Origin of the sequence: Nocardia aurea, assembly GCF_003123685.1 — a bacterium.
GTDB lineage: Bacteria > Actinomycetota > Actinomycetes > Mycobacteriales > Mycobacteriaceae > Nocardia > Nocardia aurea.
This window is the reverse complement of the sequence record NZ_QCYJ01000130.1, coordinates 397599-611718: the sequence shown is the minus strand read 5'-3', so window position 1 is coordinate 611718 and position 214120 is coordinate 397599. Positions and strand designations below refer to the sequence as shown.

At 67.5% G+C, this 214120-nt stretch carries 208 protein-coding genes and 1 riboswitch (1 of these 209 running past the window's edge); of the genes, 110 read left to right on the top strand and 98 right to left on the bottom strand.

The features are described 5' to 3' along the window. The 7 genes from DAT37_RS34765 to DAT37_RS34735 all read left to right on the top strand — a co-directional run. Positions 1-144 (top strand): hypothetical protein (locus DAT37_RS34765; RefSeq protein ID WP_157978841.1); only part of this gene is annotated, 144 nt, incomplete at its 5' end. A 112-nt stretch (positions 145-256) separates the two neighbouring features. Further along, entirely contained in the window at positions 257-1129 is an 873-nt protein-coding gene (locus tag DAT37_RS34760) for a DUF5666 domain-containing protein (protein ID WP_109529078.1), read from the top strand. Between the two features lie 74 nt (positions 1130-1203). Then, the gene (locus tag DAT37_RS34755) at positions 1204-2265 is read left to right on the top strand and encodes a type III secretion system chaperone family protein (RefSeq protein ID WP_332873382.1); all 1062 of its coding nucleotides are present in this window, start codon (positions 1204-1206) and stop codon (positions 2263-2265) included. Between the two features lie 42 nt (positions 2266-2307). Next, positions 2308-3120 carry an SDR family NAD(P)-dependent oxidoreductase gene (locus tag DAT37_RS34750; protein ID WP_109529076.1) on the top strand — a complete coding sequence of 271 codons (813 nt, stop codon included), beginning with the start codon at positions 2308-2310 and terminating at the stop codon, positions 3118-3120. 2 nt (positions 3121-3122) lie between these two features. Next, positions 3123-3716: an orotate phosphoribosyltransferase gene (gene pyrE / locus DAT37_RS34745; RefSeq protein WP_232840174.1), complete on the top strand. Its 594-nt coding sequence runs from the start codon at positions 3123-3125 to the stop codon at positions 3714-3716. Positions 3717-3766: 50 nt separating this feature from the next. Continuing rightward, entirely contained in the window at positions 3767-4831 is a 1065-nt protein-coding gene (locus DAT37_RS34740) for a beta-ketoacyl-ACP synthase 3 (protein WP_109529075.1), read from the top strand. Next, the gene (locus DAT37_RS34735) at positions 4824-5531 is read left to right on the top strand and encodes a lysoplasmalogenase (RefSeq protein WP_109529074.1); all 708 of its coding nucleotides are present in this window, start codon (positions 4824-4826) and stop codon (positions 5529-5531) included. Before DAT37_RS34740 ends, DAT37_RS34735 begins: the two co-directional genes overlap by 8 nt. An 8-nt stretch (positions 5532-5539) precedes the next feature. Here the strand turns inward: DAT37_RS34735 and DAT37_RS34730 are convergent, their stop codons facing one another. After that, entirely contained in the window at positions 5540-5986 is a 447-nt protein-coding gene (locus DAT37_RS34730; RefSeq protein ID WP_109529073.1) for a DUF3592 domain-containing protein, read from the bottom strand. Between the two features lie 138 nt (positions 5987-6124). On the opposite strand from DAT37_RS34730, the gene DAT37_RS45075 reads away from it, so the two are divergent. From DAT37_RS45075 to DAT37_RS34715, 3 genes are all read left to right on the top strand, one after another. After that, on the top strand, positions 6125-6601 hold the full coding sequence (locus tag DAT37_RS45075; RefSeq protein ID WP_198654570.1) for a DUF4190 domain-containing protein: 477 nt from the start codon (positions 6125-6127) through the stop codon (positions 6599-6601). A gap of 232 nt (positions 6602-6833) precedes the next feature. Continuing rightward, the gene (locus tag DAT37_RS34720) at positions 6834-7514 is read left to right on the top strand and encodes a TrmH family RNA methyltransferase (protein ID WP_109529182.1); all 681 of its coding nucleotides are present in this window, start codon (positions 6834-6836) and stop codon (positions 7512-7514) included. 117 nt (positions 7515-7631) lie between these two features. Further along, positions 7632-8720 (top strand): glycoside hydrolase family 76 protein, encoded by a 1089-nt coding sequence (locus tag DAT37_RS34715; RefSeq protein ID WP_109529181.1) that lies wholly within the window; start codon positions 7632-7634, stop codon positions 8718-8720. 30 nt (positions 8721-8750) lie between these two features. Here DAT37_RS34715 and DAT37_RS34710 read toward each other — a convergent pair whose 3' ends face one another. Further along, entirely contained in the window at positions 8751-9428 is a 678-nt protein-coding gene (locus DAT37_RS34710; RefSeq protein WP_109529180.1) for a DedA family protein, read from the bottom strand. A 19-nt stretch (positions 9429-9447) separates the two neighbouring features. Beyond that, complete coding sequence (locus DAT37_RS34705; RefSeq protein WP_109529179.1) at positions 9448-10104, bottom strand: DedA family protein; 657 nt, start codon at positions 10102-10104, stop codon at positions 9448-9450. A gap of 337 nt (positions 10105-10441) precedes the next feature. Between DAT37_RS34705 and fbaA the strand changes: the two genes are divergently transcribed. After that, positions 10442-11476 (top strand): class II fructose-bisphosphate aldolase, encoded by a 1035-nt coding sequence (gene fbaA / locus DAT37_RS34700; RefSeq protein WP_109529178.1) that lies wholly within the window; start codon positions 10442-10444, stop codon positions 11474-11476. Between the two features lie 31 nt (positions 11477-11507). Next, the gene (locus DAT37_RS34695; RefSeq protein ID WP_109529072.1) at positions 11508-12626 is read left to right on the top strand and encodes a BTAD domain-containing putative transcriptional regulator; all 1119 of its coding nucleotides are present in this window, start codon (positions 11508-11510) and stop codon (positions 12624-12626) included. 29 nt (positions 12627-12655) lie between these two features. Here DAT37_RS34695 and DAT37_RS34690 read toward each other — a convergent pair whose 3' ends face one another. Further along, a complete protein-coding gene (locus DAT37_RS34690; RefSeq protein ID WP_232840172.1) occupies positions 12656-12988 on the bottom strand; it encodes an excalibur calcium-binding domain-containing protein in 333 nt (110 codons plus the stop codon). A 39-nt stretch (positions 12989-13027) separates the two neighbouring features. Next, positions 13028-13162, bottom strand: a complete 135-nt coding sequence (locus DAT37_RS46560) for an excalibur calcium-binding domain-containing protein (protein ID WP_109529070.1) — start codon at positions 13160-13162, stop codon at positions 13028-13030. Between the two features lie 319 nt (positions 13163-13481). Between DAT37_RS46560 and DAT37_RS34680 the strand changes: the two genes are divergently transcribed. Beyond that, entirely contained in the window at positions 13482-14948 is a 1467-nt protein-coding gene (locus tag DAT37_RS34680; RefSeq protein WP_109529069.1) for a DUF4185 domain-containing protein, read from the top strand. A 25-nt stretch (positions 14949-14973) separates the two neighbouring features. On the opposite strand, the gene DAT37_RS34675 is transcribed toward DAT37_RS34680, so the two are convergent. Beyond that, a complete protein-coding gene (locus tag DAT37_RS34675; protein WP_109529068.1) occupies positions 14974-16035 on the bottom strand; it encodes a fused (3R)-hydroxyacyl-ACP dehydratase subunits HadA/HadB in 1062 nt (353 codons plus the stop codon). A gap of 194 nt (positions 16036-16229) precedes the next feature. Then, positions 16230-17576, bottom strand: a complete 1347-nt coding sequence (locus tag DAT37_RS34670; RefSeq protein WP_232840171.1) for an Rv0361 family membrane protein — start codon at positions 17574-17576, stop codon at positions 16230-16232. A 298-nt stretch (positions 17577-17874) separates the two neighbouring features. Between DAT37_RS34670 and DAT37_RS34665 the strand changes: the two genes are divergently transcribed. The 4 genes from DAT37_RS34665 to DAT37_RS34650 all read left to right on the top strand — a co-directional run bounded on the left by DAT37_RS34665 (position 17875) and on the right by DAT37_RS34650 (position 21547). Then, complete coding sequence (locus DAT37_RS34665; protein ID WP_157978840.1) at positions 17875-18510, top strand: hypothetical protein; 636 nt, start codon at positions 17875-17877, stop codon at positions 18508-18510. A 792-nt stretch (positions 18511-19302) separates the two neighbouring features. Beyond that, on the top strand, positions 19303-19740 hold the full coding sequence (locus tag DAT37_RS44485) for a hypothetical protein (protein ID WP_157978839.1): 438 nt from the start codon (positions 19303-19305) through the stop codon (positions 19738-19740). A gap of 164 nt (positions 19741-19904) precedes the next feature. Next, positions 19905-20354: a DUF3151 domain-containing protein gene (locus DAT37_RS34655; protein WP_109529176.1), complete on the top strand. Its 450-nt coding sequence runs from the start codon at positions 19905-19907 to the stop codon at positions 20352-20354. Positions 20355-20377: 23 nt separating this feature from the next. Then, positions 20378-21547, top strand: coding sequence for an FUSC family protein (locus DAT37_RS34650; RefSeq protein WP_198654569.1), 1170 nt, complete (start codon positions 20378-20380; stop codon positions 21545-21547). A gap of 252 nt (positions 21548-21799) precedes the next feature. Here DAT37_RS34650 and DAT37_RS34645 read toward each other — a convergent pair whose 3' ends face one another. Together DAT37_RS34645 and DAT37_RS34640 are read right to left on the bottom strand one after the other, a co-directional pair. Next, complete coding sequence (locus tag DAT37_RS34645) at positions 21800-22585, bottom strand: site-2 protease family protein (protein ID WP_109529065.1); 786 nt, start codon at positions 22583-22585, stop codon at positions 21800-21802. Then, positions 22582-23241: a hypothetical protein gene (locus tag DAT37_RS34640; protein ID WP_232840170.1), complete on the bottom strand. Its 660-nt coding sequence runs from the start codon at positions 23239-23241 to the stop codon at positions 22582-22584. Before DAT37_RS34640 ends, DAT37_RS34645 begins: the two co-directional genes overlap by 4 nt. Positions 23242-23494: 253 nt before the next feature. Between DAT37_RS34640 and DAT37_RS34635 the strand changes: the two genes are divergently transcribed. From DAT37_RS34635 to DAT37_RS34625, 3 genes are all read left to right on the top strand, one after another. Further along, the gene (locus tag DAT37_RS34635; protein WP_109529063.1) at positions 23495-24784 is read left to right on the top strand and encodes an adenylosuccinate synthase; all 1290 of its coding nucleotides are present in this window, start codon (positions 23495-23497) and stop codon (positions 24782-24784) included. Between the two features lie 209 nt (positions 24785-24993). Beyond that, a complete protein-coding gene (locus DAT37_RS34630) occupies positions 24994-27603 on the top strand; it encodes a helix-turn-helix transcriptional regulator (RefSeq protein WP_109529062.1) in 2610 nt (869 codons plus the stop codon). 92 nt (positions 27604-27695) lie between these two features. Continuing rightward, positions 27696-27986, top strand: coding sequence for a UBA domain-containing protein (locus DAT37_RS34625; RefSeq protein ID WP_157978838.1), 291 nt, complete (start codon positions 27696-27698; stop codon positions 27984-27986). Positions 27987-28016: 30 nt separating this feature from the next. On the opposite strand, the gene DAT37_RS34620 is transcribed toward DAT37_RS34625, so the two are convergent. After that, positions 28017-28577, bottom strand: a complete 561-nt coding sequence (locus DAT37_RS34620) for a methylated-DNA--[protein]-cysteine S-methyltransferase (RefSeq protein WP_109529174.1) — start codon at positions 28575-28577, stop codon at positions 28017-28019. Between the two features lie 177 nt (positions 28578-28754). Next, positions 28755-29051, bottom strand: a complete 297-nt coding sequence (locus DAT37_RS34615; RefSeq protein WP_109529060.1) for a hypothetical protein — start codon at positions 29049-29051, stop codon at positions 28755-28757. Between the two features lie 61 nt (positions 29052-29112). Between DAT37_RS34615 and yczR the strand changes: the two genes are divergently transcribed. Both yczR and DAT37_RS34605 read left to right on the top strand, forming a co-directional pair. Continuing rightward, entirely contained in the window at positions 29113-30624 is a 1512-nt protein-coding gene (gene yczR / locus DAT37_RS34610; RefSeq protein ID WP_109529059.1) for a MocR-like transcription factor YczR, read from the top strand. Positions 30625-30710: 86 nt separating this feature from the next. Then, complete coding sequence (locus DAT37_RS34605) at positions 30711-31415, top strand: NUDIX hydrolase (protein WP_109529058.1); 705 nt, start codon at positions 30711-30713, stop codon at positions 31413-31415. Between the two features lie 80 nt (positions 31416-31495). Here the strand turns inward: DAT37_RS34605 and DAT37_RS34600 are convergent, their stop codons facing one another. After that, positions 31496-32902 carry an ABC transporter substrate-binding protein gene (locus tag DAT37_RS34600; RefSeq protein WP_109529057.1) on the bottom strand — a complete coding sequence of 469 codons (1407 nt, stop codon included), beginning with the start codon at positions 32900-32902 and terminating at the stop codon, positions 31496-31498. Further along, positions 32899-33618 carry an alpha/beta hydrolase gene (locus DAT37_RS34595; protein ID WP_109529056.1) on the bottom strand — a complete coding sequence of 240 codons (720 nt, stop codon included), beginning with the start codon at positions 33616-33618 and terminating at the stop codon, positions 32899-32901. The genes DAT37_RS34600 and DAT37_RS34595 overlap by 4 nt, the downstream gene beginning before the upstream one ends. An 86-nt stretch (positions 33619-33704) precedes the next feature. Between DAT37_RS34595 and DAT37_RS34590 the strand changes: the two genes are divergently transcribed. Beyond that, complete coding sequence (locus DAT37_RS34590; RefSeq protein ID WP_109529055.1) at positions 33705-34322, top strand: TetR family transcriptional regulator; 618 nt, start codon at positions 33705-33707, stop codon at positions 34320-34322. A 56-nt stretch (positions 34323-34378) separates the two neighbouring features. Here DAT37_RS34590 and DAT37_RS34585 read toward each other — a convergent pair whose 3' ends face one another. Further along, positions 34379-35512, bottom strand: a complete 1134-nt coding sequence (locus DAT37_RS34585; protein WP_109529054.1) for a CaiB/BaiF CoA transferase family protein — start codon at positions 35510-35512, stop codon at positions 34379-34381. Positions 35513-35724: 212 nt separating this feature from the next. Between DAT37_RS34585 and DAT37_RS34580 the strand changes: the two genes are divergently transcribed. After that, complete coding sequence (locus DAT37_RS34580; RefSeq protein ID WP_109529053.1) at positions 35725-38076, top strand: arylsulfatase; 2352 nt, start codon at positions 35725-35727, stop codon at positions 38074-38076. A 120-nt stretch (positions 38077-38196) separates the two neighbouring features. Beyond that, the gene (locus DAT37_RS34575; protein WP_109529052.1) at positions 38197-38886 is read left to right on the top strand and encodes a hypothetical protein; all 690 of its coding nucleotides are present in this window, start codon (positions 38197-38199) and stop codon (positions 38884-38886) included. A gap of 3 nt (positions 38887-38889) precedes the next feature. On the opposite strand, the gene DAT37_RS34570 is transcribed toward DAT37_RS34575, so the two are convergent. Both DAT37_RS34570 and DAT37_RS34565 read right to left on the bottom strand, forming a co-directional pair. Continuing rightward, positions 38890-39969: a cupin domain-containing protein gene (locus DAT37_RS34570; protein WP_109529051.1), complete on the bottom strand. Its 1080-nt coding sequence runs from the start codon at positions 39967-39969 to the stop codon at positions 38890-38892. Positions 39970-40056: 87 nt separating this feature from the next. Further along, the gene (locus DAT37_RS34565) at positions 40057-40305 is read right to left on the bottom strand and encodes a hypothetical protein (RefSeq protein WP_109529050.1); all 249 of its coding nucleotides are present in this window, start codon (positions 40303-40305) and stop codon (positions 40057-40059) included. Positions 40306-42693: 2388 nt separating this feature from the next. Between DAT37_RS34565 and DAT37_RS44480 the strand changes: the two genes are divergently transcribed. The 3 genes from DAT37_RS44480 to DAT37_RS34545 all read left to right on the top strand — a co-directional run bounded on the left by DAT37_RS44480 (position 42694) and on the right by DAT37_RS34545 (position 44604). Then, positions 42694-43197: a hypothetical protein gene (locus DAT37_RS44480; protein ID WP_157978837.1), complete on the top strand. Its 504-nt coding sequence runs from the start codon at positions 42694-42696 to the stop codon at positions 43195-43197. 179 nt (positions 43198-43376) lie between these two features. Continuing rightward, positions 43377-44030 carry a hypothetical protein gene (locus tag DAT37_RS34550; protein WP_109529047.1) on the top strand — a complete coding sequence of 218 codons (654 nt, stop codon included), beginning with the start codon at positions 43377-43379 and terminating at the stop codon, positions 44028-44030. A gap of 91 nt (positions 44031-44121) precedes the next feature. Next, positions 44122-44604, top strand: coding sequence for a DUF456 domain-containing protein (locus DAT37_RS34545; RefSeq protein ID WP_109529046.1), 483 nt, complete (start codon positions 44122-44124; stop codon positions 44602-44604). Between the two features lie 10 nt (positions 44605-44614). Here DAT37_RS34545 and DAT37_RS34540 read toward each other — a convergent pair whose 3' ends face one another. Both DAT37_RS34540 and DAT37_RS34535 read right to left on the bottom strand, forming a co-directional pair. Beyond that, on the bottom strand, positions 44615-45478 hold the full coding sequence (locus tag DAT37_RS34540) for an amidohydrolase family protein (RefSeq protein ID WP_109529045.1): 864 nt from the start codon (positions 45476-45478) through the stop codon (positions 44615-44617). Positions 45479-45558: 80 nt separating this feature from the next. Further along, positions 45559-46971, bottom strand: a complete 1413-nt coding sequence (locus DAT37_RS34535; RefSeq protein WP_109529044.1) for an FAD-dependent oxidoreductase — start codon at positions 46969-46971, stop codon at positions 45559-45561. 374 nt (positions 46972-47345) lie between these two features. Between DAT37_RS34535 and DAT37_RS34530 the strand changes: the two genes are divergently transcribed. The 3 genes from DAT37_RS34530 (at position 47346) to DAT37_RS34520 (ending at position 49642) form a co-directional block, all read left to right on the top strand. Then, on the top strand, positions 47346-47807 hold the full coding sequence (locus tag DAT37_RS34530) for an Rv0361 family membrane protein (RefSeq protein ID WP_109529043.1): 462 nt from the start codon (positions 47346-47348) through the stop codon (positions 47805-47807). Positions 47808-47883: 76 nt separating this feature from the next. After that, positions 47884-47999, top strand: a riboswitch (SAM riboswitch). A gap of 15 nt (positions 48000-48014) precedes the next feature. Then, positions 48015-48431 (top strand): rhodanese-like domain-containing protein, encoded by a 417-nt coding sequence (locus tag DAT37_RS34525; protein WP_109529042.1) that lies wholly within the window; start codon positions 48015-48017, stop codon positions 48429-48431. Next, positions 48428-49642 (top strand): O-succinylhomoserine sulfhydrylase, encoded by a 1215-nt coding sequence (locus DAT37_RS34520; RefSeq protein WP_109529041.1) that lies wholly within the window; start codon positions 48428-48430, stop codon positions 49640-49642. The genes DAT37_RS34525 and DAT37_RS34520 overlap by 4 nt, the downstream gene beginning before the upstream one ends. A gap of 64 nt (positions 49643-49706) precedes the next feature. Here DAT37_RS34520 and fgd read toward each other — a convergent pair whose 3' ends face one another. Further along, on the bottom strand, positions 49707-50717 hold the full coding sequence (gene fgd, locus DAT37_RS34515) for a glucose-6-phosphate dehydrogenase (coenzyme-F420) (RefSeq protein ID WP_109529040.1): 1011 nt from the start codon (positions 50715-50717) through the stop codon (positions 49707-49709). A 255-nt stretch (positions 50718-50972) separates the two neighbouring features. On the opposite strand from fgd, the gene DAT37_RS34510 reads away from it, so the two are divergent. Both DAT37_RS34510 and DAT37_RS34505 read left to right on the top strand, forming a co-directional pair. Beyond that, positions 50973-51731 (top strand): HAD-IIA family hydrolase, encoded by a 759-nt coding sequence (locus tag DAT37_RS34510; RefSeq protein WP_109529173.1) that lies wholly within the window; start codon positions 50973-50975, stop codon positions 51729-51731. An 80-nt stretch (positions 51732-51811) separates the two neighbouring features. Continuing rightward, complete coding sequence (locus DAT37_RS34505) at positions 51812-52498, top strand: hypothetical protein (RefSeq protein ID WP_109529039.1); 687 nt, start codon at positions 51812-51814, stop codon at positions 52496-52498. A 137-nt stretch (positions 52499-52635) separates the two neighbouring features. Here the strand turns inward: DAT37_RS34505 and DAT37_RS34500 are convergent, their stop codons facing one another. The 5 genes from DAT37_RS34500 to DAT37_RS34480 all read right to left on the bottom strand — a co-directional run bounded on the left by DAT37_RS34500 (position 52636) and on the right by DAT37_RS34480 (position 55089). Next, positions 52636-53082: an RpiB/LacA/LacB family sugar-phosphate isomerase gene (locus tag DAT37_RS34500; protein ID WP_109529038.1), complete on the bottom strand. Its 447-nt coding sequence runs from the start codon at positions 53080-53082 to the stop codon at positions 52636-52638. Positions 53083-53170: 88 nt separating this feature from the next. Continuing rightward, on the bottom strand, positions 53171-53356 hold the full coding sequence (locus DAT37_RS34495; protein WP_109529037.1) for a hypothetical protein: 186 nt from the start codon (positions 53354-53356) through the stop codon (positions 53171-53173). Between the two features lie 35 nt (positions 53357-53391). Then, a complete protein-coding gene (locus DAT37_RS34490; protein WP_109529036.1) occupies positions 53392-53844 on the bottom strand; it encodes a MarR family winged helix-turn-helix transcriptional regulator in 453 nt (150 codons plus the stop codon). A gap of 33 nt (positions 53845-53877) precedes the next feature. Beyond that, on the bottom strand, positions 53878-54519 hold the full coding sequence (locus DAT37_RS34485) for a type 1 glutamine amidotransferase family protein (RefSeq protein WP_109529035.1): 642 nt from the start codon (positions 54517-54519) through the stop codon (positions 53878-53880). A gap of 57 nt (positions 54520-54576) precedes the next feature. Continuing rightward, positions 54577-55089, bottom strand: a complete 513-nt coding sequence (locus DAT37_RS34480) for a nitroreductase family deazaflavin-dependent oxidoreductase (RefSeq protein ID WP_109529172.1) — start codon at positions 55087-55089, stop codon at positions 54577-54579. A gap of 142 nt (positions 55090-55231) precedes the next feature. Between DAT37_RS34480 and pta the strand changes: the two genes are divergently transcribed. Further along, positions 55232-57304, top strand: a complete 2073-nt coding sequence (gene pta / locus DAT37_RS34475) for a phosphate acetyltransferase (RefSeq protein ID WP_109529034.1) — start codon at positions 55232-55234, stop codon at positions 57302-57304. 141 nt (positions 57305-57445) lie between these two features. Continuing rightward, positions 57446-58690 (top strand): acetate kinase, encoded by a 1245-nt coding sequence (locus DAT37_RS34470; RefSeq protein WP_109529033.1) that lies wholly within the window; start codon positions 57446-57448, stop codon positions 58688-58690. A 26-nt stretch (positions 58691-58716) separates the two neighbouring features. Here DAT37_RS34470 and thiG read toward each other — a convergent pair whose 3' ends face one another. From thiG to thiO, 3 genes are read right to left on the bottom strand one after another with little or no spacing between them, the layout of a single operon-like run. Beyond that, positions 58717-59487 (bottom strand): thiazole synthase, encoded by a 771-nt coding sequence (gene thiG / locus DAT37_RS34465; protein ID WP_109529032.1) that lies wholly within the window; start codon positions 59485-59487, stop codon positions 58717-58719. Then, on the bottom strand, positions 59480-59698 hold the full coding sequence (gene thiS / locus DAT37_RS34460; protein WP_109529031.1) for a sulfur carrier protein ThiS: 219 nt from the start codon (positions 59696-59698) through the stop codon (positions 59480-59482). Before thiS ends, thiG begins: the two co-directional genes overlap by 8 nt. Further along, a complete protein-coding gene (gene thiO, locus DAT37_RS34455; RefSeq protein WP_198654584.1) occupies positions 59695-60804 on the bottom strand; it encodes a glycine oxidase ThiO in 1110 nt (369 codons plus the stop codon). Before thiO ends, thiS begins: the two co-directional genes overlap by 4 nt. 65 nt (positions 60805-60869) lie before the next feature. On the opposite strand from thiO, the gene thiE reads away from it, so the two are divergent. Then, positions 60870-61568: a thiamine phosphate synthase gene (gene thiE, locus DAT37_RS34450; RefSeq protein WP_109529030.1), complete on the top strand. Its 699-nt coding sequence runs from the start codon at positions 60870-60872 to the stop codon at positions 61566-61568. Between the two features lie 80 nt (positions 61569-61648). Here the strand turns inward: thiE and DAT37_RS34445 are convergent, their stop codons facing one another. Next, positions 61649-62359, bottom strand: a complete 711-nt coding sequence (locus tag DAT37_RS34445) for an NUDIX domain-containing protein (protein ID WP_109529029.1) — start codon at positions 62357-62359, stop codon at positions 61649-61651. Between the two features lie 138 nt (positions 62360-62497). Here DAT37_RS34445 and DAT37_RS34440 point away from each other — a divergent pair, with 138 nt between their 5' ends. The 6 genes from DAT37_RS34440 to DAT37_RS34415 all read left to right on the top strand — a co-directional run bounded on the left by DAT37_RS34440 (position 62498) and on the right by DAT37_RS34415 (position 70635). After that, positions 62498-63877: a hypothetical protein gene (locus tag DAT37_RS34440; protein WP_109529028.1), complete on the top strand. Its 1380-nt coding sequence runs from the start codon at positions 62498-62500 to the stop codon at positions 63875-63877. Continuing rightward, the gene (locus DAT37_RS34435) at positions 63874-64839 is read left to right on the top strand and encodes a glutamate ABC transporter substrate-binding protein (RefSeq protein ID WP_109529027.1); all 966 of its coding nucleotides are present in this window, start codon (positions 63874-63876) and stop codon (positions 64837-64839) included. The genes DAT37_RS34440 and DAT37_RS34435 overlap by 4 nt, the downstream gene beginning before the upstream one ends. 6 nt (positions 64840-64845) lie before the next feature. After that, entirely contained in the window at positions 64846-67458 is a 2613-nt protein-coding gene (locus DAT37_RS34430; protein WP_232840169.1) for a serine/threonine-protein kinase, read from the top strand. Positions 67459-67580: 122 nt separating this feature from the next. Further along, positions 67581-68525, top strand: a complete 945-nt coding sequence (locus DAT37_RS34425) for an ABC transporter ATP-binding protein (protein ID WP_109529169.1) — start codon at positions 67581-67583, stop codon at positions 68523-68525. Further along, positions 68525-69340: an ABC transporter permease gene (locus DAT37_RS34420; RefSeq protein WP_109529026.1), complete on the top strand. Its 816-nt coding sequence runs from the start codon at positions 68525-68527 to the stop codon at positions 69338-69340. The genes DAT37_RS34425 and DAT37_RS34420 overlap by 1 nt, the downstream gene beginning before the upstream one ends. A gap of 530 nt (positions 69341-69870) precedes the next feature. Beyond that, positions 69871-70635 (top strand): adenylate/guanylate cyclase domain-containing protein, encoded by a 765-nt coding sequence (locus DAT37_RS34415; protein WP_232840190.1) that lies wholly within the window; start codon positions 69871-69873, stop codon positions 70633-70635. A 3-nt stretch (positions 70636-70638) separates the two neighbouring features. On the opposite strand, the gene DAT37_RS34410 is transcribed toward DAT37_RS34415, so the two are convergent. Next, positions 70639-70869, bottom strand: a complete 231-nt coding sequence (locus DAT37_RS34410; protein WP_109529025.1) for a hypothetical protein — start codon at positions 70867-70869, stop codon at positions 70639-70641. A gap of 126 nt (positions 70870-70995) precedes the next feature. Between DAT37_RS34410 and DAT37_RS34405 the strand changes: the two genes are divergently transcribed. From DAT37_RS34405 to DAT37_RS34375, 7 genes are all read left to right on the top strand, one after another. Further along, a complete protein-coding gene (locus DAT37_RS34405) occupies positions 70996-72711 on the top strand; it encodes an acyclic terpene utilization AtuA family protein (protein WP_109529024.1) in 1716 nt (571 codons plus the stop codon). A gap of 52 nt (positions 72712-72763) precedes the next feature. Continuing rightward, the gene (locus tag DAT37_RS34400; RefSeq protein WP_109529167.1) at positions 72764-73912 is read left to right on the top strand and encodes an acyl-CoA dehydrogenase family protein; all 1149 of its coding nucleotides are present in this window, start codon (positions 72764-72766) and stop codon (positions 73910-73912) included. Beyond that, complete coding sequence (locus DAT37_RS34395) at positions 73909-75507, top strand: acyl-CoA carboxylase subunit beta (protein WP_109529023.1); 1599 nt, start codon at positions 73909-73911, stop codon at positions 75505-75507. Before DAT37_RS34400 ends, DAT37_RS34395 begins: the two co-directional genes overlap by 4 nt. Before the next feature lie 8 nt (positions 75508-75515). Next, positions 75516-77582 carry an acetyl/propionyl/methylcrotonyl-CoA carboxylase subunit alpha gene (locus DAT37_RS34390; RefSeq protein WP_109529166.1) on the top strand — a complete coding sequence of 689 codons (2067 nt, stop codon included), beginning with the start codon at positions 75516-75518 and terminating at the stop codon, positions 77580-77582. A 3-nt stretch (positions 77583-77585) separates the two neighbouring features. Next, entirely contained in the window at positions 77586-78746 is a 1161-nt protein-coding gene (locus tag DAT37_RS34385; protein ID WP_109529022.1) for an acyl-CoA dehydrogenase family protein, read from the top strand. A 103-nt stretch (positions 78747-78849) separates the two neighbouring features. Next, complete coding sequence (locus DAT37_RS34380; protein ID WP_109529021.1) at positions 78850-79632, top strand: enoyl-CoA hydratase family protein; 783 nt, start codon at positions 78850-78852, stop codon at positions 79630-79632. A 4-nt stretch (positions 79633-79636) separates the two neighbouring features. Next, positions 79637-80251 carry a TetR/AcrR family transcriptional regulator gene (locus DAT37_RS34375; protein WP_109529020.1) on the top strand — a complete coding sequence of 205 codons (615 nt, stop codon included), beginning with the start codon at positions 79637-79639 and terminating at the stop codon, positions 80249-80251. Between the two features lie 70 nt (positions 80252-80321). Here DAT37_RS34375 and DAT37_RS34370 read toward each other — a convergent pair whose 3' ends face one another. The 4 genes from DAT37_RS34370 to DAT37_RS34355 all read right to left on the bottom strand — a co-directional run bounded on the left by DAT37_RS34370 (position 80322) and on the right by DAT37_RS34355 (position 85765). Beyond that, positions 80322-81359 (bottom strand): hypothetical protein, encoded by a 1038-nt coding sequence (locus DAT37_RS34370; protein ID WP_109529019.1) that lies wholly within the window; start codon positions 81357-81359, stop codon positions 80322-80324. A 173-nt stretch (positions 81360-81532) separates the two neighbouring features. Beyond that, complete coding sequence (locus DAT37_RS34365; RefSeq protein WP_109529018.1) at positions 81533-83758, bottom strand: glycosyltransferase family 39 protein; 2226 nt, start codon at positions 83756-83758, stop codon at positions 81533-81535. Next, positions 83755-85041 carry a bifunctional glycosyltransferase family 2/GtrA family protein gene (locus DAT37_RS34360; RefSeq protein ID WP_109529017.1) on the bottom strand — a complete coding sequence of 429 codons (1287 nt, stop codon included), beginning with the start codon at positions 85039-85041 and terminating at the stop codon, positions 83755-83757. The genes DAT37_RS34365 and DAT37_RS34360 overlap by 4 nt, the downstream gene beginning before the upstream one ends. Positions 85042-85120: 79 nt before the next feature. Then, the gene (locus DAT37_RS34355; protein WP_109529165.1) at positions 85121-85765 is read right to left on the bottom strand and encodes an SAM-dependent methyltransferase; all 645 of its coding nucleotides are present in this window, start codon (positions 85763-85765) and stop codon (positions 85121-85123) included. Positions 85766-85958: 193 nt separating this feature from the next. Between DAT37_RS34355 and DAT37_RS34350 the strand changes: the two genes are divergently transcribed. After that, entirely contained in the window at positions 85959-86639 is a 681-nt protein-coding gene (locus DAT37_RS34350; protein ID WP_109529164.1) for a TetR/AcrR family transcriptional regulator, read from the top strand. Between the two features lie 299 nt (positions 86640-86938). Here the strand turns inward: DAT37_RS34350 and thiD are convergent, their stop codons facing one another. Beyond that, a complete protein-coding gene (gene thiD, locus DAT37_RS34345; protein ID WP_109529016.1) occupies positions 86939-87784 on the bottom strand; it encodes a bifunctional hydroxymethylpyrimidine kinase/phosphomethylpyrimidine kinase in 846 nt (281 codons plus the stop codon). A gap of 98 nt (positions 87785-87882) precedes the next feature. Here thiD and DAT37_RS34340 point away from each other — a divergent pair, with 98 nt between their 5' ends. Continuing rightward, entirely contained in the window at positions 87883-89031 is a 1149-nt protein-coding gene (locus DAT37_RS34340; protein ID WP_109529015.1) for a GTP-binding protein, read from the top strand. Positions 89032-89185: 154 nt separating this feature from the next. Here the strand turns inward: DAT37_RS34340 and DAT37_RS34335 are convergent, their stop codons facing one another. The 4 genes from DAT37_RS34335 to DAT37_RS34320 all read right to left on the bottom strand — a co-directional run bounded on the left by DAT37_RS34335 (position 89186) and on the right by DAT37_RS34320 (position 91978). After that, entirely contained in the window at positions 89186-89485 is a 300-nt protein-coding gene (locus DAT37_RS34335) for an RpnC/YadD family protein (protein WP_109529014.1), read from the bottom strand. Between the two features lie 196 nt (positions 89486-89681). Continuing rightward, a complete protein-coding gene (locus DAT37_RS34330; RefSeq protein WP_109529013.1) occupies positions 89682-89936 on the bottom strand; it encodes a hypothetical protein in 255 nt (84 codons plus the stop codon). 85 nt (positions 89937-90021) lie between these two features. After that, positions 90022-90645, bottom strand: a complete 624-nt coding sequence (locus tag DAT37_RS34325; protein WP_109529012.1) for an NAD(P)-dependent oxidoreductase — start codon at positions 90643-90645, stop codon at positions 90022-90024. Positions 90646-90775: 130 nt separating this feature from the next. After that, complete coding sequence (locus DAT37_RS34320) at positions 90776-91978, bottom strand: epoxide hydrolase family protein (protein WP_109529011.1); 1203 nt, start codon at positions 91976-91978, stop codon at positions 90776-90778. 87 nt (positions 91979-92065) lie between these two features. Between DAT37_RS34320 and DAT37_RS34315 the strand changes: the two genes are divergently transcribed. Together DAT37_RS34315 and DAT37_RS34310 are read left to right on the top strand one after the other, a co-directional pair. After that, complete coding sequence (locus tag DAT37_RS34315; protein WP_109529010.1) at positions 92066-92722, top strand: TetR/AcrR family transcriptional regulator; 657 nt, start codon at positions 92066-92068, stop codon at positions 92720-92722. 228 nt (positions 92723-92950) lie between these two features. Beyond that, complete coding sequence (locus tag DAT37_RS34310; RefSeq protein ID WP_109529009.1) at positions 92951-93358, top strand: VOC family protein; 408 nt, start codon at positions 92951-92953, stop codon at positions 93356-93358. Positions 93359-93366: 8 nt separating this feature from the next. Here the strand turns inward: DAT37_RS34310 and DAT37_RS34305 are convergent, their stop codons facing one another. Both DAT37_RS34305 and thiC read right to left on the bottom strand, forming a co-directional pair. Next, positions 93367-94161: a thioesterase family protein gene (locus tag DAT37_RS34305; protein ID WP_109529008.1), complete on the bottom strand. Its 795-nt coding sequence runs from the start codon at positions 94159-94161 to the stop codon at positions 93367-93369. 293 nt (positions 94162-94454) lie between these two features. Then, entirely contained in the window at positions 94455-96083 is a 1629-nt protein-coding gene (thiC, locus tag DAT37_RS34300) for a phosphomethylpyrimidine synthase ThiC (RefSeq protein WP_109529007.1), read from the bottom strand. A 241-nt stretch (positions 96084-96324) separates the two neighbouring features. On the opposite strand from thiC, the gene DAT37_RS34295 reads away from it, so the two are divergent. Continuing rightward, positions 96325-97437 (top strand): hypothetical protein, encoded by a 1113-nt coding sequence (locus DAT37_RS34295; protein ID WP_157978836.1) that lies wholly within the window; start codon positions 96325-96327, stop codon positions 97435-97437. Between the two features lie 128 nt (positions 97438-97565). Here the strand turns inward: DAT37_RS34295 and DAT37_RS34290 are convergent, their stop codons facing one another. From DAT37_RS34290 to DAT37_RS34280, 3 genes are all read right to left on the bottom strand, one after another. Continuing rightward, on the bottom strand, positions 97566-98381 hold the full coding sequence (locus DAT37_RS34290; protein WP_109529005.1) for an exodeoxyribonuclease III: 816 nt from the start codon (positions 98379-98381) through the stop codon (positions 97566-97568). A 76-nt stretch (positions 98382-98457) separates the two neighbouring features. Continuing rightward, positions 98458-99453, bottom strand: a complete 996-nt coding sequence (locus DAT37_RS34285) for an N-acetylglutamate synthase, CG3035 family (protein WP_288047759.1) — start codon at positions 99451-99453, stop codon at positions 98458-98460. Beyond that, positions 99443-100033, bottom strand: a complete 591-nt coding sequence (locus DAT37_RS34280; protein ID WP_109529004.1) for a peptide deformylase — start codon at positions 100031-100033, stop codon at positions 99443-99445. The genes DAT37_RS34285 and DAT37_RS34280 overlap by 11 nt, the downstream gene beginning before the upstream one ends. Positions 100034-100216: 183 nt before the next feature. Here DAT37_RS34280 and DAT37_RS34275 point away from each other — a divergent pair, with 183 nt between their 5' ends. The 5 genes from DAT37_RS34275 to DAT37_RS34255 all read left to right on the top strand — a co-directional run bounded on the left by DAT37_RS34275 (position 100217) and on the right by DAT37_RS34255 (position 104631). Further along, entirely contained in the window at positions 100217-100573 is a 357-nt protein-coding gene (locus DAT37_RS34275; RefSeq protein ID WP_109529003.1) for a DUF3263 domain-containing protein, read from the top strand. Between the two features lie 58 nt (positions 100574-100631). After that, positions 100632-101201: a LytR C-terminal domain-containing protein gene (locus DAT37_RS34270; RefSeq protein WP_109529002.1), complete on the top strand. Its 570-nt coding sequence runs from the start codon at positions 100632-100634 to the stop codon at positions 101199-101201. Positions 101202-101331: 130 nt separating this feature from the next. After that, positions 101332-102018: a superoxide dismutase[Cu-Zn] gene (gene sodC, locus DAT37_RS34265; RefSeq protein ID WP_109529001.1), complete on the top strand. Its 687-nt coding sequence runs from the start codon at positions 101332-101334 to the stop codon at positions 102016-102018. Positions 102019-102030: 12 nt separating this feature from the next. Beyond that, on the top strand, positions 102031-103176 hold the full coding sequence (locus tag DAT37_RS34260) for a glutamate--cysteine ligase (RefSeq protein ID WP_109529000.1): 1146 nt from the start codon (positions 102031-102033) through the stop codon (positions 103174-103176). 147 nt (positions 103177-103323) lie between these two features. Beyond that, on the top strand, positions 103324-104631 hold the full coding sequence (locus DAT37_RS34255; RefSeq protein ID WP_232840189.1) for a phosphatase PAP2 family protein: 1308 nt from the start codon (positions 103324-103326) through the stop codon (positions 104629-104631). 111 nt (positions 104632-104742) lie between these two features. Here DAT37_RS34255 and mnhG read toward each other — a convergent pair whose 3' ends face one another. From mnhG to DAT37_RS44475, 13 genes are all read right to left on the bottom strand, one after another. Beyond that, on the bottom strand, positions 104743-105075 hold the full coding sequence (gene mnhG / locus DAT37_RS34250) for a monovalent cation/H(+) antiporter subunit G (protein ID WP_109528998.1): 333 nt from the start codon (positions 105073-105075) through the stop codon (positions 104743-104745). After that, entirely contained in the window at positions 105072-105332 is a 261-nt protein-coding gene (locus tag DAT37_RS34245; protein WP_109528997.1) for a monovalent cation/H+ antiporter complex subunit F, read from the bottom strand. Before DAT37_RS34245 ends, mnhG begins: the two co-directional genes overlap by 4 nt. Next, on the bottom strand, positions 105329-105862 hold the full coding sequence (locus tag DAT37_RS34240; protein ID WP_408637478.1) for a Na+/H+ antiporter subunit E: 534 nt from the start codon (positions 105860-105862) through the stop codon (positions 105329-105331). Before DAT37_RS34240 ends, DAT37_RS34245 begins: the two co-directional genes overlap by 4 nt. A gap of 20 nt (positions 105863-105882) precedes the next feature. Beyond that, a complete protein-coding gene (locus tag DAT37_RS34235) occupies positions 105883-107484 on the bottom strand; it encodes a Na+/H+ antiporter subunit D (RefSeq protein WP_109528995.1) in 1602 nt (533 codons plus the stop codon). After that, positions 107481-107864 carry a Na(+)/H(+) antiporter subunit C gene (locus DAT37_RS34230; protein ID WP_109528994.1) on the bottom strand — a complete coding sequence of 128 codons (384 nt, stop codon included), beginning with the start codon at positions 107862-107864 and terminating at the stop codon, positions 107481-107483. Before DAT37_RS34230 ends, DAT37_RS34235 begins: the two co-directional genes overlap by 4 nt. Next, the gene (locus DAT37_RS34225) at positions 107861-110719 is read right to left on the bottom strand and encodes a Na+/H+ antiporter subunit A (RefSeq protein ID WP_109528993.1); all 2859 of its coding nucleotides are present in this window, start codon (positions 110717-110719) and stop codon (positions 107861-107863) included. Before DAT37_RS34225 ends, DAT37_RS34230 begins: the two co-directional genes overlap by 4 nt. Positions 110720-110830: 111 nt before the next feature. Then, positions 110831-112129 (bottom strand): hypothetical protein, encoded by a 1299-nt coding sequence (locus DAT37_RS34220; protein WP_109528992.1) that lies wholly within the window; start codon positions 112127-112129, stop codon positions 110831-110833. 129 nt (positions 112130-112258) lie between these two features. Continuing rightward, on the bottom strand, positions 112259-114445 hold the full coding sequence (locus DAT37_RS34215; protein WP_232840168.1) for an AAA family ATPase: 2187 nt from the start codon (positions 114443-114445) through the stop codon (positions 112259-112261). Between the two features lie 31 nt (positions 114446-114476). Beyond that, on the bottom strand, positions 114477-114935 hold the full coding sequence (locus tag DAT37_RS34210; RefSeq protein ID WP_157978835.1) for a hypothetical protein: 459 nt from the start codon (positions 114933-114935) through the stop codon (positions 114477-114479). Positions 114936-115028: 93 nt separating this feature from the next. Continuing rightward, positions 115029-115385 carry a UBP-type zinc finger domain-containing protein gene (locus DAT37_RS34205; RefSeq protein WP_109528990.1) on the bottom strand — a complete coding sequence of 119 codons (357 nt, stop codon included), beginning with the start codon at positions 115383-115385 and terminating at the stop codon, positions 115029-115031. 20 nt (positions 115386-115405) lie between these two features. Then, a complete protein-coding gene (locus tag DAT37_RS34200) occupies positions 115406-116884 on the bottom strand; it encodes an ATP-binding protein (RefSeq protein WP_408637476.1) in 1479 nt (492 codons plus the stop codon). 15 nt (positions 116885-116899) lie between these two features. Further along, the gene (locus DAT37_RS34195) at positions 116900-118567 is read right to left on the bottom strand and encodes an FAD-dependent oxidoreductase (protein WP_109529160.1); all 1668 of its coding nucleotides are present in this window, start codon (positions 118565-118567) and stop codon (positions 116900-116902) included. Positions 118568-118645: 78 nt separating this feature from the next. Next, positions 118646-118837 (bottom strand): hypothetical protein, encoded by a 192-nt coding sequence (locus tag DAT37_RS44475; protein ID WP_157978834.1) that lies wholly within the window; start codon positions 118835-118837, stop codon positions 118646-118648. Between the two features lie 194 nt (positions 118838-119031). Here DAT37_RS44475 and DAT37_RS34190 point away from each other — a divergent pair, with 194 nt between their 5' ends. Continuing rightward, a complete protein-coding gene (locus DAT37_RS34190; protein WP_109528989.1) occupies positions 119032-119487 on the top strand; it encodes an SRPBCC family protein in 456 nt (151 codons plus the stop codon). 31 nt (positions 119488-119518) lie between these two features. Here the strand turns inward: DAT37_RS34190 and DAT37_RS34185 are convergent, their stop codons facing one another. Further along, positions 119519-120547 carry a beta-ketoacyl-ACP synthase III gene (locus DAT37_RS34185; RefSeq protein WP_109528988.1) on the bottom strand — a complete coding sequence of 343 codons (1029 nt, stop codon included), beginning with the start codon at positions 120545-120547 and terminating at the stop codon, positions 119519-119521. A 257-nt stretch (positions 120548-120804) separates the two neighbouring features. Here DAT37_RS34185 and DAT37_RS34180 point away from each other — a divergent pair, with 257 nt between their 5' ends. The 6 genes from DAT37_RS34180 to DAT37_RS34155 all read left to right on the top strand — a co-directional run bounded on the left by DAT37_RS34180 (position 120805) and on the right by DAT37_RS34155 (position 125898). Beyond that, positions 120805-121074, top strand: a complete 270-nt coding sequence (locus DAT37_RS34180) for a GlsB/YeaQ/YmgE family stress response membrane protein (RefSeq protein ID WP_109528987.1) — start codon at positions 120805-120807, stop codon at positions 121072-121074. 104 nt (positions 121075-121178) lie between these two features. Continuing rightward, positions 121179-121919, top strand: coding sequence for a phosphatidylserine decarboxylase (locus DAT37_RS34175; protein WP_109528986.1), 741 nt, complete (start codon positions 121179-121181; stop codon positions 121917-121919). Continuing rightward, entirely contained in the window at positions 121919-122854 is a 936-nt protein-coding gene (locus tag DAT37_RS34170) for a CDP-alcohol phosphatidyltransferase family protein (protein ID WP_109528985.1), read from the top strand. The genes DAT37_RS34175 and DAT37_RS34170 overlap by 1 nt, the downstream gene beginning before the upstream one ends. Positions 122855-122976: 122 nt before the next feature. Continuing rightward, positions 122977-123900, top strand: a complete 924-nt coding sequence (locus DAT37_RS34165; protein ID WP_198654583.1) for an RNA polymerase sigma-70 factor — start codon at positions 122977-122979, stop codon at positions 123898-123900. A gap of 91 nt (positions 123901-123991) precedes the next feature. Beyond that, positions 123992-125104, top strand: coding sequence for an NAD(P)/FAD-dependent oxidoreductase (locus DAT37_RS34160; protein ID WP_109528984.1), 1113 nt, complete (start codon positions 123992-123994; stop codon positions 125102-125104). 77 nt (positions 125105-125181) lie between these two features. Then, a complete protein-coding gene (locus DAT37_RS34155) occupies positions 125182-125898 on the top strand; it encodes a Clp protease N-terminal domain-containing protein (protein ID WP_109528983.1) in 717 nt (238 codons plus the stop codon). A gap of 36 nt (positions 125899-125934) precedes the next feature. On the opposite strand, the gene DAT37_RS34150 is transcribed toward DAT37_RS34155, so the two are convergent. Next, positions 125935-127992, bottom strand: coding sequence for an NAD(+) synthase (locus DAT37_RS34150; protein WP_109528982.1), 2058 nt, complete (start codon positions 127990-127992; stop codon positions 125935-125937). A 46-nt stretch (positions 127993-128038) separates the two neighbouring features. Continuing rightward, positions 128039-128713: a suppressor of fused domain protein gene (locus DAT37_RS34145; RefSeq protein ID WP_109528981.1), complete on the bottom strand. Its 675-nt coding sequence runs from the start codon at positions 128711-128713 to the stop codon at positions 128039-128041. A 144-nt stretch (positions 128714-128857) separates the two neighbouring features. Between DAT37_RS34145 and DAT37_RS34140 the strand changes: the two genes are divergently transcribed. From DAT37_RS34140 to DAT37_RS34130, 3 genes are all read left to right on the top strand, one after another. Then, positions 128858-129160, top strand: coding sequence for a hypothetical protein (locus tag DAT37_RS34140; RefSeq protein ID WP_109528980.1), 303 nt, complete (start codon positions 128858-128860; stop codon positions 129158-129160). A gap of 217 nt (positions 129161-129377) precedes the next feature. Further along, positions 129378-131003, top strand: coding sequence for a chaperonin GroEL (gene groL / locus DAT37_RS34135; protein WP_109529158.1), 1626 nt, complete (start codon positions 129378-129380; stop codon positions 131001-131003). Between the two features lie 212 nt (positions 131004-131215). Continuing rightward, positions 131216-132034, top strand: a complete 819-nt coding sequence (locus DAT37_RS34130; protein ID WP_109528979.1) for a hypothetical protein — start codon at positions 131216-131218, stop codon at positions 132032-132034. Between the two features lie 48 nt (positions 132035-132082). Here the strand turns inward: DAT37_RS34130 and DAT37_RS34125 are convergent, their stop codons facing one another. From DAT37_RS34125 to DAT37_RS34095, 7 genes are all read right to left on the bottom strand, one after another. Next, positions 132083-132853: an ESX secretion-associated protein EspG gene (locus DAT37_RS34125; RefSeq protein WP_109529157.1), complete on the bottom strand. Its 771-nt coding sequence runs from the start codon at positions 132851-132853 to the stop codon at positions 132083-132085. 56 nt (positions 132854-132909) lie between these two features. Continuing rightward, on the bottom strand, positions 132910-133983 hold the full coding sequence (locus DAT37_RS34120; RefSeq protein ID WP_157978833.1) for a hypothetical protein: 1074 nt from the start codon (positions 133981-133983) through the stop codon (positions 132910-132912). 71 nt (positions 133984-134054) lie between these two features. Then, positions 134055-134495, bottom strand: a complete 441-nt coding sequence (locus DAT37_RS34115; RefSeq protein WP_109528977.1) for a hypothetical protein — start codon at positions 134493-134495, stop codon at positions 134055-134057. A gap of 39 nt (positions 134496-134534) precedes the next feature. Further along, positions 134535-135101 (bottom strand): DUF3558 domain-containing protein, encoded by a 567-nt coding sequence (locus DAT37_RS34110; RefSeq protein WP_157978832.1) that lies wholly within the window; start codon positions 135099-135101, stop codon positions 134535-134537. Between the two features lie 163 nt (positions 135102-135264). Then, positions 135265-135861, bottom strand: coding sequence for a GrpB family protein (locus DAT37_RS34105; RefSeq protein WP_109528975.1), 597 nt, complete (start codon positions 135859-135861; stop codon positions 135265-135267). Positions 135862-135891: 30 nt separating this feature from the next. Beyond that, on the bottom strand, positions 135892-136581 hold the full coding sequence (locus DAT37_RS34100; protein ID WP_109529156.1) for a ZIP family metal transporter: 690 nt from the start codon (positions 136579-136581) through the stop codon (positions 135892-135894). A gap of 58 nt (positions 136582-136639) precedes the next feature. Then, entirely contained in the window at positions 136640-137422 is a 783-nt protein-coding gene (locus DAT37_RS34095; RefSeq protein ID WP_232840167.1) for a DUF6585 family protein, read from the bottom strand. 535 nt (positions 137423-137957) lie between these two features. Here DAT37_RS34095 and DAT37_RS34090 point away from each other — a divergent pair. The 5 genes from DAT37_RS34090 to DAT37_RS34070 all read left to right on the top strand — a co-directional run bounded on the left by DAT37_RS34090 (position 137958) and on the right by DAT37_RS34070 (position 142312). Continuing rightward, entirely contained in the window at positions 137958-138212 is a 255-nt protein-coding gene (locus DAT37_RS34090; RefSeq protein ID WP_109528973.1) for a hypothetical protein, read from the top strand. Positions 138213-138590: 378 nt separating this feature from the next. After that, positions 138591-139427: a hypothetical protein gene (locus tag DAT37_RS34085; protein ID WP_109528972.1), complete on the top strand. Its 837-nt coding sequence runs from the start codon at positions 138591-138593 to the stop codon at positions 139425-139427. Positions 139428-139513: 86 nt separating this feature from the next. Then, complete coding sequence (locus DAT37_RS34080) at positions 139514-140392, top strand: DMT family transporter (protein ID WP_109528971.1); 879 nt, start codon at positions 139514-139516, stop codon at positions 140390-140392. A gap of 396 nt (positions 140393-140788) precedes the next feature. Next, the gene (locus DAT37_RS34075; protein WP_232840166.1) at positions 140789-141421 is read left to right on the top strand and encodes a TetR/AcrR family transcriptional regulator; all 633 of its coding nucleotides are present in this window, start codon (positions 140789-140791) and stop codon (positions 141419-141421) included. A 30-nt stretch (positions 141422-141451) separates the two neighbouring features. Then, positions 141452-142312, top strand: a complete 861-nt coding sequence (locus DAT37_RS34070; RefSeq protein ID WP_109528970.1) for an alpha/beta fold hydrolase — start codon at positions 141452-141454, stop codon at positions 142310-142312. A gap of 22 nt (positions 142313-142334) precedes the next feature. Here DAT37_RS34070 and DAT37_RS34065 read toward each other — a convergent pair whose 3' ends face one another. Next, entirely contained in the window at positions 142335-144401 is a 2067-nt protein-coding gene (locus tag DAT37_RS34065; protein ID WP_109529154.1) for a prolyl oligopeptidase family serine peptidase, read from the bottom strand. Positions 144402-144488: 87 nt separating this feature from the next. On the opposite strand from DAT37_RS34065, the gene DAT37_RS34060 reads away from it, so the two are divergent. From DAT37_RS34060 to DAT37_RS34045, 4 genes are all read left to right on the top strand, one after another. Continuing rightward, positions 144489-145466, top strand: coding sequence for a dipeptidase (locus DAT37_RS34060; RefSeq protein ID WP_232840165.1), 978 nt, complete (start codon positions 144489-144491; stop codon positions 145464-145466). A gap of 77 nt (positions 145467-145543) precedes the next feature. Then, positions 145544-146947: a dihydrolipoyl dehydrogenase gene (gene lpdA / locus DAT37_RS34055; protein ID WP_109528968.1), complete on the top strand. Its 1404-nt coding sequence runs from the start codon at positions 145544-145546 to the stop codon at positions 146945-146947. Positions 146948-147047: 100 nt separating this feature from the next. Beyond that, entirely contained in the window at positions 147048-147755 is a 708-nt protein-coding gene (locus tag DAT37_RS34050; protein ID WP_109528967.1) for a polysaccharide deacetylase family protein, read from the top strand. 855 nt (positions 147756-148610) lie between these two features. Beyond that, complete coding sequence (locus tag DAT37_RS34045; protein ID WP_157978831.1) at positions 148611-150314, top strand: cutinase family protein; 1704 nt, start codon at positions 148611-148613, stop codon at positions 150312-150314. A 3-nt stretch (positions 150315-150317) separates the two neighbouring features. Here DAT37_RS34045 and DAT37_RS34040 read toward each other — a convergent pair whose 3' ends face one another. Together DAT37_RS34040 and DAT37_RS34035 are read right to left on the bottom strand one after the other, a co-directional pair. After that, a complete protein-coding gene (locus DAT37_RS34040) occupies positions 150318-150734 on the bottom strand; it encodes a PPOX class F420-dependent oxidoreductase (RefSeq protein WP_109528965.1) in 417 nt (138 codons plus the stop codon). A gap of 54 nt (positions 150735-150788) precedes the next feature. Continuing rightward, positions 150789-151187, bottom strand: coding sequence for a winged helix-turn-helix transcriptional regulator (locus DAT37_RS34035; protein ID WP_109528964.1), 399 nt, complete (start codon positions 151185-151187; stop codon positions 150789-150791). Positions 151188-151283: 96 nt separating this feature from the next. On the opposite strand from DAT37_RS34035, the gene DAT37_RS34030 reads away from it, so the two are divergent. Continuing rightward, a complete protein-coding gene (locus tag DAT37_RS34030) occupies positions 151284-152132 on the top strand; it encodes an SDR family oxidoreductase (protein ID WP_109528963.1) in 849 nt (282 codons plus the stop codon). An 87-nt stretch (positions 152133-152219) separates the two neighbouring features. On the opposite strand, the gene DAT37_RS34025 is transcribed toward DAT37_RS34030, so the two are convergent. Next, a complete protein-coding gene (locus DAT37_RS34025) occupies positions 152220-152765 on the bottom strand; it encodes a carboxymuconolactone decarboxylase family protein (protein ID WP_109528962.1) in 546 nt (181 codons plus the stop codon). Between the two features lie 221 nt (positions 152766-152986). Between DAT37_RS34025 and DAT37_RS34020 the strand changes: the two genes are divergently transcribed. Continuing rightward, entirely contained in the window at positions 152987-153868 is an 882-nt protein-coding gene (locus DAT37_RS34020) for a nuclease-related domain-containing protein (RefSeq protein WP_109528961.1), read from the top strand. Between the two features lie 31 nt (positions 153869-153899). Here the strand turns inward: DAT37_RS34020 and DAT37_RS34015 are convergent, their stop codons facing one another. The 8 genes from DAT37_RS34015 to DAT37_RS33980 all read right to left on the bottom strand — a co-directional run bounded on the left by DAT37_RS34015 (position 153900) and on the right by DAT37_RS33980 (position 161729). Next, positions 153900-154637 (bottom strand): GntR family transcriptional regulator, encoded by a 738-nt coding sequence (locus DAT37_RS34015; protein ID WP_109528960.1) that lies wholly within the window; start codon positions 154635-154637, stop codon positions 153900-153902. Between the two features lie 11 nt (positions 154638-154648). Further along, a complete protein-coding gene (gene urtE / locus DAT37_RS34010) occupies positions 154649-155341 on the bottom strand; it encodes an urea ABC transporter ATP-binding subunit UrtE (protein ID WP_109528959.1) in 693 nt (230 codons plus the stop codon). After that, entirely contained in the window at positions 155334-156173 is an 840-nt protein-coding gene (urtD, locus tag DAT37_RS34005; protein ID WP_109528958.1) for an urea ABC transporter ATP-binding protein UrtD, read from the bottom strand. Before urtD ends, urtE begins: the two co-directional genes overlap by 8 nt. Then, positions 156170-157372, bottom strand: a complete 1203-nt coding sequence (gene urtC / locus DAT37_RS34000) for an urea ABC transporter permease subunit UrtC (RefSeq protein ID WP_198654567.1) — start codon at positions 157370-157372, stop codon at positions 156170-156172. The genes urtD and urtC overlap by 4 nt, the downstream gene beginning before the upstream one ends. Next, a complete protein-coding gene (gene urtB / locus DAT37_RS33995; RefSeq protein WP_109528957.1) occupies positions 157369-158253 on the bottom strand; it encodes an urea ABC transporter permease subunit UrtB in 885 nt (294 codons plus the stop codon). The genes urtC and urtB overlap by 4 nt, the downstream gene beginning before the upstream one ends. Before the next feature lie 319 nt (positions 158254-158572). After that, positions 158573-159811, bottom strand: coding sequence for an urea ABC transporter substrate-binding protein (gene urtA, locus DAT37_RS33990; protein ID WP_109528956.1), 1239 nt, complete (start codon positions 159809-159811; stop codon positions 158573-158575). 459 nt (positions 159812-160270) lie between these two features. Then, a complete protein-coding gene (locus DAT37_RS33985) occupies positions 160271-160867 on the bottom strand; it encodes a hypothetical protein (RefSeq protein ID WP_157978830.1) in 597 nt (198 codons plus the stop codon). A gap of 115 nt (positions 160868-160982) precedes the next feature. Then, entirely contained in the window at positions 160983-161729 is a 747-nt protein-coding gene (locus DAT37_RS33980; protein ID WP_109528954.1) for a helix-turn-helix domain-containing protein, read from the bottom strand. Between the two features lie 248 nt (positions 161730-161977). Between DAT37_RS33980 and DAT37_RS33975 the strand changes: the two genes are divergently transcribed. Then, a complete protein-coding gene (locus tag DAT37_RS33975; RefSeq protein WP_109528953.1) occupies positions 161978-163807 on the top strand; it encodes an acyl-CoA dehydrogenase in 1830 nt (609 codons plus the stop codon). Between the two features lie 46 nt (positions 163808-163853). On the opposite strand, the gene DAT37_RS33970 is transcribed toward DAT37_RS33975, so the two are convergent. The 3 genes from DAT37_RS33970 to DAT37_RS33960 all read right to left on the bottom strand — a co-directional run bounded on the left by DAT37_RS33970 (position 163854) and on the right by DAT37_RS33960 (position 165846). After that, a complete protein-coding gene (locus tag DAT37_RS33970) occupies positions 163854-164495 on the bottom strand; it encodes a Fic/DOC family protein (RefSeq protein WP_109528952.1) in 642 nt (213 codons plus the stop codon). Next, on the bottom strand, positions 164495-164686 hold the full coding sequence (locus DAT37_RS33965; protein ID WP_109528951.1) for an antitoxin VbhA family protein: 192 nt from the start codon (positions 164684-164686) through the stop codon (positions 164495-164497). Before DAT37_RS33965 ends, DAT37_RS33970 begins: the two co-directional genes overlap by 1 nt. Positions 164687-164820: 134 nt before the next feature. Further along, positions 164821-165846, bottom strand: a complete 1026-nt coding sequence (locus DAT37_RS33960; protein WP_109528950.1) for a TetR/AcrR family transcriptional regulator — start codon at positions 165844-165846, stop codon at positions 164821-164823. 176 nt (positions 165847-166022) lie between these two features. On the opposite strand from DAT37_RS33960, the gene DAT37_RS33955 reads away from it, so the two are divergent. Continuing rightward, entirely contained in the window at positions 166023-167153 is a 1131-nt protein-coding gene (locus tag DAT37_RS33955) for an MFS transporter (protein ID WP_232840164.1), read from the top strand. 126 nt (positions 167154-167279) lie between these two features. On the opposite strand, the gene ramB is transcribed toward DAT37_RS33955, so the two are convergent. Beyond that, complete coding sequence (gene ramB, locus DAT37_RS33950; protein ID WP_109528948.1) at positions 167280-168686, bottom strand: acetate metabolism transcriptional regulator RamB; 1407 nt, start codon at positions 168684-168686, stop codon at positions 167280-167282. A gap of 93 nt (positions 168687-168779) precedes the next feature. Between ramB and DAT37_RS33945 the strand changes: the two genes are divergently transcribed. The 5 genes from DAT37_RS33945 to DAT37_RS33925 all read left to right on the top strand — a co-directional run bounded on the left by DAT37_RS33945 (position 168780) and on the right by DAT37_RS33925 (position 172656). Then, positions 168780-170324 carry an ATP-dependent DNA ligase gene (locus DAT37_RS33945; RefSeq protein WP_109528947.1) on the top strand — a complete coding sequence of 515 codons (1545 nt, stop codon included), beginning with the start codon at positions 168780-168782 and terminating at the stop codon, positions 170322-170324. A gap of 72 nt (positions 170325-170396) precedes the next feature. Continuing rightward, positions 170397-171707: an inorganic phosphate transporter gene (locus DAT37_RS33940; RefSeq protein WP_109528946.1), complete on the top strand. Its 1311-nt coding sequence runs from the start codon at positions 170397-170399 to the stop codon at positions 171705-171707. A 14-nt stretch (positions 171708-171721) separates the two neighbouring features. Further along, positions 171722-172006 (top strand): hypothetical protein, encoded by a 285-nt coding sequence (locus tag DAT37_RS33935; protein WP_109528945.1) that lies wholly within the window; start codon positions 171722-171724, stop codon positions 172004-172006. Positions 172007-172017: 11 nt separating this feature from the next. After that, the gene (locus DAT37_RS33930) at positions 172018-172347 is read left to right on the top strand and encodes a DUF3349 domain-containing protein (protein ID WP_408637475.1); all 330 of its coding nucleotides are present in this window, start codon (positions 172018-172020) and stop codon (positions 172345-172347) included. A gap of 15 nt (positions 172348-172362) precedes the next feature. Continuing rightward, complete coding sequence (locus tag DAT37_RS33925) at positions 172363-172656, top strand: DUF3349 domain-containing protein (protein WP_109528944.1); 294 nt, start codon at positions 172363-172365, stop codon at positions 172654-172656. A gap of 256 nt (positions 172657-172912) precedes the next feature. On the opposite strand, the gene DAT37_RS33920 is transcribed toward DAT37_RS33925, so the two are convergent. From DAT37_RS33920 to DAT37_RS33910, 3 genes are all read right to left on the bottom strand, one after another. Then, entirely contained in the window at positions 172913-173854 is a 942-nt protein-coding gene (locus tag DAT37_RS33920) for a hexose kinase (RefSeq protein WP_109528943.1), read from the bottom strand. Further along, entirely contained in the window at positions 173851-174099 is a 249-nt protein-coding gene (locus DAT37_RS33915) for a hypothetical protein (protein WP_157978829.1), read from the bottom strand. The genes DAT37_RS33920 and DAT37_RS33915 overlap by 4 nt, the downstream gene beginning before the upstream one ends. A gap of 250 nt (positions 174100-174349) precedes the next feature. Next, positions 174350-175261, bottom strand: a complete 912-nt coding sequence (locus tag DAT37_RS33910; protein ID WP_232840163.1) for an SIS domain-containing protein — start codon at positions 175259-175261, stop codon at positions 174350-174352. A 282-nt stretch (positions 175262-175543) separates the two neighbouring features. Between DAT37_RS33910 and DAT37_RS33905 the strand changes: the two genes are divergently transcribed. From DAT37_RS33905 to DAT37_RS33885, 5 genes are all read left to right on the top strand, one after another. Further along, positions 175544-176197 (top strand): TetR/AcrR family transcriptional regulator, encoded by a 654-nt coding sequence (locus tag DAT37_RS33905; RefSeq protein WP_109528940.1) that lies wholly within the window; start codon positions 175544-175546, stop codon positions 176195-176197. A gap of 181 nt (positions 176198-176378) precedes the next feature. After that, the gene (locus tag DAT37_RS33900; RefSeq protein WP_109529151.1) at positions 176379-177242 is read left to right on the top strand and encodes an ABC transporter ATP-binding protein; all 864 of its coding nucleotides are present in this window, start codon (positions 176379-176381) and stop codon (positions 177240-177242) included. Continuing rightward, positions 177239-177985 carry an ABC transporter permease gene (locus DAT37_RS33895; protein ID WP_109528939.1) on the top strand — a complete coding sequence of 249 codons (747 nt, stop codon included), beginning with the start codon at positions 177239-177241 and terminating at the stop codon, positions 177983-177985. The genes DAT37_RS33900 and DAT37_RS33895 overlap by 4 nt, the downstream gene beginning before the upstream one ends. A 47-nt stretch (positions 177986-178032) precedes the next feature. Continuing rightward, a complete protein-coding gene (locus DAT37_RS33890; protein ID WP_109529150.1) occupies positions 178033-178770 on the top strand; it encodes an ABC transporter permease in 738 nt (245 codons plus the stop codon). Between the two features lie 118 nt (positions 178771-178888). Continuing rightward, positions 178889-179956 carry an ABC transporter substrate-binding protein gene (locus DAT37_RS33885; protein ID WP_109528938.1) on the top strand — a complete coding sequence of 356 codons (1068 nt, stop codon included), beginning with the start codon at positions 178889-178891 and terminating at the stop codon, positions 179954-179956. Between the two features lie 37 nt (positions 179957-179993). Here the strand turns inward: DAT37_RS33885 and DAT37_RS33880 are convergent, their stop codons facing one another. Further along, complete coding sequence (locus DAT37_RS33880) at positions 179994-181034, bottom strand: XdhC family protein (protein ID WP_109528937.1); 1041 nt, start codon at positions 181032-181034, stop codon at positions 179994-179996. A 6-nt stretch (positions 181035-181040) separates the two neighbouring features. Next, positions 181041-181652, bottom strand: a complete 612-nt coding sequence (locus tag DAT37_RS33875; protein ID WP_109529149.1) for a nucleotidyltransferase family protein — start codon at positions 181650-181652, stop codon at positions 181041-181043. 131 nt (positions 181653-181783) lie between these two features. Here DAT37_RS33875 and uraD point away from each other — a divergent pair, with 131 nt between their 5' ends. From uraD to puuE, 9 genes are all read left to right on the top strand, one after another. Beyond that, positions 181784-182287, top strand: a complete 504-nt coding sequence (gene uraD / locus DAT37_RS33870; protein WP_109528936.1) for a 2-oxo-4-hydroxy-4-carboxy-5-ureidoimidazoline decarboxylase — start codon at positions 181784-181786, stop codon at positions 182285-182287. Next, entirely contained in the window at positions 182284-182601 is a 318-nt protein-coding gene (uraH, locus tag DAT37_RS33865; RefSeq protein ID WP_109528935.1) for a hydroxyisourate hydrolase, read from the top strand. Before uraD ends, uraH begins: the two co-directional genes overlap by 4 nt. Before the next feature lie 5 nt (positions 182602-182606). Then, complete coding sequence (gene pucL, locus DAT37_RS33860; RefSeq protein WP_109528934.1) at positions 182607-183512, top strand: factor-independent urate hydroxylase; 906 nt, start codon at positions 182607-182609, stop codon at positions 183510-183512. Positions 183513-183618: 106 nt separating this feature from the next. Beyond that, entirely contained in the window at positions 183619-184980 is a 1362-nt protein-coding gene (locus tag DAT37_RS33855; RefSeq protein WP_109528933.1) for an 8-oxoguanine deaminase, read from the top strand. A gap of 224 nt (positions 184981-185204) precedes the next feature. After that, positions 185205-186059, top strand: coding sequence for an FAD binding domain-containing protein (locus DAT37_RS33850; RefSeq protein ID WP_109528932.1), 855 nt, complete (start codon positions 185205-185207; stop codon positions 186057-186059). A 43-nt stretch (positions 186060-186102) separates the two neighbouring features. Beyond that, the gene (locus DAT37_RS33845; RefSeq protein WP_109528931.1) at positions 186103-189201 is read left to right on the top strand and encodes a molybdopterin-dependent oxidoreductase; all 3099 of its coding nucleotides are present in this window, start codon (positions 186103-186105) and stop codon (positions 189199-189201) included. After that, positions 189198-190430 carry a DUF6986 family protein gene (locus DAT37_RS33840; RefSeq protein WP_109528930.1) on the top strand — a complete coding sequence of 411 codons (1233 nt, stop codon included), beginning with the start codon at positions 189198-189200 and terminating at the stop codon, positions 190428-190430. The genes DAT37_RS33845 and DAT37_RS33840 overlap by 4 nt, the downstream gene beginning before the upstream one ends. Positions 190431-190476: 46 nt before the next feature. After that, positions 190477-191445 carry an allantoicase gene (gene alc / locus DAT37_RS33835; RefSeq protein WP_408637477.1) on the top strand — a complete coding sequence of 323 codons (969 nt, stop codon included), beginning with the start codon at positions 190477-190479 and terminating at the stop codon, positions 191443-191445. Next, positions 191442-192380, top strand: coding sequence for an allantoinase PuuE (gene puuE, locus DAT37_RS33830; protein WP_109528928.1), 939 nt, complete (start codon positions 191442-191444; stop codon positions 192378-192380). The genes alc and puuE overlap by 4 nt, the downstream gene beginning before the upstream one ends. A gap of 142 nt (positions 192381-192522) precedes the next feature. Here the strand turns inward: puuE and DAT37_RS33825 are convergent, their stop codons facing one another. Then, positions 192523-193644, bottom strand: coding sequence for an alpha/beta hydrolase (locus DAT37_RS33825; protein WP_232840188.1), 1122 nt, complete (start codon positions 193642-193644; stop codon positions 192523-192525). A gap of 711 nt (positions 193645-194355) precedes the next feature. Here DAT37_RS33825 and aceA point away from each other — a divergent pair. From aceA to DAT37_RS33805, 4 genes are all read left to right on the top strand, one after another. Next, positions 194356-195645 carry an isocitrate lyase gene (gene aceA / locus DAT37_RS33820; protein WP_109528926.1) on the top strand — a complete coding sequence of 430 codons (1290 nt, stop codon included), beginning with the start codon at positions 194356-194358 and terminating at the stop codon, positions 195643-195645. Positions 195646-196173: 528 nt separating this feature from the next. After that, positions 196174-197046: a 3-hydroxybutyryl-CoA dehydrogenase gene (locus DAT37_RS33815; protein WP_109528925.1), complete on the top strand. Its 873-nt coding sequence runs from the start codon at positions 196174-196176 to the stop codon at positions 197044-197046. 90 nt (positions 197047-197136) lie between these two features. Then, entirely contained in the window at positions 197137-199431 is a 2295-nt protein-coding gene (gene metE / locus DAT37_RS33810) for a 5-methyltetrahydropteroyltriglutamate--homocysteine S-methyltransferase (protein ID WP_198654566.1), read from the top strand. A 156-nt stretch (positions 199432-199587) separates the two neighbouring features. Then, positions 199588-200013 (top strand): VOC family protein, encoded by a 426-nt coding sequence (locus DAT37_RS33805; RefSeq protein ID WP_109528924.1) that lies wholly within the window; start codon positions 199588-199590, stop codon positions 200011-200013. 83 nt (positions 200014-200096) lie between these two features. On the opposite strand, the gene DAT37_RS33800 is transcribed toward DAT37_RS33805, so the two are convergent. Beyond that, positions 200097-201314, bottom strand: a complete 1218-nt coding sequence (locus tag DAT37_RS33800) for an AI-2E family transporter (RefSeq protein ID WP_109528923.1) — start codon at positions 201312-201314, stop codon at positions 200097-200099. 55 nt (positions 201315-201369) lie between these two features. Further along, positions 201370-202422, bottom strand: a complete 1053-nt coding sequence (locus tag DAT37_RS33795) for an NAD(P)-dependent alcohol dehydrogenase (RefSeq protein WP_109528922.1) — start codon at positions 202420-202422, stop codon at positions 201370-201372. Positions 202423-202537: 115 nt separating this feature from the next. On the opposite strand from DAT37_RS33795, the gene DAT37_RS33790 reads away from it, so the two are divergent. Next, positions 202538-203668: a S1C family serine protease gene (locus DAT37_RS33790; protein ID WP_109528921.1), complete on the top strand. Its 1131-nt coding sequence runs from the start codon at positions 202538-202540 to the stop codon at positions 203666-203668. Positions 203669-203689: 21 nt separating this feature from the next. Here DAT37_RS33790 and DAT37_RS33785 read toward each other — a convergent pair whose 3' ends face one another. The 4 genes from DAT37_RS33785 to DAT37_RS33770 all read right to left on the bottom strand — a co-directional run bounded on the left by DAT37_RS33785 (position 203690) and on the right by DAT37_RS33770 (position 206450). Then, complete coding sequence (locus tag DAT37_RS33785; protein WP_198654565.1) at positions 203690-204256, bottom strand: vitamin K epoxide reductase family protein; 567 nt, start codon at positions 204254-204256, stop codon at positions 203690-203692. Beyond that, positions 204253-205014 carry a thioredoxin domain-containing protein gene (locus DAT37_RS33780; RefSeq protein ID WP_109529146.1) on the bottom strand — a complete coding sequence of 254 codons (762 nt, stop codon included), beginning with the start codon at positions 205012-205014 and terminating at the stop codon, positions 204253-204255. Before DAT37_RS33780 ends, DAT37_RS33785 begins: the two co-directional genes overlap by 4 nt. A gap of 369 nt (positions 205015-205383) precedes the next feature. Then, positions 205384-205608, bottom strand: a complete 225-nt coding sequence (locus DAT37_RS33775; RefSeq protein WP_157978828.1) for a hypothetical protein — start codon at positions 205606-205608, stop codon at positions 205384-205386. Between the two features lie 92 nt (positions 205609-205700). Then, on the bottom strand, positions 205701-206450 hold the full coding sequence (locus tag DAT37_RS33770; protein ID WP_198654564.1) for a GntR family transcriptional regulator: 750 nt from the start codon (positions 206448-206450) through the stop codon (positions 205701-205703). 237 nt (positions 206451-206687) lie between these two features. Here DAT37_RS33770 and DAT37_RS33765 point away from each other — a divergent pair, with 237 nt between their 5' ends. From DAT37_RS33765 to DAT37_RS33755, 3 genes are all read left to right on the top strand, one after another. After that, positions 206688-207077: a hypothetical protein gene (locus DAT37_RS33765; protein ID WP_109528918.1), complete on the top strand. Its 390-nt coding sequence runs from the start codon at positions 206688-206690 to the stop codon at positions 207075-207077. A 102-nt stretch (positions 207078-207179) separates the two neighbouring features. Next, positions 207180-207905, top strand: a complete 726-nt coding sequence (locus DAT37_RS33760; RefSeq protein ID WP_109528917.1) for an ESX secretion-associated protein EspG — start codon at positions 207180-207182, stop codon at positions 207903-207905. Positions 207906-207919: 14 nt separating this feature from the next. Then, positions 207920-208771, top strand: a complete 852-nt coding sequence (locus DAT37_RS33755; protein ID WP_408637474.1) for a polyphosphate kinase 2 family protein — start codon at positions 207920-207922, stop codon at positions 208769-208771. A gap of 6 nt (positions 208772-208777) precedes the next feature. Here DAT37_RS33755 and DAT37_RS33750 read toward each other — a convergent pair whose 3' ends face one another. The 4 genes from DAT37_RS33750 to DAT37_RS33735 form a co-directional block, all read right to left on the bottom strand. Continuing rightward, the gene (locus DAT37_RS33750) at positions 208778-209410 is read right to left on the bottom strand and encodes a class I SAM-dependent methyltransferase (protein WP_109528916.1); all 633 of its coding nucleotides are present in this window, start codon (positions 209408-209410) and stop codon (positions 208778-208780) included. A gap of 8 nt (positions 209411-209418) precedes the next feature. Then, complete coding sequence (locus tag DAT37_RS33745; protein WP_109528915.1) at positions 209419-210669, bottom strand: saccharopine dehydrogenase family protein; 1251 nt, start codon at positions 210667-210669, stop codon at positions 209419-209421. Positions 210670-210706: 37 nt separating this feature from the next. Beyond that, the gene (locus tag DAT37_RS33740; RefSeq protein ID WP_109528914.1) at positions 210707-212110 is read right to left on the bottom strand and encodes an ABC1 kinase family protein; all 1404 of its coding nucleotides are present in this window, start codon (positions 212108-212110) and stop codon (positions 210707-210709) included. A gap of 185 nt (positions 212111-212295) precedes the next feature. Then, positions 212296-213000 (bottom strand): TetR/AcrR family transcriptional regulator, encoded by a 705-nt coding sequence (locus DAT37_RS33735; protein ID WP_109529144.1) that lies wholly within the window; start codon positions 212998-213000, stop codon positions 212296-212298. 262 nt (positions 213001-213262) lie between these two features. Here DAT37_RS33735 and DAT37_RS33730 point away from each other — a divergent pair, with 262 nt between their 5' ends. After that, a protein-coding gene (locus DAT37_RS33730) for a DUF445 domain-containing protein (RefSeq protein WP_408637473.1) crosses the window boundary here: on the top strand, positions 213263-214120 show its 5' portion. It continues 534 nt past the right edge of the window; only the first 858 of its 1392 coding nucleotides appear in the window; its start codon is at positions 213263-213265; its stop codon lies beyond the right edge, outside the window.

Sequence of the window (214120 nt, the reverse complement as noted above, 5' to 3'; positions counted from 1 at the left end):
GGCGCCAGACCACTACGCAGGCTGATCCAACAAGCCATCGGCGACACCCTCGCCAAAGCACTACTGGCCGGAGAGATCAACGACGGCGACACCGTGAAGGTGAATGTCAGCAAGGACGGCGACACCCTGATCGTCGGTAAGTAACTCGCGCGCCGCGCGCGGATTTCAGGTCCGTGCGCGGCGCGTTGCCGTACACGCGCCCGCCATCGGCGCGACCTGATCGCCGGATGCGCGGACCCGGCATATCGTGGAGGCCATGACGAACCCGAAGGACCCCTGGGGACAACGGCCGGACGATGCGCCGACCGAACACCTCGGTTCGCCGGGGCAGTCCGGATTCGACAGGTCCGCCCACACCGACGACCCGACCGTCGCCTACGGCGGCACGAGCGACCCCACGGTCGCCTACGGCACCGGGGCGCCCGAGACGTCGAGGTATCCGCAGGCGGAGCAATTCGAACCGTGGGCGCCGCCCCCGCCCAACGCCACCCAGCAGATGCCGACCCACGAAAGCCAGTGGGGCGGTTACGAGAGCGGCGGGGCCCCCTACGACAGCGGCTACGGCAACCAGTGGGCGGGTCACCAGGGACAGCCCGGCGCGATGCCGCCCGGTGGACCGCCGACCGGCGGCTACGGACCGGGCGAACCGCCGCCACCCAAGCGCAACACCGGATTGTGGATCGCGCTCGCGCTCGGTGTGATCGCGCTGATCGCGGTGGTCGGCGTCGCCGCGGGAGTTCTGCTCGGCAACAAGGAGTCCGAGCCGTCGTCGAACGCGGCGGGTACCAGTCGCGTCTTCCCGACACTCGGCCCGTCCGCCACCGGCACGCAGCCGTCGGATCCGGTTTCGCCGAGCGGTGTGCCGGGTCTGCCCGGACTCGACGGCATCGGCGCGACGATGGGGACCATCAGCGCCAACGACGGCGCCACGCTCACCCTGAGCACCCTGTCGGGCGATACCGTCACCGTGCGGACCAGCGCGAAAACCCAGGTGATCTCGCTGTCGAGTACGAAGGTCAGCGAACTGCCCGTCGGCGATGTGGTGATGGTGCAGGGCGACGAGTCCGCGGACGGTTCCATCGACGCGAAACTCATCATCAGCGCCGCGCTGCCGGGGGGACCGCGATGAACCGCGCCGCCATCCGGCCCGGCGCGCGACCAAAGGCGGGCTCTGCCCGGCCAGGACCATTAGGGTAGAGCGCGATGACGGCAATGTGGTTCGGGTTGGCGGCGATCGCACTGGTTGGTGCGATCGTGTTGCTGTATTTCGATCGGGTCCAGCGGCAGCGGACCGGTCACGCGCGGCAGGTCTGGGCGAAGGCGCAGGGGTACACCTACGTATCGGTGGAACCGGCGCTGCCCGCGACCTGGCGGCGCGGCGCGCTGGCCAAGTTGGGTTACCTGTCCGCGGTCGACGTGGTCTCCGGCATTCGCAAGGGCGAGAAATTCGTTCTTTTCGATCTGGAGGACGCGGCGACGCTGGTCGCGGTGCGCAGGCAGATCGGCTCGGATATCGACGTGGACATGCGGCTCAAATCCGCGTCGCCGCCCAAGGACGCCGATCTGGAACTGCTCGGCGCGATCGGTGACAGGGTCGTGTTCGCGACCAACCCGGAAATCGCCAGGCATGCCGTCGACCAGCGGATGGTCGCCTTCATCGAGGGTCTGCCCGACACCGTGCAGATGCTGTGGAGCGAGGGCAACTGGACCCTCGGCATGCTCTCGGTCGGCACCTCGGCCAAGGACTGGGAGACCGCGATCGACGCGGTGCTGCGGCTGTCCGGCCTGCTGCACGTGCTGCCCCCGGTCGCCGATCCGCGCGGAACCGATTCCGGCAGTCACGATCCCGGCAGGCCGCATCCCAAGCGTCGGCCCGCCGAGACCGATCACGACGATCAGGCCGAACCCGCGCGTGGGTCGGTGTCCGACATCGAGTCCGAACGCCCCCGCGAGGGCCGCGCCTACGCGGGCCGCCCCTACGACGGGCCGCTGGACGCCGAATCGTCGCGCAGACCGTCGCTGGCGGTGGTCCCCGACTCACGGCCGCGCGTGCGAGACGACAGCGGACCACGGAGCGCCGACTCCGAGGATTCCGCGGACTCCGCCGCCGACCGTCGCGGGGAGCAGCGCCCTCCCGAAGTACGCGACGAGGACGAGCGTTCCGACGAGGTGCCCGCCGCGCTGTCGCGCGAGGAGGCCCCCGAACAGCCCGGCGGGCCGTTCCACCCGGGATTCCGTCCGTACCAGGGCCCCGTCCCGAAATGAACCGCGGGTCCACGGTGACCCGCTCGATTGGATTGCGTCGCAATGACCGATAGTGCCGATTCCGCGCGTCTTCCCGGCGCGACCAGACCCGTCGCTCTGATCACCGGACCCACCTCCGGTATCGGCAACGGCTTCGCCCAGCGCCTCGCCTCGCTCGGTTACGATCTCGTGCTCGTCGCCCGTGACGAGGAACGACTGACGGCCCTGGCGGAGGAGTTGGAGCGAAAATTCGCCACCCGTTCGGAGGTGCTTGCGGCCGATCTCGCCGACGCCGACGATCGTGCGAAGGTCGCGGCCCGCGCCGCCGAGGGGGTCGAATTCCTCGTCAACAACGCGGGTTTCGCGCATTCGGGCGAATTCTGGACCCTCCCGTACGAGCAGTTGCAGGCCCAGCTCGATGTCAACGTGACCTCGGTGCTGCAATTGACCCACGCGGCGCTGCCCGCGATGATCGCCGCGGCCAAGGGTTCCATCGTCAATGTGGCCAGTGTGGCGGGTCTGGTGCCGGGACGGGGCTCGACCTATTCGGCCTCCAAGTCCTACGTCGTATCCTTCACGGAAGGGTTGGCGGGTGGTCTGGCCGGAACAGGTGTCCGGATCCAGGCGCTGTGCCCCGGTTTCGTCCACACCGAATTCCACGAGCGTGCAGGTATCGAGATGTCTTCGCTGCCGAAACCGCTGTGGCTGTCCGTCGAGCAGGTCGTCGCCGGTTCTCTGAGCGATCTGGAGAAAGACCGGGTGATCAGCGTGCCCGGTGCGCAGTACAAGGCGCTCACCACGGTGGCCGGGCTGGTGCCGCGAACCCTGCAGGTCCGGATCAATCGCGGCCTGTTCAACTCACGCGGAAGGACTTAGACATGATCGACGAGGCGACATCGCATGATTCCGCTCTCGGCGCCGAGGTCGGCTCCCAGGCCGGTTCCGACCGTGATCGATTGGCCGCGCTGGTGCGCGAACTCGCGGTGGTGCACGGCAAGGTGACGCTGTCCTCCGGCAACGAGGCCGACTACTACGTCGACCTGCGTCGCGCCACCCTGCACCACCGGGCCGCGCCGCTGATCGGGCGGTTGCTGCGCGAGCTGGTTGCCGACTGGGATTTCGAATCGGTCGGCGGGCTCACCATGGGCGCGGACCCGGTCGCGCTGGCCGTGATGCACGCACCGGGCAGACCCATCAACGCGTTCGTCGTCCGTAAGGCGGCCAAGACACACGGCATGCAGCGTCAGATCGAGGGCCCGGATATCGTCGGCAAGCGCGTGCTGGTCGTCGAGGACACGACAACCACCGGAAATTCCCCGCTCACGGCGGTGCGCGCGTTGCGCGAGGCCGGTGCCGAGGTGGTCGGCGTGGCGACGGTCGTCGACCGTGAGACGGGGGCGGATCAGGTCATCGCGGCCGAGGGACTGGAGTATCGCTCGATCCTCGGTCTCAAAGATCTTGCGCTGGGATAGCCTGGTCACAGGTTTAGTTGTCCGAACGGCAGAGGACGTGTGAGTCACCAGTGGTGAGCATTGCAGTCAATAAGAGTCGCGAGAATGTTGCGATGCTCGGAATCGGTGCGTACCGCCCCCAGCGCGTGGTGAGCAACGCCGAGGTGTGCGAGACCCTGGACTCGACACCCGAGTGGATCTTCGAGCGCACCGGAATCCGCACAAGGCGCTGGATCAGCGGTGACGAGACGCTGCGATCGATCTCCGCGGCCGCCGGTGAGCGCGCCCTGGTGAACACCGGAATCGACCGGACGAAAATCGGCGCGCTGATCCTATGTACGTCGAGCTGGCTCAAACTGACCCCGCACGGCGCTCCGACCGTGGCCTCGGACCTGGGCCTGAACGGTATCGCCGCGTTCGACCTCACCTCCGGCTGCGGCGGCTTCGGCTACGGGCTCGGTGTGGCCGCCGACCTCATCCGCGCCGGCTCGGTCGACTACGTCCTGGTGATCGGCGCCGAGACGATGACCGTCGGCCTCGACCCGAACGATCGCGGCACCGCCATGATCTTCGGTGACGGCGCGGGCGCGGTCGTGGTCGGTCCCAGCGAGGAGAACGGCATCTCGCCGACGGTCTGGGGCAGCGACGGCGAGAACGCCGAGGCCATCGCCCAGGACGTGAACTTCCTCGAGTACATGGACAGGGCCCAGGCGTTGCAGGGCACCGACCCGTCCGTCGAGGCCATCGGCCGGATGGCGCTGCGGATGGAAGGCCCGCGCGTATTCCGTTGGGCCGCCGTCACTCTGCCGCGCGCGCTGTCGAACGCGCTCGAGGTGTCCGGTGTGTCCAAGGAGGACATCGAGGTCTTCGTGCCGCACCAGGCCAACGCCCGTATCAACGAACTGATGAAGAAGAATCTCGGCCTCGCCGACGATATCCCGATGGCCAACGACATCGAGAACACCGGCAACACCTCCGCCGCCTCCATTCCGCTGGCGATCGAGGAGATGCTGGTGACGGGTAAGGCCAAGGGCGGGCAGACCGCGCTGCTGCTCGGCTTCGGAGCCGGTCTGAGCTACGCGGGCCAGGTCGTCACGTTGCCGCCCGCCCCCAAGGAGCCGAGTTTCGGTGCCTGATTCGCCGCGTCCTTTCCGGATCGGTTTCCTCGCGGCCGCTGCCGTCACCGTCTACGGTGCCGTCACCGGCCGCGACTCGTTCCAGCGGGCGGCGAAACCGCTGCTGATGCCGCTGCTCGCGGCCGATGTGGTCACCTCGCCCGCGTCGCTGGACAGCACCGATCGTCGTGTGCTGCTCGGCTCGCTCGCGGCGGCCACCGTCGGCGACGTCCTGCTCATCGAACCGGACGACGACCGCCGCCTGGTGGTGGGCGCGTCGTTCTTCGCGGTGATGCAGTCCGGCTATTCGGCGCTGTGGCTGCGTCGCGGCGCCCGCCCGACCGCGGCCAACGCCGTCCCGCGCGTGGTCGCCTGGCTCGGCGCCGCCGCGCTGCTGCGCGGCAGGGCGCCGTCCGTCGCCGCGCCGCTGACCGCCTACGGCGCGACCCTCGGTACCGCGGCCGTCCTGGCCTCGGATCCGGCGCTCGCACCCGGTGCGAAACAGATCGCCGGGCTGAACGTTCCGGGTCCCGATCCGCGCAGTCGTCTCGGCCTGGGCGCTCTGCTGTTCACCGTCTCCGACGGGCTGATCGTGGTGCGGCGGCTCTTCGCCCGCACGGAGCGATCACGCCGGATCGCCGAAGGCGTGATCCTCGGCACCTACGCCGCCGCCCAATATCTGCTCGCCGATCCGCGCGCCCACGCGAAAACGCCGCGCTAGCAACCTTTTCAGAGCACCAGGATGATCCGGTCCCGGTTCGACGGATCGACGCGGATCGAGATGATCTCGCCGACAGCGAGTTTAGCCCGGTCGCCCGGCATGACATCGAAAACAACGGAACCCCGGTATGTTTCGGATCCCGGAACGACGAGTTCGAGATCGAGTTCGGTGAGTTCGCTGTGGTGGTCGGTGCGCCGAAGCGGGTGCACGCGTTCGATGGTGGCCCAGCCTTCCAGCCCGTGGTGCAACAGCCTGCGATCGGCCTTGGACGGCCGGGCGGCCAGCAGCATGCCGAGGCCGACGCAGGAACCGAACAGTCCGACCAGCGCCACGATCTGATACGGAACGGTGCCTGGCGGGGTGCGTTGCACCAGCCAACCCAGCCAGAGGCCGAGCAGGATCAGGTACCCGGCCGTGACGCCGAGCACCGTACGGAGAACGCGCGCGTGATCCATCTCTGTCTCCACCCCGACAGCCGTGCTTCTCCAGGATAGATCCGCCGCCACCCGCCGCACCGTTCGATTCGCCGAGGTGGTCGCCTCGGGCGACGTACACGGCTAACGGCCCGACGGTGCGGCCATTACCATCACCGCATGAGCTATCCGCCGCCGATGGACAAACAGCCCGAGGAGCCCTACGGGCAGCAACCCTACGGGCAGCCGTACGGCCAGTCGCAGCCTTACGAGCAGCAGTCCTACGGCCAACAACCCTATGGTCAGCAGCCTTACGGCCAGCAGCCCTACGGGCAGCCACCGTACGCGCAGCCCTACGGTTACGGCTTCGGCGGACCGCCGGACCATCCGCAGGCGACGACCGTGCTGATCCTCGGCATTCTCAGCCTCGTGCTGTGCCAGTTGTGCGGGCCGTTCGCCTGGGTGATGGGCGGCAAGGTCCTCAAGGAGATCGACCAGTCGGGCGGAACGATCGGCGGGCGCGGTAACGCGAAGGCCGGTTACGTCTGCGGGATCATCGGATCGGTCATGCTGATCGCGTTCCTGGCCCTCCTGGTCGTATACGTCGTCATCATCGCGGTCGCGATCGGGTCGTCCGGTTCGTCCGGCTCCTACTGATCCGTTTCCGGTCATCGCGCGGGGGGCCGATACTCGGCGGCATCGGTGCGATGGCCGGAATTAGCATCATGGGGTGAACCACCCAGAGCCGGACGTCCCGGTCGACGGCAATGCAGTCCCGGCTGTCTCGGATACCCCTACGTCGGATCATCCAGCCGCGGATCACTCGATCGCGGACGATCTCGTCGGGTACGACAGCGCCGGGGCCGATTCCGACCGCGACGGTCCTGTCGTGGGCGACCACGTCGGGGACGACTCGTCGCATCCGGGACCGACCGAATGGGGTGAGCATCCACACGGAGTCGGCCCGTGGGACCGCGAGCGCGGCACGCCCGTTCCCGAGGATCCGCGTCTTGACCCGGAACTGATCACCCACGGCGACCGACGCAACGTGGTGGACGCCTACCGGTACTGGACCCGCGAGGCGATCGTCGCCGATATCGATCGGCGACGGCATCCGTTCCACGTCGCCATCGAGAACTTCGGCCACGACGCCAATATCGGCACCGTCGTGCGGACCGCGAACGCCTTCGCGGCGGCGGCGGTGCACATCGTGGGGCGCAGGCGCTGGAATCGGCGCGGCGCCATGGTCACCGACCGCTACCAGCACATCGAACATCACGCCGATATCGGCGATCTGCTGGAATACGCCGCGCGCCACGATCTCACCGTCGTCGCGGTCGACAATGTGCCGGGTTCGGTGCCCTTGGAGACCTCCCGATTGCCGCTGCGTTGCCTGTTGCTGTTCGGCCAGGAGGGTCCCGGCGTCACCGACCACGCCAAACAAGCGGCCGCGATGACTGTTTCGATCGCCCAGTTCGGTTCGACGCGGAGTATCAACGCCGGTGTAGCTGCAGGTATCGCAATGCATGCATGGGTACGTCAGTATGCCGATTTGACTACCTCTTGGTAACGGAATGGGGCGCAAAACCCGGCCGATAACTGGCACCATTGAGGAATGACCTCGCGGAGCCCTCAGGCAGGCCAGGATGCCGCATCGTCGCCCGCGATGTGGTCGGAGCGCGCGGATATGGCGGAATCCGCGATCGTCTCGCGCCATCTGCGCGCGCTGTGGGCGTTTCCGGCCACGGAACTCGGCGTTGTCGGCTGGCCCGCGACCAGACGCGAACGCGCCTTCGGCTCGTGGCACTACTGGTGGCAGGCCCACCTGATCGACTGCGCCGTCGACGCCGCCGACCGGGTGCCGACGCCCGCGCGCCGCAAACGCGTGGTGGAGATCCTGCGCTCGCATCGCCTGCGCAATATCACCGGCTGGACCAACAACTACTACGACGACATGGCTTGGCTGGCCATCGCCGCGGAACGCGCCGGACGAACCCAGGGCGTCACCGGCGCGAACCGGGGTCTGGCCGCGCTGGAGCGCAAGCTGTACGACGGGTGGAATCCGGAGGTCGGCGGCGGACTGCCGTGGCGGACCGGATCGGACTACTACAACGCGCCCGCCAACGGGCCCGCCGGAATCGCGATGATGCGCCTCGGTCGTCATAGCCGCGCGCAGGAGATCGCCGATTGGCTCGACGCCACCCTGCGCGACCCCGAGACGGGACTGATCCTGGACGGCATCCACCTGCCGTCCGGCACGATCGAGCGTCCGACCTTCACCTACTGCCAGGGTGTCGTACTCGGTCTCGAGGCCGAACTGGCGGCGCACACCGGCGCGCCACGTCATCTGGAACGGGTGCATCGCCTGCTCGACGCGGTTCAGGACCATATGACCGTCGGCGGTGTCGTCAAAGGCGGCGGTGGCGGTGACGGCGGTCTGTTCAACGGAATCCTCGCCCGCTACCTCGCGGTGGTGGCCGAGACGCTGCCCGGTTCGGACCGTCAGCAGGTCGAGGACCGCGCGACGGCGGCGGCGATCGTGCGGGCGTCGGCGTCGGCGGCGTGGGCCAACCGGCTCGACGTCGAGGGTGAACCGCTGTTCGGTGTGAACTGGGCCGAACGCGCGCAGATGCCGGGCGGCAGCGCGGGAGCGGGCTATTTCACGGCGGGCGGTTCGGTGACACCGTCGAAGATCCCCGAGCGCGATCTGTCCGTGCAGTTGTCGGGCTGGCTGTTGATGGAGGCCGCCTACCGGGTCAGCGCCGCCGGTCTGTGAACGGCCGCCGACCCCGGTCCGGCGCGACGGTCAGCTCTCGGCTTCGGCCACGACGGCCGCGTCCACGTCGAAATCCTCGGCGGGCCGGGCCATCTCCTGCCGGTAGTGGCGCATCCCGATGGCGGTTCCCGCGATCAGGCCGATCACCAGCGCGACGATCACCGCGGGCATCAGCCACGGCACCCGCTCCAGGAAACCACCGGCGTAGTAGCCGATGAGCAGCAGCACCGGCGCCCAGATGATGGCGCCGATGGTGCTGGCGACGGTGTACTTGCGATGGTCCATATGCGCCGCGCCCGCGACCATCGGGCACAGCGTGCGCACCCACGGGATCCAGCGGGCGACCAGCACGGCCAGGAATCCGTGCCGCTCCAACAGCCCCGAAACCCGTTGCAGATTCGCGGTGTTGATATAGCGCCCGTTCTTGCGCGCGACCAGCCGATGTCCTGTCCGCTGCCCGATGACGTAGCCCACCTGGTTACCGCTGATCGCGGCGACCATGGCGCCGATGGACAGCGCCCACACCTGCGTCTCGCCGGTGGCGTGCGAGGCCATCACGATGCCCGCGGTGATCAGCATCGAGTCGCCGGGCAGGAACAGCCCGACGATCAGCGCGCATTCGAGGAAGACGAAAGTGAGAACCACCGCCCAGACGAGCGCGGGGCCCGCTGAGATCAATGGATCGAACGTGCCCACCGCCAGGGGCAATGACGCCGTCGACACCGGTTCAGCGGCTCGACTCGCTGGTCGCGGCGGTCAGCTCGGCCTCGGGCTGCTTATCGGCCTCCGAACCGCGGCTGCGCAGCTTCTTCGCGACAGCGACGATGCCGGGCAGGATCGAGACGAAGACGATGCCGAGGAAGATGGCCTCGACGTGGTCGCGGATGAAGGCGACGTTGCCGAGGAAGTATCCGAGCACCGTGATGCCGCCTGCCCACAGGATCGCGCCGACGATGTCGAAGGCGACGAATTTGCGGTAGTCCATCTTGGACACACCGGCCAGCACGGGCATGAAGGTGCGCACGATGGGCACGAACCGCGCCAGGATGATCGTCTTGGGACCGTGCTTCTCGAAGAAGGCGTGCGTCTCGGTGACGTAGTGCTTCTTGAAGAAGCGGGTGTCTTCCTTGTGGAAGATCTTGGGACCTATCCCGCGTCCGATCCAATAGCCGGTCTGATCACCCGCGAAGGCGATGAAAGTGACTGCGGGAACCAGGACCCAGATATTGACCGGGTTGTTCTCCTGCGCGGCGAGCAGGCCGCCGGTGAACAACAGCGAATCGCCGGGGAGGATAGGGAAGAGAAGACCGGTCTCGATGAAGACGATGATCAGAATCGCGGGAAGTACCGCGTCCTTGAGCCACGTTTTCGTGAGCAGATGCATCGGATCGAGCAACTCTGTCAACGCGACGTTACTCGTCACCGATTCGGTCGCTGCCAGCAGAATCACGCGGCCTCCTGTCCATGGTGCGGCTGGCCTGAGGTTTGCTTGCCACCGCGTCGGAAGCTGCCAGCGCAATTACCTCGACCACAGTACCGGGTGGAAGCGGGAAACTTTCGGTCGAGGAGAAAAACTGTTCGCGCACTCGTGGCCGACTCGCAGCCCGCTCCCGGGTGCCGTCCGTGACGGGAAGGCGGGTGCGTTGGGTCACGAAACGCTACTGCCTTAGGGTAATGCCTGACAGAATTGTCTTTTGCCGCACAACACGGAGGTCTTCACTGTGCCCATCGCGACTCCGGAGGTCTACGCCGAGATGCTCGGTCGGGCCAAAGCGCACTCCTTCGCCTTCCCGGCCATCAACTGCACCTCGTCGGAGACGATCAACGCCGCGATCAAGGGCTTCGCCGACGCGGGCAGTGACGGCATCATCCAGTTCTCAACCGGCGGCGCGGAATTCGGTTCCGGCCTGGGCGTGAAGGATATGGTGACCGGGTCGGTCGCGCTGGCCGAGTTCGCGCACGTGATCGCGGCGAAATACGACGTCACCATCGCGCTGCACACCGACCACTGCCCCAAGGACAAGCTGGACGGCTTCGTGCGTCCGCTGATCGCGATCTCGCAGGAGCGCGTCAACGCCGGGCTGCCGCCGCTGTTCCAGTCGCATATGTGGGACGGTTCCGCGATCCCGATCGACGAGAACCTCGAGATCGCCAAGGAACTGCTCAAGGCCGCCGCGGCCGCGAAGATCATCCTCGAGGTCGAGATCGGTGTCGTCGGCGGCGAAGAGGACGGCGTCGAGGCCGAGATCAACGACAAGCTCTACACCTCGTCCGAGGATTTCCAGAAGACCATCGACGCGCTCGGCGCGGGCGAGAACGGCAAGTACCTGCTGGCCGCCACCTTCGGCAACGTGCACGGTGTGTACAAGCCGGGCAACGTGGTGCTCAAGCCGGAGGTGCTCGCCGAGGGGCAGCGCGTCGCGGCGGAGAAGCTGGGCCTGGGAGCCGACGCGCAGCCGTTCGATTTCGTCTTCCACGGCGGCTCGGGCTCGCTGAAGTCGGAGATCGAAGACTCGCTGCGCTACGGCGTGGTGAAGATGAACGTCGACACCGACACCCAGTACGCCTTCACCCGGCCGATCGCCGCCCACATGTTCGCCAACTACGACGGCGTGCTGAAGGTCGACGGTGAGGTCGGCAACAAGAAGGTCTACGACCCGCGTTCGTACTTGAAGAAGGCCGAGGCGGCCATGACGGCGCGCGTTCTCGAGGCGTGCAATGATCTGAAGTCCGCGGGACGGTCGATCAGCGCCTGACCCCTTCTCAACCTCTCGGGGGCCCGAGCTCATGAGTTTGGATGTGCGCGTGCTCGGGCCTGTCCGGTTGTTCGTCGGCGGTGAGCCGGTGGCGGTCGGCGGGCCCAAGCCACGGGCTTTGCTCGCCGCGCTGACCGTCAACCGACGGCGCGCGGTGTCCTCGTCCGCACTGGCCGACATGGTGTGGAACGAGGAACCGCCGGATTCCTACTCGGCCAGCCTTCAGGTGTTCGTCTCGAATATCCGCAAGGCGCTGCGTAATTCGGGGGTGGATCCCGCGCAGGTGTTGCGCACCGAATCCTCCGGCTACCGGCTGGAGATTCCCGAGTCCGCCTGCGATATCGGACGTTTCGAGGCCGCGCGCGATGCCGCCGCCAAATGCGCGGAGGCGGGCGACAACGCGGGCGCCTCGCAACTGTTCGGCACCGCGCTCCGCGAATGGAGCGGCCGGGCGCTGGCGGATCTGGCCGGCCTGCAATTCGCCGACGGTTTCGCCACCGCGATGGACGAGGAGCGGCTGCTCGCCGCCTCCGCCCGTATCGACGCCGAGATCGCCTGTGGGCGCGCGTCCTCGGTCATCGGGGAACTGGTCTCGATCACCGGCGAACATCCGCTGCGCGAGCCGCTGTGGGCGCAGTTGATCACCGCCCTGTACCTGTCTGGCAGGCAGGCCGATGCCCTCGACGCGTGCCGCCGCCTGCGCACCGTGCTCGCCGAGGAGCTCGGCATCGATCCGAGCCCGCCGCTGGTGGAACTCGAACAGCGGGTCCTGCGCCAGGAGCCGTTGAATACCGTGGAGCTCAAGCGGTCCGAGCGGCTGGCGGCGGCGATGACCGAGACCGTCACCGAGATGCCGCGTTCGGTGCGCGCGGGCCAGTTGCGCATGGCGGACGGCCGGGCACTGGTGATCGGTCAGAACGGAATGCGCATCGGGCGCATGACCGACAACGATCTGGTCCTCGACGACCCCAAGGCGAGCCGGTATCACGCCCACATCATGCCGAGCCGCGCCGGTCTGCTCATCAAGGATCTGCATTCGGCCAACGGGGTGTACGTCAACGAGGAGGCGATCGAGAGCGGCGCGCTGCTCGCCGACGGCGACGTCATCCGGATCGGCGCGACCGTGCTCACCTTCCAGGCGATGTCCTGAGCCTTCCGGCGATGTCCTGAGCTGTTCGCTCAGCAGGCGACGCCGTCCCCGTCCGGGTCGAGCAGTCGCGAATAGCCCGGCTGACCCGCGTACAGGGGCCATCTGCCGTCGTTGATCACCTGGGTGCAGTTGGTGTAGTACCGCGTCGGCGCGTCGTCCTCCGATGCGGGCGGGGGGACATTGGAACCTTTGGGCCCCGGACGATAACTCGGAGGTGGGCTGTCATCGTGCGGCCGCGATACCGCGACCGCGGAGTGGGGATCGGCGGCGGCCGCCACCGGCGCCGATCCCATTCCAAGGGCGATGAGCCCTAGTGTCTCGGCGGCGGCGAGTACGCGACGACGATTTCCTGAAGTGTTCACGTCATCCATCGTGCGCTTCGAACGCCGCCGTGGCACGTCCTATTCGCAGGCGATGCCGTCGCCGTCGCGATCGAGATGCGGTGCGCGGCCCGTTCCGAAACTCGCGGTGACGCCCCTCGGCAGCAATGTGGCACCCGCTCCGAGACGTACTCGGGCTCGTGTCGCAATCCTCATCGTGACGCATCCTGAATATCGGGTGGGCGCGCGAAAAACGCTGGCCCGCACTGAATATATGCTCCGAATCGACCTCTGCCGAATCGGGCGACGCTGCCTCCCGGTGACGGGAGTGGTCGCGGAAAGGAGGCTAGCAGGGGCCTCGGCATCCGATCAGCAAAATGCCGCAACCGATTCCGAATCATGTTCGAACAGTGACCCTGCGGGGTAACGGTTTCCGGCTCCGACGCCGTGCGGGAAGCGATTGCCCGCTCGGTCGCCGGTGCTGCGGGTAGGGTTCGGGCGCGAAAAGACATGTGACCGAGACGAGAGGACAGCAGTGGGCGGACGGATCTTGACAGCGCTCGGCGTGGTTGTATTCGGCACCGGTGCCCTGACCTGCGTCGATCATCCGATATCGGCGGCGCTGCCGGAACCGGGCCTCGCGACCGGGAGCGGCCCGTGCGCCAGTGATCCGGCACCCGCGCACGAGGATCTCGTTCCCGAGACGGTCGAGGTCCCGATTCCGATTCCGGTGATCACCGTACTTCCCCCGCAGCCTCCGGAATCCGCTCCGACCCGCGTCCGTACCGAACTGCCCGCCGACCCCTGCGTCGACCCGTGCCCGGACCTCACCAACGGGCCGACACCCCCGCCCGGCCTCGCCGAGCAACTCGGCATCCCCGAAATCCTGTTGTCGCCGCAGCCTTTCCACTTCGCGGTCCCCGGACCCGGACCCGATCCCGGAGCGGCGCCACCGCCGCCGCCACGGGTCGAACCCCCGACCGAATCCGCCCCCGGATCCCCCGCGCCGCCCGCGCCGCGTTTCACCTCGATCCGCGAGGTGGCCAAACTGACCGGCGCGAATTCGGTGAACCGCACCGACAAGCGCTGGCAGGTCGACGGCACCGATCTCGGGATCATGTGGGAGAGCGCGCCGGGACAGATCGCCACCGCCTTCGGTGACACCGTCGGACGCGGCTTCCATCCGCCCGGGGGTATGGGCGGCGACTGGCGCAGCAACGTCCTGGCCTTCAGCACCGACCGCGATCTGTCCGACGGCATGACCTACGACAGCATGGTCACCGACAGTCGCTGCCACGCGGCCGAAGTCCTCTCCAGCCGAAAACTCGACAATGTGGAGATCACCACGATCCCGACGTCGGGTTTCGCCCTCGGCGAGCGGCAGTACCTGAGCTATATGTCGATGCGCACCTGGCACGGCGTCCCCGGCACGTTCTTCACCAACTACGGCGGTATCGCCTATTCCGAGGATCAGGGCCAGACCTGGACCAAGGATCCGCACGCACGGTGGGACAACATCTTCGGACTGGCGAATTTCCAAGTGAGCGCGATGGTTCCGTACGGTGACCACGTCTACATGTTCGGCACCCCGAACACCCGGCTGGGTTCGGTCGGACTGGCCAGGGTCGCGAAGGATCAGATTCTCAACACCACCGCGTATCAGTACTGGGTCGACGGAACCTGGACCCCGGTCGGCGGATTCGCCGCCGCGACCCCCGTCGTCGACGCGCCCGCGGGCGAGCTGTCCGTGCGCTACGACGCCGATCGCGGCGTCTGGCAGATGAGCTATCTCGACACCGCGAAAGCGGCCATCGTTGTGCGCGAGTCGAATTCACCGCAGGGCGGATGGTCGCAGAGCACGCCGACGGTGACCATCGCCGATCACGCCGAGCTGTACGGCGGATTCATCCATCCGTGGTCGACGGGCCGGGATCTCTACTTCACCATTTCGACGTGGAGCGACTACAACGTCTACCTGCTGCACGCGACGCGCGCCGAATGAGCGCGCGTCGCGGCGAGTGCCGTGGCTAGGAGAACCTGACCTCGGCTACCGCGCGTCCGAAGAGCTTGCGCCCCAGCGATGTTCCGCTCAACGAGATGATACCGGTACGCGTAGCCGGATCGAGGGATTTGATCTTGCCCTGGAATTCGACGGTCGTCGCCGCGTCCGCGCTGACCGGAACGAATCCCGCGAAACGCACGCTGAACTTCGCGATCGCGGTGGGATCGCCGAGCCAGGTCGACAGGTAGTCCGCGGCCAAGCCCATGGTCAGCAGACCGTGCGCGACCACCGTCGGCAGGCCGACCAGTTGGGCGGCGCGATCGCTGAAGTGGATGGGGTTCGGATCACCGGCGACACCCGCGTAATTGGCCAGATCGCCACGGGTCACCCGCGCGGAACCGGCGGGCAGCGCCTGGCCCGCGGTCAGCTTCTCGAAATCGGGAAGTGTGTGCACGCGAAGTGATTCCGGGGCGGTGACCGGCGGCGTGACCGTCGGTGCGCCGGGGGACAGTTCGACCAGCGGGTCGTTCGCGGCCAGGCCCGATGGGCGATCGTGCATGAACACGCTCTCCACGGCGTCGACCAGATTCGGGTCGACCTCGGCGCCGCGGCGGGCGACGATCGTGGTCGACCCGACCTGCGCGACCTCGCCGCGCTGATTGGTCATCACGAATTTGACCTGGATGAAATCGTTGTCGCTGAACTGACGCAGCGACTCGATCCTGATCTCGGTGCTGATCCGGTCGCCCGCCAGGATCGGCCGGTGCAGTTCGAAGACCTGATCGGTCTGCAACACCTGCGACAGGTCGTAATCGGTCAACACGGTGTCGAGCAGGGCGCGAGTACATGCCGTCCCGATCACCGAGACGAAGGTCGGCGGCGCGACGACATTGTCGTGACCGAGCGCACGCGCGTCGGACTCGTTCTGGTGCGCGCCGTGTAGATTCTGTACCGCCCGCGCGAACTCGCGCACCTTCTCGCGGCCGACCACATAGTGATCGCGTACTCGAAAACGTCGTCCCGCTATCGCTGCCGTCTGTCCGCGCGTGGCGGTCTCCGGCTGCGCGATTGTTTGCTCCGTGCCCATGATCCGGGTGATGCTACTGCGCTCGACACGGCATTGACCAGGCATCTGTGACGATCACAACCCCGCATGGACCCCAGCCGTGGGGTATCACCGTGCGAGGCGACGCACGCGCCATGCCCTGGACCTGGGCAATCGTCCATCTAAGGTGGAACCGGCGCGGTGGTGTCGCGACTCGACACCACCGCCCGGTTTCGTCACGGTGTGCCGGTGCTCGGGTCGCAGACCTTCCAGCCGGCGTCGGTGCGCTCCAGGTCGAAAGTCCGCGCCGAACGGTTCGTCGGATCGGCGTCGGTGTAGACGGTGGCCTGCGCGATCGCGGTATCGCCGGTGATCGAGATCTTGTCCACGCTGTCGACCACGGGGATGTTCTTGCGCTCCATCGACAGTCGGTGCACGCCCGCGAACTGCTGTTCGGGGAGTCCGATGTAGAAATCGTGCAGGGGACCGCAGGTACTCGTCCGCAGCGTCGCCAGATCGCCGTCGCGCAACGCGTCGGTGTATTCACCGATGGCGGCGCGCACGGCCGATTCCGGCGAACTGTCCGACGAGCCGACCAAGGAGAACGCGATCGCGGCGAGGACCGCGATCAGCACCACCGCCGCCGCGCCGACCGCCAACAGCCAGCGCGTCGACTTGCCGCCGCCCGCCGCCTGTTCGACCGGAGCGGGTTCGGCAGGAGGTTGGGCGGGAGGTGCGATCCGCTGCGGCGACGCCATCGGTCGCGGCTGTGGCGGGTACGCCGTCTCCCGCGGGGCGTTCGTCGACTGCACGGGCAATGTCATCTGGACGTCGGCGGGCGACGGAGCCTTCGGCACCGAGGGGCGCTGCGTGGCCGGGGGGCGCGGCGGCGTCGGCCTGGTCTGCTCGACGTCGTCGTATCCGCCCGGGCCCTGCGGGCCTTGCGGACCCGATGGCCCCTGCTGACCCGGCTTCTTCGGACCCGGCGCGGGCCGAGGCGTCGTGGGCGGCCTGGACAGCGGACCCTGCCGAGGCGGCACCACACGGTCGGTGCCCGGCCGCTGAATCCGCTGCGTCGCCTGCTGATCCGGCGGAACCTGGATCGGCATGGCCATGGTCGGCGGGTCGACCGGGTTCGTCACGATCGGCATGGCGACGGTTTTGTCGTCGGAGCCGGGGACGAGTCCGCCCTGACGCGCATCCCCGGGCTGCCCCGTGGATTTCGCGTCGCCCGGCCGAGTCGCCGGATCGGTACCCGCGGGAACGATCCGCATCACCACGGTCTTGTCACCGGCTCCGTCGTCCACGGAATCCCGCGCCGCTTCGCCGGATTCGGCGCCCCGGTGCTCCGAGGGCACGCGACCGCCACCGGGCCCGTCCCGGCGTTCGTCCGCCCCCGGTGTCCCGAGGATCTCGCTACGCCGGAACACGGTGGTCTTCGCACTGGCAGCCGCGTCATCGGACGGCCCGGCCGCCACCGTCTCGGAGCCGACGGTGTCGGCTTCGGCCGCGCCGCTCCCGCCTTTCGCACGGTCGCCCGCGGTATCCGCCGCTGAACCGACGGACTCACCACGTCGAATCACCGCGGTTTCGGCGTCGCTCGCCGCGATTTCGGTCGGACGCGAGCCGCCCGGGGTTTCGGTCGGTTGCGAGCCACCGGCGGCTTCGGCTGGACGGGAGCTGCCCGGGGTTTCGGTCGGTTGCGAGCCACCGGCGGCTTCGGCTGGACGGGAGCCGCCAACGGCCGCGCCCGACGCAGCCGCACTCGCCGCCGCGGAAACGCTCTTCCCTGGAGCAGGCTTCGCGGTTCCGGTCTCCCCGCTCCTCTCCGCCGCGGTGCGACTGTCACCACTCGGAGTGGTCGGGGTCGCGGTGCCGCCCGTGCCCGAGGCGGTCGTGGCTGTTGGCCCTGTAGCGCCCGCTTCGGTCGCCGCCTCCTGGGCTGGGTCCCCTCTTCGGGGGGCAGCCGAAGGGGCCGGATTCCTCGTCCCCGAGGCGCCAGAGGCCGCCGGATCGTTCGGCCCGGGGGCGCTCGAGAGGGGCGGGGTGCTCGCGCCGGAGGCGTTCGTGGCTGTCGAGGTACTCACACCGGGACCATCAGAGGACGTGGGCCCCTTCGGTCCGGAGGTTTCCGCAGATGCCGAGGTGTTCGCACCGGGTGCATCCGAGGGCACCGGGGCGTTCGCGCCGGGGGTGTTGGAGGTTGCCGGGGTGTTCGCGCCGGAGGCGTTCGTGGGTGCCGAGGTACTCACACCGGGTGCATCCGAGGTTGCCGAGGTGCTCGACCCAGGCGCGTTCGACGGTGCGGGGGTGTTCGTGCCGTGCGCGTTCGAAGGTGCCGAGGTGCTCGACCCGGGCGCGTTCGAGGGCACCGTGGTGCTTGTACCGGGCCCGTTCGAAGGCACCGGGGTGCTCGATCCGGAAGTGTTCGACGGTGTTGGAGTGCGCGTACCGGGAGCGTTCGAGCCTGCTGGTTGCGTCGTCCCGGTACCGGACCCCGGCGGCGTGGCGGGCTGATCCCGGCTAGTGGTCCCGGTCGAGCCGGGACCGTCGCTGCTCGAAGTGGTCGGTGTCGCGGCGCGGTCTGTGCCGGGAGTGGTCGCGCCGGTCGAGGCCGATTCGCGCTTCTCAGGTGTATCCGACGGTGCCGGGGTGCTCGTCCCGGGGGAGTTCGATGCCGCTTGTCGCGCTGTCCCGGCACCGGCGGTCGCCGGGGTACCGGTCTGCTCCTCGCCGGTCGTCGCGGACGGGCCGGAACGGTCGCCACTCGGTGTGGACGTCGCGCCGCCGCCCGACCCCGACGTGGTCGCGGCCGGTTCCACCGGACCACTCGCACCCTCGGTGGGAGTGGGGAAAGGTTTCGTCGCGGTGGTGTCCGAGCCGTCATCCGGAGTAGCCGAGGCCGGTTTACTTTCCTTCGCCCCTGCGCCCGGTGACGCCGCCGCATTCGAGGAGTTCGAGCTATCCGCGCGGTTACCGATCCCGGGCCGGGCGCTGATACCCGCGGCACCACCGATGCTCGCCGCGGCACTGGCAGCCGCGGAGCTCGCACTGCCGCCGCTCGCACCACCACCTTGGGCACCGCTCGCGCTACCACCGGCTGCGCCCGCACCGCTCACATCGGCGCGCGCCGAAGCTGTCGGCCGACTCGCCGACGATTCACCTCCCGCAACCCCTGAAGTTCCGGAAGCCTTGTCTGACAGGGTATTCCGCGCCTGTGAGGTCGCTCCCAGCGGCTGCCGCCGGAATGCGGTCGGTTCGTCGTCGGCAGTGCGCTCCTGCGCGCGACGCGCGGAGGTCGCACCGGCCGTGGCCGACGAACGGGAATCCTTCGCGCCACCGTCCGCGGCCCGACTGCCCTTCGCGCTGCTCGCGGCGGCTTTCACCGGAGTATCCGCGCCGGAGTCCCCGGTACCGGGAGGAGTCGTCGACGTGCCCGTGGTCGAAGTCGCCGATGACTTCGCGCCGTCGTTGGCCCGTGCCGATTCACCCGATCCGGTCGAGGAGTTCTTTCCCGCTTCCGTGCCCGCCGACGACGCGCTCGCCGCGCTGCCGCCGCCCGATGTCGCGGACGCGGCGGATGACGGCTCCGCCGAGGTGTCCTCGCGTGCCTTCTCGGCTCCCGCGCTACCGCGCGCCGGATTCTTCTCGTCGTTCGGGTCGGACACCTACTACCCCTCGGCTCGGGCGAATCAGTTGAACTCGACGGCCAGCCTAATGGCCGGGACCGACCGGGGTCCCCAATAGATCGCGACACCATGCGCAGGTTGTTATCGGACTGTTGGCGTTCGGCCCCCCGCGGTGTGACCGGAGGTCCGAACTTCGCTCGACGCGGCACCGGATCGGGATCCGGGCGCCGCGTACAGGTCGGGGAAATCGCGGGGGCGCGGCCGGGTGCAAGAATGAAACCCATGACCTCGTTCGGTGATCTGCTCGGACCCCAGCCGGTGCTCCTGCCCGAAAATCTCGACGCGGAGGCGGCACTGCTCGACAAGGTCGACCCGGTGCAAGTCGCGGCCGACCACCCCGCCGCGTCGATCGCGTGGGCCTATCTCGCGGAAGCCGCGCTGACCCGCGGCGGCGCCGTCGGGTCGGACCCGGTGGTCAACCACGACATCGTCGCCGCCTACGCGTTCGCGCGCACCGGCTACCACCGCGGACTCGACCTGTTGCGCCGCAACGGCTGGAAGGGTTTCGGCCCGGTGCCGTGGAGTCACGAGCCCAACCAGGGCTTCCTGCGCTGTGTCGGCGCGCTGGCCAGGGCGGCCCGTGCCGTCGGTGAGTCCGAGGAATACGCCCGCTGCCTGGATCTGCTCGAGGATTGCGATCCGCGCGCGGCGGCGGAACTCGGACTGGACTGAGTACGGCGGCACGCGATGACGCGATGACGGCTCGCCGCCCGACGACGCGAGGGTTCGACGCCGGTGCGCGCGTCGTTCGCGAGAGCGGCAAGAAACGTCTGCGCGGTTCGTGGGCGCGGCTGCGGCTGTCGGCCCTGCCGATCGTGCAGTGCTCGCTCGGCGCCGCGCTCGCGTGGTTCGTCGCGCATACCGTCATCGGCCATCCGCAGCCGTTCTTCGCCCCGACCGCGGCGGTCGTCTCGATCGGCATCTCGTTCGGCGCGCGGCTCAAGCGGTCGGTGGAACTGGTCGTCGGCGTGGCCGTCGGCATCGGCATCGGCGATCTGTTCATCAGCAACGCGGGCACCGGGGTGTGGCAGATCGCCCTGGTGGTCGCGGTGGCGATGGCACTGGCCGTCTTCCTCGACGGCGGGTCGATCATCACCATCCAGGCCGCGGGTTCGGCGGTGCTGGTCGCGACACTGCTGCCGCCTACGGCCGGTGTCGGTTTCTCCCGCATGATCGACGCGCTGGTCGGCGGTCTGGTCGGGGTGGTGATGGTCGCGGCGATTCCGCTGCATCCGGTGCGCCGGGCCCGCGATCACGCCGCGGACATCCTCGCGGTGATGGGGACGGCGCTGTCGGAGGGCGCGGACGGTCTGCTGGAACAGGATCAGGACAAGATCCGCAAGAGTCTGAGTGAGATGCGCGCGACGCAACCGCAGATAGACGCGCTGCGTTCCTCGTTGGAGGGCGGCCGTGAGATCAGCAGGATCTCCCCGCTGTACTGGAATTCCCGTGCCCGCCTGGAACGTATCCGCTCGGCGGCGGACCCGCTCGACAACGCTGTGCGCAATACCCGCGTGCTGCTGCGTCGTTCGCTGACGCTGGTGAACGACGACGAGATTCTCGACCCGGGGGTGATCGACGAGGTGGAGCGCCTCGCCGACGCGGTCGACGTGGTGCGCAGGATGATGCTCGCCGACCCGGGTGAACAACCGGACCGGGCCGAGGCGGCGCGGGTGCTGCGCTCGGTCGCGAAGGGCGCGCGGCCCGAACTCGTCGCGGGCGCCGGACTTTCGGCGCACGTGGTCTTCGCGCAGTTGCGGTCGATCGTGGTCGATCTCATGCAGGTCTGCGGCATGAAGCGGATTTCGGCGATGGCCCTGCTGCCCCCGACGGTCCCGAATCCGCATGTGCGACCTGAGGAATGATCACCCGACTACTCGGTCCGATCCCGGCGCGGGCCGAGCGTGTCAGCGGGTGTGGTGATGATCTTCGCGTAGTCCGGTACTCGTGTCGGTGTCGGGTCCGGTCGATAATCTCGACTCGTGACCGGGAGCTACGAGGGGTTTCACGGTCGGAAGGCTTCGCGCGAGCGGCGAAGGCGCACCGGATATCCGGTGGACGGAGCCGCTCGTGAGAAGGAGGTGGCCCGGTCCTGTGCCGGACCGGGCCACCGAAACTCACAGCCAGAATCGGGTCAGATAATTGCCGTAGTCCGACCAGATACGTGGCACGCCGGACAATTCGAACAGCGCGTAGACCGCGTCGAAGAACACATTGTTGATGGCGGGGGTCCACAGCAGCGCGAAGACGATCAGCATTCCGAACGGTTTGAACTGATCGAGCGAGCGTCGGGTCTCGTAACTCAGTGACGGTTCCAGCACCCCGTACCCGTCGAGCCCCGGAATCGGCAGACTGTTCAGCAATGCTGCGGTGACCTGGAGGAACGCGAGGAAACTGAGCCCGAACCAGAACGCGGGATGCGATGTCGCGCTGCCGAACAGTTCCACGATCACCAGCAGGATGATCGCGCACGCCGCGTTCACGGCCGGACCGGCTCCGCTGACGATGCGCTGGATGCGCGCGCTGAAATTATGGGTGTGCACGTAGACCGCGCCGCCGGGCAATCCGATTCCGCCGAGTGCGATGAAAACGATCGGCAGCACGACCGACAGCAGCGGATGCGAATACTTCAGTGGATTCAGCGTGAGATATCCGCGCAATTCCACTTCGTGATCGCCTGCGCGCCAGGCGATATAGGCGTGCGCGAATTCGTGCAGGCACAGCGAGACGATCCAACCCGCCACGACCATGACGAACACGCCGATCTTGGCGCGGGTCGAGTCGAGGTCGGCGTCCCATGCGAGTACCCCGCCGAGCACGGTGATCGCGACGACGAGCAGGAATACGGGGCTCGGGCGCACCGCGCCGCGGCCGAGGCGCTGTCTCGCGTAAGGATTGTTCATCTCACCAGGTACCAGGATTCGTGATGTCGGTAGAAGGTCGAACGGGGGACCGGTCGCTCGGTCCGGATGCCGTCCCTCGTCACCACCGCGCCCGGAGTGCCGAGTTGCGCTGCTCTGCCCTCGACCCAGGTCCGTTTGCGGATCCCCCTGCGGACTGCCGCCCGCACCCCCGGAAGATACAGGGTGGGTGAGATCTGCATGGTCCTGACCTTGCCGGTGAACAGCAGGGTGTCGTCGACGTAGGCCTCGCCCTCCAGTTTGGCGTCGTCGACGCCGGTGATGCTGGCGCGACCGACCAGAACGGTTCCGGTGTCGTCACGGATCAGCGGGGTCTCGGTGGCGCGGCCCTCGATGGCGCGTTTCGCGGCCGCGTTCCCGGTTCCGGTCTGATAGGCGCGCGAACCGTAGGTCTTGTCGATCGGGACGTAGCCGATCTCGACGTGCAGCCGTTCCGTTTTCATCAGATGGGTGAGAACCCCGGCGAGCGCGGCGTCCTCGCCCAGCACGATGAGCCGGGGCAGACTGTCGGCCGCGAGCACGGGCAGTAGCTCGTCGATCACGGAAGTCGCTGGGACGGCGGCTGTTTGGGTTGTCGGCAGCGCGGCGAGGGCGATCGGAACGGGTACGCCGTCGCAGCGGAGAACGTGAGTACTCAAACCGCCGTGCACCCTCCTCGGTCCGGCCGACACACCCGTCGGCCTGCTCACCACTTCCGGGCGAACCCGGCGTCGTGGCCCGCTCCGTGCCCAACCATAGCCCTGTTGATGTGGAGGTGTCGGTGGCGCGGCACCCGATACGTTCCGGGGCGCTCGGATGGCATCGGCTAAAATGAGCTACCGGCCACCTCCTCCAGACGGGTAGGTAGCTGCAACACGTCCGTGTTGCGCCCCCAAACGTAGGAGACAAACCATGCCGGCAATCGTCCTGATCGGCGCCCAATGGGGCGACGAGGGCAAGGGCAAAGCGACCGATCTGCTCGGTGGCCGCCTGCAGTGGGTTGTCCGCTACCAGGGTGGCAACAACGCGGGTCACACCGTGGTCCTGCCCAACGGCGACAAATTCGCGCTGCACCTGATCCCGTCCGGAATCCTGACCCCCGGTGTCACCAATGTGATCGGCAACGGCGTGGTGGTCGATCCGGGCGTGCTGCTCGCCGAACTGGCCGGGTTGGAGGAACGCGGGGTCGACACCTCCGGCCTGCTGCTCTCCGCCGACGCGCACCTGATCATGCCGTACCACGTGGCCATCGATAAGGTCACCGAACGCTTCCTCGGCAACAAGAAGATCGGCACCACCGGTCGCGGTATCGGTCCGTGCTACCAGGACAAGGTCGCCAGGGTCGGGGTCAGGATCGCCGACGTGCTCGACGAGAAGATCCTCACCCAGAAGGTCGAGGCCGCGCTCGAGTTCAAGAATCAGGTGCTGGTCAAGATCTACAACCGGCGCGCGCTCGACCCGCAGCAGGTGGTCGAGGAGGTGCTCGAGCAGGCCGAAGGGTTCAAGCACCGCATCGCCGACACCCGCCTGCGGATCAACGAGGCACTCGAACGCGGCGAGACCGTGTTGCTGGAGGGATCGCAGGGCACCCTGCTCGACGTCGACCACGGCACCTACCCCTATGTGACCTCGTCCAACCCGACCTCGGGCGGCGCGGCGGTCGGCTCGGGCATCGGACCCAACAAGATCAATACGGTGCTCGGCATCCTGAAGTGCTACACCACCCGCGTCGGCTCGGGACCGTTCCCGACCGAACTGTTCGACCAGTACGGCGAATTCCTCGCCAAGAACGGCGGCGAGGTCGGCGTGACCACCGGGCGCGCACGGCGCTGCGGTTGGTTCGACGCCGTCATCGCTCGTTACGCGACCAGGGTCAACGGCATCACCGACTACTTCCTCACCAAACTGGACGTGCTGTCGGGGCTGGACACCGTCCCGATCTGCGTCGCCTACGAGATCGACGGCGAGCGGGTCGAGCAGATGCCGACCACCCAGACCGATTTCCACCACGCCGTCCCGATCTTCGAGGAGATGCCGGGCTGGTGGGAGGACATCTCCGCGGCGCGCACCTTCGAGGAACTGCCCGCCAACGCCCGCGCCTACGTCGCTCGGCTGGAGGAGTTGTCGGGCGCTCGGATCTCCTGCATCGGCGTCGGCCCGGGCCGGGATCAGACCATCGTCCGCCACGACGTCCTGGGCTGACACGCTCCCGCGATCGCACCGCCCGAGGCGACAACACGCCTCCGGGGTCGGGCGAGCGAGGTTGCGCGCGTAGGAGAAACCGCGCATTCGCTCGCGGGTAGCCGTGAGTGTGCCCGTCGGCGTCGATCCCGGCTTCGGCGAACCGTTTGCGCGCGTTCGGAGTTCGCGGATGTGATCGATCGTGAACTGGGAAGACCTACGATTGACCCATGGCTCGGAACTGGCCGATGATCGAGCGCGAGACCGAGTTCGACGCCCTTCGGTCCGCGCTGGACGGCCGCGATCATGTCGGCGCCGTACTGACCGGCGATGCCGGAGTGGGGAAGACGACGCTGGCCAGAAAGGCCACCGCGGCGGTGGGCGGAAATATCCGGTGGGTGGCGGGCACCGAATCGGCCCGCGGCATCCCCCTCGGCGTTTTCGCGCACATGGTCGGCGTCTACACCGCCCACGATCCGGTGACCTTCATGTCCGCCGCCCGCGAGGCGCTGCTCGCCGAGGGGCACACCACCATCGGCGTCGACGACGCGCATCTGCTCGACCAGCTCTCGGCCACCCTGTTGCTGCAACTGGCCATCGACAGGGCCGCGCATATCGTGGCGACGGTGCGCAGCGGTGTGCAGGTTCCCGACGCGGTCACCTCGTTGTGGAAAGACGGTCACCTGCTGCGCATCGACCTGGGACCGTTCACCCAGCGGCAGAGCGTCGAACTGGTGGAATCCATGCTCGGCGGGCAACTCGAGGGTTTCACGGCCAACCTCATGTGGGAGTCCTCGGCCGGAAACGCGCTGTTCCTGCGGCATCTGGTGGAGGGCGCGCTGGAAGCGGGCACCCTGCGCCAGGTGAACGGGGTCTGGCAGTTGCGCGGCCGGGCCGCGGTCACCTCCGAACTCGCCGCGCTGCTGGAGGATCGGGTCGAGCAGCTTCCGGATCCGGTCCTCAGAGTGCTGGAACTACTCACCTTCTGCGAACCCATCGATATCGACATACTCGCCGAACTGGCGGGCGAGGAGGCCGTCGAATCGGCCGAAACCCGCGGTCTGATCAGGGTTGTGGAGAACTCGCACCGATTGATCGTGCGCTACAACCATCCCCTGTTCGGCGAGGTCATCCGGCGCAGACTCGGCGTGGCCTCGGCCCGGCGATTACGCGGCCGGTTGTATTCCTCGCTCAAGGAACGCCCGATCAAATCCGCCGCCGACCGCATCCGGCTGGCCGAATTGGCCTTGGACAGCGACAGATCCGCCGATCTGGAACTCTTCGAGGCGGCCGCCGCCGATGCCATCCACTTGGCGAATCTGCCGCTCGGCGAACGTTTCGCCCGCGCCGCCGTGCAACGACGCGGCGGCGTCGAGGCCGCGGATCTGCTCGCCCGCGCCCTGCTGTGGCAGGGGCATCGGATCGAGGCCGAACGCACCCTGGCGGGTTTCGACCCCGACCGACTCGACGAAGTGCAACTGGTCCGCTGGGGCAGCACCCGCGTGTCGAACCTGTTCTGGGCCATGGGCGACGCCGATCGCGCCGACGAGGTACTCGCCCAGGTGCGGGCGAAGGTGCAGCATCCCAAGAGCGTGCTCACGCTGACCGCGCTCGCCTCCGCGTGCGAGGTCAACGAGAACCGGCTGGCGGACGCCTGTGCCGACGCCGAATCGGTGATGACATCGCACGGCGCGCCCAGATGGGCGGTCTGGTGGGCGTCCTTCGGCGGCGGTCTGGCCCTGGCGCTGATGGGCAAGGCCGAAGCGGCGCGCGAGTACGTGGCGCGTGGACACGAGGTGGAAGCGGAGATCGACGGGCTCAACCGGTTCATCTCCACCCACGCCGAGGTACTCGCGCTGACGCTGTCCGGTGAGCTGGAAGCCGCCAAACGTCGCGCCGCGGGATATTTCGACTATTCGGCGCCCGGTCAGTATCTGGCCTGGGGATTGTCGAAGATCCTGCAGGGCACCGCCGACGTCGCCCGTGGTCGTTTCCCGGACGGAATCGAACATCTGGAACAGGCACTGGCCGCCCTCGCGACCGAGGGCGCGGCGGCCTGGATGATTCCGGCGAGAATCCGGCTGGCCGAGGCGTATTCGGCACTCGGCCGAGCGGATGACGCCGCCGAATCCATTCGCGAGGCGGCGGCCCACGGCGGCAGGCATTCCGCGGTGTACGAACCGCAGCTCGATATCGCCCGCGCCGTCCACGCCGGTGCGGAAGGCAGTGTCAGCGCGGCCATCCGATCGGCGATATTCGCCGCCGACTCCGCGCGCCGCTCCCGGCAGTACGCTATCGAAGCCATGGCCCTGCACACCGTCGCCCGATTCGGTGACAGTTCCGTCGCTGGCCGACTCGCCGATCTCGCGGCCCGGGTGGACGGACGACTCGTGCGGGCCCAGGCCGAACACGCGATGGCACTCGCGGCCCAGGACGGCACCGGATTGGACACCGTCGCCGCTGAATTCGAGGCGATGGGCGCGCTGCTCTCGGCCGCCGACGCCGCCGCACAAGCCGCGTCCGCGCACGACCGCGCCGGTGACCGCCGCCGACTGCTCGAATCCGCCGCGGTCGCCAACCGTCTCGCCGCGGCCTGCGGCGGCGCGAGCACCCCCGCCCTGCGCCGAGCGGCACAGCCCCTTCCCCTCACCGCCCGCGAGCGTGAGATCGCGAACTTGGTCGCGGCCGGTCTGTCCAACCGTCAGATCGCCGATCGCCTCACCGTCTCGGTCCGGACCGTCGAAGGCCACCTCTACCGCGCCTGCATGAAGATGGACGTCACCGACCGCGAATCCCTCGGCGCCTTCATGCGCGGCGAAGCCTCGGGCCGATCCGGGTGACGCCGCCGTCGAGGACGTATACCGGGGGTTAGCTGGGCAGGCCGGGGCGGCGGGAGTTACGGTCGGCGGTAGCGAGCTGTGGAAAGGTGTGGATGCCTGTGCGTACGTCGACGATCGTCGGTGTGGTTCTGATCGCGTTGGGGCTGGTAGGGGGATGTTCCGATACGTCGGGCACACCGCGGCCGGTGGGTTCCACATCGGTCGTCGCGACGTCGGCGCCCTCGGCCGCGCCGGATGCAGTGGAGCGCAATCTGCGGATCCGTCAGCGGTTGCTGGAACTCGGGTGCACGACCAACAGCTGTATCCAGGCGTACTTCGCGTGTATGGACGGCTACCTCAGCGGCGACGCGTGCGAGTTCTACCGTCAGCATCCGCCCGGTTGATCCGGCGCGAGGCCGCGACCTCCACCGCGATCAGAAGAGGGTGGGTTCGCCGAATCCCGGCGTGCGCTCGATTTCGAGGAGTCGCTGTTTGGTGGTGATCCCACCCGGCGCGGAGAACCCGTGCAGCGCGTTGTCGGCGGCGAGCACCCGGTGGCACGGGATGATCAGCGGAATCGGATTGCGTCCGAGCGCCTGCCCGACGGCCTGTGCCGCGCCCGGTGCGCCGACCCGATCCGCCACCTGTCCGTAACTGAGGGTGTGGCCGGGATCTATCGCGCGGGTCACGTCGTAGACCCGGCGATGGAAATCGGGAATTGCGCTGGTGTCCAGCGGTATCCAGCGCAGATCATCGAGTTCGCCCGCGAGGTGGGCCCGAATGCCCCGGACCGCCTCGGCGATCGGTCCGGTCGGTTCGGCCCGGTCGATCGAGTCGTCGCCGACCGCGCGGGTGATATGCGCGAACAGTGTCGCCGAATCGGTGTCGGGCAGTGCGAACCGGAAAACGGCGTCCCCGCGCCACGCGATGGCGCAGTCGCCGATCGCCGTATCGAAGAGCGCTGCCCGCCCTGGCAGCCGAGTGGAAACGCCCATGACGACAGTCTGCACGCGGGGTCCGACATGTTCGACGGCGCAGGCGCGATCGGCGGGCGAGGTTCCGCCGCGGAACTCCTTTCGCGGCCGAGTCGGCGCGCCCGGCCCGGCCGGTGGAACCCTGGAGTGGTCGGCCCCGAAGGCCATCGCGATGGCGGCAGGACCAGTCCAGTCCAGTTAGGAAAAACTGGCCTTGAATGTCCCGCAGCTCGGATTCGACGCCGGGCGCACCACGAGGCGTTCGGGCTCGCGGATCGGCTCCTCGGCGATCTCCGCCGCTTCCGATCGGCTGCGGATCGCGGCGATATCGACGTATTGCCGCTGTTCCTCGTAGTACGAGGCGGAATCGTCGAGTAGGGGCCACGGCGCGCGGAACCGGTCGATCCGGAAGGCGGTGGCACCTGAGCGAGGGGCGAAACGGTGGACGGCGTAGGCGAAGGCGGCGACGACGAGAAGGCTGAGCAGGGCGGTCATGTACTCAGAATGACCCCACTGGCCTTGCCTATAAATATCCAATCGGTGAATACTGGACTGTATGGCGACAAGAGTTATCGGTGCTACCAGTCTGGCGCGGGATCTGGGCCGCTGGCGCAGTGTGGACGAGGAAGGCGGGGAAACCTCGGCGGGCAGCCGTCGTTCCGCGCGTCCGGCCTATCTCGCGCTCGCCGAGGGCATCCGGTTGCTCATCCACGACGGCAGGGCGCCGCTGGGCGTCGCGTTGCCCAGTGAACGCGATCTGGCGGCGACGCTCGGCGTCAGCCGGACCACCATCACCTCCACCTACACGCTGCTGCGCGAACACGGTTACCTGATCAGCCGCCAGGGTTCGCGCAGTACGGTGGCGCTGCCGCCCGCGGTGCCGCACGACGGAACCAAACCCGCCAGAAGTATTCTCGCGATGATGTCGCAGCCGGAACTGACGACCATCGATCTGACGTATGCCGCGATGGCGGCGCCCAGGGAGATGCAGGCGGCGTATTCCGCGGCGCTGGAAGGTCTTCCGGCCTACCTGGGTACCCACGGCATGGATCCGGTCGGTGTGCTCGCACTGCGCGAGGCCCTCGCCCGCCGTTACACCGAACGCGGTCTGCCCACCGAACCGGACCAGATCCTGGTCACCCTCGGCGCCCAGCACGGTCTGCGCCTGCTGCTCAATGTGCTGACCGCGCCCGCCGCGCGGGTGCTGATCGAACATCCCACCTACCCGAACGCCATCGAGGCCATTCGCGATGTCGGCGCACGCCCCATTCCGGTGCCGCTGCTGCTGGAGAATCAGGAGCGCGGCTGGGATCTCGACGGAATACGCAGCGCCGCAAGGCAAACCGCCGCGACGCTGGCCTATCTCGTCCCCGATTTCAACAATCCCACCGGCCTGCTGCTCGATGCCGACGGCCGGGCCGAACTGGCCGCCATCGCCAGGGAGACCAGGATGACGATCGTCATCGACGAATCGATGGTCGACCTGCGGCTGGACTCGACCCCCGCGCCGCCGCCGGTCGCCGCCTTCGCCAGGGGCGCGGAGATCGTCACCATCGGGTCGGCGTCCAAATCCTTCTGGGGCGGTCTGCGCGTCGGCTGGATTCGCACCAACCAGTCGCTGATCACCAAACTGCTCGGCATCCGTTCCACCGTCGACCTCGGCACACCCGTCATGGATCAGCTCGCCACCGTGTACCTGCTGGCGAACGCCGACGAAATCCTGGACCGTCGCCGCGATCAATTGCGGTCCCAGCGTGCGGCGATGCTGGAGGCCCTGGCCGAGGAATTGCCGGATTGGCGGGTCGGCGAAGGCGCGGGCGGCATGTCGCTGTGGGCGCAACTACCCGCCCCGGTCTCCACGGCACTGGCGGCCACGGCGCCCAACTACGGTGTATTGCTCGCCGCCGGACCACGTTTCGGCGTGCAGGGCGCTTTCGAGCGTTTCCTCCGCCTGCCCTACACCCATCAGGAGTCCGAGCTCAGGCTCGCCGTCAAAGGGATCGCGGCGGCCTACGAGGCGCTCACACCCCGCGCCGTCGACCCCCTCCAACCGCTCACCTGCTACTGACCGGAGTCGGGTGCGAGCCGGTCGGTCGGTCTCGAAACGGGATCCCCTCGACGTGACCGAATTCGATCTCGGGCAGTATCGAGGTCATGGGCCCCACGACGGGACCGAGTGTCCCCGCAAGCGTCGAAGAGTTCCGCGCGTCGGCGAGTAGCCGCCTGCGCCGGTTCCCGCATCTGGAAGTTCCCGACGCGCCGGATATCCGCAGGGCCGCCGTGCTGCTGTGCGTGGTCGAGTCACCGGAGCGCGCGCCCGCGGTACTCGTCATCCGGCGCGCCTACCGGGGCCGCAACGCGGGCCAGTGGGGTCTGCCCGGCGGACGTCTCGACAGCGGGGAGACCGCCGAACAGGCCGCGATCCGGGAACTGCACGAGGAACTCGGGCTGACCGCGACCCCCGCCGACCTGCTCGGCCGTCTCGACGACTTCCCGGCCAGTTCCGGATTCGTCATCACGCCGTTCGTCGCCGCGCTGACCGACGCCACGGCGCTCAACCCCAGCCAGGACGAGGTCCATTCGGTCCACTTCGTCGACCTCGGCAGACTCGCCGAGGACGACGTGCCCCACTGGGTGAGTCCCGGTGAGGCCGTACGCCAGGGCGAACTGCCCGGCGAAGCGTCGACGATCGCGCCGGAGGGGCCCGGCCTGCTCCAGATGCGCCTGGGCGAGGGCATGACCATCCACGCGCCGACCGGAGCGATGCTCTGGCAGTTCCGCGAAGTCGTGCTGCTCGGCCGCGACCCGGCCGACGCCAGGATCGCCGATTTCGCCCAGCCCGACTGGACCCGCCACTGACCGAAGCGGACTTCGGACTGTCCCCGACGACGAAGACCCGGCCCCGCACACGCGGGACCGGGTCTTCGTGACCGGTGGGACTACTTCAGGTCGTTCATGCTCTTACCCACGTCGGCGAGCGTCAGCGGCTTGCCGAAATCCTGGGTGTACTTGTAAGGGGTGAACCCACAACGGAACTGACCGTTGTTCGGCTTGAAATCAGCGGCCTTCCAACCCTCCGGGGTCGCCTGCTGCACGTTGAAGCAGCGCGGCTGCTCCGAGAGCGGCTTGGACAGATCGATCGGCGCCTGCAAGCCACCGGCGGTCCAGGAGGTCTCCTTGATCGCGGCGTTGTAGACACACGAACGCGTCAGATTGTCACCGCAGCTCGCGGCCGACTTGGCGAACAGCAGCCAGGTCTGGAAAGCCCGCAGTCCCTGGAAGGTGATCGCCGCACCGGGCGCGTACTTGCCGTAGAGCGTCTTCAGTTCCGCGATCGCCGGAGTCGTCGCGGCGGCGTCCAGTGGCGCGGTGCCACTGATATCGGAGAAGTTGTTCTGACTCGACAGTGAACTCTTCGCCGAGTCGAGGAAGGTCTGGTTGTAGGCGTTGGCGTTGGCGTCGATCCAGTCGAGTTTGTAGTTCATGCTCGTGAGGATGTCCTCGAGCTTGGCCAGGTAGCGGAAATCGCCGAGGAAGATCAGGCCCTTGACGTTGTTGGCCTTGATCGACTGCGCGTACGGGGTCCAGTCGGAGACGCCCGCGACCGGGTACAGGTCGTTGTAGACGATCTTCGCGCCGAATGCGTTGAAGAATTCGACCTGTTTATCACCCATCGCCTTCGTGATCGGCGAGTCGCCGTTGATCAGGCCGATACCGTTCTGCGAGCCGGGGTAGGCCTCTTTGAGCAGCCACTCGTAATACCCGGTATAGGGATTGACGCTCTCCGAGGCGGACGCGCCGAAGGAGGGAACCTGCAAATCGGAGCCGGTATTGGGCACCTGGGTGACCTGCACCGGGAAATCGGGAAGCAGGCAGTTCAGCCGGTCCTTGACACCGAGTCCGTCCAGCGCGGCGCTACCGCCGACGAGGACGAAATCCTCACGGCAGGCCTCCAGCATCCGCTGGCGCACCTCCATCAGGTTGGTGTCGCGCAGGTTCACGTTGACCTTGCGGCCGTTGATCCCGCCTGCGGCGTTGCACCAGGACGTGAAGACCTTCGCGGCGTCGACGTAGTCCGGGTTCTTGGTGAACCCGACATCGGAGAACATGCCGACCTCGATATCGGACGCCGTGACCCCTTGCGTCGGAGCGCTTTTCGCGCTGCCGGGCTGACAGACGCCGTTGAGGCTGCCGAAGTTCGCCGCGGCGGCGGGCCCCGACGAGCCACCGCCTTCGGTGGGTTCGCTGCCGCCGTCGCGTCCGCAACCGGCTGCCACCAGCGCGATCGCGATCAGGGCAACGACTATCCGCTGTGTCTTCACTCGTCTAACTCCTGTGCGGTTCATGCTGCTGCCACCCGCAGCAGGACGTCGGTGACGGCTTCCGGTTCGGTGATCATCAGGTCGTGGCCGGTGTCGATATCCCACAGCCGTCCCGCTTTTCGTGCGCCGTCGACCAATTCGGGATCGCGCGTGGCGAGGGTCGAGGTGCAGACGATGTGGAATTGCGGCAGCGCGGCGACGGCCTGTTCGTCGCGGAGATCGAGTTTCTCCTCGAAACACCGCCACGGATGGCTGGTCAGCCGCTCGGCCATCCACGTGAGATCCGCCGGATCGGTGACCCCGTAGAACATGCCCGCGTCGGGATGCGGGAGCAGAACCAGTTCGGTGCCGTCGACCGTCTCGCCGAACGGGCGGGTCGCCTCGATGATCGGACCGGCGACATCGACGAGTGATTGACCGTTGACCGGGTTCGCCGCGTCCAGGTAGACCAGCCGCCCGACCCGATCGATGGCGCGGTCCGCGGCGCCGGTGATGACCATGCCGCCGTAGCTGTGGCCGACCAGGATCACCTCGCGGAGGTCTTCGTAGTGCAGTAGGGAGGCCACGTCCTGGATATGGGTGTCCAGCCCGATATCGGACAGGGACAGATGGGAGCGGTCGGCCAGTCCGGACAGTGTCGGGGCGAACACCTCGTGGCCCGCGTCGCGTAGTAGTCGGGCCACCTTCCGGTAGCACCAACCGCCGTGGCCGCCGCCGTGGACCAGTACGTATGTCGCCATCTCGCTCCCGAAAACCTTGTTCCCTGACTCCGGTAATCGGGTATCGAGTAATCCGATTACTTGAGTAATGGGATTACTCTAGGGAGATGGGCCGGGGTGTGGGGAGTGAATCGGAAACTTCGTCGCGGATCCTGGCCGTCGTGCTGGACTCGCTGGAACGAGTCGGTTACGACGGCCTCTACCTCCAAGAGGTGGCGCGCGGCGCCCGGGTGTCACTGAGCACGATCTACAAACTGTTCGGGACCCGCGATCAGCTGATCGTCGCCGCGCTCGAACAGTGGATGGCCCGAACCAGTTACACCGACCTCGCCGCGATCGATCCGGACGAGACATTGCGCGAGGGTTTGATGCGGCTGTTCCGCCGGGTGTTCGAGCCGTGGGAACACAGCCCGAAGCTGTTGGAGGCCTATCACAAAGCGCGCACCGGCCCCGATGGCAGTCGGCTCGAAGCGCAGGGCATCACCGCGCTGGTCCCCGCGGCGGGCGCGGTCCTCGCCGGTGCCGACCCCGACTATCTCGACGACATCGGCCGCGTGCTGACCGGACTCAGCTACGGACTCATCGGGCGCTACGTCGACGGCGCACTCGAGATCACCGATATTCTTCCCACCCTGGAAAAGGCGGTCTTCCGGCTCACCGCCGACAACGAGTCCGCGGCGAACAGCGCCCACATCAGTCGGGCGCAATCGCCGACCGGTAGCTGAAAACGGCCGTACGGCACCGGTCGCGGCTCGCGCGACCGGTGCCGTACGTCGGGAAATCAGTCCGCCCAGATCTCCTCGAACGGAGTGCCCTCGGTCGGCGGCGGGGTCGGAATGGTGGTGGGGGTGCGGGAGAAGCGCGGGGCGGGCGCGTGCTGCACGATGCCGCCGATCTCGACCAGACCGGTCCGCGCGACGATATGCGGGTTCGCCTCGGCCTCGGTGAAGGTGAGCACCGGGGTGGTGCACGCGTCGGTGCCCTCGAAGATCGCGGCCCATTCGTCGCGGGTCTTGGATTTGAACTTCTCGGTGAACAGCTTCTTCAGCTGATCCTGGCCGTTGGGGTCGAGCTGCTGGGGCAGACCCTCCGGATCGATCTCCAGCCCCGCGAGCAGTTCCGCGTAGAACTGCGGCTCGATCGCGCCGACGGCCATGTACTTGCCGTCGGAGGTCTCGTAGGTGTCGTAGAAGGCCTGTCCGGTGTCGAGCAGGTTGGTGCCGCGTTCGTCGTTCCACAACCCGACGCCGCGCATACCCCAGATCATGTGCGACAGCGCCAGCGCGCCGTCGACCATCGCCGCGTCGATGACCTGGCCCTTGCCCGAGGTCTGCCGCTCGATGATCGCGGCGAGGATGCCGAACACCAGGAACATGGAGCCGCCGCCGAAGTCGCCGACCATATTGAGCGGCGGCACCGGCCGCTCACCCTTGCGGCCGATGGCGTTCAGCACGCCGGTCAGCGAGATGTAGTTGATGTCGTGGCCCGCACGGTCGGCCAGCGGACCCTCCTGGCCCCATCCGGTCATGCGTCCGTAGATCAGGCGCGGGTTGCGCTCGAGCGCCGCATCCGGGCCCAGTCCCATCCGCTCGGTGACGCCCGGCCGGAAACCCTCGATGAGGACGTCGGCCTTCCCGATCAGGGTCAGCACCTTCTCGATATCCGCCGGATCCTTCAGGTTGGCCTCGAGGATGGTGCGTCCGCGCCACTGCGCCCGGTCCATGAAGCCGGGGAACATGCCCGCGCGCTGTACCCGCACCACGTCGGCGCCCAGGTCGGCCAGCAGCAGCGCCGCGTGCGGACCCGGACCGATTCCGGCGAGTTCGACTACTTTGATGCCGGCCAGCGGCCCCTGCCTCCGGTGATCGTCACCGGCGGGGTGGGTTGATCCTGTGGCGGTGGATGGTGTGCTCACGCCCTACCTCGGTTCGTCGTCGATCCAGCGCACCGGCGCGTCCGGTGCCGCCCGGGAAAGCCGGCCCGGGTGTATTGACAGTATGACAATAACGTCGGCGCGCGCCCACCGGCCTCGCTCCACGGTCACCCCTCACGGGTGACGTCGCCCACCCGGGTTCACCCGTACTTTCGTGGCACCGAGAACTCGTCGAGCGACGGAGGACCGAGCATATGCCACCGAAGGAATACCGGCCGGGCACCGCGTTCCCCGGAATCATCGGTCGGACCACCGACGAGTCGAGTCCGGCGTGGCCGCAGCCGGTGCGTGCGGTACCCGACGCGCCGAACGTGCTGTTCATCGTCTTCGACGACACCGGTTTCGGCCAGTTCGGGTGTTACGGCAGTCCGATCGAGACACCGAATCTCGACCGGCTCGCCGAACACGGTCTGCTCTACAACAACATGCACACCACCGCGCTGTGCTCGCCCTCGCGTTCGTGCATGATGAACGGCCGCAATCACCACGCGAACGCGATGGCCGGAATCACCGAGATCGCCACCGGATTCCCGGGATACAACGGCAATATCCCGTTCGAGAACGGGTTCCTGTCCGAGATCCTGTTGGAGCACGGCTACAACACCTATCAGGTGGGTAAATGGCATCTGGTGCCCTCGGAACAGGAATCGGCCGCAGGGCCCTACGAGCGCTGGCCGCTCGGGCGCGGATTCGAGCGTTTCTACGGTTTCCTCGGCGGCGATACGAGCCAGTGGTATCCGGATCTGGTCCACGACAATCATCAGGTCGAACCGCCCGCGACCCCCGAGGACGGTTATCACCTGACCGCCGACCTGGTCGACAAGGCGATCTCCTTCATCGCCAGCGCGAAACAGGTCGCCCCCGACAAACCGTTCTTCCTGAATTTCTGCACCGGCGCCACCCACGCGCCGCACCACGTGCCCAAGGAATGGGCCGACCGGTACCGGGGACGTTTCGACGACGGCTGGGAGGCCTATCGCGAATTCACCTTCGCCCAGCAGAAGGAACGCGGCGTGGTACCGGTGGACGCGCGACTCTCGCGACACGATCCCGATGTGCCGGAATGGGATTCGCTGCCCGCCGACCAGCGCCGTCTGGCCGCGCGGATGATGGAGGTCTACGCCGGATTCCTCACCCACACCGACCACCACATCGGCCGAATGCTCGATTTCCTGAAGGAGATCGGCCAATTCGACAACACGCTGATCATGGTGGTGTCCGATAACGGGGCGAGCGCGGAAGGCGGCGTCACCGGGACGACGAACGAACTGCAATTCTTCAACAACGCCCCGGAGCCGATCGAGGACAGTCTGCGGGCGATCGACGAACTGGGCGGCCCGAGCACGTTCAACCACTACCCGTGGGGCTGGACCTGGGCGGGCAACACGCCCTTCCGGCGTTGGAAGCGCGAGACCTACCGCGGCGGCGCGAGCGACCCGTTCCTGGTGCACTGGCCGCGGGGAATCACCGCGAGTGGCGAGATCCGCACCCAGTACGCGCATCTGGTGGATATGGTCCCCACCGTTCTCGACGTACTCGGCATCGAGCCGCCCGCCACCATCAAGGGCGTCGCGCAGTCGCCGATGCACGGCGTCAGCTTCGCGCACACCTTCGACAACGGGGACGCGGTCACCGGCCATCACACCCAGTACTTCGAGATGCTCGGCCACCGCGCCATCGATCACGACGGCTGGCGCGCGGTATGTCCTTGGCCCGGACCGTCTTTCGCGGAGGCGGACAACGCCTTCGGCACCCCCATCACCGCCGAGACGCTCGGCGAGTTGGACGCGCACGGCTGGGAGTTGTACTACATCGAGGAGGATTTCGCGGAAACCCACGACCTCGCCGCCGAACATCCCGACAAACTCCTCGAGATGATCTCGCTGTGGTACGTCGAGGCGGGTAAGTACAACGTGCTGCCCATCGACAGCAGCACCCTGCAACGCCTCATCCAGGAACGTCCGCAGATCACCCCCGCGCAGACCAGCTACACCCTGCGCGCGGACACCGACACGCTGCCCGCCGCCGTCGCGCCGCGCGTACTCAACCGGCCGCACAGCGTCACCGTCGACGTGGAGATCCCGGCGGGCGGCGCCGACGGCGTTCTGGTGTGCCAGGGCACCAATGTCGGCGGCTGGACCTTCTTCGTCAAGGACGGCCGACTGCACTACGCGCACAACTACGTTCGGCGCGCCGTGTACCGGGTGGCCTCCACCGAGCCGATCCCGCAGGGGCGTCACGAACTCCGCTTCGAATTCGAGCCGACCGGCGTTCCCGACATCACCCAGGGTAAGGGCGCACCGGGCAACGCCACGCTCTACATCGACCGTCGCCCGGTCGGTAGGGAGGAATTCCCGGTCACCACACCGGTCGCCTTCAACCCCGGCGGCATGACCTGCGGGGCCAACCCCGGCTCCGCCATCGTGTCCGACTACCGGCCTCCGTTCCGGTTCAGCGGCACCCTGCACACCGCCGTCGTCGACCTGTCCGGGGACCTGATCACCGATATCCCCAGTGAGATGCGCATGCATATGGCCCGGCAGTAGGCGACGACCCGGCCGCCGCACCGGGAGTCCGGCACGAACGACCCGAAGGGTCGGGTGCCGGACTCCCGAATCACCGCGCCCGACGAATTCCGTCGCGGTCGAACAGGAGGCGATCGACGCATGGCCGAGGTGTATCGCGAGAGGCAATTCCGCAGACTGACGACGCCGCGTTCGGCCGCCGTCGCGGGCATCCTGTTCGCCGTGCTGTTCACGATCGGCCTCGTGCTCTTGCGCACCACGCTGCCGGGCGATCCCCTCAGCGACACCGCGTGGTCCGGGCCGCATCGAACGAGAATCAAGATCGCCCTGGTGCTGGAGCCTTTCGCCGGAATCGCGTTCCTGTGGTTCATCGGCGTGATCCGGGATCGAATCGGCGAACTCGAGGACCGGTTCTTCTCGACGGTCATGTTGGGCAGCGGTCTGCTCTTTCTCGCCATGATGTTCGCGTCGATGGGAGTCGCGGGCGGTGTGCTCGCCATCGCCCGAGATTCCGCTGCCGCGCACACCGACATCCTGATCTTCGGCCGCGAGGTCATGCTCCAGATGAACAGCGTCTACGCGGTGCGTATGGCGGGGGTTTTCATGATCTCGCTGGGCACGATCTGGTTGCGCACCGGACTGATGCCGCGCGTGCTGGTGGTGATCACCTACTTGTTCGCGCTGTTCCTGCTGATCGTGGTCAGTTTCAGCGTGTGGGTCGGCCTGGTTTTCCCCGCCTGGGTACTGCTGGTCAGCGTGTATCTGCTGGCGACCCTGCCGCCGGGAACAACACTGGCGGGCCAGGCCGCGACCGAGGAGAACGATTCGTAGCGGTTACGGCACGAGGGGATTGTTCCTGGTCACGATGAGCGGATCGGCGGGGGTGAACGGCAGTTCGGGGAGCGCGTCGATGGCGACGCCGAATGTCGCGGCGAGAACGCCGCGGGAATAGGCGCTCATCGAGGCGCGGTAGCCGATATCGGCCGGTGTCGGCTGATCGAAGAAGATCAGCAGGTGCACGCGCGGCGCGTCGATGACCTCGATATGGTGCGGGTAGGCGCGTGGCACGAAATACACCTCGCCCTCGTTCACGACGTAGGTGTCCAGCGTCCCGTCCGGATCCATGATCGTCATCCGCGCCGAACCCCGGTGCACGTATCCCATCTCCGCGGTGACCGGATGCCAATGCGGTTCGCGCATACCGTCTTCCCTGATGCGCAGCGAATACATCGAGATATCGTGCAGCGCCGGCCAGAATTGCTCGCGGGCGGTCCGCGCGGACCCGACCGGTGAATCCACCGGGGCCGCCATCGCCTCGATCGCGAAATGATGCGGGTCGCCGAAATGGGCGCAGGACGGTATCTCCGGCTCGCCCTCGCGCCGGACGAGCAGTTTCGCCGTCGTACTCCGCCGGATCTTCGCGAAATCCGAGGCGGCCAGGTCGTAGGTGTTGCCGAGCACCGAATCGGTCATCGCGCCGAGCGAGGCACTCAACCCGAAATCCTCCGGGCGCTCGTGGCGAAACGCCAGAATGAATTCCGCGTCCGTATCGCCGATGTTCTCCACGTGATGCAACGCGCCGGAGTCGATATGGAACATCTCCCCTGGACCCACCAGGAACGACGAGAACCTCCCCCCGCTGTCGAGCACCGAAACCAACGCCCGCCCCTCGGTGCAGTAGGTGAGTTCGGTGCAGTTCGCGTGCCAGTGCGGTTCGCGGATCGCGCCGGGAGCCAGCGTGAGACGTTTGATCGACAGCCCGCTCAGTATCGGAAAACTGTCGACGGTCAGCCTGGTCAACGAGCCGAGTTCACTGCGGTGGATCTCTTCGCCTGCCAGCAGCGAAGCGGTATGGATCGAGGGCACGCGTCGTCCTCCTTGATCGCCGGGCGAGATCGTTCCTGGCTCGATCATCACCCGGGTCCACGAAGAACCGGTGTGTACACGCGGACCCGATGCCGACCGGATTCGCCGGTGATACGAAGGTCCTCCCCGGGGCCGTCAGCAGTCGGGTTGGAAGGGGAAACAGCCGCGCGGTGTCGTGCGCGGTGGTGTGGTCGGCCGTTGGGTGGGCGGCGGTGGTGGCGGCGGTTGCACCGTGGACGGCGGGGGCGCGGGCTGTTCGGCGGTTGTCGACGGGGTGACCTGGTCGCCGGTCGGCGGCGGGTCCGTGGAATCCGAACCGCCCTGCGCGAACGCCCAGATGACACCGCCGAGGACCGCGATCGCGGCGGCCCCGCCGAGCACCACGATGCCCCGGCGTCGGCTGGACCGCGTCGCGGTATCGCGTGGCGGGGCAACGGTATTGCGCGGCGGATCGGCGGGGCGCTCCTTTCTCGGGCCGGTGTCGGAGAGGCGGTCGATGGTCGCCGGTGAGACCAGAGGACGTGACTTCAGCAGTCCACGTCGGGGGTTCGCGGGTGCGTCGGGCCCTGTGTGCTGCGCCGGTCCGGTGGATGAACCCGCTGATGCTGGGGTTTCGTTCTCCGGGGCGAGGGACGTCGGCGGCGGTGCCGTGCCGGAGGGCGTGGGTGACGGTGATCCGGTCGGTGGTCCCACGCGCTCGGGACCGTCGGGCGGGGTTCCGTACTCGGGGCCGTCGGGTATCCGGTGCGGTGGTGCCGTCGACGGGATCGGTGATGCCGTAGATGCGGCTGCCTTCTCCGGGTCGGTCGGCAGGCTTCCGTGTTCCGAGGCCGGGCTGTCACCATCCGCCGGTGAGGTGGGCGATTGCCCGACGGTGGATGGTTCGGCTCGTCTCGATCCGGCAGGCACGTTCTCGTATTCCTGAGCTGGAGTGTCCGGGGGATACAGCGGTGGAATCGACGCTGGGGCAACAGAGGGCGTCGAAATCGGCGTTTCCTGTGCCGCTGAGGTGTGCGGCGGCGATGACGACGTCGCGGAAGCTGGTTGTTCGGCAACCGAACCTGTCGATACCGGTCCATCGGGTGGGTTCTGCTGCGCCGAACTCGGCGGCGGACCCGGTTGCGCCGGCGGCGACGAAGTTGTCGGCGGACCGACGAATATCCTTCCGGTGGGCCGATTCTCGCGTACGCGATCGGGGGGAATTCCCGGCGACGACGCCGTGGCCGAAGGGTCGGCAGGCTGTGCCGTAGCCGGATCACCCGCCCTCGATCCGGCGGGCGGATTCTCATATCCCGACGCGGTGGTACCTCGCGGTGGCGCCGGGGGGTCGGTCGGCTGTTGTCGTGCGGGCGCTGCCTCAACGGATATCGGGCCCGACGGCGGTTTTCCGTGCGTCGGAGGTGCCTGCGGGTGCGTCGACGGTGTGGCCGGTGGTTGCGCTTGCTGTGGTGCGGCAGGAGGTTTCGCGAACACCGGTGGCGTCGAAGGACGCGTCGGCCGCGTAGGAGGAGGCGCAGTAGGAGAACTACCGGGTGGAAGTGCGGCGGGACCACTGGAGTGGGGCGCGGAGGAACCGCCGGCGGCAGGTGCGGAAGGGCGTCCCGGCGAAGGCGCGGTGGTGCTGCCGGGCGACACCGAAAGGCTGCCCGGTGAATTCGCGGAAGGGGGCGCCGGTGGTGGTGGCACGGTGGGACCGCCCCTTGGAGGTGCAGCGGTACCGCGTGGTTGTGGCGCGAGCGAGGGTGCCGATGGTGGCGCGGTGGGGCCACCCGACTCGGTGGCCGCGCCGGGTGGGGGCACGGCGGGAAGGCCGGGTGGTGTGGCCGTGCTGCCTCGTTGTGGTGCGTTGGGGCTACCAGGCGGCGGCCCGGGAGGGCGGGCAGTCGGCGGAGTTGAATAGCCGCCGGGAGCGGGGGCGGCCGTGGGATTGTGTCCCGGTCCCGGTCCCGGATGTGGGAGCGGCGGGGCGGCAGGTGGACCCGACGGTATCGGCGGTCCGAAAGCGCGCGCGGGTATCGACGGGACCGATCGGTGCGGTGCGGGCTGGCGAGGGTCGGCCTTCGGGGCATCGGGATTCCGTGCGGGTGGCGGTCCCGCCGCCGAGGGTGTCGGACGCCCGGGGTCACCCCCGGGCCACGCCGGTCCGCCTGATCCGGGTCCGCTCGTTCCGGGACCACCGCTGGCGGATGGGGGTCCCCCTGCCGAGGGTGTGGGACGGCCGGGGTCGCCCCCGGGCCGCCCCGGTCCGCCCGTTCCGGGACCACCGCTGGCGGGCGGGCGTCCCGCCGCCGAGGGTTTGGGACGGCCGGGGTCTGTTCCGGGCAGCGCCGGGCCGCCCGATCCCGGACCTCCCGCTGCCGGAGCACCGCTTGCGGGCGGCGGCGCGGTGGCCGGGTCCCGAGGTGTGACCGGAGGACGGCCGGGTCCGGATCGGGCAGCGGGCGCTTGTCCCACGGAGGGGTCGGTGGTGCCCGCGCCCCTGGGTCTGCTGGAACGCCGAACATCCGACGGCGCACTCGCACCCGATACAGGCCCGTCCGTCGACCGAGCGGGTCCGGTGGGAAACCCTTCGGCTACCAACTGCTCCACAGTCACCCGGTCCGCGTAGCCGAGCGCGCCGAGGAACGCGTGCACCCGTTCGGCGTCCCACGACACCTCTCGGCGCGCCGCGGATTTGCGGAAGTACCGCCGCAGCGCGGAGAGCCCCGCTGCTTCGACATCGCACCCGTGCGGCGGGGGCCCGTGCCATTCGACGGTGATCGGGAACCGCGCGTGCCCGGCCACCAGTACCAGTCCCGCGACGAACGCGTCGAACCCGACCCGGTCCGCGCACGCTTTCAGGTCGAAGAAGGCATCGCTGACCTCGTTGATCGGATTCACATCGCCGGGACGTACCCGCACCGGATCGTCGGGGACGCCGGACAGACTCCAACGCCCGTCGGCCGAACACGACAGTTCGCCGCCCGCTCGGGGCAGGATGTTCACCACGTCGACGGCGACGCAGACGTGCGGTGTGATCACCACGAGGTCGATCTCGCGGCCCGCGCGCGGGTTGCCACGCTCGGGGACGTAGCACCCGGCGATCACGATTCCGGCGACCCGATATTCGTCGGTCCACTTCCCCAGCCATCCGGCGATCCGCTTCTCGGTGGGCCGGACGCCGTTTCGTGCGGCGTTGATGACGAGCATCTCCTACACCCTCCTCGCGCGGAGCGCCGAAAAAGACGCCCCTACAACGTTATCGCCGGGCAACGACACCCGCATCAGTGCTGGTGATACCCGTTCGGCGCGGCGATTCCCGGGCGTTTTGCTCACAACGAATTCGTCGGGCGGACTCCCGGGCCGAAACTGGACAGATCATCGAACCCCGGACACAATCCCCCCATGTGGAAACGACGTTTCAATCCACGAAACCCCCGCATCGCTGATCGCGACTCACGGATACCGCGCGACCGATGAGCGCTCCCGCGGACTATCCCCTCGCGCTCGCCGTCGAGGATTTCGCACCCGTATTCCTGACGACCTGCGGAGTCCTGTTCTTGCGCCGCCTCACCGGAAGCGGAGGGGTCGTACTCGCCGCGGCCCTGATCGGCACGGGCGGATTCGCCAAGGCCACAGCGAAACTCGTCGTGGCGGCGGGCGGCCCCGACCTGCCGTGGTTGCGCGGCATGCTGTTTCCGCTCCTGACCCTCGGATTCGCCCTGCTGTACGCGGAATTGAGACGCGCCGCGACCGGTCGGCTCTCGCGCGGGTTCATCATCCCGACCGTCGCGCTCATCGCCGTCTGCGCCGTCGCCGCGATACTCGCCGCCGACACCCTCCCGATGCTGGTGAGCACCACCGTCTTCGCCACCCTCACCGGCATCCACCTCATCCGCCTGGCCCGCCGCCGCGGCGACAATCTATCCGCCGCCCTGATCGCCGCCCAACTCCTGGCGTTCTTCGTCCTCGGCCCCCTCGGCGCCCGCCCCGACCAGACCGTCGCCCTGCAGTGGACGGAACAACTGTGCAATACTGCCGCCCAAACCGCCTTCCTCATCGCCGCCTACCGCTTGGCTGGAGTGCCGCGACCTCGAAGCGGCAAGCCGGACGAGTCCGAGCACGGGTGACCACCCGCCGGAACCTCCGCTGTGCGGACCGCGTGCGCGTAGGCGAGAATCCTGGCAGCGTGACTGGGCGCTGGAGTCGGAGGGATCAGCGGTGAGCGTGTGGGGAGAGGTCGTCGTCGGCCTGGTCATTCTGGTCGGACTGGTCGGGATCATCGTCCCGATCCTGCCGGGGGCGATTCTGATCTTCGGCGCGATCGGGGTGTGGGCGTTCCTGACGGGCGGGGCGACCGCGTGGTCGATCTTCGCTGTCAGCGCGGTTTTCCTGGTGGTGTCCGCGATCGTCAAATACACGTGGCCCGGTCGAAAGATGAAGGACGCGGGTGTCTCCAACCGCGCCCTGTTCCTCGGCGCCGTTCTCGGCATCGTCGGCTTCTTCGTCATCCCCTTCGTCGGCTTGATCGTGGGATTCGTTCTCGGCGTCTACCTCTCGGAACTGCAACGCCTCGGCGACAACCGACCGGCCTGGCAGTCGACCAAACACGCGCTCAAGGGCGTCGGCCTGTCCATGCTGATCGAACTCCTCGGCGCCCTGCTCGCCACCGCCACCTGGTTCCTCGGCGCCTTCATCGCGTAGCCGGCCCGACTCACCTTTCGATGGCGGGGAAGGGGATGGTGTCGTCGGAGGGTTTGGGGAGGTCGTCGCGGCGGATGGGGAGGGTGGGGTGTTCGGGTTTGTGGAAGGGGGCGGTGGGGGTGGGGGCGGCCTGGCGGTGGAGGGGCAGGCGGTAGAAGCGGCGGGCGTTGTCCTCGAGGACGGCGAACATGTCGGTGCCGACGACGTCGCAGATGAGGTCGACGTCGGAATCCCGGAAGGGGCGGCCCGCGCGGGTGCCGGGCAGGTCGGTGCCGAACATGAGTGCTTCGGGGTTGACGGCGTGGATGCGGCGCAGGGTGTTGGCGACGTTCATGGAGACGCGGCCGAAACCGGTCGCCTTGACGCGAGCCCCGCGATCGACCAGGTCGAGCAGGTAGGGCAGGCCCTCGTCGGACATACCGAGGTGGTCGATGGAGAAGGCGGGAAGTTTGGAGATCACCGGTTGCAGCGAGGTCAGCATCTTGCCGTCGATGTAGACCTCGACGTGCCAGCCGACCAGGTCGTGGGCGCGCAGCGCCTGCAAGGTCATGGCGGTGATGTCGGCGGCGGCGCGTTTGACGTTGAAGCGCAGCGCTCGCACCCCGGCGCGATCCAGGTCGACGATCTCCTCGTCGGTCGCTTCGAGGTCGAGCGCGGTCACGCCGACCCAGCCTTCGCCCAACTCCGATAGTGCTGCCTTCAGGTAGCTCTGATCGGTGCCTTGGAACGAACCGCTGACTACCGCGCCTCCACGTATGTCGAAGCGCGACATACGCTTTCGGTAGTCGGCGATGGTGAAGGGGTCGGGCAGGTAGCCGTCGTTCTCGGCCAGCGGGAACCGCGGGTCGAAGATGTGGACATGGGCATCGAACACTTGTACAGAATGCCTCAGTCGTCGAGTTTCCGCTGTGGCGACGGTCGCCGAATCGGCCGACCGTCGCTGTTTCGCGGGTTCTAGACCTTGTGCGGTTCGCTCGCGCGCAGCATGTCCTCGCGCTCGACGACCTTGACCCGCTCGCGGCCTTCGGGCTCGCCGAGTGCGCGTTCGTGGGCGTCGAGGCGGTACCAGCCCTGCCAGGTGGTGAACGGCACGCCCTTGGCCTCGAGGAAAGCGGTCACGGCGTCGAGTTCGGGCTCGGGGGCCGAGACGAAGGCGTCGGCGTCGTCGAGCAGGCAGGCCACGGTCTCGTTGGCGTCGCCCTTGGTGTGGCCGATCAGGCCGACCGGGCCGCGCTTGATCCAGCCGGTGACGTAGGTCGCCGGCATGAAACGCGCCTTGCCGTCGGCGTCCTCGTCGGCCAGTACGCGTCCGGCCTCGTTGGGCACGGTGCCCGCCTGGTCGTCGAAGGGCAGGTTGGTGATGTTCTGCGACAGGTAGCCGACCGCCCGGTACACGGCCTGGATGTCCCAGTCCTTGATGACCCCGGTGCCCTTGACGTTGCCGGTGCCGTCGAGTTCGGTGCGTTCGGTGCGCAGACCGATCACCTTGCCGTCGGCGTCGCCGACGATCTCGGCGGGAGATTCGAAGAAGTGCAGGAACAGCTTGTGCGGGCGGTTGCCCTGGTCGCGGATGGCCCACTGCTCGAGGGTGTTGGCGACCATGTCGACCTGCTTGGAATGGCGACGCGCGGCTTCGGAGCCTTCGTCGTAGTCGATGTCCTCGGGGGCGACGATGACCTCGATGGTCGGCGAGTGGTCGAGTTCACGCAGTTCCAGCGGGGTGAACTTGGCCTGGGCCGGGCCGCGGCGACCGAAGACGTGCACCTCGAGCGCCTTGTTGCCCTTGAGGCCCTCGTAGACGTTCGGCGGGATCTCGGTCGGCAGCAGTTCGTCACCGGTCTTGGCGAGCACGCGCGCCACGTCGAGCGCGACGTTGCCGACGCCGAGGACCGCGACCTTCTCCGCGTCCAGCGGCCAGGTGCGCGGCACGTCGGGGTGGCCGTCGTACCAGGAGACGAAGTCGGCGGCGCCGAAGGAGCCGTCGAGATCGATGCCGGGGATGTCGAGTGCGCGGTCGGCGTTGGCGCCGGTCGAGAAGATCACCGCGTCGTAGAAACGGCGCAGGTCGTCCAGGGTGATGTCGGTGCCGTAGTCGATATTGCCGAGCAGGCGGACCTGTTCTTTGTCGAGCACCTTGTGCAGGGCGGTGATGATGCCTTTGATGCGCGGGTGGTCGGGCGCGACGCCGTAGCGGATCAGCCCGAACGGCGCCGGCATGCGCTCGTAGAGGTCGATGCTGACGTCGGCGTCGGACTTCATCAACGCGTCGGCGGCATAGATGCCCGCCGGTCCCGCGCCGACAATGGCGATGCGGAGCGGACGGGCCGCCTGAGCATCACCGCTCGCTGCTGCACTCTGTTCGGTCATCTCTTCCGCGCACCCTTATGTTCGAAATTAATGGCGTTGGTCTTAGCTTAGGCTAAGTTCACGCGTCGTTCGGTCGCACCTCACGATGCGTGACGCTGGTGCTGCCGGCACGTGCCCGCACGTTGCCCAGGTCGCTACGACGGTGAGCTGTCATATGGCTATGACAGCAGGCCGCAGTCCCGCGATTCTATCGGTGGCATGTCATACGACCTATCAGGGTGTCGTGAACTGGATGGATGCCGTACCTCAGGGCGACCGTGAACGACCCGTGACACCAGCCTACCGACGCCGTTTCGGCGCGGCACGCCTCCGGACCGGGCGGGCGCGGCGGGGGTGGACGTCCGATTCCCGCGCCGACCAGGGATCATCGAGGGATGACCGAGCAGCGCCCCGCCCCCGAGGACGACGAAGCGATCGTGGTCGACCAGACCGACAAACGCACGATGGCGCCGTTCATCGCGGCCGCCGTCTTCGCGGCGATCGTGCTGGTCGCGATCGTGGCGGGCGGGGTGTTCTCGCCCGCTGAGAAAAATGTCACAGAGGCCGACCGGATCGCGGCGGCCGCGCAGAACTACGCGAGCGCCCGCAACGCGACCGATGCGGTGCCGCCGCCCGGTGTCGCGTGCGACGGATTCGACGAGGGCAAGTCGCCGTTGGCAGGACAGTTCGCCGGGGGCGGATCATCCGGAAGTTCGATCGAGATACCGAAAGTCGCGGAGCAGCGCGTCAACGGTGACCGGGGCAAGGCCGCCGTCACCGTGCGGGTCGACGGCCGAGTGAGCACCGAGACCTGGAACTTCCTCCGGGCGGGCGACAGGTGGGTGGTCTGTGGGTGAGCTGCGTCCACGACCTGCCCGCGTGTCGCAAATGAACGTTTGACATGTCGGCCGTCGGACGGGCAATCTCAGTTCAGGTCATGAGAACCAGCGTCAAGCCCCGGCTTGCTGGTCGGCAACCCTCCTCCGCGGTGGGGTGCTCCGGGTGACGACCCGGCCGCGCACCGAAAACGGGTGTGGCAAGTGCGGATTCACAGGAGGATCGACATGAGTTATGCCGGAGACATCACCCCGCAGCAGGCGTGGGAAATACTCCAGGAGCATCCCAAGGCCGTCTTGGTCGATGTGCGCACCGACGCGGAATGGCGTTTCGTCGGAGTGCCCGACACCAGCTCGATCGATCGGCCGACGGTGCTGATCGAATGGGTCGACAGCAACGGCGCCCGTAACACCGAATTCGCCGACCAGCTGGGCAAGGCCCTCGGGACGCGCGATCCGGAAGCGCCCGTGGTCTTCCTGTGTCGCTCCGGTCAGCGTTCGGCGCATGCCGCGAATCTGGCGACCCAGCTCGGGATCGGCCCGTCCTACAACGTGCTGGACGGATTCGAGGGCGGCCTCGACAGCTCCGGTCACCGCGGTGGCCAGGGCTGGCGTGCCACGGGTCTGCCCTGGCGGCAGTCGTGATCACCGGCGGCGCGTTCGACAAGCCGCTACCCGACGACGTCGGTCCGGCGACCCTCGGTGTGCGCGGCGGTCTGCGCCGCTCCGGTTTCGAGGAGACCTCCGAGGCGCTGTATCTGACCTCCGGTTTCGTCTACGAGAGCGCCGAGGCGGCCGAGGCCGCGTTCACCGGCGACGTCGAACATTTCGTCTACTCCCGCTACGGCAACCCGACGGTCGCCATGTTCGAGGAGCGGATGCGTCTGCTCGACGGCGCGGAAGCCTGTTTCGCCACGGCGAGCGGCATGTCGGCCGTATTCACCTCGCTCGGAGCGCTTTTGAGCGCGGGCGATCGACTGGTGGCCGCGCGCAGCCTCTTCGGGTCCTGTTTCGTGGTGTGCAACGAGATCCTGCCGCGCTGGGGCATCGAAACCGTCTTCGTCGACGGCGAGGATCTGGACCAGTGGGAACAGGCGCTGTCGGTGCCGACGCAGGCGGTGTTCTTCGAGACCCCGGCCAATCCCATGCAGACCCTGGTCGATGTGCGCAGGGTCAGTGAACTCGCCCATGCGGCCGGCGCGAAGGTTGTGCTGGACAACGTCTTCGCCACCCCGCTGCTCCAGCGCGGGTTCGACCTCGGCGCCGACGTCCTCGTCTATTCGGGTACCAAACATATCGACGGTCAGGGCCGGGTACTCGGCGGCGCGATCCTCGGCCCGCAGGACTACATCGACGGTCCGGTGAAGAACCTGATGCGTCACACGGGTCCGGCGCTGAGCCCGTTCAACGCGTGGACGCTGCTCAAGGGCCTGGAGACCATGCCGCTGCGGGTGCGGCACTCCACCGAATCGGCGCTGCGGATCGCGCGTTTCCTCGAGGGCAACGATTCGGTGAGCTGGGTGCGCTACCCCTATCTGGAATCGCATCCGCAGCACGCGCTGGCGACCGGTCAGATGAGCGGCGGCGGCACCGTGGTCACCTTCGAACTCGACGCGCCCGCGAACGAGGCGAAGAAACGGGCCTTCGAAGTGCTCAACCGGTTGCGGATCGTCGATATCTCGAACAATCTCGGCGATTCCAAGACGCTCATCACCCACCCGGCCACCACGACGCACCGCGCCATGGGGCCCGAGGGACGCGCCACCATCGGCCTGTCCGACGGGGTGGTGCGCATCTCGGTCGGCCTGGAGGATGTCGATGACCTGCTCGGAGATCTCGAGCGCGCGCTGCGCTGAGATTCCACGCGACAGACGAAAGAACCCCGTCCCGGTCCGGGACGGGGTTCTTCGCGTTCATCGACTAGGCGAGCGCGCGCAGGCGGGGGCCGAGATCGCGTTCGAACAGTTCGAGGAACCGGCGCTGATCGTGGCCGGGGGCGTGGAAGACCAGGTGGTTGAGCCCGGCGTCCAGGTACGGCTTGATCTGGGTCACGGCCTCGTCGGGGTCGCTGGCGACGATCCAGCGCTTGGCGATCTGTTCGATCGGCAGCGCGTCGGCGGCGGTTTCCATCTCGATCGGGTCGGTGATGCTGTGCTTCTGTTCGGCGGTCAGCGACAGCGGCGCCCAGAAACGAGTGTTCTCCAGCGCCAGTTCGGGATCGGTGTCGTAGGAGATCTTGATCTCGATCATCCGGTCGATATCGTCGACCGAGCGCCCGGCCTTGCCCGCGCCTTCTGCGACGGCGGGCATCAGCTTCTCGGTGTAGAGGTCCATGCCCTTGCCCGACGTGCAGATGAAACCGTCGCCCGCGCGACCGGCGTACCGGGCGACCAGCGGGCCGCCCGCGGCGATATAGACGGGAATGCCGCCTTTGGGCACGTCGTAGATGGAAGCGCCGACGGTCTTGTAGTACTGGCCCTCGAAATCGGTGCGCTCACCGGTCCACAGGGCGCGCATCAGGTCGACGGATTCGCGTAGCCGGGCGAACCGCTCCTTGAACTCCGGCCATTCCCCGGTGTAGCCGGTCGCGATCTCGTTGAGCGCCTCACCGGTGCCGACGCCGAGCATCACGCGGTCCGGGTACAGGCAGCCCATGGTCGCGAAGGCCTGGGCGATCACCGCGGGGTTGTAGCGGAAGGTCGGGGTCAGCACCGAGGTGCCCAGCTGGATGCGCCGGGTGCGCTCACCCACCGCGGCCATCCAGGCCAGCGAGAACGGGGCATGTCCGCCCTTGTGCCGCCACGGCTGGAAATGGTCGCTCACCGTCGCGCTGTCGAGTCCGTGTTCCTCGGCGAGCACCGCGATCTCGACCAGTTCGCGCGGTCCGAATTGTTCCGCCGACGCCTTGTATCCGAGTTTGAGACCACTCATGTGCGTCACTCCTTCGCTTCGCTGCCACGCATCCGGTGCGGGTATTTCCGACACCGGTCGGCCGCACGCGGGCGTTTCCCCGCACCAGCGCCGTGCGGCGTACGGCTGATTCGACCATAGCCAGCCCGATTCGCGACGTTGTGCAGGGGCGCGTCCGGCGGCCCGCCGCGCCGTGTCCGGGCGCTCCCGCCGCGGGTAGCCGATAATTGACTCGTGACTCCAGACGACGAGCCGATCCTGTCCTACCTCACCGATATGGACGGGGTGCTGGTCCACGAGGATCACCTCGTTCCCGGCGCCGACGATTTCCTCGCCGAATTGCGCGACAAACAGATCCCGTTCCTGGTCCTGACCAACAATTCGATACGCACCCCGCGCGATCTGCAGGCCAGGCTGCGTCACAGCGGTCTCGACATCCCCGAGGACGCGATCTGGACCTCGGCGCTGGCGACCGCGACATTCCTCGACGACCAGCGCCCGAACGGTACCGCGTACGTGGTCGGGGAATCCGGTCTCACCACGGCACTGCACGAGATCGGCTATGTGCTGACCGATAGCGACCCGGACTACGTGGTACTCGGTGAGACCCGCACCTATTCGTTCGAGGCGATCACGACCGCCATTCGGCTCGTCGAACGCGGCGCTCGATTCATCGCCACCAATCCGGACGCGACCGGACCCTCACGCGACGGATTGCTTCCCGCGACGGGTTCGGTCGCCGCGCTCATCACCCGCGCCACCGGCAAGGACCCCTATTACGTCGGTAAACCGAATCCGCTCATGATGCGCTCGGCATTGCGGCGCATCGGCGCGCATTCGCAATCCACCGTGATGATCGGGGACAGGATGGACACCGATGTCGTCTCCGGTCTCGAGGCGGGTATGCGCACGATCCTGGTGACCACCGGTATCTCGACGCGGAATTCGGTCGAGCAATATCCGTATCGGCCGACGGCGGTCATCGATTCGGTCGCCGATCTCGTCGGACGCACCTCGCGACCTTTCGGCGACTGAACCCGGGGCTCGGCGAATCCGCGCGCGCGGAACGTGAAGTGCCCGTTGCAGTGTCGGGGACGGCGTGTAGCTTCTCCGCCATGATTGCCGATGCACGAAGTTTCAAGGCGGACCAGGTGTCACGCGAGGAAATCCTGGCCGCGATCGAGGGGTTCCGGGAGGAATACAAGGCCGAGCAGATCACCGGGGCGCTCGACGATATCGAGAGCTACACCCTCGACATTCTGTTCGTGGCAGGGGATCTGCACGTTCGAGGCGATCTGGACCTGTTCACCGAGGGGGCGTTCCTGCTGATCGTCCTCGGGGATCTCCGTGTCGACGGCGCGTACACCGACCAGGACGACCCGGAGACGTATCTGCTGGTCACCGGCGATATGCATGCCAGGGACGTGGTCACCGCCGGGTGGCTGGAAGTGCACGGCGATCTGCATGTCGGCAGGCTCATCGGCGACTACAACGATTGCAGCGCCTATATCGGAGGAGATATCAGCGCCGACCTGTTCTACGGCGAGGAGCATTTCTTCACCATCGAGGGCGAATTGGACGCCGACGTCGTGGTCGGGAGCCCGCGCCTGATGATCGACGACGAACCGGAGGGGATCCAACTCGATGATCCGAAACTGCTCGAGTATTTCGACCGGGAGTTGCTGCGCATCCTCGATGACACCGCCGAGGACGGCACCCCGATCATCGACGTGGACGGCATCAAGGATTTCCGCGCGGTGAAACACCGCGTCATCGAAGGAGTTCCGCTCAAGACCCCCTAGTCGCGTTGAATATCCGCCCGCGGCGTGGGATCGCCATTGCCTTCGGCGCACGGCGGCAACGGTTTTCGCTGTGCCTGCATCCGATGCCGGTGTCGAAGGGATAGTCCTGCGCGCAAGTGTCCGCCCTGGTTTCCGACTCAGCGGCCGCGCTCGATGTCCGCGAGATGTTCGATATTGGCCCGATCATCGGATTCCGCGCTCGGCCGACCGGCGAACCACGCGTCGAGTATCTCGGTGAGTTCGGCGCCCGAGGTCGTGCGCAGGCTGAGCGCGAGCACGTTCGCGTCGTTCCAGGTGCGCGCCCCGGCGGCCGTCGCGGCATCCGCGCACAACGCCGCCCTGATCCCGGCGACCTTGTTCGCCGCGATCGACGCACCGGTTCCGGTCCAGCAGCACACGATGCCCTGATCGGCGCGGCCCTCGGCGACGTCACGCGCGACGGCTTCGCTCGCCCACGCCCAATCGTCGCGTTCGGTCTCCGACAGCGCGCCGTGCACCGTGGTCTCGAAACCACGCCGCGCGAGTTCGCGAACCACGTCGTCGGCGACCCCGGTCCGCTCGTCGGCCGAAACAGATATCCGCATGGGCCAAGGGTAGTGAGCCCCGGGCCCGGGCGGAACACCGATCTCGGTCGGTACCGGGCGAATTCCCGCGCGCACCGACCGGCCGTGGTCAGATCGGCCGACCAGGCCGGGTGTCGTCGCTGCCCGAAGTTGCTCCGATGACGTACAGGGTGTCGCCGTCGTGCACGTACACCCGGACGCCGTAGGCATCGTCGAACTCGCGCGGTCCGGTGTCGATCGTCGACGGCGCGCGCATCGACGGCGTGACCGCGCCCGATCCGCCGCCGGGCGCCACGGCAGGATCTGGAAGAACGGTGGGAGTCCGATCGGTCAGGTCCGGTCGGTGATCGCGTCGAGCGCGGCCGACAATTCGGTCAGCATCGCGACGGTCTCGGCGAAACGTTCCTGTCCGAGCTCGGCGACGAGCCGGTCGGCGATCACCGCGTGCGCGGGTGTGATCCGCTCGATCGCGGCGCGCCCATCCTCGGTCAAGGCGACCAGTTTGGCGCGCCGGTGCGTGGGATTCGGCCGGTATTCGGCCAAACCCCGGTCCACCACGATGTCGGCGATCCGCTGCACGCTCTGGCGGGTGATGCCCATGGCGCGGGCGATACCGGCCACCGGCAAAGGTTCGCGCAGTATCGCGCCGAGTACCTGCCACCATGCCGCCGTCAGCCCGGCGGGGACGGCCAATTCCTCCGCGATGGCCAGGAATTGGCCGTTGAGCCGGAACGAGGTGATCGCGGCCGTGCTGAAGAGTTGTCGATCGCCGGTTTCAGCCATGTCGGCTCTCGATGATTTCCGGATATTCGTTCCTCACCGCGCGACCGCCGTTCGCGCGTGTTCGTACTCGTCCAATATCGCGTATGCCGCCGCGTCGTTGTTCGCGTAGAGCCGATACCACGCCTGCAGAATGTGGGGCTCGTAGACGCCGAGGCGGCCGAGAACCTCCCGGGCGAAGGCGAACGGCGCGGTGCCGGAGGCGGTGATGACATCGCCGTCGGTGACCGCGAGTTCGTCGATGTACCGGCCCGCGCCCGCGTACCCGCTGTACTCGAGGAATACGGCCGCATTACTGGTGTGGTGCCTGTTGTCGAGCAGTCCGGCGCGCGCGAGCCCGAAAGTGGCGCCGCAGATACCCGCCACCGGCACGCCCGCCGCGACGAATTCGGTCGCCTTCTGCTCGAAGTCGGCCAGTTGACCGCTGATCCACTGATCCGCGCCGGGCAGGATCAGCATCGCGCTCTGCTCTGGTGTCAGGTCCTCCAGCGTCAGATCGGGAACGATCCGGACCCCGCCCATGGTGACGATCGGATCGCCGGTGCGCCCCACCGTTCTCACCTCGTAGGAACCGGGGGCCCGCTGCCATTCCGGTTTGTTGATATGCGCGATGGCGGCGCCGACCTCCCAATCGGCGAGGGTGTCGAAAACCGCCGTGTGTACCGTCTTCGAAGTCATGACAGTATGCTGTCATAATTGACAGCATACTGTCAATACTGCCGGGGTCGATCCGGATCAGTCGCGGGTCAGGGCGAAGATGCGCAGGTCGCGGTCGGTGCGAGAGCGATAGGCGGAATAGGCGCCGGTGATCTCCACGAATCGGGCGAAGATCGCGTCCTTGTCGGCCTCGGGAACGGCGGTGGCCTTGACGCGGATGCGTTCGCCCGCGATGGCGACGATGGCGGTCGGATTCACCAGCAGATTGGCCGACCAGGCCGGGTGTCGTCGCTGTCCGAAGTTGCTGCCGATGACGTACAGGGTGTCGCCGTCGTGCACGTACAGCAGCGGCTGGGTGCGCGGCCGCCCGGATTTACGACCGATGGTGGTGAGCAGGATGACGGGTGCGCCGATCGGGCCGAGCACGGTGTATCTGGCATCGGTGCGCTCGAGCAGGGCGCGGTCCAGCGGCGTGATCCGCCTGATGAACCAGGAACCGGGTTTGGTCGCCGCGAACCTGTTGGCCGCGCGGGCCACGACAGTCGTACTCGATCCCCACGGTCGGTCGGGGAATTGCTGCGCCGTACCCATACCGGGACTATAGGCCGCGACGGCGCCGTAGGTTCGCGGGTTATAGCGGATCACCATCATCGCCCGGGTCGGTACGTGATTCTCCGGATAGTTGCCGAGTTCCGGCGGCCACCGGAGGTTACCGCTCATTAAGCTCGGCGATATGGCCGACTCACCTCCGTCCACCGTGTACATCGCCTCGCCGGAAGGCGACACCGGCAAATCGACGGTCGCGCTCGGCGTACTCCAGATGCTGTGCGCCAGCACCGCCAGGGTCGGGGTGTTCCGGCCGATCACCCGGTCGACCGACGAGCCCGACTACATTCTGGAGCTGTTGCTCGAACACAGCACCGCCGATATCGACTACGCGCAGGCCGTCGGCGTCACCTACGAACAGGTGCACACCGATCCCGATGCCGCGATCAGTGAGATCGTGATGCGATTCCACGAGGTCGCCCGGGTCTGCGACGCGGTGGTCGTGATCGGCAGCGATTACACCGATGTCGCCAGCCCGAGCGAATTGCGTTTCAACGCGCGGATCGCGGTGAATCTCGGCGCGCCGGTGCTGCTGGTGGTGCGCGGTTCCGATCGCACCCCCGAGGAGGTGCGACACCTCGTCGACCTGTGCGTCTCCGAACTCGACCAGGAACACGCGCAATTGGTCGCGATCATCGCCAACCGCTGCGAACCCGGTGAACTCACCGAGATCTGTTCGGCCCTGGGAAGTTTCGAGGTGCCATCGTGGACGTTGCCCGAGGTCCCGCTGCTCATCGCGCCGACCATGGCCGAACTGTGCACGGCCGTCGACGGCGAGATGTACAGCGGCGACCCGGAACTGCTGCACCGTGAAGCGCTGAAGATCATGGTGGGCGGCATGACGGCCGAACACATCCTGGAACGGCTGACCGACGGCGTCGTGGTGATCGCCCCCGGTGACCGTTCCGATGTCCTGCTCGCCGTCGTCAACGCGCACGAGGCGGCCGGATTCCCGTCGCTGTCGGGCATCATCATGAACGGCGGCATGTTGCCCCATCCCGCCGTCGCGCGGCTGATGGAGGGGCTCAAACCCCGACTACCCATTCTCCGAACGGAATTGGGCACATACGACACCGCGAGCGCCGCATATCGCACGCGCGGGCGCATGTCGGCCGGTAATCCGCGCAAGGTCAATACCGCGCTCGCACTGATGGAACAGCACGTGGACGCGCTGGAACTGCTGCGCCGCATCGCCGTGCCGCGGACGAATATCGTCACCCCGCAGATGTTCGAATACCAGCTGATCGAGCGGGCGCGCGCCGACCGCAAACGCATCGTGCTACCCGAAGGTGACGACGATCGCGTGCTGCGCGCGGCGGGCCGGGTGCTGCAACGCAAGATCGCCGACCTGGTGATCCTCGGCGAGGAGGCCGGTGTGCGGGCCAGGGCCGCCGAACTCGGCGTCGACATCTCCGACGCCGAGGTGCTCAGCCCCCGAACCTCCGGCTACCTGGACGAATTCGCCGCCGAGTACACCGAATTGCGCAGGCACAAGGGCATGACCATCGAGCGCGCGCGCGAAATCGTGGTCGACATCTCGTATTTCGGCACCATGATGGTGCACAAGGGCATCGCCGACGGCATGGTTTCCGGCGCCGCGCACACCACCGCGCACACCATCCGCCCGTCCTTCGAGATCATCAAAACCGTTCCCGGCGTCTCCACGGTGTCCAGCGTCTTCCTGATGTGTCTGGCCGATCGGGTGCTGGCCTACGGTGACTGCGCCGTCGTCCCCGACCCGAGTTCGGAACAGCTCGCCGATATCGCGATCTCCTCGGCGAAGACCGCCGCGCGTTTCGGCATCGACCCGCGTATCGCCATGCTGTCGTATTCGACCGGTGAATCCGGCAGCGGCGCCGACGTCGACAAGGTCAGGGTGGCGACCAAGCTGGTGCGCGAACGCGCCTCGGAACTGTTGGTGGAGGGTCCGATCCAGTACGACGCGGCGATCGAACCGACGGTCGCCACCACCAAACTCCCCGACTCCGTGGTCGCCGGACGCGCGACGGTGTTCATCTTCCCGGATCTCAATACCGGCAACAACACCTACAAAGCCGTGCAGCGCAGCGCGGGCGCGATCGCCATCGGTCCGGTGTTGCAGGGATTGAACAAGCCGGTCAACGACCTGTCGCGGGGTGCGCTGGTCGCCGACATCGTCAATACGGTGGCGATCACCGCGATCCAGGCGCAGGGCGAATGAGCGCTGCGTGTGGGCGGTGGCGCGGTGAACGGCCACGCGTGAGAGTGGACGTCGACGGGCGGTCTGTGCCCGCACCGGTGACGCGGCACACGGCATCCCGGTGAACGCGGATGTGAGCTACAGCGGTACGAGGAAGGCATGATGAGCGAACGCGCGGACGATCTGGTGCTGGTGATCAATTCCGGCTCCTCGTCCATCAAATACCAGCTGCTCGACCCGGAATCGGGCGTGGTCGCGGCGTCCGGGCTGGTGGAGCGGATCGGTGAGGAGCGCGGCTCGGTCGAGCATCGAGCCGACGGCAGGCGTATCGAACACGAGGGCCCGATCCCGGACCACAAGGCGGGATTGCGCCTGGTCTTCGACATGTTCGCCGACACCGGCCACGACCTGGCCGCCGCCGGGGTGCGCGCGGTCGGTCACCGGGTGGTGCACGGCGGTGAGATCTTCTACGAGCCGACGCTGATCACCGATGACGTGGTGGCGGCGATCTCCGAATTGTCCACTCTCGCACCGCTGCACAATCCGGCCAATGTCACCGGAATCGAGAGCACGCGCGAGCTGCTGCCCGGTGTGCCGCAGGTCGCCGTCTTCGATACCGCGTTCTTCCACGGCCTGCCCGAAGCCGCGAAAACCTACGCGATCGACGCGAAAGTCGCGGCGGCACACGGTATCCGGAAATACGGGTTCCACGGCACCTCGCACGAATACGTGGCGGGACAGGTCGCCGAATTCCTGGACCGAGCGCCGGATCGGACGAATCAGATCATCTTCCACCTCGGCAACGGCGCCTCGGCCTCCGCCGTCCGAGGCGGCGATCCGGCCGACACGACCATGGGACTCACCCCGCTGGAAGGTCTGGTGATGGGCACCCGCGGCGGCGATCTCGATCCGGGCATCCTGCTGCATCTCATGCGCTCGGCCGGTCTCGATGCCGACGCCATAGATCGACTGCTCAACCGGAATTCCGGTATCAAGGGCCTGTCCGGGGTCAACGATTTCCGCGAATTGCAGCGACTCATCGACGCGGGCGACGAATCGGCCCGCCTGGCCTACGACGTCTACATCCACCGGCTGCGCCGCTACCTCGGCGCGTACCTGGTGGAGTTGGGCCGCGTCGACGCCATCACCTTCACCGCGGGCGTCGGAGAGAACAGCCCCGCGGTCCGCGCCGACGCGCTGGCGGGGTTGGAGAATTTCGGCATCACCGTCGACCCGGCCCGCAACACCGCGAAAGAGCGTGGTGCCAGGTATATCTCACCCGCGGGCGCGAAGGTCCCGGTCCTGGTCGTGCCGACCAACGAGGAACTGGCTATCGCCCGCGCCGCGAGCCGGGTGGTCGCCGAACGCGGCGGGCGATCGAATTCCGTCGAGAGCGGGGGCCGCTGACCGCCTGTTTCTCGCGCTCGCCGAGTTCACAGCGCCGGTGAGGAAGCCTGCGCCCAGAAGCGTTTCGGGATCCGTCCCGCGCGGCGGGCCAGGTAACCCGCTCGGACCGCCGATGCCATGGCCGCGGCCATCATCGCGGGCTCTTTGGCCCGGGTGACGGCGGTGGCGAGCAGGACGGCGGAGCAGCCGAGTTCCATGGCCAGGGCGGCGTCACTGGCGGTGCCGATGCCCGCGTCGAGGATGACGGGCACGCCCGCGGCGGCGACGATCATCTCGATATTGTGTGGATTGCCGATGCCGAGGCCGGTGCCGATGGGGGAGCCGAGCGGCATGACCGCGACGCAACCCGCGTCCTCGAGGCGGCGGGCGAGGACCGGATCGTCGCTGGTGTAGGGCAGGACCTTGAATTCGTCATCGACGAGTTGTTCGGCGGCGTCGAGCAATTCGACGGGATCGGGCAGCAGGGTGCGCTCGTCGGCGATCACCTCGAGTTTGACCCATTCGGTGTCGAGCGCCTCGCGTGCCAGGCGGGCGGTCAGCACCGCCTCGGCAGCCGTCCGACAGCCCGCGGTATTGGGCAGCGGCATGATGTCGAGTCGTTTGAGCAGATCGAGCACGCCCGTGCCGCCCGCCGCGTCGACACGGCGCATGGCGACGGTGGTCAGTTCGGTGCCGGAGGCGAGTAACGCCTCCTCCAGCACGCTCAGCGATTCCGCGCCGCCGGTGCCCATGATGAGCCGGGAATCGAAATCCCGGTCGGCGATGCGCAGGGGCGGTAGCCGGAGGGATTCAGCCACCCTGCACCGCCGTCAGCACCTCGATGGTCCAGCCGCGCCCGACCGGTTCGTCCCAGCGGGACTTGGGGAAGACCACCCCGTCGACCGCGAGTGCCACACCTTTGCTCGGCAGGTTCAGTCGCGTCAGCAGTTCACGGACACTGAGTGGTTCGCCGAATTCGTGATCCTCACCGTTCACGGTGACACCTATCGGGATTGATGTCGCGGTCATCGAATTCCTCCTACCGATGAAACGGGTGGCGTGGTCGCCGTTGTCGATGTAGCCGTGGTGAAACGTCGTGGGTCGGCCGCGAGCGCCTCGGCGACCGGTGCGTCCGCCAGCCAGCCGAGGGTGGCATCGACGGTGAGCGGGACCGCGAGCATGCCGTTGCGGCCGTGGCCGGTCGCGGCGACGATCCGGTCGGTGAGTCTGCCGATCAGCGGCAGATTGTCCGGGGTTCCCGGACGCGAGCCCGCGATGGCCTCGGCCAGTTCGTATTCGCCGATGCCGGGCACGACGGCTTCGGCGTCGGCGATGAGATCGCGCACGCCGGCCACGGTGACGGTCGTGTCGAAACCGGCCTCGTACTGTGTCGCCCCGACGACGATGCCGTCGCCGCGCGGCACCAGATATACCGACCTGCCGTGCACCCGCGCCCGGATGACACGGGTCGGTGCGGGCGCGGCTCCCGGCCGATGACGCAGGCGCAGGATCTCACCCTTGACCGGACGCACCGGAAGTTCGGGCCGCAGTCGCGCCGACCGCGCACCCGCGGCGAGCACGATCTGGTCGAAGGGCAGGTCGTCGAGGTCGTCGACGGCCTCGGCGCGCGTCCGGACCCCGGCGTCCGCGCACGCGCGGCGCAGGCCGTCGAGCAGCCGCCGGTTGTCGATGGCGGGTTCGGCGGGGGCGAGCAGTCCGGCGCGCACGGTGCGGGCGAGCGCGGGTTCGGCGGCGCGGACCTGCCGACGGTCGAGTACGCGCATATCGTGGCCGTGCCCGCCGACCCATTCGGCGACGGTGCGCAGGTCGGCGACGTCGGCGGTGTCGAGTGCGACGGTCAGCGTCTCGTCGGCCACGAAAACCCGTACCCCGGTCGCGGTCTCCAGACGCGCGGCGAAATCCGGCCAGCGGTTCAGGGACGCGGCCCCGAACTCCAGCACCCGATCCTCGCCGGGCCAGCCTTCCGACAGCGGGGCGAGCATGCCACCGGCCACCCAGGAGGCTCCGGAGCCGACGGCGGGATCGAACAGGGTGACCGACCAGCCCGACTCGGCCGCGCGCCACGCGATGGCCAGACCGATGGCGCCACCACCGACTACGGCCAGCGTCCGCACTATTCTCACCTGCCTTCTGACCTCCGTGTTCGCATCCCCACGGTAGCGCGGCTACGGTCGAGGGCGTGCAACCCTCCCACCCCAACCGACCCTTGCCGCCGAGGGAACGTCTGGCGACCGCGCGGCTCTATCTCTGCACGGACGCGCGGCGGGACCGGGGTGATCTGGCCAAGTTCGCCGACGCGGCGTTCGCGGGCGGCGTCGACATCATCCAGTTGCGCGACAAGGGTTCGCCCGGTGAGGCGAAATTCGGGCCGCTGGAGGCCAAGGCCGAGCTCGGTGCGCTGGCGGAATTGAAATCGGCCGCGCGCAGACACGGCGGACTTGTCGCGGTGAACGATCGCGCCGATATCGCGCTGGCAGCGGGCGCGGACGTGCTGCATCTCGGTCAGGGGGATCTGCCGCCCTACTACGCCCGCCGCATCGTCGGGCCGGATGTGGTGATCGGGCGCTCCACCCACAACAGGAACCAGGCCGGACTGGCCGCCATCGACGATCACATCGACTACTTCTGCACCGGCCCGGTCTGGGCGACGCCGACCAAGCCCGGGCGCCAGCCCGCGAGTCTGGACCTGATCCGCTCCACGGCCGACGCGCATCCGACCCGGCCCTGGTTCGCCATCGGCGGGATCGACGCCGGACGACTACCCGAACTACTCGAAGCGGGCGCGGACCGGATCGTGGTCGTGCGCGCCATCACCGAGGCGCGCGATCCGGAGGCCGCCGCCCGCGAACTGAAGATCGCGCTGCTGGAGAACGCCTGAATCCCTCGGTGTCCCCGTTCGAGTTCGCCGGGGGCGGGGGCGCGGCCGTGTCGACGTCGACACGGCCGCCGTCGCGTCGCTCAGGACAGCACTTGTTCGCGTGTCAGCGACAGCGCCGATCCCGCACTCTCCGAGAAATCCGACGAATCGGACCCCGCACCGCCGATCGTGGACATCTCGGCAGCAACCCCGTCCACGATCTCGGCGTCGGCACCGGGTCCGTCCGGATCCGAATGCAGCCAGACGAAGCCCTGTTCGGCCAGATCCACGACGCGCGGGAGGGCGCTCGCGAGGGTGACGGCGTCCGCGTAACCGTCCAGGCACACGCGGGCGGGCGCGGCACGCAGCGCGGGCCAGGCGGCCGCGAAACCGGGATGCAGCGGCCGGTCGGCGACCTCGTCCTCCGGCACCCAGGCCAGGGCCGTGCTCTCACGGTTGAGGCTGGTGGACAGTGTTGTCGTGGTGTCGGCGACGACCGTGGTGTAGATCCAGCCGCCCGGCGCCATCGCCGTCACGCGCTCGCCGCGCACCCGGACCACCTCCGGCTCGATGCCCGCTTCTTCCCATGCCTCGCGCACGGCGGCCTTCATCGGCGTCTCGTGACTGTCGAGCGCGCCGCCGGGCAGCGCCCAGGTGCCGCCCTGATGGCTCCACGGGGCGCGGTGCTGGAGCAGTACCGCGACACCGCCGCCGCCGAGCGGGGCCCGCAGCAACAATCCGGCAGCGCCGTATCGGCCCCAGTACCGTTTACCGTCCGGGTCCCGCGACCATCCGTCACCGTCACCACGCATCGCTATCCATCCTCATCCAGCCGCTGCCGTGTTCCACCGCACTGCCTACCCGGGGGTGTCTCACACGCCGCGGCACCGGTAGAACAACAATAAACTGCGACGCAGGCGTCCACATGGGGCGCGGACCCGGAGGTGCACATGGCTCGGACCGAGCAACCGGCGGCCTCGCGGCCACCGTCGGTCGGTGCCGAATCGGCGCGCAAGCACTTCGGTGGGCCGCAGGCGGTGGCGCTGCGCCGACAGTTGGACGCGGTCGATCTACGATTCTTCGCGCAGTCCTCTCCCGCCCGTCTGATTGCCCTGGGATTGCTCCTGATCGGATTGTGCCTCGCCGCGGGCGTCCTCACGGCGGGGGCGGTCGGTGAGCGTCAGCAGTCGCTCGAGGTGTTGCTCGACGACACCGAACCCGACGCCCATTCCGCCCATCGCCTCTACACGACCCTGTCGATCGCCGACGCCGCCGCGAGCACGGCCTTCATCGCGGGCGGGGTCGAGCCGGAAGTGGTGCGCGACAGGTACTCACAGGCCGTCGGCGAGGCCGCGGCGGAACTGATCACCCAGTCCGGCCACGCCGCGGGCGCGATCTCCGACACCTCCGCCGACGTCCGGCTGCGGACCGGAATCGCTACCGGCCTGCCCGTCTACACCGGCCTCGTCGAGACCGCCCGCACCAACAACCGCATCGGAAACCCGGTCGGCGCGGCGTATCTGAGCGAAGCGTCCAATCAGATGCAGACGACGCTGCTGCCGATGGCCGAGGAACTGCACGATCACCGCTCCGACGCGGTCGACGCCGCCCAGCGTCATCACGTGCGCCCGCCGTGGACGGCGATCGTGCTCCTCGTCCTCGCCGCGGGCGTATTGGTATGGGCCCAGGTCGATGTGGCCAAACGGTGGCACCGGACGTTCAACGCCGGACTGCTGCTCTCCTCCGGCGCGATGCTGATCCTGTTGGCGTGGACCGTGATCGCCGGTTCGGTCTCGGCGGCGGCGATGATCCACGGCCGAGACGACGGCGCGGTGCCTTCCTCCCGGCTGGCCGAGAGTCGCATCCTGACCCAGCAGGCCCGTTCGGCCGAAACCCTGAAATTGGTGCGCCGCGACGCGACCGGCGACTACGACCGCGTCTACGACCTCGGCACGGCCCGCCTGGAGGAACTGCTCGTCGGATATCCGGGTGACGCGCCCGCCGCCGACGAGGTACGCGACGCCCGCGCCGCACTCGACCGCTGGCGCGCGGCCCATCAGCGCATGAACGAGACGCTGGCACGCGGTGATTTCCAGGGCGCGGCCGCGGTCGCGACCGGCCCCGGCGCCGCGGACTCCGCCGCGCAGGTCGCCGCACTCGATCGCGCACTCGACGACGGAATCACTGAGACGAGGAATACGTTGCGCGCCAACATCTCCCGCGCCACCGGAATTCTGGGTTTCCTCGCGCCCGGCGCGCAGGTACTCGGCATAGCCGCCGCGGGCTACGTGCTGATCGGCCTGTGGCCGCGACTGCGGGAGTACCGGTGAACCGGGTGCGCGGCCTGCTGGCCGCCCTCGCCGTGGCCGCGCTGTTGAGCGGCTGCGCGGGTAACGCACCCGACGCGCCCGGCCGCTCCGGCGACTACACCGAACCCCCGCTGCCCGCCGACGCCGTTCCGGTGCTGACGGATATGCCGCTGCCGCCCTCGCCCGATATCCCGTGCACCGACCCGACCGCGAGTTTGCGTCCCAACGGCTCGGAGCGCGGCGCGACCCTGGACGCCATTCGCGCCCGCGGTCGCCTCGTCGTCGGATTGGACGCGGGCAGTAACCTCTTCAGCTTCCGTGATCCGCTCACCGGCGCCATCGTCGGCTTCGACGCCGATATCGCGCGCGAGGTCGCCCGCGATCTACTCGGCAGCCCGGATCTGGTCGAGTACCGCAGTCTCGGATCGGCCGAACGCGAGAGCGCCCTGCAGAATCACAGTGTGGACATCGTCGCCAAGACCATGACCATCACCTGCGAGCGACGTCAGCGCGTGGAATTCTCCACCGTCTACCTGAAAGCCGGTCAGCGGGTGCTCGCGATGAAGAATTCCGGAATCGGCGGCCTCGCCGATCTCGCGGGCAAACGGGTGTGCGTCGTGCGCGGCACCACCTCGCTCGACCGGATCCGCCGTGAACAGCCCGCCGCCACCATCCTCACCGTGCCGACCTGGGCCGACTGCCTGGTCGTCCTCCAACAGCGCCAGGTCGACGCGGTCAGCACCGACGACGCGATCCTGGCTGGCCTCGCGGCCCAGGACCCCTACACCGAACTGGTCGGCGCGAGTTTCAGCGCCGAGCCCTACGGCATCGGAATTCCCAAAGGCGCCGACGATCTGGTGCGTTTCGTGAACGCCACACTGGAACGGATCCGCAACGACGGCACCTGGGATCGGCTCTACCGGCGCTGGCTCTCGGTCCTCGGCGATGTTCCCGGCCCACCCGCCCCCGCGTATCAGGACTGAACGGTGATGAGCGAACAGCGACCCGACCTGCCTGACCCCGGCGAGAGCCGCGACGACTCCGAACACGCCGTTCCGACCATCCGCTGGTCCGACGTGGTCGCCGGACACATGGATTCGACACCCGAGCCGGAAACCCCCGCCGAGCAGCAATTCCCGGATCCGACGGAAGCGACGCAACCGCTCTACCTCGGATTCTGGGCCGAGCCGGGTGATCCGAACGCCACCGTGGCGGTGCAGAGGTCGGGTGCGGAACCGGCCGGTGCGCAAGAGCGGGGCACGGTCGCCGCGCCCCGGGAGTCGGAAGCCGCGTCGTCGAACGACCCCGCACAACCGACCGTCGCGGTCTTCGGAGCCGCTGCGCCCGCGTCGCGAGGACGGGAGGGATCGTCGGAGACCGACCCGGATGTCGTCCCTCCGTCGGTTCCCACCGATTCCGGCGCGGGGGTACCCACCGCCGATTCCGGTGCGGCCCTGCGTACCTCGGGACGCAGCGTCCGCACCGCCAGATCGCGCCCGACGGTCCGCAGGTTGGGCGCGGGCCTGGTGACGATTCCCGCCGTCGCACCCGCCGACCCCTTGGCCGCGGTCCTCGCCGATCCCATGGTCGCCGAGGGCAAACGTTTCTGCTGGCGTTGCGGCAATCCGGTGGGACGCACCACGGCCGCCCATCCGGCAAATACCGTCGGCGTCTGCGAAACCTGCCAAGCCCCTTATGATTTCCGGCCTTCGCTGCGACCGGGCGATATGGTGTCGGGACAGTACGAGGTCCAGGGCTGTATCGCCCACGGCGGTCTCGGCTGGATCTACCTGGCGATCGACCGCAATGTGAGCGACCGCTGGGTCGTCCTCAAAGGCTTGCTGCACGCGGGGGACGCCGAGGCGCAGGCCGTCGCGGTCGCGGAACGTCAGTTCCTCGCCGAGGTCGCCCATCCCAGCATCGTCAAGATCCACAACTTCGTCGAACACGCGACCCCGGACGGCACGCCCGTCGGTTTCATCGTGATGGAATACGTCGGCGGACGCTCGCTGCGCACGATCCTCGACACCTATCGCAAACCGGATCGGATGCCGGTGGCCGAGGCCATCGCCTACGTGCTGGAAATCCTGCCCGCGCTGGAATATCTGCATTCCATCGGCCTCACCTACAACGACCTCAAACCCGATAACGTGATGGTGACCGAGGATCAGGTGAAGCTGATCGACCTCGGCGCGGTCGCGACCATCGAGGCCTACGGAAATCTGTACGGCACCAAAGGTTTCCAGGCTCCAGAGATCGGCAAGACCGGCCCGACCGTCGCCTCCGACATCTACACGGTCGGACGAATGCTCGCCGTGCTCAGCCTGAACATGCCGATGGAGCACGGCCGCTACGCCGACCATATTCCCGACCCGTCCGGGCATCCGGCCCTGCTGCGCTACGAGTTCTTCCATCGATTGCTGCTGACCGCGACCGATCCGGACCCCGATCGGCGCTTCCCCTCCGCCCGGGCCATGGCCGCGCAATTGGCGGGCGTGCTGCGCGAAGTCCTCGCGATGGACACCGGCGCCGAACATCCACAGTTGTCCACAGTCTTCAGTCCACAGCGTGGAAGTTTCGGCACCGACGAACTCATCGCCCAGACCGACGCCTATGCCGACGGCATCGGCCGCAGCGCGCTGATGAACGCGAGCGATATCGTCGCCGCGCTGCCTGTTCCGCTGCTCGACCCGTCCGACCCGTCCGCCCTGTTGCTCGCCGCCGCGGTGCAACCCGATCCGAGACAGGCGCTGTCCGCCCTGGAGGAGGTCCGCGAGCGCGCCGCCGCCGATCCCGACAACGCCCCCGAGACGCTGGATCTGGAATTGTCACTGGCCGAGGCGAAGGCGCGGCTGGAACTGGGCGACACCGCCGAGGCCCGTTACCTGCTGCGCGGACTGACCGAAACCGATTGGCGCATCGACTGGTACGTCGGCCAGGCCGAGTTGCGGGAACAGAACTACGAACACGCCTTCGCGGCCTTCGACGAGGTGCTGCGCGTGCTCCCCGGCGAGATAGCACCCAAACTCGCGCTCGCGGCCACCGCAGAACTGGTTCTGCAACAATGGGATTCGGAAGATCCCGAACAGTGGCGCGCCTACGCCGAGAAGTTCTACGACACGGTATGGCGTACCGACCGCGCCGTGGTGAGCGCCGCCTTCGGCCTCGCCCGCCAGCTCGCTGGCAACGCCGACGTTCCCGAGGCGGTCGCGGCACTCGACGAGGTCCCCGCCTCCTCGCGGCACTACACCACCGCCCGCCTGACCGCGGTCTGGCTGATGCTGACCGCGGGCCCGATCGCCGATCTGGACGAATCCACCCTGCGCATCGCCGCCGCCCGAGTCGAATCCCTGCCCGCGGGCGAACACCGCGCGACCCAGCTGAAAGTACTGGTCCTCGGCGCCGCCCTGGCCTGGCTGCAAGCGGGCAACACCCCGAAATCCGACACACCCGGCCTCTTCGGCGCCCCCTTCACCGAACGCCACCTGCGCGAGGGCACCGAATCCGGCCTGCGCGCCCTCGCCCGCGGCGCCCCCGCCCGCGCCCACCGCTACGCCCTCGTCGACCTCGCCAACACCATCCGAGCCCAATCCTGGTTCTGAACGCTCTGCCGAGCGACGGAAATGCTCCGGGGTGATACCCACGGGATCTCATCCCTGAGGATGACCCAAGAGAACACCTTCTGGTGACGCTCGGGCGGGCGCGATGCGCAATGCTGGGGGGCATGATCGAGCTGAGGGGCCTGACCAAGCATTACGGGCAGACCGTCGCGGTTCAGGATCTCTCCTTCACCGTCCGTCCTGGACAGGTGACGGGGTTTCTGGGACCGAACGGCGCCGGTAAATCGACGACCATGCGAATGATTCTCGGGCTGGACAAGCCCAGCTCGGGGGTCGCGCTCATCAATGGCAAGGCGTATCGGGAGCTGGACCACCCGTTGAACGAGGTCGGTGCGCTACTGGACGCGAAATGGGTGCATCCGAATCGCTCGGCGCGCGCGCATCTCCAGTGGCTGGCGGCCTCGAACGGAATCGCGAAATCCCGGGTCGAGGAAGTGCTGCGGCTGGTCGGCCTCTCGGAGGTGGCGGGCAAGAGCGCGGGCGGATTCTCGCTCGGCATGGCGCAGCGGCTCGGCTTGGCAGGCGCGCTGCTGGGTGATCCGAAGGTGCTGCTGTTCGACGAGCCGGTGAACGGCCTCGATCCGGAGGGGATCCTGTGGATCCGCCGGTTCATGCAGCGTCTGGCCGCCGAGGGGCGCACGGTACTGGTATCGAGCCATCTGCTCTCGGAGATGGCGCAGACCGCCGAACATCTGGTCGTCATCGGGCGCGGTCAGTTGATGGCCGACACCACGACCAAGGAATTCATCGAACGGTCCTCGGAAATGGCTGTGCGCGTGCGCAGTCCGCAACTCGACCAATTGCGCAGCCTGCTGACCTCGAACGGGATGACGGTCAAGGAGGACGGCCAGGGCAAGGAAGGTCCCGCGCTGATCGTGGCGAATGTCAGCAGCGACGACGTGGGCAAACTGGCGGGGGCGAACGACATCACGCTGTTCGAACTGTCGCCGCAGCGGGCCTCGCTGGAGGAGGCGTTCATGCGGATGACCGGCGGTGCGGTGCAGTACCACGGTGAGGGTGTCGACCAGGTGATGGGAGGTGCGCTCTGATGGGCGTATTGGCGGCGGAACGGATCAAACTGACCTCGACGCGGTCGCCGTGGTGGTGCACGGCGCTGTTCGTGGTGGCGACACTCGGGATCGCGGTGCTTTTCAGCCTGGTGCTGAAACTCGGTGTCGAGCAGTTCAACCAGGATATCGCCGAGGGTAAACAGCCCGCGACGACCAATCCGTATCCGGACAACGCGATCGCGGGACTCGGTATCACCGGTGTCGCCGACGGATTCCCGGGATTCGGGTACATCCTGGTGATGATTCTGGCGGCTCTGGCTGTGACCAGCGAGTACCGCTTCGGCACCATCAAAGCCACATTTCTCGCGCTGCCCAACCGGGCGTCGGTGCTGTTCGCCAAAGCGGGACTGATCGGCGTGGTCGCGGCATTGCTTTCCGCGGTTCTCACCTTCGTCAGTTTCTTCATCTTCAAGGCGCTGATCGGCAACGACGCGGGCCGTTTCCTCAGTCTGTCCGACGGTGACAACAAGGTGTTCTACGCGGTGCCGGTCTTCGTGGTGCTCGTGGTCTTCCTGTCGGTGGGGGTCGGAGCGCTGATCCGGCAGTCGGCGGGTGCGCTGTCACTGTTGATCGTGTGGCCCGTGCTGGTGGAGCCGATCGTCGGCGCGTTCGGCGAGACCGGCCGCAACATCAAAGTGTTCCTGCCTTTTCAGAACGCGGGACGTTTCATCGGTACCGCCGACAACACCCTGCCCTGGCACTGGGGACCCTGGGGTGGCCTGCTCTACTTCGCGGCCGTCGTCGCGCTGATCTTCGGCGCGGCCATCTACTTGGTGAATCAGCGCGACGCCTGATTCCTGGAACTACCCGAGTCGCACTCCCTCGCCACTCGGGTGCCGGGGTCCGGACCTTGTCGGGAGGTTTCCGGACTCCGATCGCAGCGCCCACCACTGCCCGGTGGTCGATGCGCTACCGGCCCGGTGCGAACTTCTCCTTCGCGCCGGGCCGGTTTTTCGCTGCACACGGTCGTCGGCGCGTGAATTCCTTGATAACTGTGACTGACGGTACTGTTAAGCGTGTCGGGTGGCCTGTAGCATCGTGTCAGCAACCTTCACGTTATCCATCGGCGGACCCAACGATGTGCTCGCTCCGTGCGATAGAGAGGTGTCCGGTGGCGATGATCGGTAATCGGCCGACCGACGGTCGGCTGGGCTACGCTCGCTCCGTGAGCGAGACACCTTCCGGCGGTGCGGAGTCCGTGCCGGAGACGGGGAAGCGCGACGAGATCGCGCCCGAGGTAGTGATTCCCTTGACGCCTGCCGACGAGATTCCGAATTCCCGCAGGTCGACGCAAAGTTTTCGACGCGCGCAGTTCTCCACGCTGATGAACGCGGCGAATCAGCGTCCCGATCTGATCGACGCGCTGCGCAAGGCGCGTGAACAACTTCCCGGCGACCCCGCTTTCGGTGACCCGCTGTCGGTTTCGGGTCCGGGCGGGGCGCGCGCGGTGGCTCGTGCCGCGGACCGGATCGTCGGCGATACGCCCAGCGCGGCCCGGGAGATCGGCTTCGGCGCGTTGCAGATCTGGCAGGCGATGTTGGAGAGGGTCGGTCGCGGAAAAGGTAGCGAAGAAGTAACTGTTATGTTTACCGACCTGGTCGCTTTCTCCAAGTGGTCGCTGTCCGCCGGTGACGGGGCGACGTTGGAACTGCTTCGCGGGGTCGCCAAGGCCATCGAGCCGCCGATCGCCGACCGCGGCGGTCACGTCGTCAAGCGCATGGGTGACGGTGTGATGGCGGTATTCGATTCGCCCGACCGCGCGGTCGGCGCCGCGATCCAGGCCAAGCGCAATCTGGAGAAGGTCGAGGTCGGCGGCTATACGCCGAGGATGCGCGTCGGCCTGCACACCGGTTCACCGCGCGAGATCGGCGGCGATTGGCTCGGGGTGGACGTCACCATCGCGGCCCGGGTCATGGAGGCGGGCGGCAACGGTCACACCATGCTGTCGGAGGCGACCCTGGACGCGCTGCGGCCGGAAACCCTGGCCCAGCTCGGGATGGGGGTCAAACCGTATCGTCGTAGCTTCTTCGCGGCTCCGATGAGCGGCGTGCCGGAGGATCTGCGGATCTTCCGGCTGTCGCGCGGCTGAGGCTCAGAGCCACCAGACGATCGCCGCGCCCGCCGCGAGTGCTCCGCAGACGGCGAGCGCGATGGCGAGCGGGCGCGTGGTCTTCCACAGCGAGTACGCGCCGCCGAGCAGAAAGCCGGACAGTGCGAGCAACAGGATCACGGTGACTTCGCCCGACATGGCGCCCATCTTGCCCGTGCGGCTGTGCGGTACCTGCACCGGCCCGGAAAAAGTGCCGCTGAACTGCGGGTTCATTTAACAAGCACGCAAGCTTGATTTTTTCTGTGCCGGATGTGATGCTGGTCATCGGAACGCGAACACCTCCGGCGCGGTAATGCGGCCGCGTGCGGACGGTTCGCCGCACAGGGAGGCCTCCAGCTCATGAGTATGCTGGCCGCCGATCCGGATGTGATCCGAATCGGCAACTGTTCCGGTTTCTACGGTGATCGGCTCGGTGCGATGCGGGAGATGCTCGAAGGTGGGCAGCTCGACGTGCTCACCGGCGATTACCTCGCCGAACTCACCATGCTGATCCTGGGCCGGGACCGGATGAAGGATCCCGGCCTCGGCTATGCCAAAACCTTCGTCACCCAGATCAAGGATTGCCTGGGGCTCGCGCTGGAACGCGGGGTACGCATCGTCACCAACGCGGGCGGTCTGAATCCGGCCGGGCTGGCGGAGAAACTGCGCAAGGTGGTCGCCGATCTCGGGTTCGACGCGCGGATCGCCTACGTCGAAGGTGACGATCTGCTCGGGCGCACCGACGAACTCGGCCTCGGCGCACCGCTGACGGCCAACGCCTACCTCGGCGCGTGGGGTATCGCGACATGTCTGGAGTCGGGCGCGGATATCGTGGTCACCGGCCGGGTCACCGACGCCTCCGTCGTCGTCGGACCGGCCGCGGCGCATTTCGGCTGGGGCCGAACCGATTACGACGCGCTCGCGGGCGCGGTGGTGGCCGGACACGTCATCGAATGCGGCACCCAGGCCACCGGCGGCAATTTCGCCTTCTTCACCGAACTCGCCGATCTCGGTCGCCCGGGTTTCCCGATCGCCGAGATCCGCCGGGACGGAAGCAGTGTCGTCACCAAACACGACGGCACCGGCGGCGCGGTCACCGTCGACACCGTCGCGGCGCAGCTGATGTACGAGATCCAGGGCGCGCGCTACGCGGGCCCCGATGTCACCGCGCGGCTCGACACCGTCGAACTCGCCCCGGTGGGGACGGATAGGGTGCTGATCAGCGGTGTCATCGGCGAGGCGCCGCCGCCGCGGCTGAAGGTCTCGCTCAATACCCTCGGCGGCTTCCGCAACGAGATGGAATTCATCCTGACCGGCCTCGACATCGAGGCGAAAGCGGCACTGGCGCGACGACAGCTGGAATCCTGGCTGCCCGAGCGACCCGCCGAATTGGAGTGGACGCTCGCCAGGTTGGACCGTCCGGACGCCGAGACCGAGGAGCAGGCCAGCGCGCTGTTGCGCTGCGTGGTCCGCGATCCCGACCCGAACAAGGTCGGCCGCGCCTTCTCCGGCGTCGCGGTGGAACTCGCGCTCGCCAGCTATCCGGGATGCAGTTTCACGAGCGTGCCGGGAAACGGCGCGCCGTACGGCGTGTACCGGCCCGGCTATGTGGACGCCGCCGAGGTGCCCCATATCGCGGTGCTGCCCGATGGCAGTCGCGTGCAGATCACGGCGTCCGAGCAGACCCGTGCGCTCCAGGACGTGGAAACCCCCGAGCTGCCGGAACCGTTGCCGGCGAAGGAGTTCCGTCGCGTTCCGCTCGGCGCCATCGCGTTGGCGCGCAGCGGCGACAAGGGCGGTGACGCGAATGTCGGCGTCTGGGTGCGCACCGACGAACAGTGGCGCTGGCTGGCACACGCGCTGACCGTCGAGCGGCTGAAAGAGCTTCTGCCCGAAACGCGTTCGCTCACCGTCACCCGGCACGCGCTGCCCAATCTGCGCGCCGTCAATTTCATCATCTCCGGTCTGCTCGGTGCGGGCGTGGCCTATCAGGCCCGTTTCGACCCGCAGGCGAAGGGGCTCGGCGAATGGCTGCGCTCCCGGCATATCGATATCCCTTTGGAGTTACTGCCATGAATCCGATATCGCGAGGCGTTTCGACGCGGGCCCGGCGATCGGCCGGCCTGTGGTGAGCCCGTGGAACACCCCCGAACGGCGCGAATTGCGCGCCACCGTCAGGGGTTTCGCGGAGCGGGAAGTGCTGCCCTACCTCGACGACTGGGAGCGCGACGGCGAAATTCCCCGTGAGCTGCACAAGAAGGCGGGCGCGCTCGGACTGCTCGGCATCCAGTTCCCCGAGGCGGTCGGCGGTTCCGGCGGCGACGGCATCGACGCCATGATCGTCTGCGAGGAGCTGCACCAGGCGGGCGGTTCGGGCGGACTTTTCGCCTCGCTGTTCACCTGCGGTATCGCGGTGCCGCACATCATCGCCACCGGTGACGAGGACCTGATCGAGCGTTTCGCCCGGCCCACCCTCGCCGGGGAGAAGATCGGCTCGCTCGCCATCACCGAACCCGGCGGCGGCTCCGACGTGGGCCACCTGACCACCACGGCGCGCCGCGACGGGGACCACTACATCGTCAACGGCGCGAAGACCTACATCACCTCGGGATGCCGCGCCGATTTCGTCGTCACCGCGGTCCGCACCGGCGGGCCGGGCTCGGGCGGGATCTCGCTGCTCGTGGTGGAGAAGGGCACGCCCGGATTCACGGTCAGCCGCAAGCTGGACAAAATGGGCTGGCGCGCCTCCGATACCGCCGAATTGTCCTACGTGGACGTGCGGGTTCCGGTGGAGAATCTGGTCGGCCCGGAGAATTCCGGGTTCTTCCAGATCGCGGGCGCTTTCGTCAGCGAGCGCGTCGGCCTCGCCGTGCAGGCGTATTCGCAGGCGCAGCGCTGCCTCGATCTGACCCTGGAATGGGTGCGTGCTCGCGAGACCTTCGGCAGGCCGCTGATCAGCAGGCAGTCCGTGCAGAACACGGTCACCGAGATGGCGCGGCGCGTCGATGTGGCACGGGTTTACACCAGGGACGTGGCCAAGCGCAGCGCCGAGGGCGAAACGGATCTGATCGCCGAGGTGTGCTTCGCCAAGAACACGGCGGTCGAAGCGGCGGAATGGGTCGGAAACCAGGCCGTCCAACTCTTCGGCGGACTCGGCTACATGCGCGAATCCGAGGTGGAGCGGCAGTACCGCGATATCCGCATCCTCGGAATCGGCGGCGGCACCACCGAAATCCTCACCGGATTGGCGGCAAAGCGATTGGGGTACCAGTCTTGAGCACGTTGCGCAGCACCCTCGACAGCGCCTCGCCGGAATACGGCGCGGCGGCCGAGGCGATGACGGTCAAACTCACCGAGATCGAGGCGGAATTCGCCAAGGCGATCGCCGGTGGCGGCGCCGACAAACTCGCCAGGCACCGCAAACGCGGCAAACTCACCGCCCGCGAACGCATCGAACTGCTCATCGACGAGGATTCCCCGTTCCTGGAACTGTGCCCGCTCGCGGCCTGGGGCAGTGAATTCCACGTCGGCGCGAGCGTCATCGCGGGAATCGGCGTCGTCGAAGGGGTCGAATGCGTCATCGTCGCCCCCGATCCGACCGTGCGCGGCGGCACGTCCAATCCGTGGACGCTGCGAAAAAACTTGCGTATCAACGATATTGCGATGGAGAACCGGCTCCCGGTCATCGGGCTCGTCGAATCCGGCGGCGCGGACCTGCCGACCCAGAAAGAGGTCTTCGTCCCCGGTGGACGGATGTTCCGCGATCTGACCCGGCTGTCGGCGGCGGGCATTCCGACGATCGCGCTGGTCTTCGGCAATTCCACCGCGGGCGGGGCCTATATCCCCGGCATGTCCGATTACACGGTCATGATCAAGGAGCGGTCCAAGGTTTTCCTCGGTGGACCGCCGCTGGTCAAGATGGCGACCGGTGAGGAATCCGACGACGAATCCCTCGGCGGTGCGGAGATGCACGCGCGCGTTTCGGGACTGGCCGATTATCTGGCCGCCGACGAACAGGACGCGATTCGCATCGGCCGCTCGATCGTGCGGCGGTTGAACTGGACCAAGAAGGGGCCGAGCCCGCGCGCGGAGGTCATCGAGCCGCTGTTCGACCAGGAAGAACTGCTCGGCATCGTGCCGTCGGATCTGAAGATTCCCTTCGATCCGCGCGAGGTGATCGCCCGCGTGGTCGACGGGTCGGATTTCGACGAGTTCAAACCCCTCTACGGCAGCAGCCTGGTCACCGGATGGGCCGAATTGCACGGCTACCCGGTGGGCATCCTCGCCAACGCGCGCGGCGTGCTGTTCTCCGAGGAGGCGCAGAAGGCCGCGCAATTCATCCAGCTGGCGAATCAGAAGGACACGCCACTGCTGTTCCTGCACAACACCACCGGCTACATGGTCGGCAAGGAATTCGAGCAGAAGGGCATCATCAAACACGGCGCGATGATGATCAACGCGGTCTCCAATTCCAGGGTGCCGCATATCTCGCTGCTGATGGGCGCCTCCTACGGCGCGGGGCATTACGGCATGTGCGGTCGGGCCTACGATCCGCGTTTCGTCTTCGCCTGGCCCAGTGCGAAATCCGCCGTGATGGGCGCCGCGCAACTCGCGGGCGTCGTCTCCATCGTCGGCAGGGCGGCGACCGAGGCCCGGGGTATGCCCTTCGACGAGGAGGCCGACGCCGGGATGCGCGCCATGATCGAGGCGCAGATCGAGGCCGAATCACTGCCGATGTTCATGTCGGGACGGCTCTACGACGACGGCGTGATCGACCCGCGCGACACCCGAACGGTATTGGGTATGGCCCTGTCGGCCATCCACAATGCCCCGATCGAAGGCGCCGACGGCTTCGGCGTCTTCCGGATGTGAGGCCGACGATGACCGCAGCACACAGCGATTCGGGTGAGCTCACCTGCGTCCTGGTCGCCAACCGGGGCGAGATCGCGCGCCGGGTCTTCGCCACCTGTCGTCGGATGGGCCTCGGTACCGTCGCGGTGTATTCCGACGCCGACGCCGACGCGCCCCATGTCGCCGAGGCCGACGCCGCCGTGCGGCTACCGGGTAATACTCCCGGCGAGACCTACCTGCGCGGTGACCTGATCATCGAGGCGGCCTTCGCCGCCGGTGCCGACGCCATCCATCCCGGCTACGGATTCCTCTCGGAGAACGCCGAATTCGCCCGCGCCGTGCTGGCCGCGGGATTGATCTGGATCGGACCACCCGTGGAGGCCATCGAGCAGATGGGTTCCAAGGTCGCGTCCAAGAAGATGATGGACGCGGCGGGCGTGCCCGTGCTGGCCGAACTGGATCCTTCCGAGGTCACCGAGGCGCAGTTGCCGGTGCTGATCAAAGCGTCGGCGGGCGGCGGCGGACGCGGTATGCGCGTGGTGCGGGCCCTCGCCGATCTGGAACCGCAGATCGCGGCGGCGCGGCGCGAGGCCGAATCGGCCTTCGGTGATCCGACGGTGTTCTGTGAGCGCTATCTGGAGACCGGCAGGCATATCGAAGTCCAGGTCATGGCCGATACGCACGGTGTCATCCTGGCGGTGGGCGAACGGGAATGCTCGATCCAGCGCCGTCACCAGAAGGTCGTCGAGGAAGCACCCTCGCCGCTGGTCGAACGGGTCGTCGGGATGCGGGAGCGACTGTTCGAGGCGGCGCGGCTGGCCGCGGGAGCCATCGGCTACACCGGCGCGGGCACCGTGGAATTCCTGGCCGACGAGGCGGGGGATTTCTTCTTCCTCGAGATGAACACCCGTCTACAGGTGGAACATCCGGTCACCGAATGCACCATCGGTGCCGACCTGGTGCGCTGGCAGCTCGAGGTCGCCGCCGGTGGCGCGCTGCCCGCCGAAGCGCCTGCCCTGCGCGGACATTCGATCGAGGTCCGGCTCTACGCAGAGGATCCGGCGACGGAGTGGCAGCCGCAGAGCGGGACCGTGCATAGCATCGAAATCCCGCAAGTCGTCACCGAATTCGGGCTGCTGGAGCGTCCGGGTGTCCGGTTGGACAGCGGTGTCGTCGACGGTTCGGTGGTCGGTGTGCACTACGATCCGATGCTGGCCAAGGTCATCTCCTACGGCGAAACCCGTTCCGAGGCAGCGCGACTGCTCGCGACCGCACTGCGACGCGCACGGATCCACGGCCTGGTGACCAACCGCGATCTGCTCGTCCGAGTGTTGCGGCACCCGGCCTTCCTCGCCGGAGATACCGACACCGCGTTCTTCACCACCCACGGACTGGACGCGCTCGCGGCCCCGCTGGTGTCGGAGACCGACGAGGCGTTGTCGATCGTGGCGGCCGCGCTCGCCGAGGCCGCCGCCAATCGCCGCGCGGCACGGGTGGGCGGCGGCCTGCCCAGCGGTTGGCGCAACCTGCCCGCGCAATCGCAGCGCAAGTCCTACGAGACGCGCGACGGCGCGATCCACGAGGTGGGCTACCGCTTCGATCGTGGCGGTGCCGTCACGGTGGACGGCCACGACGGCCTGGTACTGATCGAGGCGACTCCGGAGCGGGTGGTGCTGTCGGTTCCGGGCGAACGGGGCCCGGTGCGCAGGCAATTCGCGATCGCGCGTTACGACGATCTGGTGTGCGTCGATTCCGCGCTGGGGCCGGTCGCGGTGCGTAGGTTGCCGCGCTTCAGCGATCCGTCGGATCAGGTGGCCACCGGCTCGCTGCTCGCTCCGATGCCGGGCAGTGTCATCAGGATCGGCCCGGAGGTCGGCAGCACGGTCACGCGGGGGCAGCCGATCCTGTGGCTGGAGGCGATGAAGATGGAGCACACCATCGCCGCGCCCGCCGCGGGTGTGCTGAGCGCACTCAATGTCAGCGTCGGCCAGCAGGTCGACATCGGGACCGTCCTCGCGGTCGTCGACCCCGAAGAGGCGTCCGCGAACGCCGAATCGACCACCGCGGTGTCGACCACCGCGATTCAGGAGCACTGAGCAATGAGTTTCATCGAATCCGAAGAGCGCAAAGCACTGCGGTCGGCGGTGGCCGCCCTCGCCGCGAAATACAACTACCGCGACTACGTGCTGCCGAAGGCGCGCAAGAACGAACCGCTGGACGAATTGTGGGACGAGGCGGGCAAACTCGGCTTCCTCGGGGTCAACCTGCCGGAGGAATTCGGCGGCGGTGGCGCAGGCATGTACGAACTCGCGCTGGTGATGGAGGAGTTGGCGGCCCAGGGCGCGGGGCTGCTGCTGATGGTCGTCTCTCCGGCCATCTGCGGCACCATCATCACCAAGTACGGCACCGACGAGCAGAAACAGCAGTGGCTGCCCAAACTCGCCGACGGCACCGGCAAAATGGTCTTCGGCATCACCGAACCCGACGCCGGATCGAATTCGCACCAGATCACCACCACCGCGCGCCGTGACGGCGACGACTGGATCCTCAACGGCCGCAAGATCTTCATCTCCGGTGTCGACCAGGCCGAGGCCGTGCTCATCGTCTCGCGCACCGAGGATCACAAGACCGGCAAACTCAAGCCGGCGCTGTTCATCGTCCCCACCGACGCCCCGGGATTCACCAAGGTGGCGCAGGAGATGGACATCATCGAACCCGACCACCAGTACAACCTGTTCCTCGACGACGTCCGGTTGCCGTCCACCGCGCTGGTCGGCAAGGAGGACGCCGCGCTGATGCAGCTGTTCGCCGGACTCAACCCGGAGCGCATCATGGGCGCGGCCATGGCCGTCGGCATGGGCCGCTACGCGATCGAGCGCGCCGTGGAATACGCCAAGGAGCGCACGGTCTGGAAATCCCCGATCGGCGCGCACCAGGGCATCTCGCATCCGCTGGCGCAGGTGAAGATCGAATTGGAACTGGCCAAACTGATGATGCAGAAGGCGGCGGGCCTCTACGACGCGGGCGACGAGATGGGTGCCGCCGAAGCCGCCAACATGGCGAAATACGCCGCCGCCGAAGCGAGTATCAAGGCTCTGGATCAGGCCATCCAGACCCACGGCGGCGCCGGATTGACCAGGGATTACGGCCTGGCCGCGATGTTGGCCGCCGCCCGCATCGGCAGGATCGCGCCGGTGAGCAGGGAGATGATCCTCAACTTCGTCGCCCAGCATTCGCTCGGTCTGCCCAGGTCGTACTGATGCCGACCGGTCCAGGCGGACAAACCCGCCCCGATCACGCGGGTTTCCCGCATTCGGGCGCGAGAATGTCCGCGTGGACCGGGCCCGAAGGACGGAGAAATCCATGAGCGACACCACAACCGCCCCGTACGTCCGCTACGAGGTGGGCGACGGCATCGCGACACTCACCCTGGACTCGCCGCACAATCGCAACGCGTTGTCCTCGCGGTTGGTCGCCGAATTGCTCGGTGGTCTCGATGACGCGGCGGCCGACCCGGCGGTGCGCGCCATCGTGCTGGCGCATACCGGCAACACCTTCTGCGCGGGGGCCGATCTGAGCGAGGCGGGCGACGCCGATCCCGCGGTGGCCGCCGACGAACGCACCAGGTCGATGATCGGGGTGCTGCGGCGATTGGTGGAGATCCCGAAACCGGTCGTGGCCCGGATCGACGGCAATGTGCGGGCGGGCGGGATGGGGATCGTCGCGGGCTGCGATCTGGTGGTGGCCGGGCCGGGAAGTTCGTTCGCCCTGACCGAGGTGCGGATCGGCCTGGCGCCCTTCATGATCTCGCTGACCCTGCTGCCGCGACTCGACCAGCGCGCCGCGAGCCGGTACTACCTGACCGGCGAGAAATTCGACGCGGCCACCGCCGAGAAGATCGGACTCGTCACGGTGACGGCCGCCGATCCGGCCGCCGAGGTGGCCCGGCTGTGCGGGGAACTGCGAAAAGGCGCACCTCAGGGGCTCGCCGAGGCGAAGCGGCTGGTGAACGCCGAACTGCTGGCGGGTTTCGACAGTTCGGCCGACGAACTCGCGCGCCGCTCGGCGAGTTTCTTCGGCACCCCCGAGGTGCAGGAGGGCATGATGGCCTTCCTACAGCGCCGTCCGCCGAACTGGGCAGAATAATCCCATGGCGACACCTCACGAACCCAAGCAGGACCGCAGCCGCGCCACCCGGCAGCGCCTGCTCGAGGCGACGATCGACTGCCTGGCCGAAACCGGCTGGGCGGCGGCCACCGTCGCCGTGGTCGCCGAACGGGCGGGGGTGTCGCGCGGCGCGGCCCAGCACCATTTCCCGACCAGGGAAGAGTTGATCACCGCCGCGCTCGAGTACATGTTCGACAGCCGAAACGAACAGGCCAAGGAGGAAGCCGCGAGGTTGTCGGAACTCGTCAACGGCGTCGCACGCACCGAGGCGGTGGTGGCCGGGCTGGTCGAGTCCTACACCAGTTCACTGTTCAAGGCGGCCCTCCAGGTGTGGACGCACGCGGCCGCCGATCCGGTACTCCGGGAGCGGATCGTGCCGCTGGAGGCCAAATTCGGCCGCGCCTCGCATCGGCGTGCCGTCGAGGCGCTCGGCGTCGATGACACCGACCCGGTCGCCCATCACCTGGTGCAGGCCACCCTCGACCTGGCCCGCGGGCTCGGTCTCGCCGATGTGCTCACCGACGACTCGGCGCGCCGCAAGGAGATCGTGCAGCAGTGGTCGGTCACCCTGCACACGGCGCTGAACGCCGCTCACTGAGCCGCTCGGGTCATCTCGAGGTGACCCGTCTTCGCCGCTGGACCACCGTGCGCGCGCTATCGGCCGAGCCCTACGCGTCTGCGGTCTCGATCGGGTCTTTCGAGGGTTCGACGTGGGCGAACCAGCGCGCGGCTTCGGCCTTCGGCAGGACGCGCTCCAGCACGAGTTCGCCCGCCATGGCGGGAAAGTACCGGCCAGCCTGCCAATCGCGCAGGTAGGGCGGGGGATCGAGGACGAGCATCCGGGTGCCTTCGACGACCGGGATATCCGAGGGCGTGCCCTCGTTCCACAACCAGGTTCCGTCGGGGGCGACCAGATTCAGCGAACCCCTGGTGATCACCCGTCCCTCGACGGTGCGGCACACCGCCGCCGCGGCCGCGGACGGCGCGTCGCCGGGCAGATACCCGCCGCCGATGAGGACATCCGCGAGCAGGGTGTGCAGCTGGAAATTGTCGCCGATGCCGGTCATGCGCACCAGATATCCCGAGCCGGTCTCCCGGTGCAGCACCACCACCGGTTCGTCGTCGAGGACCAGCAGCGCGTAGGCGAGATCCTTGCGCCAGTCGCCGCAGAGTTTGGCGTACGCCTCGTGCCTGCGCGTCAGCAATTCCCTGGTGGACCGGGTCAGGCCGCGCCGCACGGCCTCTCGCTGCATCAACGTCAGTGACGCGCGGATCCAGTGGTCGAGTGTCCACCAGGACAGCGTCGCCGCGACACCGGCTCCGTCGTAGAAATCCGTCGGCTCGATACTCGCCGGATCCGGCAGTTCGCCGCCCTCCGCGGCGGCCCAGTACTCTGCGAATTCTCGTGCCTCGTCCAGGGCTTCGGCGAGATTCGCCAGCACCGGCGGCGCGCAGGTGACCGCGTCCGCGCCGCGTTCCACGCACGCGCCGACCATGACCGCGATATGCGCGCGCAGATCGTGGGGCACACCGTCGAGCAGCGCGGCCAGCTGTGGCCCGGCGGCTCGGGCCTCGGCCTGGGACACGGTTCGGAAGGCGTCGAGCAGTTCGCGGTGCGCCGATCGCACGGCGTCCTCGTCGACGGCACGAACCGCGCGTTCGAACGCCATGACAGCGTTCGCGAATCCGCCATTGCCCAGGTTCATGCGGAGCACCGTAACGATCACCGTGACCCTTGTCGAGCCCCCCGCGCCGGGGTGACCCGAACGTGTCGCGGCCCGCCCGCAGCCCGATGACGTGCGCATTCGCTCCGGAACGCGGTGCCGCGCACGCGCACGCCGACGCGCACCGGCCGAGAGTGCCGGTGCGCGTCGATGTTTCAGCGCGCGGTCAGGTCGTAGAGGGTGACGCCGTCCACCACCGTCGCGGTGAAATTCTGCTCGACCCAGGCGGTGATCGCCGCGCTACCGGATTCCGAGCCACCGGGACCTCCGCGGCCGCCGCCGATGAAATAGTGGATCCTGCCCTCGGCGACATACCGCTGGAATTGTTCGAGCGTCGGCGAGGGATCGCTGCCGTTGAACCCGCCGACCGGCATCACCGGCAATTCGGTCGCCAACTGATACCCGGCGGCACTGTTGGAACCGATCGCCGCGGCCACCCAGGTGTACTTGTCACCGTCGCTCTCCAACAGTGCGACCACCTGCGCGCCGGGAGTGGTCGAGCCGAGTAGTCCGCCCATGCCGCCCGGTCCGCCCTGGCTCGTCTCGCTGGATTGCGCCGCGCCGACGGTGCCGTCGGCACTGGGAGTGCCGTTGCTACCGGGCGCGCCGTCACCACCCGGGACTGCCCCCGCTGCGCCGTTCTCGCCGCTCGCGTTCGGTCCACCGTCAGTGCCCGAACCGTTCGTGCCCGGTGCGGGGCCTGCGCCCGAACCGTTTGCGCCGGGGGCAGCGCCCGCACCCGGACCGTTTGCGCGGAGAACAGCGCCCGCATCCGAACTGCTCACCCCCGGAACCGCTCCGTTGCGCCCATCCGCCCGGTTCTGACCGTCGGCACCCGGCCGCGTCCCACCCATCGCGCCGTCCATCCCGGGCCGACCTTCGCCGCCCATCGGCCCACGACCGTGCATCCCCCCGACATTCGGACCGGCGGTCGGCATCGACCCCTGATGCGCGGTCGCGATGGTATCGACGCTGTAGGCGACCGGTCCGGCGAGACCGAGCAGGACGGCGGCCAGCGCCGAGACCAGACCGACCTTCCTCGGCATCGGCAGCAGCATAGCGACGGTGGTCACGATTCCGCCGACGAGCACCGTCCAGCGCAGCCACGGGACGAAATTCGTACTGCGCGACAACAGCATCCACGCCGTCGCCGTCGTCACCGCGACCATCGCGACCAGTACTACGCGCACCCCAGGGCGTTCGCGTTCACGCCACAGCGCCACCGCGCTCGCCCCGACCAGCGCGGCGACCGCCGGTGCGAGGGCGACGGTGTAGTACGCGTGGAAGATGCCCGCCATGAAGCTGAACACCAGCCCGGTGACCAGCAGCCAACCACCCCACAGGATCAGGGCCGCACGTCGCGGATCGGTGCGCGAGGCCTTACCGCGCAACAGGATTCCCGCGACGAGACCGATCAGCGCGGCCGGGATCAACCAGGCGATCTGCCCACCCTGCGCCGGTTCGAACAATCGGGTGATGCCGGTACTACCCCACATCCCGTTACCGCCGGAGGGCAGTTCGCCACCGGGGCCGACGCTGCCGGTCTCCTCGCCGTTGAGCCGTCCGAGCCCGTTGTATCCGAGGGTGAGTTCCAGGATCGAATTGTGCTGTGAGCCACCGATCCACGGCCGCGAGTCGGCGGGCCACAGCTCGACGGCGAGCAACCACCAGCCCGCCGCGACGATCATCGCCGCGCCCGCCGCGAACAGTTGCGCGACGCGTTTGCCGAGCGCGGGCGGTCCGGCGACGAGATAGGTGAGCGCCAGCGCGGGGACGACGAGCAGGACCTGCAATTGTTTGGTGAGAAAACCGAAACCGATGAAAGCGCCGGTGAGTACCAGCCATCGGGTCCTTCCGTCCTCGACGGCGCGTGTCATCGCCCAGGCCGCGGCCACCATGAGGAATACCAGCAGCGCATCCGGATTGTTGAACCGGAACATCAGCGCCGCGACCGGTGTCGCGGCCAGCGCCGCCCCGGCCAGCAGACCGGCGGCGGGTCCGAACGGCCTGCGTACGGTCGCCCACACGAGTGCGACCGAGCCGACGCCGAGCACCACCTCGGGGACGAGAATGCTCCAACTGTTGAGCCCGAAGACCCGCACGGACAGTTCCATCAACCACAACGACGCCGGTGGTTTGTCGACGGTGATGGAGTTGGCGGCATCGGAGGAGCCGAAGAAGAACGCCTCCCACGATCGCGAACCAGCCTGTACCGCGGCGGAATAGAAGGAGTTGGCCCAGCCGTTGGCACTCAGGTTGATCAGGTAGGCGATCGCGGTGCCGAGCAGGAGTGCGGCCAATGTCGGGTATTCCCAGCGGATTACCCGGCGGGTGGGAGGGGTCGGGGTGGCGAGGGGTTTCGCGGCTGTCAGCGTCGTCATCGGCCGCTCACCCCGTTCTGGAATTCCGGCCCGGCGAACGCGGGGGAGGGTTCGGGTGCGTCGGTCGGCCCGCTGTCGCGAAAGACCCACCGCAGCCCGAGGAATCGTGACAGTGTGGCGACGAGATTCGCCAGTACCAGCACGAACAGTTCGAGATGCACGGAGGCGTCCGGCGCCCAGCGGTGCAGCGAGAACAGCGACCCGCTGGTGACCGCGAGCCCGAAGGTGAAGATGAGCAGGCCCTGGAACTGATGTGCCACAGCGCCGTTCGTGCCGCGCACACCGAAGGTGAAGGCGCGGTTGGCGGCGGTATTGCCGATCGCGGTCACCAGCAGCGCGAGGAAATTCGCGATCTGCGGACCGGTGAAGGGCTGCGCCGCCAGATACAGCAGGGCGTAGGCGAGTGTGGAGACGACGCCGACGATGGCGAAGCGCACCACCTGTCCGACCATGCCGAGCGGCACCCCCGGAACAAGTGGTTCCCGGCCGACCGAGCGGCGCAGTTCCTCCAACGGCAGTGCGCCGGTGGTGAGTCCGCGTCCCAGCCGCCACACCCCGAGCAGATCCTTGCGCGCGGTGTCGACGATATCGACGGTGCTGTCGGGATCATCGATCCAGTCGACGGGCACTTCGTGGATACGCAGCCCGGACCGTTCGGCGAGCACGAGTAGTTCGGTGTCGAAGAACCATTCTCCGTCCTGGACCAGCGGCAGCAGGCGTCGTGCGATATCGGTGCGCATCGCCTTGAATCCGCACTGCGCGTCGGAGAATCGCGCACGCAGCGAGGCACGAAGGATCAGGTTGTAGCAGCGCGAGATGAATTCGCGTTTCGGTCCGCGCACCACCCGGGAGTTCGCGGCGAGCCTGGTGCCGATCGCCACATCCGAATGGCCGGAGATCAGCGGGGCCACCAGCGGGAGCAGCGCGTTCAGGTCGGTGGACAGATCCACGTCCATGTAGGCGACGACCATGGCGTCGGACTGCTCCCAGACGGTCCGCAGCGCCCGGCCGCGGCCCTTGGCGTCCAGATGCACCACCCGAACGTCGTCGAGTTCGTCTTCGAGCAGTCGCGCCACCTGCATGGTGTCGTCGGTACTCGCGTTGTCGGCGATGGTGATCCTGGCGGGGAAGGGGAATCCGCTGTTCAGGTAGGAGTGCAGTCGGCGTACGCAGACGCCGAGATCGGTTTCTTCGTTGTAGACGGGGATCACGACGTCGAGCACGGGCGTGATCACCGATCCGGTTGGTTCCGCCCGGTGCGCGGCGGTCGCGGTTTCGGTCATGAGACCACCTTCGACAGCCGCGCTGCCGTCAGGCTGGGTCCCAGCTGTGAGGTTGCTGGGACCACCGAATTCACGGACCTCAGACTGTGCGGCGTACCCGCAGCACGGTGTCGGTGCGCACGCCCACCTGGCCTTCCGGGCCGATCATCTCCCGTTCGACCTCGTCGGAGGTCTCGACCCGCCAGTGCCCCGGTGCGAGTTCGAGTCCGTCGAGGATCTCCTCGAGGGTGGGGAAATGCACATCGACGTGGGCGTGTTCGACGAAACTCGCCCATCCGGCATGGCTGCCGATCACCAGCGACCCGCCGGGAGCGACCGCCGCGGTCGCCCGGCGCAATGTCCGCGTCCGTTCGTCGTGCTGCTCGACGGGTGAGTGGAAGAACTGGGCGCTCACCAGGTCGAATTCCCCCTCGGGGAAGGAAGTCGACAGGTCGTGCTCGGCGAACTCGACACGGTCCCGCACGCCCGCGTTCTCGGCGTGCGCCGCGGCCCGGCCGAGTGCGGTCGCCGAGATGTCGACGGCGGTCACCTGCCAGCCGCGCTCGGCCAGCCAGATCGCGTCGCCGCCTTCTCCACAGCCGAGATCGAGTGCGGTCCCCGGTGCGAGTTCGGCGGCCTCGCGGACCAGAAGGGGGTTGGGTTGCCCGGTCCAGATCTGGTCGCGCTCCTGGTAGAAGCTTTCCCAGAATTCCTGCGGGTTGGTGTGCGCGGTGGTGTCGGTCATGACGCCATGATGGGGTAGCGGCCGGAAACCGGGCCAGTATTCTTGCCGTTTCGGCAAAAGAGTTCCCGGAACGGGTCCGAGGAACCGCAACGGCGAATGGTGCGCGCGGACCGAATCGATCGAGGTCGACACGCAGGTTGGTACGGTCGCAGGTGTGAGGCAACGCGGCCGGAAATCAGACGAGAAGCCGCGCGTGGACGCGCGTACCGAGCGGTGGCGCGAGCATCGGCTGAAGGTGCGAGACGAATTCGTCGACGCCGCGTTCCGCGCGCTCGACACCTTCGGTCCCGAAGTCAGCATGGGCGATATCGCCAAGGAGGCCGGCGCGGCGAAACCCAAGCTGTACCGGCATTTCGAGGACAAGACCGACCTCTACAACGCCATCGCCGACCGGGTCCGCGACATCCTCTGGGAACGCATCACCGCCGGTATCGATCTGACCAACGACACGGCGGGCGACCTGGTCCGCCGCGGGGCCACCGAGTACATGCTCGTGGTCACCGAACATCCCAACGTCTTCCGTTTCATGCTGCACGGCCATTTCGCCCAGCACGCGGACGAATCCGGCCGGGCGCTGCAATCGGCGCGCCGGTCCGCGCGCCGCGCGGCCGAAATGATCGCCGGGCTGGTCGAGGACGGCTCGATCGATGTCGACAGTGTGGAACTCGTCAATTACTCGATATTCGGCGCGGTCGCCTCGGCCACCGACTGGTGGCTCGGCGCCAACCGGCTGCGCGCCGACACCATGCCCATCGAGAAGTTCGTCGCCTACCTGGCGGAGATGATCTCCGCGCTCGCGCAATCCAACGCCCGCCTCAACGGCATATCCATCGACGCCGATCGCCCGCTGCACCTCGCGTTCGAGAACGATTGAGTTCCGTCCCGCGCTGAACGGCGGAGTATCACCCCGCGCTCGCATCCCTGTCGAACGCCGTTGTCCGGTCGGGCCGCTTCGTCGAGGCCCGGTGGATGCGATATCGCAAGTATTCACCTGCCCACCGACAGGTAACGGGGTCCGTTCGACGGTGGTGCGTTGCGCGATGAGTTGCGCACTCGCCGCCACCGACGAAAGTGGGTGGTCCGCTCGATGACGGTGTGTCGGGCGGTGAGTTGGGTTGCCTACCGCCACCGCCGACGGCGAGTGGGTGCGCTCGACTGCGGCACCTCACACGATCAGCTGTGCGTCAGCCGCCACAGCGGGGAGACCGGGCCGTGCCCCGCGCCCAGATCGTAGGAGGCTTCCAGACAGCGGCGGGTCCACTCCTTGGCGAATTCGACGGCGTCCGGGACGGTGTATCCGTTCGCGAGGGCGCAGGCGATGGCGGCGGCGAGGGTGTCGCCGCCGCCGTGGTCGTTGCCGGTGGCCAGGCGCGGCGCGGTGTATTCGAGGAAGGTGTCACCGTCGAAGAGCAGGTCGGTGCTGACGTCGGAGGAGCGCAGATGCCCGCCTTTGACGATCGACCACTGCGCGCCGAGCGTGTGCAGTGCTTCGGCGGCGCGGCGGGCGCTCGCGTCGTCGGTGACGTCGATCCCCGTGATGAGCCGGACCTCGTCGAGATTGGGTGTCACCACGGTCGCGAGCGGAATCAGCGTGTGCCGCACCGCGTCCAGTGCTTCCTCGTGCAGCAGCGGATCACCGTGCATCGACGCGGCCACCGGGTCGACGACCAGCGGGATCGATCCGGCCCGCCCGATGCCGACCTCGCGACACACTTCGGCGACCGCTTCGATGATGGCCGTCGATGCCAGCATGCCGGTCTTGGCCGCGCCGACGCCGATATCGCCTGCCACCGAACGCACCTGGTCGGCCACGATCCGGGGCGGGATCTCGTGGAATCCGCTGACGCCGACGGAGTTCTGCACCGTCACCGCCGCGACCGCGACCAGCGCGTGCACCCCGCACAGGGCCATGGTGCGGGTATCGGCCTGAATTCCGGCGCCACCGCCGGAGTCGGTGCCCGCGATCGTCAGGACTCGGACGGGGGTCTGTCCGGCGGCGGGAATCGGCAACAGCTTCACGGCTCGACCCTACGACGCGCGACGCGCGCCCGGGATGCCCGGTTCGCCATTCGCACCCCCACCAACCAATTGCTAATGACAATCGTTATCATTAAATCGTGACCGCAACCCCGCGAACCGAACCGCTGCCCGTGACCGTGCTCTCCGGATTCCTCGGCGCGGGCAAGACGACGCTGCTCGAGCACATCCTCGCCAACCGCGACGGCCGCCGGATCGCGGTCATCGTGAACGATATGAGCGAGGTCAATATCGACGCCGCTCTCATCGCGGGGCACGGGCATCTCGACCGGACCGAGGAGAAACTGGTCGAGCTCACCAACGGATGCATCTGCTGCACGCTGCGCGAAGACCTGATCGAGGCGGTGAGCAGACTGGCCGCGGAAGGCAGGTTCGACCACCTGGTCGTCGAATCCACCGGAATCTCCGAACCCATGCCGGTGGCGGCCACCTTCGAATGGGAATTCGAGGACGGCTACCGGCTCGGTGACATCGCCAGGCTCGACACCATGGTGACCGTGGTCGACGCCTCGACCTTCCTCGTCGAGATCGCGCGCGGACAAGCACTCGCCGACCGGAATCTCGAAGCGGCACAGGGTGATACCCGAACCATCGCCGATCTGCTCGTCGATCAGGTGGAATTCGCCGACGTACTCCTGCTCAACAAGACCGATCTGGTGAGCGTCACCGCCGCGGGCGCCGTCGAGGCCACGCTGCGCCGTCTCAACCCCCGCGCGCGAATCCTGCGCACCGTCGACAGCGCGGTGGATCTGGACGAGGTGCTCGGCACCGGGCGCTACGACCCGGTCGTCGCCGCCGAATCCGACGGGTGGGCAGAGGAATCGGCGGGAGGCCACCTCCCCGAGACCGAGGAATTCGGCATCGGCAGCCTCACCTACACCGCGGCGCGACCCTTCCATCCGCGGCGTCTGGCCGACGCGCTGCATCAGCTCCGAGGAATGTTGCGCAGCAAGGGTTTTTGCTGGCTCGCCAGCCGCCCCGGTTTCGCCGCCGTCTGGTCCCAGGCCGGCCCCAACCTCACCTTCGAACCGGCCGCGTGGTGGTCGTCACTGGAAGTACCCGCCGGACAGGAGATCGTCTTCATCGGCGTACGCATCGACCGCGACGAGGTCCGCGCACTACTGGACGGGGCGTTGCTCACCGACCGGGAATTCGCGCGCGGCACCACGGAGTGGATCACCTACGCCGACCCCTTCCCCGTGTGGGTCGACCTTCACGAACAAGTCTGACTGGTATCCCCGCGTCGACGCGGTGTTCGTCCGCGGTGCGGCGATCACGGTGCCGATCCGGCTGGACGCCGAGGTCCGCTCGACGTCGACGTCGTTCGTTGGGTCCCGGACACTCAGTCGAACAGTTCGCTCGCATCGGTCGCGGTCCGGGGACTCAGCCGAACAGTTCGCTCGCGCGGGTCGCGATGAGCGCTTGGCCGAGCCATTTGTCGAGCTGGTCGAGGTCGGTGGTCTCGGTGAGGTGAGTGCGCTGTGCGGGGGAGAGTTCGATGCCACGGCCGGTAAGTACGGTCAGCACCGCATGGGCGGCCTGTTCGGCCCGTCCTTGCTCCCGTCCCTGTTCCAGCCCTCGCTCGAGTCCCTGTTCCAGCCCTTGCTCCAGCCCTTGTTCGCGGCCTTGGGCGCGCAGCCGTTGTGCGGATTCCGAACGGAAGAACGACAGATCGGTGGCCATTTTGTCCCTCCACAGCTGGGCGGCGTCGGTGTGCGATATTCCCTGTTCGATGAGTTCGGCGTAGAACTCGGTTTCGTCGTCGTGGCCCCGACGGTGGAAGGCCGCGATGATCGCCTCCAGTATCGCACCGATCTCGGGTTCCCTGGCATGGGTTATCGCCGACAGTGCAGCGAGCCAGGAAGGTCACGTAGTAGGACTATGCGGCGACTCGGGTGGAATCGGTACGCGATTGCGCCTCGACCACGAGCAGGAATGTGTCGTGCTCGGTCGTGATCCGCAGAACCGTGTCGGCCCGCCGTTCGACCGGGGAGGTCTCGGTCAGGTCGACCGAGACCTGTTGCACGGCAATGGGGTCGGGGAAGGGGAGATCCAGGATGTGGAAGGCGTGGGCGAACGCGGCCGGGTTATGGGTGAAGATCCCGTGCATCGCTTCGTGCGACGAACTGATCATGCACGGAGACTATCAATGATCGAACCTTTGTTCGAGTCAGACAAATACCCTGTCTCGGACGAAATGAACTGAATCGGAAGCGATTTCAGTTCGAGATGCCGGGTGTCCGGTGGACATAGGCCGTATCGGTCAGTTGTTCGAGCAGGAAATCCGCGATGTCGGCGCGAGAGATCTTCAGCGTCAGACCTTTCGCGTCGGCGCGGACGTCGCGGTGGAAGGCGGCGGTGCGGGGGCCGTCGGTGAAGGCACTGGGGCGCACGATGGTCCACTCCAGGTCGCTGGCGCGCACGTAGTCCTCCTGTGCGACATGGTCGTTGTAGGCCTTGCGCAGCAGGATTCCGAAGAAGACGTACTTCCAGAGGAAGTCGAGATTCTCCCTGCTGTCGCCGACGCCGAGGCTGCTCTGGCAGATGAGCCGTTTCACCCCGGTCCGCCGCATCGCCTCGACGACGGCCTTCGTGCCGCCGAACCGGACCAGCCCTTTCCTGCCGTCGCCGAGTGTGACGATCACCGCGTCCTGACCCCGCACCGCCCGCTGCGCCGCCACGCTGTCGAAGACGTCGCCCTCGATCACGCGCAGCCGATCGTGGCGCCGGGTGAGCCGCGCGGCGTCGCGGGTGAAGGCCGTCACCTCGTGGCCCTGTTCCAGCGCCTGTTCCACCACGAGCCGACCGACGCTACCGGTGGCTCCGAAGACCGCGATTCTCATGATTTCTCCCGATATCTCGAAACTGTTGTGCTGTAGGTGAATCCAGTACAACAGCGGCCGTGGGCGGGAACCATGGTCCGGCGTCTCGCGCGCATACGCGAGTGTCCAGGCCCCGCCACGGCACTCCGCGCTACCTGTTGTCGACGGTGTGGAGGCGGGCGCTGTCCGTGGTCGGGGCCGGGGAGGGTTCCTGGATCACCTGCGCGAAGAACCCGCGGATATCGCCGACGAGCACGTCGGGCGCCTCGTGCGCGGCGTAGTGTCCTCCCGCGTCGTTGGCCCCACCGGTGGCGTGGCCGGGGTCGTAGGAGTTCCAGCTGACGATGTTGTGGTGATCGCGTTCGGCGAATCTGCGGATGGACTGGAAATCGCCCGCGAACATGGCGAGGCCGATGGGTGTCGTGGTCGGTTCGGCGGGAGCCTCGGCGGTGTGGGCGTCCTCGTAGTAGAACCGGATCGAGGAACCCGCGGTGCCGGTCAGCCAGTAGATCGCCACATTTCCGATGACGAAATCCGGGTCCAGGCTGGTGCCGAGCAGTTGCGCGTTCCAGCCGAGCAGGCCGACCGGGGAGTCCGCCAGCGCGAAGGCCAGGGTCTGCGGCTGCTGGCTGTGCAGGGTGTTGAAGGCCATCTTGTTGTCGTGGAACCACTGGAGGTGGGCGAGCGCCGCCATATCCTCGGCGGAGAGGCCCTCGAATTCGGCCGGATCGCCCGAGGGGAACGAATACAGCTGCGTCACATGGACTCCCAGCAGACGTTCCGGTGCGAGACGGGCCATTTCGGGTGCGATCATCGAGCCCGCGTCGTTGCCGATCGCGCCGAACTTCTCGTATCCGAGCCGCGACATCAACTCCAGCCACGCCCGCGCCGTCCTGCCCCGGTTCCAGCCGGTGCTGCGGGTGGGACCGGAGAATCCGAATCCGGGCAGGGAGGGGACGACCACGTGGAACGCGGGCGCGTCGGCTGATTCGGGTTCGGTCAGCGGTGCGATGACGTCCAGGAATTCGAGGATGCTTCCGGGCCACCCGTGGGTCAGGATCGCGGGCACCGCGTCCGGTCGGGACGACCTGATGTGCAGGAAGTGGATGTCCTCGCCGTCGATCTCGGAGGTGAACTGCGGCAGCGCGTTCAATCGCGCCTCCAGCGCACGCCAATCGAACCGCTCGAGCCAGTACTCGGCGAGGGCGCGCACCCGCTCGTTCGGTACGCCGTAGGCATCGCCGACGCCGGGCAGTTCATCGGGCCACAGCGCCCGGCGCAGCCGATCGGAGAGGTCGTCGAGCCGGGACTGCGGGATGTCGATGACGAAGGGTTGCGCGGCGTTCGAGGACATCTACTTCTCCTATTTGGAACGGAATGTTTCGTTCTGTTAAACGGTATCAGAACGGATCATTCCGTTTCAAGTGGTAATCTGGAAGCCATGGCGAAGACCTCCGATTCCCCGGCTCGACCAGCCCTTTCCGGGCGCAAGGCACAGGCGGCACGCAACGACGGGATCATCCTCGCGGCTGCCCGCGAGGTCTTTCTGGCCGACGCCGGCGCTCCCATCGCCGCCGTCGCGGATCGCGCGGGCGTCGGGATCAGCGCGCTGTACCGGCGCTATCCGAGCAAGGAGGCACTGCTGCGCACGCTCTGCGAGGACGGGCTGCGCCGCTACAACGCCGAGGGGGACGCCGCGTTGGAGGAGCCGGACGGCTGGAAGGCGCTGGTCGGCTTCCTCGAACGAGTGGTCGACGCCGACGTCCACTCACTGGCCGTACATCTGGCAGGCACCTTCACCCCCGACGAGTCCCTGTTACCCGAGGTCGTGCACTCCGGCGAGGTGAACGACGAGTTGGTGCGACGCGCGCACGCCGCGGGGAAATTGCGGCCCGAGGTGAACTCCCTCGATCTCGGTCTGATCCTCGACGCCTGCGCCGCGATCACCGTCCCCGACCCGGTGCGCACGGCCCAGTTGCGCAGACGAACCCTGGCGATACTCGTCGCCGGGCTCGCGGCGGACGATGTCGAACTGCCCGGTCCCGCTCCGGTCGCGGGCGAATTCGCGTGGCGTTGGGAGCGTCGCGCCGAAACCTGAGCGCTGAAATCTGAGCGCCGAACGGCGAGGTCGTCGCGGTAGGGCGGTCGCCACCGCCGAGCCCCGGGCGTGGGATTCAGGGCGCGGATCGGCGTCGGCGGACGGGAATTGATCGGGGGCAAAGGCTGCCGTGACAACCCCGCCCGCGATAGCCTTGGCCGCGTTCCTCGGTGTGCCCGAGATTATCGCGCCGCACGCCCACCATCCCGGTAATGCGAAGGGCTGACTATGAACTGGACACTCGAGGTCGTCATCGTGCCCGTGTCGGATATCGACCGCGCCAAACAGTTCTACGCCGAGAAACTCGGCTTCGTCGTCGACCACGACACCGTCATGGGCGACGACATCCGCATCGTGCAACTGACCCCGCCCGGTTCGGGCTGTTCCGTCGTCATCGGCAAGGGCGCGGTTCCGGCGATGGAACCTGGGTCGGTCCAGGGCCTGCAACTCGTCGTTCCCGATATCCGGCAGGCGCGCGAGGAACTCCTCGCGCGCGGTCTCGACGTCGGAGAGGTGCAGGTGATCGGCGAGAACCCCAGGCCGATGCCGCATCCGCTCGACAATGTCGGGTTCCTCTTCTTCGCCGACCCCGACGGCAACGGCTGGGCGATCCAGCAGATCTCCGCCCGCGCCTGAGACCTCGGTCAGCGCGGCCCGATCAACAGGGTCTGGGTGCCGCGCCCCAGCGGTCCCTTCTCGTCGAACAGCACCGATTCGGCGAGGCCGATGCCGTGCGGCTGCGGGTAGGTGACCGCGTCGAGGCAGACCCATTCGCCGACCGGCTGACGGTGCAGGGTCACCGTCAGATCGGTGTTGATGAACAGGAACCGATCCCAGTCCAGTACCGCGCTCACGCCGTTTCCCGAATCGGCGGCCGCGAGCGTGCGCTCCAGCGGACTCGGCGTGGTCCCGGCGACGATCGGGTATTTCAGCCGGATCCAGCAGATCGCCGGACCGGCGTCGGCGAAAGAGCCTGTCACGAAACGGTATTCGATCCCGGTGTGGAATCCGATCGCCTGCGTCGACGGGAAGGGCGCGGGCTCGGGTGCGTGATCGGGACCGGGGCGCGCGCCGGTGGGCAGGATGGTCTCGGGTAGATCGAGTTCGGGATCGGCGAGTTTGAATCGCCAGGCATTCGCGGTCATCACCGGGCCGCGCTCGCTCGACAGCGTCGCCTGGATCAATTCGACGCTGCGCCCGGCCCTGGCCACCCGGGTCTCGACGGTGAGCGGTTCGAGCGGCACCGGCCCGAGGATCTCCACCGCGACCCGGCCGACCTGGAACCCCGCGCGCGGTTCACAGCGCTCGATGGCGTGTCCGAGCAGCGCCGAGGGCGGACCCGCGTGCTGGGCGTCGGGGGACCACGGGCCGCGCGTCAGTTCGGTGGAGAGGAACCGCCGCGGATCCTCGGGATCGGGCAGGTAGAAGGCGTCGCTCACGGTCGTCGTCCGTCCCTCGGACCGGCTGGGCCGGTCGGCGGATTGTCGGTCGATTCCCGATTCTGCTACGACGCGGCATCGCCGTTCCTGCGGCCCCACCACCCCGCATCGGCAGATCCGTCGCGGACACCGCAACTCCCCGCTGTCCTGCCCCCTGCGCAGGGCGGCGATGCGATGTCCGCGACGGTCGCCGCCGGGTGATCCCGCTGCCGGGGCGAGACGGAGTACCCGGCGTCCGTATTTCCGGGCGACGAGCGACACCCGGAAATGCGAAACCGTGAACAGCCGTGGTATCAGGAGACCACGGGCAGGTACACCTTCTTGCCCGCATCGGCGAATTCCGCCGATTTTTCGGCCATTCCCGCCTCGATGGCCTGCACATCGGTCAAACCCTCGCGTGCGGCGTACTCCCTGACATCGGCCGAGATGCGCATCGAGCAGAACTTGGGCCCGCACATGGAACAGAAATGCGCGGTCTTGGCCGGTTCGGCGGGCATCGTCTCGTCGTGGTACTCGCGCGCGGTGTCCGGGTCCAGCGATAACGCGAACTGGTCACGCCAGCGGAATTCGAAACGCGCCTTGGACAATTCGTTGTCCCGGTCCTGGGCGTGCGGGTGGCCCTTGGCGAGATCGGCGGCGTGGGCGGCGATCTTGTAGGTGATCACGCCGACCTTCACATCGTCGCGGTTGGGCAGACCGAGATGTTCCTTCGGGGTCACGTAGCAGAGCATGGCGGTGCCCGCCTGGGCGATGATCGCGGCGCCGATGGCCGAGGTGATGTGGTCGTAAGCGGGTGCGATATCGGTGGCGAGCGGCCCGAGGGTGTAGAACGGCGCCTCCTCGCACAACTCCTCCTCCAGTCGCACGTTCTCCACGATCTTGTGCATCGGCACGTGGCCGGGACCTTCGATCATCACCTGGACACCGAAGGATTTCGCGATCTTGGTCAGTTCGCCGAGAGTGCGCAGTTCGGCGAACTGGGCCTCGTCGTTGGCGTCGGCGATCGAGCCGGGACGCAGACCGTCGCCGAGGGAGAAGGTGACGTCGTATTTCGCGAGGATTTCGCACAGTTCGGCGAAGTTGGTGTACAGGAACGATTCCCGGTGATGGGCCAGGCACCACGCGGCCATGATCGACCCGCCGCGCGAGACGATGCCGGTGACCCGTTTGGCGGTGAGCGGGACATAGCGCAACAGCACCCCGGCGTGCACGGTCATGTAGTCCACGCCCTGCTCGCACTGTTCGATGACGGTATCGCGGTAGATCTCCCAGGTGAGCGCGGTCGGATCGCCGTTCACCTTCTCCAGCGCCTGGTAGATCGGCACGGTGCCGACCGGGACCGGGGAATTGCGCAGAATCCACTCCCGGGTCTCGTGGATGTTCTTGCCCGTGGACAGATCCATGATGGTGTCGGCGCCCCAGCGCGTGGCCCACACCATTTTCTCGACCTCCTCGGCGATAGAGGACGAGACGGCGGAATTGCCGATATTGGCGTTGATCTTGACCAGGAATTTCTTGCCGATGATCGTCGGCTCGAGTTCGGGGTGCTTGTGATTGGCCGGGATGACCGCCCGTCCGGCGGCGACCTCCTCGCGCACCGACTCCGGCGTCACGCCCTCGCGCGCGGCGATGAAACGCATCTCGGGGGTGACGATCCCCCGGCGGGCCCAGGCCAGCTGGGTCGGCGGACCGTCGACCCGCGGTTTCTCCCAGCCGTCGCGCAGCGCGGGTAGACCGGCCTCCAGATCGATGGTGGCCGCGGTATCGGTGTACGGGCCGGAGGTGTCGTAGACGTCGAAGGTCTCACCATTGGTGAGGTTGATCCGGCGAACCGGAATCCGCAGGTCATCGACCTGGCAATAGTGTTTGACGCTGCCTTCGATCGGACCGGTGGTCACGGTGTCGACAGGTGTGCTCGTCATGTTTCTCCCTACGCCGGCATTACCCGGTCAGGTTCATACGGTCGACGGCCCTGATCGCTCCGTGGAGCTAGCCGTCCTCTCAGCCCGCTGGTGCGAGCCCCCGTTGGCGATATGCGATTTTCCCCGGCCAACCATACCCGCCCACCCGATGCCGCTCCCGGCGATCCGCATAGCGGAGGTGATGGTCGCGATACGGTCGCGGGCACTGACGACCGGCGTCGCGGGGATTAGGTTGTGGGGCATGCAATCCGAGTTGCCGACGCTGGATGTTCTGTGGGGTCGCACCCTTGTGGTCCAAGTGGTGCAGGATCCGGAGGGTTCGGGGCAGCTAGGCGAGTTGGTCGGCGGTCGTGTCACCTTCGACATGGGGCTGGCGGAGAACTGGTTCACGCTGGTGCGATACGTGGACGGGACCGCCGTGCTGTTCGGGCAGGGACGTGACGATCACTACGCCCCGCCCGCCGAACCGCAGGATCTGCTCGAGGGCGCGCCGCCGTGGGTACCGATCGCCGATCTCACGCCGCTGATGCTCGACGAGGTGATCGATTTCGTGCGCTGGTGGGACGGCACCGCGTGGCGGCACGCGGCACAGCTGGAATTGTTGCGCGTGGAGTACGAGACGGCGGTGGCGCTCTATCCACTGCTCGAATTGCGGCAGCTGGTAGGACTTTTCGCGGAATCGCTACACGGCGTGACCCGCGACGAGATCGCCGCGCTGTTCGCGGCGGCGGAGACGAGATCGGTGACGCGGGAACTGGTTTCGGTGCTCGAACCCGAATTATGCGATCCGGTATATGAATTCCTCGCGCGCGGCGGTGTCGTCACCGGGTCGGCTCCGGTCGCGGAGGAACTCCCCGTCGCGGGGAACGGACCGCGATGGCGTCGCAGGCTCAGTCCGGTCGACCATCGCAGACAACTCGTCGCCGCGATGGTCGAGGCGCCCGAGAAGCCGCGCCCCGTTCCGCCCGAGAGTCCGGAACTCGTCGATATGGTCGCCCGTATCCGGGTGCTGTACGAGGAGTACGGGCATGTCGACTTCGCGTTCCGGGTCGGCCGTGGCATCGGCGTCGGCGTCCCGCGCAACGCGCGCAAGATTCCGACCGGGCTGCGGCGGCTGCGCGATACCGAGGCCGGCGAACACGGCCGATGGCTGTTCATCCGTTTCGCCGTCGACGGCGCCGAAGTACGGGTGGAACGCGCCTACGACCACTGGCCGGAGTGGTTCCCGCGCAGCCCCTACGACAACGATCCGGACCGGGGTGATCTGGTGGAAGAACTCGCCGGTCGGACCGTCGCGGCCCGACCGACCTGGGCCGCGCTGGCCGCCGACGAATTCGCCTACGTCACGGTGTGAACCGAGGCGGAACGGCACCGAATCGGCGGCGAGCGGAATTCACGAGACGGCGGATGTGCGTGTTCCGCAGCCCGCGCCACAACCCACGCGTGACGCCGCTGACCGAGCGGGCGGCCGCCGCCGTTCGGTCAGTCGCGGAATTCGGCGATGACCGGGGCGTGGTCGCTGGCGCCCTTGCCCTTGCGCTCGTCCCGGTCGACCATCGCGTCCTCGGCCCTGCCCGCCAGCTCGGGTGAGGCCAGGACGAAATCGATGCGCATACCTTCCTTGCGGGGGAAACGCAGTTGGGTGTAGTCCCAGTAGGTGTAGACGCCGGGGCCGGGCGCGAAGGGGCGCATGACATCGGCGAACCCGGTGCCGACGACGGCCTCGAAGGCCTCGCGTTCGGGAGGCGAGGTGTGGGTCTTGCCCTGGAAGAAATCGGTCGACCACACATCGTCGTCGGTCGGCGCGATATTCCAGTCGCCGACGAGTGCGATCCTGGCCCGCGGGTCCTCGGTCAGCCAGGTTTGCCCGCTCGCGCGCAACGCGGCGAGCCATTCCAGTTTGTAGGTGTAGTGCGGGTCGTCCAGCGCCCGGCCGTTGGGTACGTACAGGCTCCACACCCGCACGCCACCGCAGGTCGCGCCGATCGCGCGGGATTCGACGACGGGCGTGCTGATGAGGGATTCGCCCGCGTCCTTGTCGAAACCGGGCTGGCCGGGAAAGGCGAATTCGACCTCGTCGAGCCCGATCCGCGAGGCGATGGCCACGCCGTTCCACTGGTTGACGCCGAGGTGGGCGACCTCGTACCCGATTTCGTCGAACCGCTCGAACGGGAACTGGTCGTCGCGGCATTTGGTTTCCTGCATCGCGAGCACGTCGATGTCCTGGCGGTCGAGGAATTGCGCCACCCGATCGATACGGGAACGGATCGAGTTGACGTTCCAAGTCGCGAGACGCACGAAATGCCTTCCTTCGCAATGGGCCCACAGGACTGCACGGCCTACAGGTTCTTTTCTACGCTCTTTCGCGCGGCTGTCACGACGGGGGAGCGGCGTACCGGTAGCTGTGATGGTCGAGGAAACCCATGTCGCGGTAGAGCGCGATCGCGCCGACATTGTCCGCGGTGACCTGGAGATAGGCGTGGGTCGCGCCACGGCCGTGGCCCCAGCGGATCAATTCCGCGCAGACCAGGGAGCCGAGCCCGTGCCTGCGGTGCTCGGCGGCGACCGTGAGACAGCTCAGTCCGATCCAGCGCCGCCCGTCGGGAGCGGTGGTCAGCGCCCCACGTCCGATCGCGATCGGCGCGGGGACGCCGAGCGAGGCGAAGCCGAGTTCACCGTCGTGCACGGCGGTCAGCACCTCGCGGATCGACGCCGAATCCGGCTGATCCGTGGGGGTTTCACCCTGCGACCGATACATCGACAGCCACGCGTCGTCGGGCGCGGGCGCGAACCGCACCATCGGCGGACCCTGCGGCAGCACGAAATTCTCGATATCGAGGCCGAATACGACCGTCTCGCGTTCGATCGGCCAGCCGGGTGGCGCCGTGGCGAGACGATCGGGCAGTGCGAGGCGCAACGGCAGGTTGCGCAGGGTGTACCAGTCGTCGATGCGCAGCAGCGTCTCGGTGGTGAGATCGGCGGGTACGCCGTGCTGTCCCAGCGGCACAGCGGAATTCGCGCGGTAGGTGTACTCGTTCCCGGCGCGCGCCAGCCAGCCGTCGATCCACTCGTATTCCATGCCCGGCCAGCCGAACGCGGCGGCGGCTTCGAGCGCGCGGATCTCGCCGGTGCGAATGGGCCTCGGGCCCAGGGCTTTGAGCGCGACGACCCGGTCGTCGGTGACCGACACCAATCGGCCGTCGGCGGCGCGGACCGTCGGCGGGTCGAGCGCGACCAGTTCGCCGATCACATCGGTGAGCGATTGCGGTTGACCCGAGGGCAGCCGGTACCGCATGACCACCCGCCGTCCGATCGCCACATCCCGTTCGGGGGCCACGGAATGCTCCGTGTGCGCGGGCTCAGTGGTCATGTCCGAACGGGTCGGGCACGGTGCCCGGAATCCAGCTCAGCCCGGGGACGCCCCAGCCGTTGCGTTTGATCGCCTTCTTCGCCGCGCGGGCGTTGCGCCCGATCAGTACGTCCACGTACAGGAATCCGTCGAGATGGCCGACCTCGTGCTGCAACATCCGCGCGAAGAAGCCCTTACCCTCCAGTTCCACAGGATCGCCGTGCTCGTCGGTGCCGGTGACCCTGGCCCATTCGGCCCGCCCGGTCGGGAACTGCTCGCCGGGAACCGACAGGCAGCCTTCCTCGTCGTCGTCGGGGTCGGGCATGGTCTCGGGGATCTCGGACGTCTCCAGCACCGGATTCACCACGGCGCCCTTGCGCCGCGCCGGTGTGCCGTCCTGGCCGATGTCGGGACAGTCGTAGACGAACACGCGCAGCGGTACACCGACCTGGTTGGCCGCGAGCCCGACGCCGTTGGAAGCCTCCAGCGTCTCGTACATATCCGCGACCAGTTCGGCCAGTTCCTCCGGGGTTTGGGTGACTCGCGCCGTGGGGTTGTGCAGCACGGGGTCACCGACGATCACGATGGGGAGGATTGCCATGGGCGATAAGCCTACTGGGTGCCCCTCCGGTCGTTACCGCGTGTCGACCGGCCGCGACACACCGCTACTCCCGGGTAATCAACACGCCGGGAACTGGGCTGAGACGCCCCCCGGTCCCGTGGTTCAATGTTTCGCGACGTACAGCACCATTTTCCTCTGGTGGTCACTCGGCGAGGGAGCAGGATGGACGGCGCAGCGGCACGGGATCTTCCCGGGAGCCAGGACGGCCCTTCCGTGAGCGGGGATACACCGGCCGCGGCGGCAGGCGCTCCGGCGGCGGAGGAGCAAGACGGCCTCAGCCGCCGCGAACACGACATCCTGGCCTTCGAACGGCAGTGGTGGAAGTACGCGGGCGCGAAGGAAGAGGCCATCAGGGAGCTGTTCGGCATGTCGCCGACCCGCTACTACCAGGTCCTCAACGCCGTCGTCGATCGGCCGGAGGCCCTCGCCGTCGATCCGATGCTGGTGAAGCGGTTGCGTCGGCTGCGGGCGAGCAGGCAGAAGGCCAGGGCCGCCCGGCGTCTCGGTTTCCAGGTATGACCCGACTCGGCGGCGCGATGCCGACCTCGGAACCCGATGTGGGACTAGGGTCGACACCGTGAGCTACCCCAATCCCACCTCCGGCGGGCCACCGTTGCGCGCGCTGGCGATGGTGTTGATCGCTTTGGCCATCGTCTTCGCGGGTCTCGGCGCGATGTCGCTGTCGAGTTCGGAGGCCGACGACTCGACCGTCGCCGAGTCGACCGACGCCACGAGCGCGGCGCCGACCACGACGGCGGCACGCGTCACCACCACCGCGGCGTCCGCCACGACGACGGCGGAGTCGACCACGACGACCCCGGCCACGACCACTCCGGCCACGACCCCGCCGCCGCCGCCCGCCGCGGCGGTGGATCGCACGGTGCCGGTGCGCGTGCTGAACAACAGCGTGGTCGCGGGGCTGGCCTCGCGGACCGCGAGTCAGTTGCAGGCCGACGGGTGGACGAATGTGTCCTCCGGTAACTACGCCTCCGGCAATATCGCGAAAACCACCGTGTACTACGGGGATTCGCCCGGGGAACGGGAAGCCGCGCTGGCGATCGCGCAGGAGTTGGGCGCGCCCGCCGAACCGAAGTCCGCCGGTGTCGATCAGGGTGCCGGTGTGGTCGTCATTCTGGCGGGTAACTGACGTTCGAGTGCTGCGAGCCACACCGCCCTGTCACGGTGTGACACGGCGGGCGTGGCATCATCTTGTCCGGTAACAAACGTTGTCCACCCAGCTTTACTCGTAAACTCGGTACTCGTAAAGGAGTTCCCCGATGGCCCCGTCCACAACTCGTCGCCCGTCCTGGCGGACTGTGACCCCGGTGCTTGCGGTCGCGGTCTTCGGCCTCGCTGCCTGTTCCAACAGCCAGGAGTCGAGTGATGTCAAGGGAACGACCCCGCCCGTGTGGACGGGAGCGGCCGCTCCGCCGTCCGCCGATTTCGGCGAGCAGCACGGTAGTGATTCGACGAATCCGGGCGCCAAGGTGGATCTGAAGGATCCTTCGGGTAAATCGGTCGCCACCGCCACGATCACCGCGTCCGGCGATCACCTGCAGGTGCAGGTCGAGGCGAACGGACTGCGGCCGGGCTTCCACGGCCTGCACATCCACAGTGTCGGCAAGTGCGAGGCCAATTCGGTCGCCCCGACCGGCGGCGGCGCGGGCGATTTCCTCTCCGCGGGCGGTCACCTCCAGGTCGGCAGCGCGAACTCGCACCCGGCCAGCGGCGACCTCACCTCCCTCGAGGTGCGTTCGGACGGTATGGGCACCCTGGTGACCACGACCGACTCGGTGACCCTCGCCGACATCAAGGGCAAGGCGCTGATCATCCACGCCGACGCCGACAACTTCGGCAACATCCCCAACCGTTATGTCCGTGCCGACGGTGTCGCGGGCCCGGACGACACCACGCTCGCGACAGGGGACGCGGGCGGCCGCGTCGCCTGCGGCGTCATCGCTTAGACAAGGTGCGAGATGGCCAGGGCAAGAGTTGAACAGGTTCCCTTCACCGGCTCGCCCCGGCCGACCATCGGCATCGAATGGGAGATCGCGCTCGTCGACAAGGTGACGCGCGATCTCTCCAACACCGCTTCCGCCGTATTCGACGAGGTCGGCGATCTGCGGTCCTGGGACGGAAAACCGCAGGTCACCAAGGAATTGCTGCGTAACACCGTCGAACTCGTCACCGGTGTGCACGACACCGTCGGCGCGGCGGTGGAAGATCTGCACGGCACGATGGACGCCGTGCGCCGCGCCGCCGACCCGCTGGGCGTCGACCTGTTCTGCGCGGGTACCCACCCCTTCGCGCAGTGGTCCGCGCAGCAACTGACCCGCTCCGAGCACTACGACGAACTGATCGAGCGCACCCAGTGGTGGGGCCGCCAGATGATGATCTGGGGCGTCCACGTGCACGTCGGCGTCTCGCACCGGGACAAGGTCCTGCCGATCCTGAACTCGCTGCTGCTCGCCTATCCGCATCTGCTCGCGCTGTCGGCGTCCTCGCCCATGTGGGCGGGCGCGGACACCGGATACGCCAGTAACCGCACGCTGATGTTCCAGCAGTTGCCGACCGCGGGCCTGCCGTTCCAGTTCGACAACTGGACCCAGTTCGAGCATTTCGTGCACGACCAGTTCAAGACCGGCGTCTTCGAACAGCTCGGCGGCATGCACTGGGATATCCGGCCCGCGCCGAAATGGGGCACCATCGAGGTGCGCATCTGTGACGGCACCTCGACCAGGGCCGAACTGGCGGCACTGGCCGCGTTCATCCACTGCCTGATCGTCGATCTCGACCAGCGGGTGGAGAACGGCGAGGAGTTGCCGACGCTGCCGCCGTGGCATGTGCAGGAGAACAAATGGCGAGCCGCGCGATACGGGCTCGACGCGATCGTCATCGTGGATTCCGACAGTAATGAGCGTTTGGTCACAGACGACCTCACCGAAATCCTGAACCGTCTCGAACCGACCGCGAAGCGGCTCGGCTGTGCCGACGAATTGGCGCTGGTGGCCGAGATCCCGGTGCGCGGGGCCTCGTACCAGCGTCAGCGCAAGGTCGCCGCGGCGTCGCAAGGTGACCTGGTCGCGGTGGTGGACGCCCTGGTGAGAGAGCTCGATCAGTAGGTCGCGGACCGCGTCGGTCGGTTTCTGCGGACCGCGTCGGTCGGCTTCTGTTCAGATCGGGAGGGGGATTGCGTTCATCCCCCGTTTACGATGGTCGACGTGCTTGTCGAGGACCCGGGTTCCAGCGTAGGAAAGTCGGCGCGGCGGATGTCCGCACCCGCGGCCCGGATCTGGGCCGCGGCAGCGGTATCCGGCGTCGTCGTGCTGTTGATCGCGTTGCAGATCGCCGCGTCCGGGCAGGGGTTCGAGGGACCGCTGGCCAGCCTGTGGAAGGACTACGCGGGCACCCCCAAGTCCATGTCGGTGCCCTGGGCCGGACTGGTACTGGCCCTGGTCGGCCTCTCGGCCAAGCGCCGGGTCGTCGCGTTGAGCGCCGCCGTCGTCATCGACCTGATCGGTGCGGGCGCGCGGCTGCTCGCGGGTGATCCGCCGACGGTCGGCAACGGCGCCGTCATCGTGCTCACCGCGATCGCGGTGACCGCGTGCGTGCGCTGGAGCGGGGTGGAACGGCGCAATGCGCTCGGGGCCGCCGCGCTGGGCGCGCTGCTGATCCTGGCCACCAAGGTCGGCGATGTCTGGTTGCACGTCACCGTGGTGACGCGACCGGAGGTGTTCGACCAGTACGTGATGTTGGCCGATCATGCCCTCGGCGATCCGTCGTGGCTGATGGGCCGGGTCGTCGACGCGCTCGGCCCCGGCGTGTACGCGGTATTGCACTGGGTCTACATCGAATTGCCCGTCGCGGCCATCGTGGTCGCGGTGTGGCAGCTGCGCCGGGTCGTGCCGACCGGGCAGTGGCCGACCCACTATCTGGTCCGGACCTTCCTCGTCCTCGGACTGCTCGGTCCGATCGTCTACCTGCTGTTCCCCGTTGTCGGTCCGATGTTCGCCTTCGGCGCCGACGGTCACGGTCTGCAACTGGGCAACTACTGGCCGAATGTGGTGCCGCCCATCGACCGGAACCCGTCGGCGCTGCCCTTCGACACCGTCACGCCGCGCAATTGCATGCCGTCCATGCACACCGCGTGGGCGCTGTCGGTCTTCCTGCACACCCGTCGCGATATCGACGGCGGTCGCGCCCCCGCGTGGCTGCGCTGGGGCGGCGCGTTCTGGCTGATCGCCACCCTCACCGCGACGCTCGGTTTCGGCTACCACTACGGCGTCGACCTCGTCGCAGGCGCGATCCTGTGCCTGACCGTGGAATCGGTGCTGCGGGAACCCGAACGCGGCTGGGGCTGGTTCCGCGTCCGCCTGGTAGGCGCGGGCGTCGCCGTCCTCGCGACCCTGCTGCTGTCCTACCGGTACCTGTCCGTCCCCATGGCCGAATATCCGGCGCTGGCGGGCACTATCATCCTCGCCCTGCTCGCCGGTTTCGCCGCCGCTTTCCACGCCACCTGGTTCGCCACCCACCGCGACGCGATCCCCGCGCGAATCAGCCCCGAACCCGTCGGCTGAGCCGTTCGCCCGGCGTCCTTCACCGGACCGGCTCGATGGCCGCGTGATACTCGACATCGCCGGATAAACCGCTCGAGGTGACGGGCATCGGCGATGCCCTACACCGGTGGATCAGTCGAGTTCGTCGCCGAGTTCGTTGATGCGCAGTATCCCGTCGCGGTGGCGTTGCTCGCGGTAGGCGGTGCGACCGAGGAGGTGGGCGATGACGGGGGCGGTCAGGATGGTGAACAGGGCGGTCAGGCCGAGCATCCAGACGTTGGCGTCGTCGCGCAGTTCGATGCCGGCGCCGAGGAGGATGAGGATGAGGCCGACGACCTGGGGTTTGGTCGCGGCGTGCATGCGGGTGAGGGTGTCGGGGAAACGCAGGATGCCGAGTGCGGCGGTGAAGGCCAGGAACGCGCCGAGCACGATGAGCACGGCCGAGATCCATTCCAGCGCGGTCAACTGTCGTCCCTGACACGGAAGCGGGAGACGGCGGCGGAGCCGAGGAACCCGACCAGGGCCAGCGCCACGATCGCCGGGATGACGTCGGTGTCGCCGCTGAAGGCGGCCCACACCGCGAGACCGGACGCGGCGATCGCGATCAGCGAATCGATGCCGACGACGCGGTCGAGCGTATTCGGGCCCGCCAGTATTCGATAGGCGGTGAGCAGGGCTGCGGCGGCAAGGAATACGGCCGCGATGACAGCGGCGACGGTCATCGGTTCACCTCCGGCGGCGGGGTTTTGCGGACCGGCCGTTCGAAGGCGTCGACCAGAAGTCGTTCCAGCCTCCGTGTGGTCCGGTAGAACTTGTCGACGGCGTGGTCACTGCTCACGTCGAGGACGTGCACGTAGACCACGCAACGCTGCCGGTCGATCTCGAGCACCATGGTGCCGGGAATCAGATTCAGCAGGTCGGTGCACAGCACGAGCACCAGATCGGAGCGGGTGCTCAGATTCACCCGCAGCACGCCCGACACCGGCGTGGGGGCGGGACGCACCGCGAGCCAGGCCACCTGGAAACTGGATTCGAGCGCGTAATACGAACTCACCACCGCCAATTCGACCAGCGGCAGCGGATTGAAATGCCCGGTGCCGGGCAGTGTGGGCAGGGGCAGCGCGACCATGACGACCGTCGCGATGACGAGTCCCGCCAGCAGATTGCCGACGCTGAGATCGCCCCACAGCGCCATGTAGACCAGCGTCAGCCAGATCAGCAGCCCCGCCCTGATCACATTGCCCCGGTTCAGGATGCGCGACGGAGAGCCGTTCATCGCGCCGCCTCCTGGTCGCCGAGGACCGAGCCGATGTAGACGCCGGGATCGGACAGGTCCGCGGCAGCGCGGTCGGCGATGCCGAGGATCGGGCCCGCCAGCACCGTCAGGGCGATGCCGACCGCGGCCAATGCGGCGGTCGCCGCGAGCATCAGCGGCGGGATCCGTCCGGGATCGGTGCGCTCGTCGTAGAGGACATCTTCGGAATCCTCTATCAGGGTGGGCGGATTCGCGGCCGCGAGATGACCTTCCGGCGCTTCCACACGCGGTCGCCAGAACGCCTTGGCCCACGTGCGCGCCGCGACGTACAGGGTGAGCAGGCTGGTGAACACGGCCCCGGCCACCAGCGTCCACGCCAGCACACTGCCGTCGGCCGCACCTGCCTGCAACAGTGCCACCTTGCCGATGAAACCGGAGAACGGCGGGATGCCACCGAGATTGAGCGCCGGTATCAGGAACAGCACACCGAGGATCGGGCTCGCCGCGGCCAGTCCGCCGAGTCGGCGCAGCGACGTCGATCCGGCTTGGCGTTCGATCAGGCCGACCACGAGGAACAGGGTGGTCTGCACCAGAATGTGGTGTGCCACATAGTAGATCGCGCCCGCGAGCCCGGCGATGCTGCCGAGTCCGACGCCGAAGATCATGTAGCCGATATGGCTGACGAGGGTGAACGACAGCAGCCTGCGGATATCGCTCTGCGCGATCGCGCCGAAGATGCCGATCACCATGGTGAGCAGTCCGCAGACCAGCAGGACCGTGTCGAAACCGCCGTCGGGGAACAGCAGCGAGTGCGTCCGGATGATCGCGTACACGCCGACCTTGGTGAGCAGGCCTGCGAAGACCGCGGTCACCGGTGCGGGCGCGGTGGGGTAGGAGTCCGGCAGCCAGTTCGACAGCGGGAAGACCGCGGCCTTGATGCCGAACGCCACGAGTAGCACGGCGTAGACGGCGGTCCGCACCCCCTGCGGCGCGCCTTCCATCCGGACCGCGAGTTGCGCGAGATTGAGGGTGCCGCTGGTCGCGTACGCCAGTCCGATGCCGACGAGGAAGATCAGCGACGACAGCATGGAGACCATGACGTAGGCCACGCCCGCCCGGATCCGCTGCGCGGTCGCGCCGACGGTCAGCAGCACGAACGAGGCGGCGAGCAGCATCTCGAAGCCGACGAACAGGTTGAACAGGTCACCGGCGAGGAAGGCCGCGCACACGCCCGCGGTCAGTACGAGATAGGTGGGTCGATAGATGGAGGTCGGTTGCCGGGCGCCGCCGTCGCGGATGTTCTGGCCGGAGCCGTAGAGCGATACCGCGAGCAGCACGATCGACGACACCAGCAGCATGCCCGCCGACAGCCGATCGACCACCAGCGTGATGCCGATCGGGGTCTCCCAGCCGCCGACCTGGACGGCGGTGGTGCCGTCGCGATCGGCGAGGTAGAGCAGCAGCGCGCTGATGACGACGACCGCGCTCAGCGCCAGCAGCACCACCGTGCCCTGGATACGCGGTTTCCTGCCGAAGACCAGGGTGGCCGCGGCGGCGAGCAGCGGCACGAGCACCGGTAGCGGCGCCAGCGCCGGTAGCAGGCCGGGGGAGAGGCTCAATCTTCCGGATCCTCTCGGTCGCGGCGCGTCGCCACTTCGACGTCGTCCGGATCGTTCTCCAATGCCTCGGTGGTGGTGAGGATGTAGGACCGGTAGGCGAGGGCGAGCACGAATGCCGCCAAGCCCATGGTGATGACGATCGCCGTGAGCACCATGGCCTGCGCGAGCGGATCGGCCATCGCCCGCTCGTCGTCCTGCGCGGTGCCCAGAATCGGCGAACTGCCGTCGGGCCCGCCGACCGTCAGGATCAGCAGATTCACCGCGTTGCCGAACAGGATCATCCCGAGCAGCATCTTCGACACCGTGCGTTCCAGGATCAGGTACACCCCGCACGCGACGAGGACGCCGATCAGGATCAGCAGCGTCAGATTCGAGGTCACGACCTGGAACCTCCCCGTCGCGAAGCGGTTTCGGTGGTCTCGCCCAGTTCGCTGTCCAGGCGCGCGCCGAGGCTGCGCAGGACGTCGAGGACGAGGCCGACCACGATCAGGTACACGCCGAGGTCGAAGAACATGGCGGTGACCAGTTTGACGTGTCCGATCAACGGCAGGGTGATCTCGACGATGGCCGACGACAGCGGTGGCGCGCCGAGCAGCAGCGAGGTCGTCGCGGTGCCTGCGGCCAGCGTCAGCCCCGCGCCGAGGATATGCCCGGCGTCGACGGGAAGCGCCTCGCCCAATTCGTATCGTCCGCCCGCGAGGTAGCGCAGGGTCAGCGCGAGTCCGGCCATGAGCCCACCGGCGAATCCGCCGCCGGGGGCGTTGTGGCCGGAGAAGAAGAAGTAGATCGAGAGCACCATGATGGTGGGGAAGAGCAGTCGGGTGGTGATCTGGAGAACCATCGAACGGTCCTCGCGCGCCATGAGTCTGGACGCGGGCAGCCAGCTCACCAGATCGGGGTCGTAGCGCGGCGAGTCGACCGCGCGCGGCGCGGTGCCGAAGCGTCTGGTGCGGAACACCAGCGACGCGACGCCGGTGGCGGCGACGATGAGCACCGAGATCTCGCCGAGGGTGTCCCAGGCGCGGATATCGACGAGAAGGACGTTGACCGCGTTCTTCCCGCCGCCGAGTTCGTAGGCGGCCAGGGGAATCCGATGCCAGATCGGTTCGGTGGAACGGGCGGCGGTCGCGAAGGCGGCGAGCACCGCGACCACGACACCGGTGGCGGCGGCGAGCAGCGCCCTTCGCACCTTGAAGCGGGTGGCGCGGGCCGCGCCGATCTCGGCCGGGAACGCGCGCAGCACCAGCACGAAGATCACCAGTGTGAGTGTCTCGACCAGGAATTGGGTCAGCGCGAGATCGGGGGCGCCGTGCAGGGCGAAGATCACGCCGCAGCCGTATCCGGTGACGCCGACGACGAGCACGCTGGCCAGCCGGTTGCGCAGGACGGTCGCGCCCAGCGCCATCGCCGCCATGATCGCACCGATCGCCACTTGAAGCGGGGAATCCCACAGCCGCAGCCGCACACCGGTGCGGGTGCCGAGCGCCAGCGCGACGGTCGGCAGGATGATCAGGGTGCCGAGGATGGTGGCCTGGGTCAGCGGCAGTGAACCGCGCTGCACCGAACCGGTCATCCGCAGCGAGATCCGGTCCATCGCGCGCAGCGTGGCGTCGTAGACGCGGTCGGCGTTGCCGAGCACGTGGTGGGTGGTCTCGACGATCCGCCCGCGTTGCAGGAACAGCACGGTGCCCGCGGCGACGATCACCGCGGTCAGCGCCAGCGGCGCGGTGAATCCGTGCCAGAGCGCGAGGTGAGTGGTCAGCGTGCCCGGCAGGGTTTCGGCGTAGGGGCCGAGCAGGCCGTCCAGCCAGGCGGCGGCGGGACCGGCGATCAGACCGGCCACCGCGAGGATCGCGGGTGGGGCGATGAACAGCGCGCCCGGCCCGTGCCAGCCGAGTTCGGGGGTGCCGAATTCCTCGGTCCGCGTGTGTCGCTGGCCCGGTTTGTCGGCGAACGCGCCCCAGACGAACCGGGCGCTGTACCCGAGGGTCAGCGCCGAACCGACGGTCACCCCGACGATCAGCGCCACCCGCGCGGGCCAGGCGAGGACGTCCGCGTCGATGACCGCGCCGAGTGCGCTCTCCTTGCCGACGAAGCCGATCAGCGGCGGAATACCGGCCATGCTGAGCGCCGCGAGCGACGCCACCGCGAGCAGGACCGGTTCGCGACGGCCGAGCCCGGACAACAGACGCAGATCGCGGGTGCCCGCGCCGTGATCGATGATGCCGACCACCATGAACAGACTCGCCTTGAACAGCGCGTGCGCGACGACCATCGCGATACCGGCCAGCGCGGCGTCGGGTGTGCCGATACCGACGAGCACGACCAGGAAACCGAGCTGGCTGACCGTGCCGAAAGCGAGCACCAGTTTGAGATCGGTGACCTGGAGCGCGCGCCAGCCCGCCAGCAGCATCGAGGTGAGACCGAGCGTCAGCACGAGCGGATGCCAGGGCGGACTGTGCGCGAAGACCGGCGCGAGCCGGGCGATCAGGTACACGCCCGCCTTCACCATCGCCGCGGCGTGCAGGTAGGCGCTGACCGGCGTCGGCGCCGCCATCGCTCCGGGCAGCCAGAAATGCAGCGGGACGATCGCGGATTTGCTCAGCGCGCCGACCAGTATCAGCGCCACGGCGACACTCACCGCGACACCGGTCGGCGGCTGTTCGCGCGCCAGCAGATCCGAGAGCAGATAGCTGCCGCTGGACTGGCCGAGGATGATGATGCCGACGAGCATGGACAGCCCGCCCGCCGCGGTCACGAACAGCGCCTGCAATGCCGCCCTGCGGCTGGACGCGCGTTCGGCGTAGTGCCCGACCAGCAGGAACGACAGCACGGTCGTCGTTTCCCAGAAGACGTAGAGCAGCAACATGTTGTCACTGGTGACCAGCCCGAACATGGCGAAGGCGAAACCGACGAGTTCGGCGGCGAAGACGCCGAGTCTCGGTTCGTCGTCCTCGAAATACCCGGCGCAGTAACAGAGGATCAGCGCGCCGATACCGAGGACGAGCGCGGCCATGACGGCGCTGAGCGAATCGAAGCGCAGATCGATGTTCATCTCGATCGCGGGCGCCCAGGTGATCCGAACCTGCTGTGTACTACCCCAATTCGCGATGACCCAGCACAATCCGCCCAATGGGACCAGCGCGAGCGGATAGAACGCGTTGCGTCCCAACGCCCGCACGCACAGCGGTGCCGTTATCGCGGCGAACGCGTGCGCGAGCAGGATTGCGAGCAAACTGCACTCCGTCGGGTAGTAGCGGCGGGGTACTGCCAGTAAACCCTACGTGGCGACTGGATCTTTCGCGGCCTCGCCGCATATGGCGTAGGCCATTCATTCACGCCCGGGCTATATATCCGCAACCGCACCGGTCGGGGCGGGCGCCAGCGGTCGGGGCAGGCTTGGCGGCCGCAGCCGGTACAGCCCGGCCAGGGCGAGTGCGCATCCGATGGTGATCGCCAGCGCGGTCTTACCCGCGGTGCCGACACCCGCCATCGCGTCCCTGACCGGCAGATCCCCCTCTTCCGGCATGGCGGTGACGATCGATGGCAACAGCAGCGCCGAGATCGCGAGTACGCCGCTCGGCACGTAACACGGCCGGACGCATCCACAGCAATAGCCCGCGATGAACGCCAGCGCGATACTTCCGGTCGCGTACATCGCGGTGTTGTCGTAGGGCGCGACCACGATCGCGAAAACCGAGAGCGCGCCGACCATGAAGAGTCCGAAACCGGGTACGGGCGCCTTGAAACCCGCGACGATGCCGAGACCGGTCGCCACGAGTACGGCGGCGAGCATCCAATCCGGCCGTGGTGTCGGGCCGAGGGCGTCGGAGGCGGGCACGATGGCGGCGGCGAGCAGTATCGCCACACCGTCGCGGCGCGGCAGCAGCATGGCCGAGACCGTCGCCGCGATCACGGTGGCGATGACGGCGAGGGTGATATCGATCGTGTGCCCGCCCGGGCGGTCGTACTGCCGCGACAGCCATTCGGTGCCGACGAGCACCGGCAGCGCGAAGACCAGGGCGGCGAGGATCGGGGTGATCGGCAGTTCCACTCGTTCTTGCGGATCGTGGACTTGCCCGCGCCGCACGGCGTTGCCCATCGCGCTCAGCAACACGAGTCCGACCGCGACGCTGATGAGCCAGGTCGGAGGAGTCTCCATCACCGCGTAGGGGTCCATGGCCTGGATGTCGAGGAATTCGGCGAGGTCGCCGAAGACGAAGAAACCCACACTGCCGAGTGCGAATCCGAAAGCGGGCAGCGGCTTGCGCAACGCGGCCGCGCCGAGCGCGCCGAGCAGGATTCCGCCGCAGATCGCGTCGACGTAGTCCTGGGTGGTGAGTACCTCGGGTGCGGTGGTGTGACGGGCCGCGAGGTGGTTGACGAACAAACCGAACGAACCGGCGAGCGCCACCGCCCACGCCGTCGCGGGACGGGTGAAGGTCGTGACGAGTACGGCCACCGTCGCCGCGACGATCACCCCGATCGCCGCGCCGCGCGGCACACTGTTGTACAGCGCGGCGAGCCGATACGAGGTGCTCTCGCCCGACCACGCGTAGGTGATGGGCAGCGCCATCGCGACCGCGCCGACCGCGGCCCCGCAGCAGGCCGTGATCGCGTCGAAGGTGTCGCCGATGCGTCGCACGCCGCCGAATTTACCCGGCCCTCGGTACCGGACAGGTGATTGCCCGGATATCGCCGGGTCATGTCGCACGGCGGAAAATGGCTGAGAGAGGCCGATTGTGAGGATTAGCCACCCGGGGCAGCGGAATCCCTATCCGCGCTTGTCGGCGTATCGACGCAACGACTCCACCTGATCCGGATCCAGGGAAGGTCGGACCGCCGACCGCGCCGCGGCGACGTCGGCGGAGGTCACGTCGGCGGCGTCGACGTCGCGGCGCATGGCGGACAGGGCCGCCTCTCGTAACAGTGCCGCGCAGTCGGCGGCGGAATACCCGTCCAGATCGGTCGCCAGCGCGGCCAGGTCGACGTCGTCGGCCAGCGGTACCGACCGCCCCGCGGTGCGCAGGATCTCGCGGCGGGCGTCCGCGTCCGGCGGCGGCACGAAGACCAGGCGTTCCAGCCTGCCCGGACGCAGGAGCGCCGGATCGATCAGCTCCGGACGATTCGTCGCGCCGAGCACCACCACATCCCGCAGCGGTTCGACCCCGTCCAGTTCGGTGAGCAGGGCGGCGACCACCCGGTCGCCGACACCGGAATCGCCACTCTGTCCGCGACGCGGCGCGAGTGCGTCCACCTCGTCCAGGAAGATCAGCGCGGGCGCGGAATCGCGTGCGCGCTGGAACAACTCGCGCACCGCCCGCTCCGAGGAACCCACCCATTTGTCCATGAGTTCGGCGCCCTTGACCGCGTGCACGCTCAACTGGCCGGTACTCGCCAGGGCGCGCACCAGGAACGTCTTGCCACATCCGGGTGGACCGTAGAGCAGGACACCCCTGGGCGGATCGATGCCCAGACGGGCGAAGGAATCGGGATGCCGCAACGGCCAGAGCACCGCTTCGGTCAGTGCCTGTTTGGTCTCGACCATATCGCCGACATCCTCGAGCGCGAGGCTGCCGATCGCGAGTTCCTCTGTGCCCGAACGCGACAGCGGCCTGATCACCTCGAGCGCGCCCGTCAGATCGTCCTGGGTCAGCTGCGGTTCGGACTGTTGCCTGCTGGCCCGCGACGCCGCCCGCAGCGCCGCCTCCCGGCACAGCGCCGCCAGATCCGAGACGACGAAACCCGGTGTGCGCGCGGCAATATCGTCCAATTCCAGAATGTCGGTCGGGACCTTGCGCAACAACTGTTCCAACAGCGCCTTGCGCACCGGGGCGGTCGGAAGCGCCAACGTCAGCTCGCGGTCGCACAGATCCGGTGCGCGCAATCTCGGATCGACCGCCGTCGGATGCGAGGTCGTCGCCACGAACGCGACACACGGTTCGGCTACCGCGGCGCGCAACTGATCCAGGATCAATGTCGCGACCGGTTCGGCCTCGGCGGGCAGCAGCGCGTCGATATCGGTGACGAGCAGAATGCCGCCGCGGCCCGAACCGGCCTCGGCCACCGCGGCCGCGAGCTCGCGCAACCTGGCTCCGCCCTCGGCCGCGCCGACGGTCGGGCCGTCCACCTCGATGAGGCGGCGCGGGGCGACCACCGACCGCGCCAACGTCGCCTTGCCGACGCCCGCCGGGCCGGTGATCAGCACACCGAGGTGGGGGGCGGCCCCCAGCGTCTTGAGCAGTTCGGGTTCGTCGAGGGCGAGACTGAGCCATTCGGCGAGTTTGGCGGCCTGGGTGCGCGCGCCGACCAGATCCTCCACCGCGACCACCGTGGCGTCACCGGTCGCCGCGGGGGATCGCGGTTGCGCCACTTCGGGGATTTCCGCCGCTTCGAGCGCGGACATCACACCCTGCCCCCACGTCACCGCGGTATTCGGCTGCACGCTGACCGGGCCGGACGGATCGGTGGCGGTGACGGTCAGTAGTTCGGTCGTCCACGCGATGCCGAAAGTACGCGAAAGAGCTTGGCTGGCGGCCGAAGACGGGATGTCGGGGCCGAGTTCGCGGGGCAGCAGCGACACCGTGTCGCCGATCGTGACGATCTTGCCGAGCAACGCTTGCCGCAGCGTCGCGGCCGGAATACTGGCCGTGGCGTGCACGGACCCGCTCACCGAGATCTGCCGCGCGCCGAAAACCGTCGCCGGAGACACCACCACGGTCGCGTCCTCGCGCAGACCCGCGTTGGACAACGTCACGTCATCGAGTAACGCCACCCCGGCGGGCGTCCCCGCCGGTGCGACCCCGACCACCGCCGCCGTACGGCGCGAACCGACCAGCGTCACGCCGTCCCACTCGCGCAGACCGAGGGCCGTCAACGCTTCCGGATGCAACCGCACCACCCCGCGCCTCGCGTCGGCGGCGGAGGAATTCAAGCGAGCGGTGAGCGCCAGTTCTGCCACCGTGCCATTCTGCCCGCCCACGCGGCGCGGGTCAGTTCCTGACGGCGATTCCCGCCGCGACAGCGACGGTCCTGCCCGCGTTGCTCGACGCCAAGCACACCAACTTGGCCGTGCCGAGCGCGACATTCGGGCTGCCGGTGAACTGACTGTCCGGATTCTCGGCCAGGATCCGCTCGATCACGGCCTTCTCCTCGGTGCTGTCCAGGCCTTTGAACTGCGCGCACGTCGTGTCCGACGCCCGCGCGGGAAGGCCGGTGGGCTCGGGCGGCGTCGTCGCGGCGGGCGCGGTCGAGGTCGTCGCCGACGGCGCGCGATCCGCCGAGGTCGGCAACGCGCCGGTCGAGGTCGGACGCGACGTGATCGTCGCGCTGGAATCGGTATTTCCCTTGCGCAGGCCGCTCGCGTCGGAGGTTTCCTCCGACCCGCCGCAACCTGTCAGCATCAGAGCCACCGCTCCGGCGGCCACGACGATGACGGAAATTCTCTTCATCTTCTGCAATCCCGGGTGGCTCGAGGCGCCGGGTGCCTCCGGCGCGTTCGGTGCAGCGTACCGGGTGCGTGAGCGCCGATCGGGTCGGGATCGTCAATGAATGTGCTGCTGCCAATCCGCGGGCACCCGGTCGCGCGGGCCCGGCGCGCCCTGATCGGCCGGATGACTGTGCGGCGGTGCCAACTCCGGACCGCCGCCGAACATCTCCTCGGATCCGAAATTCCAGAACCAGTCCTCACCCGGCTCGAAACTCTGGATGAAAGGATGACCGGTCTCGGCGGCGTGCTTGGACGCGTGCTGCGAGGGCGAGGTGTCGCAGCAGCCGACGTGACCGCACTGGGCGCAGCGGCGCAGATGGACCCACCAGCCCCGGGTCGCTTCGCATTCCACGCAGCCGGGGCCGCTCGGGGGAATGGTGGGGTCGATGCCATCGATGTGTTCCGTGGTCATGGGTCCTCCGCTCGGTCGGCTCATGGCTGGGGGGTGAGTGCTTCCGCGTCGGCGGGGGTGGGGCGGGTGAGGGGGAGGCGGACGATGAAGCGGGTGTCCCCCGGTTCGGATTCGACTCGGATGTCGCCGTCGTGTTTGTTCACCACGATGCGGAAGGAGATGTCGAGGCCCAGGCCGGTGCCGTCGCCGACCGGTTTGGTGGTGAAGAACGGTTCGAAGACGCGGCGGCGGACCTCTTCGGGGATGCCGGGACCGGTGTCGCCGATCTCCACGACCGCGCAGTCGCTTTCGCGGTAGGTGCGCACGGTGAGGGTTCCGCTGCGTTGCATCGCGTAGCAGGCGTTGTCGATCAGGTTGGTCCACACCTGGTTGAGTTCGGCGGCGTAGCAGGGGACCGGCGGCAGGGTGCGGTCGTATTCCTTGACCACGGTGATGCCGTCGCCGAGTTTGCGGCTCATCATCACCAGGGTGCTGTCGAGCAATTCGTGGATGTCGACGACCTGGAAGGGCGCGCGGTCCATCTGCGAGTACTGCTTGGCGGCGTTGACGAGGGTGGAGATGCGGGCGGTGGAATCGCCGATCTCGTTCATCAGCAGTTCGGTCTCGATGGTGTAGTTGAGCCAGCGGATCGCGCCTTCGAACACCTTGCCGGGACAGGCTTCCAGGGTGCCGTGGACGCGTTCGAGCCAGTCGACGTCGAATCCGGCCTGCACGAAATTCGGGGCGAGATTCCAGCCGTCGGCGATCTCGTGGTCTTCGAGCCACTCGCCGAGCACGTCCTCGCGGTCGGCGGCCTCCATCGGCGTCAACTCGGGGGCTTTGGCGACCTGGGCGGCCGCCTCCTCCTGCAATCGCACCAGGGTCACGAGTACCTCGGGCTGGAATTTGCCCTCGGCCATCATGGCCAGTTTGTGGCGCATCCCGGCGACGCGTTCGCGCAGACCGGAGGTGGCACGCACGGCCGCGGCGGCGGGATTGTTCAGCTCGTGGGTCAGCCCGGCCGACAGCGAACCGAGCGCGAGCAGCCGCTCCCGTTCGGCCACGCGCTGATTACCGGCGCGGTTACCGGTGAACGCGCCCTCCAACAGGTGCACGGCCATCGGGAACCACTCGTGCATCATCCGCGAGAAGATCTCGGCGTCGAGGACGAAGAACCGCGACCGTTTCGTCGCGTAGACCGACGCGGTGTAGGTCTGATCGACCTTGTCACCGAGGTAGGCGGTCCACGCGCCGACGTAGACGCCGCGGTAGTCGGTCTGGTTCAACTCGATCTCGGTGCCGCCGGAGAGTTTGGTCAGGCGGATCTCGCCGTCGAGCAGCACGTAGAAGCAGGTGGCCGGATCGCCTTCACGGCAGACCGGGCCCGGTTCCAGATATTCGATCTTGCCATCGGCGCACAGCCAGTTCAGCTGTTCGTCGTTCAGGCGCTCGAAGAGGAACAGGGTGCGCAATTCCTCGGGATCGCACACCGCCGCCCTGGTCATCGTTTCCTCGCCCATGGTCCTCGCCTCCGATTACGCCAGATACCTGTGCACGAGCATGACGGCCATCGCTCCTTCGCCGACCGCGGAGGCCACCCGCTTGGCGGAGTCGGCGTGCACGTCGCCCGCGACGAATACGCCGGGGACACTTGTTTCCAAGTGGTGCGGTGGCCTCGGCAATTCCCAGCCGCGCGGACGCGCGCCGTCGACCAGCAGATCCGGACCGGCCAGCACGTAGCCCGCCTCGTCGCGGATGACGATCCCGTCGAGCCATTCGGTCTGCGGCGCGGCCCCGATGAACAGGAACAGCCGCTCGGCCTCGGCCTTCTCCTCCGCGCCGGTCACCCGGTTGCGCAGCACGATCCGCTGGAGGTGATCGGCGCCGTCGGCGGCGGTCACCTCGGTATCGGTGTGCACGACGATATTCGGGATCTGCGCGATCTGTTCGATCAGATAGTGCGACATGGATTTGGTCAGCGAATCGGCGCGGACCACCAGGTGCACGGTGCGGGCGTTGCGGGACAGGAACACCGCGGCCTGCCCGGCCGAATTCGCCCCGCCGACGATGTAGACGTCGTGATCGGCGCATTCGGCGGCCTCGGTCATCGCCGACCCGTAGTAGACGCCGCGGCCGGTGAAATCGTCCACCCCCGGCGCCGGATGACGCCGGTAGTCGACGCCGGTCGCGATGATCACGGTGTGTCCGCACAACCGTCCGCCGTCGGCGAAATTCACGGTGCGCGCCGACCCGTTGACCTCCAGGCCGATCACCTCGCGCGTGGTGATGACCTCGGCGCCGAATTTCGCGGCCTGCCTGCGCGCGCGATCGGCGAGCTGGGAGCCGGAGACGCCGTCGGGGAATCCGAGATAGTTCTCGATGCGTGAACTCTGTCCGGCCTGCCCGCCGGTGGCGGTGCGCTCGACCAGAACGGTGCGCAGTCCTTCTGAGGCGCCGTAGACCGCGGCGCCGAGTCCGGCCGGTCCGCCGCCGACCACGATCAGGTCGTAGAAATCGCCGGTGGGAGTGATGTTGAGGCCGACGCTCTCGGCCAGTTCGCTGTCGGTGGGCTGGATCAGGGCGGTGCCGGTCGAGGTGATCACCACCGGACATCGTTCGGGGTCGGCGCCCGCCGCGTCGAGTAGTCGGGCGCCTTCGGGTTCCTCGGCCAGGTACCAGCGGTAGGGCAGCTGGTTGCGGGCCAGGAATTCGCGCACCTGGGAGGAGCGCGGCGACCAGCGGTTGCCGATCACCTTGGTCTCGGTCACCGGTTTGTGATCGCTGGAACGCCAGGCCTCCAGCAGTCCGTCGAGCACCGGATACAGCTTCTCCTCCGGCGGATCCCACGGTTTGAGCAGGTAGTGGTCGAGATCGACGACATTGATCGCGTCGATGGCCGCGCTGGTGTCGGCGTAGGCGGTCAGCAGCACGCGGCGGGCATAGGGGTGCAGGTCCATGGCCTGCTCCAGGAATTCGATGCCGTCCATCCCCGGCATCCGATAGTCGGCGATCAACACCGCGACGGCTTGACCGCGCAATTTCATCTCGCGCAGCGCGTCGAGGGCGTCGGGCCCCGATTCCGCGCGCAGGATCCGGTAATCGGCCCCGTACCGGCGGCGGAGGTCGCGCACGACGGCGCGGGAGACGCCCGGATCGTCATCGACGCTGAGAATGGCCGGTTTGGCGGCGGCAGGTGCGGTCACCACAGAATTATGTCGTGTCACGTCGCCTCGCGCAGGCGCCGATCGGAGCCCGCGCCCCCGACCCCTGTACCGGGGAGGTCACACGCGGTGTCGCTGAACCAGGTCGAGTTCGCCGGGAGTCAGCAATCGCTCCAGGCCTTCCTCCCGTGCCTGCCGTTTCGCCCGCCGGGGCGTCGAACCGCCGCCGGATACGGCTTGGTCGACATCGAGGGAGGGCAGCAGCGGAACCTGGTCCGCTTGCCGACGGTGGAGCAATGAGCGCAGTTTCACGGCCGGATCACCTCACGCTGGACGGAAATGTTGAGTGGCTGTGTCTGATGCTTCGTATATCAACTATTGTGCGCGCGTCACGACAACGGGGGCCAACCAAAAGACCGAAATGTGACCTGGCTGTCTTCCACCCGGCACGATGAGGTTCACCACCCCCGTTCGATTCGCCGCGAGCGCACGACCAGGAGACACCGTTGCCGAACACACTCGAAGCCGTCATCGACATCGCCGCACCACCCGAACAGGTATGGGAGGTCGTTTCCGATCTGAAGCGGATGCCCGAGTTCAGTCCGCACACGGTGCGCATGGTCGCCATCGGCACCCCGAAGGCGGGGACCTGGACGGTGAACTGGAACCGCGACGGCAAGAAGTTCTACCCCACCACCTCGCGCATCGTGCGCTACGAACCCGGCCGGTCCTTCGCGTTCCGGATGAACGAGAACTTCACCACCTGGAGTTACACGCTGGAGCCGACCGAGACGGGCACCAGGGTGACCCAGCGTCGCGATATCCCGCAGGGGGTCTCCTGGCCGGTGCGCAAGATGGTCGACGCCGTGCTCGGCGGCGAGGCGGCGTTCGAGGCGAAATTGGTCGCCGGGATGAACGAGACCCTCGGCCGGATCAAGACGGCGATCGAAACGGGCGGGTGAGAAATCACCCGCCCGTCGGCCGGATCGGCGGCTACCGCCAGTCGGGCAGCGTGACGACCTGCGCCGCGTAGGAAAGGCCCGCGCCGAACGCGATCAGCAGCGCGGTATCGCCGGGCTTGGAGCGCCCCTGGCGCAACAGCGCCTCCATGGCCAGCGGAATCGAGGCGGCCGAAGTGTTGCCGGTCTCCTCGATATCGTCGGCGAGCACGCAGTTCTCCGGCAGTTTGAGCACCCGCGCCATGATGTCGATGATCCGGCCGTTGGCCTGGTGCGGGATCATGGCGTCGAGATCGTCGGTGGACAGCCCGGCTCGATCGATGGCGTCGCGGCACACCTTCTCCAGCGAATGGGCCGCCCAGCGGAATACCGCGGTGCCCTCCATCGCGAGGTAGGGGCGGACGGCGTCGAGGCCCTTCTCGTCGATCTCGCGGAAGAACTCGATCCAGTTCTTGTCCTGGCGGATCGCGTGGTGTTGGGTGCCGTCCGAACCCCAGACGGTCGGCCCGATCCCCGGTTCCTCGGACGGCCCGACGATGACCGCGCCCGCGCCGTCGGCGAAGAGGAAAGCGGTGGAGCGATCCGCCGGATTGACGGTATCGGTCAATTTCTCCACCCCGATGACGAGCACGTTCTTCGACGTGCCCGCCCTGACCAGATCCGACGCGAGGGCGAGGCCGTGGCAGAAGCCCGCGCAGCCGGCCATGATGTCGAAGGCCGCCGCGCCGTTCATCCCCAGTTCGGTCGCGATCCGGGGCCCGGCGGCGGGGGTGAGCTGGAGGTGGGTCGACGTCGCGACGATGACACAGTCGACCTGGTCGACGTCGACCCCGGCCGATTCGATCGCCCCGCGCGCGGCGGCGACGCTCATGGTGTGGATCGTCTCGTCGTCCGAGGCGAACCGGCGCGTCTTGATACCCGACCTGGTCCTGATCCACTCGTCGCTGGAGTTGATCGGACCTGCCACCTCGTCGTTGGTGACAACTCGGACCGGGCGATATACGCCGAGCCCGAGGATCGCGGTGTGCTCTGCCCCCGTGGTCTGGGCGATTCGAGCAGCCATGGTGCGTCTCCTATGTACCTGGGGCGCTGCCGCCGGGTGGTTTCCCGAAGCATCCGAACTCTCCGCACCGATCGGCCCTGAATCGGTGGGCCCTGTCCGCCTGTACCGCCGCAGACATGAGGCCCCCTCATATTAGACCGGGGTCGCGGTTTCCGAAGTGCGTATTCTCACAACCGGCCGGGTATACCCTCGAAGAGCTGATCGATAGCTGATCAATAGCTCATCGGGGTGCTCCCAACTAGTGATGCGAGGTCACCATGCTCGGTCTCGGGATTATCGGCTGGATCATCATCGGCGGACTGGCCGGTTGGATCGCCAGCAAGATCATGAAGACGGACGCGCAACAGGGCATCGTCCTCAATATCGTCGTCGGCGTCATCGGCGGTTTGCTGGGTGGTCTGGTGCTGGCGCTGTTCGGCGTCGACGTGGAGAGCGCGGGTTGGTTCTTCAGCTTCTTCACCTGCCTCGCGGGGGCGGTGATCCTGCTGTACCTGGTGAAACTGTTCATGGGGCGGAAGGTCCACTGACCGGCACATGTCACCGGCTCCTTCGGCGTAAGGTGTGAACGCTTGCGCCCGACCTATCGTGGAGTGGCGCGAAACGTTCTGCACCCCGCACGAAAGAGGAGCCTGTGGCACGCCGCCCCACCCCGCCCGGCACGCCCGAAACCACCGGAGTCGGCCATGTGGTCGATCTGGTTCGGGCCGCGATTCCCCCGCTGCACCCCGCCGGGCTACCGTTCGTCGCCGCGCCCCTCGCCCTGGCGGTGGTCGGCGGCAAGCGTAAGTGGGTCCGCAGGACGGGTCTGATCGCCGCCGCCGCGTGCGCGACCTTCTTCCGTCATCCGAACCGGGTGCCGCCGAACCGGGCGGGCGTCGTCGTCGCTCCGGCCGACGGTGAGATCGCGCTGGTCGACACCGCCGCGCCGCCCGCCGAACTCGGTCTCGGCGATCAGCCGTTGCCGCGCGTCAGCATTTTCCTGTCGGTCCTGGACGTGCACGTGCAGCGCACGCCCGTCTCCGGAACCGTGCGCACCGTGATCCACGAGCCGGGCCAGTTCCGTTCCGCCGACCTGCCCGAGGCGAGCTCGGTCAACGAGCGCAATTCGATGGTGCTGGAGACTCCGGCGGGCCAGACCGTCGTCGTCGTGCAGATCGCCGGTCTGCTCGCCCGCCGCATCGTCTGCGACGCGCGCGTCGACGATGTGCTCACCATCGGTGACACCTACGGTCTGATCCGTTTCGGTTCGCGCGTCGACACGTATTTCCCGATCGGTACCGAACTACTGGTCCAACCGGGCCAGCGCACGATCGGGGCGGAGACGGTACTCGCCGTGCTGCCCGCGGTCGGTTCATCAGCCACCGACTCATGATGGAGGCGGCTCTGCCCACCCCACCCCAGCGCAGACGCCGGAGTATCCGGCTGCTCCCCAGCGTCGTGACCGTCCTCGCTCTCGCCGCAGGGCTTTCCGCGGTGAAATTCGCGCTGGACGGCAAACTCGACATCGCGCTGGCGATGGTCGGGGCCGCCGCGGTGCTCGACACGCTCGACGGCAGGCTCGCCCGCATGCTCGACGCGACCACCAAGATGGGCGCCGAACTGGACTCCCTGTCCGACGCCATCTCCTTCGGTGTCGGGCCCGCGCTCGTGCTCTACATCGCGCTGTTGCAGGAGAACAGCGCGGGCTGGATCATCGCGCTGCTGTTCGCGGTGAGCATCGTGCTGCGCCTGGCCAGGTTCAACACCCTGCTCGACGACGACACCCGTCCGGAATGGTCGCGCGAGTATTTCGTCGGCGTGCCCGCTCCGGCGGCGGCGCTGATCGCGCTGGTGCCGATCGCGCTGCTCGTCCAATTCGACGACGGCTGGTGGGTCGGCTTCTACGCGGTATCGGCCTGGACGGTGTTCGCCGCGGCGCTTGCGGTCAGCACCGTGCCGACGCTGGCGATGAAATCGGTGTCGGTGGCCCCGCAGGCGGCGGCCGGACTGCTGGTTCTGGTCGCCGTGGCCGCGGCCCTGCTGGTGACGTATCCGATTGTGCTGCTGCTGATGCTGGTCGTGCTGTATCTGGCCCACATCCCCTTCGCGTGGCATTCGCAGCGCTGGGTGGCGGCCCGTCCGGAGACCTGGCAGCACAAACCGTCCGAGCGGCGGGCCCAACGTCGCGCTCAACGTCGTCTGCCCGCGATCCCGCGTCCCGCCATTCGCCGACCGGCGATCCGGGGTGCGGCGATCCGGGGTTCGGGCAGGTTGCGGCTGCGTAGGCCGGGTGCGAAGAAGCCGACGGCGGACGACGTCACGCGCTGAGTTCCGTTCCGCCGCTGTAACGGCGACGCCCCCGTCCGCGACGTTGTCGAGTACGGAGGCGGCGCGTGCCGGAGGTACTGTCGCATCCGTTGGGCGAGCCCAGAGGAATGACGGCGGAGGAAATGACGGTGGAACCCGAAGGACTGCGCCAATTCCAGGTGCATCGCCCTCGGCTGTTCGCGTTGGCCTACCGGATGCTCGGCTCGGCGAGCGAGGCCGAGGACGCCGTTCAGGAGACCTACCTGCGCTGGGATGGCACCGACCGCAGCGTCATTCGGTCCGCCGAGGCGTGGCTCACCACCGCCGTGGTGAATCTGTGTCGCACCTGGCTGGTTTCGGCGCGGGCACGGCGTGAGGCCTACATCGGCCCGTGGCTGCCCGAACCGGTGCCGACCGCGCGCGGTGAACTCGGTCCACTGGAGACGGTCGAAGAGCGCGAACAGGTTTCGCTCGCGCTGCTCACTGTGCTGGAGCGTCTGAGTCCCGTCGAACGCGCGGTGTTCGTGCTGCGCGAGGCTTTCGGGTACGCGCACCGCGAGATCGCCGACATGCTCGGTGTCACCGAGGCCAATTCCCAGCAGATCTTCCGCCGGGCCGGTCAGCGGGTCCGCGCCGAGCGAACCCGGTTCGACATTTCCGCCAACCAGTCCGTCGCCCTGATAGAGCGGTTCCTGAAGGCGGCGCGCAACGGCGATATCGAGGGACTCGAGCGCATGCTCGCCGCCGACGTGGTCGCGACGGCGGACGGCGGCGGCGTGGTCAACGCGGCGCGGCGGCCCGTGGTCGGCGCGAACCATGTCGCGCGCTACCTGGCCGGACTCTTGCGCTGGGAGGTTCCGGGGATGCTGGTCTCGCTGGAGGAGATCAACGGCGCGACCGCGCTGGTCGTGCGATCAGAGGGAAATGCCCTGGTCGTGGTCGGGTTCGACACCGAATCCGACCGTGTCACCGCGCTGCGCCTCATCGTCAATCCGGCGAAGCTGGCCTACCTGTCACGGGTCGGCGCATCCGATGATCGCGGTTCCGGCGATATCGGCGACCTCTGACGGTATGTGACGCGGGTCATGTTCTCGACCTGTCAGGGATCGAGGCCCTATCCGGTCTGAGTGGTATCGGCTGATCGGAAGGAACCACATCATGACCGGAGAACATCGGATCGTCGTCCTCGGCGCCGGATACGCGGGACTCGCGGCGGCGGGCCGTCTGGCGAGCAGAGCGCGCGGCGCGCGGATCACCGTCGTGGACGCCCGCGCGGATTTCGTGGAGCGCGTGCGCCTGCACCAGCGGGCCGCCGGGCAGGAGATTCCGCGCTGGGATATCCGGGAGGCGCTCGAACGCAAGAAGGTCCACTTCGTCCGGGCGCGCGTGCGGGATATCGACGTGGTCGGCGGGCTGGTGCTGCTCGACGACGTGGCCGAGTCGGACGCGCCCGCGCATCCCGCGGCGCTGGAATACGACACCCTCGTGTACGCGCTCGGCAGCAGGCGCGACACCGGTGTGCCCGGTGCGGCGGAATACGCGCTGTCGGTGGCGACTCCGGAGGACGCCGCCGCGCTGACGGTGGGGCGTGGCAGGGTCGCTGTGGTCGGCGGCGGCGCGACGGGTATCGAGCTTGCCGCCGAACTCGCCGAATCGCAACCGGATTCGCGAGTGCTGCTGTTGAGTTCGGAGGAACCGGCGGGGTGGATGTCGGAGCGGGCGCGGCGGTACGTGCGCGGGGCTCTGGAACGCCTCGGGGTCGAGATCATGTCCGGAGCGAAGGTCGCCGAGGTGCTCGCGACCGGGGTCCGGTTGGTCGACGGCACGATTGTCGATGCCGAGACAACCATCTGGACAACGGGTTTCGGTGTTCCCGACCTGGCGCGCGCCGCGGGTCTGGCCGTCGACGGGCACGGCCGGGTGCGCACCGACGCGACGCTGCGTTCGCTGTCGCACCCGAATATCTACGCGGCCGGTGACAGCGCCGTCGTCGCGGGTCCGGGCGACCGGGAATTGCGGATGGCCTGCGCCACCGCTTTGCCCACCGGCAAGTACACCGCCGATGCCATCGCCACCCGTCTGCGCGGTCGGGAACCGCGCGAATTCCACTTCAGGTACGTCGCGCAATGCCTGAGCCTGGGGCGAGGCGACGGCCTGATCCAGTTCCTGAAGGCCGACGACACTCCGGCACGGACGGTGCTCACCGGGCGTACCGGCGCGTGGGTGAAGGAACGCATCGTCCGTGGCGCGGGGTGGGCGGCCAAACCCTGAATCGCGGGGGGCACACTCCGATCGGCCATCGTCAACCAAGTGTTGACGATGGCCGATCGTCAACCTATGGTTGACGCATGACCTCTTTTCGGCTCGATGACCTGATCAACGGCATCAAGAAGGCCCGTCCCGACAATGTGCTCGACCAACTCTCCGACGCCGTGGTGGCCGGGAACCACCTCGGCGAACTCGCCGACCACCTCATCGGCCATTTCGTCGACCAGGCCAGGCGTTCCGGCGCGTCCTGGACCGATATCGGCGTGAGCATGGGCGTCACCAAACAGGCGGCGCAGAAGCGTTTCGTCCCCAAAGCGCCCGGTGACGCCGCCGCCATGGACCCCAACGCCGGTTTCGCCAAATTCACCCAGCGCGCCCGCCAGGTCGTCGTCGCGTCCCAGGAGATCGCGCGCGAGGCGGGTAATTCGCAGATCGCGCCCGCGCACCTGGTACTCGGCCTGCTGACCGAACCCGACGCGCTGGCGGCCAAGGCGATCCTGTCGCGCGGCGTCACACTCGACACGGTCAGCGCCGCCGCGACCGCGGCGCTGCCGACACCCGAAGGCGAGGTGCCCCCGATGGTGCCGTACGACGCCGAGGCCAGGAAGGTGCTCGAACTGACCTTCCGCGAGGCACTTCGCCTCGGCCACAACTACATCGGCACCGAACATATGCTGCTCGCCCTGCTGGAACAGGAGAACGGATCCGGTCTGCTCACCGGTCTCGGCCTGGACAAGGAAGCCATCGAAGCCGATCTGGTCGCGGTGCTCGCCTCGATCGTCGCCGGTCAGCAGTGACGGTGCTGTCGGAATAGCGGGGACGGATACGCCCCGCTATTCGTCGGGCACGTTGCGGGCGAGTTCGTCGAGCCATGCGGCGGCCGAGGCGTCGCTGGGGGCGCGCCAATCTCCGCGCGGCGACAGCGAGCCGCCGGAACCGACCTTGGGCGCGTTCGGCAGGGTCGAGCGTTTGAACTGGCTGGTCTGGATGAAACGTCGCAGGAATTCGCCCAGCCAATGCTTGATGACCGGCAGGTCGTAGGCATGGCGCTGGTCGGCGGGAATCAGATCCGGCCAGGAGCCGACGGACGGATCGGACCAGGCATGCCTGGCCAGATAGGCGATGCGGCTGGGCCGGTAGCCGAAACGCAACAGGTAGTACAGGTGGAAATCCTGCAATTCGTACGGGCCCACCGTCGCCTCGGAACTCTGGGCGGGGTCGGCGGGGTCCGCCCCGGGGATGAGTTCGGGCGAGATCTCGGTCAGCAGAATGGATTTCAGTACCTTCGCGGCCTCGGGCCCGAACTGCCCGGTCTCCGCGGCCCAGGCGATCAGATATTTGATCAGCGTCTTGGGCACCGACGCGTTGACGCTGTAGTGCGCCATGTGGTCACCGACGCCGAAAGTGCACCAGCCCAGCGCGAGTTCGCTGAGATCGCCGGTGCCGACCACGAGCGCGTGATGGTGGTTCGCCAAACGGAACAGGTGCGAGGTGCGCTCACCGGCCTGCACGTTCTCGTAGGTGATGTCGTATTGTTCGGCGCCGTCGGCCGCCGGATGCCCCAGATCGTGCAGCATCTGGGTCGCCGACGGCCGGATGTCGATCTCGTGCGCGCTCACCCCGAGCGCCGCCATCAACTCGTGCGCGTCGGTCCGCGTGCGGGTGCTCGTGCCGAACCCCGGCATCGTGTAGGCCAGGATATTCGTGCGCGGCAGCCCGAGTCGGTCCATGGTCTTCGCGGCGACGATCAACGCCTGGGTGGAATCGAGTCCGCCGGAAACACCGATGACCAGACGCTGCGATCCCGTCGCCCGCAATCGCGTGCTCAGCCCCTCGACCTGGATGTGGTGGACCTCGGCGCAGCGCTCGTTGCGCGCCGCCGTCGACGCGGGAACGTAGGGGAAACGCGGCAATTCGCGTTCCAGCGCGATCGCGTCCGCCGGGATCGGCAACTCCACGGGGATGCGCCGCATCGTGGCCAGTCGCTCCCGGTGGTCGTGCACGGTATCGGCGAAACTGCTGGTGCGCAGCCGATCCGAGGTGAGCCGTTGCAGATCCAGATCCGCGATCACCACCCGGGGATGGTCGGCGAAGCGCTCACCCTCGGCGAGCAGATCACCGTTCTCGCAGACCAGCGCCTGTCCGTCCCAGGCCATATCCGTGGTCGACTCACCGTGTCCGGCAGCCGAATACAGGTAGGCGGCGAGGTAGCGTGCGGAATGCGAGGTGCACAGGGCCCGGCGGTAGTCGGCCTTGCCGATGACGATATTGCTCGCCGACAGATTGACCAGGACCGTCGCGCCCGCGAGCGCCGCGTAACCGCTGGGCGGCAGCGGCACCCAGCCGTCCTCGCAGATCTCGAGATGGAAGACGAAACCGTCGAGATTCGTCGCGGTGAACAACAGATCGGCACCGAATGGCACCCGCTGCCCGGCGACCTCGATCCGGTCGTCCCAGGCCTCACGCGCCGCGGCGAACTGCCGTTTCTCGTAGAACTCGCGATAATTCGGCAGATAGCTCTTGGGCGCGACACCGAGGACGACGCCCCCGGACACCGCGATCGCGCAATTGAACAGCCGCCCCTGCGACCGTACGGGCGCGCCGACGATCAGGACCGTATCGATGTCCGCGCTGGCGGCGACCACCTGATCCAGCGCCTCGGAAACCGCCGCGTCCAGCGCGTCCTGGTGGAACAGGTCGTCGGCGGTATAGCTGGACAGTCCGAGTTCGGGGAAGACCGTCAGCACCGCCCCCCGTTCGGCCGCTTCTCGCGCCAGGTCGAGCGTGTGGGTCAGATTGAACGCGGGGTCGGCGACCCTGATGCGCGGCACCGCGACCGCCACCCGCGCGAATCCGTGCCGATACAGCGAGTCGAACGGCAGGTCCGCCACCGCGCCTCCTCGATTCCGAGACAAACGATCATGATCGCTTCGAAATCTACGCGCGTCCGCGTAATCCGCCGCCCCAGCTCGGCCAGGTCGCCTGTGGCTTCGGTTCGGGAACGAGGGTCGTCCGGTGCATATCGGTCACGTAGAGCGGTAGTCGATCGGCCAGCCCGGCCAGCATCGCGAGGAGTTTCCCGCCGCGCGCGGTCCGGTACTCCGGCATGGTCAACCCGACGATCTGGAGGAACGAGACCCGCCCGAACGGCGTGTCGATCGGGCCGAGTTCCGGGTCCACGACGAACCCCGCGGCCCGGATCGCGGAATCGGGAAGGTCGGGGGCGAGCGGCCCGTTGGTCTTGACCGTGTGACCCGGCGTGAACCATTCCCCGGACTGATACACGTAGTGCGCCAGATTCTGCATGAGATCCACCGGCCAGCGCGGTGCGGCGGTCTCGACCGCGGCGCGCACGAGCCGGAAGGTGAATTCGAATCCCCAACCCGATTCCTCCGGGTCGTCCCACTCCTTCTCGTAGAGCTCGGTCATCCCGTAGCCGACATAGTGCCAATGCGGCACCGGATCGGTGCGCGGATACGCGCTGACCCCGTCGAGCGCGTCCGGGCCGCCGAGCGACCACGGATGTTCGGCGCGCCACCGCGTCGGCTCGGTCTCGGGGTACAGCGGGGCGAGGGCGCGCTCGATCGCGTCCCAGCCGGGTCTATCACTCACCCGGTCACCATAGGTTCGCCGCGCGTCGGCGTGCCGAGCAGGAACCCGTCCTCTACCGGCCGGGAAGCATCGTCGCTGGTGACACCGACGCTTCTGAAACATCTGTGCACTGAACCCTGGGCTCCCTCCCGCTAAGCTATAGCGATGGCGGATGACATGGACGGAGCGGATTCCGACCTAGTCGCGGGGGAGCGGCGCGTCGACCTGATGCACGCGCTGTCGTTCGTCTCCACCGAGTCCGGTCCCGACGGCGAATACATCGTGAACGGCGATCTGCCGCCCGAGGTGGCGCCGCCGTTCATCCGCGCCATCATGCGGGTGGAGGCGGAGTTGCTGCTGCACGACGCCGAGCTGGTCACGGTCGGTAACGAGGAGCCGCGCACCCCCGACGAACGCCGCACCGACGCGTTCGTCGCGCTGGTGCTGCGAATCGACGATCGCTCCTAGCCGAACCCGGCGGACCTTGCACTCGGCATCGTCGAGTGCTAGAAATGGCTTTGGCACTCTCGACATGTGAGTGCCAGGGTCGGGACGGTGAGACCGGGTTCCATCGACACCCTCGGTCGTCCGTCGCGGGCACCGAACCTGGCCAGCGTAAATGGGGCGATCCGACAAGCGGTCGTCCTGTGTGTCAGCCCCATTACATGTGGAGGATCTCAACGCAATGGCCAAGACAATTGCGTACGACGAAGAGGCCCGTCGCGGTCTCGAGCGGGGTCTGAACGCCCTCGCCGACGCTGTCAAGGTGACGCTGGGCCCCAAGGGTCGCAACGTTGTCCTGGAGAAGAAGTGGGGCGCCCCCACGATCACCAACGATGGTGTTTCCATCGCCAAGGAGATCGACCTGGAGGACCCGTACGAGAAGATCGGCGCCGAGCTGGTCAAGGAAGTCGCCAAGAAGACGGACGACGTCGCGGGCGACGGCACCACCACCGCCACCGTTCTCGCCCAGGCCCTGGTGCGTGAAGGTCTGCGCAACGTCGCGGCCGGCGCGAACCCGCTGGGTCTGAAGCGCGGCATCGAGAAGGCCGTCGAGGCCGTCACCGCCAAGCTGCTCGACACCGCCAAGGAGGTCGAGACCAAGGAGCAGATCGCCGCTACCGCCGGTATCTCGGCAGGCGACCCGTCCATCGGCGAGCTCATCGCCGAGGCCATGGACAAGGTCGGCAAAGAAGGCGTCATCACCGTCGAGGAGAGCAACACCTTCGGGCTGCAGCTCGAGCTCACCGAGGGCATGCGCTTCGACAAGGGCTACATCTCGGGTTACTTCGTGACCGACCCGGAGCGTCAGGAAGCGGTCCTCGAGGATCCGTACATCCTGCTCGTCGGCTCGAAGGTCTCGACCGTCAAAGATCTCCTGCCCCTGCTGGAGAAGGTCATCCAGGCCGGCAAGCCGCTGCTGATCATCGCCGAGGACGTCGAGGGCGAAGCCCTGTCGACCCTGGTCGTGAACAAGATCCGCGGCACCTTCAAGTCCGTCGCCGTCAAGGCGCCCGGCTTCGGCGACCGTCGCAAGGCCCAGCTCGCCGATATCGCCATCCTCACCGGTGGCGAGGTCATCAGCGAAGAGGTCGGCCTCTCCCTGGAGACCGCCGGTGTCGAGCTGCTCGGCCAGGCGCGCAAGGTCGTCGTGACCAAGGACGAGACCACCATCGTCGAGGGCGCGGGCGATCCCGAGGGCATCCAGGGCCGCGTGGCCCAGATCCGCACCGAGATCGAGAACTCGGATTCGGACTACGACCGTGAGAAGCTGCAGGAGCGTCTGGCCAAGCTGGCCGGCGGTGTCGCGGTGATCAAGGCCGGAGCCGCGACCGAGGTCGAGCTCAAGGAGCGCAAGCACCGCATCGAGGACGCCGTTCGCAACGCGAAGGCCGCCGTCGAAGAGGGCATCGTCGCCGGTGGCGGCGTGGCCCTGCTGCAGTCGGCTCCCGCGCTGGACGATCTGAAGCTCACCGGCGACGAGGCCACCGGTGCCAACATCGTGCGTGTCGCGCTGTCGGCCCCGCTCAAGCAGATCGCCTTCAACGCCGGTCTCGAGCCGGGCGTCGTCGCGGAGAAGGTCTCCAACCTTCCCGCGGGCCACGGCCTGAACGCCGACTCGGGCGTGTACGAGGATCTGCTGGCCGCCGGCGTTGCCGACCCGGTCAAGGTCACCCGGTCCGCGCTGCAGAACGCCGCGTCCATCGCCGCGCTGTTCCTCACCACCGAGGCCGTCGTGGCCGACAAGCCGGAGAAGGCCGCCGCTCCCGCGGGCGACCCGACCGGTGGCATGGGCGGCATGGACTTCTGAGTCCAGAGGCGCTGTAACACATTACGAACCGGAAGCCGGTCCACCCTCGGGTGGGCCGGCTTCCGGCGTTACGAATCGGTTCGGGACGGCGAACCGGTGCTGCCTGACCGGTTGATCGCTTCCGAACTCGGTACGATTCTGCTCGGCGTCGTCACCGGGCGCCGGAGCATCCTGGCAACATCCCCTGACCGGCGAAAAGAGGCCGCACGCCCATGCTCGAGCAAATCCGTACCGACGGTTACGCGCGTGTGCGGTTGAATTCGCGCGAAACAAGCCAGCTGGCACGGTTGTACAGCGAAGCGAATCACTTCTTCGCGGCGAGCTACGAGAGCAAATCACGGCACCGCACCGACCGGCTGACCAACGGTTACCGACCGCCCGGCGCGGCCTACAACAACGGCGACCCGGTCAACGAAGCCGATGTCAACGACTCCTTCCTGTACTGGAATTCCGAGCACGGAGCGCGAATTCCGAACCACGGCGACATCCCGGAATTCCTCGCGGCGCTCGAGCGATATCGCAGCGGCCCCGTCGTCCGGGTGATGAGAAATCTGCTGGACGAACTCGCCGAGTACTACGAGTACCCGAGGAAATTGCCGTTCCAAGAGGCCTCGGTGCTTCAGGTCAATTCGTTCGGCGAACTCAGTTCCAGGGAGCTGTTGCAGACCCCGCACGAGGACGGTGTCCTCGCGACCGTCATCTGGACGAGCGCACCGGGATTGGAAGCGGTCGGTGGTGACGCACCCGTCCCGCTGATCACCGCCCACGACGAGGTGCTCGTGATGCCGGGCGGCATCATGAGCGTCATGACCGGCGGCGACATCCTTCCGCTGTATCACCAGGCGCGCAATCACGCGCAGGCGAGCGTCGATCGCAAGTCGATCATGTATTTCAGCTGCCCGGATATCGACAAAGGTGATGTCGAGCCCTATATCGTCAACGACACCAATCGCGGAGTCGACGTTCGCGATGCCATCCGCGGTGCGACCGACGCGTTCGGTCTGGCCGCGGACTTCGTCTACGATCACTGACCGGTCATGCGGCTCGTGTGCGGAGGTCGGTGAAGTGGTCTCCCGAATTCAGCGGTAGTTGTTCACTCGCTGCTCCCGCAGATGCCGGGTGGCCTGACCGATCCAGGTGGCGAAGACATCGGTGAAGAGTTGGGCGGTGGCGGGGCGCAGGTCGAGGTGGGTCGGCGTGCGGAGTTCGAGGTAGCGTCCGTCGCCGGTGATGTCGTACCACTGCGCGGCCTGGTAGCGGTTGTGCCCGGCGTGGAAATCGCCGAGTCGGAGGATGGCCTGACCGCCGCCGTCGGTGGGACGGGCGGTGCGGCGGCGGAAGCGTTCACGGGGACTGCTGTGTGAATTGTCGAGCAGATATCCCGGCGGGGGTTTGAGGTCGTCGTGATGGAAGGATTCGGGGCCCTGCGTGCCCGGGGCGCAGCCGGGTAGTGATCCGGTGAGGGCGGCGGGAAGTTGTTCCGGCCGTAGCAGTTGGGCGGTGATGTCGCCGTATTCGTCGTGGATCGCCTCTTGGCGCAGGACAGCTGCGTAGTCGGCCGTGCGGGCGCCGACGACGCGGAACTGTCGCTGGGCCCCGCCGCCGACTTTGTGATCGGCTGTGCTGCCGATGATCTCGACCCGCATCTCGCATTTGGCGACCGTATGCATCAGCAGATCGATTCGCCTGCGCTCGTCCGCGCTGTAGCTCGCGCGGACGGCCCATCGGTGGTTCTCAAGTTCCTCGATGGTGGGAAACCGGCTGCGATAACGCAGCGGCGCGGGCATACGGTCGTTTCCTTCGTTGAACCAATTGGCGCCGAAGGTATCCGGATCCCAGGTCCAGGCCATGCGGGTGTAATCCATTCCAGTCGAGTCCGATCGCGTGTTTCGCCGTCGAGCCGGACCTATCCGCCGATGACTCCGCCCGGCGGCAGTACGCGCGGCTGCACGCCGAGCAGTTCGGTCTCACGGTCCTGGATCAGATAGTCCGGGATCTTGTGCTCGTCGTCGTCATCGCCTTTCCCACCGCGGTTACCCATGCCGCCCATACCCGGCATGCCGTTGCGTCCGCTGCCGGTGCCGGTCGATTTGCCGCTGCTCCCACCACTTCCGCCGCCGGTGCCCTTGGATGTCGGGGTAGCGGTGACGGATCTACCCGCACCCGGGGAGGTGCCGGACGGGCTGCCCGAACCGGGACTGCCCGAACCGGGCGTGCCTGTTCTCGGGGTACCGGTGGGGCTGTTGGTCTTCGGGACATTGGTGGTGGGGACGTTGGCGGCCGCCGGGTTCGTCCCGGCCGGGTTCGTTCCCGTCGGTGTGCCGGTGGTCGGGGTACCGGTCGTCGGGCTGCCCGTTGACGGGCTGTTACCGCTGGACTGCGGATTCGTCGACGGATCGTCGGAGTTCGGGTTCGCGGCGGCGGGGGTCGTGCCGGTCGGTGTGCCGGTCGTGGGGCTACCGGTGGTCGGGCTGCCCGTCGACGGGGTACCGCCACCGGGAGTGCTCGGATCGCCCGACGGGTTCGTCGGATCCTTGGGTTTCGGCAGTACCGGAATGCTCTGATCCGTCCGGGCGATCGGGTTTATGTATTTCTCCTGGACGACCTTGCGGGCGGCTTCCTCGGCGTCGGCTTCGGGATTGCCGTCGAACCAGTCACCCGGGTTCCACCAACTCTGCGGATCGCCGGAGTACGGCGTGAGGTCTCTCTTGGTGTTGTTCACCGCGGTGACCGCCTCGTCGACGCGGGTGCTGAGTTCCTTCAGCGCGGGCGTGAGGTTCAACGCGTCGGTGGCGTAGTCGGAGATCGACTGCCGTGCGGTGGTGGCCGCAGTGCCGCTCCAGGCCGATTCGCTGGAGCGTTTGATGCGGGCGGCGAAGATCTGCACGCTGTACTCCCAGCCCTCGGCGATCTTGGCGTAGTCCGCCTTCGACTCGGCGGCGGAGTCGGTGACCAGGGGGTCGAAGGTGTTCTTGAGCACGATGTGAGATTGGCTCGAAGCGTTGTCGGTGGCGCTTTGCGCGGCGATTTTCGACTGCTCGTATTGGAAGGTCATTTCTTCCCCTGAAAACCTTGCGGGAGGGTGGCCATCAGTTCGTTGTAGCGGGCGGCGAAGTCGGTGTCGGCCTGTAGATAGCGCTGCGCGATCTCTTTGTGCAGCTGCTGGATGCTGTCGATGATGGCGTAGTGTTGCTCGAGGATTGCGAAGACGTCGTTACCGTTGTCGGCGCCCTTGGCTTTGGTGCGAAAAGTACCAACCAGGATCTTGGCGGATCTGATCCACTCGGCGCTTTCCCCCAAACCCCACGTCTCACGCCCCGAGATACCCTCGGCGACAGCCTGAAGTTGCTGGATTTTCGTCTTCATCGCCTCGCAGTCGCGGTCGATGTAAACGAACTCCTCGGCATTGACATAGATGTTGTCGTTGAACGACATCGACAACTGGCCTGACCTGGCATTGTCGATCAACGCCTGCATCGGCTTCTCCGCCATATTTCGATTCCCTCCCCGACTTTACTGATTGACGAACTCTCACGCCCCAGGCGGTATCAACGGAACCACCTTCTCTGCCAGGGTCTGACCTATATCGCACGCAGTCAGATGTCCGGTTTTCCTGCGAGATTCGGGATTGACGATCCTGAATTCGAGGCTGCCGCCCTGCATATGGGCATTGAGCGTGCATGTTGTCTTGTCGGTCTGACTCTGAGCCTGAGTGGTCGCCAACACCGGCCGATCATTGATGGTCAACTCGCGCTCCCCAGCAAAGTGTTTGTCGCGCACCATGGCAAGGGTGAGATTGGTTGCACTGATTGTGGCTGAGTAGCCGTCGGACACTACCCATATGCAGCCGCGCCACTTGACTTTTCCTCTGGTCATTTCGTCTCTGCTTGTCGGGCTGTCATCCCGGTGTAGCCCCTCGGAGTCCAGTACAGACTGAGGAATGTCGGTGCAGGGCTTGAACCCATTCGGCACATCCTCGGCGATGGAATGCTCAGCAGCCGAGGAACTCGCCGGTCCTGCTGTGCCATCACTGGTTGTCCCGCATCCCGCCGCCGCCAGCACGCCCACCAGTAGCGCCGCGCAACTCACCGCTCGCATGGCCACCCCCACCTCCACGTCGGCCTCGATCGTTTCAGCGACTATATCCGATCCGTACCGTTAGCGACCCGAACGGTTCTTCCGTTTCATACGGCGGTCGGTCGCCGCCACATCCAGTTCCGAATCTGACCGTCCAGCCCAGCCGGAACCGTGCGGGGGAAGATCACGCGTCGTCCAGACCGAATGCGCGAGCGTAGATTTCGTCGATGACGGTGTTCTTCGACAGGTTGTACTCACCCGGCGATCCAGCGGTACTCGCGGCAAGTGCCTGTTTGACGGCCCGGTACCGATCGCGATCCTCGGGATGATCTCGAAGCCAGTCGCGAAAGATCATGTGACGGAGGTGTTCCGCCGCGTTCGGTCCGAAGACGTGCAGGTTGACGGCCGGGACGGCGCGGGTGAGCATGCGATGTCCGTGCCAGTGCGGTTCCCGCAGGACGAGCCGGTAGCCGACGTGTTCGAGGTCGGGTATGTAGGCGGGTTCGTCGCCGGAATCGGTGACGATGAGGTCGATGTCGATGATCGGCTTGGCGGCGAGGCCGGGAACGGCGGTGCTGCCGATGTGTTCGATCGTGCGGGCTCGGTCTGCCAGGGCGCGGCGGATCGTTTCGGCTTGTTCGTCGAATAGTGCCGGCCAGTGCGGGTCGTAGGGCACGAGGACGATGGGTTGTGGCGGCGGCGGACTTCCGTCGACCCAGGCGGCTCGCATCTGTTCCGGGGTACTTCGCAGCCTGCGGGTGATCTCCGGTGGATAGTGCATCGCATCTCCTGCTCGAGGGAAACGGTCGGTTCAGCCTTGCAGGACGAAGGCGACGAGGAATCCGGCGGCGGTGGCCATGCCCACCCACCAGCCGCCCTCACGGTAGGCCTCCGGCATGAGGGAGTCGGCGAGTACGGCGATGGTCGCGCCGCCCGCGAAGGCCTGCACGGTGCTGATCTGGGCGTCGGAGAGATTGTCGGACAGCGCGTTCCCGAGGACGGTCACGAATACCAGGATGAGTCCGGTCGTGGCCCAGAGGGCGAAGGAGCGGCGATGCGACAGGCCGTGGTTGTCGCGCATCAGGGCGGCGCCGCCGATGGCCTCGGGAACATTGCCGACCGCCACGGCGACCACGAGCACGAGTCCACCGCCGGTGCTGAGGGAGACGCCGAGTGCGGTGTTCTCGGGGATGCCGTCCAGGATCGTGCCGAGCATCAACGCCCAGCCGATGGCGGCGGGGCCGAGTCGGGTTTCGATGAGGTGGTTCGCGACGACGTAGACGCCCGCGCCGAGGAACAGTGCGAGACCGGCGACGAGCGCTCCGGTGCGGTGGAACGCGGGTTCGAACAGTTCCGAGGAGACGGCGGCGATCATGGTGCCCGCGCCGAATGCCATCAATGTCGCGAGCAGCTGTTTCGGCAGTGTCCAGCGCAATCCGACGGCGGCTCCCACGATGAGCGGGGCGGCCGTCGCCGATCCGTAGAGCAGCGCTTTCAGCATGCGCCACACATTAGGTCCTCACCCGTGCCCGCGGACGCCGGATCCGGTGCGACAGAGATCAGTCGAACGGCGTGACCCGCAGCCGTTCCGCGAGTTCGTTGAAGATGTAGAAATTCGGGATCGCCGCCACCGGTACCAGCGAATGCCAGCGACCGTCGACCTTGATCCTGACCAGTCCGCTACGCGCGTCGATCAGCTGGATCTGCTCCCAGGGGAAGGCCTGTCCCCGGAAGGTCAGGGCGTCCAGGTGCAGCGCGATATCGCCGAAGTGGACCGTCTCGCCCGCGTCGATGGCGGTGACCGAGGCGGGGAGCTGGGTGCCGGTGATGGCCGACTGGATCGTCCTGCCCCACTCCTGTCCGTCGGCGAACAGGACATCGTCGAAGACCGCGTGCGCGCCACCCGGTCCGGTCATCTCCAGCGAATACTCCGTCGGCGTTCCGCTCTGGAAGGTGATCACCTTCTGACGCACTTCCGCACTGTCCCACCGGAATCCCTGGACCTGCTCACCGGTCCGATATACGGTCATACCGAAATCGAATAGGTCCAGGCGGGCCGCCCGATTGCGGCGATTGTGGTTCCCGCGCCACAGCGCCAGCGCGCCGGGGACCAGCGCGACCAAGGCGGTGGCGATTCCGCCCGCGATCGCGCCGACGGTGATGCAGATGACGCCGAGCACGCCGAATCCGCCTGCCACGATGCCGAATCCGCGCAGCACGGGATCGCTCGCGGCGGGCGCGGCCAGAAATGTCTGACGGTGCGCACCGAGTCTCAAATATTCCGACATCAGGTGGACCAGCTGTGTCGGCGGGACCGTGCGTCGTTCTCCGGTCTCGCCCACGTCGTGCTCCGTCAAGTTCGGAGTGGCCAATAGTCCCTCCACAAGGCGGCTTTCAATCCGCGCGAAGCGTATGCCACCGGACCGCCGGTCGCTACCGCAGCACCCGGATTTCCTCCCGCGCGAACTTCGCGCGATTCGACGACGGCGCGGGAGGACCTTCGTCGCCGAGGCCGGTTCGGCGTAGTGGGGAACGTATTGTCGCTGGTCCGTGCGCTGCACACGCTCTGCGCCGAGTTCGGACGACTTTGCGAACCGCCGTGATTCCGGCGAAAGGCCGGTTACCGCCCGCGCGTGAAAATTCGTCTGCGAGTCGCCGCGTGGGACGAACGGGGCGGGGCGTGAGACGGCAACGCTTCCGCGATCGATCGCCCGTGAAATTCTCACGCCGACGCCGACGCCGACGCCGACGCCGACGCCGACGCCGACGCCGACGCCGACGCCGACGCCGACGCCGACGCCGACGCCGACGCCGACGCCGACGCCGACGCCGACGCCGACGCCGACGGCGCTGCTGCTGCTGCCGCCGCTGCCGCCGTTGCCGTTGCCGTTGCCGCCGTTGCCGTTGCCGTTGCCGCTGCCACCGCTGCTGCCGCTGCTGCTGCTGCCGTTGCCGCTGCTGCCGTTGCCGCTGTTGCTGCTGCCGTTGCCGCTGCTGCCGTTGCCGCTGTTGCTGCTGCCGTTGCCGCTGTTGCTGCTGCCACCGCCGCGCCGACGACGCCGACGTGCTACCGGTGTGGGAAGGCTTCGCGTGGGCCAGGTTGTCCGTCCGCAGCTGTCGACTCGCCGGTAGTGGCGCCGATATCAGCGCAACGTTGCGGTCAGCGAACCTGTCGTATCCGAAACCGTCGTCTCGGCCTGTCGGCGGATCGCGACGTCGCGGTGAGGCACGTACTGCGACGTCGTTGACCCCGGCAATCGCGCACCCGGCCACGCTCGGCCCGACCGAATTCTGCACATCCCGTAGGACGATTCGGCGGTATCGCTCGGGACGACCTGCGTGTTCTCCTCGACGCGAGGATTATCTCCACGCTGGTCGAAACCCTTGTCGTATCGCGCTGCGCCGACATAACTTTCGGCCACGCGGCCGATCAGGTGTGGGCGCGGCGGGGTTCGAGTCGGTGGTACGGAAGGGTTCGTGGGTGCGCAACGTCGAGCGGGTGGTTTTCGTATGGTGACGAAACGGTACGACCTCACGCCGACCACGCAGGCGCTGCCGTATCCGCCGAGTACGGTCTTCGACACGGACGGCAATTTCCTTGTCGTCGGCTGGATCCCGGCCTCCGCGCCCGACGGTTCGGTGCGCAGCGACTGGGGACGCGCCGTCGTCGGGGCCGACAGCCCGCTCCCCGAATTCGGGGAGCTCTCGCCGTATCGGGTGGTGCGTGAACTGCCGGAGCGGCTGTCCGACGACGATGCCGCGCTGGTGCTGCACACCCTGCCGGTTCCGCTGCCCGCCGACAACTATCCGGTGGTCCTCGCGCCCGACGCCGCCCCCGCCGCACCGCCGCGGCCGAGCTACCCGCTGCACAGCGTCCCGGTTCCGCATCTACGCGCACAGGACGGCTGGAAGATCACCGAGCCGATCACGCTCGCCGCGTGGCTCGCCGCCCGAGGCCGACTCGACGTCTCGGTGTCCGATGACGGGCGTCGCGGCGAGTTCCGTTTCGAATTCGACGGTTTGATCCCGAATTCGCTGTACACGGTGATGGCGTGGCGGGCCTGGGACCGTGATCCCGACGCGCCGAGCCGCCCCGGACCGCTCGGTGTGCCGAACACCTTCGTCACCGATTCCGACGGTGCCGCCACCTATCGAGCCGACCTGCCGAACCCGTTCCCGGATCCGGCACTGCCGGACTCGAACCGCGTGGTCGGCGTGGTCGTGCTCTGGCACAGTTATCAGCGCAGTTACGGCGGCGCGGTCGGACAGCTCGGCTTCGGCGGCGATATCCACGCCCAGCTCACCGTGCCGTCACCGGTGTTCGACGAATTCCGCACGCATCCCTAGCCGTCCGGTGGCACGGTGCCCGACCAGCGCGGCTGTCCGGGAGTCGCCACGGCACCATCGCGGTCGCCACTGGGTAGCCTGCCTGCATGATGCATCTACCCGCAGTCGGTTTCGCGCTGGTAGCGGCGCTGTGCGTGGCGATGAGCGCGGTTTCCCGGCAGCGTGAGGCGGCGCGGCTGCCCGAGGGGCAGTTGGGTCGGTTCGGCGTGATCGGCAGTCTGGTGCGACGGCCGAACTGGTGGCTGGGCACGGCGGTGGGTGCGGGCGGGTACGTCTTCCAGGCGCTGGCGCTCGGGCGCGGTTCGGTGCTGCTCGTGCAGTCGCTGCTGGTGACCTCGCTGCTGTTCGCGCTGCCGTTGGCCGCCGCGTTCGCCGGGCGTTCGGTGCGGCGCGCGGAGTGGATATGGGCAGGGGCGCTCGTCTTCTCGATCGTGGTCTTCGTGGTGGTCGGCGATCCCAGGCAGGGCAAACAGCATGTCGCCCCGTCGCATTGGGCGGTGACCGCGGCGATCGGGATACCGCTGCTGCTGATCTGTCTGTTCGCGGCGCGCGGCGGTTCCGGCCACCGCAGGGCGCTGCTGCTCGGGTTGGCCTCGGGAACGATGTTCGCGGTGGCGGCGGTGCTGACCAAGAGCACGGTGGCGCTGATCGGTGACGGCGCGGCCGAGTTGTTCACCTCGCCGGTTCCGTACGCGCTGGTGGTGGTGGGCCTGACGGCTGTCACCCTGCAGCAGAACGCCTATCACGCGGGCGACCTCCAGGCCTCGCTGCCCGCCGCGACGGTGGCCGAGCCCGTGCTCGCGGCGACCCTCGGGGTGCTGCTGCTCGACGAATACCTGGATATCGATCGCGACCACCTCGTCGCGTTGGTGATCGCGCTCGCGACCATGGTGGCGGCGACGCTCGCCCTGGCGCGCTCGGCCGCGGCGGAACCGGGCCCCGCCGACGCCCTGCCCGCCACGTGACCTGCCGGAACTGGTGAACCGGTCGCGCCGGGGGCGGGGCGCGCGCACCCGTGGTGACCACGTGGCGGGACGCGGTGGTGCGTCCGGCGCATCGGGGCCGGATCCGGTCGGAGTCCGCCTGCGAATTTTCCACGCCCAACCACCGTAGGGTGCGCAATGGTGCGATTTCGGCTATCAGTCGGTGAATTCCTCAGGCGCAGTACTGATCTTGGCAATGGTGCAGTAAAAGGCCATTTTCGTCAGTCGATTTCGAGCCTGATCCGGTCTGATTCCACCCTCGGCGTCTGCTCGGCAATCCGATAGGCAACTCTTGGCTAACGTTGCGGCGGTTCGGCGTCGAAGCGAAGGCACCGATACATGACGAGGGCATCGCGCGCTTCGGTATTGTCTGCCTCAATGTCACAGGATGCGAATACGGGACGAATGTATGCCGGGCAACCCGTAGAGGACCGGCAACGTCAGCGGCGTGCGCGTTTTCTGGAATCGGGCCTCACGGTCTTCGCACGCGACGGCTACGCCAACAGTTCGGTGGGCGCCATCTGTAAGGACGCCGGGCTCTCCTCGCGCCAGTTCTACGAGGAGTTCACCGGGCGCGAATCACTCCTACTCGAACTATACGAACAGATCGACAAGGAATCGCGCGAGGCGGTCACCGTCGCGTTGGAGAAGAAGGCCGACGCGACGTCGCTCGAACTCATCGACGCCGCGGTGCGGGCCTATGTCACATCCATCGGAGCCGATCCGCGTAAAGCGCGGGTCGCTCTCGTCGAAGTGGTCGGCGCCGGACCCAAGGTGGAGAAGTTCCGGCTGGAACTGCGAAGAGTCTGGGGCTCGCTGCTGGCCAGTGCCGCCGAGGACGCGGCGATGCACGGCGAGATCCCCACCGGCGATTACGAGATGCGGGTGCTCGCGGTGATCGGCGCGGTCAACTACGTCGTCGACTCGTGGAGCGGTTCGGATCCGCGCCCGCCGTTGGACGAGATGATCTCGGTGCTCAGCCGGGTGATCATGGGTGCGGTCGGCGCCTGATCGGATCGGCGCGCGGTAGCGTGACGCCGCATGGAGACTGTTCCGATCCAGGTGCCGGACGGCAGCACGATCCCGGTGCGGTTACTGCCCGCGGGGGGTGCGCACCGTCATCCGGTGACGCCGGACGCGCCACGGCCGGTGGTCGTCGTCGTGCCCGGCCTCGGTGTCCCCGGCGCGTACTACGAGACCTTCGGCCGCCATCTCGCCAACCGCGGTTTCGACGTCGCGATCGGGGAATTGCGCGGTAACGGCGACAGCAGGCCGAAGCCGAATCCGTCCAGCGCCTACGGCTACCACGAACTGGTCTCGGTCGATTTCCCGGCGATATTCGAGGTGGTGCGCGCCCGGTTCCCGTCGAGCACCCCGTACCTGCTCGGACACAGCATGGGCGGTCAACTGGCCGTCATGTACGCCTCGCGGATCCGAGGCAGGCTCGGCGGGCTCGTGCTCATCGCCTCGGGGACACCGTATTACCGGGGCTACCCGGGTGTCTTCGGGCCGGGGATGCTCGTCGGCACCACGGCGGCGGCGCTGACGGCCAACCTCGCGGGTTTCTGGCCGGGCGATCGAATCACGGTGGGCGGCTTCGGTCCTCAGTCCAAGGTGCTGATCTCGGATTGGGCGCGGCTGGCCCGCACCGGCCGCTTCGTCCCGGTCGGCGCGGATATGGACTACGAGGAGCGGATCGCGCGCCTGAAACTGCCCGTCCTGTCCATCACCATGACCGGTGACGATCTGACACCGCCGCGCTCGGCCGAACACCTGCTGGCGAAACTGCCGAACGCGGAGATCAGCACCTGGCACCAGCCGCAGCGGCTCGGCCACAACGGCTGGATACCCGACCCGGATTCCACCGTCGACCGGATCGAGAAGTGGTTGCGCGACCGCTGAGCACAGCGGCCGCGCGGGCCGTTCAGGCCGTTGGGTCGGTGGCACCGCCTCCGGTCAGTTGCTGGGTGAAGAACTCGTAGATCAGGCCCGCCTGGAAAGCAGACTGCTTGTTGTCCGCCGCGCCGCCGTGGCCGCCCTCGATATTCTCGTGGTACCAGACGGTATGGCCCAGTTCCTCCAGCAGCGCGGTCATCTTGCGGGCATGGCCGGGATGCACGCGATCGTCGCGGGTGGAGGTGGTGATCAGGATCGGCGGGTATTTCGCGTCGCCGCGAACGTTCTGGTACGGCGAGTATTCGGCGATGTACTTCCATTCCTCCGGCTTGTCGGGATCGCCGTATTCGGCCACCCACGACGCCCCCGCGAGCAGCAGGTGGTAGCGCTTCATGTCCAGCAGCGGCACCTGGCAGACGATCGCGCCGAACAGGTGCGGATAGCGGGTCAGCATGACACCCATGAGCAGTCCGCCGTTACTGCCGCCGACCGCGCCGAGTTGCTCGGGGGTGGTGATTCCTCGGGTGACCAGATCCGCGGCGATCGAGGAGAAATCCTCGTACACCTTGTGCCGGTTGGCCTTCTGCACCGAGGTGTGCCACTGCGGGCCGTATTCGCCGCCACCGCGGATATTGGTCGTCACCCAGGTGCCGCCGCGTTCGAGCCAGCCCATACCGGACGCGCCGCTGTAGGCGGGCGTGCGCGAGACCTCGAAGCCGCCGTAGCCGGACATGATCGTCGGACCCGGCGTGCCGCGCAGATCCCGGTGCCGGATCACGAAGTACGGCACCATCGTTCCGTCGTCGGAGCGGGCGAAGAACTGCTCGGTCTCGATCCCGGACGCGTCGAAGAAGCCTGGTTCCTGTTTGAGCAGCCGGGTCTCGCCACCGACGGCACTGGAGAGCAGCGTCGCCGGATTGGTGAATCCGCTTGTGGTGAGCATGAATTCGTCGCCGCTCTCGAGCGGATCGAGATTCATCACGCTGGTGGTCGCCATCGGCGGGGTGTCGGCCAGCGGCTCGCGCAGCCAGCCGTCGGCGGACGGGGTCACGACATAGAGTTTGGTCTGCACATCCTCGAGGGTGATGAGCATCAGATGATTCTCGGTCCAGCCGTAGCCGTGCAGCGAGGTATGCGCGTCCGGGGTGAAGACGATGTCGAAATCCCTTTCACCGGAGAGGAATCGCTCGAAATCGGTGGCGAGCAGCGCGCCCGCGGGGTAGGTCCGGTCGGCGATCTCCCACGGCGATTTCAGCCGGATCAGCAGCCAGTCCTTGTACCAGGATTCGCTCGCGTCGGTCGGGATGTCGAGCAGGCGCAGCGTGCCGTCCTCCTCGACGAGATAGACCTCCTCGTTGAAGAAATCGGTGGCGCGCCCGACGTAGTGCCGCTCGTAACCCGGCGTCCTGTCGTATCCGGCCGACACCGCGACATCGCCCGGTTCGCCCTCGAAAATCGTTTCCGCCGAATCCAATGCGGTCCCGCGACGCCAGCGCTTGGCGATCCGGGGGTAACCGGAGTCGGTCAGCGATCCCGGTCCGAAATCGGTGCCGACATACACCGAATCGATATCGATCCAACGTAGTTCCGATTTGGCCTCCGGTAGTTCGAAACCGCCGTCCGCCTTGTCGATGAACGCGAGCCGTTCCATATCGAATTCCCGGACCACCTTGGCGTCGGCCCCGCCCCGCGACAGGCTGATGAGCGCACGCGACTGCTCGGGCCGCAACACCGCGGCGCCGCCCCACACCCAGTTCTCCGACTCGGCCTCCGCGAGCGCGTCCACGTCGATGAGGACATCCCACCGCGGCGACCGCTTCGCGTACTCCTCGAAGGAGGTGCGCCGCCACAGACCGCGCGGATGGTCGGCGTCGCGCCAGAAGTTGTAGAGCCAACGCCCGCGCCGGGCCGGGTACGCGATCTTGGTATCGGTGTCGAGCATGTCCAGGATCCGGCGTTCCAGTTCGCCGAACCGGTCCGATCCGGCGAACTGCGTCACCACCACCTCGTTGTGCGCGCGCGCCCAGTCGAGGGCACGCTCGTCGGTCACCTGTTCCAGCCAGAGGTACGGGTCGGTCGCATTCGGCTCTGTCATGTCGACATTCTGGCCGAGAGTCGACACGGACGCGGTGCCGGTGCTCCGTAGGATCGGATTTCCGATCCGATCGAACAGGAGCCGACCGTGCCCGCATTCCTGTGGGAACAGCATTGCTGCCTACCGATGTCGCTCTCGGCACGGATCGCCGATCTCGCGCGTTATCCGGCGGGTTCGTATCTGTCGGTGAATGTGGGATACGCCCCGCAAACCACCGCCGACGCGTTGTCGATGGTGCGCCTCTTCCGCGCGGAAGCGCTCGTCGACGACCGCTTCCGGCTGGTGCGCCGCCATTCCGATATCGCCGAATCCGCCGGTGCGCTGGCGCTGGCTTTCGACCTGGAGGATTCCGGTCCGCTGGGCGGAAATCTCGACAATGTGGCGATGTTCTACGAACTCGGCGTGCGCTCGCTCGCCGCCACCTACAACCACGCCAACGCGGCGGGTTGCGGTTGTCTCGACACCGACGACACCGGGCTGACCGGCTACGGCCGCGACCTGGTCCGCACCCTCAACGACGTCGGCATGTTCGTGGACGGATCGCACTGTTCGCGGCACAGCGGCCTGGATATGGCCGAACTCACCACCGTGCCGATGATCTACAGCCATTCGAATTTCGCCGCGTTGTGGCCGCACCCCCGCAATATCACCGACGAACAGGCGCTGGCCTGCGCGCGGACCGGCGGTGTGATCGGGATCAACGGCGTCGGGATATTTCTCGGCCACAATGCCGAATCCGACCGGGCGGCCCGGGTCGCGGCGATGGCGCGGCATATCGAATACGGCGCTGACCTGGTGGGAATCGACCATATCGGGATCGGGTCGGACTACTCGTTCGACGCCGACGACTTCAATGCCGAGATCAGGGCCAACCCGCAGAATTTCTCCGAGGACTACACCCGGTTCGGCCCGCTGCAATGGGTGCCGCCCGAGGATCTGCTCGGCACGGGCGGCGTGCCCGGCCTGGACGAACTGCTGGCCGAACGCGGATTCGACGCGGCCGACCGGGCGAAGGTCTTCGGCGGGAATTTCTCCCGGGTGGCCGCGCGGGTGTGGCGCGACTGAGCGGTACGCGCCGCGCGTGCTCACCATTGCGGGGGCACGCTCGGTGAAGTTCATGTGACGGAGTTAGGCTCGTTGTCGTGACTTCCCACTACGATGTCGTCGTTCTCGGTGCTGGTCCCGGCGGTTACGTCGCCGCGATCCGCGCCGCTCAACTCGGCCTGCGAACAGCGATTGTCGAGCAGAAATACTGGGGCGGTGTGTGCCTGAACGTGGGCTGCATCCCGTCGAAGGCGCTGCTCCGCAACGCCGAGCTGGCCCATATCTTCACCAAGGAGGCCAAGACCTTCGGTATCTCCGGTGAGGCGAGTTTCGACTTCGGCGTCGCGTTCGACCGCAGCCGCAAGGTCGCGGACGGCCGCGTCAAGGGCGTCCACTTCCTGATGAAGAAGAACAAGATCGAGGAGTTCGACGGGAAGGGCACCTTCACCGACGCGAACACGATCTCGGTCGAGCTCAGCAAGGGCGGCACCGAGACCATCACGTTCGACAACGTGATCATCGCGACCGGCACCGTCACCAAACTGCTGCCCGGCACCTCACTCAGCGCCAACGTGGTGACCTACGAGGAGCAGATCCTCACCCGCGACCTGCCCGGCTCGATCCTCATCGTGGGCGCTGGCGCGATCGGCATGGAGTTCGCCTACGTCCTGAAGAACTACGGCGTCGACGTGCGCATCGTGGAATTCCTCGACCGGGCGCTGCCGAACGAGGACGTCGACGTCTCCAAGGAGATCACCAAGCAGTACAAGAAGCTCGGTGTCACCATCACCACCGGTGCGGCCGTGCAGTCGATCGACGACGACGGCTCGAAGGTCACCGTCGCGATCAAGGACAACAAGTCCGGCAATGTCGAGACCGTCACCGTCGACAAGGTGTTGCAGGCCGTCGGCTTCGCGCCGCGGGTCGAGGGCTACGGCCTGGAGAACACCGGCGTCGCGCTGACCGACCGCGGCGCCATCGCGATCGACGACAATATGCGCACCAATGTGGGCAATATCTACGCGATCGGTGACGTCACCGCCAAGCTCCAGCTCGCGCACGTCGCGGAGGCCCAGGGCGTCGTCGCCGCGGAAACCATCGCCGGCGCTCCCACCGTCACCCTCGGCGACTACCGGATGATGCCGCGCGCCACCTTCTGTCAGCCGCAGGTCGCCAGCTTCGGACTCACCGAAGCGCAGGCCCGCGACGAGGGCTACGACGTGAACGTCGCGACGTTCCCGTTCACCGCCAACGGCAAGGCGCACGGCCTCGGCGACCCGACCGGTTTCGTCAAGCTGATCTCCGACAACAAGTACGGCGAACTGCTCGGCGGCCACCTCATCGGCCCGGACGTCTCCGAGCTGCTGCCCGAGCTGACCCTGGCCCAGAAGTGGGATCTCACGGTCAACGAGCTGACCCGAAACGTGCACACCCACCCGACGCTGAGCGAAGCCCTCCAGGAGGCGATCCACGGCCTCGCCGGGCACATGATCAACTTCTGATCGCGGCTCCGCCCGAACGGCGGTATCCGGTCCACCGACCGGGTGCCGCCGTTCGTCTGTTCCCGTCGGTCGCGCGCCGTCGGACTGCTAGACACGAGGGATGTCTCGAAAGCGGATGATGATCGGCGTCGCGCTCGCGCTCGTCGTCCTGGTGGCGACGGCGTTCGGCGGCTATTCGCTGATGAATTCGCGCACCTGGCAGGCGGCGGGCCGTCTGGTCGATCGGGTCGACACGACCGAGAAGGTGGTGGCGCTGACCCTCGACGACGGCCCGTCCGCGAAAACTCCCGAGGTGCTGAAAGCGCTGTCGGATGCCGGAATTCCGGCCACCTTCTATCTCAACGGCCGCGATCTCGCCGCGCGCCCCGACGCGGGCCGTGCCATCGCCGAGGCGGGCCACGAGATCGGCAACCACACCTACAACCATCGCCGGATGGTCTTCGTCTCGGCCGACACCGTCCGCGCCGAGATCGAGGACACCGACGCGGAGATCGCGAGAACCGGCTACCCGGGCCAGGTGACCTTCCGTCCGCCGTACGGCAAGAAACTGTGGGGCCTGCCGAGATATCTGTCCGACCACGACCGGACGACCGTGATGTGGGATGTGGAGCCGGATTCCGGCAAGGAGGCGAGCACCGAGGAGATCGTCGCCGAAACCGTCGCGAACGTCCGGCCCGGCTCGATCATCCTGTTGCACGTCATGTACGAGTCCGGCGCAGCCGCCCTGGCCGCTGTTCCCCGGATCGTCGCCGAACTACGGTCGGCGGGTTATCGGTTCGTCACGGTGTCGGATCTGTTGACACGCTGAGCGCGCCGGCCCGTCACCGAGAGTTGCGTGTTCGTAGCCGGATCCGTTCGTGCGCCGGTGATCTCCGGCCTTCCCGGCACCGTGGCGACGGGCGGTTTCGCAATGTTCACTCGGCCGACCGGAATCGCGTTTGAGGTCGGTTCGCAGCGGGTAAAGCATGTCTGATCAGTGTAGTTATCGCGTCGCTGACGTTTCCGGCACCGTCTGTCCGTCGCTGAAAAGCCGTGCGGCAGGGCGCTGTCCGGTCCGCTGAGCAGCGGAAACCGGACGTGAAAAATTCGGTCCGCACCGATTTACGGACAGTAGCCATCCGTCTGCTCGACCGTGCCGAATACGGAGTGGTTGTGCCTTTCGGCACGAAATCCACTGCCCGCGGCGCGATCGGCCGTACGCGATGCGCGGGCGCACTCAGGACGTCCGGACCGTTGTCCGGGCGACACATCGAATTCCAGGAAAGAGGACGAAGAATGGGTCTGCTCAGTGGTCTGCTGGATCTGGTCGGCAACGTCGTGTCCAGCCTCGCGGGTGTGATCACCGGCCTCGGCGGCGCGCTGTTCTGATCTTCGCGCTTCGCGGCGAACGAACCCGCGATCCGAACTGACGCGTGCCCGCCTCGATCCATCCCCGTGATGGCGACCGAGGCGGGCATCGCGGTGAAAGGAATCGACAATGCTGTTGAGCGTGGTGGGTCAGATCGTCGGCACGGTACTGGATCTCCTGATCGGACTTCTCGTTCCGTAGCGCGCGCCCGTCCCGGCCGTCGGTCGTTCGGCGGATCTCGCATCCGCACCTCGCATGATCGCCGCCTCTCGTGAATGCCGTTGCTCGTGCACGCCGTCGAACTCGGAGGTACGGATGAAGTCCGCCCCTTGGCCGGTGACGCGGTCCGCGCGCGCCCTCGTTCTCGCGGTGACCGTGACGATCGCGATCGGATATCCCGCGACAGCGGCCGGTGACGACGGTCTCGCGGCGGTGTCCGGTCCCGACTGTCCCGGATTCTTCGTACTCGGCGTGCAGGGGACCGGCCAGTCGTCGCCGGACTCGCCCCTCGCCGTGGATTCCGGTCTGCTGGCCACGGTGCTGGCGCCGCTCGCGCGGTTGGGCGACGGCCGCGTGGCCGGGCGGGCCTACGTTCCGTACTCGGCCGGATTCGGCGGCGCGTTCCCCGGCACTTCGACGACCTATTCCGATTCGGCGAACGAAGGCCTGCGGCAGTTGCGGGCGATGGCCGAGTCCGTCGTCGACCGCTGCCCCGGATCCCAGCTCGGCTTGATCGGCTATTCGCAAGGCGCGCACGTGGTTTCGATGTTCGCGAGTGAAGTCGGCCGAGGCGCGAGCGCGGTGCCCGCCGACCGTGTCGCCGCGGTCGCGCTGCTGGCCGACCCGACCCGCGCTCCCGGAGCCGCGATAATCCCCGGTCTGCCGGACGGCGGTCGCCCCGCGCCCGCGCCGGGAACGACTGGCGCGGAACTGAATACCCTCCCGGCCTTCTCCCAGCGGTCGGTGACCGGCGGCGGTATCGGCCCCGTGCGCGATATCGCCGAGGATTTCGGCGGCCTCACCGGCCGGGTGGCATCGCTGTGCCTGCCGGGAGATCTCGCCTGCGACGCGCCTGCGGGCGCCCCGCTGCTGCACATGATCGTCGACATTCTCGGACAGGCCGAACTCCTGCCGTCGGATCCGGTCGCCGCGCTGACCTCGATCTCGGACGCGCTCGCGGGCACCGTCGCCAGAACAGCGACCGCCGTGGTGAACCACGACCTGCGTGGCTATTCGCTCGGAACGCTGTCGCTGACACCCGAGGCTCCGCTCAGTGTCCGGCTCGCCGAGGCCGCCGACCCGCGTGCCGACGACGACGCCCAAGCGCGGCAGGCGCTGCTGAAACTGGGTACGAGCGCGCTCAACACCCTGGTCGCGATCATCGGCGTCGCGTTCACCCCGGCCGAGGTCGCCGGGATCGCGACGGCCCCCGATCCGCTCACCGGGCTGGAACGCGCCACCACCGCGCTCGTCACCGCCGCCCGTCGTCCGTTGCCGCGCCGCACGGCCTTCAACCTGATCGCCAAAACCTTCAACGCGCTCGGCCACCTGAGCGTCGACAACGCCGAGTTGCTCGATCCCCTCACCTGGCTGCGGTACACGGACACGGTCCGTCGCCACGGGGAATACTCGATCGCGAGCTATGCCGCCGACGGGCAGTCGGCCACCGGACTCGTCCTGGACTGGTTCACCGCCGTCGCGGAGGACCTCGCCGTCAATCGGGTTCCGGAGATCCCGCCGTCCGAAATACTTTCGCCCACCGCCGTTTCGCCCGTTCCGGCGATCGCGTCGGCATCCGAGGTTTTACTGCCGCCGGCGGCCGAGACGGTGGTCGCCGCCGATCCGCGACTTCGGTCCTCGTTCGTCACCGCGCCGACGCGCACCGCGACCACCATCTCCCTGCTCGGATTCCTGCTGGTGCTGAGCGTCGCCGTGCTCGTCGCCCGCCGAATCCGGGTTCCCTCGCCGAACCGCCACGGGATTTCTCGGCGGCCCGGCGCTCGGGAACGCGAAGGGTGAGGCTCAGAACATGCCGTAGGCATTGGTCGGGGTGAGACGGGCCAGAACGCGGCGGTCATCGACCATGGCTCTGCGGTAGTCGGGCCAGTCGGGATGTTCGCCGGAGGCCTGACGGTAATAGGCGACCAGTTCGTCGACGGCGGGGTCGTCGGGTGATTCGGCGACCGGGGTGAGTTCCACGGTGCCCTCCACGACGGCGTAGGCGAAGAAATCCTCGCGGGTGACGTGGATCGCCGCCCACGGGTCGCGGCGCAGATTGTGATACTTGGCGCGATCGGCGGTGATGGATATCCGGATGATGCCGTCGTCGCCGATGATGTGCAGCACATTGGAGAGCTGTGGGCGACCGTTGCGGCGGATGGTCGTCAGCACCGAGCGGTTGGTGGCGCCTGCGAAATCGAGGGCGGTCGAAAGTTCCATACCCTGTGCAACCGCGCACCGCCGAGCCGCCTTCCCACGCCCGCGCAGGCCCGGTCAGTCGCGGCGGTAGGACGCCTGAGCCTGGTGAATCGTGGGCATATTCGCCTCGATCAAGTGGATCAGCGTCTCCAGATGCTCGGCGACCTGGGCGCCGAGTTCGGTCAGGGTGTACTCGACCTTCGGCGGAATGGTCTCGTGCACTTCGCGGTGCACCATGCCGTCGCGTTCCAGCGCCTGGAGGGTCTGGGAGAGCATGCGTTCGCTCACGCCGTCCACCCGTCGGCGCAGTGCGCTGAACCGGATGGGGCCCGCGCGCAGCGCGACAAGGGCCAGGGTGCCCCAGCGTCCGGCCACATTCTGCAATACCGGGCGTGACGTGCAGTTCTTGACGAAGACATCGGCCTCCAGCGTGGGGTCGACGCTCTCGGCCGCCGCACCGAACTGGGAGTCCATGCCTCGATGTTAACCGACTTGACCCGGGGGATTGCAGAATGCATAGTGCTTACTAATAGTTAGTACTTGTCAGTTTGACATCAGTCGGAGGTAACGATGACCATCGCCGTGACCGGAGCCAGCGGACATCTGGGACGACTCGTCGTGGAGGCGCTGCTGCGCGACGGAGTGACCCCCGTGGCGATCGTGCGCGATCCGGACAAGATCGCCGATCTCGCCGAGCGGGGCGTCGATGTGCGTCGCGCCGATTACGCCGATCCCCGAGCGCTGGACGACGCCCTGACCGGCGTCGACAGGCTGCTGCTGATCTCGGGCAACGAATTCGGCGCGCGGGTCGCCCAGCACACCGATGTCATTCGCGCCGCCGAACGCGCGGGCGTCCGATTGCTCGCCTACACCAGCATTCCGAAGGCCGACGACAATCCGCTGATCCTGGCGCAGGAGCATCGGGGGACCGAGGCGGTCCTGGCCGAATCGACCGTCCCGCACACACTTCTGCGCAACGGCTGGTACTGGGAGAACTACCTCGGCGGACTCGCGCACACGGTCGAGACCGGTGTGCTGCACGGTGCGGCGGGCACCGGCCGAGTCGCGGCCGCTTCGCGCGCCGACTACGCCGAGGCGGCGGCCCGGGTACTCACCACCGACGGCCACGCGGGCGCGGTATACGAACTCGGTGGCGACGAACCGCTCACCTATGACCAACTGGCAGAATTAATTTCGCGGGTATCCGGCACATCGGTGCGCTACGAGAACCTGCCGACGGCCGACTATGCCACCGCGTTGAGCGCCGCGGGCCTGCCCGACCGGTACGCCGAGGCGCTCGCCGACGCCGACGCCGGAGTCGCCGCCGGACTGCTCGACGTCGACCCGGGCGACCTGCGCAAACTCATCGGCCGATCCTCGACGCCCGCCGCCGAGGTCTTCCGCGCCGCGCTCGCCTGATTCGAACGGTCGAGGAAACCCGTCGCCCTACACCCCGTCGCCCTACACCCCGTCGCCCTACACCCCGTCGCCCTACACCCCGTCGCCCTACACCCCGTCGCGCTGGATGCGCAGCGCGGTGATGGTGGATGCCAGGCCCTCGTACTGATTGGCGAGCAGCACGATTTCGATGAGGCGGCGCTCGTCGTAATAGGCGGCGAGTTCGGACCACGCGGCGTCGTCGATATCGCGGGTGGTGACGATCCGGTCGACGGCGGTGAGCAGGGCGCGGTGCGCGGGTGACCATTCCGGTGCGTCGGGGCCGGTCCGCAATCGTTCCAGGATGTCGTGGGTGACCCCGGCGCGCCTGCCGAGGCGGATGTGATGATCGGTCTCGTAATCGCATCGGCGCAGGTGGGCCACCCGCAGGATGACGAGTTCGGATTCGTGTCGGGTCAACCGCCCGCCCGGCATGAGTTTGCCCGAATAGTGCAGCCAGCCGCGGAAGAGGCCGCCGGTGCGGCCGAGGGTGCTGAACAGGTGTGCGTCGGCGGTGCCCGCGGCACGGGAAAGCACCTGCCAGACAACCCAGTTGATCGGTCCGAGTTCGCGGAGCCGTCCGGGCGAGATACGTGGTTGCGACGTCGAAACCATGCGTGCGCCTTCCCGTCCTGCGCGGCCGATGCCGCGCGAATAGAGATTCGGGTCCGGCGATACCGCCGGACCGGGCTGTCTGTGAGCGTAGCGAACCGGCCTTTTCGATCTTCCGGTGGTTTTCGGGCGGCCGGGGATGCATCATCAGTAGCGGTTCGGTGCACCGCGCTCACACAGACGGCTCCGTGCCGTGGTCCGGATCAGGTGGGCAGGGGAACGCGATGCTGGTGAAGGTCAGGCAGGGAGCCGAGCTCTCCGGCGCCGAAAAGGAATTCGTCGACTGCCTGAAGTCGTTCCCCATCACCTGCCTCGCGGCCGTCGACCTGCACGTCGGTGCGAACGGCACCCGCAGGATCGATGCGGTGCTGTTCACGCCGCGCGGCATCACGGTGGTCGCGGTCAAGGGTTTCCAGCGTCGTCAGGGCGGCATCTTCACCATCGTCGACGGTGCGTGGAAGATCAGCGAGGCGCCGATCGAACTGGACGACCCGAGCGGCACCGGCCCGTCCGACCAGCTCGAACAGGCCGTCTACGCCGTGCGCAAGAAACTGGAGCGCGCGCTGCTCGATCCGGGGCACGTCTGCGGTGTCGTGGCACTCGTTCCGCCGCGCGGTGTGGTGGTCCGGCCCGCGCGCACCAATCTGCGCCCCGGACTCGACGTGGTCGTCGCGAATGTGCCCGACGCCACCGAACTGCGGATCTACATCGAGGGTTTCTCGGCGGCGGCCCGCGATTGGACCGCCGACCGGGTGGGCGCGGCGGTACGGGCGCTCGGCACGGAGAACGGGCCGTCGCGCGCGGAACTCATCGCCGACGGGTTCGCCGCCAACGCGCCGTCCGTCCGCGCTACCGCGCTACCGCACACTCGGCCCCCCAAACCCAGGCCGGCGCCCAGGCGGTCCAGCGCGCCGCAGTCGGTGGGCGCCTGGGTGATCGTCGCCGTCGCGGTGGTGGGCGTGCTCGCGGTTTTGGGTGTGGTGGTGAGCGCGTGGGTGCACGACACCGAGGGCCCGGAATCGGCGGTCGAACAGACCTCGACGGTCGAGCCGAGCCCCCCGGCGCGTACCCCGAGGAATTGCATGCCGTTCCAGGCCGACTGCTGACCGGTTCCGGCCGGACGCGCCGCCTGCGCGTTCAGTCCCGCATGGCCTGACCGAGTTTGGTGAGCCGCATCGCCTGCTGGGCCCGCGCGAGCACGTGGGTCCGTGACGAATCGATATGCGCGATGAGTGTGCGCAACGCGGTGCTCGGATCACCCGAGAGCAATTGCTCGGCGACGGAGATGTGCTCGGCGGCCATGATCGCGATGCGCTCCGGCGTCGGCAGATCGAGGGTGCGCAGCGGCCGCACCCGGACGTAGACCGCGGTCAGAGCCTCGGCGAGTGCGGTATTGCCCGCCGCGGACAGCAGGGTGAGATGGAACTGCTCGTCGGCGGCGACCAGCGCGGGCCCCGGTTCCGGTGGGGCGTCGCGCAATTCACGCCACCGCTCGAGTTCGGCGCGTACCGAGGTGAGATCGTGCGCCGGGGAATTCGGTTCGGCGGTCGGGATCGCCGAAGCGGAAGATCCGCTCACGGTGTCGAGAATCCGTTGAATTCCCCGTTGTTCCAGCACGATTCGCAACTCGTAGAGATTGTCGAGTTCTTCCAGACGTGGACGGTACGGGTAGAGGCCGTCGGCGTGGCGCTCGACCAGACCATCGGCCTGCAACCTGGCCAGCGCCTCGCGCACCGGAGTGCGCGAGACACCGTAGGTTTCGGCCAGACGTTCTTCACCGAGCCGTTCGGTCGCGACGATCGCTCCCACGGCGAGATCGTGACGTAGCGAGTGATACACCCGCTCGCTCAACGGAACCCGCCCCTTGCGAGGCATGGCGGCCCTGCTCAGATCGCCATCGCCGAGCGCACGTCGGTCTCCGCGCCCGCGCCGCCCGCACCGGTGGAGGTCACCCGCCCGGATTGCAGCACGTAATAGCTCTGCGCCGCCTGGAGAGCGAAGCCGATGTGCTGTTCGACGAGCAGCACGCTCAGACCGCCGCGCTGGGTGAGATCGATGATGGTGTGCTCGATCTCGGCCACCACCGAGGGCTGGATGCCCTCGGTCGGTTCATCGAGGATGAGCAGTTTCGGTTCGGTGATCAGCGCCCGCGCGATCGCCAACTGCTGGCGCTGACCACCGGAGAGCAACCCGGCCTTGCGGGTGAGCAGTTCGCGCAGCGCGGGGAACAGATCCAGCGATTCGGCGATCAGTTCCTTGCCGCGTTTACGCCCGTCGGCCACCACCTGCAAATTCTCGGCTGTGGTCAGCTGTGGAAAACTCTGCTGCCCCTGCGGCACGTAGGCGATTCCGCGTTTGACCCGTTTCGACGGCGGCATCTTGGTGATGACCTCACCATCGAATTTGATCTGCCCGGATTTGGTGCCGATCAGGCCGACGGCGGTGCGCAGCAATGTGGTCTTGCCCGCGCCGTTGTGGCCCATGACGGCGACCACGCTGTCGTCGGGGACTGTCACGGTGACACCGTGGATCACCTCGGTGCGGCCGTATCCGGAGTGGATATCGATGAGTTCAAGCATCAGCTGCCTCCTTGCTCTGCACGGTCGACTCGTCCTCGAGGTCGGTGCCGATGGCCGCCGCGGTGCCGAGGTAGACCTCCTGCACCTTGGGATCGGCCTGCACCTGTTCGACGGTGCCCTCGCTGAGCACTTTGCCGCCCGCCAGCACCGTCACCGATGTCGCGAACGCGCGCATGAAATCCATATCGTGTTCGACCACGACGACCACCCGCTCACCGCCGATGCGGCGCAACAGATTTCCGGTCTCCTCGCGCTCCTCGGCGCTCATACCCGCCACCGGTTCGTCGAGCAGCAGCACCGACGCGTTCTGCACCAGCAGCATGCCGATCTCCAGCCACTGCTTCTGGCCGTGCGCGAGCACACCCGCGGGTTTGTCGCGCAAGGCGCCGAGGCCGGTGATCTCGAGCGCCTCGTCGATACCCGGCAGCACCGATCGGCGGCGACGCAGCATGGTCAGCGCCGAACGCTTCGCGCCCGCGGCGATGTCGAGGTTCTGTAGCACCGAGAGCTGCTCGAAGACGCTCGCGGTCTGGAAGGTCCGCCCGACGCCGAGCCTGGCGATCTGGTGGACCTTCTTCCCGACCAGTTGCGAACCCGATTTCGTGGCCGAACCGGTCGCCGGGACCAGGCCGGTGATCGCGTCGATCAGCGTGGTCTTTCCCGCGCCGTTGGGTCCGATCAGGAATCGGAGATCGCCCTGCAACACCGTGATGTCGACGTCGGTGACGGCCTTGAACCCGTCGAAACTGACCGAGAGACCGCGAACTTCGAGATATTCGCTGTCCATGCCCGCGTTTCCGCCGGACTTCGGTTCGTGGGTTGTCGTTGTCATCGCGATTGCACTTTCTCCTCGGCGGCCTGCGCGTCGTCGGTGTCGGATTCCGGCTCCGACTTCGCCACGGGTTCCTCCGCTTCCGGTTCGGACTCTTCGGCTTTCGCGGACTTCTCCGGTTCGACCGTCTTGCCGAACCTGGCGTCGTAGGCGCCCTTGAGCATCGGCCACACGCCCGCCAGACCCGCCGGGATGAAGCCGACGACCACGATGAACAGCACACCTTGCAGATAGGTCCAGCCCGAGGGGAACTGTTCGGAGAACGCGGTCTGCGCCCACGCCACGCCGATCGCGCCGAGCACCGGGCCGAGCAGCGTGGTCCGGCCGCCGATCGCGACGCCGATCAGGAAGGCGATAGACGGCACGACACCGATGTCGGCGGGGGAGATGATGCCGACGATCGGGGTGAACAGCGCCCCGGCGATACCCGCGAAGAACGCGGCGACCACGTAGGCGACGATCTTGACATTGGCCGGGTCGTAACCGAGGAAACGGACCCGTTCCTCCTGGTCGCGCACCGCGACGAGCAGTTCGCCGTAGCGGCTGCGCATCAGCTGACGCACCAGCGCCACCACCACGAGCAGCGTGCCCGCGGCGATGAAGAACAGCATCTTGCGGTTGGCCGGATCCGACAGCTTGAAGCCGAAGAACGCCCGGAAATCCGAGAGCCCGGTGAAACCGCCGATGGCCTGCTGACCGGCGAGCAGAATCGCGAGCGCCGCCGCCAGCGCCTGACTCAGGATGGCGAAATACGCGCCCTTGACCCTGCGCTTGAACACGCCGTACCCGAGCACCGCCGCGACCAGGGCGGGCAGCAACAGAATGCCGAGGATCGCGACCGGACCGGACGCGAAAGGCTGCCAGAACGTCGGCAATTCGCGGATACCGGAGATCTCCATGAACTCCGGCACATCGTTGCCCAGCCGCGTGGCGTCCGCCATCTGCAAGTGCATGGCCATGATGTAGGCGCCGATGCCGAAGAACACACCCTGCCCCAGGGTGAGCATTCCGCCTCTGCCCCAAGCCAATCCGATTCCGGCGGCCACGATCGCGAAACAGAGGAATTTGGCGAGCAGATTGAGGCGGAAATCGCTGAGCAGCGCGGGCGCCACCGCGAACAACAGGATCGCGGCGATCGCGAAACCAGCCAGCGTGGTCAGCGAAGAGTGCTCACGCATCCGAGTGCCGAGTGTGGTCATACCAAGCTCCTGGTCCGAACGGTGAACAGGCCCTGCGGCCGGACCTGCAGGAAGATGACGATCACCACGAAGACGATGACCTTCGCGATCGAGGCGGTCGTCGAGTACTCGATGAAGGAATTGAGCAGGCCGAGCGCGAACGCCGCGATCACGGTGCCCTTGATCTGTCCGAGGCCGCCGATGACGACCACGAGGAAGGCGTCGATCAAGTAGCTCTGACCGATGGTCGGGCTCGTCGAGCCGATCAACGTCAGCGCGACACCGGCGACACCCGCAAGACCCGAACCGATGAAGAAGGTGCTGATATCGGTGAAACGACTGGAGACACCGCTGGTTTCGGCGAGCCCACGGTTCTGCACGACCGCCCGGATCCGGCGACCGAGCGGCGTGGTCTTGAGCGCGATGGCCAAGACGATCACCGCCGCCACCGCGAGAACGAGAATGAAGATCCTGGTCTTCGGCACGACGGCGCCAAGGATCGTGACACCGCCACTGAGGAATTCGGGAACGAGCACGTTCTTGGCCGGAGCGCCGAAGATATCGCGCGCAGCCTGCTGCAAAACCAGCCCGACACCGAAGGTGACGAGCAAGGTGTCGAGCGGACGGTCGTACATCCAGCGGATCAGACCCATCTCCAGCGCCGCCCCCAACGCGCCGCCGACCAGGAACCCGATCAGCAGGGAGACCAGCAGAGAAACACCCGCTGACGAGAACACCTTCTGCACAACGTAAGTCGTGTAACAGCCGGCCATGATGAATTCGCCGTGCGCCATATTGATGACGCCCATCTGACCGAAGGTCAACGACAGGCCGAGCGCGGCGAGCAGAAGAATCGATCCGAGGCTCAAACCAGTGAAGAGCTGACCGATCACGACGTCCATGTGGACTCCTGTAATTTGGCGGCCCGGGGGCCGCGGGTTCGCGGCCCCCTTTTGTCTCGCGTCCGAGCGGTCGAGACTCGCGCCTTCGGCGCATTGCTTCGACCGCTCGGACGCGAGACGGGCCGCGAACGGCGCTCGTCGGGCTCGCGCGTCGTGGGTGCGGGAGGGGGACGGGCCGTTTTCCGGGACCGTGTCCGTCGTGGTTACGCGTTGTGGTGCGTGGTGTGACGGGGGCTTTGCTGTGTGGCTGGGGTGTAGCGGTTCCGGCGGAACGGTCGGGGTGTGGTGACCGGACCGTTCCGCCGTGAACTCCTATTTCCTACTTGAGGTTCTTCGCCCACTCGTAGGACTTCAGGTACGGGTCCGGCTGGATGGGCTTGCCGGAATCCCAGACCGTGTAGATGAGGCCGTCGGGGCGGATCTCACCGATGCGGGCGGTCTTGGTGATGTGGTGATTGGAGCCGTCGATGGTGACTTTGCCCTCGGGGGCGTCGAAGCTGACACCGTCGGCGGCGGCCTGGATATCGGCCACGGCGAAGGAGTTCGCCTTCTCGACGGTGTTCTTCCACAGGTAGACCGAGGCGTAGGCGGCCTCCATCGGGTCCGAGGTCGGCTTGTCGGCGCCGAAAGCGGCCTTGTAGGCGTCGACGAATGCCTTGTTCTGCGGGGAGTCGACGGTCTGGTAGTAGTTCCACGCGGTCAGCTGGCCCGCGATGTTCTGGGCGCCGATGCCGGCGACCTCTTCTTCTGCGATGGACACCGAGACAACCGGCATGTCAGCGGCTTTGAGGCCCGCGTTGGTGTACTCGCGGAAGAACGCGACGTTGGAGTCGCCGTTGAGGGTGTTGAACACCGCGCCCGCCTTCGCGGTGCGCACCTTGTTCACGATGGTGGAGAAGTCGGTCGAACCGAGCGGGGTGTAGTCCTCGCCCTTGATCTCGATACCGTTGGCCGCGGCGTACGCCTTGATCTCGCGGTTGGCGGTCTGCGGGAAGACGTAGTCCGAACCCACCAGGTAAAGGGAGGTGATTCCCTTCTGCTTCAGGTAGTCCAGCGCCGGAATGATCTGCTGGTTGGTGGTGGCGCCGGTGTAGAAGATGTTCTTGCTGTCCTCCAGGCCCTCGTACTGCACGGGGTAGTAGAGCAGCGAGTTCAGGCTCTCGAACTTGGGCTTCATGGCCTTACGGCTCGAGGAGGTCCAACCGCCGAAGACCGCCGCAACGCAGTCCGAGCTGATCAGTTTCTCGGCCTTCTCGGCGAAGGTCTTCGGGTCCGAGGCGCCGTCCTCCAGCACCACGTCGATCTTCTTGCCGAGAACCCCACCGGCGGCGTTGATCTGGTCGACCGCGAGTTTGGTCGAGTTGGCGACGGTCACCTCGGAGATCGCCATCGTGCCCGAAAGCGAGTGCAGCGAACCGACTTTGATCGTGGGCTTCGACGTGTCGACGCAAGAAGCGGCGTTGGAACCTTCGGTCGAGGCGTCGTCCTTGGCGCCACAGGCGGTCAGCAACAGGCCGGCGAGCGCAAGCGCCGTCGGCACGACCAAGACCTTGGTCATACGTGCTCGGCGCGGCGATGTGGCGCCGAACGGCGACCGCGCGGCCGACACGGAGCTGTGCCGATTATCGGCAGGGGAATCTGGCATGGGTCGGGACCCTTCTCCTCATCAGGTGTTCGGCGACGTCGGGGGTTACGTCGCACCGAATACGTCCGCCCTTCCGCATCGGCCCTAGCTGTAGACCGGTGTGTATACAACGTCTGTATTCGTGGTGGGAACGGTAGACGCGAGTTGTTGCGCCGGAATATCCCGAGGTGACGACTCGATTGCCGATGTTTCGACGATGTGAACGTTTTCGGTGACCAGCGAATGAACCACTGTGAGACCCAGCTATCCGGTGGTCGGCGGCTCCGGAAGCCGTTTCACGAACGCGATACCGTCCGCGCGGCGCCGGGGAATCGGCTCAGGAACGGAGTCGCCGCCGTGTACCAACGCGAGACCCCGTGGAAGGCCCCGTGATCAACTGCAATGCCCTCGACTGCGATGTTCGACAGGAATCCCGCTCCATGAGCGGTGATCGATGCTCTCCAACTGCTTCGCCAAGACCAGAACCCGCCCATGATCGCTGCCCTGCATCCGCTTTCGCTCATCCATCGGATTGTCGACAGCACAAGCGAGCACCGCGGCATCGTCGAGATGACGGGAGGGGTCTCGCGTATCCGCTTTGTAGGCAGCACCTTTGAGGACGAGGGCTCCGAGAACGTCCGGCACGCTGAGTCGTATCGCGGCGTCACCGATCGCCAGGTCGAAGCACACTGTCTTTCGCAGTGCCGATGTGCCACCCGGGACTGCGAACACGGGAACTCCGCGAACCTTCGGCTGCCATTTCGGGGCGAGGTGATCGGCAACCATCACGTCGACCTGCTCGTCGGCCCGCTCGAAGCGGTGCACAGGTCCATCGCCCATGGGAAGGCGCAGCGTGTATCCGAGCTTCTCGAGCTGTTCACGCACCCCGCCGAATGTGGTCTTACCGGTCTCGATGTGCAGCACCATGTCGACGTCCACCGTTGCCCGGCTCGCGGGCAGCCCTGCGTGGACGGCATGGAGCTGAACCATCAATCCGCCGATCAGAGTCCACTGCTCAGACGGGATCGCTCTCGCGAGCTCGGCGGCTTGCGGCCAAGGCGACGCCCATCCTCCCGGCGGTGCCGATACCGTCCATATCGGCCGACTATGGGAGGGCATCGATCAGCTCCTGGAGAACCCGTGCGCCCGCGCTTCGTTCTCTCGTGTCGAGCGACTCCATCAGGTCCAACGCCACCGCTGCGATCGACACTGCCTCGGCGGCATTCGTCGTCGCGGCGACCGCTGTGGTCTCGTGCTTCGCGATGGATGCGAAGTAGGGGTTCTTCCCGGTCACGACACGTACCGTCATATCGCCGTCGAGATCGTCGGTGAGACCGAGGTTCTCGACAGCGGCGTCCAATTCGTCGGCGTTCACATAGCCATCGGTCCGGCCACTCCGGATCGTTGCGAGACCGAACCGGGACGCCATCCCGCTCTCCTTGTCGAGCGCGCTGACGCCGGTGTAGGTGAAGTACTGGCCGATGGCGTATTCGTCGGTGCCGCCCCAGCTCCGCATCCGCAGGGTGACGGCACGTCGGCGAGCGAAGAATGCCACGTCCTCGGCGTCGGAACGTCGGAGCCGATGCCGGAGACGTGTCGACTGCGAGGGGGATATCCAGTCCGCGTCCTGACCCGACAGTACCGCCAGCGCCGCCCACGCGACTGCCTCGCTCCACGGTCGCCCGCTGAGTCGACGCATCTGTGCCCACCTGTGAACCGAAGAGGAATCGAGTAGGAGTACACCCCCGACCTCACGGGTCACGTCGAGGTCGCCTGCTCGTGCCAGCCTGGTTACCTGGCGCTTGCTCACGCCCAGCTCGGCGGCTGCCGCCGCCACCGAGACCTCGCCCATGCGTAAATGGTCTCACTTGCGACCTATTCAGGCAATACACACTGATCAGATGTCATAGATATGTACAAGACGGTCGCTCGGACGGCACTGCGATCCCCGATGTAAGCGGGGGATCGATCGACCGTTCGTGTCGGCGTCCCTACGGTTGCGTAGCCGGAACGGGATGCGGCAGGCTGTGGACTCGTACAGCGCCAGGAGTCGGATGCGGGGTCGTGTGATCCCGCCTGTCGTGAGTCGAGGAGGCCGCGGTGGGGCATTACCGGGCGAACGTGCGAGATATCGAGTTCAACCTGTTCGAGGTGTTGCAGCTGGACAAGCTCCTCGATACCGGCGCCTACGGCGACCTGGACTCCGATACCGTGCGCGAGATCCTGGCCGAGGTGCGGCGACTGTCCGAAGGGCCGATCGCCGAATCGTTCGCCACCGCCGACCGCGACCCCATCACCTACGATCCGGCTACCTTTTCGATCTCGGTACCCGAACCGTTGCGCAAGACCATCCTGACCGTCGACGAGGCGGATTGGAGCAGGCTCGGACTGCCCGAGGGTATGGGCGGCACCCCCGCGCCCGCCGCGATCGTGTGGGCGGTCCAGGAGATGCTCACCTGCGCGAATCCCTCGGCCAGCTTCTTCAACCTCGGCCCGGTTCTCGGCTCGGTGCTCTACAACGTCGGCACCGAGGAGCAGCAGCACTGGGCGCGGACCGGCTACGAACGCGGCTGGCAGGGCACCATGGTGCTGACCGAACCCGACGCGGGCTCCGATGTGGGCGCGGGTCGCGCCAAGGCGATCGCGCAGGAGGACGGCTCCTGGCATATCGAAGGCGTGAAACGGTTCATCTCCGGAGCCGATGTGGGCGACGTCGCCGAGAACGTCTTCCACCTGGTGCTGGCCAGGCCCGAGGGCGCGGGCCCCGGCACCAAGGGATTGTCGCTGTTCTACGTGCCGAAGTACCTTTTCGATTTCGAGACACTCGAACTCGGCGAACGCAACGGCGTCTTCGTGACCGGGCTCGAACACAAGATGGGCCTGAAATCCTCGCCGACCTGTGAACTCACCTTCGGCGGCACCGACGTCCCCGCGAAGGGCTGGTTGGTCGGCGGGGTGCACAACGGCATCGCGCAGATGTTCCAGGTGATCGAGAACGCGCGCATGGTCGTCGGAATCAAATCCACCGGAACGCTGTCCACCGGATATCTCAACGCGCTCGACTACGCCACGCAGCGGGTGCAGGGCGCGGACCTGACCCAGATGTCGGACAAGGCCGCGCCGCGCGTCACCATCACCCACCACCCCGACGTGCGGCGATCCCTCGCCATGCAGAAGGCGTACGCGGAAGGTCTGCGCGCGGTCTATCTCTACACCGCCGCCCATCAGAACGTCGATGTGGCGCAATTGGTTTCGGGCGCCGACGCGGACCTTGCGCATCGCGTCGACGATCTGCTGCTGCCGATCGTCAAGGGCGTCGGTTCCGAGCGGGCCTACCAGTACCTCACCGAATCCCTGCAAACCCTGGGTGGTTCGGGATATCTACAGGACTACCCGATCGAGCAGTACATCCGCGACGCCAAGATCGACTCCCTCTACGAGGGCACCACCGCCATCCAGGCCCAGGACTTCTTCTTCCGCAAGATCATTCGCGACCAGGGTGTCGCACTGGCCCACGTCAACGGCAGGATCACCGCGTTCCTCGAAGCCGCGACCGGACGTTTCGAGGCCGAACGCGCCCTGCTCGCCACCGCACTCGCCGACGTCGGCGCAATGGCCGCCACCCTCACCGGCTACGCCATGGCGGGACAACAGGATCCGCCCGAGCTGTACAAGGTCGGTCTCGGTTCGGTGCGCTTCCTGATGGCAGTCGGCGACCTCCTCATCGGCTGGCGCCTACTCGAACAAGCCGAGATCGCCGCCTCCGCCCTCGCCGCCGACGCCACCGCGAAGGACCGCCCCTTCTACGAGGGAAAGGTCGCCGTCGCGAGTTTCTTCGCGAAGAACGTACTCCCACAATTGACCGCGACCCGCAATATCCTCGCCGCGATCGACAACGACATCATGAATATGGGCGAAGCCGCGTTCTAGGTATGCATCCCGATGTCGGGCAATGACATGCTCGAGCCGATAAGGGTCAGTCGTAGGAATAGGCCGGCTCGTCATCGAGGATCCGGCTGAACAGTGCCTCGAGGCCCGTGAGATCGCCCTCTGCCCGTGCGGTGTGGCAGGCGCCATGAAGCTCGATCTTATCGATCAGATTCCACGCGATACCCCGCTCCGACTCCGCCAGCAACTGATCGAAGAACTCACGTTGCGTGCGGCCGTTGCCCTCCCGAAATGGGTGAGCGTAGTTGATGTAGTCGTACAAGTACGAGAGTTTCTTCGGCAGGTCGTTGTCGCCGATCTTCCTCAGCCGATCCGACTCTGCGATCACTTCCGAGATATGAGCAACCGGTTGACCGATATTGGCAGGCGGGCAGAATGATTCGCCACCCTTTTCGAGGCCGACGCTACGAATGTCGCCGGCCCACTCGTAGACGTCTTGGAAGAGGACTCGGTGGAGTGCCCGCAGATGGTCGAGATCGTACGTCCGTCTCACTACGTGCAGGTTTGCCCGCAACTCGGCCAGCCTTATTTCGACGAGGTCGTTTTCCGCGTCGGCGAGTTGCTCACGGGTCGTCGCACCGACACGATTACGCAGCACTTGGCAGCCAGGAATGAAGTATCCGAGCCACCTTGCCTCGGCTTCGCCGGTCTCCCACGGCTCCTGCCGCACTACGCGAGCTTGTAACGCGCTCGAACTCTGGCGCCCAACTGTTCTATGTCGATTTCGCCGCGTACATAGGCATCCTGGTCGGCGCGAGTGGCGTCGGTGCTGCGAGCACCCTCCAGTTCACTGGTCGTGCGAACCGCTCGAATCACGCGCGCTCGTCGTGCCCGCTCATCGACTGGTCGTCGTCCCGCCATCCAGCACCTCCCTCGTCGTGACACCTCAGTTTAGCTGGCGAATCGCCTGCTTCCGGCGCGTTCTCGTCGACGCGAGTACCAATTGCTTGTCTGCGTTCGGTGCTGCGGGAGTGTCTAGGTCCTTTCTCGAATAGTCATTCCGCCAGTAATTTGAGGACGACCGGGCGGGAGAGGGTGCCGTTGACCTGCCTGGCGAGTTGATTGGCGCTGGTGCCTTCGGCGTGGGCGGAGCGCAGGGCCGCTCCGAGTTCGGCGCGGGCCAGGTCGGCGGCGGCTTGGGCGTCGCGGAGGCGCTGGGCGGCGTTGTCGACCGACGTGGTGAGGTCGGGTTGGGTGCGTGCCCGATCGGGTTGTGCTGTCTGGTTACCGGGCGACGATGTGTCGGTCAATATATTGACCGATCTGGTCGAATCGAGTTCGGGTGCGGTGTCGGCCCCGGGCGGGAGGGGGCGGTCGGGTGCGCTCGTGGGCGTTTCACCCGGTTCGCCGAGGGGGCCCAGCGATTCGTTCCGCATCGCGGCGGTGGCGAAGCGCCGCATGAAATCGCGGGTGGCGTCGGTGTCGTCGGCGGCCGCGCCGAGCAGCAGGCGGGTGGTCTGGGGGACGGCGAGGGACCAGTTGGCCAGGCCGCAGAAGGCGAGCAGGAGGCGGCCCGCGTACTGCTCGTCGACGCCGAATTGTTCCTGGGCGCGGTCGAATTTGCGCACGTAGTGATCCGCGCGCCAGCCGTCGATGTCGTGGGCGTCGGCGCCGCGGTGCAGGCCCTCCCAGAGCAGCAGGCGCAGCAGTTGCGGATTGTCGCGGTGGTAGTCGAAGAGTTTGGCGACGTAGTCGCCGGGGTCGGTGTCGGCGAGTGGCTGTACGACGTCGAGGAATTCGCGCATCGTGTCGATCAGGATGACGTCGAAGAGTTTGTCCTTGCTGCCGAACAGGCCGTAGATGCGCTCCTTGTTGACCCCGGCGGTGTCGGCGATCCGGTCGACCCGCGCCCCGGCCAGACCGTAGCGCGCGAATTCGTCGCGGGCCGCGCGCAGTAGGGCCCGCTTGGTCGCGTCGCTGCGCTGGGTCTGTTTCGGTGTCTCGCCCCCGCGGTCCTCGGGTGATGGTCGCGGGGTGTCGCCGCGCCCGGCCGGGGTGCGCGCATCGGTACTGGCCGTCATGATTCCGACTTTACCATCCCTTTAAACCAACTGTTTGGTTGACAACTGTCCGGTGAGAAGCCTACCTTCGTGCCATGGCATCGCCGACACTTCGTCTTCCGGCCGGTACCCCGGCTCGGACCCCTGCTGTAAACGGGTCGGCCCGGGCGCACACCGGCCGTACCCTTCCCGTTTTCGTGCTCTCCGCACTGCTCGCGACCGGGCAGATGTACATACCTATTCCCCTGTTCACCGCGATGAAAGCGGAATGGGACGTCGGCTCGGGCGCGATGACGTGGATCATCAGCGCCTTCGCCTTCGGTTACGCGGGCGGTTTCGTCCTGTTCGGACCGCTGTCGGATCGCTACGGTCACCGCCGGGTGCTGGTCACCGGGATGATCGTCGCCGCAGTGGTCACGCTATTGACCGGTCTCGCGTTCGCCGCGCCGGTGGCGATCGCGCTGCGGGTGGCGCAGGGGCTGGTCGTCGGGTCCGTGCCGCCCGCGATCATGGCCTATGTCGCCACGCGCGTCGAGCCCGCGCATCGGGCGGTGGTCATCATGTCGGTGGCGACATCGTTCCTGGCGGCGACCGTGATCGCCCAGATCGTCTCGCAGACCGTCGTCGACGCGTTCCCGTGGCGCACCGTATTCCTGGGCTCGGCGGTACTCTTCGCGGTACTCGCGGCGGTACTGCGTTCGGTCATGCTCGATGACGCCCCCGCCGGTCGCGACAAACCGCTGCGGCACAGTTACGCCGCGATCCCCGCCGTGCTGCGCATCGGTGCGCTGCTGCCGATGCTGGTGGCGGGCGCGCTGAGCATGGCGGTGATGGTCGGCATCTACACCGGTATCGAGATCACCGGCCTGGTCGAGGGTTCCGGCGAACTGCTGACGCTGCGGGCGGGCGCGCTACCCGTCATGCTCGCGCTTCCGCTGCTCGCCATCCCGCTCGCGCGGTTGTCGAAATCGGGGCAGATGATGCTCGGCGTCACGGTGGCCGCGCTCGCCATGGTCGCGGCGACCTTCGAGGGTTCGCACCTCGCGGTCCTGACGGTGCTGCTCGCCGTGCTGGTCGGCGGTCTCGGTGTGATCGCCCCGGCGGTCCTGCAGACGGCGGGTGAACTCGGCGGCGAGGCCCGCGCCGCCGCCTCATCGGTCGCCATGTTCAGTTTCTACGTCGGCGCGACGGTCGGCCCGATCGTCGCGGCCGCCGCCGCTCCGCACGGATTCCCGGTCCTGGCATGGACATTGGCGGGCCTGCTGATCGTCGCCTTCGCGCTCACGGTGGTGGGATTGCGCATGTCGCGGCCGGTGGCGACCGCGTGAGCGTCCCCGGCCCGGTGGGAGTTCCGATTCCCGCCGGGCCATTCGGGCACGACTTCCGCCTTCGCGACCGACGTCGGGTTCGGACGCCGCGGCGCAACAACTCCGCGTGGTTCGACCGCCACGGCCCTACTTGAGGACGTACGGCGACACCGAACTGCGATGCTCGCTGATGTCGAGGACCCTGCCGAGCGGTGGGAATGCCCGCTGCGGGCAGTTGGCCCGCTCGCAGACGCGGCAGCCCGCGCCGATGGGTGTGGCGGCGGCCTCGCCGAGGTCGATGCCGTCGGCGTAGACGACGCGGCCCGCGTGGCGCAGTTCGCAGCCGAGCCCGATGGCGAAGGTCTTGCCCGGCTGGCCGTAGCGGGTGGCGCGACGTTCGACGGTGCGGGCGATCCACAGGTATTTGCGGCCGTCGGGCATCTGGGCGATCTGGTTCATGATCTTGCCCGGATAGGCGAATGTCTCGTAGACATTCCACAGCGGGCAGGTGCCGCCGCTGGAGGAGAAGTGGAATCCGGTGGCGGACTGGCGTTTCGACATATTGCCCGCGCGATCCACGCGCACGAAGGAGAACGGGACGCCGCGCAGTTTCGGCCGTTGCAGGGTCGAGAGACGGTGACAGATGGTCTCGTAGCTCTGGGTGAAGTAGGCCGATAGTCGTTCGATGTCGTAGCGGAAATCCTCGGCGATCTCGTGGAACTGTGTATAGGGCAGCACCGTCGCGGCGGCGAAATAGTTCGCCAGGCCGAGCATGGCCAGTTTCCTGGTGTCCTCGGACGCGAAATTACCTTCCTCGACCAGCTTTTCGAGTAGATCGCCGCATTCGAAGTAGGCGAGTTCGGCGGCCAGTTTGAACGTGCGCTGCCCGCCGGACAGATGCGGGGAGATCTCCAGTTGCAGGGTTTCGGGGTCGTAGCGATGCAGGACGCCCTCGCCGAGATCGATGCGTTCCATGATGCGCACGTCGTATCCGCGCAGCAGACGGGTGATCTCGCTGTTCACATTGCCGCCGTGGAAGCGGATGCGGTTGGTGAGTTCTTCGGCGGCGGTGTCGAGATCGTGGATGTAGTTCTGGCGCTGATAGAAGAAGTCGCGGACTTCCTCGTGCGGTTTGCTGATGGTCGCGCTGCCGGAACCGTCGGCGAACCGGTCCTCGGTGGCGGCGGCGAGCTGGGCGCTGGTGTTGCGGTAGCGGTTGTGCATGTTCACCAGGGCGCGGGCCATGCTCGGATGCGCCGAGACCATATCCGCGATCTCCTGGGTGTCGGCCTCGATACCGAGTTCCTGGTCCATGACGACCTCTTGGAGTTCGGCGATGAGCCTGGTGTCGTCCTGGGAGGAGAAGAAGGTCGCGTCGACGCCGAACACTTCGCTGATACGCAGCAGAACCGGCACGGTGAGCGGTCGCACATCGTGCTCGATCTGATTGAGGTAACTCGCCGAGATCTCCAGCTTCGCGGCGAGTGAGACCTGGCTCAGTCCTCGTTCGGTGCGCAGCTGGCGAAGCCGCGCCCCGACGTAAGTCTTGGCCATATGTCCAGTTTATGGAGGTTTTCGCAGCCGTGCCAATGGGCGATTAACAGCAGAGCTGAGCGATATGTCACACCGTCGAGTTACGGTCGTCAGGTGCTGTTCTCGGATGTCGTGCAGGCTTCGGAGACCGTTCGCGCCACCCGGTCCCGGAAAACGAAGATCACCGCCATCGCCGCGCTGCTGGACACGGCCGCGCCCGAAGAACTGGAGCCCGTCGTCTCCTGGGTCTCGGGTGAGCTGCGACAGGGGCGTATCGGCGCGGGCTGGCGTACTCTCGCGGCCCTGGAAAGCCCGGCCGCCGAATCCCCCGCGTTGACCGTCGCCGAGGTCGACACCGCCTTCGCCGAGATCGCCGCGACGACCGGCGCGGGCTCGGTCAATCGGCGCAGAGACCTTCTCACGACGTTGTGGACCGCGGCCACGACCGCCGAACAGGCCTTCCTGATCAGGCTGCTCTCCGGTGAACTGCGACAGGGCGCGCTCACCGCCATCGTGAGCGAAGCGGTGGCGGTATCGGCCGATGTTCCGCTGGAACTGGTGCGCCGGGCCTTCATGCTCTGCGGGCAGTTGCCGGTGACGGCCCTGGCGGCGCGCACCGGCGGCGTCGACGCGCTGGCGGGGTTCCGGTTGCGGGTGGGGCGCCCGGTGCAGCCGATGCTCGCCGCTCCCGGCGCGAGCCTGGAGGAGGCGATGGACGAATTCGGCGGCGAGGTGAGCGTCGAGCACAAGATGGACGGCGCGCGCATCCAGGTCCACCGCGACGGCGACACCGTGCGGGTCTTCACCAGGACACTGCGCGATATCACCGCGAGCGTGCCGGAACTGGTCGAACTCGTACGCGGCCTGGATTGCGCCAGTGTCGTGCTGGACGGGGAGACCCTCGCGCTCACCGACGCCGGGCGGCCACGCCCGTTCCAGGAGACGATGAGCCGGTTCTCGGTCTTCGACCCGAGCGCGCTGCCTCCGGGGGCCAATCCCACCCGCGAACTGCTGCTGCATCCGTATTTCTTCGACTGCCTGCACCTGGACGGGCAGGATCTGCTCGACGCCCCGCTGCACGAGCGCAGGCTCGCACTGACGAAAGTGGCGTGCGCGCACAGTATCCCCGCGCTGCTGCGCCCCGACGCCGAAGCCGCCGCCGAATATTTCGACGGCGCGCTGGCGGCGGGCCACGAGGGCGTGATGATCAAATCGCTGAACGCGCCGTACGCGGCGGGCAGACGCGGGCGGGCCTGGCAGAAGATCAAACCGACGCACACCCTCGACCTGGTGGTGCTCGGGGCGGAATGGGGATACGGACGCCGGACCGGATACCTGTCGAACCTGCATCTCGGGGCCCGCGATCCGGTGACCGGCGAGCCGGTGATGATCGGGAAGACGTTCAAGGGCCTCACCGACGCGCTGCTGCACTGGCAGACGGCCGAGTTCCCGCGTCACGAACGGTCCCGCGACGAGTACACCGTCTACCTGTGGCCGGAACTGGTCGTGGAAATCGCTCTCGACGGCGTTCAGGTGAGTCCGCGATACCCGGGCGGGGTGGCGTTGCGTTTCGCGCGCGTCGTCCGATACCGCCCGGACAAGACGGCCGAAGAGGCCGACACGATCGACACCGTGCGGGCGATGTTGCCGGGAGCGTAGTCGATTGCGATCCGGTTCCAGCAGAGGGCAACCGCATGGTAAGCGAACCGGGCGGTATCGCACACTGGTGGGGTGACCGCCGAATTACTGATCCTTCTGATCGTCATCGTCACAGCACTGGCCTTCGATTTCACCAACGGCTTCCACGACACCGCCAACGCGATGGCGACTTCCATCGCCACCGGTGCGCTGCGACCACGGGTGGCGGTCGCGCTGTCGGCGGTGCTCAACCTCATCGGCGCCTTCCTGTCGGTCGCGGTCGCGGCGACCGTGGCCAAGGGGATCGTGCAACTCGACGCGGTCAGCGGGCAGGCTCTGCTGATCATCGTTTTCGCCGGTCTGGTCGGCGGCATTCTCTGGAACCTGCTGACGTGGCTGTTCGGCCTGCCGTCCAGTTCGTCGCACGCCCTGTTCGGCGGCCTCATCGGGGCGAGTATCGCGGCTCTCGGCTGGGGCGGGGTGATCTGGGCCTCCGGTTCGGACGGCGTGCTGACCAAGATCGTGCTGCCCGCCATTCTCGCGCCCATCGTGGCCGCGCTGGTGGCGGCGATCGGCACCTGGGGCGTCTACCGGATCACGCGCGGCGTCGATCAGGACAAGACGACGGAGGGGTTCCGCTGGGGACAGATCGGTTCGGCGTCCCTGGTCTCGCTGGCGCACGGCACCAACGACGCGCAGAAGACGATGGGCGTCATCTTCCTGGCGCTCGTCGCCCACGGCAGTCTCACCAAGAACGACGACATGCCGCTGTGGGTGATGGCGGCCTGTGCGGTCGCCATCGCCGCGGGTACGTATCTGGGCGGTTGGCGCATCATCAGAACCCTCGGGAAGGGTCTGGTCGAGATCGACTCCCCGCAGGGGCTCGCGGCGGAATCGTCCTCGGCCGCGATCATCCTCACCTCGGCGCATTTCGGGCTGCCGCTGTCGACCACGCAGACCGCCACCGGGTCGATCCTCGGCAGTGGTCTCGGCAAGCGCGCCGAGGTGCGCTGGAACGTGATGGGCCGGATGGCGGTCGCCTGGCTGCTCACGCTGCCGCTGGCCGGTCTCGCGGGCGCCATCTGCTGGGTCATCGCGCACGTCATCGGCGGGTTGGCCGGGGTGCTGGTCGTCTTCGCGATCCTCATCGCGCTGTCGGTCCTGATCTATCTGCGGTCGCGCCGCGATCCCGTCGACACCGGCAATGTGAACGAGTGGCCCTCCGACACGCCCGACCCGGCCGGTGATTCTCGCGCGGCTGTGAACCCCGTCGAACGCGCGACGCCCGTTCCGGCGAACGGGAACCCGCCCGCGCCGGAGCTCGAACAGGACCGTCCCCGGCCGTCGGCGACGACGGCACCGCCCACCGAGATCTCCTCGGGCCGGACCACCCGGCGCGGCTGAGGAAGGAATCGGATATGCACACCATCGTCACGAACCTGAACTCGCTGTGGAAGGTCACCCTGGCCGCACTGATCCTCGGCGCCGGCCTGCCGATCGTGTTCGCCTTCGGCGTGCGGCTGTGGACGGCTGCCGATACCGTCGGATCCGACGGCAGCGTGGCCCAGCGGAACTATCCGGCCCTGATCGGCGCGCTGACCTGCTTCGCGTTGATCATCGCCGCGATCATCACCGGAATTCTCTATACCGCGAAGGCCTTCCTGGCCGCCAAGTTCGGCATTCATCTGTTCGGACAGTCGTGAAGGGTGCAGCAGTGACCGATCAACCGCAAACCGTCAGGCCGAATATGCTCGACCGGATCATCGGCTGGCTGCGCGCGGGATATCCGCAGGGCATCCCGAGTTCGGATTACGTCGCGCTGTTCGCGGTGCTGCACCGGGATCTCACCGATTACGAGGTCGCGGCCATCGCCGGGGAACTCGTACGCGACAACCCGGACAGCACGATCGGGCACGACGATATCGAGGCCGCCATCGCCCGCTTCGCCAAGGAACAGCCGGACCCGAACGACGTCGCCCGGGTCGCTTCCCATCTGGCCGCGGGCGGCTGGCCGCTGGCGAATCTGCTGCCCGATTCCGACTGACGGCGGGTCTGTCCGATGCCGCCCTTCCTGAACGCCATCATCGATTGGCTGCGGGCCGGATATCCGGACGGAGTGCCGGAGGCCGACTACATCCCGTTGCTCGCGCTGCTGCGGCGCAGGCTTTCCGACGAGGAAGTTCGCGCGCTCGCGGCCGAACTCGCCGGAACCGGTGATCTACCGGCCGATTCGACCGATATCCAGGTGATGATCACGAAGGTCACCAACGAGATGCCGTCCGAGGACGATGTCACCCGGGTGCGCACCAGGTTGGCCGCGCATGCCTGGCCGGACCCGGAGTCACCGGAGTAGCGCACGGGGACCGCGTTCCCAGCCGACTCACAGCGTGGTCCCGGCGAACCTCGAGCGGAGCGGGAAAGGATCGGTGAGTCGGCGACCGGCGGGGCCCCGCCACCCGGGGCACTCCCTGCTCCCGCGGGTCGCCCGACTCCGGTGGGTCGCTGCCCGATCCACCCCTCCGCCGGTCCGGCGGCGCCGCCCCCTCGTCGCGCGCCGCCGGACCGCCTCCGTCGCGGGGCGATCACGAAATCGTCGGCGGTGCGGTCGGTTACGCGCGATCGGGTATCGCCAGTTTCTCCACCACGACGGTCGGCGCGACCCGGGTGCGCAGGCCGCGGTCGATCTCGCCCGCCACCGGGATGACGATCGCGGCGGCGGCAGTCGCCACGGCGTCGGTGAGGATGGCGGGCCAGTCGGGGGCGGATTTCTCCGACAGCGCGGCGATCACCGCCGCGGCGGCGGAATCCCCCGCGCCGGTCACGTTGCCGCTGAACTTGTCCGGGACCGTTGCCGACCAGGCGCCGTCGGCGGTGACACCCACCATGCCGTGGCCGCGCTTGCCGGTGATGATCGCCCGGACACCGCGTTCGATCAACGGGTAGGCGGCGGCGACGATCTCGTCCGGTGTCGTCGAGACGCGGCCGGTGAGTCGTTGCAGCTCTTCGGCGTTCGGCATCAGGACCACGCCGGGTACTTCGGCGGCCAAGCGCAACGCCTCGCCGTCGACGTCGCAGATCGTGGAAACGCCCGCGTCGGTGGCGGTGCGGGCGATATCGGCGGGCAGTCGCGGATCGACGCCTCCGGGCAGGGAGCCCGAGATCACCAGTCCGTTGATATCGGGCAGCAGTCCCGCGACCCTGGTGGCGAGTTGTTCGGCCGCATGGGGATTGGAGATCCGCGCGCCCGGTTCCCACAGCGCCGTCGCGGTGCCGTCGTCGGATTCGCTGATCACCACAGTGCGCCGGACCCACGGCAGCGCGTGCACGAAATCCACCGGCAGTTCGAGTTCGGCCGCTGCGGCGAACGCGTGGTCGGAGAAACCCGTTGCGCGAGCGTATTTTCCGAGCTGGTTGAGAACTCGGGTCACGTTGATGCCCTTGCCGCCGATGCGCTGTTCGACCGAGCGGACCCGGTGTGCCTGACCCCGCTCGAAACGTTCGACGCGGTAGGTCATGTCGTAAGCGGGGTTCATGGTCACGGTGAGGATCACTTCAACCACTGTCCACGTCTGAGCACCCGGCGCAACTGTAGATTGTCATCAACTATCAGCAGGTCGGCGAACCCGTCGGTCCACAAATCGCCGATTTCGGACAGCCTGGCGCCGTCGGCCGGGACCGCGGTGGCGGCGACGACCGCGTCCGCGAGCGCGACACCCGCCGCGTTCACCGCCCGGGCAAGGCATTCCAGCAGCGTGGCCGACCCTTCGGCGAGAGCCGCCCGCCACTCGCGCCACACCCTCGCGCACCGTCACCCGGCTCACGCCGAGTTGGTACTTACCATCAATCATCCCGCCGCGGACCCGGCATCTGTGATCAGCGCCACATCGGCCCGCGCCGCTTCGACCAGCGCCGCCGCCACCGGACCGGCTGCCCCGTTGCCCATTTCCCGGTCGCCGCACGTCGGTGATCCGTTCGCCGTCGACGGAGATCACGGCGTCATCGATGACATGCTTTCGCGCGGACGACACGGCCGCGCACCGTGAGCGTCATCGGTCCCACATGACCGAACGGTTCAGATTTCGTGGATGGTCCGGGTCGAAGCCGAGGTCGGCGGCGCGCAGTACACACAATCGCTGCACTCGGACGAGTTCGGCCATCGGATCGATGTCGCGGTGTTCCAGGTGGGCTCCGGTGGCGGCGACGTCGGCCGCGAAACGCGCGTCGAGCGGGCCGAGGCCCCAGACCGCGCGCCCCGGCGCCGAGATGCCGATGGGTCCGTGCCGGTATTCGGTGGCCGGGTAGGCCTCGGTCCAGGAACGGCAGGATTCGCGCAGCTTCAGCGCCGATTCCTCGGCGAGCGCGGCGGCGAAACCCATCCCGACGAAGGTGATCTGCTCGGCGCGACGCACCGCCGCCAGCGAGCGTCGCGGATCCTCGGCGAGAACGGTCCGCGCCTGGTCGATCACCGCTGTCAGATCCTGTCCGAGGTGGTGGCGCAGGATCGCGAGCGCGGTCGTCGCGAACCGCGTCGACACCACCGACCGCTCGTCGACCTCGTCGATCAGGACGGGGTCGCCCAGGTCGAGTACCGGGGTCCGCGGACTGGCGCACAGGACGGTGCGCGGGGTCGCGGCGGGTATCCGCCGCATGGCCTCGACCACCTCCGTGGTGGTGCCCGAGCGACAGATCACCAGGTAGCGGTCGTAATCGCGGTCGCGGATCCGGCTCGCGGGCCACGCGTCGGTCGTCCCGAGACCGGCCTCCTCGCGCAGCGCGGCGAAAGCGCGTGCCATGAACAGGGAGGTGCCGCATCCGATGGCCGCGACATGCTCACCCGCGCGCGGCAGCACGTCGCGATGGGTGTCCGCGGTCACCCGGGCACCCACCCAGTCGTCGGGCTGGGTGGCGATCTCGGCCGCGAGATGGGACGCGTGGGCCGTTCGGGCGGGAATCGGCACCCGGCCAGAATCGTCGCCGGGTTCGATCATGTCAACGTCGGCCGGGAGTCGGCGGCGAGTCCGGTCGACCGCTGGACGGGGGCCTCGGGAGCCGGTCGCCCGCCGCCCTGCGCGCGACATCGGCGATGGTTGTCGCCCCGAGGGGCGGCTAATTTTCTGCGCTGCAACGGCATTGGCGCGAGACGCCGAATTCGGCACCGTCGTGTCGAAGGTGCTCCCCACCCCGGGACCGGGGGGCTCGCGGGTGGCGGGCGAACATTCGGCGCGCGGTAGCATCGTGCGGTGGCACGGCGCGAGGGCGAACTCAAGGATGGACGCAGCTACGGAGGGCTGTCCAAGGAGCAGCGGGTAGCGCAACGGCAGTCGCGCCTGATGGACGCGGCGCTGGAACTGTTCGGTACCCAGGGTTACGCCGCCACTTCGATCGAGCGGCTGTGCACCACCGCCAATGTGTCGACGCGCAGTTTCTACGAGGATATGGGCAGCCGCGAAGCGCTGTTGATCGCGCTGGGCAACCGGACCATCTCGCACGCGGTCGAATCCGCCCTCACCGCGCTGGAGGCCGCGCGCGACGATCCGCTGGCCACGCGGGTGGTGGAGGGTTTCCGCGCCTATCTCACCGTGACCTGCCGCGATGCCCGCACCGCGCGCGTGAACTACGTGGAAGTGGTCGGCGTGAGCCAGGCCGTGGAGGAATGGCGCATGCAGCAGCGCAGGCTGCTGTCGGCACTGCTCATCACCGAGGCGGAGCAGGCGGTGGCTCGCGGCGAGACCGCGCCGCGGCGGTTCGAACTGTTCGCTCTCGCGGTGATCGGCGCGGTGAATTCGCTCGCCCAGGAGATGGTGCACGCCACGCTTCCCGATGTCGATATATCGCTCGATGAAATCTGCGACGAGATAGCGTATTTCGTCAATTCCGGGCTCGCCGAGCGCTGATCCGGGGTCCGCGCGCCCGGGGCGCACGAGTTTCGGCCGCGCGTCGGCTCGAGAATCCAGGAACCGGCAGCGCGACCGTCCGCGCCCGATGGGATCGCAATATTCCTCGGCGTAACGATGGCGAAATCTGTCGTCGTCATTCGCAATATCGGTGCAACCGACCCCTTCTATGGTGGCGGATATGAGCACGGACAGTGAGCCCGGTGGGGCCGAGCGCGGCACGGGCCCCGATCCGGCGGCCGGGGGGACCGGAATCCATATCAGCGGGTTGACCAAGACCTTCAGAGTCGGCCGTCGCACGGTGGCGGCCCTGGATTCGGTGGATCTGCATACCGCGCAGGGGTCGTTCCTGTCCCTGCTCGGCCCGTCCGGCTGCGGTAAATCGACCGTGTTGCGCATTCTCGCCGGGCTGGAGGCGCCGACTTCGGGGAAAACCCTCATCAACGGTGAGAGCCCCGCCGAATTGCGCACCCATCACGAACTCGGTATCGCGTTCCAGGATTCCGCGCTGCTGCCGTGGCGGTCGGTGGAATCGAATATCAAGCTGCCTTTGCAGGTCGCGGGTCTGAAACCGGACGCGGAACAGATCGCGGAACTGGTGCGATTGGTCGGGCTGGAGGGTTTCGAGAAGGCGAAACCGGCGCAGTTGTCGGGCGGTATGCGTCAGCGGGTGTCGATCGCGCGTGCGCTGGTGGTGAAGCCGACGGTGCTGCTGCTCGACGAACCCTTCGGCGCGCTCGACGATATGACCAGGCAGAAACTGAATCTGGAACTGCTGCGCATCTGGACAGAGAAACCCGCGACCACCCTCATGGTGACCCACGGCATCGCGGAGGCGGTGTTCCTTTCCGATGTGGTCGCGGTGATGAGTCCGCGTCCGGGGCGGGTACTGGAACTGGTCGACATCGATCTGCCCCGGCCTCGGCTCCCGGAAATGATGCGCACCCCCGAATTCCACGCGCTGCACGACTACCTGTCGGAATTGCTGTTCGGCAAGACCGGTACCGGCGGGGTCGTGACCGATAAGGCGGGAGGTTCGGCATGAGATATCTCGGCGGTCTGTTCGGATTACTCGGATTGATCATCGGGTGGTGGATACTCGCCGCGGCCGGTGTCGCGGGCGGCACCATTCCGAGTCCGTGGACGGTGGTGCGCACGATGTTCACCGACGGCTGGGACCTCTACGGCCCCAATTTCCGGATCACGGCCCAGGGCGCGCTGAAGGGTTTCGTCTGGGGTAACACGCTGGCGATCGGGCTGGCGATCCTGGTGGTACTGATTCCGCCGATCGAACCGCTGGCGACCCAGTTGGCGATCCTCAGTTACTGCACACCGCTGCTCGCGCTCGGCCCGATCATCCTGGTGGTGTTCGGCGGTCGCACGCCGACGGTTTTCCTCGCCGCGATGTACTGCTTCTTCACCACGATGGTCGGCACCGTCACCGGATTGCGTTCGGCGGATCGCACCAGTCTGGATCTGGTGCGCGCCTACGGCGGCGGGCGGTGGCAGCAGCTCTACCGGGTGCAGATCATCGCCGCGCTGCCCAATATCTTCGCGGCGTTGAAGATCGCCGCACCCTCGGCGGTGCTCGGCGCGATCATCGGCGAATACCTGGGCGGCGTCGACAGCGGTATCGGAGTCGCGTTGACCGCCGCGCAGTCGGCCTACAACGTGCCACGTACCTGGGGGATGGCATTGGCCGCCGCCGCGTTGGCCGGTCTGGGATACGCGGTGGTGGCGCTCACCGCGCGACTGGTCGCGCCCTGGACCGCACAGGAGGCCCGGTGAAACGGATCGGATTGTTCCTGCTCCCGCTGCTCACCTCGCTGCTGTTGATGCTGGTGATCTGGGAGGTCTTCCTACGGGCGTTCCCCGAGGTCGGGCCCCGAGTCGGCAAATCGCCCGCCGACATCTGGCGCTACCTCGTCACCGCGCCCGGCGCGTCGACCGCGCGGCAGGCGATCATCGACGACCTGCTGATCACCCTGCGCGACGCCGCCGTGGGATTCGGGGTCGGCATGGCGGCGGCGCTGGTGATCGCCGCGCTGTTCGTCACCGTCTCGACGATCGAGCAGACCTTCATGCCGGTCGCGATGCTGCTGCGTTCGGTGCCGCTGGTGGCGCTGGCGCCGATCATCGTGCTCATTTTCGGGCGCGGGACCGGCGGGGTGACGGTGATGGCGGCGATCGTGGTGCTGTTCCCGGCACTGGTGATGATCATGGCCGGTCTGCGCAACGCGCCGAAACAGGCCGTCGACGTCGTCGCAGCCTACGGCGGCTCGCGCTGGACGGCACTGCGGATGGTCTCCATCCCGGCCGCGCTGCCTTCGGTGTTCGCGGCGGCGAGGATCTCGGTGCCGGGCGCCTTGATCGGTGCGTTGATCGGCGAATGGCTCGGCAGTGGAACGGGTCTGGGCGCGAGCCTGATCCGCGCCATTCCCACCTTCCAGTACAACAAGTTGTGGGCGAGCATCGTCATCGTGACCATCGTCTCGGTGGCGCTGTACGCGATCGTCGGCGTCATCGAGAATCTGGTGCTCGCGCGTTTCGGCCCCGACGCCGGACGGAGCTAGGTTCTGTGTCGGGTCCGGGATGTCGGGACCGGCCCGATATTCGCGGTCGACGCGGGCGAATCAGCGCTCGGAACCTGAAAGTAAAGAAAAGGAAACCGATCGAACCTAGATTCGGTCCATGACAGCAGTGTTCGCCCGTCGCTCATTTCTCCGCTACTCCGCGCTGACCGGAGCCGTACTCGGCGGCGCGGGTGTGCTCGCCGCGTGTGGCGATGATTCGAGCAGTTCTTCCGGTGGCTCCACCCCGGACGGTTCCAAGTTCGGTACCGTCGCCGTCCAGCTCTCCTGGCTGAAGAACATCGAATTCGCCGGTGAGTACTTCGCGGATTCGAAGGGCTATTTCCGTGACGCCGGATTCGGCTCGGTGAATCTGATCGCGGGCGGCGCCGCGAGTACCTCCGCCGAGGCCGGGCTCGACACCGGGAAGGTCTGGCTCGGCCTGTCCGCGCCGCAGACCACCGCCCCGGCTGTTCTGGAAGGGTTGCCCGCCAAGATCGTCGGCACCACCTATCAGAAGAATCCGTTCTGCATCGTCAGCGCGGCGGGTAAGCCGATCAAGAGCCCGCAGGAGATGAAGGGCCGCAAGATCGGTGTCCAGGACACCAACCAGCTGATCTTCAACGCCCTGCTGACCGCCAACGGCATGACGCCGGGCGATGTCACCATCGTCCCCGCGCAGTTCGACCCGACCCCGCTGGCCAACGGTGAGGTCGACGGCTGGGTCAGCTACGTCACCAACGAGCCGATCACGCTGGCCGCCAAGGGTTTCGCCAACACCAATTTCCTCTTCGCCGATTTCAATCTGCCGCTGGTCGCGGAAACGCTGACGGTGACACAGTCCACCATCGATAACGAGCGCGACAAACTGAAGGCGTTCCTGGTCGCCGAGATCAAGGGCTGGAAGGACGCGGTCGCCAACCCGGCGGAATCGGCACGGCTCGCGGTGGAGGTGTACGGCAAGGATCAGAAACTGGATCTGGCCGAACAGACCCTGGAGGCGACGGCGCAGAACGATCTGGTGGTGTCCGCGGCGACGGCGGCCAACGGGCTGCTGAGCATGACCGATCAGCTCATCGAACAGAACATCGCGGCATTGCGCACGGCCAAGATCGATATCAAGGCCGACCAACTGTTCGATCTGTCGATCCTGCGCGAGGTCTACGCGGAGAACCCCGGTTTGAAATAGTCTCGACGGGTTTCGGCGCCGAAACGCCCCGTGAGCTCTACAGAGCCACCGATGTCTCGGCGCCGAACGCTCGCTCGGCGTGGATCACATCGGCTTGCTCAGGGTGGATCCGGACACTCCGTCCCGACTTCGTCGCCAGCAGTTCGGCGGCGATCGCCACGGCGTGTTCCGTGGCGGTGCGGGCCCCGATATCGAGCCCGGCGGGGGAGTGCAGGCGGGCCATCGTCATTTCTCCGAAGCCGCCCGCACGCAGATCGGCGATGCGCCGGTTGTGCGACGCCTGGGTGCCTGTCGCGCCCAGGTAGCCGAATTCCGGCAGCCGCAGCGCGACGGTGAGCAGCGGAATCTCGAACATCGGATCGTTGGACAGCACGACAATCGCTGTACTGGAGTCTATTTCGCCCTCCGAGGAGAGGGAGTTCAGGTAGCGGTGCGGCCAGTCGACCACCACCTCGGCACCGGGGAACGCCTCCGATTCGGCGACATCGTCGCGGGAATCGCAGATGGTCACCCGGTAGCCGAGTAGTCGGGCCTGCACGTTGAGCGCCGAGGCGATCGCGTTGGCGCCGAAGATGATCAGACGCGGCGGCGGCGCGAACGAAGACACGAACACATCGGATTCGGGCAGCGCGACCAACTCGGTGTTGTGCCGTTTATCGGTCACCAGGTGCTGGCCGATCAGATCCTCGTCCGGATTCCACACCACGGTGAACACGGTGACCCGCCGATGCGAGGCGATCTCGGAGGCGACGGTCGGGAATTCAGGGAAATCGCGGCGTGAGAACGGTTCGGCGAAGACGTCGATCATCCCCCCGGCGTCGCCGCCGGACTCCCCGGCGGGCACACCGAACCGGTGCATGGCCCGCCTGCCGGTCCGCGCCGCCGCCACGGCCGCCTCACGGACCGCCGACTCGACCGAGCCGCCCAGCGCCGAGCCGTACACCCCGCCGTTGGGATCGACCAGCATCGCCGAGCCGACGCTCAGCGGCCCGGACCCCACGGTCCGCACGACGGTGGCAAGGCCTCCGGTGCGGCCGGAATGCCACACCCGCAATAGGTCATCGACGATGTCGCGCATCAGTTTCTAGCTCCGATCAACGGACGTCGTGGCCGGGAAATCGCGATCGAGTCCCGTCGCCACATCGTCGCACGTGACGCACACCATATCCTCCCGACCGGCCAAATAGGTGCGGGCTCCCGAATCTCCTACGGCGACTCTCCACACCGAGGTCCAGTGCTCGTGGCCGATCACAACGGGATGTCCCGGTGTGCCGTGGAACACAGCGCGGGCGATTCCGCTCTCGGCGGCGAAGGCCGCGGCGGTCACCCTGGCGACCGCCGTGGCGCCGACATCGGGGGTGTCGACCGGCATTATCGCGACGTATTCGGCCGGTGTGCCCGCGGCCGCTTTCAGCCCGGCCCGCAGTGACGCGCCCATCCCGGTCGCCCAGTCCGGCGCCCACACGTGCCGCGCGCCGGGCGGCAGGGCGACCGTCGCCGGGGTGGGTCCGGTCGCGCCGAGCACCACGATGACCGGATCGCAGCCGCCGTCGCGCAGGGCGGCCACCGCGGCGCGCAGCCAGGCGCCGCCTTCGGCGAGCGCTTTGGGATAGCCGTATCGGGTGCCCGCGCCCGCCGCGAGTACGATGCCCGCGCAGGCAGGCCCGGACGTCGTCACGAGGTCGGGGGGAACCATGACCGCCACCGTAGCGGCGCCGCATTGCTCGTGGGTTACCTACGGACTCATATCCGGCGAATCCTCGACACGCCGGAATGATCACTCTGTTCCGGGTGGCGGCGTGGCGTGTCGTGTTCGATGCTTGACCGATGACGGACGACGTGAGCGACACGGCGGGTTTCGACGCGATGCCCGACGACCTCGCCACGCGCGCACTGCTCGACTGTTGCTCGTCACCCGCGTTCGCTCGCGCCGTACTCGCGGGCAGGCCGTACCGCACCGCCGAGGATCTGCTCGTCGCCGCCGACGCCGCGCTCGCCGCGCTGCCCGAATCCGAACTCGATCGCGCGCTGTCCGGGCACCCGCGTATCGGCGCGCGACCGCGTTCGGACGCGTCCGCGCGCGAACAGGCCGGGGTGGCCGACGCGGGCGATAGCGTCAAGCTGGCATTGGCCGAGGGAAATCGGGCATACGAAGAGAAGTTCGGCCATATCTACCTGGTCTGTGCCAGCGGCAGATCGGGGGCGGAACTGCTCGAACTCCTGACCACCCGGCTCGGCAACGATCCGGCGACCGAGAGGCGAATCATGCGCGCCGAACTGGGCAAGATCAACCGCATCCGGCTGCGGCGACTGCTGGCGGACCTCGCGTGAGCACGCTGAGCACGCACGTGCTCGACGCGGTCCGCGGTGTGCCCGCGGCCGGTGTCGGCGTCGCCCTGCACACCGGGGTGCGGTTGCTCGGCAGTGGCTCGACCGATCGGGACGGCCGGATCGCCGAGCTCGGACCGCCGCTGGAACCCGGTGTGCACCGACTGGTTTTCGACACCGGCGCGTACTTCGCCGGACTCGGGCTCGACACGTTCTATCCGGAGGTGTCGATCGCCTTCACCGTGGGTGCGTCGCGGCATTATCACGTGCCGCTGTTGCTGTCGCCCTTCGCCTTTTCCACCTACCGAGGGAGCTGACGCCCATGGAATTGACCGGTCCGATCGTGTTGTCCGACAACCGATACGGCAAAGCCGAGAATCGGATCGTCCGGATCTATCGCGACAGCGCGCGGCACGAGATCCGCGACCTGAACGTCAGCACGGTGCTGCGCGGCGATTTCGCCGACGCCTACGTCTCCGGCGACCAGTCGAAGGTGCTGCCCACCGACACCCAGAAGCAGACCGCCTACGCCCTCGCCAAGAAACCTGGCGTGCAGCCGGTGGAGGATTACGCGCTCGCGCTGGCCGCCCATTTCGTCGACGAGACCGAACCGGTGCACAGCGCCCGCGTCGAGATCGAGGAATTCGCCTGGCAGCGGGTCGCCGTCGGCGGACTCGAACACGATCACACCTGGGTGCGCCAGGGTCCCGAGGTGCGCACGGTGACGGTGGCGGTGGCGGGCAAGGGCGTCGAACAGCGGGCCTGGGTCATCGGCGGCGTCGACGACCTGGTGATCCTGAAATCCACCGGATCGCAGTTCGCCGATTTCCTCATCGACGATTTCACCGTGCTCGAACCGACCAACGACCGGGTGCTCGCCACCGCCGTCAACGCGCGCTGGCGTTTCGCGGCGACCTCGGGGGTGGCATGGGACGAGGTCTACGCCGGTATCCGCGCGGCCATGATCGAGGTTTTCGCCACCCGGCATTCGAAGGCCTTGCAGCAGACGCTGTTCGACATGGGCAAAGCCGCGCTGGAGGCCTATCCCGTACTCGCCGAGGTACGCCTCGCCGCCCCGAACAAACACCATTTCGGCTACGACCTGGCCCGGTTCGGGATCGAGAACCACGGGGAGGTCTTCCACGCCGCCGACCGGCCGTACGGATTGATCCACGCGACCGTGTCGAGACAGGACGCGCCGCCCGCCGGGCCCGCCTGGGAACCGTGAGCCGCGGATTCTCCTCCACGCACGCCGAAGTCCATGTACGCCGAAGTCCATGCACGACAACGCCGTTCGTCGGCGAACCTTCGATGCTCGGGAAAGTGGGACTCCGATGACGGCAGCGCCGACACTGGTGATCGACGGGTGCGCGATCGCGACCGTCGACGCGGCGGGCACCGAATACCGCAGCGGGCACGTGGTGGTGCACGGCAACAGGATCGGGGCGGTCGGCACGGGTCCGGCCCCGATCACCGACGCGCCCCGCATCGACGGCGGCGGCTGCCTGCTGACGCCGGGACTCGTCAACACCCACCACCACCTCTACCAGTGGATCACCAGGGGGCTGGCCGCCGACAGCACCCTGTTCGAATGGCTGACCACGCTGTATCCGGTCTGGGCCGGTATCGACGAGGAATCGGTGCGGATCGCGGCCACCGGGGCGCTCGCGGCGCTGGCCCGCACCGGATGCACCACGACCACCGACCACCACTACGTCTTCCCCTCGGCGGGCGGTGATCTGCTCGGCGCCGAAATCGTCGCCGCCGCCGACGTCGGCCTGCGTTTCCACCCCTGCCGGGGTTCGATGGATCTCGGCGCGAGTTCCGGCGGACTGCCGCCCGACGACGTGGTGGAATCGCTCGACGCGATACTCGACGCGAGCGCCGACGCCATCTCCCGGTGGCACGACCCGTCTTTCGACTCGATGCTGCGCGTCGCCCTGGCGCCGTGCTCACCGTTCTCGGTGACCCCGGACCTGATGCGCGAATCGGCCGCGCTGGCGCGTGACTCCGGTGTCCGGCTGCACACCCACCTCGCCGAAACCGTCGACGAACAGGACTTCTGCGCGTCCGCGTTCGGCTGCACGCCCGCGGCCTACATGGAACAGCTCGGCTGGCTCGGACCCGATGTGTGGTTCGCCCACGCCGTCCACCTCGATGACGCCGCCATCACCGCGATGGCGTCCACCGGCACCGGTATCGCCCACTGCCCGACCTCCAACGGCCGCCTCGGCGCCGGTATCGCCCGCACCGCCGCACTGCTCGTGGCCGGTGTCCCGGTCGGGCTCGGCGTCGACGGCGCGGCCAGCAACGAGTCGAGCTCCATGATCGAGGAACCCCGCAACGCCCTGCTCTACGCTCGTGCCGTCGGCGGACCGCGCGCGATGAACGTCCGCACCGCACTGGAACTGGCCACCATCGGCGGCGCCCGGGTCCTCGGCCGCGAAGCCGAGATCGGTTCGATCGAGCCAGGAAAACTCGCCGACCTCGCCCTCTGGCGTCTGGACACCCCCGCCCACGCCGGTATCGACGACCCCGTCACCGCCCTGATCCTCGGCTCCCCGCCACCCCTGGCCGCACTGCTGGTCAACGGACGGGAAGTGGTCCGCGACGGTGAGGTGCGCACGGTGGACGAATCCGTCGTCGGCGCCCGGGTCGCCCGCGCCCAGGCCGCGTTGGTCGCCGCCGCCGGATAGTGGCGGTCGGAGACTTCTCGGCCGACGGGGCGGCTCGTTCGGGACGATACTGAAGGTGAGCAGGTCGGGCGTGGTCGAATTCACGGCCTGATCGGAAAGGTCCTGGTCGGAGGGGGTTGGCCGGGGCGCGGTAACGGGGGCGAAATGTGAATCGAGCGTGGTGCAACATTTCGGCAACCCGCGGCTTCTAGGGTGGCCGCAGGTGCTGTGGAGTGAGGTGGGACGTGGACCTGGACACGATTCGGGAGGTGGTGGTGGCACGGGAGCGGGCCGACCTGGTCGGCCTGGGACAGACCTGTGCCGTATTGGCGGGGGGTACGTTCCTGTTCTCGGAGCCGCAGCTGCGGTTGGAGCGGCTGATCGATATCACCGGGCTGGGGTGGCCCGCTCTGCTCGAGACCGCCGATGGGTTGGAGATCGCCGCGACCTGCACGCTGGCCGAATTGGCCGGTGCGACGCGCGGGCGGGAGGTCGGGCGGGCGGTACTGCGCGAGGACTGGCCGGGCACGACCCTGTTCGCCCAGGGGTGCCGCGCGCTGCTTGCCTCGCACAAGATCTGGCGGAGCGCGACGGTCGGCGGGAATATCTGCCTGTCGTTGCCCGCGGGTGGGGTGCTCGCCGCGCTGACGGCGCTGGACGCGGTCGCGTCGATCTGGTCGCCGGACGGAACCGATCGCCGAATTCCGCTGCGCGATTTCGTTCTCGGGCCGGAAAGCAATGTACTCGCGCCCGGCGAGATACTGCGTTCGGTGCACGTGCCGACGCGAACATTGCGTGCCCGCACCGCGTTCCGGAAGATCGCACTCGCGCCGTTCGGCCGTTCCGGCGCGGTGGTGATGGGCAGGCGCGAAGCCGACGACCGTACGGCGATCACGATCACCGGGTCCACCACCCGCCCGGTCGTCCTGGATTTCCCGGCGTCACCCGATCCGGACCGGGTCGCCGCCGCCGTCGCGGCCCTCGATCCGGCGCTGTGGTTCGACGATCCGCACGGTGCCCCGGATTGGCGTCGTCACGTCACCGGTGTGCTCGCCCGTGAAGTCGCGGACGAACTGCGCACGGACGGGAGTGGGACATGAGCTTCTACAGGCGCGGTCCAGCGGGGGAAGTCGGTGAGCGGCCATGAGATTCGAAGTCGACGGCGAAATACTCGAAGCTCATCCGCGTCCCGGCCAGTGCCTGCGCACGCTGCTTCGCGAACAGGGCCGCTTCGCGGTCAAGAAGGGGTGCGACACCGGTGATTGCGGCGCCTGCTCGGTCCAGATCGACGGACAGACCGTGCACTCCTGTGTCGTACCCGCCTATCGCGCGGCGGACCGCGTCGTCACCACGGCGGCGGGGCTGGGCAGCGTCGCCGATCCGCATCCGGTGCAACAGCGGTTCATCGACAGCGCGGCGTTCCAGTGCGGTTTCTGCACCGCCGGAATGGTGGTGACGGCCGCTGGACTCGGCTGCGGCACTTCGGATTCCGCTCCGGAGTCCGAGGAGATCTCCGAACTGATGAAAGGCAACCTGTGCCGGTGCACGGGGTACCGGGCGATCCGCGAGGCGTTGACCGCGCCGGGGGATCCGGCCGGGGGATCGTCCGCTGTTCAGCGGTGCTCCGCGGAGGCGCAACCGTCTCTGGTGGCAGGGTCTTCCTCAGATACTGGTTCGGATAGCTCGATCGACGCGAGTAGTCATTCGGCGCGGTCGGTGTCGACAGTGGCCGTCGACCGCGTACCGGCTGATCCACCCTCCTCGACCGAGCCTCCGGTGGGCGGCAACCGGTCGCTCCTCGCGGCCGGGCCGCTCGTCGATTCGGTGCGGGACATGATCGGTGAGCCGAACGCCCGGGTACCGGCGGTCGACGTGGGTTCCGGTGCCCGGGTGCGCCCCGGATCCGGCACCACCACCGCCTGGGGCGGCGCCGGGACGGGAGTCGGGGCGCCCGCGGGCCCCCGAATCGTCACCGGCACCGAACCGTTCACCTTCGATGTCCTGCCGCCACGTGACGGCACGCCGCCGATGCCGGGAACCGAGCCCCTCGACCCGACCTCCGTCGCACCGCCCACCGCCCCCTTGCACATCTCGGTGGCGGTGAGTCCGCACGCGCATGCGCGCATCGTCTCCATCGACACGTCGGCGGCGGAGGCGGCGCCCGGCGTGCACGCGGTGCTCACCTACGCCGACGCACCGGATATCGCCTTCTCCACCGCGCGCCACGAGTTGCGAACCGACGATCCGGACGACACCTACGTCCTCGACCGGACGGTGCGGTTCGTCGGTCAGCGTGTGGCGGCGGTCGTCGCCGAGACACTGAGCGCGGCGAGGGCGGCCTCTCGCCTGCTGCGCATCGAATACGAACTGCTGCCCGCCGTTTTCGACCCGGCGGACGCGCTGGCCGACCGGGCGCCGAAATTGCACGGCGGCAAACCGGTTTCGGCGCGGATCGCCGATCCGGACCGCAACCTGGTGGCCGAATTGCACGGTGAGGTGGGCGACATCACCGCCGGTCTGCGCGCGGCCGCGAAAGTGGTGCGGGGCGTGTGGTATTCGCCGCGCGGACAGCATGTCCACCTCGAAACGCACGGCGGTATCGGCTGGCTGGACGCCGACGGCAGGCTCGTCATCCGGTGCAGCACCCAGGTGCCGTTCCTGGTGCGCGACGAACTCTGCGTCCTCTTCGGACTGGCTCGTGACCGGGTTCGGGTCTTCGCGACCCGGGTCGGCGGCGGGTTCGGCGCGAAACAGGAGATGCTGGCCGAGGATCTGATCGCGTTGGCCGTGCTGCGCACGGGTCGGCCGGTGCAGTACGAATTCACGCGCTCGGACGAATTCGTCTCCGCGACCTCACGGCATCCGATGCGGGTGGCGGTGACGGTGGCCGCGGACGCCGACGGCATTCTCACGGCGCTGGCGATCGACGTGCTCGCCGACGCGGGCGCCTACGGCAATCACAGCGTGGGCGTGATGTTCCACGGCGTGGGCGAATCGGTCGAGGTGTATCGCTGCGCGAACAAGCGGGTCGACGCGCGATCGGTGTACACCAACAACATTCCCTCCGGCGCGTTCCGCGGCTACGGGCTCGGGCAGATCATCTTCGGGGTCGAATCGGCGCTCGACGAATTGGCGGCCGAACTCGGTATCGATCCGTTCGAATTGCGCCGTCGCAATGTGGTCGTACCCGGTGATCAGTTCGTCGGCGCCGCCGTGGACGACGGCGATCTGGTCTTCGGCAGTTACGGACTCGATCAGTGCATCGACCTGGCCGAACAGGCGCTGCACCGGGGTAACGGGGTGCCCGCGCCCGGTCCGGACTGGCGGGTCGGTACCGGGATGGCACTGGCGATGATCGCCACCATCCCGCCGCGCGGTCATCGCTCCGAGGCGGTCGCCACGCTGCGCGCAGACGGCTGCTACGAGATCAGGGTCGGCACAGCGGAATTCGGCAACGGCACCACCACCGTGCACGCCCAGTTGGCCGCGACCGCGCTCGACGCCGATGTGCGGCGCATCGTCATCAGGCAGTCCGACACCGATCTGGTCGGCCACGACACCGGCGCGTTCGGTTCGACCGGCATCGTGGTGGCGGGCAGAGCGTCCTACGCGGCGGCCCTCGCGTTGCGCGCGCGCATGCTCGATCGCGCCGCCGAACTGACCGGCACCGTGCCGGGCGAAGGCGAACTCGTATCGGAAGGGGTGCGTTGCGGCGACACCCTCGTCACGGTCGCCGAACTGCTGGCAGAAGGTGAGCTCAGCGCCACCGGTGAGCACGCGGGCAGCCCGCGTTCGGTGAGTTTCAATGTGCACGCCTTCCGCGTCGCGGTGCGGCCGGAGACGGGATCGGTACGCATCCTCCAGTCGGTTCAGGCCGTCGACGCGGGCACGGTACTCAATCCGGTGCAGTGCCGAGGTCAGGTGGAAGGCGGTGTGGCCCAGGCCATCGGCACCGCGCTGTACGAGGATATGCGCAGCGTCGAGGGTGTGGTCACCACCAACACGCTGCGGCAGTATCACATCCCGCAATTCGGCGACGTGCCCGCGACCGAGGTGTACTTCGCCGAAACCAGTGACGACCTGGGCCCACTCGGCGCGAAATCGATGAGCGAATCGCCCTACAACCCGGTTGCCCCCGCATTGGCGAACGCGATCAAGGATGCTGTCGGTATCCGGCCGGACCGGTTGCCGATGACGGCGGACCGGATCTGGCGCGCAGTGCAGGAAGGAGACCGAGGGTGACACCCACCCGATTGCCGGAGCACATCCTGGCCCGGTTCGACGCGGTACTCGACCAGGTCGACGCGCGATTGCGAGCCGGATACCCGGGACTGGACGGTCGCGCCCAGCCGATCCACACCGTCTACGTACCGGCCGACCGGATCACTCCGTCGACGCCGCCGGACTGGGGTGCGTCCGCCGTGACCCTGCTCGACCGGCACCGCGACCTGCTGTCGGAACGGGACGGCACCGCTTCGCTCGACGCGGTGCGTGCCAGACTGCTCGGCGATCCGGTGCAGGATCTGCGCATCGATTTCGAGGACGGCTACGGTTTCCGCGACGACGCGCAGGAGGACGCCGCCGCGACGGCGGCGGGCGAGATCATCGCCGGATGGGCGTCCGCGGGCGGTCCCGCCGGATTCGGCATCAGGATCAAGGGGTTGTCCGGCGCCGAACGCGGCCGCGCGCTGCGCACCCTGGAACTGGTGCTGGAGGCGATGGGCGGGGTGCCGGACGGATTCGTGTTCACGGTGCCCAAGATTCGTGCCGTCGAACAGGTTTCGGCGCTGGTCGCCCTGTGCGACGGTTTCGAGACCGGTTTCGGTCTCCGTGAGGGCACGCTGCGATTCGAATTGCAGATCGAGAGCCCGCAGGCGATCGTCGCCTCCGACGGCACCGCGCCGATCGCGCGCATGCTCACCGTCGCCGAGCGACGGTGCAGCGCACTGCATTTCGGTACCTACGACTACACCGCCGCCTGCGGAATCGCCGCGACCGATCAGGCGCTCGACCATCCGGCCGCCGATCACGCCAAGGCGGTGATGCAGGTGGCGGCCGCGCAGACCGGCGTGTGGATCTGCGACGGGTCGACCCAGATCGTTCCCGACACCGAGCCGGAAAACGCGCTGCTCAACCATCATCGGCTCGTCGGCCGGGCGCTGCGGCGCGGCTACTACCAGGGCTGGGATATGCATCCCGGTCATCTGGTCACCCGCTGGCTGGCGACCTACGACTTCTTCCGACAGGCCGTCGACGTCGCCGTTCCGCGCCTGCTGGCCTATCTGGATCGGCGCTCCGGCGGCGTGATCGACGAACCCGCGACCGCCGAAGCGCTGGCCGCGACGGTACTGCGCGCCGTGCACAGCGGTGCGCGCACCGAAGACGAATTGCGGATCACGGCACCCGAATTGAGCCCGGCCGTGCTGCGGGCTCTCGTCGCGCGCGAGCCGATTCCGCACGATCCCCGATGACGGCTCGATCGACGACGACCGCAGCACAGGAGGCATGGTGAACGAACTGATCGGCGATGAGGATTTCACGCTGTTCCCGGACCTGGCCGTCCGCCCCCTCGGCGGTTCGGTGATCTGGGCGAACGACGAATCCTTCGCGGAGAAGGAGAATTTGATCAATCCGGGACCGTCGGAGTACCAGCCGTCGACCTTCGGGCACAAAGGCCAGATCTACGACGGCTGGGAAACCCGCAGGCATCGCGGCGAACCCGGCGACGACAGCGCGATCGTCCGTCTCGGCGTGCCGGGAGTGATCCGGGGCATCGTGGTCGACACCGCCTGGTTCACCGGCAACTATCCGCCCGCCGTCTCGGTGTCGGCACTGGAGATCGCGGGCTATCCGCCCGCCGAGTCGATCGCCGAACGCACCGACTGGGTGAGTTTGATCGACCGGGCCCAGGTCAAGGGCGACAGCCGCAACCCCTTCCCGATCGCCGACGAGAACCGTTGGACCCATGTGAAACTCACCATGCATCCGGACGGCGGCGTCGCGCGGCTGCGGGTACACGGCGAAGGTAGGCCGGACCGGGAACTGCTCGGACTCGGCCCGCTCGATCTGGCCGCGTTGGAGAACGGCGCGCTGGTCCTGGACTGCTCGAATCGTTTCTACAGCTCACCGAATCAGCTGCTCTATCCCGGTCTCGCCCGGAAGATGGGCGACGGCTGGGAGACCGCGCGCCGCCGCGACGACGGCAACGACTGGGTGCGCATCCGCCTGGCCGGGCCCGGACTGGTCCGGCTCGCCGAGATCGACACCTCCTATTTCCTCGGCAACAGTCCCGGCTCGGCCCGGCTGACCGGCCGCACCACCGACGGCACCGAGGTGGAACTGCTGCCGTGCACCCCGCTGCTGCCCGACACCAGACATCGTTTCGCGGTGACGCCGATGGCGGCCTCGGTCGAGGAGGTCCGCCTCGACGTCTATCCCGACGGCGGACTGGCCCGCCTTCGGCTGTTCGGGGAGTTCGGCGGATGACCGCCGATCGCGACCTCATCGGCTACGGACGCACACCGCCGGACCCGAAATGGCCGGGCGGCGCGCGCATCGCGGTGCAATTCGTGCTCAATTACGAGGAGGGCGGGGAGAACAATGTCCTGTACGGGGACGCCCATTCGGAGACGTTCCTCTCGGAGATGACTCCGGCCGAGGCGTTCCCCGATCGCCACATGAGTATGGAATCGCTGTACGAATACGGTTCGCGAGCCGGGCTGTGGCGGGTACTGCGGGCATTCGAACGGCGCGGTCTTCCGCTGACGATATTCGCCGTGGCCCAGGCGATGCGGGCCAATCCCGAGGCCGTCGCCGCCTTCCGGGAGCTCGGACACGAAATCGCGAGCCACGGATTGCGCTGGAAGAGTTATCAGTCGATCGATCGCGAAACCGAACGCGCGCATATGGCCGAAGCGGTCCGGCTGCTCACCGAGTTGACCGGTTCGCGTCCACTGGGCTGGTACACCGGGCGGGACTCACCGAACACCCGCGAACTCGTGGTCGAACACGGCGGTTTCGTCTACGACTCCGATTCCTACGCCGACGACCTGCCGTACTGGGTCACCGTGCGCGGCACCGACCACCTGGTGGTGCCCTACACGCTGGACACGAACGATATGCGTTTCGCCTCCCCGGCGGGCTTCCCGTCCGGCGAGCAGTTCTTCGCGCACCTCCGCGACGCGTTCGACGTGCTGTATCGCGAGGGCACCGAAGGCAGCCCGAAGATGCTCTCGGTCGGATTGCACTGCCGCCTTGTCGGCAGGCCCGCCCGCGTCGCGGCCCTGGAACGGTTCCTCGATCACGTCCAAACCCACGAACGGGTGTGGATAACCCGGCGTATCGATATCGCCGAACACTGGCGTGCGACGCATCCGCCCGCTCTCACTTCTCGCAACGGGTTGTCGGCGGCGGACAAATGAGGCTGCGGCAATTCGGTCGCGATGATCGACATGCCGGTGGTCGAGACGCGGTGGTCGAGACGCGGCGGTCGAAGCGGGGTGGCGGAGGTCGGCGGCGATGGGGACAGCGTCCGGCCCCATCGTGAACGGGGCCGGACACCGATCAGGCGAACAGATTCCGCACGAACGGGATCGAATCCACCAGTGAGGCGTTGACGGTCCCGTCGTGATCCTCGGGATAGGTGTGCAGCGTGACCGGCTGGCCGCCCGCTTCCAGTCGCGCGGCGAACAGCAGGGTCGCCGGGGTGATCACGTCCGTGTCGCGCAGACCCTGCCCGAGGAACAGCGGCCGATCGTAACCGGATTCGGGCAGGCCCATCGTCCGAGTGAGGACGCCGAGCAGATCCGGCACCTGTGCGAGTGGGCGCGCGAACTGATCGCCGATCACCACGTTGTTCGCGGCGAGTTCGTCACCGAACGGGTCGATGCATTCCGTCCGCGACCGATCCAGCCATCGCCTGCCGGAGTCGGTCAGATACGACTCGATACCCAGTTCGGGATAGGTGACCGCCAACCCGCTGAGTATGTAGAAGACGTAGGCGGTCGTGTGCGCGCCCAGTTCGATCGGCGGTACGCCGGGGCCGAGCGGCAACAAAATGTTCTCGATATAGGCGGGCACCCCGGTGCCGACCGCGCCGCGATAGTCGAGTTCCGACCCGCCGAATTCGGTGGCGTAGCGGGCCGTATAGACCGCGGCGCCACCGCCCTGCGACTGCCCGACCACCGCCCATTTCCTCGACAGTGTCGGGAAACGTTTCGTCGCCGCCGCGACCGCGTCGACCACGTTGCGCGCCTCGACCGCGCCGTTGAGATACGGATGCTCACCCGGTGTGCCGAGTCCGGCGTAATCGGCCGCCACGATCGCGTACCCCTGATCGAGCCAGCTCCCCAGATAGGCCCAGTCGCGTTCGACGGCGGCGGGACCGGCGACGCTGTAGGCGCAATCGTCGCCAAGTCCGACGGTGCCGTGCGCCCACGCGATCACCGGCCAACCACCCGCGGGCGGTGAACCGGGCGGGAAGTACACCGCGGCGCTCGCGGTCGTCGGCCGGTCACGCACCGTGGTCGAGCTGTACAGGATGCGGGTCGAGTCGTGTGAGCCAGGCAGGGTCGCGGTGGCGGAGAGCGGTTCCACGGAGAGGACGGTTCCGGTCGCGACGGGTTCCGCGTTCGCGGCGGGCAGACCACCGATACCGATCGCGCAGGCTGTGATTATGGCGGCCAGGGGGCCGCGGGTTCGCGGCCCCTTTTTGTCTCGCGTCCGAGCGGTCGAGACTGGCGACTGCGTCGCATGCGCTTCGACCGCTCGGACGCGAGACGGGCCGCGAACGAGCGCTCGTAGGACTCGCGCCGTGCGGGGTGGGGGCGGTGCGTATGGACTCGCTTCGGTGGAGGAGATCTGCGGTGGACTGTCGCTCATATGGCTCGCTCCATGGGGGAGATTGTCGCTCGGTGCGGCTCTCGCTCGGTGGAGCTGGTCGCTTCGAGTGAACTGGACGCATGTCCGACTCTTGGGATATCGGTTCCGAGTGTGCCGTATCGGGGGTTGTGGGCGGTGAAGGGGAGTGGGAGCGGTCACGTGGGGGTGGGTGTGGGGGTTGTGAAGGTGCTCACAGGGGGGAAGTTCCGGGGGCGTCGGGGGGTGGAAAAGCCCGCGTCTCAAACAGTACGAGCGTTACGGGAAAACCGCATGTCAGGGCTACCGGTGGGTAGGATTGTTACTTGCAATTCGCCCGCAAATTTCGCAGAGTTAGCAAAAGGTGATGCAAACCTAGCTGAGATTCACAGTTGCAACAGGTAGACGGCTATTTCCTGGTGTGCCATCGTGTGGAAGTACACCCCGAGGCCATAGCAAGCCTGCAAATTGCCGCCACAGCAGTTCGAGAGAACTCCCGGCGAGCGGCACATACCGACCCAAAGAGAAGTGGAGTAAGAGATGTCGACGACCGGCACCCCGAAAACCGCTGCGGAAATTCAGCAGGATTGGGACACCAACCCCCGTTGGAAGGGCCTGACCCGCAACTACACGGCGGAGCAGGTGTCGAAGCTCCAGGGCACCGTCGTCGAAGAGGCGACTCTCGCTCGTCGTGGCTCCGAGATCCTGTGGGATCTGGTCAACAACGAGGACTACATCAACTCCCTCGGCGCCCTCACCGGCAACATGGCGGTCCAGCAGGTCCGCGCCGGCCTCAAGGCCATCTACCTGTCGGGCTGGCAGGTCGCCGGTGACGCGAACCTATCCGGGCACACCTACCCGGACCAGTCGCTCTACCCGGCCAACTCGGTTCCGGCCGTGGTCCGCCGCATCAACAACGCGCTGCTGCGCGCCGATGAGATCGCCAAGGTCGAGGGCGACACCTCCGTGTCGAACTGGCTGGCCCCGATCGTGGCCGACGCCGAAGCCGGCTTCGGTGGCGCGCTCAACGCCTACGAACTCCAGAAGGCCATGATCGCCGCCGGCGCCGCCGGTGTGCACTGGGAAGACCAGCTGGCCTCGGAGAAGAAGTGCGGCCACCTCGGTGGCAAGGTGCTCATCCCCACCCAGCAGCACATCCGCACCCTGACCTCCGCGCGTCTGGCCTCCGACGTCGCCGACGTGCCCTCGGTGATCATCGCCCGCACCGACGCCGAAGCCGCCACCCTGATCACCTCGGACGTGGACGAGCGCGACCGCGAATTCCTCGACGGCACCCGCACCGCCGAAGGTTTCTTCGGTGTGAAGAACGGCATCGAGCCCTGCATCGCGCGTGCCAAGGCCTACGCCCCCTACTCCGACCTCATCTGGATGGAAACCGGCGTGCCGGACCTCGAGGTCGCCCGCAAGTTCGCCGAAGCCGTCCGCGGTGAATTCCCGGACCAGCTGCTGGCCTACAACTGCTCGCCCTCCTTCAACTGGAAGGCGCACCTGGACGACGCGACCATCGCGAAGTTCCAGCGTGAACTCGGCGCGATGGGCTTCAAGTTCCAGTTCATCACCCTGGCCGGCTTCCACTCGCTCAACTACGGCATGTTCGACCTGGCCTACGGCTACGCCCGCGAGGGCATGACCGCCTTCGTCGACCTGCAGGAGCGCGAGTTCAAGGCCGCCGCCGAGCGTGGCTTCACCGCCATCAAGCACCAGCGTGAGGTCGGCGCGGGCTACTTCGACACCATCGCCACCACCGTCGACCCGAACACCTCGACGGCGGCGCTGAAGGGCTCCACCGAAGAAGGTCAGTTCCACTGAGATATGGCGGCCGGGGCCGCGGGTTCGCGGCCCCCTCTGTCTCGCATTCGAGTGGTCGAGACTCGCGACTTCGTCGCATGCGCTTCGACCACTCGAATGCGAGACGGGCCGCGAACGGTCGCTCGTAAGACTCGCTCCGTACGGGAGGGAGTTCGCGGCGAATGGTTGCTGTGTGACTTGCTCTGTACGGGGTGTTCGCGGCGAATGGTGCCGTGTGACTCTCTCCGTGTAGGGGAGAGTTCGCGGCGAACGGTGGCTCGTATGACTCGCTCCGTGGGTGAGAAGTCTTGCGGAACGGTTCTTTTCGGGCTTTGTCCGAGAGGGAAGGTTTCCGTGAATTGTCACCCGGTCGGCTCGCTCCGAGCCCACGATCCTCTACTCCGGTAGGGGTGTACCGCCCTCCCCGCCGAACAGCCCCGGCGGGGAGGGCGTCCCTATACCTTTGACCATCGAAGGCGATGTTCGTACACCGGACGCCCTTCACCACAAGCCAACCCGACTAGCCAGACCAACCAGCAGGAGCGGGACGTGAGCAGCGAGAAGATTCAGCGCGTCGGCATCATCGGCGCCGGACAAATGGGTGCCGGAATCGCGGAGGTGTGCGCGCGTGCGCACGTCGACGTGCTCGTCTACGAACAGACCAGAGAACTGGCCGCGGCGGGTCGTGCCCGCATCCTGCGGTCGCTCGATCGCGGCGTTTCCAGCGGCAAGATCACCGAGCGTGAGCGTGAGCAGGCGGCCTGGCGGCTGCGCTTCACCTCCGATCTCGGCGATTTCGCCGACCGTCAGCTGGTGGTCGAGGCGGTGCTGGAGAGCGAAGAGGTCAAATCGTCGATCTTCTCCGCGCTCGACAAGGTCGTCACGGATCCGGACGCGGTGCTGGCCTCCAACACCTCCTCCATCCCGATCATGAAGATCGCGGTCGCCACGGCCAATCCCGAACGCGTCGTCGGCATGCACTTCTTCAACCCGGTGCCGGTGCTGCCGCTGGTCGAACTCGTCACCACGCTCAAGACCAGCGAATCCGTCGCCAAGCGCGCCGAGGCGTTCGCGGGTGAGGTGCTCGGCAAGCAGGTCGTGCGCTCGGCCGACCGCTCCGGTTTCGTGGTGAACGCGCTGCTGGTGCCGTATCTGCTGTCCTCCATCCGGATGGTCGAATCGGGTTTCGCCACCAAGGAAGACGTCGACAAGGCCATGGTGCTCGGCTGTGCCCACCCGATGGGCCCGCTGGCGCTGACCGATCTCGTCGGTCTCGACACCGTGAAATCGATCGCCGACTCCATGTACGCCGAATTCAAGGAGCCGCTGTACTCGGCCCCGCCACTGCTGATGCGTATGGTCGAAGCCGGGCTGCTCGGCAAAAAGACCGGCGCAGGCTTCTACCAGTACAACCGGGCCTGACGGTCCGACACAGCGAACCAGGCGCAATTATGTGCGGCGTCCATTCTTCGTAGTGGGCGCCGCACAGGCATCGAAGGGAGCGGCGCGCTCATGGTGAATGTGACCGACGGCTACGGGTCGAGCATTCTCGGATACCCGAGGATCGGCCCGCACCGAGAACTCAAGCGGGCACTCGAGGCCTATTGGCGCGGTGCGATCGCCCGCGACGAACTCCTCGCGGTCGGCCGCGACATCCAGGAGCGCCAGTTCAGCGAGCTGGCAGCCACCGGCCTGACCCAGGTACCGGGCAACACCTTCTCCTTCTACGACCACATCCTCGACAACGCGCTGCTCTTCGGCGCGGTGCCCAAGCGGTTCGAAGCGTTCCGAGACGTCATGGACCCGCTGGACTTCTATTTCCTGATGGCGCGCGGACGTCCGGATGTGCCCCCGCTCGAACTGGTTCGCTTCTTCAGCAGCAATTACCACTACCGCCAGCCCGAACTCGACGCCGACACCGAATTCTCGCTGCATCCCGACGCGCTACTCGACGAATTCGACCGCGCCATGGCTCGCGATATCGAATTGCGTCCGGTGGTGCTCGGCCCGCTGTCGCTGCTGCTGCTGTCCAAGGCCGGTCACCTGCCCGGCCAGACGGAATTCGACACGCTCGCGCTGCTCGACCGGCTACTCCCGGTGTACGAGCAACTGTTCGAGATCCTGGCCAAACGCGGCGCGACCTGTGTGCAGCTGGACGAGCCTGCCTTCACCAGTGAGCGGACCCCCGCCGAACTGGCCGCGTTCGAGGCCGCCTACCAGCGACTATCCAAAGCCCCGCTGCGCCCGCGCATCCTGGTGACGGGTCAGTACGGCGATTTCGGTGAGGCGCTGACGATTCTGGCCCGCAGTAACGTCGAAGCCATCGGCCTGGACCTGGCGGGACACCGGATCAGCCCGGACGACCTCGCCGAGATCCCCGGAATCCGGCGTAAACGCCTGTACGCGGGCGTGATCAACGGTCGCAATGTGTGGCGCGCGGATCGTTACGTGACGCTGGAATACCTGAACGCGCTCACGAAGGTGTGCCCGGATCTGGTGGTCTCCACCGGAACCACACTGCTGCACGTGCCCTACGACGTGCTCGCCGAATACGATATCGACGGAAATGTCGCCGACCGCCTCGCCTTCGCGAAACAGAAGGTGGGCGAAGTGGTTTCGCTCGCCAAGGCGTTGACCGACGGGCCGTCGGACACCTGGCGCAAACGGCCGACCGAAGTGCATTTCAAGCAGAAGCACGCGGTGCGGCAGCGGGTCTACGCGGTCACGCGGGAGATGCGCGAACGCGAACCGTACGAGGTCCGCAGGGTGGCGCAACAGGAACGGTTGAACCTGCCGCTCGTGCCCGCGACAACGCTCGGCTCCTTCCCACAAACCGGCCGCAGCCGCCAGGCACGCCACGAACTCGCCGAAGGGCGACTGTCCTACGACGATTACCGCAAGCAGATCGAGGCCGAGATCGAGGCCACCATCCGGTTGCAGGAAGACATCGGCCTCGACGTGCTCGTCCACGGCGAACACGAGCGCAACGACATGATCCAGTACTTCGCCGAACTGCTCGACGGATTCGCGACGACCCGTTTCGGCTGGGTGCAGGTGTACGGATCCCGTTGTGTGCGACCGCCGATCATCTACGGCGACGTCTCGCGGCCCGCGCCGATGTCGGTCGAATGGACCACCTACGCCCAGTCGCTGACCGACAAGCCGGTCAAAGGCATGGTCACCGGTCCGGTCACCATGATCGCGCGGTCCTTCGTGCGACAGGACCTGCCGCTACACGAGACCGCCGACCAGGTGGCCCTGGCGATTCGCGACGAGGTCGTCGATCTGGAAAAGGCGGGAATCGCCATCATCCAGGTCGACGAACCCGCCATCCGCGAACTGCTGCCCGCCCGCCCGCTCGGACGTGCCGAATACCTGCGCTGGGCGGTCGACGCCTTCCGGCTGGCCACCTCGGGAGTCGGCCCGGCGACCCAGATCCACACCCATATCGGCTATTCCGGCCGCGCCGAGGTGGTGGGGGCGATCGAGGAACTCGACGCCGACGTCACCGCGATCGTGGCGACCAGGTCCATCGAATGGGTACTCAAGGCACTGGCCGAGGACTACGCCTCCGGCCACGGACTCAGCCACGGCGTCGGTCCCGGCGTGTACGAGAGCCGTTCGGCACGCATACCCGATATCGACGAACTCGACGAACTGCTCACCGCGGCAGCCGAAGCCGAATCCCCACAGCGGCTCTGGGCGAACCCGGACGGCGGACTCAAGACCCGCCACTACTGGCAGCTGGAACCGTCACTGCGCAACCTCGTCGCGGCAGCCCGGCGCGTGCGGCGGCGGGCGGTGTAATCGGCGGCCCGGGGGCCGCGGGTTCGCGGCCCCCTTTTGTCTCGCGTCCGAGCGGTCGAGACTCGCGCCTTCGGCGCATTGCTTCGACCGCTCGGACGCGAGACGGGCCGCGAACGGCGCTCGTCAGGCTCGCGCCCTGTGGTCCATGATGGGGGGATGGGTACCGCGGATGATGCCTGGCCTGCCTCTTTGCCTGTCGCGCAGGTGCGGATCGCGCGGCCTACCGATCGGCTCGATGATGTCGTTCGGTTCTATGTGGACGGGCTGGGGTTGCGGGAGTTGTCGCGGTTCGAGAATCACGCGGGGTATGACGGTGTGATGATCGGGCTGCCGGGTAGCGGGTATCACCTGGAGTTCACCACGCATGTCGATGGCAGTCCCGGTACCGCGCCGAGCGATGAGAATTTGCTGGTGTTGTATTTCGAGGGTGCGGCGGCCATGGATGGCGTGGTGGCTCGGCTCGGTGAGATGGGTGTCGAGTCGGTGGTACCGGAGAATCCGTTCTGGGAAGCCAATGGCGGCAAGGCTTTTCCTGATCCGGATGGGTGGATCGTGATGCTCGTGCCGCAGCCGGTGTTCTGATCGCCACTGCGGTTCTCGGATGCCGATCGGTCGCGCGCCGGGTCGATGTTCCGGGCGGGAGCTCCGGCGGTCGGGCTGGCGGATCAGTCGGTGGTGGTGTCCGGGTGGGAACCGGTGAGACGCGTGGTCAGTCGGCGGGTCCAGTTTCCGTCGCGTTTCCTCGGCGGATCGGGGGTGGTGCTGTCGGGGTCCACCTCGTAGCGACGGATGTAGGCACCGGCGAAGGCTTGCACGGTCGCGGTGACGGGGATGGCGAGGATCGCTCCGGTCGCGCCGAGTAGCGCGGCGCCGGCGATGACGGCGCCGAAGGCCACGGCCGGATGCATGTCGAGGGTGGTCGCGGTGATGCGCGGTTGCAGGACGTAGTTCTCGAACTGCTGGTAGAGCACGATGAATCCGAGAATCCACAGCGCGGTCGCCGGGCTGTCGACCAGGGCGACGATCACCGGAAGCGCACCGGCCAGATAGGTGCCGACGGTGGGGATGAACTGGGACACCACACCGACCCACAGCGCGAGCGCGAAAGCCGACGGCACGTCGAGTACGCGCAGCGCGACGTAGTGCGCGACGGTCGAGCACAGCGCGAGCAGACCGCGCGAGTAGATGTAGCCGCCGGTCTTCTCCACCGCGATATCCCACGCGCGCAACACATGCCGCTGTCTGGCCGGTGGCAGCAGTGAGCAGACGGCATTGCGGAACCGAGGTCCGTCGGCGGCGAAATAGTAGGTGAACAGCACCACGCCGAGCGCTTGGAACAGCGCGCCGATCGCGGCGGTGCCTATACCCCAGGCGTTTTCGGCCAGGCCGACCAGATAACCCTCGAGTTTGTCGCTCCACTCGGTCGCGTACTTCTGGATATCGGTTCCCGAAATATCCTGATCGAAGGTCTGATTGAACCAGTCGACGACTTGATCGGCGTATTCCGGCGCGTTCTGCACCAGCGTCGTCACCTGGTTCACCAGCAGCGCGCCCAACGTCCACACGAACGCCACCATGATCAGCAGCAGGCCGAGGAAGACCACGCCGGTGGCCAAACCGCGTTTGATGCCGCGCGCGGCCAGCCAGTTCACGGCGGGTTCGATCGCGAAGGCGAGGAACAGCGAGACCAGCAGGACGGTCAGCAGACCCTGTAGCCGTTGCAGAATCCAGAAACCCGCGACGAGACCGGCGATCGTAGCCGCGGCGAGCAGGAACGCGCGCAGCAACCACGGGGGCGGACCCGATGTCGGATCGGCGCCGAGGGACCGCCCCGGAGCGGAGGGTGGGGCGGCGGATGGTGGGACGGCTTCTTCCGCGGGCACACGGCCAAACGTACCCACTCCCCGACCCGATCGCCCCGAGGCGTCGGTGCGGAACTCAGATCGTCGCGGCGTCGATGACGAAGCGGTACCTGACGTCGCTGGCGACGACCCGGTCGTAGGCGTTGTCGATCTCGTCGGCCGAGATCAATTCGATTTCCGCGCTGATCTCGTACTGGGCGCAGAAATCGAGCATCTCCTGGGTCTGGGCGATACCGCCGATCATCGAACCCGACAGCGAGCGCCGGTAACTCGCGAGCGTGTACGGGCGGATGTCGATCGGTTTCTCGGGCATGCCGAGCACGACCATGGTGCCGTCGAGATTCAGCAGACGCATGTAGTTGTCGATCGGCAGATCGGCCGACACCGTGTTGATGATCAGGTCGAAACGTCCGCGCAGATCGCGGAAGGTCTGCTTGTCGCCGGTAGCGAAATAGTGGTCGGCGCCGAAACGTCGGCCGTCCTCCTGTTTGCTCAGCGAATGGCTCAGGACGGTGACTTCCGCGCCCATCGCCGAGGCGATCTTCACCGCGACGTGCCCGAGTCCGCCCATGCCGATGATCGCGACCTTCTTCCCCGGCCCGGCGTTCCAGTGCCGCAGCGGGGAGAACACCGTGACGCCCGCGCACAGCAGCGGCGCGGCGATATCGAGCCCGAGCCCGTCCGGGATCGACACCACGAAATTCTCGGTCACCACGATCTGCGTCGAATAGCCGCCCATGGTGTGGCCCTCCGGCTGCGTCGAAGTGTCGACCGCCGTGTTGTAGGTCATGACGGCGCCCTTGACGCAGTACTGCTCTTCGTCGGCCAGACACGGCGCGCACACGCCGCAGGAATCGACCATGCAGCCGACCCCGACCCGATCGCCCACCCGATGCCGTGACACCGCGGCGCCGACGGCGGCGACATGTCCGGTGATCTCGTGCCCGGGCACACAGGGGTATTTCGTGCCGCCCCATTCGTCACGGGCGGTGTGGATATCCGAATGGCAGATACCCGCGTACGCGACGGCGATCAGCACGTCGTGCGGGCCGAGCTCCCTGCGTTCGATGGTGACCTTCTCGAAGGCGCCATCAGGTGCGGATACGGCGTACGCGGCGGCATTACTCATGGGTAATGCCTACCTGCGCCCGAGCGGGTTTGCCAATCGGCCCGCCCGAGCCCGACCGAAATGATCGAGCTCCGGCCACAATGGAAAGGGCAGGCCAGTCGACGGCGGGAGTGCGATGGACGACGAACGGCGCGAAGCGACCCGCCACGTTCCCCCCGGCGACCCCGGCGGCGGCGGACGCGTACTGGCCCTGATCGTGGCCGCTGTCCTGGTGGCGGCGGGTTTCTTCAGTTATCGCGGCGAATTGCCCGGCTGGTCGACCTTCGCCGGACAGGACGACGCCGTCGTCTCGATGACGCGGGAACGGTTGCCGCTGGATCCGGCCGCCGTCGCGGGGGCGGTCCAGCCCGCGCTGGTGAACATCAGCACGTCCTCGCGGCCGATGGGGGTGGGCGCGGCGGGGTCGGGCATCGTGCTGAGCGCGGAAGGTCAGGTGCTGACCAGCCACCACGTGGTGAAAGGCGCGGACACGGTGACGGTCACCGATGTGGGCAACGGCAAGGTGTACAACGCCACGGTCCTCGGTTACGACTCGAACGCCGATATCGCGCTGCTCGCGCTGGAAGGCGCCGCGGGTCTCGCGGTCGCGCGCATCGGGAGTTCCGCGGCGGTGCGCATTCGTGACGAGGTGATGGCCATCGGCAACGCGGGCGGTATCGGCGGCACGCCGACCGCCATCGCGGGCGCCATCACCGACGTCGACAGCACCATCGTCGCCCTCAACGCGGCGGATATGTCACGCAAATCGCTGACCGGCATGCTCGAGGTGGCCGCCGCGGTGAGTTCGGGGCAGTCCGGCGGCGCGGTGGCGGATCGGTGGGGCGCGGTGATCGGCGTGGTCACCGCGGCGTCGGGCGAATCGAGGCCGGGCGAGGACACCCAGCCCAATGGTTACGCGGTGCCCATCGATACCGCGATGCGGGTGGTCGAGCAGATCCGGTCGGGTACGCCGACCGACTCCGTGCACATCGGGCCGACCGCGACCCTCGGCGTGCTGATCTCGGACGCCAAACCGAGCGGTGCGCGCGTCGACATGGCGATCTACGGCCTGCCCGCCCGGGCCGTCGGGCTGACCGAGGGCGAGGTCATCACTTCGATCGACGGCAGCGCCATCACCACGGCGCGGGATCTGCGGGCCGCGATCAATCTGCGCAGACCCGACGACACGGTCCGCCTCGGGGTGGTCGGGGTCGGCGGGGAACCGCGCACGGTCGACGTGACGCTGACGCTCGGCACACCGAATTAGCGCAGGCGAAACGCCCCCGGATCAGAACAGCGACAGCCAGTAGTCCTGGAACCGCAGGAACACCAGCAGCAACACCACCGCGTAGAACACCGCGACGATGGTCCAGCGCCATTCCGCCAGAATGCCGAGCGGCCCGCCCCTGCCACCCCACAGCTGTTCGGTGCATACCGCGAGCAGCGGCGTGATGATGGCCCAGACCACCATGCAGTACGGGCACAGCGCGTCGATCCGGTACAGGCTCTGGAAGACCAGCCAGCAGACGAACACGGTGCCCAGCAGGGCGCCCAGCCACAGCCCGCCCCAGATCCAGCGCGGGAACTGCACTCCGGCGACGCCGAGGACGCCCACGGTGACCACCACCGAGAAGCCGACGACGCCGATGAGCGGATTGGGGAATCCGAAGACCGCGGCCTGATCGGTCACCATCACCGAACCGCAGGACAGGATCGGGTTGATACTGCACGAGGGCCGGTAGCCGGGGTCGGTGAACAGTTTGAACCGCTCGACGGTCAGCGCCACCGCGGCCAGCCAGCCGGCCAGACCGGTGAGCAGTACCAGCCAGGCCGAACGCGGGGGTGTGGGGATCATTGCGCGGCGGCGGCGATCGCCTGGGCCAGACCGCTCGGGTTGACCTGCTGACCGTTGACGAAGACCGACGGGGTCGACTGGATGCCGCCGTCGAAGGCTTCCCGGGTCTTGGCCTCCACGAAATTGTCGTAGGTGCGGTCTCTGATGCACCCGGACACGTCATCGGTGTAACCGACCAACTTCGCGATCTCGATCAGCTGATCGTCGGTCAGGCCGGAGGTGCCTTCCGCGGGCTGCTGTTCGTACATGGTCGACAGCCACGTCTGGTATTTGGCGGGATCGGCCTGGGCGACGCAGTAGGAGGCGTTCGCGGCGCGGCTGGAGTACTCGGCGCCGCCGGAGGCGCGATCGAGGAAGGAGATGATGTTGTACTCGACCGCGGCGGTTCCGCTGTTCACCGCGTCCTCCAGCACCTGGCCGTTGGCGGCCTCGAAGGCCTTGCAGGCCGGGCACTGCAGGTCGGCGACGACGCGCACGGTGACCTCGGCGTCGGGTTTGCCGATGCGGATCGAGCCGTTGTCGGTGATGTTTCCGGTGATGCCGTTCGGGGACGCGGTGGCGGCGATGCTCGGCGTCGGACCCGCGGCCGCCTCGTCCTTGTCGGACTTCTTCATCGCGATACCGATACCGATGGCGGCGATGAGCCCGATCAGGACCACTGCCACGACCGCCTGGATGAGGATGTTGCGGTTGCGATCGGTGCGCTTGGCCTGGGCCAGCGCACTCGAGGTCTTCCGTCCAGCCGGGTTCTTGCTCACCGTGCGTTCACCACGCCTTTCGTTCGCCTGCCGGTTTCCCCTACCGCCCCGATCGTAGTTCCGGACCTCCCGGGCACGGTCGGGCACGACCCACATCATCCTGGGTGAACCTGAGAGATTCCGTAACGCCCCCGGTCAGGGGTCGGTCATGGTGTCGAGGTGGGTCGGTGGGTGACGTTTCGCCGATCCCGTGCGCGAGGGATGCCGGTGACCTCGTCATCGAGTTCACGCCGTGGATCTTCGCCGCGGTCACGGCCGTGCGGGTCGTCGAAGTGCTGTCGTGTGGCCCGTACCTGCCGGGTGATTCAGCGGCGTCGGTCGGGTGCGCCGACGACCTCTGGCAGCACTCGGTCACGGCGTCGCGGGAATTCACGTATCCGAGCGTTCGGGGCCCGGTGGTGGCTGCGCGCCGAGTTCGACCATCGCGCGCAGGATCGACGGAGCCATGGCGAGCTCGAATTCGACTCCGCCGCTTTCGAATATGTAGGTGAGGTAGTCCTCTCGACGCAGGGGAGCGCGCCGGACCGAGCAGTGCTCGCCGATGATCACCCAGCTTCCGAGTGTCAATTGGTCGAATCCCGCATGATCGAACACCGCGCCTCCCACCCTCCGGCCTGCGTCATCCCCGATGAAGTGGACTATGCCACTTGGCGAGAACGCTGTCAATGGAGACCCGCGCGGGCGGGTCAGGAACCGAGCGAGTACTCCTGCTGAAATGTCCAGTGCCCCGGGGGATATACGAGTTCGTCGAATTGCAGGGGGCTGTTGTCCGCCGCGTGCAGCGTGAGGTGGTAGACGAGTACCGCCGCCGGGCGCGGCACGTCGAGTAGTCGCCGTTCCTGTGTCGAGGCCAGTCGCGCGCTGACTCGGTCGCGCGCGTGGGCCACCTCGAAGCCGGTCGTCCGCGCGACATAGTCGGCGACCCCGCCGGGGATCGGTTCGGTGCGCAGCAGGAGTTCGGCGGCGGTGGCGAATCGGCCGGGAAACCAGGATGTCGCGATTCGCGCGGCACCGGACTCGGTGGTCAGCAGACGTTTTCGCTCGATGACCGACGTGCCGTCCGGCAGTTCGAGCGCGGCGGTGACTTCCTCGGGTCCGCTGACGATCTCCGCCGACACGATGGTCGCCGATTCGTGTTCGGCGTAGCGCGTCCCGTAGCGCGGCGGCTCGCGCAACCGGGCGGACGCGCTCGTGCCGGTGACCGCGTTCGTGTCGGTGACGTAGGTGCCCGAGCCCCGACGTGATTGCACCAAACCCTGCTGCCGCAACGTATTCAACGCTTTGGCCGCGGTCGGCCTGGCGACCTTCCAGCTCGCCGCCAATTCCCGTTCCGACGGTACCTCCGCGCCGGGCGCCAGTTCGCCGCGCTGGATGAGGTCGCGGATGTAGCCCGATATCTGTAGGTATTTCGGTAGTACCTCTTCGATTTCGGGCACCGAGGGCCTTCCGTTCGCGCGACCGCCATAGACCACTGGCCAGTGTAGCAATCGGCCCGCATCCGGAAACGCGCGCCGTTCGGCGGGATTCGAACCTCTTTGCGCGAGTTTGCGAATCCAATCGTGCGCCACATCACAGCGATGTGCGGAGGTGAAGCAGGACCGAATCGACATTACTTACCGGTAGAGTGCCGTCCAGTATGGCGGCGGGCGGACCGAGCAGAGGGGATGTCCCAGATGGCGGTACCCGATACCGGGCAGGGGATGGCTCGCGGTCTGTACGCGGCGGCCACCGGGACGGGCGATACGCGATTCGAACTCGCCGAGGACGTCGCGCGGAAACTCGCCGCGGCCTGTGACCGGCTGGTCGAGGATCTGCAAAAGGCCGTCGCCGCCGGATATCTCGTCACCGACGTGTCCGGTTTCCCCGAACTGCCGTCCGGGCAGGGGCTCGCGGAGGGTTTCACCGCGAAGGGGCAGCAGTATCTCGACACCCTGACGGCATTCCAGGAGACGGCGCTGCTGTTCAAAGCGGCGTATCTGGCCGCGGGCCAGCGGCTTTCGGACGCCGAGGCGGCCAATCACGCGGCGCTGCGACTGATCGCGGACTATCTGGAGCCTCGATGAGCGTCCCCGGCGATTCCCGGCGGTGACGACGATGGATTTCCCGGACGTCACCGACGACACCCTCGTCCGCCCGACCGCCTCGACCGGCGGGAGCGACGCACGGTGAGATGGGTTTTCACCCCCGACGAGTTCACGCATGTCTGGGAGAGCGAGACGAGCCTGGACCGACGTCCGTATCCGATCAATATGGCGCCCGCCGCGACCGCGCGCACCGAAACCGAGTACGCGGCACTGCGTCTGCCGCAGCGTTTCGCCAAACAGGCCGATCCCGACCTGTCCGCCGCGCTCATGCTCTGTGCCCGGGGCGACGCCACCACCATCACGATCTCCGGCGAGCGGGCCAAGCCGGAAGGGACGCCCCCCGGCGCGAAAGAGGATCGGATCCTCGCGTTCGCGGCCGTGGTGCACCATCACGCGGGCATTCTCGTCGCCACCGCCGACCGGGTGGTCGTGCAGATGTGTCACGCCCGCGGCGTGGGGCAACGGCTGGTGCAGATCATCGGGCCCGGTAGGCCGGGCACGCTGGGCGCCATGCGGGAACCCCACACCCAGGTGTTGACTCCGGATACCGACGCGGCCTCGGCCAACGGGCAGCGCGGTGCGACCCGCTTCCGGAATACACTGCGCAAACCGGTCGACTGCCGCGGTTTCATCACCGTCACGGTGGAACCGGACAACCCGATGTCCCCGCCGACCAGACATCGGACCTGGCTGGATTTCACCGGCGACGGGCGCTACCTGCTCACCACCTCGCACGACCTGATCCTCACCCCGATCTCCGACGACGAATTCGCGGCCCAGTTGCTCCGCCTCGCCCAGATCCGCTGAAAACCGTGGTAGGCATGGGTATGGCGAAGCACTGGTCCCTCCCGGCGGTCGATGCTCTGAGATCCGACGGTCTGCGGATCGCCGATCTCGACACCTCGGGCACCCCCGGATTCGACGGAGCCAAGGCCGAGGGCCTCGCCTGCCTGGCCGAACGCGCCACGGTGCTCTCGGGGCTCCAGGAAAAGCTCTACGCCAACGGGCGATCCGGTGACAAACGCAGCGTGCTGCTGGTGTTGCAGGGTATGGACACCGCGGGCAAGGGCGGCATCGTCCGGCATGTGATCGGCTCGGTCGACCCGCAGGGCGTCGACCACGCGGCCTTCGGCGTGCCGACCGAGAAGGAGAAGCACCACCACTTCCTGTGGCGTATCCGCAAGGAATTGCCCGGCGGCGGCCAGCTCGGCGTCTTCGATCGCTCCCACTACGAGGACGTCCTGGTGGTGCGGGTGCACGATCTCGTTCCCCCCGAGGTGTGGCAACCGCGCTACGACGAGATCAACGCCTTCGAGAAGGAACTGGTCGACGAGGGCACGACCCTGGTGAAGGTCGCGATGTTCGTCTCGCTCGACGAACAGAAGAAACGGCTCAGCGAACGTCTGGAACGGCCGGACAAGTACTGGAAATTCAATCCCTCCGATATCGACGAACGCGCGTTCTGGCCCGCCTACCAGCAGGCCTACCAGGTCATGCTGGATCGCACCTCCACCGAATACGCGCCGTGGCACGTGATTCCGGCCGACCGCAAATGGTTCGCGCGACTGGCGGTCACCGAATTGCTCATCGCCGCCCTGGAGACACTCGAACTGGACTGGCCCGCGGCGACATTCGATATCGAGGAGCAGAAGCGCAGGCTGGCCGAGGTCTGAGTTCGCTCACGCGGGCCTGGCGGCGCTGACGTATTGCAGGACGCGGTGCACCCGCTGGTCGATGTCGACGAGCTCCAATTCGGTGAACAGCGCGGGGAAGGTGTCGTTGTCGAAGACCCGCAGGCCACTCCAGCCGCCGACGATACGGCTGGCGTGACCGAACGGGGTGTCGCCACGATGACTGGTGGTGATCGCGATCCGCCCGCCCGGCGCGAGCACGCGCACCATCTCCCTGGTGGCGGCGAGCGGATCGGGAATCAGGTAGAGCGCGCCGAAACAGCAGACGGCGTCGAAGGTTCCGTCGGCGAAGGGCAGCCGCCTCGCGTCACCCCGTACATAGCCCACGCGCGGGCCCGCGTTGTCGACCACCGCGCGGGCCAGCATGGGCTCGGAATAGTCTACCCCGACCACGCGGCCGGACCCGGTGAGCCGGTCACTCAGGTATCGCGTGAAATTGCCCGGCCCGCAGGCGATGTCGAGTACCTTCTGCTCACCGCCGAGCCGTAGGGCGGTGACCGCGTCGCGGCGGTCGGCCGAGGTGGTGCGTCCGCTGGCCAGGTAGAACAGTGTCGGACGCCAGGCCCGTTCGTACACCGCGGCGAGTGCGGGGGCGTTCATGGTGCGTCGAGCCAGATTCACGGGTGACCTCAGCCTCGTTCGACGCCGATGGTCATGCCCGCCGCGCGCAGGCGGCTGGTGAGCGCGTCGCCCATGGCCGAGGCCGGGGTGAGGATGCCCGCGAGTTCGGGCTGTTCGGCGGTATCGAAGGCCAGCGAGAGCCCGCTCTCGCCGAGCAGTACCGCCGTCGCCTGGTAGCCGGGATCACCCTGGGCGGCGAAGGTCGCGACATATTTCGCGCCGGATGTCGTACTCGCGTAGGTCTTCATGGTGAACCACCCGCTCGCCCTGGCCTCCTCGCTCGGGCCGGTGCCCGGCTTGGGCAGCACCCGGTCGAGCAGTTTGCGTCCGGCCGAGACGCGTGACAACAGCGCGCCCGTGGCCATCGCGGCCACCACACCGCCCGCGATCCCGGCGGCGACCAGCGGCGCGGCGGCGGATCTGCCCGCGTTCATGACCTCGCGGTAGCGGAAGTTCTTGCCGTAGACCCAGCCGAGCAGGCCGTTGGTCCGGCGCACGATCTTGGTGTTGTGCGAGGCCATCACGAAGGTGCTCACCCAGCCGTTCAGGCTCGGGTCGATATCGCTCGCCCGCTGCCACGCCTGATCGGATTGGCGGCCGACATCGGGATCCATCGACTTGTCCGGGCTCAGCGAATACGGGTGTGCGAGCACCTTGCCCTTGGACGAATCGGCGGCGACCGCCTCCATCATGGCGCGCCCGGAATCGATCGTGCCGCCGCTGACCCCGCCCTTGAACGCGGCGATCAGTGTGGTGTCGGTGAGTTCGCCGGTGTTGTCCTCGACCGAGCGACGGTACAGCTGGTAGACGCTCAGATCGGACGGAACCGAGTCGAAACCGCAGGAATTCACGATCTTCGCACCGGTTTCCACCGCGCGGTCGTGGTAGCCGTCGATGGCTTCGCGGATGAACAGCGGCTCACCGGTGAGGTCGGCGTAATGGGTGCCCGCCTCGGCGCACGCGGCGACGAGGGGCAGTCCGTAGCGCAGGTACGGCCCGACCGTGGTGACGACGACCTTCGTCCGTGCCGCCAATTCGTTCAGCGCGCCCTGATCGGTCGAATCCGCCACCACCAGTGCCCAATTCGCGGCGTCGGGGCCGAGTTCGGCACGGACCGAGGTCAGTTTGTCGAGCGAACGCCCGGCCAGGGCGATACGGGCGTCGACGGGCGCGGCTCCGAGCAGGTACCGCGCGGTGAGTTTGCCGACGAATCCGGTCGCGCCGAACAGGATGAGGTCGAATTCTCGATCGTTTGCCATCAGATATCTTCCGTTCGTCGAATTGAGCTCGCCGCGTTCAGGATTCGATGGGAACGCCGCGCGTGCCGTCCCGTTGACCGGCGAGCCATCGGTGATGGGTGGTGCCGAGTTCGGTCACCGGCGGTTCGTCGTAGATCCATTCGCGCGCGATGCGGTGCCAGTTCGCGGTGACGTCGAGCTGGCCGAGCATGCCGAAGGTGAGGAAATCGGCCCGTCGCGAGAACAGGTGCTCGGGCGGCAGATTCTGCTGCTTCATCCCCGCGAATTCACTCGCCCTCGGATCGACCGCGAGCAGGAACGCGCCGCTGGCCAGTTCGGGGGTGATGGTCAGTTCCTCGTCGATCAGACACCATTCCGAGGCGGACAGCACGTATTCGAGACATTCCTCCGCGCCGATCTCCTCGGGTGAGTCGATGACACCGCGCTGGATCATCAACTCCCGCAGGTCTTCCGCGCGATCCTCCGCCGCCGCGCGCAGGCAGATCTTCTCGAAACGCACGTGCTCGGCGTCCATCCGGTTGAACAGGCCGAAATCCAGGAAGCCGACCCTGCCGTCCTCAGCCAGCAGCACATTGCCCGGATGCGGATCGCCGCAGAACTCGTGAAAGGTGAACAGCGACCCGACATAGAACCGGTAGATGATCTCGCCGACCCGATCGCGTTCGGCCCGTGGCAACTGCCGGATCTCCTCGAAACCCTTGCCCGGCAGGTACTCGCTCACCAGCACCCTGGTGGTCGACAGTTCGGGCAGCGAGCGCGGCACCGCGATGAACGGATGGCCCGCGTAGAGTTCGGCGATCTGCGACTGGGTGGCGGCCTCGGCGTGGTAATCGAGTTCGCTCTCCATGTTCAGCCGCAGTTCGTCCAGTACGGCCGGTGTCACCCAGGGCATCGCCGACTGGAGGACTTTGCGAAACATGTTGAGGTTCTTCAGATCCGCGCGTACCGCCGCGTCGATGCCGGGATATTGGACCTTCACCGCGACGACCCGGCCGTCGTGCAGCCGGGCCCGGTAGACCTGACCGATCGAGGCGGCGGCGATCGGCTCGGGTTCGAATTCGGCGAAGATCTCGTCGAGGGGTTTGTCGAAATCCTCCTCGATCACCCGGCGCATGGATTCGAACGACACCGTCGGCGCGGCATTGCGCAGCACGGCCAGTCGCTTCTGGAAACGTTCGCGATGGGATTCGGGCACCAGATCCAGATCGAGCACAGACATCATCTGCCCCAGTTTCATGGCGACGCCCTTCATGGTGCCGAGCACCATGACCACCTGTTCGGTGGTGCGGAGCATGGACTCCTCCGCCATCCGCGCGCGCACCGCCTCCGACCTGCCGCGCATGGTCAGCCTGGTCCGTTGGGTCCGGAGCACCGAACCGGCGGCGACGACGCCCAGCTTGGTGCCACGAGCAAGCCGAGACGTCGGAACCTGCTTCGCCATCGGGGTACCTCCATTGGTGCCGCGTCGGTGCCACGGGTCCGGCGCGTGCGTGCCAGACCACGTTGCGGGCGGTAGCCACCCGCCGGGCGGCACCGCACGGTTTCAGACTAACAACGCCACCGGGGCGTCGAGTCGGCCGTCACATTCGCGCGACGACGGCGCGCGCGACGACGAGAACGGAACGGTCAGGCGAGGGTTCCGTCGGCGTTCAGATCGGGCAGCACGTGGGTCTGGGCGTTGAAGATCTCCCGGGAGCCGCCCGCGCGCATCATGCCCTCGATGGCGCTCCAGGCCATCATGGTCAGGTAGTCGATGACTTCCTCGCGCGACATCGTCTTGTCCGTGGTCCACCAGTGGGTGGCCAGCTGGATGCCGCCCACCAGCACGTAGGACCAGAGCATCGCGCCCTCGGTCTTCGCACCGCGTTCGCGGCCCTTGTCGACGATCACAGTGGAGACGACCTCGGCGAACAGCTTCTCGAACTCGGCCAGCGAGGACTGCCCCGACCCGTTGCCCATGATGAAGCGGTAGACCTCGGGGTCCTCGTCGACCGTGCCGACGTAGGCCGCCATGGCCGAGCGGACCAGCTGGTATTCGGCGGCGTCCAGGCTGATCGCCTCGTACACCCTCGGCATCAGCGTGAGCTCGATGAAGCGCTGCATGGTCGCGCGGATCAGGTCGTTCTTATCGGAGAAGTACCGGTACAGGACGGTTTTGGAGACGCCGATCTCGGCGGCGATCTCGTCCATGCCCGCGTTCGAGCCGCGCTTGCGAATCGCGGCGAGGGTGCCGTCGACGAGTTCCTCGCGCCGATCGATCTTGTGCTGACGCCACCGGCGTTTGCGGCCGTCGGTTCGGCCGCCCCGGACCGCCGCCGGTCGTTCGTCGATGTCGACGGTGTTCGCGACGCGGTGTTCGCGGGGTTCCAGCTGGTCACGCTCCGCTACCGCCTCCGGGCCGATTCGTGCCGCAAGGTCTTCGGTGGACAGCGTGGGCTCCCTCGTTAGTGGACGGGTGATGTCCTTCCAGCTTAAGTGCAGCCCACCTCGCACTGTCGCGTTTGGGTCGCCGATGCGGTAGGAACCACATTCGCGCGGCCGGCGACGAGCGCGCGATCCGGGCATATCCTCGCGGCACAGCAGAATGGACAGCATGGAGAATGCTCCCGGCAACACAGCGGCGCCTGCGACGGGGCAGCAGGCGACGTCCCGGCGCGAACTCGGCGGGGGCGCCCGGTCCGCGCCCGCGTCGCTCGGCGCGCCCACCCCCGCGGGCCCGAACGGTTTCTTTGTCGACGAGGAGAGCAAGCGGCGGGATCTGTTCCGGATGAAGGCGCTGGCCACCGGACTGTTGGTTTTCGCGAGCCTGGTCTACCTGTTCTGCCGTTGGCTCGAATCGCGAGGTCAGGGCGGCGACTGGGTCGGCTATCTACGCGCGGCCTCGGAGGCGGGCATGGTCGGCGCGCTCGCGGACTGGTTCGCGGTGACGGCGCTGTTCCGGCATCCGCTCGGCCTACCGATCCCGCATACCGCGATCATCCGCAAGAAGAAGGATCAGCTCGGCGCGAGTCTGGGCAGTTTCGTCGGGACCAACTTCCTGGCGCCCGACGTGGTGTCGGCCAAGGTCGCCTCGGCGCAGGTCTCGCTACGGGTAGGCCGCTGGATGGCGGATCCGGGGCACGCGGCCAGGGTGGCGCAGGAGAGTTCGACGCTGTTGCGCGCGGTCGTCGGGGTGCTGCGCGACGAGGACGTCGAGCAGATCATCGACAACACCATCGTCAAGCGGATCGCCGAGCCGCTGTGGGGGCCGCCGATCGGCCGGGTGCTAGCAGAACTGCTAGCGGACAATCGCCAGCTGGCGCTGCTGGATATGCTCGCCGAACGGGCGCACCAATGGGCGCTCGGCAGCCAGGAGACGATCGACCGGATCGTGCTGCGCGACGCGCCGCAATGGGCGCCGAAATTCGCGAATATCCTGCTTTCGGAAAAGATCTATCGCGAACTCGTGGAG

Bases quoted from the DNA above. Each gene is read 5' to 3' on its own strand.
- DAT37_RS34605 (WP_109529058.1), top strand. From the start codon at position 30,711: ATGGGCCCCACGACGGGACCGAGTGTCCCCGCAAGCGTCGAAGAGTTC.
- DAT37_RS34425 (WP_109529169.1), top strand. From the start codon at position 67,581: ATGATCGAGCTGAGGGGCCTGACCAAGCATTACGGGCAGACCGTCGCG.
- DAT37_RS34035 (WP_109528964.1), bottom strand. From the start codon at position 151,187: ATGGACTCCCAGTTCGGTGCGGCGGCCGAGAGCGTCGACCCCACGCTG.
- DAT37_RS34115 (WP_109528977.1), bottom strand. From the start codon at position 134,495: ATGGCGGAGAAGCCGATGCAGGCGTTGATCGACAATGCCAGGTCAGGC.
- DAT37_RS34655 (WP_109529176.1), top strand. From the start codon at position 19,905: ATGACCTCGTTCGGTGATCTGCTCGGACCCCAGCCGGTGCTCCTGCCC.
- DAT37_RS33765 (WP_109528918.1), top strand. From the start codon at position 206,688: ATGGCGGTACCCGATACCGGGCAGGGGATGGCTCGCGGTCTGTACGCG.
- DAT37_RS34405 (WP_109529024.1), top strand. From the start codon at position 70,996: ATGAGTATGCTGGCCGCCGATCCGGATGTGATCCGAATCGGCAACTGT.
- DAT37_RS34575 (WP_109529052.1), top strand. From the start codon at position 38,197: ATGGCCGAGGTGTATCGCGAGAGGCAATTCCGCAGACTGACGACGCCG.
- ramB (WP_109528948.1), bottom strand. From the start codon at position 168,686: ATGGCCAAGACTTACGTCGGGGCGCGGCTTCGCCAGCTGCGCACCGAA.
- DAT37_RS34505 (WP_109529039.1), top strand. From the start codon at position 51,812: ATGATTGCCGATGCACGAAGTTTCAAGGCGGACCAGGTGTCACGCGAG.
- DAT37_RS34530 (WP_109529043.1), top strand. From the start codon at position 47,346: ATGACCGAGCAGCGCCCCGCCCCCGAGGACGACGAAGCGATCGTGGTC.
- DAT37_RS34080 (WP_109528971.1), top strand. From the start codon at position 139,514: ATGATGCATCTACCCGCAGTCGGTTTCGCGCTGGTAGCGGCGCTGTGC.
- DAT37_RS34200 (WP_408637476.1), bottom strand. From the start codon at position 116,884: ATGGGCGAGGAAACGATGACCAGGGCGGCGGTGTGCGATCCCGAGGAA.
- DAT37_RS34295 (WP_157978836.1), top strand. From the start codon at position 96,325: ATGCAATCCGAGTTGCCGACGCTGGATGTTCTGTGGGGTCGCACCCTT.
- DAT37_RS34170 (WP_109528985.1), top strand. From the start codon at position 121,919: ATGGAGGCGGCTCTGCCCACCCCACCCCAGCGCAGACGCCGGAGTATC.
- DAT37_RS34625 (WP_157978838.1), top strand. From the start codon at position 27,696: ATGCCTGTGCGTACGTCGACGATCGTCGGTGTGGTTCTGATCGCGTTG.
- DAT37_RS34415 (WP_232840190.1), top strand. From the start codon at position 69,871: ATGAACGCGGCGAATCAGCGTCCCGATCTGATCGACGCGCTGCGCAAG.
- DAT37_RS34705 (WP_109529179.1), bottom strand. From the start codon at position 10,104: ATGCATCTGCTCACGAAAACGTGGCTCAAGGACGCGGTACTTCCCGCG.
- urtC (WP_198654567.1), bottom strand. From the start codon at position 157,372: ATGACCACACTCGGCACTCGGATGCGTGAGCACTCTTCGCTGACCACG.
- DAT37_RS33790 (WP_109528921.1), top strand. From the start codon at position 202,538: ATGGACGACGAACGGCGCGAAGCGACCCGCCACGTTCCCCCCGGCGAC.
- yczR (WP_109529059.1), top strand. From the start codon at position 29,113: ATGGCGACAAGAGTTATCGGTGCTACCAGTCTGGCGCGGGATCTGGGC.
- metE (WP_198654566.1), top strand. From the start codon at position 197,137: ATGGTGAATGTGACCGACGGCTACGGGTCGAGCATTCTCGGATACCCG.
- DAT37_RS34110 (WP_157978832.1), bottom strand. From the start codon at position 135,101: ATGCGAGCGGTGAGTTGCGCGGCGCTACTGGTGGGCGTGCTGGCGGCG.
- DAT37_RS34050 (WP_109528967.1), top strand. From the start codon at position 147,048: ATGTCTCGAAAGCGGATGATGATCGGCGTCGCGCTCGCGCTCGTCGTC.
- DAT37_RS34430 (WP_232840169.1), top strand. From the start codon at position 64,846: ATGAGCGAACAGCGACCCGACCTGCCTGACCCCGGCGAGAGCCGCGAC.
- DAT37_RS33805 (WP_109528924.1), top strand. From the start codon at position 199,588: ATGGGTACCGCGGATGATGCCTGGCCTGCCTCTTTGCCTGTCGCGCAG.
- DAT37_RS34390 (WP_109529166.1), top strand. From the start codon at position 75,516: ATGACCGCAGCACACAGCGATTCGGGTGAGCTCACCTGCGTCCTGGTC.
- DAT37_RS34620 (WP_109529174.1), bottom strand. From the start codon at position 28,577: ATGGGCGTTTCCACTCGGCTGCCAGGGCGGGCAGCGCTCTTCGATACG.
- puuE (WP_109528928.1), top strand. From the start codon at position 191,442: ATGACCGCCGATCGCGACCTCATCGGCTACGGACGCACACCGCCGGAC.
- DAT37_RS34245 (WP_109528997.1), bottom strand. From the start codon at position 105,332: ATGACCGTCGCCGCTGTCATCGCGGCCGTATTCCTTGCCGCCGCAGCC.
- DAT37_RS34160 (WP_109528984.1), top strand. From the start codon at position 123,992: ATGACCGGAGAACATCGGATCGTCGTCCTCGGCGCCGGATACGCGGGA.
- DAT37_RS34480 (WP_109529172.1), bottom strand. From the start codon at position 55,089: ATGGGTACGGCGCAGCAATTCCCCGACCGACCGTGGGGATCGAGTACG.
- DAT37_RS33845 (WP_109528931.1), top strand. From the start codon at position 186,103: ATGAGATTCGAAGTCGACGGCGAAATACTCGAAGCTCATCCGCGTCCC.
- DAT37_RS33965 (WP_109528951.1), bottom strand. From the start codon at position 164,686: ATGGCGGGACGACGACCAGTCGATGAGCGGGCACGACGAGCGCGCGTG.
- DAT37_RS34590 (WP_109529055.1), top strand. From the start codon at position 33,705: ATGGGCCGGGGTGTGGGGAGTGAATCGGAAACTTCGTCGCGGATCCTG.
- DAT37_RS34355 (WP_109529165.1), bottom strand. From the start codon at position 85,765: ATGACCGACACCACCGCGCACACCAACCCGCAGGAATTCTGGGAAAGC.
- DAT37_RS34485 (WP_109529035.1), bottom strand. From the start codon at position 54,519: ATGACTTCGAAGACGGTACACACGGCGGTTTTCGACACCCTCGCCGAT.
- DAT37_RS34595 (WP_109529056.1), bottom strand. From the start codon at position 33,618: ATGGCGACATACGTACTGGTCCACGGCGGCGGCCACGGCGGTTGGTGC.
- thiS (WP_109529031.1), bottom strand. From the start codon at position 59,698: ATGACCGCGACATCAATCCCGATAGGTGTCACCGTGAACGGTGAGGAT.
- DAT37_RS33785 (WP_198654565.1), bottom strand. From the start codon at position 204,256: ATGATCCCCACACCCCCGCGTTCGGCCTGGCTGGTACTGCTCACCGGT.
- DAT37_RS34635 (WP_109529063.1), top strand. From the start codon at position 23,495: ATGCCGGCAATCGTCCTGATCGGCGCCCAATGGGGCGACGAGGGCAAG.
- DAT37_RS34040 (WP_109528965.1), bottom strand. From the start codon at position 150,734: ATGGAACTTTCGACCGCCCTCGATTTCGCAGGCGCCACCAACCGCTCG.
- DAT37_RS34440 (WP_109529028.1), top strand. From the start codon at position 62,498: ATGGCTCGGACCGAGCAACCGGCGGCCTCGCGGCCACCGTCGGTCGGT.
- DAT37_RS34015 (WP_109528960.1), bottom strand. From the start codon at position 154,637: ATGCCTCGCAAGGGGCGGGTTCCGTTGAGCGAGCGGGTGTATCACTCG.
- DAT37_RS34445 (WP_109529029.1), bottom strand. From the start codon at position 62,359: ATGCGTGGTGACGGTGACGGATGGTCGCGGGACCCGGACGGTAAACGG.
- DAT37_RS34525 (WP_109529042.1), top strand. From the start codon at position 48,015: ATGAGTTATGCCGGAGACATCACCCCGCAGCAGGCGTGGGAAATACTC.
- DAT37_RS34310 (WP_109529009.1), top strand. From the start codon at position 92,951: ATGAACTGGACACTCGAGGTCGTCATCGTGCCCGTGTCGGATATCGAC.
- DAT37_RS34730 (WP_109529073.1), bottom strand. From the start codon at position 5,986: ATGGATCACGCGCGCGTTCTCCGTACGGTGCTCGGCGTCACGGCCGGG.
- DAT37_RS33925 (WP_109528944.1), top strand. From the start codon at position 172,363: ATGCCGCCCTTCCTGAACGCCATCATCGATTGGCTGCGGGCCGGATAT.
- DAT37_RS34550 (WP_109529047.1), top strand. From the start codon at position 43,377: ATGAGCGCTCCCGCGGACTATCCCCTCGCGCTCGCCGTCGAGGATTTC.
- DAT37_RS33900 (WP_109529151.1), top strand. From the start codon at position 176,379: ATGAGCACGGACAGTGAGCCCGGTGGGGCCGAGCGCGGCACGGGCCCC.
- DAT37_RS34065 (WP_109529154.1), bottom strand. From the start codon at position 144,401: ATGACAGAGCCGAATGCGACCGACCCGTACCTCTGGCTGGAACAGGTG.
- DAT37_RS34510 (WP_109529173.1), top strand. From the start codon at position 50,973: ATGGACGGGGTGCTGGTCCACGAGGATCACCTCGTTCCCGGCGCCGAC.
- DAT37_RS34755 (WP_332873382.1), top strand. From the start codon at position 1,204: ATGACGGCAATGTGGTTCGGGTTGGCGGCGATCGCACTGGTTGGTGCG.
- DAT37_RS45075 (WP_198654570.1), top strand. From the start codon at position 6,125: ATGAGCTATCCGCCGCCGATGGACAAACAGCCCGAGGAGCCCTACGGG.
- DAT37_RS34570 (WP_109529051.1), bottom strand. From the start codon at position 39,969: ATGATCGAGCCAGGAACGATCTCGCCCGGCGATCAAGGAGGACGACGC.
- DAT37_RS34490 (WP_109529036.1), bottom strand. From the start codon at position 53,844: ATGGCTGAAACCGGCGATCGACAACTCTTCAGCACGGCCGCGATCACC.
- DAT37_RS34645 (WP_109529065.1), bottom strand. From the start codon at position 22,585: ATGAACAATCCTTACGCGAGACAGCGCCTCGGCCGCGGCGCGGTGCGC.
- DAT37_RS34715 (WP_109529181.1), top strand. From the start codon at position 7,632: ATGGCGGAATCCGCGATCGTCTCGCGCCATCTGCGCGCGCTGTGGGCG.
- DAT37_RS34140 (WP_109528980.1), top strand. From the start codon at position 128,858: ATGGCGGATGACATGGACGGAGCGGATTCCGACCTAGTCGCGGGGGAG.
- DAT37_RS34260 (WP_109529000.1), top strand. From the start codon at position 102,031: ATGGCCAGGGCAAGAGTTGAACAGGTTCCCTTCACCGGCTCGCCCCGG.
- DAT37_RS34600 (WP_109529057.1), bottom strand. From the start codon at position 32,902: ATGAACCGCACAGGAGTTAGACGAGTGAAGACACAGCGGATAGTCGTT.
- DAT37_RS34280 (WP_109529004.1), bottom strand. From the start codon at position 100,033: ATGGCAATCCTCCCCATCGTGATCGTCGGTGACCCCGTGCTGCACAAC.
- pta (WP_109529034.1), top strand. From the start codon at position 55,232: ATGGCCGACTCACCTCCGTCCACCGTGTACATCGCCTCGCCGGAAGGC.
- DAT37_RS34335 (WP_109529014.1), bottom strand. From the start codon at position 89,485: ATGGCCACCGATCTGTCGTTCTTCCGTTCGGAATCCGCACAACGGCTG.
- sodC (WP_109529001.1), top strand. From the start codon at position 101,332: ATGGCCCCGTCCACAACTCGTCGCCCGTCCTGGCGGACTGTGACCCCG.
- DAT37_RS34420 (WP_109529026.1), top strand. From the start codon at position 68,525: ATGGGCGTATTGGCGGCGGAACGGATCAAACTGACCTCGACGCGGTCG.
- DAT37_RS34275 (WP_109529003.1), top strand. From the start codon at position 100,217: ATGGACGGCGCAGCGGCACGGGATCTTCCCGGGAGCCAGGACGGCCCT.
- DAT37_RS34045 (WP_157978831.1), top strand. From the start codon at position 148,611: ATGAAGTCCGCCCCTTGGCCGGTGACGCGGTCCGCGCGCGCCCTCGTT.
- DAT37_RS34535 (WP_109529044.1), bottom strand. From the start codon at position 46,971: ATGACCGAACAGAGTGCAGCAGCGAGCGGTGATGCTCAGGCGGCCCGT.
- pyrE (WP_232840174.1), top strand. From the start codon at position 3,123: ATGATCGACGAGGCGACATCGCATGATTCCGCTCTCGGCGCCGAGGTC.
- DAT37_RS34360 (WP_109529017.1), bottom strand. From the start codon at position 85,041: ATGACCGAAACCGCGACCGCCGCGCACCGGGCGGAACCAACCGGATCG.
- DAT37_RS34650 (WP_198654569.1), top strand. From the start codon at position 20,378: ATGACGGCTCGCCGCCCGACGACGCGAGGGTTCGACGCCGGTGCGCGC.
- DAT37_RS34615 (WP_109529060.1), bottom strand. From the start codon at position 29,051: ATGACCGCCCTGCTCAGCCTTCTCGTCGTCGCCGCCTTCGCCTACGCC.
- DAT37_RS34410 (WP_109529025.1), bottom strand. From the start codon at position 70,869: ATGAACCCGCAGTTCAGCGGCACTTTTTCCGGGCCGGTGCAGGTACCG.
- DAT37_RS34185 (WP_109528988.1), bottom strand. From the start codon at position 120,547: ATGGCTGCTCGAATCGCCCAGACCACGGGGGCAGAGCACACCGCGATC.
- DAT37_RS33875 (WP_109529149.1), bottom strand. From the start codon at position 181,652: ATGGTTCCCCCCGACCTCGTGACGACGTCCGGGCCTGCCTGCGCGGGC.
- urtA (WP_109528956.1), bottom strand. From the start codon at position 159,811: ATGACCAAGGTCTTGGTCGTGCCGACGGCGCTTGCGCTCGCCGGCCTG.
- groL (WP_109529158.1), top strand. From the start codon at position 129,378: ATGGCCAAGACAATTGCGTACGACGAAGAGGCCCGTCGCGGTCTCGAG.
- DAT37_RS34370 (WP_109529019.1), bottom strand. From the start codon at position 81,359: ATGAACCTGGGCAATGGCGGATTCGCGAACGCTGTCATGGCGTTCGAA.
- DAT37_RS34130 (WP_109528979.1), top strand. From the start codon at position 131,216: ATGCTCGAGCAAATCCGTACCGACGGTTACGCGCGTGTGCGGTTGAAT.
- DAT37_RS34155 (WP_109528983.1), top strand. From the start codon at position 125,182: ATGACCTCTTTTCGGCTCGATGACCTGATCAACGGCATCAAGAAGGCC.
- uraD (WP_109528936.1), top strand. From the start codon at position 181,784: ATGACGGACGACGTGAGCGACACGGCGGGTTTCGACGCGATGCCCGAC.
- DAT37_RS33755 (WP_408637474.1), top strand. From the start codon at position 207,920: ATGGGTATGGCGAAGCACTGGTCCCTCCCGGCGGTCGATGCTCTGAGA.
- DAT37_RS34580 (WP_109529053.1), top strand. From the start codon at position 35,725: ATGCCACCGAAGGAATACCGGCCGGGCACCGCGTTCCCCGGAATCATC.
- DAT37_RS34205 (WP_109528990.1), bottom strand. From the start codon at position 115,385: ATGACCACGGAACACATCGATGGCATCGACCCCACCATTCCCCCGAGC.
- DAT37_RS34675 (WP_109529068.1), bottom strand. From the start codon at position 16,035: ATGGGCACGGAGCAAACAATCGCGCAGCCGGAGACCGCCACGCGCGGA.
- DAT37_RS34630 (WP_109529062.1), top strand. From the start codon at position 24,994: ATGGCTCGGAACTGGCCGATGATCGAGCGCGAGACCGAGTTCGACGCC.
- DAT37_RS34075 (WP_232840166.1), top strand. From the start codon at position 140,789: ATGTCACAGGATGCGAATACGGGACGAATGTATGCCGGGCAACCCGTA.
- DAT37_RS34025 (WP_109528962.1), bottom strand. From the start codon at position 152,765: ATGGTTTCGACGTCGCAACCACGTATCTCGCCCGGACGGCTCCGCGAA.
- urtE (WP_109528959.1), bottom strand. From the start codon at position 155,341: ATGCTTGAACTCATCGATATCCACTCCGGATACGGCCGCACCGAGGTG.
- DAT37_RS33795 (WP_109528922.1), bottom strand. From the start codon at position 202,422: ATGAGTAATGCCGCCGCGTACGCCGTATCCGCACCTGATGGCGCCTTC.
- DAT37_RS33985 (WP_157978830.1), bottom strand. From the start codon at position 160,867: ATGGTTCAGCTCCATGCCGTCCACGCAGGGCTGCCCGCGAGCCGGGCA.
- DAT37_RS34695 (WP_109529072.1), top strand. From the start codon at position 11,508: ATGAGTTTGGATGTGCGCGTGCTCGGGCCTGTCCGGTTGTTCGTCGGC.
- DAT37_RS34070 (WP_109528970.1), top strand. From the start codon at position 141,452: ATGGAGACTGTTCCGATCCAGGTGCCGGACGGCAGCACGATCCCGGTG.
- DAT37_RS33980 (WP_109528954.1), bottom strand. From the start codon at position 161,729: ATGGGCGAGGTCTCGGTGGCGGCGGCAGCCGCCGAGCTGGGCGTGAGC.
- DAT37_RS34320 (WP_109529011.1), bottom strand. From the start codon at position 91,978: ATGTCCTCGAACGCCGCGCAACCCTTCGTCATCGACATCCCGCAGTCC.
- DAT37_RS34020 (WP_109528961.1), top strand. From the start codon at position 152,987: ATGCTGGTGAAGGTCAGGCAGGGAGCCGAGCTCTCCGGCGCCGAAAAG.
- DAT37_RS33745 (WP_109528915.1), bottom strand. From the start codon at position 210,669: ATGGCAAACGATCGAGAATTCGACCTCATCCTGTTCGGCGCGACCGGA.
- fgd (WP_109529040.1), bottom strand. From the start codon at position 50,717: ATGAGTGGTCTCAAACTCGGATACAAGGCGTCGGCGGAACAATTCGGA.
- DAT37_RS34125 (WP_109529157.1), bottom strand. From the start codon at position 132,853: ATGGCCTGGACCTGGGATCCGGATACCTTCGGCGCCAATTGGTTCAAC.
- DAT37_RS33895 (WP_109528939.1), top strand. From the start codon at position 177,239: ATGAGATATCTCGGCGGTCTGTTCGGATTACTCGGATTGATCATCGGG.
- DAT37_RS34365 (WP_109529018.1), bottom strand. From the start codon at position 83,758: ATGACGACGCTGACAGCCGCGAAACCCCTCGCCACCCCGACCCCTCCC.
- urtB (WP_109528957.1), bottom strand. From the start codon at position 158,253: ATGGACGTCGTGATCGGTCAGCTCTTCACTGGTTTGAGCCTCGGATCG.
- DAT37_RS33960 (WP_109528950.1), bottom strand. From the start codon at position 165,846: ATGACGGCCAGTACCGATGCGCGCACCCCGGCCGGGCGCGGCGACACC.
- DAT37_RS46560 (WP_109529070.1), bottom strand. From the start codon at position 13,162: ATGAGGATTGCGACACGAGCCCGAGTACGTCTCGGAGCGGGTGCCACA.
- DAT37_RS33880 (WP_109528937.1), bottom strand. From the start codon at position 181,034: ATGCGCGACATCGTCGATGACCTATTGCGGGTGTGGCATTCCGGCCGC.
- DAT37_RS34105 (WP_109528975.1), bottom strand. From the start codon at position 135,861: ATGCACTATCCACCGGAGATCACCCGCAGGCTGCGAAGTACCCCGGAA.
- DAT37_RS34750 (WP_109529076.1), top strand. From the start codon at position 2,308: ATGACCGATAGTGCCGATTCCGCGCGTCTTCCCGGCGCGACCAGACCC.
- DAT37_RS34165 (WP_198654583.1), top strand. From the start codon at position 122,977: ATGACGGTGGAACCCGAAGGACTGCGCCAATTCCAGGTGCATCGCCCT.
- DAT37_RS34100 (WP_109529156.1), bottom strand. From the start codon at position 136,581: ATGCTGAAAGCGCTGCTCTACGGATCGGCGACGGCCGCCCCGCTCATC.
- DAT37_RS34180 (WP_109528987.1), top strand. From the start codon at position 120,805: ATGCTCGGTCTCGGGATTATCGGCTGGATCATCATCGGCGGACTGGCC.
- DAT37_RS34325 (WP_109529012.1), bottom strand. From the start codon at position 90,645: ATGAGAATCGCGGTCTTCGGAGCCACCGGTAGCGTCGGTCGGCTCGTG.
- DAT37_RS33740 (WP_109528914.1), bottom strand. From the start codon at position 212,110: ATGGCGAAGCAGGTTCCGACGTCTCGGCTTGCTCGTGGCACCAAGCTG.
- DAT37_RS34210 (WP_157978835.1), bottom strand. From the start codon at position 114,935: ATGAAGAGAATTTCCGTCATCGTCGTGGCCGCCGGAGCGGTGGCTCTG.
- DAT37_RS34760 (WP_109529078.1), top strand. From the start codon at position 257: ATGACGAACCCGAAGGACCCCTGGGGACAACGGCCGGACGATGCGCCG.
- DAT37_RS34030 (WP_109528963.1), top strand. From the start codon at position 151,284: ATGACCATCGCCGTGACCGGAGCCAGCGGACATCTGGGACGACTCGTC.
- DAT37_RS34500 (WP_109529038.1), bottom strand. From the start codon at position 53,082: ATGCGGATATCTGTTTCGGCCGACGAGCGGACCGGGGTCGCCGACGAC.
- DAT37_RS34315 (WP_109529010.1), top strand. From the start codon at position 92,066: ATGGCGAAGACCTCCGATTCCCCGGCTCGACCAGCCCTTTCCGGGCGC.
- DAT37_RS34085 (WP_109528972.1), top strand. From the start codon at position 138,591: ATGGTGACGAAACGGTACGACCTCACGCCGACCACGCAGGCGCTGCCG.
- DAT37_RS34375 (WP_109529020.1), top strand. From the start codon at position 79,637: ATGGCGACACCTCACGAACCCAAGCAGGACCGCAGCCGCGCCACCCGG.
- DAT37_RS33935 (WP_109528945.1), top strand. From the start codon at position 171,722: ATGCACACCATCGTCACGAACCTGAACTCGCTGTGGAAGGTCACCCTG.
- DAT37_RS34380 (WP_109529021.1), top strand. From the start codon at position 78,850: ATGAGCGACACCACAACCGCCCCGTACGTCCGCTACGAGGTGGGCGAC.
- DAT37_RS34385 (WP_109529022.1), top strand. From the start codon at position 77,586: ATGAGTTTCATCGAATCCGAAGAGCGCAAAGCACTGCGGTCGGCGGTG.
- DAT37_RS34255 (WP_232840189.1), top strand. From the start codon at position 103,324: ATGTCCGCACCCGCGGCCCGGATCTGGGCCGCGGCAGCGGTATCCGGC.
- DAT37_RS33890 (WP_109529150.1), top strand. From the start codon at position 178,033: ATGCTGGTGATCTGGGAGGTCTTCCTACGGGCGTTCCCCGAGGTCGGG.
- thiC (WP_109529007.1), bottom strand. From the start codon at position 96,083: ATGACGAGCACACCTGTCGACACCGTGACCACCGGTCCGATCGAAGGC.
- DAT37_RS33855 (WP_109528933.1), top strand. From the start codon at position 183,619: ATGACGGCAGCGCCGACACTGGTGATCGACGGGTGCGCGATCGCGACC.
- DAT37_RS34330 (WP_109529013.1), bottom strand. From the start codon at position 89,936: ATGATCAGTTCGTCGCACGAAGCGATGCACGGGATCTTCACCCATAAC.
- pucL (WP_109528934.1), top strand. From the start codon at position 182,607: ATGGAATTGACCGGTCCGATCGTGTTGTCCGACAACCGATACGGCAAA.
- DAT37_RS33885 (WP_109528938.1), top strand. From the start codon at position 178,889: ATGACAGCAGTGTTCGCCCGTCGCTCATTTCTCCGCTACTCCGCGCTG.
- DAT37_RS34285 (WP_288047759.1), bottom strand. From the start codon at position 99,453: ATGACCACTGAGCCCGCGCACACGGAGCATTCCGTGGCCCCCGAACGG.
- urtD (WP_109528958.1), bottom strand. From the start codon at position 156,173: ATGACAACGACAACCCACGAACCGAAGTCCGGCGGAAACGCGGGCATG.
- aceA (WP_109528926.1), top strand. From the start codon at position 194,356: ATGTCGACGACCGGCACCCCGAAAACCGCTGCGGAAATTCAGCAGGAT.
- DAT37_RS34470 (WP_109529033.1), top strand. From the start codon at position 57,446: ATGAGCGAACGCGCGGACGATCTGGTGCTGGTGATCAATTCCGGCTCC.